Source organism: Posidoniimonas polymericola (assembly GCF_007859935.1).
Taxonomy (GTDB): Bacteria; Planctomycetota; Planctomycetia; order Pirellulales; family Lacipirellulaceae; genus Posidoniimonas; species Posidoniimonas polymericola.
Genome location: NZ_SJPO01000002.1, coordinates 115,344 through 346,029, shown reverse-complemented (window position 1 = coordinate 346,029; position 230,686 = coordinate 115,344). Strand labels below are relative to the sequence as shown.

At 66.9% G+C, this 230,686-nt stretch carries 168 protein-coding genes, 1 tRNA gene and 1 pseudogene (2 of these 170 only partly in view); 86 read left to right on the top strand and 84 right to left on the bottom strand.

Translation table 11 applies throughout. From position 1 onward, the window contains the following. The 7 genes from Pla123a_RS05410 to Pla123a_RS05380 form a co-directional block, all read left to right on the top strand. On the top strand, positions 1-2,534 hold the 3' portion of the coding sequence (locus Pla123a_RS05410) for a PSD1 and planctomycete cytochrome C domain-containing protein (protein ID WP_146584651.1). Its footprint begins 46 nt before the window's first position; 2,534 of the gene's 2,580 nt are visible here — the last part of the coding sequence; its start codon lies off the left edge, out of view; its stop codon occupies positions 2,532-2,534. 35 nt (positions 2,535-2,569) lie between these two features. Further along, the gene (locus tag Pla123a_RS05405; protein WP_146584649.1) at positions 2,570-3,997 is read left to right on the top strand and encodes a DUF1501 domain-containing protein; all 1,428 of its coding nucleotides are present in this window, start codon (positions 2,570-2,572) and stop codon (positions 3,995-3,997) included. Between the two features lie 429 nt (positions 3,998-4,426). Then, complete coding sequence (locus tag Pla123a_RS05400) at positions 4,427-6,682, top strand: GumC family protein (protein WP_197527695.1); 2,256 nt, start codon at positions 4,427-4,429, stop codon at positions 6,680-6,682. 13 nt (positions 6,683-6,695) lie between these two features. After that, positions 6,696-7,517 (top strand): tyrosine-protein phosphatase, encoded by an 822-nt coding sequence (locus Pla123a_RS05395; RefSeq protein WP_231956336.1) that lies wholly within the window; start codon positions 6,696-6,698, stop codon positions 7,515-7,517. Positions 7,518-7,520: 3 nt separating this feature from the next. Beyond that, positions 7,521-10,067, top strand: a complete 2,547-nt coding sequence (locus tag Pla123a_RS05390; RefSeq protein WP_146584644.1) for an O-antigen ligase family protein — start codon at positions 7,521-7,523, stop codon at positions 10,065-10,067. Positions 10,068-10,283: 216 nt separating this feature from the next. Beyond that, on the top strand, positions 10,284-11,117 hold the full coding sequence (locus Pla123a_RS05385) for a hypothetical protein (protein ID WP_146584642.1): 834 nt from the start codon (positions 10,284-10,286) through the stop codon (positions 11,115-11,117). Between the two features lie 70 nt (positions 11,118-11,187). Continuing rightward, complete coding sequence (locus Pla123a_RS05380; RefSeq protein WP_197527694.1) at positions 11,188-12,519, top strand: polysaccharide biosynthesis/export family protein; 1,332 nt, start codon at positions 11,188-11,190, stop codon at positions 12,517-12,519. 668 nt (positions 12,520-13,187) lie between these two features. On the opposite strand, the gene Pla123a_RS05375 is transcribed toward Pla123a_RS05380, so the two are convergent. Then, positions 13,188-13,979 (bottom strand): hypothetical protein, encoded by a 792-nt coding sequence (locus Pla123a_RS05375; protein ID WP_146584638.1) that lies wholly within the window; start codon positions 13,977-13,979, stop codon positions 13,188-13,190. A 618-nt stretch (positions 13,980-14,597) separates the two neighbouring features. Between Pla123a_RS05375 and Pla123a_RS05370 the strand changes: the two genes are divergently transcribed. Further along, a complete protein-coding gene (locus Pla123a_RS05370) occupies positions 14,598-15,461 on the top strand; it encodes a hypothetical protein (RefSeq protein ID WP_146584636.1) in 864 nt (287 codons plus the stop codon). Here Pla123a_RS05370 and Pla123a_RS05365 read toward each other — a convergent pair. The 3 genes from Pla123a_RS05365 to Pla123a_RS05355 all read right to left on the bottom strand — a co-directional run bounded on the left by Pla123a_RS05365 (position 15,458) and on the right by Pla123a_RS05355 (position 18,214). Beyond that, complete coding sequence (locus Pla123a_RS05365) at positions 15,458-16,150, bottom strand: hypothetical protein (protein ID WP_146584634.1); 693 nt, start codon at positions 16,148-16,150, stop codon at positions 15,458-15,460. The two genes, Pla123a_RS05370 and Pla123a_RS05365, sit on opposite strands and share 4 nt — an antisense overlap. 213 nt (positions 16,151-16,363) lie before the next feature. After that, positions 16,364-17,221 carry an endonuclease/exonuclease/phosphatase family protein gene (locus Pla123a_RS05360; protein WP_146584632.1) on the bottom strand — a complete coding sequence of 286 codons (858 nt, stop codon included), beginning with the start codon at positions 17,219-17,221 and terminating at the stop codon, positions 16,364-16,366. Between the two features lie 555 nt (positions 17,222-17,776). Then, on the bottom strand, positions 17,777-18,214 hold the full coding sequence (locus tag Pla123a_RS05355; RefSeq protein WP_146584630.1) for a thiol-disulfide oxidoreductase DCC family protein: 438 nt from the start codon (positions 18,212-18,214) through the stop codon (positions 17,777-17,779). 206 nt (positions 18,215-18,420) lie between these two features. Between Pla123a_RS05355 and Pla123a_RS05350 the strand changes: the two genes are divergently transcribed. Both Pla123a_RS05350 and Pla123a_RS05345 read left to right on the top strand, forming a co-directional pair. Continuing rightward, positions 18,421-20,082 (top strand): hypothetical protein, encoded by a 1,662-nt coding sequence (locus tag Pla123a_RS05350; RefSeq protein ID WP_146584628.1) that lies wholly within the window; start codon positions 18,421-18,423, stop codon positions 20,080-20,082. Between the two features lie 138 nt (positions 20,083-20,220). Further along, positions 20,221-22,101, top strand: a complete 1,881-nt coding sequence (locus Pla123a_RS05345) for a hypothetical protein (protein WP_146584627.1) — start codon at positions 20,221-20,223, stop codon at positions 22,099-22,101. A 44-nt stretch (positions 22,102-22,145) separates the two neighbouring features. Here Pla123a_RS05345 and Pla123a_RS05340 read toward each other — a convergent pair whose 3' ends face one another. After that, positions 22,146-23,198: a transaldolase family protein gene (locus tag Pla123a_RS05340; protein ID WP_146584625.1), complete on the bottom strand. Its 1,053-nt coding sequence runs from the start codon at positions 23,196-23,198 to the stop codon at positions 22,146-22,148. 263 nt (positions 23,199-23,461) lie between these two features. On the opposite strand from Pla123a_RS05340, the gene Pla123a_RS05335 reads away from it, so the two are divergent. The 5 genes from Pla123a_RS05335 (at position 23,462) to Pla123a_RS05315 (ending at position 31,119) form a co-directional block, all read left to right on the top strand. After that, complete coding sequence (locus Pla123a_RS05335) at positions 23,462-24,727, top strand: BBP7 family outer membrane beta-barrel protein (RefSeq protein ID WP_146584623.1); 1,266 nt, start codon at positions 23,462-23,464, stop codon at positions 24,725-24,727. Between the two features lie 150 nt (positions 24,728-24,877). Next, positions 24,878-27,910 carry an efflux RND transporter permease subunit gene (locus Pla123a_RS24925; protein ID WP_231956335.1) on the top strand — a complete coding sequence of 1,011 codons (3,033 nt, stop codon included), beginning with the start codon at positions 24,878-24,880 and terminating at the stop codon, positions 27,908-27,910. A 21-nt stretch (positions 27,911-27,931) separates the two neighbouring features. Continuing rightward, entirely contained in the window at positions 27,932-29,290 is a 1,359-nt protein-coding gene (locus Pla123a_RS05325) for a S41 family peptidase (RefSeq protein ID WP_146584621.1), read from the top strand. A 3-nt stretch (positions 29,291-29,293) separates the two neighbouring features. Beyond that, positions 29,294-30,214, top strand: a complete 921-nt coding sequence (locus Pla123a_RS05320; protein WP_146584619.1) for a cation diffusion facilitator family transporter — start codon at positions 29,294-29,296, stop codon at positions 30,212-30,214. Between the two features lie 689 nt (positions 30,215-30,903). After that, positions 30,904-31,119: a hypothetical protein gene (locus Pla123a_RS05315; protein WP_146584617.1), complete on the top strand. Its 216-nt coding sequence runs from the start codon at positions 30,904-30,906 to the stop codon at positions 31,117-31,119. 111 nt (positions 31,120-31,230) lie between these two features. Here Pla123a_RS05315 and Pla123a_RS05310 read toward each other — a convergent pair whose 3' ends face one another. Further along, positions 31,231-32,613, bottom strand: a complete 1,383-nt coding sequence (locus Pla123a_RS05310) for a bifunctional folylpolyglutamate synthase/dihydrofolate synthase (protein ID WP_146584616.1) — start codon at positions 32,611-32,613, stop codon at positions 31,231-31,233. 80 nt (positions 32,614-32,693) lie between these two features. On the opposite strand from Pla123a_RS05310, the gene Pla123a_RS05305 reads away from it, so the two are divergent. After that, positions 32,694-33,125, top strand: a complete 432-nt coding sequence (locus Pla123a_RS05305; protein WP_146584614.1) for a hypothetical protein — start codon at positions 32,694-32,696, stop codon at positions 33,123-33,125. A gap of 45 nt (positions 33,126-33,170) precedes the next feature. Here the strand turns inward: Pla123a_RS05305 and glgC are convergent, their stop codons facing one another. Continuing rightward, positions 33,171-34,406, bottom strand: a complete 1,236-nt coding sequence (gene glgC, locus Pla123a_RS05300) for a glucose-1-phosphate adenylyltransferase (RefSeq protein WP_146584612.1) — start codon at positions 34,404-34,406, stop codon at positions 33,171-33,173. A 325-nt stretch (positions 34,407-34,731) separates the two neighbouring features. Here glgC and Pla123a_RS05295 point away from each other — a divergent pair, with 325 nt between their 5' ends. Then, a complete protein-coding gene (locus Pla123a_RS05295) occupies positions 34,732-34,986 on the top strand; it encodes a hypothetical protein (protein ID WP_146584610.1) in 255 nt (84 codons plus the stop codon). Between the two features lie 422 nt (positions 34,987-35,408). Continuing rightward, positions 35,409-36,506, top strand: coding sequence for a DUF1559 domain-containing protein (locus Pla123a_RS05290; protein ID WP_146584607.1), 1,098 nt, complete (start codon positions 35,409-35,411; stop codon positions 36,504-36,506). 1 nt (position 36,507) lies between these two features. Here Pla123a_RS05290 and Pla123a_RS05285 read toward each other — a convergent pair whose 3' ends face one another. The 6 genes from Pla123a_RS05285 to fae form a co-directional block, all read right to left on the bottom strand. Beyond that, a complete protein-coding gene (locus Pla123a_RS05285; RefSeq protein WP_146584605.1) occupies positions 36,508-37,533 on the bottom strand; it encodes a glycosyltransferase in 1,026 nt (341 codons plus the stop codon). Positions 37,534-37,681: 148 nt separating this feature from the next. After that, a complete protein-coding gene (locus Pla123a_RS05280; RefSeq protein WP_146584603.1) occupies positions 37,682-38,521 on the bottom strand; it encodes an MBL fold metallo-hydrolase in 840 nt (279 codons plus the stop codon). Positions 38,522-38,681: 160 nt separating this feature from the next. Beyond that, positions 38,682-39,182, bottom strand: coding sequence for a SixA phosphatase family protein (locus tag Pla123a_RS05275; protein ID WP_146584601.1), 501 nt, complete (start codon positions 39,180-39,182; stop codon positions 38,682-38,684). 248 nt (positions 39,183-39,430) lie between these two features. Continuing rightward, positions 39,431-40,372, bottom strand: a complete 942-nt coding sequence (locus tag Pla123a_RS05270) for a hypothetical protein (RefSeq protein ID WP_146584599.1) — start codon at positions 40,370-40,372, stop codon at positions 39,431-39,433. Between the two features lie 9 nt (positions 40,373-40,381). Next, positions 40,382-41,239: an NAD(P)-dependent methylenetetrahydromethanopterin dehydrogenase gene (locus Pla123a_RS05265; RefSeq protein WP_146584597.1), complete on the bottom strand. Its 858-nt coding sequence runs from the start codon at positions 41,237-41,239 to the stop codon at positions 40,382-40,384. A gap of 126 nt (positions 41,240-41,365) precedes the next feature. Then, positions 41,366-41,860 carry a formaldehyde-activating enzyme gene (gene fae / locus Pla123a_RS05260; RefSeq protein ID WP_146584595.1) on the bottom strand — a complete coding sequence of 165 codons (495 nt, stop codon included), beginning with the start codon at positions 41,858-41,860 and terminating at the stop codon, positions 41,366-41,368. A 392-nt stretch (positions 41,861-42,252) separates the two neighbouring features. Here fae and Pla123a_RS05255 point away from each other — a divergent pair, with 392 nt between their 5' ends. Continuing rightward, positions 42,253-43,374: a DUF1559 family PulG-like putative transporter gene (locus Pla123a_RS05255; protein WP_146584592.1), complete on the top strand. Its 1,122-nt coding sequence runs from the start codon at positions 42,253-42,255 to the stop codon at positions 43,372-43,374. Between the two features lie 167 nt (positions 43,375-43,541). Here the strand turns inward: Pla123a_RS05255 and Pla123a_RS05250 are convergent, their stop codons facing one another. Next, entirely contained in the window at positions 43,542-44,453 is a 912-nt protein-coding gene (locus Pla123a_RS05250; protein WP_231956334.1) for a hypothetical protein, read from the bottom strand. Positions 44,454-44,721: 268 nt separating this feature from the next. Here Pla123a_RS05250 and ribB point away from each other — a divergent pair, with 268 nt between their 5' ends. The 3 genes from ribB to Pla123a_RS05235 all read left to right on the top strand — a co-directional run bounded on the left by ribB (position 44,722) and on the right by Pla123a_RS05235 (position 47,086). Beyond that, positions 44,722-45,933 (top strand): 3,4-dihydroxy-2-butanone-4-phosphate synthase, encoded by a 1,212-nt coding sequence (ribB, locus tag Pla123a_RS05245; RefSeq protein ID WP_231956333.1) that lies wholly within the window; start codon positions 44,722-44,724, stop codon positions 45,931-45,933. Between the two features lie 132 nt (positions 45,934-46,065). Next, on the top strand, positions 46,066-46,518 hold the full coding sequence (locus tag Pla123a_RS05240) for a hypothetical protein (RefSeq protein WP_146584590.1): 453 nt from the start codon (positions 46,066-46,068) through the stop codon (positions 46,516-46,518). Positions 46,519-46,585: 67 nt separating this feature from the next. Next, positions 46,586-47,086 (top strand): ankyrin repeat domain-containing protein, encoded by a 501-nt coding sequence (locus tag Pla123a_RS05235; protein ID WP_146584588.1) that lies wholly within the window; start codon positions 46,586-46,588, stop codon positions 47,084-47,086. A 208-nt stretch (positions 47,087-47,294) separates the two neighbouring features. Here Pla123a_RS05235 and Pla123a_RS05230 read toward each other — a convergent pair whose 3' ends face one another. The 6 genes from Pla123a_RS05230 to Pla123a_RS05205 all read right to left on the bottom strand — a co-directional run bounded on the left by Pla123a_RS05230 (position 47,295) and on the right by Pla123a_RS05205 (position 54,306). Then, a complete protein-coding gene (locus Pla123a_RS05230) occupies positions 47,295-48,893 on the bottom strand; it encodes an aspartate:alanine exchanger family transporter (protein WP_146584586.1) in 1,599 nt (532 codons plus the stop codon). A gap of 327 nt (positions 48,894-49,220) precedes the next feature. Continuing rightward, a complete protein-coding gene (locus tag Pla123a_RS05225) occupies positions 49,221-50,405 on the bottom strand; it encodes an exo-beta-N-acetylmuramidase NamZ family protein (RefSeq protein ID WP_146584584.1) in 1,185 nt (394 codons plus the stop codon). Between the two features lie 149 nt (positions 50,406-50,554). Beyond that, positions 50,555-51,157, bottom strand: coding sequence for a T6SS immunity protein Tdi1 domain-containing protein (locus tag Pla123a_RS05220; RefSeq protein WP_146584582.1), 603 nt, complete (start codon positions 51,155-51,157; stop codon positions 50,555-50,557). 142 nt (positions 51,158-51,299) lie between these two features. After that, the gene (locus tag Pla123a_RS05215; protein ID WP_146584580.1) at positions 51,300-52,349 is read right to left on the bottom strand and encodes an endonuclease/exonuclease/phosphatase family protein; all 1,050 of its coding nucleotides are present in this window, start codon (positions 52,347-52,349) and stop codon (positions 51,300-51,302) included. A 66-nt stretch (positions 52,350-52,415) separates the two neighbouring features. Further along, the gene (locus Pla123a_RS05210) at positions 52,416-53,339 is read right to left on the bottom strand and encodes an NAD(P)-dependent oxidoreductase (protein WP_146584578.1); all 924 of its coding nucleotides are present in this window, start codon (positions 53,337-53,339) and stop codon (positions 52,416-52,418) included. A gap of 73 nt (positions 53,340-53,412) precedes the next feature. Continuing rightward, entirely contained in the window at positions 53,413-54,306 is an 894-nt protein-coding gene (locus Pla123a_RS05205; protein ID WP_231956332.1) for a M48 family metalloprotease, read from the bottom strand. A 230-nt stretch (positions 54,307-54,536) separates the two neighbouring features. Here Pla123a_RS05205 and Pla123a_RS05200 point away from each other — a divergent pair, with 230 nt between their 5' ends. The 3 genes from Pla123a_RS05200 to Pla123a_RS05190 all read left to right on the top strand — a co-directional run bounded on the left by Pla123a_RS05200 (position 54,537) and on the right by Pla123a_RS05190 (position 56,836). Next, positions 54,537-54,809, top strand: a complete 273-nt coding sequence (locus Pla123a_RS05200) for a SelT/SelW/SelH family protein (protein WP_146584576.1) — start codon at positions 54,537-54,539, stop codon at positions 54,807-54,809. A 126-nt stretch (positions 54,810-54,935) separates the two neighbouring features. Next, positions 54,936-55,847: a hydroxypyruvate isomerase family protein gene (locus Pla123a_RS05195; RefSeq protein ID WP_146584574.1), complete on the top strand. Its 912-nt coding sequence runs from the start codon at positions 54,936-54,938 to the stop codon at positions 55,845-55,847. Positions 55,848-55,927: 80 nt separating this feature from the next. Beyond that, positions 55,928-56,836, top strand: coding sequence for a ThuA domain-containing protein (locus Pla123a_RS05190; protein WP_146584572.1), 909 nt, complete (start codon positions 55,928-55,930; stop codon positions 56,834-56,836). Between the two features lie 71 nt (positions 56,837-56,907). On the opposite strand, the gene Pla123a_RS05185 is transcribed toward Pla123a_RS05190, so the two are convergent. The 3 genes from Pla123a_RS05185 to Pla123a_RS05175 all read right to left on the bottom strand — a co-directional run bounded on the left by Pla123a_RS05185 (position 56,908) and on the right by Pla123a_RS05175 (position 60,719). Then, positions 56,908-57,678 carry a polysaccharide biosynthesis/export family protein gene (locus tag Pla123a_RS05185; RefSeq protein WP_146584570.1) on the bottom strand — a complete coding sequence of 257 codons (771 nt, stop codon included), beginning with the start codon at positions 57,676-57,678 and terminating at the stop codon, positions 56,908-56,910. Between the two features lie 245 nt (positions 57,679-57,923). After that, complete coding sequence (locus Pla123a_RS24475; RefSeq protein ID WP_197527693.1) at positions 57,924-58,979, bottom strand: site-2 protease family protein; 1,056 nt, start codon at positions 58,977-58,979, stop codon at positions 57,924-57,926. A gap of 174 nt (positions 58,980-59,153) precedes the next feature. Continuing rightward, a complete protein-coding gene (locus tag Pla123a_RS05175; RefSeq protein WP_146584568.1) occupies positions 59,154-60,719 on the bottom strand; it encodes an HDOD domain-containing protein in 1,566 nt (521 codons plus the stop codon). 192 nt (positions 60,720-60,911) lie between these two features. Between Pla123a_RS05175 and Pla123a_RS05170 the strand changes: the two genes are divergently transcribed. The 5 genes from Pla123a_RS05170 to Pla123a_RS05150 all read left to right on the top strand — a co-directional run bounded on the left by Pla123a_RS05170 (position 60,912) and on the right by Pla123a_RS05150 (position 69,137). Continuing rightward, positions 60,912-63,959: a YCF48-related protein gene (locus Pla123a_RS05170; RefSeq protein ID WP_146584566.1), complete on the top strand. Its 3,048-nt coding sequence runs from the start codon at positions 60,912-60,914 to the stop codon at positions 63,957-63,959. 5 nt (positions 63,960-63,964) lie between these two features. Then, on the top strand, positions 63,965-64,702 hold the full coding sequence (locus tag Pla123a_RS05165) for a phytanoyl-CoA dioxygenase family protein (protein ID WP_146584564.1): 738 nt from the start codon (positions 63,965-63,967) through the stop codon (positions 64,700-64,702). 229 nt (positions 64,703-64,931) lie between these two features. Beyond that, on the top strand, positions 64,932-66,059 hold the full coding sequence (locus tag Pla123a_RS05160) for an AI-2E family transporter (RefSeq protein ID WP_146584562.1): 1,128 nt from the start codon (positions 64,932-64,934) through the stop codon (positions 66,057-66,059). 313 nt (positions 66,060-66,372) lie between these two features. Further along, on the top strand, positions 66,373-68,109 hold the full coding sequence (locus Pla123a_RS05155; protein WP_146584560.1) for a fatty acid CoA ligase family protein: 1,737 nt from the start codon (positions 66,373-66,375) through the stop codon (positions 68,107-68,109). 101 nt (positions 68,110-68,210) lie between these two features. Next, positions 68,211-69,137, top strand: coding sequence for an FkbM family methyltransferase (locus Pla123a_RS05150; RefSeq protein WP_146584559.1), 927 nt, complete (start codon positions 68,211-68,213; stop codon positions 69,135-69,137). A gap of 19 nt (positions 69,138-69,156) precedes the next feature. Here the strand turns inward: Pla123a_RS05150 and Pla123a_RS05145 are convergent, their stop codons facing one another. Further along, on the bottom strand, positions 69,157-70,638 hold the full coding sequence (locus Pla123a_RS05145) for a hypothetical protein (protein WP_146584557.1): 1,482 nt from the start codon (positions 70,636-70,638) through the stop codon (positions 69,157-69,159). 129 nt (positions 70,639-70,767) lie between these two features. Here Pla123a_RS05145 and Pla123a_RS05140 point away from each other — a divergent pair, with 129 nt between their 5' ends. Then, positions 70,768-71,145, top strand: a complete 378-nt coding sequence (locus Pla123a_RS05140; protein WP_146584555.1) for a hypothetical protein — start codon at positions 70,768-70,770, stop codon at positions 71,143-71,145. Between the two features lie 396 nt (positions 71,146-71,541). On the opposite strand, the gene Pla123a_RS05135 is transcribed toward Pla123a_RS05140, so the two are convergent. From Pla123a_RS05135 to Pla123a_RS05120, 4 genes are all read right to left on the bottom strand, one after another. After that, entirely contained in the window at positions 71,542-72,411 is an 870-nt protein-coding gene (locus tag Pla123a_RS05135; protein WP_146584553.1) for an ATP-grasp domain-containing protein, read from the bottom strand. A 3-nt stretch (positions 72,412-72,414) separates the two neighbouring features. Further along, positions 72,415-73,368, bottom strand: coding sequence for a methenyltetrahydromethanopterin cyclohydrolase (mch, locus tag Pla123a_RS05130; RefSeq protein ID WP_146584551.1), 954 nt, complete (start codon positions 73,366-73,368; stop codon positions 72,415-72,417). A 63-nt stretch (positions 73,369-73,431) separates the two neighbouring features. Continuing rightward, positions 73,432-75,201 carry a TIGR03545 family protein gene (locus tag Pla123a_RS05125; protein WP_146584548.1) on the bottom strand — a complete coding sequence of 590 codons (1,770 nt, stop codon included), beginning with the start codon at positions 75,199-75,201 and terminating at the stop codon, positions 73,432-73,434. Beyond that, the gene (locus Pla123a_RS05120) at positions 75,198-75,728 is read right to left on the bottom strand and encodes a TIGR03546 family protein (RefSeq protein ID WP_197527692.1); all 531 of its coding nucleotides are present in this window, start codon (positions 75,726-75,728) and stop codon (positions 75,198-75,200) included. Before Pla123a_RS05120 ends, Pla123a_RS05125 begins: the two co-directional genes overlap by 4 nt. Positions 75,729-76,151: 423 nt before the next feature. Here Pla123a_RS05120 and Pla123a_RS05115 point away from each other — a divergent pair, with 423 nt between their 5' ends. Then, the gene (locus tag Pla123a_RS05115) at positions 76,152-77,210 is read left to right on the top strand and encodes a hypothetical protein (RefSeq protein WP_146584544.1); all 1,059 of its coding nucleotides are present in this window, start codon (positions 76,152-76,154) and stop codon (positions 77,208-77,210) included. Between the two features lie 26 nt (positions 77,211-77,236). Here Pla123a_RS05115 and Pla123a_RS05110 read toward each other — a convergent pair whose 3' ends face one another. After that, complete coding sequence (locus Pla123a_RS05110; protein WP_197527691.1) at positions 77,237-78,298, bottom strand: NAD(P)/FAD-dependent oxidoreductase; 1,062 nt, start codon at positions 78,296-78,298, stop codon at positions 77,237-77,239. A 113-nt stretch (positions 78,299-78,411) separates the two neighbouring features. Between Pla123a_RS05110 and Pla123a_RS05105 the strand changes: the two genes are divergently transcribed. From Pla123a_RS05105 to Pla123a_RS05090, 4 genes and pseudogenes are all read left to right on the top strand, one after another. Then, entirely contained in the window at positions 78,412-79,071 is a 660-nt protein-coding gene (locus tag Pla123a_RS05105; protein WP_146584540.1) for a DUF6677 family protein, read from the top strand. Between the two features lie 24 nt (positions 79,072-79,095). Next, positions 79,096-79,317 (top strand): hypothetical protein, encoded by a 222-nt coding sequence (locus tag Pla123a_RS05100; protein ID WP_146584538.1) that lies wholly within the window; start codon positions 79,096-79,098, stop codon positions 79,315-79,317. 96 nt (positions 79,318-79,413) lie between these two features. Next, positions 79,414-79,487: transfer RNA gene (locus tag Pla123a_RS05095), tRNA-Arg, on the top strand. Between the two features lie 317 nt (positions 79,488-79,804). Continuing rightward, a pseudogene (locus tag Pla123a_RS05090) lies at positions 79,805-83,257 on the top strand (CotH kinase family protein); the annotation flags it as partial. Between the two features lie 501 nt (positions 83,258-83,758). Here the strand turns inward: Pla123a_RS05090 and Pla123a_RS24920 are convergent. Genes Pla123a_RS24920 through Pla123a_RS05075 form a run of 3 tightly spaced genes read right to left on the bottom strand, consistent with a single transcriptional unit; the run spans position 83,759 to position 89,931 of the window. After that, positions 83,759-85,564: a TolC family protein gene (locus tag Pla123a_RS24920; protein WP_231956331.1), complete on the bottom strand. Its 1,806-nt coding sequence runs from the start codon at positions 85,562-85,564 to the stop codon at positions 83,759-83,761. After that, entirely contained in the window at positions 85,527-88,811 is a 3,285-nt protein-coding gene (locus Pla123a_RS05080) for an efflux RND transporter permease subunit (RefSeq protein WP_146584534.1), read from the bottom strand. Before Pla123a_RS05080 ends, Pla123a_RS24920 begins: the two co-directional genes overlap by 38 nt. A 13-nt stretch (positions 88,812-88,824) precedes the next feature. Next, the gene (locus tag Pla123a_RS05075) at positions 88,825-89,931 is read right to left on the bottom strand and encodes an efflux RND transporter periplasmic adaptor subunit (RefSeq protein ID WP_146584532.1); all 1,107 of its coding nucleotides are present in this window, start codon (positions 89,929-89,931) and stop codon (positions 88,825-88,827) included. A 729-nt stretch (positions 89,932-90,660) separates the two neighbouring features. On the opposite strand from Pla123a_RS05075, the gene Pla123a_RS05070 reads away from it, so the two are divergent. Further along, positions 90,661-92,058 (top strand): two-component system sensor histidine kinase NtrB, encoded by a 1,398-nt coding sequence (locus Pla123a_RS05070; RefSeq protein WP_146584530.1) that lies wholly within the window; start codon positions 90,661-90,663, stop codon positions 92,056-92,058. Positions 92,059-92,114: 56 nt separating this feature from the next. After that, positions 92,115-93,479: a sigma-54-dependent transcriptional regulator gene (locus tag Pla123a_RS05065; RefSeq protein WP_146584528.1), complete on the top strand. Its 1,365-nt coding sequence runs from the start codon at positions 92,115-92,117 to the stop codon at positions 93,477-93,479. Positions 93,480-93,621: 142 nt separating this feature from the next. Here Pla123a_RS05065 and Pla123a_RS24470 read toward each other — a convergent pair whose 3' ends face one another. Then, complete coding sequence (locus Pla123a_RS24470; protein ID WP_197527690.1) at positions 93,622-93,768, bottom strand: hypothetical protein; 147 nt, start codon at positions 93,766-93,768, stop codon at positions 93,622-93,624. A gap of 182 nt (positions 93,769-93,950) precedes the next feature. Further along, a complete protein-coding gene (locus Pla123a_RS05060) occupies positions 93,951-94,532 on the bottom strand; it encodes a glycerol-3-phosphate responsive antiterminator (protein ID WP_197527689.1) in 582 nt (193 codons plus the stop codon). A 196-nt stretch (positions 94,533-94,728) separates the two neighbouring features. Here Pla123a_RS05060 and Pla123a_RS05055 point away from each other — a divergent pair, with 196 nt between their 5' ends. From Pla123a_RS05055 to Pla123a_RS05025, 7 genes are all read left to right on the top strand, one after another. Beyond that, entirely contained in the window at positions 94,729-96,273 is a 1,545-nt protein-coding gene (locus Pla123a_RS05055) for a glycerol-3-phosphate dehydrogenase/oxidase (RefSeq protein ID WP_146584524.1), read from the top strand. A gap of 397 nt (positions 96,274-96,670) precedes the next feature. After that, positions 96,671-97,987 carry a hypothetical protein gene (locus Pla123a_RS05050; RefSeq protein ID WP_146584522.1) on the top strand — a complete coding sequence of 439 codons (1,317 nt, stop codon included), beginning with the start codon at positions 96,671-96,673 and terminating at the stop codon, positions 97,985-97,987. A gap of 173 nt (positions 97,988-98,160) precedes the next feature. Further along, a complete protein-coding gene (locus tag Pla123a_RS05045; RefSeq protein ID WP_197527688.1) occupies positions 98,161-99,099 on the top strand; it encodes a DUF1559 family PulG-like putative transporter in 939 nt (312 codons plus the stop codon). Between the two features lie 123 nt (positions 99,100-99,222). Next, positions 99,223-99,630, top strand: coding sequence for a carboxypeptidase-like regulatory domain-containing protein (locus tag Pla123a_RS05040; RefSeq protein ID WP_146584519.1), 408 nt, complete (start codon positions 99,223-99,225; stop codon positions 99,628-99,630). Positions 99,631-100,345: 715 nt separating this feature from the next. Beyond that, the gene (locus tag Pla123a_RS05035) at positions 100,346-102,223 is read left to right on the top strand and encodes a lamin tail domain-containing protein (RefSeq protein WP_146584517.1); all 1,878 of its coding nucleotides are present in this window, start codon (positions 100,346-100,348) and stop codon (positions 102,221-102,223) included. Then, on the top strand, positions 102,223-103,041 hold the full coding sequence (locus Pla123a_RS05030; protein WP_146584515.1) for an HAD-IIA family hydrolase: 819 nt from the start codon (positions 102,223-102,225) through the stop codon (positions 103,039-103,041). The genes Pla123a_RS05035 and Pla123a_RS05030 overlap by 1 nt, the downstream gene beginning before the upstream one ends. Positions 103,042-103,059: 18 nt before the next feature. Next, positions 103,060-104,418 carry an MFS transporter gene (locus Pla123a_RS05025; protein ID WP_146584513.1) on the top strand — a complete coding sequence of 453 codons (1,359 nt, stop codon included), beginning with the start codon at positions 103,060-103,062 and terminating at the stop codon, positions 104,416-104,418. Positions 104,419-104,439: 21 nt separating this feature from the next. Here the strand turns inward: Pla123a_RS05025 and Pla123a_RS05020 are convergent, their stop codons facing one another. From Pla123a_RS05020 to Pla123a_RS05010, 3 genes are all read right to left on the bottom strand, one after another. Next, entirely contained in the window at positions 104,440-105,192 is a 753-nt protein-coding gene (locus tag Pla123a_RS05020; RefSeq protein WP_146584511.1) for a glucosamine-6-phosphate deaminase, read from the bottom strand. 224 nt (positions 105,193-105,416) lie between these two features. Beyond that, complete coding sequence (locus Pla123a_RS05015) at positions 105,417-106,139, bottom strand: GntR family transcriptional regulator (RefSeq protein ID WP_146584509.1); 723 nt, start codon at positions 106,137-106,139, stop codon at positions 105,417-105,419. A gap of 88 nt (positions 106,140-106,227) precedes the next feature. Beyond that, on the bottom strand, positions 106,228-107,133 hold the full coding sequence (locus Pla123a_RS05010) for an N-acetylglucosamine-6-phosphate deacetylase (RefSeq protein WP_146584507.1): 906 nt from the start codon (positions 107,131-107,133) through the stop codon (positions 106,228-106,230). Between the two features lie 124 nt (positions 107,134-107,257). Here Pla123a_RS05010 and Pla123a_RS05005 point away from each other — a divergent pair, with 124 nt between their 5' ends. The 3 genes from Pla123a_RS05005 to Pla123a_RS04995 all read left to right on the top strand — a co-directional run bounded on the left by Pla123a_RS05005 (position 107,258) and on the right by Pla123a_RS04995 (position 112,896). Next, positions 107,258-108,286 (top strand): Gfo/Idh/MocA family protein, encoded by a 1,029-nt coding sequence (locus Pla123a_RS05005; RefSeq protein ID WP_231956330.1) that lies wholly within the window; start codon positions 107,258-107,260, stop codon positions 108,284-108,286. 102 nt (positions 108,287-108,388) lie between these two features. Then, entirely contained in the window at positions 108,389-111,523 is a 3,135-nt protein-coding gene (locus Pla123a_RS24915; RefSeq protein WP_231956329.1) for an amidohydrolase family protein, read from the top strand. A gap of 89 nt (positions 111,524-111,612) precedes the next feature. Continuing rightward, a complete protein-coding gene (locus Pla123a_RS04995; RefSeq protein WP_231956328.1) occupies positions 111,613-112,896 on the top strand; it encodes an amidohydrolase family protein in 1,284 nt (427 codons plus the stop codon). 74 nt (positions 112,897-112,970) lie between these two features. Here the strand turns inward: Pla123a_RS04995 and Pla123a_RS04990 are convergent, their stop codons facing one another. The 3 genes from Pla123a_RS04990 to Pla123a_RS04980 form a co-directional block, all read right to left on the bottom strand. After that, positions 112,971-113,687 carry a 3-keto-disaccharide hydrolase gene (locus Pla123a_RS04990; protein ID WP_146584501.1) on the bottom strand — a complete coding sequence of 239 codons (717 nt, stop codon included), beginning with the start codon at positions 113,685-113,687 and terminating at the stop codon, positions 112,971-112,973. Between the two features lie 118 nt (positions 113,688-113,805). Continuing rightward, positions 113,806-114,090 (bottom strand): hypothetical protein, encoded by a 285-nt coding sequence (locus Pla123a_RS04985; RefSeq protein ID WP_146584499.1) that lies wholly within the window; start codon positions 114,088-114,090, stop codon positions 113,806-113,808. A 31-nt stretch (positions 114,091-114,121) separates the two neighbouring features. Then, complete coding sequence (locus Pla123a_RS04980) at positions 114,122-114,583, bottom strand: hypothetical protein (protein WP_146584497.1); 462 nt, start codon at positions 114,581-114,583, stop codon at positions 114,122-114,124. A gap of 362 nt (positions 114,584-114,945) precedes the next feature. Here Pla123a_RS04980 and Pla123a_RS04975 point away from each other — a divergent pair, with 362 nt between their 5' ends. Beyond that, positions 114,946-116,781 carry a 30S ribosomal protein S1 gene (locus Pla123a_RS04975; RefSeq protein ID WP_146584495.1) on the top strand — a complete coding sequence of 612 codons (1,836 nt, stop codon included), beginning with the start codon at positions 114,946-114,948 and terminating at the stop codon, positions 116,779-116,781. Between the two features lie 239 nt (positions 116,782-117,020). Continuing rightward, on the top strand, positions 117,021-117,887 hold the full coding sequence (locus Pla123a_RS04970; RefSeq protein WP_146584493.1) for a sigma-70 family RNA polymerase sigma factor: 867 nt from the start codon (positions 117,021-117,023) through the stop codon (positions 117,885-117,887). Between the two features lie 14 nt (positions 117,888-117,901). Here the strand turns inward: Pla123a_RS04970 and Pla123a_RS04965 are convergent, their stop codons facing one another. The 4 genes from Pla123a_RS04965 to Pla123a_RS04950 form a co-directional block, all read right to left on the bottom strand. After that, positions 117,902-118,645: a hypothetical protein gene (locus tag Pla123a_RS04965; protein ID WP_146584491.1), complete on the bottom strand. Its 744-nt coding sequence runs from the start codon at positions 118,643-118,645 to the stop codon at positions 117,902-117,904. Positions 118,646-118,669: 24 nt separating this feature from the next. After that, positions 118,670-119,911, bottom strand: a complete 1,242-nt coding sequence (locus Pla123a_RS04960; RefSeq protein WP_146584489.1) for a hypothetical protein — start codon at positions 119,909-119,911, stop codon at positions 118,670-118,672. Positions 119,912-120,144: 233 nt separating this feature from the next. Then, complete coding sequence (locus Pla123a_RS04955; protein ID WP_146584486.1) at positions 120,145-121,596, bottom strand: hypothetical protein; 1,452 nt, start codon at positions 121,594-121,596, stop codon at positions 120,145-120,147. 143 nt (positions 121,597-121,739) lie between these two features. Further along, positions 121,740-122,789, bottom strand: coding sequence for a DUF1559 domain-containing protein (locus Pla123a_RS04950; RefSeq protein ID WP_146584484.1), 1,050 nt, complete (start codon positions 122,787-122,789; stop codon positions 121,740-121,742). A 612-nt stretch (positions 122,790-123,401) separates the two neighbouring features. Here Pla123a_RS04950 and Pla123a_RS04945 point away from each other — a divergent pair. The 4 genes from Pla123a_RS04945 to Pla123a_RS04930 all read left to right on the top strand — a co-directional run bounded on the left by Pla123a_RS04945 (position 123,402) and on the right by Pla123a_RS04930 (position 131,579). After that, positions 123,402-124,169, top strand: a complete 768-nt coding sequence (locus Pla123a_RS04945; RefSeq protein WP_146585193.1) for a DNRLRE domain-containing protein — start codon at positions 123,402-123,404, stop codon at positions 124,167-124,169. Positions 124,170-124,262: 93 nt separating this feature from the next. Beyond that, entirely contained in the window at positions 124,263-125,822 is a 1,560-nt protein-coding gene (locus Pla123a_RS04940) for a hypothetical protein (protein ID WP_146584482.1), read from the top strand. 44 nt (positions 125,823-125,866) lie between these two features. Further along, positions 125,867-129,778, top strand: coding sequence for a right-handed parallel beta-helix repeat-containing protein (locus tag Pla123a_RS04935; RefSeq protein WP_146584480.1), 3,912 nt, complete (start codon positions 125,867-125,869; stop codon positions 129,776-129,778). Between the two features lie 496 nt (positions 129,779-130,274). After that, positions 130,275-131,579, top strand: coding sequence for an outer membrane protein assembly factor BamB family protein (locus Pla123a_RS04930; RefSeq protein ID WP_146584478.1), 1,305 nt, complete (start codon positions 130,275-130,277; stop codon positions 131,577-131,579). Between the two features lie 8 nt (positions 131,580-131,587). Here Pla123a_RS04930 and Pla123a_RS04925 read toward each other — a convergent pair whose 3' ends face one another. Beyond that, complete coding sequence (locus Pla123a_RS04925; RefSeq protein WP_231956327.1) at positions 131,588-133,162, bottom strand: family 43 glycosylhydrolase; 1,575 nt, start codon at positions 133,160-133,162, stop codon at positions 131,588-131,590. Positions 133,163-133,235: 73 nt separating this feature from the next. After that, positions 133,236-133,763 carry a GNAT family N-acetyltransferase gene (locus Pla123a_RS04920; RefSeq protein ID WP_197527686.1) on the bottom strand — a complete coding sequence of 176 codons (528 nt, stop codon included), beginning with the start codon at positions 133,761-133,763 and terminating at the stop codon, positions 133,236-133,238. A 491-nt stretch (positions 133,764-134,254) separates the two neighbouring features. Between Pla123a_RS04920 and ppc the strand changes: the two genes are divergently transcribed. Further along, the gene (ppc, locus tag Pla123a_RS04915) at positions 134,255-137,032 is read left to right on the top strand and encodes a phosphoenolpyruvate carboxylase (RefSeq protein ID WP_146584475.1); all 2,778 of its coding nucleotides are present in this window, start codon (positions 134,255-134,257) and stop codon (positions 137,030-137,032) included. Positions 137,033-137,131: 99 nt separating this feature from the next. Here ppc and Pla123a_RS04910 read toward each other — a convergent pair whose 3' ends face one another. The 13 genes from Pla123a_RS04910 to Pla123a_RS04845 all read right to left on the bottom strand — a co-directional run bounded on the left by Pla123a_RS04910 (position 137,132) and on the right by Pla123a_RS04845 (position 154,418). Then, positions 137,132-137,575, bottom strand: a complete 444-nt coding sequence (locus Pla123a_RS04910; protein WP_146584473.1) for a cytochrome C oxidase subunit IV family protein — start codon at positions 137,573-137,575, stop codon at positions 137,132-137,134. 76 nt (positions 137,576-137,651) lie between these two features. Further along, entirely contained in the window at positions 137,652-138,872 is a 1,221-nt protein-coding gene (locus Pla123a_RS04905; protein WP_231956326.1) for a cytochrome c oxidase subunit 3, read from the bottom strand. A gap of 81 nt (positions 138,873-138,953) precedes the next feature. Further along, on the bottom strand, positions 138,954-140,726 hold the full coding sequence (locus Pla123a_RS04895) for a cytochrome c oxidase subunit I (RefSeq protein ID WP_146584471.1): 1,773 nt from the start codon (positions 140,724-140,726) through the stop codon (positions 138,954-138,956). Between the two features lie 105 nt (positions 140,727-140,831). Beyond that, positions 140,832-142,103, bottom strand: coding sequence for a cytochrome c oxidase subunit II (locus Pla123a_RS04890; RefSeq protein WP_197527685.1), 1,272 nt, complete (start codon positions 142,101-142,103; stop codon positions 140,832-140,834). Beyond that, a complete protein-coding gene (locus Pla123a_RS04885; protein WP_146584469.1) occupies positions 142,100-142,957 on the bottom strand; it encodes an SCO family protein in 858 nt (285 codons plus the stop codon). Before Pla123a_RS04885 ends, Pla123a_RS04890 begins: the two co-directional genes overlap by 4 nt. Positions 142,958-142,977: 20 nt before the next feature. Beyond that, entirely contained in the window at positions 142,978-143,403 is a 426-nt protein-coding gene (locus tag Pla123a_RS04880) for a hypothetical protein (protein WP_146584467.1), read from the bottom strand. An 82-nt stretch (positions 143,404-143,485) separates the two neighbouring features. Next, complete coding sequence (locus Pla123a_RS04875) at positions 143,486-144,754, bottom strand: hypothetical protein (protein WP_146584465.1); 1,269 nt, start codon at positions 144,752-144,754, stop codon at positions 143,486-143,488. A gap of 115 nt (positions 144,755-144,869) precedes the next feature. Beyond that, entirely contained in the window at positions 144,870-146,198 is a 1,329-nt protein-coding gene (locus Pla123a_RS04870) for a quinol:electron acceptor oxidoreductase subunit ActD (protein ID WP_146584463.1), read from the bottom strand. Between the two features lie 57 nt (positions 146,199-146,255). Then, positions 146,256-147,656, bottom strand: coding sequence for an NrfD/PsrC family molybdoenzyme membrane anchor subunit (nrfD, locus tag Pla123a_RS04865; protein ID WP_146584461.1), 1,401 nt, complete (start codon positions 147,654-147,656; stop codon positions 146,256-146,258). A gap of 101 nt (positions 147,657-147,757) precedes the next feature. Next, entirely contained in the window at positions 147,758-151,102 is a 3,345-nt protein-coding gene (locus Pla123a_RS04860; protein WP_146584459.1) for a TAT-variant-translocated molybdopterin oxidoreductase, read from the bottom strand. 82 nt (positions 151,103-151,184) lie between these two features. Beyond that, a complete protein-coding gene (locus tag Pla123a_RS04855) occupies positions 151,185-151,886 on the bottom strand; it encodes a cytochrome c3 family protein (RefSeq protein ID WP_146584457.1) in 702 nt (233 codons plus the stop codon). A gap of 259 nt (positions 151,887-152,145) precedes the next feature. Continuing rightward, complete coding sequence (locus tag Pla123a_RS04850) at positions 152,146-152,679, bottom strand: response regulator transcription factor (RefSeq protein WP_146584455.1); 534 nt, start codon at positions 152,677-152,679, stop codon at positions 152,146-152,148. A 62-nt stretch (positions 152,680-152,741) separates the two neighbouring features. Then, positions 152,742-154,418 carry a phytoene desaturase family protein gene (locus Pla123a_RS04845; protein WP_146584453.1) on the bottom strand — a complete coding sequence of 559 codons (1,677 nt, stop codon included), beginning with the start codon at positions 154,416-154,418 and terminating at the stop codon, positions 152,742-152,744. Between the two features lie 136 nt (positions 154,419-154,554). Between Pla123a_RS04845 and Pla123a_RS04840 the strand changes: the two genes are divergently transcribed. Further along, positions 154,555-155,676, top strand: a complete 1,122-nt coding sequence (locus Pla123a_RS04840) for a glycoside hydrolase family 18 protein (RefSeq protein WP_146584451.1) — start codon at positions 154,555-154,557, stop codon at positions 155,674-155,676. 34 nt (positions 155,677-155,710) lie between these two features. After that, complete coding sequence (locus tag Pla123a_RS04835) at positions 155,711-157,867, top strand: prolyl oligopeptidase family serine peptidase (protein WP_146584449.1); 2,157 nt, start codon at positions 155,711-155,713, stop codon at positions 157,865-157,867. Positions 157,868-157,875: 8 nt separating this feature from the next. Here Pla123a_RS04835 and Pla123a_RS04830 read toward each other — a convergent pair whose 3' ends face one another. Genes Pla123a_RS04830 through Pla123a_RS04820 form a run of 3 tightly spaced genes read right to left on the bottom strand, consistent with a single transcriptional unit; the run spans position 157,876 to position 159,918 of the window. Then, on the bottom strand, positions 157,876-158,706 hold the full coding sequence (locus tag Pla123a_RS04830; protein WP_146584447.1) for a zf-HC2 domain-containing protein: 831 nt from the start codon (positions 158,704-158,706) through the stop codon (positions 157,876-157,878). Beyond that, the gene (locus tag Pla123a_RS04825; protein WP_146584445.1) at positions 158,696-159,313 is read right to left on the bottom strand and encodes a sigma-70 family RNA polymerase sigma factor; all 618 of its coding nucleotides are present in this window, start codon (positions 159,311-159,313) and stop codon (positions 158,696-158,698) included. The genes Pla123a_RS04830 and Pla123a_RS04825 overlap by 11 nt, the downstream gene beginning before the upstream one ends. Before the next feature lie 17 nt (positions 159,314-159,330). Continuing rightward, positions 159,331-159,918: a hypothetical protein gene (locus Pla123a_RS04820; protein ID WP_146584443.1), complete on the bottom strand. Its 588-nt coding sequence runs from the start codon at positions 159,916-159,918 to the stop codon at positions 159,331-159,333. A gap of 238 nt (positions 159,919-160,156) precedes the next feature. Between Pla123a_RS04820 and Pla123a_RS04815 the strand changes: the two genes are divergently transcribed. Then, complete coding sequence (locus Pla123a_RS04815) at positions 160,157-161,038, top strand: DUF4394 domain-containing protein (RefSeq protein ID WP_197527684.1); 882 nt, start codon at positions 160,157-160,159, stop codon at positions 161,036-161,038. Positions 161,039-161,148: 110 nt separating this feature from the next. Here Pla123a_RS04815 and Pla123a_RS04810 read toward each other — a convergent pair whose 3' ends face one another. The 3 genes from Pla123a_RS04810 to Pla123a_RS24465 are packed head-to-tail and all read right to left on the bottom strand — an operon-like array spanning position 161,149 to position 165,283. After that, the gene (locus Pla123a_RS04810; RefSeq protein WP_146584439.1) at positions 161,149-162,309 is read right to left on the bottom strand and encodes a response regulator; all 1,161 of its coding nucleotides are present in this window, start codon (positions 162,307-162,309) and stop codon (positions 161,149-161,151) included. Positions 162,310-162,344: 35 nt separating this feature from the next. Next, complete coding sequence (locus Pla123a_RS04805) at positions 162,345-164,699, bottom strand: PAS domain-containing sensor histidine kinase (protein WP_197527683.1); 2,355 nt, start codon at positions 164,697-164,699, stop codon at positions 162,345-162,347. After that, positions 164,663-165,283 carry a hypothetical protein gene (locus tag Pla123a_RS24465; RefSeq protein ID WP_197527682.1) on the bottom strand — a complete coding sequence of 207 codons (621 nt, stop codon included), beginning with the start codon at positions 165,281-165,283 and terminating at the stop codon, positions 164,663-164,665. Before Pla123a_RS24465 ends, Pla123a_RS04805 begins: the two co-directional genes overlap by 37 nt. Positions 165,284-165,533: 250 nt before the next feature. On the opposite strand from Pla123a_RS24465, the gene Pla123a_RS04800 reads away from it, so the two are divergent. After that, positions 165,534-166,970 carry a vitamin K epoxide reductase family protein gene (locus Pla123a_RS04800; protein WP_146584435.1) on the top strand — a complete coding sequence of 479 codons (1,437 nt, stop codon included), beginning with the start codon at positions 165,534-165,536 and terminating at the stop codon, positions 166,968-166,970. A gap of 53 nt (positions 166,971-167,023) precedes the next feature. On the opposite strand, the gene Pla123a_RS04795 is transcribed toward Pla123a_RS04800, so the two are convergent. Next, entirely contained in the window at positions 167,024-167,308 is a 285-nt protein-coding gene (locus Pla123a_RS04795) for a hypothetical protein (protein WP_146584433.1), read from the bottom strand. A gap of 636 nt (positions 167,309-167,944) precedes the next feature. Here Pla123a_RS04795 and Pla123a_RS04790 point away from each other — a divergent pair. Beyond that, a complete protein-coding gene (locus Pla123a_RS04790; protein ID WP_146584431.1) occupies positions 167,945-169,459 on the top strand; it encodes a calcium-binding protein in 1,515 nt (504 codons plus the stop codon). Positions 169,460-169,605: 146 nt separating this feature from the next. Here Pla123a_RS04790 and mntR read toward each other — a convergent pair whose 3' ends face one another. Further along, positions 169,606-170,016: a manganese-binding transcriptional regulator MntR gene (mntR, locus tag Pla123a_RS04785; protein WP_146584429.1), complete on the bottom strand. Its 411-nt coding sequence runs from the start codon at positions 170,014-170,016 to the stop codon at positions 169,606-169,608. Between the two features lie 133 nt (positions 170,017-170,149). Here mntR and Pla123a_RS04780 point away from each other — a divergent pair, with 133 nt between their 5' ends. Beyond that, positions 170,150-171,241, top strand: a complete 1,092-nt coding sequence (locus Pla123a_RS04780; RefSeq protein ID WP_146584427.1) for a DUF1559 domain-containing protein — start codon at positions 170,150-170,152, stop codon at positions 171,239-171,241. Continuing rightward, on the top strand, positions 171,228-171,533 hold the full coding sequence (locus tag Pla123a_RS04775) for a hypothetical protein (RefSeq protein WP_146584425.1): 306 nt from the start codon (positions 171,228-171,230) through the stop codon (positions 171,531-171,533). Before Pla123a_RS04780 ends, Pla123a_RS04775 begins: the two co-directional genes overlap by 14 nt. A gap of 43 nt (positions 171,534-171,576) precedes the next feature. On the opposite strand, the gene Pla123a_RS04770 is transcribed toward Pla123a_RS04775, so the two are convergent. Further along, positions 171,577-173,505, bottom strand: coding sequence for a pyrroloquinoline quinone-dependent dehydrogenase (locus tag Pla123a_RS04770; protein WP_197527681.1), 1,929 nt, complete (start codon positions 173,503-173,505; stop codon positions 171,577-171,579). Between the two features lie 741 nt (positions 173,506-174,246). Between Pla123a_RS04770 and Pla123a_RS04765 the strand changes: the two genes are divergently transcribed. The 3 genes from Pla123a_RS04765 (at position 174,247) to Pla123a_RS04755 (ending at position 178,398) form a co-directional block, all read left to right on the top strand. After that, positions 174,247-175,833, top strand: a complete 1,587-nt coding sequence (locus tag Pla123a_RS04765) for a glycosyl hydrolase (protein ID WP_146584424.1) — start codon at positions 174,247-174,249, stop codon at positions 175,831-175,833. Between the two features lie 158 nt (positions 175,834-175,991). Then, a complete protein-coding gene (locus Pla123a_RS04760) occupies positions 175,992-177,389 on the top strand; it encodes an ArsB/NhaD family transporter (protein ID WP_231956325.1) in 1,398 nt (465 codons plus the stop codon). A 79-nt stretch (positions 177,390-177,468) separates the two neighbouring features. Then, positions 177,469-178,398: a hypothetical protein gene (locus Pla123a_RS04755; RefSeq protein ID WP_146584422.1), complete on the top strand. Its 930-nt coding sequence runs from the start codon at positions 177,469-177,471 to the stop codon at positions 178,396-178,398. Between the two features lie 163 nt (positions 178,399-178,561). Here the strand turns inward: Pla123a_RS04755 and Pla123a_RS04750 are convergent, their stop codons facing one another. The 7 genes from Pla123a_RS04750 to Pla123a_RS04720 all read right to left on the bottom strand — a co-directional run bounded on the left by Pla123a_RS04750 (position 178,562) and on the right by Pla123a_RS04720 (position 188,593). Then, the gene (locus Pla123a_RS04750) at positions 178,562-180,415 is read right to left on the bottom strand and encodes a carboxypeptidase-like regulatory domain-containing protein (protein ID WP_197527680.1); all 1,854 of its coding nucleotides are present in this window, start codon (positions 180,413-180,415) and stop codon (positions 178,562-178,564) included. A gap of 138 nt (positions 180,416-180,553) precedes the next feature. Further along, positions 180,554-181,822: a DUF5722 domain-containing protein gene (locus Pla123a_RS04745; protein WP_146584418.1), complete on the bottom strand. Its 1,269-nt coding sequence runs from the start codon at positions 181,820-181,822 to the stop codon at positions 180,554-180,556. Positions 181,823-182,041: 219 nt separating this feature from the next. Next, entirely contained in the window at positions 182,042-182,755 is a 714-nt protein-coding gene (locus Pla123a_RS04740) for a hypothetical protein (protein ID WP_146584416.1), read from the bottom strand. A gap of 668 nt (positions 182,756-183,423) precedes the next feature. After that, positions 183,424-184,596, bottom strand: coding sequence for a poly-gamma-glutamate system protein (gene pgsW, locus Pla123a_RS04735; RefSeq protein ID WP_146584413.1), 1,173 nt, complete (start codon positions 184,594-184,596; stop codon positions 183,424-183,426). Between the two features lie 13 nt (positions 184,597-184,609). Next, positions 184,610-185,104 carry a poly-gamma-glutamate biosynthesis protein PgsC gene (gene pgsC, locus Pla123a_RS04730; RefSeq protein WP_197527679.1) on the bottom strand — a complete coding sequence of 165 codons (495 nt, stop codon included), beginning with the start codon at positions 185,102-185,104 and terminating at the stop codon, positions 184,610-184,612. Beyond that, positions 185,101-186,297, bottom strand: a complete 1,197-nt coding sequence (pgsB, locus tag Pla123a_RS04725; protein WP_146584411.1) for a poly-gamma-glutamate synthase PgsB — start codon at positions 186,295-186,297, stop codon at positions 185,101-185,103. The genes pgsC and pgsB overlap by 4 nt, the downstream gene beginning before the upstream one ends. A 223-nt stretch (positions 186,298-186,520) precedes the next feature. Next, on the bottom strand, positions 186,521-188,593 hold the full coding sequence (locus tag Pla123a_RS04720) for a sodium:solute symporter family transporter (RefSeq protein ID WP_146584410.1): 2,073 nt from the start codon (positions 188,591-188,593) through the stop codon (positions 186,521-186,523). A gap of 328 nt (positions 188,594-188,921) precedes the next feature. On the opposite strand from Pla123a_RS04720, the gene Pla123a_RS04715 reads away from it, so the two are divergent. From Pla123a_RS04715 to Pla123a_RS04700, 4 genes are all read left to right on the top strand, one after another. Beyond that, a complete protein-coding gene (locus tag Pla123a_RS04715; RefSeq protein ID WP_146584408.1) occupies positions 188,922-189,425 on the top strand; it encodes a hypothetical protein in 504 nt (167 codons plus the stop codon). A 410-nt stretch (positions 189,426-189,835) separates the two neighbouring features. After that, complete coding sequence (locus Pla123a_RS04710) at positions 189,836-190,423, top strand: hypothetical protein (RefSeq protein ID WP_146584406.1); 588 nt, start codon at positions 189,836-189,838, stop codon at positions 190,421-190,423. A gap of 57 nt (positions 190,424-190,480) precedes the next feature. Beyond that, the gene (locus tag Pla123a_RS04705; RefSeq protein WP_146584404.1) at positions 190,481-191,632 is read left to right on the top strand and encodes a pilus assembly protein TadG-related protein; all 1,152 of its coding nucleotides are present in this window, start codon (positions 190,481-190,483) and stop codon (positions 191,630-191,632) included. Positions 191,633-191,674: 42 nt separating this feature from the next. Beyond that, a complete protein-coding gene (locus Pla123a_RS04700) occupies positions 191,675-192,076 on the top strand; it encodes a TadE/TadG family type IV pilus assembly protein (protein WP_146584402.1) in 402 nt (133 codons plus the stop codon). Here the strand turns inward: Pla123a_RS04700 and Pla123a_RS04695 are convergent. Further along, entirely contained in the window at positions 192,073-194,241 is a 2,169-nt protein-coding gene (locus Pla123a_RS04695) for a retropepsin-like aspartic protease (RefSeq protein WP_197527678.1), read from the bottom strand. The genes Pla123a_RS04700 and Pla123a_RS04695 overlap by 4 nt on opposite strands. A gap of 486 nt (positions 194,242-194,727) precedes the next feature. Between Pla123a_RS04695 and Pla123a_RS04690 the strand changes: the two genes are divergently transcribed. The 5 genes from Pla123a_RS04690 (at position 194,728) to Pla123a_RS04670 (ending at position 205,728) form a co-directional block, all read left to right on the top strand. Then, a complete protein-coding gene (locus Pla123a_RS04690; protein WP_197527677.1) occupies positions 194,728-197,832 on the top strand; it encodes a BamA/OMP85 family outer membrane protein in 3,105 nt (1,034 codons plus the stop codon). Positions 197,833-197,841: 9 nt separating this feature from the next. Then, the gene (locus Pla123a_RS04685) at positions 197,842-198,633 is read left to right on the top strand and encodes an FkbM family methyltransferase (protein WP_146584396.1); all 792 of its coding nucleotides are present in this window, start codon (positions 197,842-197,844) and stop codon (positions 198,631-198,633) included. Between the two features lie 102 nt (positions 198,634-198,735). Then, a complete protein-coding gene (gene mutS / locus Pla123a_RS04680; protein ID WP_146584394.1) occupies positions 198,736-201,465 on the top strand; it encodes a DNA mismatch repair protein MutS in 2,730 nt (909 codons plus the stop codon). Positions 201,466-202,058: 593 nt separating this feature from the next. Then, positions 202,059-204,755, top strand: a complete 2,697-nt coding sequence (locus Pla123a_RS04675) for a hypothetical protein (protein WP_146584392.1) — start codon at positions 202,059-202,061, stop codon at positions 204,753-204,755. A 139-nt stretch (positions 204,756-204,894) separates the two neighbouring features. Continuing rightward, positions 204,895-205,728: a CAP domain-containing protein gene (locus Pla123a_RS04670; protein ID WP_197527676.1), complete on the top strand. Its 834-nt coding sequence runs from the start codon at positions 204,895-204,897 to the stop codon at positions 205,726-205,728. On the opposite strand, the gene Pla123a_RS04665 is transcribed toward Pla123a_RS04670, so the two are convergent. Further along, positions 205,725-206,492, bottom strand: coding sequence for a hypothetical protein (locus Pla123a_RS04665; protein WP_146584388.1), 768 nt, complete (start codon positions 206,490-206,492; stop codon positions 205,725-205,727). The genes Pla123a_RS04670 and Pla123a_RS04665 overlap by 4 nt on opposite strands. A gap of 230 nt (positions 206,493-206,722) precedes the next feature. Between Pla123a_RS04665 and Pla123a_RS04660 the strand changes: the two genes are divergently transcribed. Beyond that, positions 206,723-207,703 (top strand): dockerin type I repeat-containing protein, encoded by a 981-nt coding sequence (locus Pla123a_RS04660; protein ID WP_146584387.1) that lies wholly within the window; start codon positions 206,723-206,725, stop codon positions 207,701-207,703. Here the strand turns inward: Pla123a_RS04660 and Pla123a_RS04655 are convergent. From Pla123a_RS04655 to sufU, 4 genes are all read right to left on the bottom strand, one after another. Next, the gene (locus Pla123a_RS04655) at positions 207,690-208,097 is read right to left on the bottom strand and encodes a carboxypeptidase-like regulatory domain-containing protein (RefSeq protein WP_146584386.1); all 408 of its coding nucleotides are present in this window, start codon (positions 208,095-208,097) and stop codon (positions 207,690-207,692) included. The two genes, Pla123a_RS04660 and Pla123a_RS04655, sit on opposite strands and share 14 nt — an antisense overlap. Before the next feature lie 83 nt (positions 208,098-208,180). Further along, on the bottom strand, positions 208,181-209,215 hold the full coding sequence (locus Pla123a_RS04650; protein WP_197527675.1) for a DUF1559 domain-containing protein: 1,035 nt from the start codon (positions 209,213-209,215) through the stop codon (positions 208,181-208,183). Between the two features lie 377 nt (positions 209,216-209,592). Continuing rightward, the gene (locus Pla123a_RS04645; protein ID WP_146584384.1) at positions 209,593-210,861 is read right to left on the bottom strand and encodes a cysteine desulfurase; all 1,269 of its coding nucleotides are present in this window, start codon (positions 210,859-210,861) and stop codon (positions 209,593-209,595) included. An 11-nt stretch (positions 210,862-210,872) separates the two neighbouring features. After that, the gene (gene sufU / locus Pla123a_RS04640; RefSeq protein WP_146584383.1) at positions 210,873-211,274 is read right to left on the bottom strand and encodes a Fe-S cluster assembly sulfur transfer protein SufU; all 402 of its coding nucleotides are present in this window, start codon (positions 211,272-211,274) and stop codon (positions 210,873-210,875) included. 241 nt (positions 211,275-211,515) lie between these two features. Here sufU and Pla123a_RS04635 point away from each other — a divergent pair, with 241 nt between their 5' ends. After that, positions 211,516-212,748 carry an LL-diaminopimelate aminotransferase gene (locus tag Pla123a_RS04635; RefSeq protein ID WP_146584382.1) on the top strand — a complete coding sequence of 411 codons (1,233 nt, stop codon included), beginning with the start codon at positions 211,516-211,518 and terminating at the stop codon, positions 212,746-212,748. Positions 212,749-212,828: 80 nt separating this feature from the next. On the opposite strand, the gene Pla123a_RS04630 is transcribed toward Pla123a_RS04635, so the two are convergent. The 3 genes from Pla123a_RS04630 to tnpA all read right to left on the bottom strand — a co-directional run bounded on the left by Pla123a_RS04630 (position 212,829) and on the right by tnpA (position 218,390). After that, positions 212,829-213,941 carry a trypsin-like serine protease gene (locus tag Pla123a_RS04630; RefSeq protein ID WP_146584381.1) on the bottom strand — a complete coding sequence of 371 codons (1,113 nt, stop codon included), beginning with the start codon at positions 213,939-213,941 and terminating at the stop codon, positions 212,829-212,831. A 177-nt stretch (positions 213,942-214,118) separates the two neighbouring features. Then, a complete protein-coding gene (locus Pla123a_RS04625; protein ID WP_146584380.1) occupies positions 214,119-217,844 on the bottom strand; it encodes a proline dehydrogenase family protein in 3,726 nt (1,241 codons plus the stop codon). Positions 217,845-217,967: 123 nt separating this feature from the next. Then, positions 217,968-218,390 (bottom strand): IS200/IS605 family transposase, encoded by a 423-nt coding sequence (tnpA, locus tag Pla123a_RS04620; protein WP_146584379.1) that lies wholly within the window; start codon positions 218,388-218,390, stop codon positions 217,968-217,970. A 266-nt stretch (positions 218,391-218,656) separates the two neighbouring features. Between tnpA and Pla123a_RS04615 the strand changes: the two genes are divergently transcribed. From Pla123a_RS04615 to Pla123a_RS04570, 10 genes are all read left to right on the top strand, one after another. Continuing rightward, positions 218,657-219,601 carry an RDD family protein gene (locus Pla123a_RS04615; RefSeq protein WP_146584378.1) on the top strand — a complete coding sequence of 315 codons (945 nt, stop codon included), beginning with the start codon at positions 218,657-218,659 and terminating at the stop codon, positions 219,599-219,601. Beyond that, complete coding sequence (locus Pla123a_RS04610) at positions 219,598-220,605, top strand: stage II sporulation protein M (protein WP_146584377.1); 1,008 nt, start codon at positions 219,598-219,600, stop codon at positions 220,603-220,605. The genes Pla123a_RS04615 and Pla123a_RS04610 overlap by 4 nt, the downstream gene beginning before the upstream one ends. Positions 220,606-220,615: 10 nt before the next feature. Then, entirely contained in the window at positions 220,616-221,428 is an 813-nt protein-coding gene (locus Pla123a_RS04605) for a hypothetical protein (protein ID WP_146584376.1), read from the top strand. After that, positions 221,425-222,231 carry a DUF4129 domain-containing protein gene (locus Pla123a_RS04600; protein ID WP_146584375.1) on the top strand — a complete coding sequence of 269 codons (807 nt, stop codon included), beginning with the start codon at positions 221,425-221,427 and terminating at the stop codon, positions 222,229-222,231. The genes Pla123a_RS04605 and Pla123a_RS04600 overlap by 4 nt, the downstream gene beginning before the upstream one ends. A gap of 266 nt (positions 222,232-222,497) precedes the next feature. Continuing rightward, positions 222,498-223,610 carry a hypothetical protein gene (locus Pla123a_RS04595; protein ID WP_231956324.1) on the top strand — a complete coding sequence of 371 codons (1,113 nt, stop codon included), beginning with the start codon at positions 222,498-222,500 and terminating at the stop codon, positions 223,608-223,610. Positions 223,611-223,785: 175 nt separating this feature from the next. Then, entirely contained in the window at positions 223,786-224,850 is a 1,065-nt protein-coding gene (locus Pla123a_RS04590) for an AAA family ATPase (RefSeq protein ID WP_146584373.1), read from the top strand. An 89-nt stretch (positions 224,851-224,939) separates the two neighbouring features. Then, on the top strand, positions 224,940-226,535 hold the full coding sequence (locus Pla123a_RS04585; RefSeq protein WP_146584372.1) for a DUF58 domain-containing protein: 1,596 nt from the start codon (positions 224,940-224,942) through the stop codon (positions 226,533-226,535). A gap of 102 nt (positions 226,536-226,637) precedes the next feature. Then, entirely contained in the window at positions 226,638-228,863 is a 2,226-nt protein-coding gene (locus tag Pla123a_RS04580; protein ID WP_146584371.1) for a penicillin acylase family protein, read from the top strand. 588 nt (positions 228,864-229,451) lie between these two features. Further along, positions 229,452-229,970, top strand: coding sequence for a hypothetical protein (locus Pla123a_RS04575; RefSeq protein ID WP_146584370.1), 519 nt, complete (start codon positions 229,452-229,454; stop codon positions 229,968-229,970). 256 nt (positions 229,971-230,226) lie between these two features. Further along, positions 230,227-230,686, top strand: partial view of a hypothetical protein gene (locus Pla123a_RS04570; protein WP_146584369.1) — the 5' end (the start) only. The gene runs 749 nt beyond the window's last position; 460 of the gene's 1,209 nt are visible here — the first part of the coding sequence; it begins with the start codon at positions 230,227-230,229; its stop codon lies beyond the right edge, outside the window.

Genomic DNA, 230,686 nt, shown 5'->3' with positions numbered 1-230,686 from the left:
CCGCTCTGCCCGTTGCAGCCGAAAACACCGACCGGGCGCTCGAGTTGTTCGAGAATAAGATCCGGCCCGCGCTGGTCGAGCACTGCTACGCCTGCCACTCGCAGGCAGACGGCGCCGTCGAGGGCGAGCTGTCACTCGAGAACCACGCGGCCGCCGAGCGTGGTGGTCGCGGCGGTGCGGTGATCGTTCCGGGCGACCCCGATAATAGCCGGCTGCTGCAGGCGATCGAGCACCGCAACGCCGACCTGCAGATGCCTCCCTCCGGCAAACTGCCGGACGAAACGATCGCCGCGTTCCGCGAGTGGATCCGACTCGGCGCGGCAGACCCACGCGACGGCGCCGCGCCCGAAATTGACACGATTGATTCTCGCGCCGCCAGGCACTGGGCGTTCCAACCGCCGCAAGCCGCCGAGCTGCCGAGCCCGCGTCCCCGATGGGCACGCACCGACCTCGACGCACTCGTCTTGGCGGAGCTCAGCAGCGCCGGGTTCGCGCCCGCGACCGAGGCCAGCCGCCGCGAGCAGGTCCAGCGTCTCTACTACGACCTCAGCGGCCTCGCGCCGACCGCGGAGCAGATCAAGCAGTTTGAGAATGCGGGGCACGACGCCTACGACAAGCTAGTAGACGAACTGCTCGCGTCACAACGATTCGGCGAACGCTGGGCGCGGCACTGGCTCGACGTCGCGCGGTTCGCCGACACCAAGGGGTACGTCTTCACCGAGGACCGCACGTTCCCCAATGCCTACAAGTACCGCGACTGGGTGATCGCCGCGTTCAACGCCGACCTGCCGATCGACCGGTTTCTGCGGCTTCAAATTGCGGCCGACCAGATCGACCAAGAACAGCTCGCCGCGCAGGGATTCGTGACGCTCGGTCGCCGGTTTATCAACAACCCGCACGATATCGCCGCCGACCGCATCGACGTCGTGTTCCGCGGGATGATGGGCCTAACGGTCGCCTGCGCGCGGTGCCACGACCACAAGTACGATCCCGTAAGCGCCGAGGACTACTACGCCCTGTACGGCGTCTTCGCGAGCTCGGCCGAGCAGCAGGACGGTGAGCTGCCGCTCCGCCTAGTCGACAAGCCCCAGCCCGAGAACGTCGGCGTGTTTATCCGCGGCGCGGCTCACAACCGCGGCGAGATTGCCGAACGCGGATTCCCCGACTTCTTCAGCGACTTCGCCCCCGCGGTCACCACGGGTAGTGGGAGGTTGGAGCTTGCCGACGCGGTCGCCGACGAGCGGAACCCATTGACCGCCCGCGTCTTTGTGAACCGAGTGTGGGGGCACCTGTTTGGGGAGCAGCTGGTCCGCACGCCGAGCGACTTCGGGCTGCGCTGCGACGCACCACGACAGCAAGCCGTACTCGACCATCTGGCCGTGCGTTTCATGGAACACGACTGGTCGCTCAAGTGGCTGGTCCGCGAGCTGGTAACCTCGAGCACCTACCGCCAGTCGTCCCATGCCGACGCCGCTCTGCTGGCGGCCGACGCCGAAAACGTCCTGTGGGGTCGCACCAACCGCCGGCGGCTCGACTTCGAGTCGATGCGTGACCGGCTGCTTGCCGCCGCCGAACTGCTCGACACCGGCACCGTCGGCGGTCCCTCTGAAGAAATCTCCACGGACGACGGCGGACGTCGCCGCACGCTGTACGCCCACATCGACCGCCAGAACCTGCCCGGCCTGTTCCGCACATTCGACTTCGCCAGCCCCGACGCCCACTCGCCCGAGCGGCCCCACACGATGGTGCCGCAGCAGGCGTTGTTCCTGCTGAACAGCCCGATGGTTCAGCGGGCGGCGCTCGCTATCAGCGTCGACCTCTCTGAGCTGCCCTCAGAGGATCAGGTCACGGCTGCGTACCGGCGTGTGCTGGGACGCGAGCCGCGCGAAGAAGAGCTGATGCTGGCCACAGAGTTCCTTGGCCGCCCGGCGCCGTCCCCACTCCCGCCAGGCGATTGGGCGTTCGGGTACGGCGCCGTTCAGGGCGCCGCTGAAAATCCGGCGATAAGCTTCGCGCCGCTCTCTCACTTCACCGAGAACCGCTGGCAAGCGGCTTCGCAGTTCCCCGCGCCGGAAATTGGCCACCTGTGCGTTACACCGACCGGCGGTCACCCAGGCAACTCAAGCGACTACAGCGCGATCCGCCGCTGGACGGCGCCAGCCCGGGGCGACCTCACCGTCGACGGCCAACTCGAACGCCCGGAGAAACGCGGGGACGGCGTCGACGGGCTGCTGATCTCGTCACGTCGCGGAGTGGTCGGCAAGTGGACGACAATGACCGGCGCCAGTCCAACCCACGCCCACGTCGAGGACGTCGAACCGGGCGAGAGCTTCGACCTGGTCGTAAGCTGCCGCGCGGAACCTTCGTACGACACGTTTAGCTGGCAGACCAAGCTGACGCTCGAGACCAAGACCAGCCGCCGCGTCTGGAAGTCCGAAGAGGGTTTCACCGGCCCGGTCGCGGCGCCGCTCGAGCTGCTTCCGCAGCTGGTGCAGGTGCTGCTGGTCTCGAATGAGTTCTTGTATATCGATTGATCACCCGCCCCGACCACGGGCCCCCAGCAATAGCAATGCGAAGCCAATCAATCCAAGCCAACCAGACTACTGCCTCGCGGCGAGAGTTCTTCGCCACCTGCGGTATGGGGATGGGCGGCCTGATGCTAGGCGGGCTGCTGGCGAACAACGCCTCGGCGGCGGCCGAGCAGTTCGCCACCCGCGAACCCCACTTCCCAGGCAGGGCGAAGCACGTCATCCACCTGTTCATGAACGGCGGTCCTTCGCACATCGACACCTTCGACCCGAAGCCGATTCTGGAGAAGTATGCGGGCAAGCCGCTCCCGTTCGCGAACCTCGGGACCGAGCGGCCAACCGGCGGCGCGCTGCCGTCACCCTTCAAGTTCAAGAAGCACGGCCAAAGCGGTATTGAAGTCAGCGAGCTGTTCCCGCACGTCGCCCGCTCGATCGACGACATTGCGGTGGTGCGGTCGATGCACGCCGACGTGCCCAATCACGAACCCTCGCTGCTGCTGATGAACTGCGGCGACGGACGTTTGATCCGGCCGAGCGTTGGATCATGGGTAACTTACGGACTGGGGAGCGAGAATCAGAACCTGCCGGCGTTTGTGTCGCTCTGCCCTGGCTACCCGATCCAGGAGTCGCAGAACTGGCAGGCGGGGTTCCTGCCGGGCGTGTACCAGGCGACCCACGTCAATACGAAGCACACCCGGGTTGAGGACCTGATCGCCAACATCGACAACCGCCGAACCGCGCGGACCGACCAGCGGCGGCAGCTCGACCTGCTTGGCTCGCTCAACGAACGGCACGCGGAGGCGCGGGGCGACGATCCTCAGCTCGAGGCGCAGATCAAGTCGTTCGAGCTCGCCTACCGCATGCAGGTGGAGGCGACAGACGCCTTTGACGTGACCCGCGAGCCACAGCACGTGCTCGACATGTACGGACCCGGCCTGCAGGCGCGGCAGATGCTGGTCGCCCGTCGGCTGGTCGAACGCGGGGTCCGCTTCGTGCAAGTGTGGCACGGCGACGGCCAGCCGTGGGACCACCACGACGACATCGAACAGGGCCACCGCCGGCTCGCGCAAGAGAGCGACCAGGCGATCGGGGCGTTGCTGGTCGACCTCAAGCAGCGCGGGCTGCTGGACGAGACGCTCGTGCTGTGGGGCGGCGAGTTCGGCCGAACACCGGTCGTCGAGCTGCCCAAAGAGGGGGCCAACCAGGGCAAGCTTAACGGCCGCGACCACAACCACCACGGCTTTACTGTTTGGATGGCGGGCGGCGGGATCCGCGGCGGAATGGTGCACGGCGCGACCGATGAGTGTGGTTTCCGCGCCGTCGAAAACAAGGTGCACGTGCACGATCTGCACGCAACGATGCTGCACTGCCTAGGCTTCGACCACGAGCGGCTAACCTACCGTTACGCCGGCCGCGACTTTCGCCTGACGGACGTGCACGGCAGCGTCGTTCACGATTTGCTGGTTTAATTCTCTTCGCGCGATGCGAAACGCAGCATGTGTCACACAGACGCTCCCAGATACCCCAAGGCGCCATCGTCGCTGGTGGCTATGAGACCAGCACGCCATCGGCAGCGGGGCGGCTGTCCGCGAGCGTGCCCCTAAGTCGTTTGGTTGTCGACATTTGCCTGTCTAATCACTTTTGGAAAGCTGAGGAGCGGTGATCTCGCTGGGCCTCGCAGGCGTGGCGGACCCGGGCCAACGAAACTTGACCGATTGCAACGACTGTGCGGCTAACCAAGGCAAGCTCCTCGGATTATTCTGTAGAACTACGTGCAGACCATTTGTGCGCTAGGCCGCACGTGGTTAAAACGAATGGTGGGGACGTTCTTCGTTCCCAAGCATCGCCCCTCCCCACCCCTCCCGCCTCCGACTTTTCGGCGCCTTATGAACCCCCTTGTGACGACACCTCACGGTGCACTCGACAGTGAACCGATTGGGCAGATGCAGTCGAGCGCCGCGGCCCCGCCGCAATCCACCGACCTATTGGCGCTGGCCTGGCAGGGACGCTGGCTGATTCTGATCGGGGTGCTCATCGGCGGCTCGGCGGCGTGGGTCCACCTGCAGCGCGTGACGCCCCTCTACCAAAGCACATCGCGGGTGTACGTCGAACGGTCGCTCCCCAAGCTGCTCAGCTCGGACATGCAACTCGGGCACTCTAACTCCTACCTGTTCACGCAGAAAGAACTGATTAAATCGACCGGCGTCCTGGCAAGTGTTGCCGATAGTCCGATGGCCTCCGGCATGGAGACCTTCCGTGGCGTCGAAAACCGAGTGGGGCTGCTGTATAGCGGGCTGAACGTCGATGTCGGTCGCGACGACGAGATTATCAATGTCAGCTTGACTCTGCCAAATCCGGTTGAGGCGGCGCAGCTTGTAAACGAGATCGTCGCCGCGTACATCACCCAGTACGCCGAGAAGCACAACACCGAAACCTTCAAGATCCTCGAAATCCTAAACGGCGAGAAGCAACGACGCGACAAGGTTCTGATCGAGGCCCGCCGAGAGCTCACCGCTTTCCGCGAAGCGAACCCCGAACTCGCCGTGCTGGTCGACAACCAGGATGTCGCGAGCGACCGCTTCAGTCGATTGATGTCCGAGCTCAACCAAACCGAACTAGAGCAGCTGACGGCGAAAGCAGAGTATGAACGGGTCAAGGAGATGGCCGCATCGCCGACACTCCGCCCGATGCTTCTCGACATGGCCCTCGACTCCGTCGGCAAGGCCAACCTGAACGACGATCTCGAGGCATTGCTGAATCAACAGCAAGAGCTAGAGCTGCTGCTGATGGCCGAGCAAGCCAAATGGGGTGATGCCTATCCCACCGTTAAATCGATCCAGCGTTCGCTCGACCAGTCTGGGCTACGCATTGAGGCCAAGCGGGAATCAATCGAGGCCGAAAAGGAAGCCGCCCTCCGCGCCTATGCGTTCAACGTCAAGGAGCGTTTCGAGTTCCACACCAACAAGCTGAATGGGCTCCGCAGCAAGTACCAGGATCAGTTCGAGGCCGCCAAGGAGTCGAGCGCAAACTCGCTGAAGCTGTTTTCGCTCGAAGAAACGTACGCCCGGGCGATTTCCGATTCGGACGAGGTTGAAGAGCGAATCAAGGAGTTGGACCTGAACAAGAAGGTCGGCGCCATGAACGTCAGCATCATCGAGACCGCCTCCGCGCCTAAACTGCCAACCTACCCGAGCCGGGCAAAATTCCTTGGCGCGGGGGTAATGCTCGGCGCCCTCTCCGGTTTCGGACTCGCCTGGCTGAGGGACATGCTGGACCATCGCCTGAAGTCGGTAGACGAGATCCAGGAGCTGTTGCAGCTGCAGGTGTTCGGCGCGGTCCGCCGCCAACTGGGCAAGATCGGCCGCGAGGAACTCGGCAAACTAGTTCACCTCCAACCCCGATCGACCTCGGCCGAGGCGTTCCGCACGCTGCGTACCGCGGTGCACTTCGGGCTGGCGGGCGACGACTGCAAGGTGCTGGTCGTGACAAGCCCCTCTCCCGGTGACGGCAAGTCGGTGGTCACGAGCAATCTGGCGATCGCTACCGACCAGGCCGACCGACGCACGCTGCTGATCGACGCCGACATGCGAAAGCCGACGCAGCACACGATCTTCGGCGTTGACAACACCCAGGGGCTCTCGACAGCCCTCAGCGAACGCCGGCCGATCGAGGAGCTGATCGTATCTAGCGAGATCGGCACACTCGACTTCCTGCCCGCTGGCCCCACCCCAAGCAACCCACTGGAGCTGCTCAACAACGACTACTTCGCCGAGATGCTGGAGCGGCTCAAACTGCAGTACGACCGGATCATCATCGACTCGCCGCCCGTCATGCCCGTGGCAGACTCCCGCGTGATCGCGTCGATGAGCGATGCCGTGCTGCTGGTGTTGCGGGCCGAAAAGTCGACGCGTCGCCTGAGCCTCGCCGCCCGCGACGAGCTGTGGCGGGTCCGGGCCCAGCGGCTGGGCATTGTGGTCAATGCGGTGCCGCAGTCCAAGGGCGGTTCCTATGGCTACGGCTACGGCTATGGTTACGGCTACGGCAACTACGGTGAGGTCGCGTATGGGCACGAGGACCAGAGGTCGCTCGGCAACCGCAAAAAGCGTCTGATCCAAGCCCGCCCCGAGACTCCCGCCGTCGTCGAGCAGACCTAAAGCCCGGCCCTGAATGCGAACCCCAGACGAGCACCCACGCTGGCTCCCGGCGCAGCGCGCGAGAATCGACGAGAGCGGATGCCCTCGGACCGTTGATGCGCACTGCCACTGTCTCCCCGGAATCGACGACGGGCCTCCGACGCTAGAGGACGCGATGGAGCTGCTCGCGGCATTGGCCGACGACGGCTTCACGACAATCATCGCGACGCCCCATCAGCTCGGTTCGTACGACCGCGAGAATGGACCCAAGAAAGTCCGCAAGCTAGTCGCCCAAACGGCCGTCGAGGCCGCGGCGCGCGGCATCCCGATCGAGTTGGTCCCGGGCGCCGACGTGCGAATCGACGAACGGCTAATGGGGTTGCTCGACACCGACCAGGTGCTGACGGTGGCCGACTGCGGCCGGCACCTCCTGCTGGAGCTGCCACACGGCCAGTACCTCGACCCCTCGCCGCTGTTCGCCCCGCTCGCCGAACGCGGCGTCCAAGTGGTAATGACCCACCCAGAGCGCCACCGCTACCTGCGTCAGGATCTCGTGATCGTGGAACGCTGGGTCGACGACGGCGCATTGGTGCAGGTGACCGCCGGCAGCCTCCTGGGGGACTTCGGCGAGGGCGCCTACCAGGCGGGCTGGGAGCTGGTCTCTTGGGGGCTGTGCCATATCGTGGCGACTGATGCGCACTGCGTCGCGCGGCGGCCGCCGCGGATGTCCGCCGCCATCGAAGCCCTCCGCGATCAGGCGCCCGAATGGGCCGTCCGACGGATGTGTCACGAAAACCCCTACCGACTACTCACCGGCCAAGCTGTCCCCGCCGGCCAGCTCTCGGAAAGTGACTGACCCATGCCCGGACGCCACCGAACACGAGGCTCCTCGGCCGCCATTGCAGAGTTCGAGCCGCTGGCGCCTGCCGGCCGTCTCAGCAAACTCGCCTTCGTGCTGATTGCCGTTCTACTGTTCTTCGAGGCGTTTGCGCACGGCGCCGTCGAGGCTTGGAGCGAACTCGCGGCGCTCGGGCTCAGCGGGCTGCTGGTGGTGGTGCTGCTGCTGCGGCACGTCGTTGACCGCGAGAGCCGCCCGCCGGCGACCTGGCTGTGGTTCCCCCTCGGGCTGTTCGCCGCGTTTGCGGCCCTGCAGGCGATGCCACTGCCGGCGGCGTGGTCGGAGTGGCTGGCTCCGGGGACACTCTCGCGGAAGCAGGACCTGCTCGGCAGTGGCGACCTGACCATGTCGACTATCTCCTACTACCCTCGAGAAACCTGGCGGCTGCTGCGGATGACGTTTGTCGGCGGCGCCCTGTTCGCGGCCGCGTGCACACTCGGACGGGATCGCGGCGGCGTCACCCGGCTCCTGATGATGGTGTTCGTGGTCGGTGCAGGTGAGGCAATCATGTCGCTCGCTCAGATCATCTCGCAATCGGACTGGACGTACGCTGCAATCGGGCGCGAAGCGCGGCGGGCGGTCACCGCCGGGTCATTCTTGAACTACAGCAACTTCAGCCAGTTCGTCAACATGTCGATCGGCGCCGGGCTGGGCCTGCTGCTAGTGCGGTCGGAGCACCGCCGCCGGGTCACCGGGAGGACCCCCTCCTGGGACGAATTCTGGAGGTCCGAGGGCTGGATCGTCGCCGGCCTGTCGTTCTGCTGCTTGTCGGTGTTTACCTCAATGAGCCGCAACGGCGTCCTCTCGATGGCGGTTGCAGGTGCGGTTCTGCTAATCATGCTTCAGTGGCGACGCTCGTCGAGCGTCCAGGCTTGGGCGCTTGTTTCAGTGCCGCTAGCTGTATTCGTGGGGCTTTGCGTCGTTGGCTTCGACGCGGTTTACGACCGCCTGGGAACCCTCTCACAGGAAGGCATCCTTACCGACCGCTGGCAGCTCACGCTCGACACGATCCACGCCTGGCACGACCACCCGGTTTTTGGGATCGGCCTGAACGCACACGAGTACGCGTTCCCCGCCTACGACACGACCGGGTCGCTCGCGATCGCGCAGACTGCCGACAACGACTACGTGCAAATCCTGGAGGAGACAGGACTAATAGGCGTCACACTGATCGCCACCGTGCTGGCGATGGTGACAGGACAGATTGTGAGGCTCACCGGCTCCCATGGCCCATCGACTTCACTAGCTGCTCACGGCATCGTGTTCGGCTTGGTGGCGGTCGCCGTCCACAGCTGGACCGACTTCGGGCAACGGATCCCCGCGGTGTTCTCGCTCACTTCGCTGATGGTCGGCGTGGTGGTAGCCGCCGGCCACCGTGAGCGGCGTCATCGGCAAGCGAGCAAGGACGAATTGGCGGCGCAGGACCCCACTTGGCTACCGCCGACGCAGCGTCGACTCAGGGGCGGCGCCGCGGCCGTGGTGCTGCTGCCGATCTGGGCGTCGGCCCTGGTCGTAGCGTTTCGGGCGGCGCAGGCCGAGGAGTCCTGGGCCAAAGCCTACCAGTTGGAAGTGCCCCTCTACGAGCGGAACTGGCAGGGCAGCGTTGAGGAGTACCGCCTGCTGCTGCAGCACGCGGGGTCAGCAGCAGCGCTCGAACCCAACAACGTCCGCTACGCGTTTCGATTGAATCTCTACCGCTGGCAGGCGATGCTGATGGCCGGCGCCGAGGTTGACCAATCAGTGACGATGTCGCCCGAGTTCCAAGCGGTCACCGGATCGCTGGTAGACGCCCTGGCTCAGAACCGTCAGCTCTGCCCGACTTTCGGTCTGCCGTACGCCCTGGAAGGCCAACTACGATACTCGGTGCTTGGCGACCTCGCTGAAGGCCGGAGGCAGATCCTGGTGGCCGCGGAACTCGCACCCAACGACCCAGCGGCGTTGCTGAATGTCGGACGCCTGCACGCAGCTGAGGGCGACCTCAAGGCCGCCTCGCAGGCGTTCGGTCGGCTGGTAAGTCTGCAGGGGTCCTACTTCCGCCAAGCCGCCGAGCAGCTCGTCAAGACGCTCAAGGCGCCCGACGAAGCGGAGCGTCTCTGCGGAGACTCGCCAGAGCGGCTCGAGGTGCTCGCCAAGCTCTACCTGGACCTCGGCGACCCCATCGCCTCACGGGCGCCCGAACTCCGCCTACAGGCATCAAGGTTGCTTGAGAAACGCGTCGAGTCCAAGGACGCGACCCCTCAGGAGCTTGCCAGACTGGCGCAGCTCGCCCACGCCGATGGCGACCACCAACGCTCCGTGTCGCTGTACCGCAGAGCGCTCTCGCTCCAGTACAACAACGTTCCGCTGCGCCTCGAGCTGGCGGCGACGCTACGCGACGCTGGCCTTCTTAGCGACGCCATGGAAGAGATAAGGGTCTGCCTCCGGCTTAAGCCCCAGCACGCCGCCGCAGGTCGCCTCGAGAGCCAGCTCTACGATCTGCTCCACCAGGACGGTTCATCGGACCAGTAGCCAGCTGGCAACCGCCCTGTCAGCGCCCCTACCACTTCGCGAGCGGTATCTCGCTGTGCCCGCAACGCTAGCGGCGCCAGCCACCCACCTGTCGGCACATTCGGCGTCACCCTCAAGGTTTCGCTAACCGATGCGGGAAGCGCGGTCGATACAACCCGTAGCTCAAATGCATGCGCCGCCCGGGCGGCGCGTACTCGCTCATAGATGCCGATTCATATGAAATTCCGAACAGCCACCGCCAGCGTCCTGCTAATCTGCTGCACTACCGGCTGTCTGTCGGTCTGCAACAACGCGTACCGGACGCTGATCAAAGAGCCAAAGCAGTTCAGCTGGCGCCGCGACCGCTGCGAGAGCCGCACGCTGTACGCCGCCTGGGCGTCCGACGCCTGGGCGGAGCAGCGTGCGTCGGGTGTCGAGTGCCGGTCGGCCGACTTCGTACTAGGCTTCCAGGAGGGATTTGTCGAGTTCTGCTACGCCGGCGGCACCGGTGAGCCACCGCCAGTCCCGCCGCGTCCCTACTGGAACTCGCTGAACCGCGTGGCGCCGCTCAACAAGGGCGCCTACGAATGGTTCGACGGCTACCGTCTCGGGGCACGCATCGCCCGCGAGGGTGGCTACCGCGACCAGGCGGTTGTGCCGGCGTCAGCGAGCCTTTGCTCCAAAGGCGGGGCCATTGAGGGAGGCGCCGGTTGCCCCTGCAACACAGGCGGCGATGACGCCATCGCGCCGCGAGCGCCCTACCCGGGCGATCTCGAGCCTGTTCCGGCGATGCCGATTGACGCCACGGCCCCCGACGCCCTGTTGCTGCCGATGCTGGATGGATCTACTTCGCCCCTCTCCCCGCACGCGGTGTCTCCCGCGGCCTTCGGGCGAAAGAACCCGTCGGCAGTCGTCGTCGACGCCCCTCGGGGCGAGGCCGCCGAACCAGTCGGACCGTCGCACGAAGCGGTGCCGAACTACTCCGCCACTGCCCCTTCCCAACGCTCACTGCATCGCGATGTCGTGCCGCCATCTGCGTCGCGGCGTTTCGGAAACGACTTCCTCAGGTAACGCCATCGGCGGCCCTTGTGTCCTACTGGCCTAAATCGATATGTCCAACTTTCCAAAGATTCACACGAACATGTCGCGTCGCCCCGGAGCGTTCGGCTTGCTGCTGCTCGGTCTCGGATCGCTCCTGCAAGTCGGCTGTGCAGCGGTAACCAACCCGACTGCCAACGGCGTCCCGGCCCACGCGCTGCCGCCGGAGTTGCTGGCCGAGTCTAAGGAGGGCTACTCGCCGGTCGACCTGACGCTGCTACGCGTCCCGCCGCCGGAAGTGTACCTGCTCGACGTCGGCGACACGCTGGGCGTCTACGTCGAAGGGATCGTCGGCAGCGTTGACGCCCCGCCGCCGGTGAGCGTCGCCGACTCGACCGAGAAGACGCCCTCGATCGGCTACCCATTCCCCATCCGCGACGACGGCAACGTCTCGCTGCCGATGGTCGGAAACGTGCCGATGAAAGGGCTCACAATCGAGAAAGCCGAGCAGGCCATTATCCAAGCCTACCTCGACAAGGAGATCCTCCGCCCGAACGAGTATCGGATAATCGTTTCCCTAATGCGTTCGCGGACCGTAGGGGTAGTTGTCGTGCGAGAAGACTCTCGATCAGGTTCAGTAACGCTCCAGAACAACTCGCTAATTGGTATCGGAGGCTCGTCGACGACTATCGGCGGCGAGCAGAAGCCATCGGGCCAGATCGTAGATCTTCCGGCATATCAGAACGATCTACTGAACGCACTGGCTCGCACCGGCGGGCTGCCCAGCGTTAGCGGCGGTCGAGATATCCTAATCTATCGCGGAAGCGCGGGATCCGACGGGTACGCCGAAGCGCCTTGCCGACCGCTCTGCCCCAGTGACGACCCAACTATTGACGGCGAGCGTATCATACGCATCCCTTTGCGAACCAAGAATTGTGAGTCGGTTCACATACCTCGAGAAGATATTGTTCTGCATGACGGAGACATCGTCGTCGTCCGCGGACGCAACCAAGAAACCTACTACACGGGCGGCATTCTGCCTTCAAGTGTTCAGTCGCTGCCGCTGGACCGCGATTTGAACGTGATTGAAGCGGTGCTAAGGGCCCGCGGCCAGCTGCTGTCTGGCGGTTTGAGCACAAGCAACCTTAATGGCAGCTCGGTCGGCTCAGGGGTTGGGAATCCCTCTCCAAGTCAACTCGCTATCCTTCGTGAGACGCCCGGCGGCCAACAGGTCATGATCCGCGTCGACCTGAACGAGGCGCTCCGCGACCCGCGGCTTAACTTGTTGGTGCAGGCCGACGACGTTTTGATTCTGCAGGAGAACACCGACGAAGCGTTCGCCCGCTACGTCAGCCAAGCGGTCCAGTTTGACTTCTTCTTCCGGATCCTTAACCGCAGCGACGCTCAGGGTGGGGCAAGCGTCATCCTTCCGTAGCGGACAGGTCCGCAGTTGCGTTGAAGAAGAATTTCTGGCGCAACGATACTGGTCCTAGCGTGAGTCAACATTGGGCACAAGAAAAAGGACGCCGCGGAAACGCGGCGTCCTTTTTCGATTTATCCAGCTAAACACACCGATCCAATACAAACGTCCGGTCGGCTAGAGAGAGCAATGCTGCCCCTCTGGCATCAAATGCGTTGAGTCGCATTCTCGCGGGCCGAGACCTACGGGAACGGGAAGAACGGCGGGCGTGGCGGCGGGGCGTACGGGCTGCGGAAGGGCGGCGGCGTAATCGGACGGCCCGCGGCAGCAACCGGCGCTGCAACTGGAGTAGTTCCGGTAGTCGTCTTTTTAGTGCTCGCAGAGAACGAACTGCGAAGTCCCGTCGACGCCGACGGGCTCTGGAACACGCTAAACCAGCTTGGCGAAGTGCTGCTAGCGGAGGTTACGGAGAACGGGTTGAAGAATCGACTTCTTCCCGCGTCGTCAGCCCGTGCCTCGGCACTAAATGCCACCACCAAAGCAGCAGCGGCGACTGTTGAGCCAATCGAAAGTTTCATAGAGTTTGCCTAGTTGCTTCTTCTACACGCCTGACTTCTCTGAACGATAGGTCCGGAGGCATGATTTGATCATGCCTCCGGATATCCTACCTCAACTTCTCTATCTTAGCGACGCTGACGGCAGGCCGCAAGAGCTGCGCCGACCGAGAGCAGCAGAATGCCCGCCGGCTCGGGGATCTTGGCGGTGTCGGTACCGAACACATAGTAATTGTCAAAGTAGGCCGTGCCGGTCAGACCCTGGTAATAGGGAGTGTCGGCAGCGGCGATGGCGGCGATGGCGGCGTCGGAGAACAGTTCGGCGCCGGTGTCAAAGAACGGCACATCCACGAACAGAGCGCTGCCGTTCATAAAACCATCGTAGGTCTTGGTGTCATAATCGAGGAACAACTGGAACGAGTTCCAGACGCCGGCGGCGACAGTCTCACCAGTCTCGGAGAAGACTCCACCACTGATGTTGAGGATGTCGAGCGTTTGCGAGTCGACACCGAGGAACGCCAGCGGGAGGGCCGCACCGGGGGGGCCTTCGTCTTCGCTAAAAGCCTGAATTCCGAAATAGGGGCCAAACGGATCGTCGCCGCCCGAGGGGGTTCCCATCGAAGCTTCGACGAGCATGTCCCACTCGATGCAGATGTAGGGCAAACCAGGAACCGGAAGCGCATCCACCGTGGCGCCCCAGAAGCCGTTGATACCCGACTCCTTAACTACCTCAACCCCTTGCGAACCGCCCACGCCGGCGCCCGCTACTACGGTCGCGGTGCTCGGAGATCCAGCCGGATTGGGGCTCTCTTTCCACAAGGTGGAGCCGTCAATATTGACTAGCGTCTGACCCTGCAGTTCGCCGGTGCCGTTGAACGCAGGCGAGTAACCAGCTTCAAAACCTTCCGCATCGAAATACATCAAGTCAGCAGCGTGGGCAGTCGCCCCAGCCAATAAAACAACCGCGACCGCAGCCGCAGCGTTGGTAAACCAGTGTGATCTCCGAGACATTAGCGACCCCTTCAAGAATGCTGTTTCAAATGGTGCGAGCCGCCGGTTTTATCCGCCCGGAAGCGTCGGCCGCGATTACGTACGCCTATCCGCACAACCGTTAACGTTACTAAGGGCTCAACGCCCGGTCAACCTATTTCACCTAAGTTTGAAGTCATTTGTTCCGGGGCACCATTGTCTGCGATATGTCGCAACCCGTATACGCATCTGAAGATGCAAGGATCCTAGCGATATCTCGCTGTAGGCGACGCCAAATCCTTGTTACGGCCTACCGCCCGCGTATACTCGGGGTTGCGAACGGTCGTACACCCCGTCCGCCCCCCGCCCTCTGATTCCTGCCGTCCCCTCGCTCTAGAGGTCCCCGTGATCACTCCCCTGAAGACTTTCTGTATTTACTCAGCGGTACTGGCTGCCGTCGGGGCGATGGGAAATGCATCCGCCACTGTGCTGATTGACACCAACCGCTTCGAATCTTACCCACTCGGTGCACTAGCCGTGGACCCGTATGTAGCTGGCAGCTGGTACGAATTGAGCAGCGACGTAGACGGCCCGGAATCGACCGCGATCGTCCAGAACAGTGTGTCGCACCCCTACGGCGGCGGCGACCAAGCGGTGGAAGTGACTCGTACACCCTTCGACGACACGCACTGGCTCGTTGCTCGCGAGGACTACGAGACGCCGGTCAACGGAGTGATCGTCGTTGAGTGGGACATGAAGGTGGAAAACAGCGTATCAACTGGCGGCAACGGGCCGTTTTTGGGCGTGCGCGCTTTCGAAGGATTCAGCGCTACCAACTACCCATTCACGATCGGTTCGTTAGGGGTAGACGCCCTAACTCGCGAGATCTTGTACCAGTCAAACCCCAACGGGTATTTCGAGGCGGTCGAAGGCATTCAAGTTGACAATCAATGGCACCAATTCCGGATGGCCTTAGACTACGATCACGACCTCTACCAATTAAGCTACGACGGCCAACCGATTCTCACTGAGCCGTTTGTCGATAGCAGCAACGGCACGATCGACTCACTCACAGACGTGGACATAGCGGCGATCGCCACCGGCGACGACGCCGCATCCCAGGCCGCTGAGGGCGTCGCGTATTTCGACAACTTTGTCGTGGTCAACTTTGCCCGCGTCGACGGCGATTACGACGTCGACGGGGACGTCGACCTTAACGACTACCTGGTCTGGCAGGCCAACTACGGGGCGACGACAATCGCCAATTCCGGGGCCGACGGGAATGGCGACGGGGTTGTCGACGCCGCCGACTACACGGTCTGGCGCGACAACTACTCGCCCTCAATGTCGGCAGTGGCCGCAACGCCAGAGCCAACTACTCTCGCGACCGCGGTCTGTGGGCTGCTGATCGCCGGGCGACGACGCTCCCGCTAACTGCAGCGACGCCGTGTCTGGCAGGAACTCCACGCCGCTGCTGCGGCGACCAAGGTCCCGAACAGGAACCCGGTCGGCTCGGGGACTGCGGCAACGGCTGTGGTGAAGGTGGCGGTGATGCCTTTCACTAGGTGACGACTCGTCGAAATGTCTGCGCCGGCGATCGAGTAGAGCTCGGTTTCTACCCACTCCGGCAGTTCGACAACGTCGATTTCCCCTGCGGTGCTTTGCACGGCAGCTGTGCCCACAGGAATGGTGGAGCTCGGGCTCAGATAAATCTCGGGCGGTGGCAGAAATGAAAACGTCGAGTAGTCGACAAAACTGAGCCTCGCCTCAGGCACGGGACCGCCGGTGGGATTTGTCACTTCAAGCGTGAAGTGGAGCCACTCACCGCCATCTACCTGGTGGAAATCTTCGCTGCTCTTTACCCCCAGGCCGGACGGATCCCCCAAAGTGAAAAACGTGAAGCTATGACTCGAGGTAACTCGCAGGGTAGCGTTGAAAGTGATGTCACCAACCTGCAGATTCGTCTTCTGCAACTCGATCAAGTTGGGATCGTCCGGCGACGCGGCGGTGCCGTCGACCGCCAAATCAAAGTAGTGATTTACAAGATCGGCCCGGCACTCGCAGATCAGAATTAGGAACGCCGCGAGGGACGCGACACAGCAGCGCAGACGGGAGAGGTTCATCGGGTGCCTTCAGTCTTGAAGTTCTTGGGCCCATCCCTCCTTGGTGTAAGAGAAAACTGGTGCGTCTCGCCGCACTACCCCCGTTCTAACTAGCGTGACACCGCAAAGCAAGAAAATAGGCAGCATACACAGAGTGCGCAAACCCAAAGCGATCTGCGCGGCTATTGGCATCGCGGCCAACTGCAGTTATCCGTTTCCCAGATTAGGTTTACGTCAATCTGACGTCCGAATCACCGCAGTCATTGGGAAGTGATCCGACGGCATTTTCCCCTCGATCAGATTTTGAATGACTGCTGCCGACTGCACCTGCCACCCAGGTCCCACCAGCAGCCAGTCGATCTGCGGTCCTGTGGCGGGCAGCCGGAAGCCATTGAAGGTCGACGGTCGGGCGGCGTCTGGGTGAACGGCGGCCCAGGTGTCTCGGAGCCCTGAACCGTCTGCCCTAAGCTGCTGGATCGCCGGGTTTTCTGGCCCGGCATTGAAGTCGCCCATTACGATCGCCAAGTCGCGACCGCTCGCGACGCCGTCCAGGTGCTCGAGAATCGCCTGGGCGCTCTTTTCCCGCGACTCCTGCGAGCGGTGGTCCCAGTGGGCGTTCACCACGTGGAGTTCTCGGCCAGACGGCTTATCGCGGAGGTTTGCCCAGGTGTAGATTCGCGGCAGATCGCCCCCCCAGGTCTTGGATCCTGGCTCTTCCGGCCGATCGCTCAGCCAGCGGGTCCCCCAGTCGACGACTTCCAGACGGTCGCTGCGGACCAGCAGGGCCGCGAACTCGCCGCGTCGGCGGCCGTCGTCGCGGCCGACACCGATTACCTCGTAGCCATCGAGCTGTTGGTCTAGGTAGTCGAGCTGGAAGTCGAGCGCCTCCTGGACGCCCAGCAGATCTGGGTCGCAGCGGCGGATGGTCTCGGCGACCGCTTCGCGGCGGAGGGGCCAGCGGTTCTCGCCGTCGTTGGCCGTGCCGTAGCGGATGTTGAAGGTCATCGCCTTCAGCGGCTCGTCGGCCGCCGCCCGCGTGGCCGCTATTCCGAGAATCGCGACGCCCACTGCCGCCCACTGAATGATCTGCATGCCGCCCTTCTGCTTTCTTGGAGAGCCTGTCGTTATCAACACTTCCGCCTACACTGGGGCTTCCGACAGCCCGCGGCCGGCGAGCCACGCGTCGGCGATTGCCGGCCGGCTGATGGGCGCCTCGTTGAGGGTTTTGTCCGCCGCCAATTCTAACGCCAGCTGGCCGCCGACCGATCCCCGAAACGTCTTGCCCTGCTATACAAGCCTCAGACGCGATGCCCGACTCGGTCCCGCGGTGGGGGGTTTTGTCCGAAACATCGCGCGGAGGGGACAAAACCTCCGCGCGAACTTCGCCCGGCGTCGACTGAGCGTTGAGCATCGGCGGACCCCTGGGAGCGACCCGCGTGTCGGCATCCCTCGCCGACCGCGCAGGGGACGCCCTCCGGCTGCCGGCTTCCGCCGGCAGCTGTTTCACTGGTTCCGTTTCACCGGGTAGCGAACCATGTCGGTCTACCGCCCTCACCATTGGACCGCGCACCGAGGGTCAATTCCACAACGAAATCGCGAGACGCCACGATTCGACTGGCGACGCGCCCCGCCACTGGAACGGGCGGTTTAGCGGTGCAGCGAACAGCTGCCAGAGTCGCAGTCGGTGCGACCGGCGATCAGGTAGCGGTTCCGAGAGATCCAGCGGTACACCGGCTTGGCGAGCAGCATCACGCCGGGCAGGTGCATCAGCGGCATTGCCCACCACAGCCGACGCAGCCGCCGGGTCAGGTAGCGGAACGCCTCCGGGCCCCAGTGCCGATGGCCCTGGCGATCGACCAGGCACATCTCGTCGAGCAGCCGCTCTTGGGGAAGGTCGGGCCAGCGTCGGCCGACCTCGGGGTCGTGCAGCGAGAGGTACGCCAGCTTCCCCTGGCAGTCCCACCACTGCAGCCGCTTGATCTGGGCCCGGCAAAAGTTGCAGTGTCCGTCGTAGATCACGACTTCCGCCAAGGGCCTTTCGGCGGGCGACGGCGGCGTCACGGCGGTTGCGGGGTTTTCTGTCATGGGGCGACTAAATCTGGCTGGGATGTTCGATTCTACCTTATTTGCGCAGACAATGGTCGTTGCCCAATTGGTCGATCGCTACTGGCAGAACCGCGAACCTTGGAAATCGGCCCGTGTGGGCCCCAAGAACCCAAGAAACCGTGGGCCCGCGGCTGGGCTGCCCGTATAATCTTGGGTCGAATCCCTACGAACCGGAGCGGAACGTCATGGACACCTTGCTCGCCCAAGTTAAAGCCGCCCACCGCCGCCTGGTGATGGAGCAGTTCGTCCGCCGGCTGGTGTGGTGCCTGACCGGGGCCCTGGCCGTGGCCGCAATCGCCATCGCGGCGCCCAAGGTACTGGTAGTCGAAAACCTGCCCGCGATGTGGGCGCAGTACTGGTTGATCGGCGGGGCCGCGGCCGCGCTCATCACCGCCGGGGTGTGGACCGCGGTGCAGCGGCGTAGCTCGCTTGAGGCCGCCATCGAGATCGACCGCCGCTACGGCCTCCGCGAACGGGTGTCGAGCAGTCTGTCGCTCCCCGAGTCGGCTTTGGAGTCCGAGGCGGGCCAGGCCCTGATGAACGACGCCGTGCACAGCGTCGGCCGGATCGAGATCGGCGAGAAGTTTCACGTCCGCCCGCCGCGCAACGCCTGGCTGCCGCTTGCGCCGGCCGTGATCGCGTTCTGCCTGATGGCGTTTGTCGGCAACAAGACCGCGATGAGCACCACCGGCGCGACCCCGATCACGCCCGAGGCTCAAAAGGAACAGACCAAGCGGTCAATCGAGGACCTCCGCAAGAAGCTCGAGGAGCAGAAGAAGGAGGCCGAGAAGAAGGGCCTGGAAGACAAGACCGGCGTGCTCAAACAGGTGATGGAGGGGACCAAGAACCTGAACAACGAGGACCTCGCCGACCGCAAGAAGTCGACCGTCAAGCTCAACGAGCTCTCCAAGCAGCTCGAGCAGCGCCGCCAGCAGCTGGGCGACAAGAACCGGCTGCAGAAGGAACTCGAGGCGATGAAGGACATCGGCGCCGGCCCGGCCGACAAGGCCGCCAAGGCGCTGCAGGAGGGCGACTGGAAGAAGGCGATCAACGAGCTAAAGAAGATGCAAGAGCAGCTCGCCAAGGGCGAGATGCCCCCGGAGAAGGCCGAGCAGCTTGCCAAGCAGCTCGAGCAGATGCAGAAGAAGCTGCAGGCCGCTGCCGACGCGCACAAGCAGAAGATGGAGGACCTCCAGAAGCAGATCGAGCAGCAGAAGCAGCAGGGCAACCAGCAGCAGGCCCAGCAGCTTCAGCAGCAGCTCGACAAGATGCAGCAGAACCAGCCCCAGATGAACCAGCTGCAGCAGATGGCCCAGCAGATGCAGCAGGCCCGGCAGGCGATGCAGCAGGGCGACCAGCAGCAGGCCGCCCAGGCGATGCAGCAAATGCAGCAGCAGCTCCAGCAGATGCAGCAACAGAACGCCGAGATGGAGATGCTCGACGGCGCCATGGAGCAGATCGAGGTCGCCAAGCAGCAGATGGGCTGCCAGCAGTGCCAGGGCCAAGGCTGCGAGGCCTGCCAGGGAATGGGTCAGGGGTTGGGCATGAACGAGGGCCCCCCCGGCATGGGGATGGGCAAGGGGCAGGGCAAGGGCCCGCGTCCCGACGAGGAGAACCCCACCAACCTCCGCGACACCCGCGTCAAGCACGACCCGAAGAACGGCGCCTCGGTGATCACCGGCGAGGTCGAGGGCCCCAACATCAAGGGCGACGTCATGCAGTCGATCAAAGATGAGCTGTCGAGCGGCGTCGAGCAGGAGGCCGAGGCCCTGAGCGAAGAACGACTACCCCGGCCGCAACGCGACCACGCCCAGGAGTTCTTCAGCAAAATCCGCGCGGATTTGTAGCCCCGTCGGCGCGTCCCCCTGCCCACCGCCCACGTCCCGGCGGCCGCGGGCGGGCGGTCGATTGGCCGCTGTCTGCGTCGGCACTTATACTGGTTGCTAACCTAGACCCAGCAACACAGTCTCCCGCCGGCGGCCCCCGTGAAATCTTCCCTGCTGCGACGCTCCCTGCTGTGGGGGGCGACTTTCTGCTGCCTGCTGTCCGTGCCTTCACCCGGCGCAGCGCAGGCCCCAACGCCCGCCGTCAGCGAGGGCGTCCGCGCCCCCACCGCCGACGAGATCGCCGGCGCCCGGGCGGCGCTCGCCGGCAGCCTCGAGCGGTTCGAGCGGCGGGTTGGCGTCGGCTCCTCGAAGCTGGACGGCTGGAAGAAGTTCCTCCGCTGGAAAACGCTCGAGCGCTTCGCCACCGACGGATCCGACCCCACGCTGGCCGAGCTCCAGGAGTCGATCGACCGCCTCACCTCCGGCGACAAGGGACTCGAACTCCCCGAGTTCCAGCAGCTCGCCCTCGACGCGCGGCGGCTGTTCGACCTGCTGCTGGTCGGCACGCTGCCCGACGCCGCGGCCTTCGCCGATCAACAGGCCAAGCAGCTGCAGAAGATCCTTGACACCGACCCCAACCTGATCGACGCGCGGGCGAGCTACGCGGTCGAGCAGCGGCTCGACTTCTTCCGCGGCGCGCCGGGCGGCGGCGAGCGGGCACGCACGCTGGCGGTCCGATTCAGCGAGCCGAACCTCCATGTCGACCTCTCCGAGCGGCTGCTCGAGCAGATGGTCCGCCGCCCGGTGCACGACGTTGGGCCCGTGAGCGAGGTCATCCTCGGCACCCGCATCACCGGCACGGGCGACACCAACGGCCAGCTCTCTGTCACGACGCTCCCGTCGGTGGGTTCGGCGCGGCTGCTGTTTACGATGAGCGGCGCCACGCAGTCGAAGACGGTCGGCGTAAACGGGCCGGCGGTCATCCACAGCGACGGCCTGACCGCGTTCACCGGCAGCAAGCTGGTCGAGATCACCCGCACCAACTTCTCGTCGGCTAGCTCGACGTTCGACGCCACCACCAACACCACAACCACCGCGATCTGCAAGAAGGGGGGCGGCTTCGGCCAGCGGATCGTGCAGTCGGTCGCCCGCCGCCGAGTTGCGGAGCAGAAGGCCCAAGCCGAGGCGATCTCTGCCGACCGCGCCGAGGGCCGCCTGCGCACCGAGTTCGACCGGCAGCTAAACCAAGAGCTGGCCGTCGCGCGACGCAACTTCGAGCAGGAGTTGATCGCCCCCCTGAAACGCCGGCACGCGGAGCCGCGGCGGCTCGAGTTCCACACCGGCGGCGACCGCCTGTCGGTGCGGGTGCTGCAGGCCGAGCGCGGGCAGCTGGCGGCGCCCGCCGGCCCGACCACGCCGCCGGCGGACGACCTGTCGCTCCGCCTGCACCAGTCGGCCGCCAACAACATCGCCGCGTCGATCCTGAGCGGCGCGACCGTGTCCCGTGAATCGGCCGACCAGCCAACCAAGGTCGACGTGCCGGTCCCCGACTGGGCGACCAGGCTCGCCCGGCAGGGCGCGCAAGACACCGAGCAGGCCAAGCCGAGCGAGTTCAAGCCGTGGGCGCTTACCTTCCGGCGGAACCGCCCGCTCTCGTTCCGCTTCGACCAGAACGAGGTCGAGGTGATCCTGCACGCCGCGGAGCTCGCCGCGGGCGAGGACGCGTTTCAGGGCTGGGACCTCATCCTCCGCTTCGAGCCCGCGGTGCGCGACGGCCGCACCGTGCTGGCCCGCAAGGGCAGGGTCGAGGCGCTCCCTACCGACTTCGACCCCAGCAGCGGCCGCCGCCTCACCTCGCGTCAGGTCGCGTTCCGCCGCAATCTCGAGGCGCAGCTCAACAAGCCGCGAGACGGCAAGCAGGGCGTCCCCGACTTCATCGACCTGGGGCCGATCAAGCTCCGCGAGGGCCGCGGCGAGCTGCTCGCTACCGGGGTCAACGCGATGGCCGGGTGGATGTCACTCGACTGGATCAGTCGCTAGCTGGGTGAGCCGCTAGCTGGGCTGATCACGAGCTGGTTCGTACGCTAGCCAAGGTCCGCCCGGCGGGACTCCACCAGCTCCAGCAGCGCCCGCTGCGGGTCGGCGAACTTCTTGAGCCCTTCCTCCATCAGGATCCGCTCGAGGTGCTCGAAGTCGACCTCGCGGTCGATCTCGGCGAGCACCTCGTCCGGCGGCAGCTGGTCGACCTGGCGGGTGAAGCTTTGTCCGCTCTCCTGCACGGCCTCGTTGGTGGCCGGCGGGTTGGTCTGGATGTCGCTGCCGGCGAGCGCCGCGACGTACTTCCACGGCGGGTCCTCGGGCTTCTTCGTGCCGGTGCTCGCGAACACGATCTCCTGATCGAGCTTGGTCGCTTTGTCGGACCAGAACTCCTGGTTCTGACTCCACAGCCGCTTGGCGTTCACAGTGCCGACCTGTCCCTGCGCGGCGTCGGAGAGCTGCGCGACGTGCTGCTCGGTGTAGACGTCGATCCGCGATACAAAGATGCTGTAGACGCTCTTGAACGCGTCGAGCGACCCACGCCGCTGCGCGCCACGCCAGGCGGCGTCGCGGGCCTCCTGGTACTGCCGCTCGCTGAAGATCAGCGTGACATTGAGCGTCACCCCGGCGGCCGCCAGCTCCTCGATCGCGGCCAGCCCGGCGGGCGTCGCGGGGATCTTGATCATCCGGTTTTCGCAGCCGGCGGACCACTGCTTGCCGAGCTCGATGTACCGGGCGGCGCGCTGCTCGGTCGACAGCGTGCAGTCGGCGTCCTCGAGCAGCGGGTCGAGCTCGAAGCTGACCCAGCCGTCGTTGCCGGCGGTCTCTTTCCACACCGGCAGGAACTCGGCCTGCGCGTCCTTGACAATCTGGTCGGTCAGCCGCCAAGCGGCGTCCGCGACCGACAGCTCCGGGTCCGCTAGCAGGTCGGCCAGCGGCTGGTCGAAGTCGCCGGTCTTGATCAGGCCGGAGATGATGATCGGGTTGCTGGTCGCCCCGGTCGCCCCGAGAGCGCGGTTCTGCTTCACGAGCTGTGGCTCGACAGAATCGAGCCACAGCTTGGTCCCCGTGGCGATGAGCGATTCGATGGGCGTGGACATTCCTGGCCGACTCCGTGGATTTGAAGGGGGCGACTCGTGCTGGCGCCTGGCAACCTTTACCAGATGCGCCGGTTGGCACGGTTCTCGCGATTCTACCGGTAATTCCTGAACTAGGGCGCAAGCGTGGTCGATGAACAGTCGCAGGCAGACGGAAGTATCCGCCTGCTTCCGGGGGGAAATCTGCTCCCCGCCCACTACCGACCGCCGGGCCGCGCCCGCCGGTAAGTGTAGGCGGCGCGGGGACAAGCGAGGAGGTCCGACAGGTGACCAACACCGTAGGCATTGCAAAAGTTCTGACTCTGTTCTCCGTGGCGCTGCTCATCGCGCCGGGCCAGACGCGTGCGGAGGAAACCCCTCCGCTGCCGATGGACTTCTACGAAGAGGTCCCGCGCGGCGAGGCTCCGAGCATCGAGGAGTACGTGTACTCCGAGCCGGGTTCGCCGGTGTCGGACCTCACGACCGACTCGTTCAACCTGTGGGACTCCTGCCCCGCGGCGCCGGAGAGCTCCGGCACCTGGCTGCGTCGCGGCTGGTGGGCCGCCGAGATCGACACCTTCGTGTTTGTCCGCAAGTGGGACATCGCGAACCAGACAATCGCGACCGACGGATCGATCTTCAACCCGAACACGCTCCGCAGCATCGGATTTGGCCGCACCATGCCGACCGCGGCGTCGGGACGGCTGAACCTCAGCCGCTTCCTGTTCCGCGACGGCGAGAACCGTGACCACCGCTTCGAGTTCAACGTGATGGGCGGCGGCGAGTCGGTTGCGTCGTGCCACCTCGACTCGAACAACGCCAACGCTATCCAGGTGCCGTTCACCATCGACGGCGCCGCCTCCATCAGCTTCGACGGCGCCTCGAGCATGGACGCTTCCTACAGCAGCCAGCTCAACTCGTTCGAGCTCAACTACACGGTCACCAGCCGCATGGAACGCGACCGCATGGAGCTGCAGCCGGACGGCCAGTGGGTGCGACGCGCCAACTCGGGCGTCACCTACCACGGCCTGGCGGGCATGCGGTACATCGACCTCTCCGAGAACATCTTCTGGACCGCGAACGACATCATCAGTGTCCCCGGCAACGCGGACCCACTGACCGGCGAAACCGGACAGTACAACGTGAAGACCAACAACGACATGTTCGGCTTCCAGGCCGGCGGCGGCGTGGCGTACGAGTCGCACCGCTGGAGCGTGACCCTGTTCGCCCGCGGCGGCTTCGCCTTCAACGACGCCAAGAGCAACTCCAACCTGACCTACACCGACCCGGTCACCGGCGACGCCCGGACCGACATCGGCTTCGCCAACAGCGACCGCACCGGCAGCATGCCGTTCTTCATCCAGGGCGGCCTGCTCGGCCGCTACCACCTGCGACCGAACGTGAGCATCCGGGCGGGCTACGAGTACATGTACGTGACCGCGGTCGGACTGGCGCCGCACCAGCTGAACTTCACGCCAAACGACGGCAAGGTGGTCACTTCCGGCAACCCGTTCATGCACGGATTGACGCTGGGCGGCGAGTTCTACTGGTAGGGGGTGCGGGTTAGGCGGACCTGGCCGCCGCGGTGGGAGGCCGACCCGCCCCTAGCGGCGTAGACTCCCGCGGGCGAAAGGCTTACGCTGGTTGTTTGCGACGCCCCGCCCGATCGGCGGGGCCGCTCCAGGCCCCGCCACGCCAAACCCATGCCGCAAGAATCGTTCCTCGCCCGCCGCTCGTTTGGGGTCTCTAACTGGCTCCTGATCGCTGTTGCGACCTGCTTCCTGCTGGGGTTCATCCCCCGTGGCGTGAAGCAGTCGATCAAGACCAACAGCAACAACGCCGCGGACTGGCTGCCTGCTAGCTACTCGGAGTCGCAGGACCTCTTGTGGTTCCGCGACCACTTCATCAGCGCCCAATTTGTGCTGGCGAGCTGGGACGGCTGCACGCTGGGCGACACGGACAAGCTGCGGCTGCTCGCCACAAAGCTCCGCGCCGCCGAGGTCGAGGGGAAGCCGCTCTTCTCCAAGGTCATCACCGGCCCGGAGATGATCGAGACCCTCACCCAAGAGCCGGCGCGGCTGCCGACCCGCACGGCCATCAAGCGGCTCGAGGGCGCCCTGATCGGCCCCCCCAAGCTCGGCGCCGACGGCGAGTCGCTCGGCGCCGACTCCCGCACCACCTGCCTGATCGCTTACTTGTCGAGCTACTCGCAGGAGAGCAACCTCAACATGCGCACCGCCGTTACGGCGGTGCAGTCGATCGCCGCCGACGAGTGCGGCGTCAAGTCCGAGCAGCTGCACCTGGGCGGGCCGCCGGTCGACAACATCACGATCGATATCGAGGGCGAGAAGACCCTGCGGCGGCTGGCGATCCTCTCCGGCGTGGTCGGGTTGTCGCTAGCCTTCTGGTTCTTCCGCAGCGTCGCGACGACGCTGGCCGTGTTTGCCGTCGCCGGCATCAGCGCCGGCGCGAGCCTGGCCGGCGTCTACTACTACAGCGTGGTCTGGGAGTCGTGGCTGATGCAGATGGACCGGCCGCGGATCGGCACGGTCGACGCCATCCTGCTCTCGATGCCCGCGGTGGTGTACGTGCTCGGCCTGGCGGGCGCGATCCACTTGGTCAACTACTACCGCGACGAGCGTGACGAGCACGGCATCGCCGGCGCCGTCGAACGCGCCGTCCGCATCGGCTGGGGCCCGTGCGCCCTGGCGGCGCTCACCACGGCGGTCGGCCTCGGCTCGCTGGCGGGTAGCGACATCGTGCCGATCATGAAGTTCGGCGGCTTCACCGCGCTTGGCGTGATGGTGACGGTCGCCATCCTGTTCACCGTGCTGCCGGTTTTCCTGCACGTCGCGCCGCCCAAGCTGCGTGGGGACGACCACCCCGACTCCAGTGGCCACAGCGGCGTGCTGCCGCCGTGGGCCCACCGGTACGTGGCGTTTGTCACCACACGGCACGGCCTCGTGACGGCCGGCTGCTTCGGCGCCATGGCGTTGCTCGCGCTCGGCCTGCCGCAGATCAAGACCTCCGTCCAGCTGCTCAAGCTGCTCGATCCGGACGTCGACCTGATCCACGATTACGCGTGGCTCGAGGAGCACCTCGGCAACCTGGTGCCCATGGAGGTGGTCGTCGCGTTGACCCCCGACCAGCTCAAGCAGGCCGACGAAGACGCCGTCGGACCGGACGGCCAGTACCGCATGTCGATGTACGAGCGGATGCACATGGCGCAGCGGCTGGAACGCCGGGTCGAGTCGCTCGACGAGGTGAGCCGGGCCCTCTCGGCGGCGTCGTTCGGCCCCGAAGAGGAGGGGGGCAACGGGATCTTCAACAGCCGGGCGATCTCCACCACCAGCCGCATCCTCGAGGCAAACCGCGGCCAGCTGGTCGAGTACATGCGGGAGGAGATCACCCCCGAGGGCGAGCAGCCCCGCGAGCTGTGGCGGGTTAGCGCCCGCGTCGCCGCGCTCAAGGACATCGACTACGGCCAGTTCGTCAACGACCTCCGCGATGCGGTCGAGCCGGTGCTCACCACGTACACGCTCCGCTCACAACTCGTCAAGCAGCTGCACGACGAGGGCGCCGGCCTGCGGGGCGCAAAGGTCTGCATTGTTTACCAAGGCGAGGGCGAGCAGCCGCTCGACCCGAGCGAGCCGGCCGGGATGTTCATCAGCGTGCTCGACGAGACCGGGCCCGGCATCCGCCAGCTCCGGATGAAGGTCAGCCCGCTGAGCCTCAACCAGCTCGCCGGGGTCGACGAACAGACGCGGGCCGCCAGCCTCAAAGCGCTCGCCGCCCAAGACGCGGTGGTCGCCCCGACGGCCCAGGCCGCCGCCGAGCTTGCGAAGCTGGCGCCGAACCTGAAAGTGATCGCCCCGCTAACGGGCGAGGAGCCCGGCGTGCCGCACCCCAGCGTCGCGTTCGACCGGCACTCCTCGCTGCACGCCGTGTACACCGGCATCGTGCCGCTGGTCTACAAGACGCAGCGCGAACTGCTCGCCAGCCTGCGGGAGAGCATTGGCTGGGCGACCCTGCTGATCGCGGGCGTGATGATGCTGCTGTTCCGCAACATCGCCGGCGGCGTCATCTCGATGATCCCCAACGTGTTCCCGATCATCATCGTGTTCGGCGCGATCGGCTGGATCGGCATCAAGGTCGACATCGGCATCATGATGACCGCCAGCGTGGCGCTCGGCGTCGCGGTGGACGACACCATCCACTTCCTGACCTGGTTCCGCCGGCACATCCGCGAGGGCCACGACCGCCAGACCGCGACCAGGCTCGCGTACGAGCGGTGCGCGGTCGCCATGGTCCAGACCACGCTGATCGCCGGGCTCGGCCTGGCGGTGTTCGCCACCAGCACGTTTACCCCGACGCAGCAGTTCGGCACGCTGATGATCACGATCTTGGGCGCCGCATTGGTAGGCGACCTGCTGATGCTGCCGGCAATCTTGTGCGGACCGCTGGGCTGGTGCTTCGCCCCCAAGGCCCTCGCCGTGCCGGACCCCGACGCGCCGTTCGTCCCCGCGGCGCGTCCCGAGCACGCTGCGGCCGTGTCCGAGCAAGGGGCCGCCCGCTCGACGGCCTCCCCTTCGACGGCCTCCCCCACTACGGCCGCCGAGTCGCCCGCCACTTCCGATACGCCGGCCGACACGCCCGACGGCTCGCAGCTCGCCCCGTCGAACGCGGCCCTGCGGTCCAAGCTGCAGAGCCTCCGCCGCCGCGAAACACCCCGCTGATCCGACACCGAATCGACCACCATGTCCCGCCGCAACCTTTCGCTCTTGCTGTGCGTGCTGGCGGCCTCGCTGCTGTGCCGGATGCGCGGCGGGACCAGCCCCCAGTCGGGCTACGTCGCCCAGGCCTACACGACGATCAACGACTGGTCGCTCGAGCCCCCGTCGCGCCGCGCCCTGATCAACGGCGCAATGCGCGGCATGGTGGCGGTGCTCAACGAGCAGGGCGACGCGCACTCGCAGTACATCGGCCCCCGCCGCGCCCAGCCGTTCATGGACGAGATGCGGCAGGAGTTCGGGGGCATCGGCGTGCGGATCCGGATGACCGGCGACCCGGCCCGGCTGCTGCTGGTCGGCATCCCCGAGCCCGGCTCGCCCGCGGCGTTGGCCGGGGTGAAGCCAAACGACCACGTGGTGCAGATCGACACCCACCCGACTGCCGGGCTCGGCATGCAGGAGGTGATCGAGTTGATGCGGGGGCCGGTGGGCGAACCAATTGTGCTCCGCGTCCTGCACGACGGCGAGACCGAACCCGTCGACCTGCCGATGGTGCGTGACACCATCAGCGTGGCCTCGGTGTTTGGCGACCGGCGGCTGTCGGACGGCTCCTGGCAGTTCCGCCTGGACGAGGACCCCCGCGTGGCGCACGTGCGTCTAACCAACTTTGGTTCGAAAACGGTCTCGGAGCTGACGGCCACGCTCGAGGGACTCACGACGCTCGGCGTCGAGGCCCTGGTGCTGGACGTCCGCGAGAACCCCGGCGGGGCGCTCGATGCGGCGATCGGCGTTAGCGACCTGTTCCTGCCCGAGGGCGCCCCGATCGTCGAGACCCGCGGCCGCCGCGGCGTCGTCGAGGAGTCGTACGAGGCCTCAGGGGACGGACCCTACCTGGCGATGCCGGTCGTGGTGCTGGTCAACGGCGACTCGGCCAGCGCCAGCGAGATCGTCGCCGCCTGCCTGCAGGACGACGGCCGTGCAATGGTCGGCGGGCAGCGGTCCTACGGCAAGGGCACCGTGCAGCGGTTGTTCCCGTTGGAGTCCGGCACGAGCTACCTGAAGCTCACCACCAGCAGCTACTGGCGCCCGAGCGGGGTCAACATCCACCGCCTGTCGGACGCCCCGGAGGCCGACCCGTGGGGCGTCAGCCCCGACCCTGAGCTGGCGGTCTCGATGACCGACGACGAGCACCTCGACTTCCTCCGCTGGCGCGAGCGGCGCGACCTCATCGTGTTCGACGCCGACACCGGCGAGGTGCTATCCACCCCGCAGATCGAACACCGCGACGCCGAAGGCCAGGCCGTTGAGGTCGACCCCGGCTACGAGGACGCGGCGCTGCTGCGAGCGGTTGAGTACCTGCAGTCGCAGCTCGACGCCGGGGCCTAGGTTTTGGCGCAAGACCACTCCAGCCACGATCACGCGGGCCCGGGCCAGGCGGGTCACGGGCACTCCCACGACGCGGGGGCCAACCTCGGCGTGGCGTTCGGGCTCAACCTGCTGTTCACGCTGCTGGAGATCGCCGGCGGCCTGTACACCAACAGCGTCGCGATCCTGTCGGACGCGTTGCACGACGCGGGCGACTGCCTGTCGCTGGGCCTGGCCTGGCGGCTGCAGAAGCTGTCCGCCAAGCAGGCGGACGCTCGGTTCACTTACGGCTACCAGCGGTTCTCGAGCCTCGGCGCCCTGATTACCGGCGTGGTGCTGATTGTCGGGCTGGGGTTCGTTGCGGTCAGCGCCATCAGCCGGCTCCGCGAGCCGGCCGAGGTAAACGCCCCCGGCATGGTGGCCTTCGCGGTGGTCGGGGTGCTGATGAACGGATTCGCCGCCTGGAAGCTCCACGGCGGCCACTCGCTGAACGAGCGGGTCGCCACCTGGCACCTGCTCGAGGATACGCTCGGCTGGGTGGCGGTGCTGATCGGCAGCATCGTGATGACCTGCTGGGATCTGCCGATCATCGACCCGCTGATGGCGATCCTGATCTCGCTGTTTGTGCTCTACAACGTTTTCCGCAACCTGAAGCAGGTGGCGGCCGTGTTCCTGCAGAGCGCGCCGCGCGAGCTCGACGCCGAGTTGTTGCAGGCCCGACTGCGGGACCTGCCCGGGGTGGTGGCCTCGCACCACACGCACGCCTGGACGCTCGACGGCGAGAGCCACGTGGTTTCGACCCACCTGGTGCTCGACGCCGCTAGCACGCGGGCCGACATCCTCCGCGTCAAGCAGGGCGTCCACAAGCTGCTTGCGGGCCTCGACGTGACGCACGTGGCGATCGATGTCGAGCTGGAGGGCGAGAGCTGCCCGGCCGAAGGCTAGCCAGCCGGCCGACTACAGCGCGTGCCGGCACGCGTTGAACCACACCACTGCTAGCGCGCCGCGACCGCCCAGCTCACCGCAAACCACGCAGCTTAACGGGCGGGTAAAACGCTTTGTAAGGTTGGCGCCATGCGCCCTCGCCAACGGCCCCGCCAGCGGCGCTGGCGCCCCGCGAGGGGAAATCGCCGTAAGACGCCTGTGCAAAGCGACTTAGAGATCGCCCATCAACTTTCTTCCCGTTTCTTGCCCGCTGGCGCCGGGCGTTTGGCACAGCCCGTGCAATAAGGCTTTCTCGACTGACGCGATAGGGGGCGGAGGTCACACCGGCAGGTCAGGTTCGCTGAGGCCCACCACGGGCCCAACCGCCAGCCGGGTTTTGAACGACAACAGGAGCGACACCGCGGGCCGTCCTTGGGAGGGCCGGCCCGCCACGCGGCAAGTCTCAGCAACGACGCTAATGCTGGGACCGCCGCGTGAGTCGCCCTGCCAACCACAGCGACCCGAGTTCTGCTTTCAAGGCCTAAACCCGTCAGGCTTGAGCAACACAAGGCCGCTGTTCCCTTTTCAAAACCACCGCGCTTGGCTCAGCCGGCGCTAACCATCCATTCGGAATTCTGGAGTACGTTGCTATGGTCGCTGAGAAGACAATTAACTGTGCTGTTGTTTGTGCGCCTGCCGAACTTAACCGCATGAACCTGCCGGACAAATCCCGCTTCCGCCCCAGTGACCTCGTCCCGTGGGCCGACCCGTACATCGCCTCGCTGGTCCGCAAGCTGCAGCGGGAGGTCCGGGAGGAACGCGACGCCGCTCAAGCGACCAGCTCTTCGCCGCAGGCAGAGCCGGACTCGGTCTGGGAGCCGCTCGACTGGGAAGGCGAAGCGAGCTCGGCCGTGCTCGATCGCTAGCCGCGGCTGGTTTGGTCCCACCCCTGGCGGGGTGGGCTGCCCCGGGACAATGTCGCAAGTGGTTCCAGCCCACCCCGCCAGGGGTGGGACTCCTCGAAACTCTCTTTCACCTCACCGTTTCTCCCCGCGGGCCGCAACCAGCGGCCGTAGCTCCGCGGCAATGAAGAACGAGCCGGTCACGCACACCAGGTCGTGCGGGCCGGCCGCGGCCAGGGCGGCCGCCAGAGCCTCGCCCGGGGTTTCGACCACCGATACTTCCGCCCGATCCTGGGCCGCTTCGCCGTACTGGGCGGCGAGCGTCTGTGGGTCGACCGCTCGCGGGTTCTCCAAGTATCGGGTAATGAAAACGCGGTCGAATGCCGGGGCCAGCTCCCGGCAGATCGCTTGGGTGTCTTTGTCTCGACTGGCGGCTAGCACCAGGATTCCCTCTCCACCCCAGTCGAGTTCAGCGAGCGCCTCGGTCAGAGCTCTGGCCGAGGCCTCGTTGTGCGCGGTGTCGATGATCATGGTCGGCTCGCCCGGGAAGATCTCGACCCGCCCCGGCAGCTGCAGCTTGGCGAGCGCCTCGCGGCACGCGTCCGCCGCGATCGACCAGCCCTGGTCCCGGAGCTCGCCGATCACCGCCAGCGCCACCGCCGCGTTGTGCGCCTGGTGGCGGCCCCGTGGCCCGAGCCGCTGCGGGGCGTGCTCGATTCGGCGATCGCCGTCGGCTTGCCAGAACGAGAACTTGGGGGAATTCTTTTCCGACTGGTAGTCGAACCCAAACTCGTACTCAATCTCCAGCAGCCGGCAGCCGAGCTGCCGCGCGGCGTCGGTGATGACGCCCCGCGGCTCGTCCTGCGTCACGCCACTGATCAGCGGCACGCCCGGCTTGGCGATGCCCGCCTTCTCGCCGGCGATCTGGCCGAGGGTGTCGCCGAGCTGCTTGGTGTGGTCGAGGCTGATGCTGGTGATCACCGACACCACCGGCAGGCAGACGTTGGTCGAGTCGAGCCGCCCGCCCAGGCCGACCTCCAGCACCACCGCGTCGCACCGACGGTCGGCGAAGTGCACCAGCGCCATTGCCGTGGCGATATCGAAGAACGTCGGCCCCTCTGAAGGGTCGCCGCATTCTTGGTCCATCGCGTCGACCACCGGCCGCAGCCGCTCGACGAGCCCCACGAGATCCTCGGCGGGGCAGGGGAGGCCGTCGACCGCGATCCGCTCCTCGAACCGCTCCAGGTGGGGCGAACTGTACACGCCGGTGCGGTAGCCGGCCGCGGTCAGCATCGCGGCGGTCATCTTGGCCACAGAGCCCTTCCCCTTGGTGCCGGCGATGTGCACGATCCGCATCCCCGCGTCGGGCGAGCCGAGCCGCGTCAGCAGCTGCCGCATCCGGTCGAGCTTGAGCTGCCGCTCCTGGTACGGGATCACCGCCACCCGCTCGTAGTTGATGCGGCCGAGCAGCCAGTCGATCGCGGCGTCGCGGCGGGTGGTAGGGGGCGCGGGTTCCATGCGGCTAAGCGTTGGTAGAATGCGAGCAGAGCGGTTACCCCTATTAGAACCAGCCCACCGCCCAACGCTAGCCGGCGCCCGTGAGCTCCTTGAACCCGTACAAATCGCCCAGCAGCGAGCCCGACCCCAAGTCTCCTACCATGCTCAACGGCAACGCAGTCCTGGAAGAGCTCTCCGCCCGGGGCAAACGCTACACGCGTTTGACGTACCAAGAGCACCAGGCGTTGAAGGCCGCGAACGCACCGCAAGACCTCCAGGCATTCTTCAACGATCACGACTACGCGATAACGGTCGCAGACGAGGCCTCAGTCGAGACCATCGTCGACGAAATCGTAGCGATCTGGAAACAGCGGCAAGCAGCCGAAACCAAGCAGGCCATCCTCTCAGGGCTAGTTTCGCACCCGCTAGGGCTCGTGCTGCTCCTGCTGGCTCTGCCGTTCTACGCTTGCTTCCGGATCGTCCGCGTGGTGGCTGGAAAGCGATCGCCAACCACTCCGCGCTTGAATCGTTGAGCCCCTTCTACCGGCAGCTGCCAAAATGCGCTCCGCACTTGCCCGCTACCCCACCGGGATCCCGTCCGCCTTGGCGATCACCACCACGCCGGACTCGGTTACGGTGAAGCCGCGGCGGCGGTCGGCTTCCAGGTCGTAGCCGATCTCGAGGCCCGCGGGCACGCACACCTCTTTGTCGATGATGGTGCGGCGGATCTTGCAGTTGCGGCCGATGTTGACGCCGGCGAACAGGATCGAGTCCTCGACCGTCGCGTAGCTGTTGACCCGCGCGCCGGGGCCGACCACGCAGCGGTTGACCATGCCGCCCGACAGGATCGCGCCGGGGCAGACGATGCTGTCGAGGGCCTCGCCGCGGCGGGGCTTCTCCCCCTCCTCGCTGTCGAACACGAACTTGGCCGGCGGCAGGTGCGGCTGGTAGGTGCGGATCGGCCAGTGCCGGTCGTACAGGTTCAGCGGCGGGTCGACCGAGGTCAGCTCCATGTTGGCCTCGAAGTAGGCGTCGATCGTGCCGACGTCCCGCCAGTAGGCGTGCGACTTGCGGTTCTCGTCCAGGAACGGGTACGCGAACACCCGCCGCTGGTCGATGATCGAGGGGATAATGTTCTTGCCGAAGTCGTGCGCGCTCTCCGGCAGCGTGGCGTCCTTGCAGAGCTCGTCGAACAGGAACGGCGCGTTGAACACGTACACGCCCATCGACGCCAGGCACGTGTCGGGCTGGCCGGGCACGGTCTTCGGGCTGGGCGACTTCTCCTCGAAGCCGCGGACGCGGTTCTCGGGGTCGACCTCCATCACGCCGAACGAGCGGGCCTCCTCGATCGTGACGTTCAGCGCGGCGATCGTCAGGTCGGCCTTCTTCTCGACGTGCGCCGCCACCATCTTGGCGTAGTCCATCTTGTAGATGTGGTCGCCGGCGGTAATCAGCACGTGCTCGGGGCGTTCCTTCTCGAGCGTGTAGATATTCTGGTACACGGCGTCGGCGGTGCCCTGGTACCACTTCTCGTCGATCCGCTGCTGCGGCGGCACAACGTCGATGTACTCGCCCAGCTCTCGGCACAGGAAGCCCCGCCAGCCGAGCGTGACGTGGCGGTCGAGGCTCATCGCCTTGTACTGCGTGAGCACCATGATCTTGCGGATGCCGCTGTTCAGGCAGTTGGACAACGCAAAATCAATAATCCGGTAACTGCCGCCAAACGGCACCGCGGGCTTCGCCCGGTCGCGGGTCAGCGGCTCCAACCGCGACCCTTTTCCGCCCGCCAACACGACCGCCAAGACATCCTTCATCGCGCCAAACTCCCTTTTGCCGAACTCCGTGGGACCGCTGCTAAGTCTTGTATTGTAGCGGGGTTACCCGGACGACTAAATACCGGACCACTCCCAACCGGACCGGGCGCCGGCAACCTTCAACGTATTTAAGCCTCTTCTACACAGTTTCGTCACATTCGCTTGGCATACTTCCGTCCGTGAAGAGCATTCGCCCACCCCGGGGCCGGCGCCGGTTTACCCGCTGCCCACCAACCGCCAATCGGCGTCCGGCCTCGTCTTGCGACGACCGCTCGACCACGTACTCCCGACCCTGAGCAACAACCAGCGACCAGGAACCGACGGAATGCCCGCTTGTGCCATTGCTGACGACCACGACGCGCTGATGGACCTCGAGGACCGCCGCATCGACTACCTGCCTACCTCGAGTGAGATCGCTCAGGCCTGCCAGGCGATCCGCGCCCGCTGGTCGCTTAATGAACAGCGTCGCCGCTACGTCGGCGAACTGGCGCCTGAAGGGGTCGAACTGACGTGGCGTCCGCCGGTGATCGACACCTCGGCGTTCCAATTGGCGGTCGGCAGCGGCAGCGAGCACCTGTAGGCTCGTCGCACGACGCCCGGCCGTTTGAGTGGGGCGCAGTTCGAAGTGTCAGGTCGCCCGCCGCGTCAGGCCCGCGGCAGCCGACACGCCTCGGCGCCCCAACCCGCCCCCCTGATTGGTTGGGGTGCGGATGCTCTTCTTCTCTGCACCTCGCGCCACCGGCCAAAAAAATTCCCCGCGCCGGCACGACGCTAAGACGGCACTACAGTCGTCAATTCCGCGTCTGCCGAACCTCCACCTGCAGGAAACCGCACTCCGCAGTGCACCCCTGCGCGAACCTAGCGTAGGTAGTGCGCGTTTGCGTCGCTAGAATTACGCTCTCCGGGCGGAAAGAGTAGAGCGATACCGCGTACGCCAACGAAGCGCGCCGCGAAAGCCATGCTTTGGCTCGTGCGGCTCGCACCTCACCGGAGTCTCCTGTCATGCACGCTGGCCTCTCGACGTTAGCCGGACGCAGCACGCCGCGGCGTCCTTTCTCCCGCACCGGCTTCACGCTGGTCGAGCTGTTGGTCGTGATTGCGATCATCGGCGTGCTCATCGCGCTCTTGCTGCCCGCGGTGCAGTCGGCCCGCGAAGCTGCCCGCCGGATGACCTGCACCAACAACCTGAAGCAGTTGATGCTGGGGACGCTGAACTACGAGTCGGCCAACGGCGAGTTTCCCGCCGGCTCCTACGGCACGTACGTTGCCACGAAGAAAAACGGATACTGGTCTCCGATGGCACAGGTGCTGCCTTACGTCGAGGAAGGGGGGCTGGCCCAAACGTTCATCATTGAAGACGACACTACCGAAGGCGACCCGTGGTCGACCCATAACTTTGCCGTTGCTCAGAACGAGCCTGCCTTTATCCGCTGCCCAAGCGACCCCTTCGGCCGTGAAACGCTTGGCCTCGATCAACGAGATCAGACGACTGGGTGGACCAACTACCATGCCAACTCGGGAAGCTGGGTCAGGTTCGGTAAGAAATGGGACGGCGTGTTTGGCGCTGATGAGATGGTGAGCTCCACCGGGGAGTACCCCGCGCTGCCGCCGCTTCAGCTCCGCAAGATTACCGACGGCCTCAGCAAGACCGCCGCCTACGGTGAAATGCTCAACAGCCTCGGTAACACCGGTGGGGCGAACGACCCTAAGCGGGACTGCTTCATCGCTCCCACCGTCCCCGACAACGCCAGCACCACCCCTAAAGACGCCCAAGACCTGCTCTTGTCCCAGAACTGGCAGACCGCAAGGCTGAATGGACCTTGGCGGTGGCGGGGCAACCCGTGGCACGAGGGAACTATGTGGCGGACCTGGTACAACCACCTGCTCCCCCCTAACAGCACGTGCTGGACCCAGGGCAACTGGTGGGACTTGGTCTCGCCGCTGAGCAGCAACCACTCGGGCGTCGTTAACGTTGCGTACTGCGACGGCAGCGTGCAGACGATCGCCGACGGTGTTGACCCCGATGTCTGGGTTCAAGCCGGAACCCGCGCCGGGCCCCCAGAGTGGCGAAAAAGGATCGGCGGCGGCCGCGGCGGCTGACCTATCGGCCACGCAGATAAGCCGGCCTGTAGGCCTGCCGACAGGCGTCAACGAATTGCGACGGCCAAGCCAGACCGGCGCCGCGATGCTTGGCGGCGTATCCCATCGCTTGGCGATGGCTTCCGTCCTCGAGGATGCGGAGCGTCGCCTTCGCCCACTCGGCCCGGTCGCCAGGTGTGACGAGCCGACCGCTTGCCGTGACCGGGATCAGCGGCTCGAGCGCTTCGCACCGATTTGCGACAAGCGGCAGGCTGGCGGCCATGGCCTGGAACACCGCCACCGGCGCTACTGCGGGCCGGCCCCCCTCCCACCACAAGTGCAGGTGCGGCAGCAGGTCCGCCAAGTCGTCGCGGTCGCCCAACAGTAGCGTGCGGTTCTCTTCGCACGCCAGGCGGGAGAACTCGGCCAGCGACTCCCGCTGCGGCCCGTCGCCAAGGACCAGCAGCCAGACATTGGGGTCCATCACCCGCACCAGGTCGAGGGCCCAGATCAGGTCCTTGAGGCCGCTCGCCGGAACGAGCGGCGCGGCGACGCCGATCAGCTTGGCGCCGACCGGCAACTGCTCAGCAATCTCGGCTGGCAACGGTGGCGGTGGTCCAAGGGCTTCCGCCACGGGTTGCGGGTCCCAGTCCGGCTCAGGCATCGGAGGGGTAAACCGAGCCAGTCGGTTGGCAGGCCAACCAGACTCGGCGTCGGGCGTGGCTTCTGCCCGCACCGCACGGCGTCCCGACAGGGCCGCGAACTGCGCGGCGTCGTCGCCCCACGCGTGCACGATATCGATGGCGAGCGACCGCACCAGTCGCCGCAGCCGCCGCCACACGAACGGGTCGCGGCGGAACCGCCGGTCGAGCCCGTGGACGCCGGCCGCCAGCTCACCGAGCCGCGGGCCCGCGGCGCCGGTCGCGTTGAGCGCGGCGACGTGCTGCTCGTACTCCTCCCGCGGCAGCCGCTCGCACAGCACCGCCACCCGCCGCGCGGCGTCGGTGGCGTGGAGTGTGGGCAGCAGGTGCAGGACGCGGGCCGGCATGCGATTGATCTCTGGCCCCGCTGGCTGTTCGTAGCCCCCGGCTCTGCCGGCGGATCGCGTCAGGGCAGTTTTGATTGGCAGTTCGATCCCCCGGCGGAGCCGGGGGCTACGAGTCGGTTGTTTAACAAAGCCGTTCGCTGAACGGTGTTTACAACCACAAGTGCAGACGGTCGTCGAGCATGTCCGGGATCCGCTTCTTGACCATGCTCTCGACCTGCCGCGGGTGGTAGCGGGTGCTCAGGTGGCTGGCGATCACCAACTCGTTCTTGAACCGCTCACGCCGGTCGACAAAGTCGTCCAGGTGCATGTGGCCGAACTTGTGGATCTTGTCCTTGCGGTGGTCGGGCGCGACGAACGTCAGCTCGCAGATCAGCACCTTGGCCTCGTACATCGCCGGGCAGTTGTCGAGGCCCGGCGGCGAGCTGTCGCCCAGGTAGGCGACCATCGGCGTGCGGACCTCGCGGGTCACCTCGGCGCCTGCCTGACGCAGGTCGCGGATCTCGTGGCCCTCGAGCTCGGCGTACTCTGGCTTCAACTTCTTGCGGCGGTCCCACACCACGAACCCGATCGACGGCACCGTGTGCGTGGTGGCGGTGGTGGTGACTACAAGCTCGCGCGAGAGCTCGATCTCCTCGTCCGGCCCGGTCGGGATCAGCTCGACCGGCATACGCCCGCGGTCCATCTTGGTGAACGCCTTGAGGATCTCGCGGACCGGGCCGATCAGGCCGGCCGGCAGGTAGATCCGCGGCGGCTCCATCTTCATCATCCGCCGGCGTGCGACGTACACCGGCAGCGCAGCGATGTGGTCGAGGTGGCCGTGCGAGATGAACCAGTTCTCGGTCCCCATGAACGACCACGGCTGCGCGCCGATGTCAAACCCGAGGCTCATCTCGGGGATCCGCCAGTAGGTCTGCACCGCCGCCCGCGAGTAGCCCTCGATGGTGAGGGCGCCGTGCTTCAGCGTTTTGACAGGGACGTTATTAACCATCAGCAGGCGGGGCGGGTCTCAGGGGTGTCGGAGCTTGGCGGGAAACGCGTCATTGTAGTCGGGCCCGCCAGCTCCCGGCAGGGCCGACATCATTCCCGCTCGTGGAGAGCGCCGGGGAAGGGGGGCTGCACGATCGCCGGGTGCGTCCGCGGAACGCGGCCTACAACCCGAGCGATTTCGCGGTGACATGCCAATAGAGCCGCCCAGCGGTGGAAGGTTCGCCCCCGCCCGGTGGCGTGTCGAACCTGATGGCGGCGATGGCGCCCTTGGCAAACCGCACCCCGGCGCCGCGGCCGCCAACCAACGCGCTGGCGACGAGCTCCATGTCGGGATTGTGGCCAACCCAGCAGACGTCCTCGCCGCCGCACGCGGCGGACCACTCGAGCAGCCCCGCGTAGCCGCCGCCGGGCGCGAGCGCGTCGTGCACTTCGACCGGTGGAGAGTGTTCGGTGCACCGCGAGATAATCTCGGCCGTCTGCAGGCAGCGGGCGTACGGGCTGGTCGCGATCCGCCGCGGCGCGAAGCCGCGGCCGGCCAGGGTCTCGACCATCTGGGCGTACCGTTCGGCGCCCTCGGGCGTGAGCTCACGGAGCGAGTCGTCGGGCCACTGCGGGTCACCAAAGTCGCCGGCCCACGCGTGGCGGGCTAGGTAGATGAACATGGTTGCGATGTTGTTAGCTCTTATATGGGACAATTCAAAAAATGGCGGCGAAGCCGACCTCGAATCCCCTCCCCCTCGTGGGGAGGGCTAGGGAGGGGGGAGGCCCCGTAGTTGGTTTTCCCGCAAAGGACCGTCCGGTTGACACTCATCCCACTGGGACATCACCCCTCCCCATCGAGGGGAGAGGGATACTTGCTCGCACTCCGGTTCAGTAAGTTCGACTCTGCAACATTAATGCGTGCAGTCACTCAACGGTTCCGCCACAGCACCCGCTCGCTCACCTGCTGCTTGACGCGCGCGTGCTCGATATCGGCGCGGTAGCGTTTGGCGTCGACCGGGTAGCCGGCGGTCGGCTTGAGGTCTTCGACGTGCCGCGCCCAGTAGTCGTTGAGCGCCTGCATCGAGAGCTCGCGCAGGTACTTCGCGGTCATCGACGCCAGAGCCGCGGGCAGGAAGCTCTCGCCCTTGGAACGGAACGCGAACGTCCATCGCCCCGCGTCCGTGGAGCAGGCGTAGCGGCTCTCGGGGCGGGACTCGTGGTGGGTCTCGATCAAGTGGTCGGGGAAGTGGTGCTGCAAGAGCGCCGCGTAGCGGTTGCGGCCGCCGTGCTTGTCGAGCACGCACTCGACCGGCCCCTCCGGCGCGAGGTCCGCCAGCAGCCCGGCCAGCATGCCGATCGTCACGTGCGACAACGCGGCGCCCTTGGTGCCGTGCTCTTCGGTCAGCTCGTTGAACTCCTCGGGGAACACTAGCCGCGCCCGCACGTTTGGCGACGGGACCCCGGCCGCGCCGCAGCCGGCCGACCACTGGACCTCGGCGGCAGCCTGATCCGCTGGGTTCAGGTGGCAGGGGAGGGCGGGGTCGAAGCCGTCGTGCCAGGGGAGTGGTGCGCGTCGCCCCGCCGGGTCGGCGGCGAGCTGAGCCAGCAAGACCGCGTAGCTGGTAGGCGTTGGGTTGAGCGCCGCGAAGAGCGCGCGTTCGAGCGTCCCCAAACCGCCGCCCGGCTTGTAGAGCAGCTTCGAGTCGGCGATGGCGATCCGCGTCTGGTTGGGCTTCTGGCAGACCACCTCGGCAAGCAGCTCGTAGAGGTCGGCCACGCCGTCGGGCACACGCCACGCCGTGGCGGCGACCGCCAGGGGCCCCAGGTTGGGCCCGTAGCCCGCCTCGTCAACGCCGATGAGCCAAGTCATTTGTTAGGCCTACCCGATCGCCTTGCCGAGTTCGTACACCTCGGCGGCGTCGAGGACGGCGTCGTTCGTTTCGAACAGCCGTGCGATCGCGGCCCGGTGGATCTTCATCTTGGTCCCGCCGACGCCGATCGCGCCGTAGCTGACGCAGCCGCTGCGATCGACTGCCTTGTCGGTCACTTCGATGCCGCCGATGCCGAGTGGCGGCGCGGCGTTCAGGTCGATCGCCACCCGCGGCGACGCCGCGGCCAGCTCGTCGGCCGTGACCATCTCGACGCCGGCTGGTCCGGCAGAGAACAAGAGGTCGCCGCCGGAGAGGATTGCGGCGACCGGTTTCTGGTCCCGCCCCACCGCCTCGAGCAGGCTGCCGTCGACATGGTCGGCGAGCCGCTCGCACACCTCACGGGCGCGGGCCTGCTTGCGTGAGGCGACCTGCACCCGCACGCCCTCGCCGGCCAACAGCAGGGCGATCCGCTGCCCCACCGGCCCGCTGCCGAGCACGGTCGCGGTGGGCTTGTCGCCGAGTTCGGCGTGGCGGCTGGCGGCCAGCACCGCGGCCGCCGCGGTGGTGTTGCAGCCGTTGGAGTCGAGCAGCACCGACACCCGCATCGGGCCAAAGAAGCATTCGGCCGCCGCGGCCAGCAGCTCTTCGCCCGCCGCCACGTCCGACCCGCCGATGAACAGCGCGGTGTTCTGGAGCTGATCGGGCGCACGGGTGAACATCGCGCCGTGCACCAGGCCTTCGACATCGGCCGGCGTGACCCCGCCGTGCCGCAGCAGGTGGTCGACGCCCGAGTCGACCGCGACGACCGCGTCGAACACGCTAGGCTGCGGATCGCTATCCAGGCACAACAGGATCTTGGCGGGCATCGGAGCAAAGGGGAAAGGGGAAGTGCGAAAGGGGAAAGGGGAAACGCGCCTTTCGGCATTCCCCTTTCCCCTTTTGAAGTCACAGACGACAGCTGCCATTGGCAGACGCGTAGACCGGGAGGACGGCTAGAACCCTTGGAAGGGGTGCGCCTGGTCTTTGCCGGCAATCATCTCGTCGGCGGTCGGCTTGCCGGCCATGGCGCTGGCGATGGCCGCCTTGGTGGCCTCGAGGTTGTAGTCGAAGATCTTCTTGTCTTCGGCGGCCTCGGGGTGGATGAAGACGCCGCAGACAATCACCAGGTCCTCGCACTGGTCCTTGGGGATCACGCCCTCGGCGACGCTCTCGGCCACCGCCTTGGCGACCGCGGCCTGGGCCGGGCCGAACATCTGCACGGCCTGCTTCATCCCTTTGATGGTCACCTTCGTAATCATCACGGTAGCCGGCTTGACCGCCAGGTTGGGCGTGACGACTGCTAGCAGGTTGGTGTGGCCCTCGCTCTGGTTGGCCAGGGCGTTGGCGAACGCCGTGCCGACCGGGCCGTCCTTGCTGCCGACCATCAGGTCGATGTGGGCAATCTCGTTGCCGTCGCCGGCCAGGGCCTCGCCGATGTACATAGACATGCTGAATCTCACTCCGTCGAAAAAGTAGCCGCGGGGGGCAAGAGTGCCGGCAGGACCGAGGTTACAACCTCCTGCCCCGGGGTATTTCCTAACTTCCGGGCGGGCCAGCGGGGTTATCCGCCCTGTGCGGGAATAGAAGCCCGCCCGTCGGGCGAGCATATCAGAGGTTGCCCGCGTTTCAAGCGTCTGGCCCCTACGATTGGTGGACAGGACAGCGGTTTTCTGTCACCATGAGGGTACGCAGGGCTGCGCAATCCGCGGTCCTAAGTGAGCGCCGGCCGAGCCGCCGGCGTGGGGCAATCCGGGAACAGATACGGCCGGGGTAGCCGCCCTCCCATTACGGCAGAGGCGCACCCTGGCAGGCGTCCCTCTTCAGGAACGAGGCAACGAAGATGAGTCTAGCGAACCAAGCCCGCCGCAAGGGCTTTACCCTGGTCGAGCTGCTGGTGGTGATCGCCATTATCGGCACGCTGGTGGCGCTCTTGCTGCCGGCGGTGCAGTCGGCGCGTGAGTCGGCCCGCCGCAACACCTGCCTGAACAATATGAAGCAGCTGCAGCTCGCCCTGCAGCAGTACGACACCTCGCTTCGCAAGCTGCCGGGCTACATCAACTCGATCGAGGACGTCACCAGCCAGAAGGACGGCAACGGGCAGTACGAGAAGGCCCGCCGCGCAAGCTGGGTCGTGATGACCTTCCCGTACATTGAGCAGACCGCCCTTTACGACCAGTGGTCGAAAAACTGGCCCAACACGACGCCCGTCCAACTCGGGGCCCAGAACTTCGCCTCGATCGAGGGGCTGATCTGTCCCAGCGACCCGCCGGAGGACCCGCTGGCGCCGTCGCTGTCGTATGTGGCCAACGCCGGCCAGTCGTTTGTCGACACCACACGGTCGTCGGGCATCCCGACCGAGAACGTGGCCAACGGCGTGTTCTTCGACCTCAGCAAGAACCTGAACGTCGAAGGGCAGAGCGATAGTCGCGAAGCACAGCCCGCCTCGCAGTGCTCCATGGACTACGTTAGCGCGAACGACGGCACCTCCAAGACGCTCATGCTGAGCGAGAACATCCACGCCCTGTTCTGGTCGTACGCCCCTTACGGCACCTACCCCGACGCCAGCAATGCAGACGTCGCGGACGGCAAGCACCATTTCGGCTTCACTTGGCACAACCGGATCTCGGACGACACCGACACCGCCGATATCGACGAGACCAAGACCACCCGCATCAACGGCGCGGCGGACCTGCTCCCTCCGAGCGTGATGGTCTCGTCTCAGAGCGGTGCGCCCGGGAGCGAGACCGCCTTTACCCCTTACTACGGCTACCCCAATTCGGCCCACCCGAGCGGCGTCAACGCGGCGTTCTGCGACGGTCACATCATCTTCCTGACCGAGAACATCGACCCCCAGATCTACGCCCAGTTGATGACCTCTAACTACAAGCGGTCGAGCTATGTCAACCAGGCAAGCAATATCGCCGACCGCAAGCTGCCGCAGCCGTCGGACAGCGACTATTGATCACGGCTGATCAGCACCAGTAACCCACGAGTCCGCCGGCGATTGCCGGCGGGCTTCTTTTGTGCGCGGCGGGTAGTTGGCAAAAAGAGCCTGCCCTGGGAGGACGCCCTGGCGGGCGACGTTAAGGGCTTGCGGCTAGGGGCGACGCTTGAGATTGTTTGGTGGGGCTACCTGCCCGGCGGGGGCTGGTAGAGCTTGCTGAGGTCGATGCCGCCGCGTTGCTCTTCTTCCATCAGCGACATCCGCTTCTCGAGCTGCTCGAGCCGCCGCGCGATCTGCGGCAGCGGGTTCTCGTCCTGCGCCACCACCGAGTGACGCGGGGCCTCTGGGTAGCCGAGCTGGCGGTGCAGCGAGTTGAACAGGTAGACCGGGTCCTTCTTGCGGTTGGCCAGCGCGATGCGGCCCTCGCGGTCGCCGAACAGCGGCGTGGCGGTCGTCGGCTGGGCGGGCGGCTCCTCGCCCCGCGAAGCGCGGGCCTGGCGGGTGGCGTAGTGCTCGCTGTTGACGTAGATCAGGTCGGCGATGTCGACCATGCCGACCTGCCGGCGGACGCGGAGGATCCACTCCCGCCAATCCGCGCTGAACGACGCGTCCTCGGCCATCGCGCCGAGCCCGCGGTCGTACGGCAGCCGGTTGCGGCACAGCACCTCGAACTGGAACAAGAACAGCCCCTGCACCATCGGCGGGTGGCCCGCCGCGTCGCCCGTGGAATCGCCGGCGCGGTACTCGGCGTCCCGCCGCAGCACCTCGAGCCCGACCCGCAGGTCGAAGCGGCCCCGCTCGTCCTCGGCCTGGTTGATGATGAACGCCTGGAACGGCGTGAAGTAGTGCGGCAGCTTGCTCATCGCCGTGCCGAAGGCCCCGGCGTGCCGCAGCTCGCTGAGCATGAAGTCGATCGCCATCGGCAGCCGGGTGGTGGCGAGCACCTCCTCGCGGACCGACTTGAGCACCTCCTGAGCCGGGATGTTCTCCCGCAGCCGGGCCGCCAGCGAGCCGAAAAAGTGCGCCTGCTCGACGTACTCCTCGCGCCCCAGCGGGGCGATCGGGTTGTCGGACGGCGGCGGGGGCGTTGCGGTCAACGGGGGACGCTCCGGGGTGAAACTTGCGGGAATGCCCCTTATTCCAAAGGGGAAATGGGAAAGGCGAACGGGGATTGCCCTGAAAGGCGCCCTCGTCTTTGGGCATTCCTCTTTCGCCTTTGGCCATAGGGCCCGGCCCCGCCCTCGCTGCGGGGTTGCCTTCGCTTGTATAATACCCCGATCGGCGGGGTCGGATAGCTCATTCGCACACGCGCCCGCCGTTGATTCCCCCCGTTGCTCCCCCGTGTCCAGGAGGTTACCGGCCGCCGTGCCCAGCCGTTTTTCGAGTATCGAGGACGCCGTCGAGGCGATCCGCCAAGGCCGCGTCGTGGTGGTAGTGGACGCCGAGGACCGCGAGAACGAGGGTGATTTTGTCTGCGCCGCAGAGAAGGTCACCCCCGAGACCGTCAACTTCATGATCACCCACGGCCGCGGCCAGCTGTGCGCGCCGCTGCTGCCGGAGGTGAGCGAGCGGCTCGGCCTGCACCCAATGGTCGAGAACAACAACGCGCCGCTGCGGACCAACTACACCGTGCCGGTCGACCACCGCACCGCCCGCACCGGCATCACCGCCGGCGAGCGGGCGACCACCATCCAGGAGCTGTGCAACCCGAACAGCGTCCCCACCGACTTCGTCCGGCCGGGGCACCTGTTCCCGCTGGTCGCCAAGGAGGGGGGCGTCCTCCGCCGCGCCGGCCACACCGAGGCCGCCGTCGACCTCGCCCGCATGGCCGGGCTGACCCCGGCGGGCGTGCTGTGCGAGATCCTCAACGACACCGGCGACCGCGCCGACCGCGACCAGCTGACCGCTTTCAGCGAGCAGCACGGCCTGCCGATCATCTCGATCGAGCAGCTCATCGCCTACCGCCGCGTCCGCGAGAAGCTGGTGCACCGCGAGGCGGAAGCCAAGCTGCCGACCAAGTACGGCGAGGGCCGCATCATCTGCTACCGCGTCGAGCACGAGACCATGGAGCCGGTCGTGTTCACGATGGGCGACCTCGCGTCGGCCGACGCGCCGCTCGTGCGGCTGCACTCGTCGTGCTTCACGGGCGACCTGCTGGAGTCGCTCCGCTGCGACTGCGGCGACCAGCTGCACATGGCGCTCGACATGATCAGCCGCGAGGGCGTCGGCGCGCTGGTGTACCTGCCGCAGGAAGGCCGGGGGATCGGCCTGCCCGCCAAGATCAAGGCCTACGCCCTGCAGGACGACGGCATGGACACGGTTGAGGCCAACGTCGCGCTCGGCTTCAAGGTCGACCCCCGCGACTACGGCGTCGGCATCCAGCTGCTCAAGGACCTGGGCCTGCGGAAGATCCGCCTGCTGACCAACAACCCCAAGAAGACCGACGCGTTTGTCTACGGCGGCTACGACCTCGAGGTCGTCGACCAGGTGCCGATCGTCGGCCCAATGAACAAGCACAACGAGAAGTACCTCAGCACCAAACGCGACAAGATGGGCCACCAGCTGCCGGGCAAGTGATTCGAAAGGGGAAGGGTTAAGGCGAAAGGGGAATGCCCCGTTCGCAAGGATTTCCTTTCGGCATTCGCCTTTCCCCTTTTGTGCTGCGGCTCTCCCCGCCACTCGCTTTGTAATTTGACGACCACCGCCGCCTTGCTCAAACTCCACGCCAACGTGTTCGCCGAGCCGCCCGCCGCCATTGATGGCCCGGTGGTCGAGCTCCGTGGCCAGTCGCTGCCGACGCTCCTGAGCCAGACCGGCGGCCCGCCCCAGTTTGTGGCGGCCATGCCGACGCCGTTCGAGCAGATGCAGCAGGCGATCCGCGAGCTGCCGCGTTCCGACACCGAGCCCGACGGCTACTTCCTGATCACCGGCCACGAGCCGGTTGCCGACGGCGACCCGGTCTTCTGGCGGCTTAACGGCCACATGCACGAGCACCAGGGCCGCATGCACCGGGTCGAGCTGCACGGCGAGTGCCCCGCGAAAACGCTCGACACCGTGCTCCAGACCATGGGCTGGCCCGATCAGCCGGTCGTGTTCCAGCTGGTCCACGAGGGCGTGACCCTGCGTGAGCCCGAGTTCCGCGCGTGGGCGGCAAACGCGTAGGTCAGGCTGCGCCCGACGCCTTTCCTATTGGTGTGGGAAGCAGAGCTCCAAAAGCCGCCATCGACGCATGACCCTACCGCGAGAGATTGTCGGCCAGTTCATCGACGCCACGGTTAACGACCACGCCGCCGCCGAACGGTTGCTCGCCAAGTACCCGGGCCTGCGCACCGCGACCTGGCTCGGCGACGAGTGTGTGCTGAACTTCCTAGTGATCGAGCGTTTTCTGGCCGGCATTGAATTTTGCTTGAAGCACGGCTTCGATGCCAACTTCCGCGACGATGACTGCGGCACGACGCCGCTGCACTACGCTTGTGTGCTCAACTACCCGGAGATCGCCGAGGCCTTGCTCGACGCCGGCGCCGACGTATCCGCCGCGTGCGGAGCTCTTGGCGCCCCACTGGCAACAGCGGTCCAGTCGGGCAACGCCGCCTTGGTGGACCTCCTGCTCACCCATGGCGCTGACCCCAACTACGAAAGCGTCTTTGGGGAATCGGTGTTCGACGCCTGGCCGGTTGGCGCGGAGACAGAGCTCGCCACGGTGTTGGAGAAGCACCAGGTTCGGCGTTAGTAGGGGCGAGGCCTACGACGCGCAAAAGCCGCGATGCTTGCGGTTGGCTAGCGTGCCTTAGGCCCGGCATTCATGCCGGGTCAGCGGTGGCGAATAAAGGCGAAAAGCCCCGTTAACGGGGCTTGATCGTTGGCTTAAGCCATGGGACCCGGCACGAATGCCGGGCCTAGCGTTCCTCCGATTGGCCGCGGATCGGAATGGGCGCTTTCTACAGCAGCTTGCCCAACAGCGGCGCCAGCAGCGTCACTGCCAAGAGCGCCACCGGGTACACCGCCACGTAGGCAGTCGACGGGGCCGACGAGTCGGCCACGCGGGTCACGGCGCCCAGGCCGGGCGTGCTGGTCATCGCGCCGCACACGGCGCCGAGGCTGTTGAGCGCGTCCCAGCGGAAGGCGTAGCGGGCCAGGCCCCAGGCGCCGGCCAGCGGGGCGATGGTGACAATCGCCGAGGCCAACAGCAGGCTCGCCCCCTGGCTCTGGATCACCTCCCAGAAGCTGGCGCCGGCGTCGCACCCGGCGCCGCCGAGGAACAGGATCAGGCCGAGGTCGTTGACGAACCGCCGGGCGGCGACCGGCATGCGGAAGTTGATCTTCGCGATCCGGCCGAAGTGCCCCGCGATCAGGCCGGCGGTGAGCGGCCCGCCCGCCATGCCGAGCTTGAACGACACGGCCGGCGAGAGAGTGATCGGGATGTCGCCCACCACCACGCCGGCCAGCAGGCCGAGGGCAAACGGCAGGAATGGGGTCTCGTTGAGCCGCTGCGCCTGGTGGCCGATGATCGGCTCGATCCGGGCGAGGTCGGCCACGTCACCGACGACGCGCACCTCGTCGCCGAACTGCAGCGTGGTGCGGCCCTGCGGCACGAACTCGAACTCGTCCCGCCAGATCCGCGAGATCGTCACGCCGTGCCGCTCGCGGAGGTGCAGGCTCTCGAGGCTCTTGCCGCAGATCGCCTCCTCAGTGACGATCAGCGTGGCGGACGAGATCACCGACTTCGGCTCCTTGAAGCCCGGCTCGCGGGGGCCGAGCAGCAGCTCGAGCTTGTCGATCTCGGCCTCTGTGCCGACGATCCGCACGTGCTGGTCGACGCACAGGCGGGTCGAGGCCTGCGGGGTCATCGCCACGTAGGTGTCGATCACCCGCGAGATCACCGCGTCGGAGACCGCCGCCGCCTCGACCTCGCCGATGGTCTTCCCCTCGATCTGCGGGTTGGTGATCCGCAGCCACACGGCCTCGATGCTGGGCTGGCCGTTGCCCTGGTTGGAACGCTCGATTTCCTTCTGCCAGTCGATCTTCAGGACACGGGGGGCGACCTGCACGAACAGCACCACGCCGATGACGCCCAGCGGGTACGCGACGCCGTAGCCGACCGAGATGGTCGGGTCCTTGAGCGTTTGGAGCGAGGCCGCCAGGCCCGGCGTCGAAGTCAGCGCGCCGGTGTAGATGCCGGTGGTGAGCATCGCGTTGATGCCGAGCAGCTTGGCGCAGCCGAACGCGGCAATCCAGGCCACACCGAGCGTGAACACAGCCAGCACGAGGTACGACAGGCCGTAGCGTTTGACCGTGCGGACAAAGTGCGGCCCGGCTTGCAGGCCGACCGAGTAGGTGAACAGCACCACGCCGAGCGCCGTGAACGCCTTCGGCAGCACCACGCCCCAGTGCCCCATCAGCATCGCGGCGAACAGCACGCCGGATGCCCCCAGCGAGATCCCCCACCACTTGATCCGCCCCAGCAGCATGCCGGCCGCGATTAGGGCCGAGAGGGCGAGCACCGGCTGCTCGTTGAACTGGGTAACTAGCTGATCCATTGGGGCGGGGTCGCGAGGTGAGGAACGCGAGGCGGGACCAGCAATATACCTCGATTTGGGTCCGCCCCCCAGCGCCTCCTGCTGGATGCGTAGTACTACCAGCCGGTGAGTCGAAAAAGGGGGACTGGCTCAAGGCCCGCTGCTGGCTTGAACCTGCAAGGGTCCGCCACGGCCTCGTACCTGTCCCGCTTTTGCGACGGTCCATTCCTAGAGCGCCGCTAGAAATGGGGACCGGCACTCAACCGCATTCGAGCTCGCCACGCGACGACTGTCTGCCTTGCGGTTGCGAGCCAGTCCCCATTTCAAGCTCCCTTAGCCGTTCGGGGACTAATACAGCAGGTGCGGCTCGGCCCGCTCTCGCCAGCCGGGCGCCGCAGTCAGCTCGGCGACGAGCCGCGGCAGGTCGCGGTGGCTGTCGGCGAGCAACTCGCCGACGCCCCGCCGGCCCACCAAGAGGTCGAAGTGCCGCTCGCCGGAAGGGTTGGCCGCGGTCGGGTAGGGGCGCCAGGCGAACGCTCCGGGCGACTGCCGCATCACAATGGCGAGCAGCGCCAAGCCGGCAGCCACCGGCCGAACTTCCGCGGGGTCGGTGACGATGAGTCGCACGCCTTGGCAGCGCTCGCCCGCGTGCGGCTCGAGGGTTGGAGTGAACGCGACGGCTTCGCTAGCGATTCCCGGCAGGGCGGCCTTGTTGAACGCCTCGCATGCGGCGTCGGCGTCGAGCCACGGCGCGCCGACCTGCTGGAAGGCTTGCGGCGTGCGCCGGCCGACACTGAGGTTGGTCGCCTCGAACAGGCAGACGCCCGGGTACAAGAGCGCGCTCTCGTAGCAGGCGATCGCTGGCGAGGTCGGCACGAACGGCGCGCCGGTCGCCGGCTGATGGTCGCCGCGGTCCCAGCCGGCGGTCGGCACGACAGTCAGCTCGACGCCGAGCTGCTCTTCGGCGTTCCAGAGCCGGGCGAGCTCGCCAATCGTGAGCGAGTGCCTGACCGGCATCGGGTACCGCCCCAAGAACCCACTGCAGGCGTCGACGTCGAGCAGCGGCCCCTCGGCCGCCGTCAGGTCGCCGCCGATGGGGTTCGGCCGATCGAGCACCGTGATCGGCAGCCCGAGTTCGCCGCCCACCTCGAGCAGGTGCGACAGGCTCCAGATGTAGGTGTAGAACCGGGCACCAATGTCCGGCAGGTCGACCAGCACCCCATCAAGGTCGGCGAGCGCCGCGGGCAATGGCCGGAGCCGCTCGCCGTACAGGCTCACGATCTCCAACCCAGTCGCCGCGTCGACCCCATCGGCGACCCTCGCCCCATCGGCCGCGTCGGCGGCAATGCCGTGCTCCGGCGAGAACAGCCGCCGCAGTTCGACGCCCGCCTGCACGACCGCCACGCGGCTCAGCGTCGCCCCGTCCACGGTCCGAGCGGCGTCGTTGGTGAGCATGCCGTAGCGGCCCGGCGGGAGCGTGGCGGCCCCGCGGGTGAGTTGGTCGACGCCGTAGGCGATGGAGGAAGAAGTCATGCATGAGCTAGTGCAGGGTGCCGGGGGCGCTCCCGTCAGGGAAGCCCCCGAACGCCGACGGAACACGGTCGCGACGCGTCGGGGGCTTCCGCTATCGCGGAGCGCCCCCGGCACCCAATTCTTGAGACCCTTTCCGATCTGTACTGCGGCTAGGAAGCGGACTCTCCACGTGAGCTATTAAGCAACTGCCCACAAATCGTCCAGTACACGTCCATGTCGGAAAGCTCAAGGTTTTGTTCGTCGTCACTGCCACCGAGAAACAGGGGAACCTTGTAACCGACGTACTGGTTGTACGCCGGTGGCGCACCGCCGGAATCGATCCAACGAGAGAAGAAGTCCGATGCCAGCGCGTCGTTGCGATATTCGACGAGTTCGACGTTGTGAAACGCTTGGAGGTCTGCCGGTACCTGCATCGCTTCCCCGGCGCCTGGTTCGAGCAGCAGCACCTGCATCCGCCCATCCACGACCCGCTTTCGATCAAGAGCGAAGTGGCGTCCCAGCCAATCGAATGCAAAGCAGACTAGGCGGTTCGCGAACCGCGGGAACACCGCTGTAATGCTCTCTGTCCACGCCATCAGATCGCCGCTGCCGTGCAAGCGGTAAAGGCCGCTCTCGAACGTCCCGCCTCCGTAGTCCCCAATCAGCTGCGAGAATCCTGGAGCGTACGGTTCGACGGCGGTCAGAATACTCTGGTTCGATTCGCGGGATTCGAGGTTGGTCAGCTGAAAACTCGAATTGAACTGATCGAACATCCGTTTGCTCTGATAGGCCTGGACTTATTCGTGATGATAGATATTGCTACGCCTTGCCAGTCGCCCACTCCACCTCATTCACCTTCGCCAACGCCAGCATCAGCGCGTGGGTGCCGTCGCGGGCGTGGCCCTGGGCATGAGCTCAATTGCGGCTTCGATTGCTGCGTTCTAGGTTGAATCGAAATGCCAGACCGACCACCAGCAGGAGCACCGCATTTGGTTCGGGCACTGCGGTGGAGCGGAAGTCGACTACCACCGGCAGGTGATCATAGAAGCCGCGGTCGACTCGGACGAAGACGTCGTTCGGTTGCAGCCCCGTGGCGGCGAGGTCTGTGGCAGACATGGTCGTCGAATTGAGGACGAACTTGTTGGCGGTGGTGAGCACGCTGTCGGTGTAGAGCACGAAGTCGAGCACCCCTGGGTCGAAGACGTCGCTGTCGTCCCGCCAAGTGTAGTTCTCCGGACCCACCCCATTGTGCAGCGGCAATGCGTTAGCAAGAGAAGTGCCATCCCAATCGGGCGGGGAGTCTTGGCCCTCATACACCACGCCGCCGTTAAGCAGGGTCTCTAAGGGTCGTCCCGAGCGAACGATGTTCAAGTCGCCAAGGATCAAAATCGGCGTCTGGGTGGGGAGGTCGACGCGACCGCCCGGTGTGCGGAGGTCCTGCAAATGGGCGATCATGCGGTCCGCTGATAGCTGCCGGCTATACTCGTTGTTGCAGCACGCGTAATGATCGTTCATGATGAACAAGTCGACGTCGTAGTGCTGATCAGGGAGATCGATGAGCGCTTCGGCCCAGCCGTTTCGGCCGCTCACGGACTTGAATGGGTAGCGGCTGACAATAACGTTGTCGCTGTACTGGTGGGTGTGCCACTGCTGGCCATCGGGCAGCGGGGCGACAGCCGACATCAGCTCAAAGACATCCTGCGCCGAGTGGTTGTAGATCTCTTGCAGGTTGAGCACGTCAGCGTCCAACGCGTTGACTACCCGCGCAAACCGTTCGGGGGTCTCCGGGTCCGTGCGAGCGTTGGGTGAGAAATTGGCGTCAAAGAACACGTTGTAGGTAGCGACACGGAGATCGGTTTCCAAGAATCGGTCGACGAACGTCGACGCGAAGACTCGCGGACTCGACAGGAACATATCGACGCCGAGCGTCAGAAGGAACGCCGCGTATCTCAAAGTTCGTTTCATGAGAACCCTTAGGAACTGCGAGCAGCCGGCCGGGACCGCGCGCCCGTCGCCAGACCCCCATTCTAGCTAGCGGCCGGGAGGCGTGCCGGTCTCCCACTCCACCGCATTCAGCTTCGCCAACGCCAGCATTAGCGCGTGGGTGCCGTCGCGGGCGTGGCCCTGGGCGGCGGCGGCTCGGTAGAGTTGGTCGCAAAGGGCCAGGCCGGGCAGGCTGAGGTTCATGCGGCGGGCCTCCTCGAGCACGATCCGCATGTCCTTGAGGAAGTGCTCGATGTAGAAGCCGGGCTCGAAGTTGCCGGCGATGATCCGCGGCCCGAGGTTGGTCAGCGACCAGCTGCCCGCCGCGCCGGAGCCGACCGACTCGAGCACCGTGGCCGGGTCGAGGCCCGCTTGGGCGGCGTAGAGCAGCGACTCGCAGACGCTCACCATCTGGCCGGCGACCAGGGTCTGGTTGACGCACTTGGTGTGCTGGCCGGCTCCGGGGCCGCCCTGGTGGACGATGGTCTTGCCCATCAGCTCCCACAACGGACCCAGGTCGGCGACCGTCTGCTCGTCGCCGCCGATCATGATCGAGAGTGCGGCGTTCTTCGCGCCGACATCGCCGCCAGAGACCGGCGCGTCGATGCTCACCACATTCTTGGCGGCGGCCTGCTCGGCAATCTCCACCGCGAGCGAGGGCTCGCTGGTGGTCATGTCGACCAGCACGGCGCCGCTGTTGGCGCCGGCGAGCGCGCCGTCGGGGCCGAGGATCACGCTCCGCACGTCGGCCGGGTAGCCGACGATCGAGAACACTACGTCGGAAGCCGCGGCGACCGTCTGCGGCGTGTCGGCCCACGCGGCCCCGCCGTCGAGCAGCGTCTGGGCCTTCTCATTGGTGCGGTTGTAGACGGTCAACTGGTAGCCGGCGGCCTGCAGGTGGCCCGCCATGCTGCGGCCCATCACGCCGGTTCCGATCCAGCCAATCTTGGTCGATTCAGGGGAGATCTTCATGCCGCCATCGTGACAGATTTGCGGCGCGGGTCCAAGCGACGGTTTGGCGGCCATTGGCCAACGCGGTCACCTGCTAAGGCCGCAGCCCCTCGGGAATCCCATTGGGGAATTCCATCTGGATGACCTCTTGAATGTACTTCACCCGGTTGGCTGGCTTGGGGTGCGTGCTGAGCATTTCGGGGGGGCCGCCGCCGCCGCTTGCTTCTTCGAGGACCTTCATCAGGCCGATCATCGCGCGGGGGTCGTAGCCCGCTTCCGCGCACAGTCGGACGCCCCAGCGGTCGCTCTCGAGCTCGTCGTCGCGGCCGTACTGCATGCTCACCATTTGGGCGATCGCCTGCGACATCCGCTGGCTGTTGACGTCGCCGCCGGCGACGCCGCCGGCCGCGGCCAGCCCGGCGAACAGCTGCTGCTGGGCCATCCGCTTGTTGCCGTGCCGCTCAATCACGTGGCCGATCTCGTGGCCCAAAACGCCGGCCAGCTCGCCCTCGGTTTCGAGGCGGCGGTAGAGCGCCTCGGTGATGAACACTTGGCCGCCAGGCAGCGCAAACGCGTTGACTGTTTGCGGGTCGGCCAGCAGGGTGAAGTTGAAGTTGTACGGGTTCTCGAGATCGATCCCTTTTTCTTGCTCGATCTTGGCGATGTAGTCCTCGAGTCCCCCCAACAGCCGGATGCCCATCTGCCGGACCCGCTCGGCGCCCGCGCCCCGGCTCGCCCCGCCGTGCTGTTGGATCATCTCCGGAGCGGCCTGGGCGCCGAGGGCCATCTCCTGCTCCTCGTCGGCCATCGCGACGCGTTCGGTTTCGCCGGTGATCTGGTTCTTGTCGCCGGGGCTGCCGTAGTAGGAGATCAGCGCGAAGATCGCCAGGCCGGCGGCGATCAGCAGCCGCATCTTCAGGCCGCCGCCGAACATCCCCCGCCCGCTGCTGCGGCCGTAGCTGCCGGAACTCCGCCCACGGGTTGGCATCGGAATACGCAATCTGGCCATGGTAAAAGTCGATCCTGGAACGAGTGAGCCCGACCGGGTGTGCGGCGCCGCGAACGGGTGAGGATTATTTGCCAGCAGTATAGCAATTGGGGCGCCACCGCACCCTGGTTAGCGTCAATAATTCGGGCGTCCCCCGCGGGGGCTGGGAACCTCCCTGGCGAGCCACGCATCCGATCGCCCCCACGATGAGACCGACCGTGAAACCGACCATGAAACCCACCATTCAGATCACCTACTGCACCGGCTGCCGGTGGATGCTGCGTGCGGCGTGGATGGCCCAGGAGCTGCTATCGACCTTCGAGCAGGAGCTGGGCGGTGTGACCTTGAAACCGGGCGAGGGGGGCGTGTTCGAGATCGCCGTGGAGGGCCAGCGGGTCTGGTCCCGCGAGCATGATGGCGGGTTTCCGGAGATCAAGGTCCTCAAGCAGCGGGTCCGCGACGCTATCGCGCCAGGGAAATCATTGGGGCACTCGGATAAGTGATCGAATCCCCGGTTCTCACTTAGCGCCGCGGCTCTGCCGCGTGCCGGAGGCACGGCGCTCCATCGCTTGTTAGAATAGTCGGCAGTCAAACCGCTGGACCCCCTGTAACCCATCAGGCCGCCTACGATGCAACGCCGTGACTTCCTGGCTTCCGCCGCCGCCGCGGGCCTCGCTGTTTCCGCTGGGGCTCCCACCGCCCGGGCCGCGTCCGCCCAACGCCAGTTCCACCTGAAGTACGCGCCGCACTTCGGCATGCTCGACAACCTGGCGGGCCGCGACGAGGTCGCGCAGCTCGAGTTCGCCGCCGACCAGGGGTTCACCGCCTGGGAAGACAACGGCATGAAGGGCCGCCCGGTCGAGCAGCAGGAGAAGCTCGCGAAGGCGATGGATCGGCTCGGCATGACGATGGGCGTGTTCGTGGCGTACGGCATCGGCTCGTTCGGCAAGAAGTCGTTCACCAGCGACGACGCCGGCATGAAGGAGGAGGTGCTCAAGGAGATCACCGAGAGCGTGGAGGTCGCCAAGCGGGTGAACGCCAAGTGGATGACCGTTGTGCCCGGCGCGTTCGACAACCACCTCGAAGAGGGCTACCAGACCGCCAATTGCATCGAGCTTCTGAAGCGTTGCTCAGAGATCCTCGAGCCGCACGGGATGGTGATGGTGCTCGAGCCGCTGAACTGGTGGGCCAACCACCCGGGCCTGTTCCTCCGCGAGACGCCTCAGGCGTTCAACATCTGCCGCGCGGTCGGCAGCCCGTCGTGCAAGATCCTATTTGACATCTACCACCAGCAGATCCAGGAGGGGAACCTGATCCCCAACATCGACCGCGCGTGGAGCGAGATCGGCTACTTCCAGTGCGGCGACAACCCGGGCCGCAAGGAGCCTGGAACCGGCGAGATCAACTACAACAACGTCTTCAAGCACCTGTACGAGAAGGGCTTCGAGGGCGTGATGGGCATGGAGCACGGCAAGAGCATCGGCGGCGCTGAGGGCGACCAGGCGCTGATCGACGCCTACGTGCGGGCGGATGATTTTTAGGCTGATTGTGGAAATCGCCGGGCCCGCTGTGGCATAATGGGCGGCTCTTGCCGCGTTGACTATCCCGAACAGGACGAATCATGGCGACCCTTCTCCCTCGGCTGCTCCTTCTACTGGCAACCCTGCTCACCTGCCTAACGGGATCGACTGCCCACGCGGCCGACGACGACCCGGCCGACAGCGACCGCCCCGCGCGGGTGTTGTTCGTCACGCAGAGCGGGGGCTTCCAGCACTCGTCCGTCACCCGCAAGCCGCACGAGCTGTCGCACTCGGAGCGGGTGCTGAAGCAGCTGGGCGTCGAGAGCGGCGAGTTCCGTGTCGACTGCACGCAGGACGTCGAAAAGGAGTTTAAGCCGGAGCTGATCGAGAACTACGACATCGTCGCGTTCTTCACCACCGGCACGATGTACGACCAGTCGCGGATCCTGCCGATCGACAAGGAGACCCTCGACTGGTTCCTCAATGACTGGCTGAAGCAGAAGGGGCACGGCTTCCTCGGCGTGCACGCCGCGGCCGACACCTTCGAGGACTACGAGCCGTACTGGGACATGATCGGCGGCTCGTTCGACGGCCACCCGTGGACCTCGAACGCGACCGTCACGATCAGTGTGCACGACACCGAGCACCCGGCCGCCAAGCCGTGGGGCGACGAGTTCACCATCACCGACGAGATCTACCAGTTCAAGCACTGGCAGCCCGAGAAGGTCCGCGTGCTGATGAGCCTGAACATGGCGAAGACCGACCTCAAGAAGCCGTACCACGTGCCGGTGCTGTGGGTCAAAGAGTACGGTGACGGCCGCGCGATGCACATGAGCATGGGCCACCGCGAGGACGTCTGGAGCAACGAGAAGTACCAGCAGTCGCTCTTGGGCGGCATCCGCTGGCTGCTCGGCCGCGAAGAAGCCGACGCCACGCCGAACCCCGAAGTCTCTGCCGCCGAAGACGAGAAGGCCAAGGCCGCGGTGGAAGCAGCAGCGGTCGGCGGCTGAGCCGCAGGCGATCTTGCCGCTCTGGCAGCCCACGGCCCATCACAGCCCACGGCGCCAGCGGTGGGACCGAGCTACGAGGTGCGTTCTGCCTGCTCAACCGCCATCGCCGCCGGCGGTTGGACTGGCGTCACTAATCCACGCGGCGCCGGCATTGGCTTGGTAGGCGGCTCGACGAACAGCCGGTCGCCCGGCAGCAGCTGGTAGTTGGTACGGGTGACGCCCCGCAGGACCTCCTCGTAATTGACTGGCAGCACCGCCGCGGCGCCGTTCCCCTTGGCGCTCGGCCGCGAGATATAGATTTTTGCATCGGCCGTCTGGGACCCGCCCATCTGCGCCAGTGCGTCGAGCACGGTGTCGTTGCCGGTGATTGGCAGCTGCGTGATGCTGTCGCCAGCGACCGGATTCTTGGAAATCACAAAGAACCGCTTGCTGTTGTAGGCGAACACATCGAGGGCGATCGTTTTTGCCCCATCCCGAGGCAAGCCGAGCTGCTTCTCGATCGCTGCCTGCGCCTCTTCCAGCGTCAGACCAGTAACATAGACCGAGCCAAACTCGCCGAGAACGATCCTGCCGTCTGGCCCCACCAGATGCTCGCCCTGGAGCTTGGTCAGTTCGTCTGGCGCGTCGGCAACCACGTCGAGCGTGACGACATCCGGCGGCTCGACGACGTACTCTGGCAGCGAGACCAGGAGTCCCTCGCTCGGGTAGCCCAGCAGGACCTGCAGCGTGTACACGTTCAGCGAGTAGCCAATCGCGATCCCCAGCACGAGCACCAGCATGCTCTTGAGGCTGAAGCGGGGGGTAAGCAGCCGGCGCAAGCTGGGCGAGGGGTTGAGCGGCATCAGGACCTCCGTTTGGCAAGCTAAGGGAAGCGTTCGTCGCCGAGTCTACGCCAATCCAGGGGCAGCGAGCTACCGCAATCACCGGCTGCAAGCAGATGAGCAGCCCACGGCGCCAGCCGTGGGACTGAACTACCGAGCCACTTTAACTGGGCGGTCCCATGGCTGGCGCCACGGGCTACCAGTTGCTTACGGATGGAATGGCTGACCAAGACCCACGCCCGCCGCCGTGGGCTGCTCATTGCTCGCTAGGTCTTGATCCCGAGCAGCGGGAAGCAGAGGATCGGGATCGACAGCGACGCCACGCCGATCAGCCAGCGGCGGTCGTCGAGCTCGATGCTGTCGTCGGAAGTGGGCGGGTGGTGGATGCCCATCAGGATCACCAGCACCAGCATCAGCGTCCAGATAGACGCCTGCTCGATGTACATCACCACGTACGCGATCGCCACGATGGTGAAGCCGCGGGCGATTTTGTACGACTCCTCGCCGAACAGCCCGTGGATGGTGTGCCCGCCGTCGAGCTGGCTGACCGGCAGCATGTTCAGGCCGGTCACCAGCATGCCGACCCAGCCCGCCATGAACAGCGGGTTTCCCGCCAGCTGCGAGATGCCGACCCACGAGCTCTGCTCGGCCCACTCGGGGTGGCGGGCCTCGATCATCCAGCGGACGATCACCGGGTTGTACAGCTCGACCTCGTCGGGCTGCGGCGGGCGGGACAGGTCGAGCTGCCCGACGCCGATCCACAAGATCGGGATCGCCACGGCCAGCCCGGCCAGCGGGCCCGCGAGTCCAATATCGAAAATCTCTTTCCGGTTGGCGCGCATGCCGTCCATGCTGATCACGGCGCCCATCGTGCCGATCGGGTTGATCGGCACCGGGATGCACAGCGGGTAGCTGGCCGGGATGCGGTGCCGCAGGGTCATCAGGAAGTGGCCCATCTCGTGCGTCAGCAGGATCGCCAGCACCGCCAGCATGTAGTAGACGCCCTGCTGCCAGTTGCCGGCGATGGTCGCCCAGATCCGTTCGTAGGTCCCCAGGTACTGCGGGTCAGTCGGGTTCCAGTTGGCGGCGCCCACCCAAAAAGTCGACAGGCACGTGGCGATGAACAACGACAACGGCAGCCGCACGCCGCGTTGGACCCGGCGGCGGGGCGCCCGCGGCTTGACCCGCGAGTCGATGTCCGACGCCCGCATCTCGCGGTACTCGGCGGGGGCCGGCGACGGGCTGGGGGCCGCGGCCTCGGGGCCGTCGGCCGGGTTGGGCGGGTCGGCGTCGGCCGGGTTGGGCGGGGAAGGGTTGCTCATACGGCGGATGATATCACAGCCGCCGGGGGCGCCGTAGGGCGGCTTGGGAAAGGGGAAGTGCGGAAGGGGAAAGGGGAAGGCTCGCGGTTGCGGCCTTCCCCTTTCCCCTTTCCGTTTTCGCCTTTTGAAGCGGTTTCCGCTGAGAGCTTGGGGTTCGGACGAACGCACCAAGAATCAGTAGACTTCGATGCTCTTAACCGAGGTCGAGCCGGCCACCTGCGTGCCGTTCAGGCACCCCGCGGCGCCGTCGATCAGGCGGTCGACCTCGAACCGGTTGGGCACCTGCACCACCGTGCCGACGCCCGCCTTCAGCGAGATCAGGTCGCCGAGCGACGCGGCCTCGACCGCGGCGTTGCAGTAGGCCACCGCCTCGCGGCGGTCGACGCCCGGCATCAGGATCGCCACCCGCACCTCGTCCAGGGTCAGGCGGGTCGCGTCCTCGAGCTGCAGCTGCTCCTGAGCGGCGGCCAGGGCCTGCTTCAGCTCGCGCTCGGCGGCGTTCGACTCGGTCTGCGGCGGCCGGGCGACGTGCAGCAGCGCGACGCTCAGCTCGCGGCGCTCGATCCGACAGCTCGAAGCGAGCTTGCCGAGCGTGGTCTCGAGCCGCGTGCGCGCGGTCTTGCTCATGTCGGCCCGCTGCTTGGGGGCGGCGGCCTTTGGCTTGGCGGCGTGGGCTCCCTCGGCCCGGGTCAGCGCTTCGCCGCGGGGCCTCTCGCCCCGCAGGAACTCCCGCATCGCCAGCCGCACCTCGTGCGACTCGGCCAGCAGCGCCTCGGCGATCTCGTCGTCCGACTTGCCGGCCAGGTCGTCGCTGACGTACTGCTCCGACGCCAGCGACAGCTGCTGATGGGCCTCGGTAATGACCTTCTGCAGGTCGACCTCGCTAGAGAGCTCGACCGACATCGCCCGGGCGAGCTGGTCGACCTGCTGCTGCAGCGGGTCGAGCATCGCGTTGAGTTGTTCTTTGGTCAGACCGCACAGCGACTCGCCCGCCTCGAGCAACTCGGGGAGCGCGTCGAGCCGGCGGTCGAGCACCAGCTGGCAGAGCCGCTCGGCCAGCATCACGACCGGCCGCAGGCCTTCTTCCTGGAGCGGCAGCGGGTCGTCCGCGGCGAAGTCGACCGCGTCGGCCAGCGAGTCGGGCAGCCGCCACGCCCGCATCAGGTCGGCGGTGAGCTGGGTGTGGTCGAAGCCGAGCGACTGCCGTTCGAGCGCGGTGAGCTGCTCGGGCGCGTCGTTGGCGAGGGCCAGGAACCGCAGGTAGGGCTCGCCGAGCTGCTGCACCATGACCAGCATGCCAAGGTCGCGGAGCAGTCCGGCGAGGAACGCCTCGTCGGGGCTGACGCCGCGGAACAGCTTGGCGAGGCTCTTGGCGCACACGGCCCGCGTCAGCGCTACGGTCCAGTACCGCCGCAGCGGCTCGCCCGCCATCTCGGCGAACAACCCGTCGGGCAGGCTGAAGCCGAGCACGAGCACCTTGAGCGGCTCGACCCCCAACAGCGCTAGCGCCTGGTTCAGGTCGGCCACCCGGCCACTGAGCCCGAACAGCGAGCTGTTGACCACCCGCAGCAGCTTGGCGGAGAGCGCCGGGTCGCGCTGGATCGCCTCCTTGAGCTGCTGCACGTCGACGGTGGGCCGCTCGGTGAGCTGCAGCACCTCGATCGCCACCGAGGGCAAGGAGTACAGGTTGCCCGCTTCGGTAACAAGCTTGTTGATCGCGGGGTTGGCGGTCTGGGGCATGGTGCGGCGCGGGGGCGGCGGTTGGCTTGGGGGAGGATTGGTGGCGCTTGCAAACCTAGCTCGAATCCGGCGCCCACGGGCGCCAGCACTGCTGGCAGATCGGTGCAGGGCGGCGATTCCCACTAGGGCGCGGGGCGGTTCAGGCCTTACAATCGGCGTTCGCCCTACATCCGGATAGCAAGGAAGCTGCCGATGCGCCTCACCAACCCCACACGCCACGTGCGCTGCACGCTGGCCGCCCGCCTTTACGCCCTGGCCGCTGGCCTGACGGCTGTGTGCCTCGTGACCGGCCCCGCGTGCGCGCGGACCGCCGCGGTCGTCGACCCCGCGGACGCCGACGCCGCATTGCGCGGCGTGTTCTTCCTCGACGCGCAGCGCGGCTGGGCCGTGGGCGACCACGGGGTGATCCTCGGCACCGAGGACGGCGGACGCAGCTGGGGGCGGCAGGCCACGCCGGTCGAGTGCCCGCTGTCGGGCGTCGTGTTTGTCGACCGCCGCTACGGCTGGGCCGTGGGCGGGGTAACGACGCCCTTCACGCACACTTCGCACGGCGTGCTGCTGCACACCGACAACGGCGGCTACACCTGGAACGTGCTGCCCGACCCGCTGCTGCCGCGGCTGCGCGGCGTGCGGTTCTTCAGCCGCACGCACGGCGTCGCCTACGGCGAGTCGAGCCACGCGTCGCCGTCCGGCGTCTTCGAGACCCGCGACGGCGGCCGCCACTGGGAGGCCCTGCACAGCGAGCAGGCCGGCGACTGGCTGGCCGCCGCGCTGCCCGCCTCGGGCGCCGGGCTGCTGATCGGCAGCAGTGGCGAGCCCGCCAAGATCAACGGCGCGGTGGTCGAACCGCGCACGCCGCGGCACGCCGGAAATCTCCGCGCCGCGACCCTCGACGCCGACGGCCGCGGCTGGGCCGCCGGCGACCACTCGCTGCTGCTCAAGACCGAAAACGCCGGCGAGTCGTGGGAGGCGGTCGCCGCGGCCGGGCCCATTCACTGGCGTGACGTCACGGCCCGCAAACGCCGCGTCTGGCTGGTCGGCTCGCCCGGCACGCTGATCGCTAGCAGCGAAGACGACGGCGAGAACTGGCGGTGGCGGCAGACCGGCGTCTCGACGCCGCTCAACGCCGTGGCGTTCGCCGACGACCGCCGCGGCTGGGCGGTTGGCGAGCTGGGCGTGATCCTCGCCACCGACGACGGCGGCGAGCACTGGCGGGCGCAACGCGGGGGCAAGCTGCGCTGCGCAACGCTCGTGGTCGCGCCCACCGTCGACGCCGCGCCGCTCGAGCTGATCGCCAAGGTGGCCGCCGGCGAGGGCTACCGCACCGCCGCGCTGGCCGCGTTTGCGGACCCCACACCGTGGGGCCCGCAGCAGGACCGCTGGCGCGAGGCGCTCACCGGCTGCGGAGCTTCCTACGCGAAGCTGTCGAGCACGCTCCCGCTGCCCCGCTCCGCCCGCGAGGCGTCGGCCGCCGAACTGCAGGAGACGCTCAGCGGAGGATCGGTAGATGTCGCGTCTTCACAGCTTACCGAGCTTGTCCGCCGCCACTTGGCGATGCTCCGCCCCGATGTCGTGCTCGTGGCGCCGTCGTCCGACCGCGGAGCCAGCCAGCTGGTCGAGAACGCCGTGCTGGCCGCCGCCGACGGCTCGCCCGACCCCGCGCTGCAGCAGCTCGGGCTGCCGGCCTGGAAGCCCAAACGCGTGCTGCGGGTCGCCCGCCACCGCCGCGACAGCCGGGCCGGCTTCTCGACCTCGGACTTCGACCCGCGGCTGGGGACGTCGCTCGCCCAGTCGGTCCAGAAATTCCAAGGCCTCACCACCGACCGGCGGGCGGCGCCGCCGGCCCGGATCGGTTGGACGGCGCTGGCCGGCGGGCTCGCCCCGTCGGACGCTAACGGCGACCCGCTCACCGGGCTGGTGGTCGAACGCGGCGGCGACGCCCGGCGGCCGCTCACGCCGCCCGACCCGAACGGGCTCGCCGCGCTCAAGGCGGTCGCCGCCGGACAGGACGCTTTCCAGTCGCTGCTGAGCGACACCGCCGGGGGCAGCGAGTGGGCCAACCGCGTGCTGCAGCTCACCGGCGGGCTCGGGGCCGACGCCGGCGCGCAGCGGATGCTCGACCTGGCCGACGCCTACCGAGCCGCGGGCCAGCCGCGGCTGGCGGCCGACACGTTCTACCTGCTGGCCCGCCGCTACCCGAACCACGCGTTGGCCGAGCACGCCATCGACTGGATGCTCCGCTACTACTGCAGCAGCGAGACCGCCTGCCACATGCAAGCCGCCTACGAGCAGCGGCAGAAGAAGGCGCCGCTCGCCAACATCACCGCCACGCTCCCCGCCCAGGCCGACGAGTGGTCGCCGCACCTGACGCTGGCCGACCACCAGGCCCGCGCGCTGACGCTGGCCGACTACGTCGAGCAGGCGCGGCCCGTGCTGTTCTCCGACCCTCGGCTGCGGCTGGCGTTGGCCGCCGCCGCGCGTGAGCAGGGGCAAGCCGAGCGCGGCGCTCTGCTGCTCGCCGCGCTCGGCAAGAGCTCGACTGCCGAGCCGTTCAGGCGGTGCGTCCAGGCCGAGGACTGGCTGGCGGAGAAACGCCCCACCCTCGCCAAGCCGACGCTCCAGGCCACACGGGCCGCCGAGCGGCCGCTGCTCGACGGGCGGCTCGACGAGCCGTTCTGGCAGACCGGACCGCAGGGGTCAGCCGACCCCGCGCCCGCCGCCGACGCCGGCGGGGCCGCGGTGCGGATCGCCATCGACGACGACTTCCTCTACCTGGCGGTCGCCGCCGATAAGCTGCCGGGCGGGGCCTACCCAGCGGACGACGCCGCGCGGCCGCGTGACGCCGACCTCCGCGGCTACGACCGCGTCGTGCTGCGGCTGGATGTCGACCGCGACTACGCCACCGCGTTCGAGCTGTCGGTCGACTGCCGCGGCTGGACGCACGACGCCTGCTGGGGCGACGCCGCCTGGAACCCCAATTGGTACGTCGCGAGCGTGAGTGGAGAATCCGGTTGGTCGGTTGAGGCGGCCGTGCCGCTCAAAGAGCTCGGCCTCGACGCCCCGCCGACCGGCGCGTGGGCCTTCAGCCTGCAGCGGCACTCTCCCGGCCGCGCTCCCCAGGCGTGGACCAACGCCGCCGCCGAGGACAACACGCCCGACGCCTACGGCCTGCTCGTGTTCCCCGCGGCGCCCGTACCGGACGACAACGCCGCGGCCGCAGAGCCGCCCAACCGCGACTAGCAGCCATGGGCGACGCTGCCGGTAACGTCCAATCGCTCCGCGACGCGGGATTCGCGTGGGTCCGCCAACTTGCCGACCCACAACTTGTCGCACAGCTCTGCTCCGCGCTACAGGCCCACGACGACGCCAGCCGCCCTGCCAGTCGGGCCGGCGTGCCGTACGCCGCCCGCAACCTGCTGGGCGTGCCGGCCGTGGCGGCGTTCGCCTCGGGCGATCTTGTCCAGAATGCTCTCCGTGCAATGGTCGCCGCCGCGGGGATGCCGGTGCGGGCGATCCTGTTCGACAAACTGGCCGACGCCAACTGGGGCGTCGGCTGGCACCAGGACCTGATGATCCCGGTCCGCGAGCGCGTCGAGACGCCCGACTTCTCTGCCTGGAGCGTCAAGCAGGGCGTGCCGCACGTCAAGCCGCCGGAAGAAGTGCTGCGGCAGATGGTGACGATCCGCCTGCACCTCGACGACGCCGGCGAAGACAACGGGCCGCTGCAGGTCGTGCCCTGCTCGCACCACTGGGGCGAGGTCCCGACGCCCGAGGTCGCCGAGCGGGTCCGCGGATGCGAGGTCACGCTCTGCACGGCCGCCGCGGGCGACGCCCTGTTCATGCGGCCGTTGCTGATGCACGCGTCGGCCAAAGCGACTACGCCTGCCCGACGGCGGGTGCTGCACATTGAGTTTGCTGCCCAGCCGCTGCCGGGCGAGTTGCGTTGGCCATTGTATCCCCGGCTCTCCGAGCCGGGAGACTAGAGCCCCCAAGACACGAGTCGAAATCGGGGACTGGCTCGGCGCGCGTGGGGAGTCCCAAACCACGCCCAACGCCGCCGCGTCGTGCCTGTCCCCTTTTTCGACGGCCCCTACCGAGGCACGCTTTGGTCCCCTGGAAGAGCCGGGGGCTACGAGCGGCCACGAGCGGCCGGCCGGGCACTCCTGCCGACCGCACTTTCACCAGCCTTCCTGCCAAGCCACAATAGCTGGCATGGACGACCCATCTTCTGCCGACGAGCGCGACTCCCGACTCCAGACCTACTGCCTGCTGACATTGACCATCATGGCTTTGGGCGTCGGCCTGTGGCTGCTGCGGCCCGTGCTGGTGCCGTTTGTGCTCGCGTTATTCTTCGTGATTGGGCTCTCGCCGCTGCTGGACCTGATCCAGCGGAGGCTCGATCTTAGCCGACCGGCTGCGATCAGCGTGACCTTTGTGCTTGGCGGAGCTTGCTTGTTTGCATTCGGCCTGATGCTCACAAGCACCTACTACACGGTGAGTAGCGATCTCGACAAGTACAAGGGCGGCGTGGTCAAGATGGTACAGGCCGTCGGCCCGGGACTCGCCAAGGTTGGGGTTGAGATTCCGGCAGAGGCGACTGAGATTCTCGAGTTCGTTCAGAAGTTCATCTCCGAACAGATGAGCTCGATCGCGATTTGGCTGAGCACCGCCATCCTCGACCTGATTGTGAACCTCGGGGTGGTCGCGATCTTCATGTTCTTTCTGATAGCCGGCGCCAGCAGCGAAGTGAGACCGGTCACTGGACTTTGGGCGCAGATCGAGGGCAAGATCCGCGAGTACATCGTCACCAAGACCATCATCAGTGTGTTCACCGGCATCGCGTTCGGCGTCGTGCTCGGTCTGATGGGAGTGCCGATGGCGCTGCAACTCGGTGTGCTGGCATTCCTGCTGAACTACGTGCCTAATGTCGGACCGGTCATTGCAGCCGCGTTGCCGATCCCGCTGGTACTGTTCGTGATGCCGAGCCTCGCAGACGCCGCGGCGGAAATCGCCGCCGGGAACAAAGACGCCGAAGGCTATGGGCTCCTGTGGAAGTCGGCGGCCATCGCCGCCGGGTGCGCGGTCCAGGTCATCAGCGGCAACGTGATCGAGCCCAAGATCATGGGCGACTCGTTCGAGCTGCACCCGATTGTGATTCTGCTGTCGTTGATCTTGTGGGGCATCATCTGGGGGCCGGTCGGCGTGCTGCTGGCGGTGCCGATGACGGCCGCGGTGAAGATCCTGCTCGACAAGCTCGAGCCGACCCGCCCGATAGCGGCGCTCTTGGCGGGGCGCCTCGAGCCGCTTGAGCAGGCCATCGACCGCGAGGCCGTGGCGTAGGTTCGACAAGACCAGCCCGCCCGCCACTTCGTTATCGAAATTAGCCGCCCCGCGCGTTCTAATACGGGGTTGCCCCTCTTCCTCTAGGGTTGAGCCGGCGGCCCCGCCTCGATTGGATTTCGGCCCCGAGCCCGTCACGTGGGACAAAACCCCGCGTCCCCAGCGGGTCCAAGAACACACAAACCTTTACCCACAAACACTTTACGCCAGAACTACCGGGCGGCCTGGGGGCGGGGTTTTGTCCCCTCCGATCGATTTTATGGACAGAACCCGCCGCCTTCCGACCGGTCGCCTGATGGCCAACAATGCCTGCATGCCACGCACCAATGTCGCCGACCGACTGACCGAGCTTGCCGCCCTCCGCCCCAACGAGCCGGCGGTGGTCAGCGCGCGTGGCGGCGGCTACGACCAGATCACCTTCGCCGCCATCGACGCCGACGCGACCCGGCTGGCCCACGGCCTGGCCGCGATGGGCGTCGGTCCCAGCAAGGGGATTGCCCTGCTCGTGAAGCCGGGCGTGGAATTCGTGACGCTAGTGTTCGCCCTCTTGCGGAGCGGCGCGACGATGGTGCTGGTCGACGCGGGCCTTGGCAAGCAGAACATTGTGCGGTGCTTAGAGGCGACCAACCCCGACGGGTTTGTCGGCATCCCCCAGGCGCAGGCGCTGCGGGTGGTGCTGCGGAGGCGGTTCCCGAAGGCGAAGCTCAACGTAACGGTCGGGCGGCGGTGGTTTTGGGGCGGGGAGACGATCGCATCGCTGCGGAAACTTGGAGCAGAGGCAGACAAATCCCCCTCCCCCTTGGGGGAGGGGGACTTCGGCTCACCCTCTCCTTCGTTCTGCCTGCCACACACGGGCGCCGACGACCCGGCGGCGATTGTGTTCACCAGCGGCAGCACGGGGCCGCCCAAGGGGGTGCTCTACCGGCACGAGACCTTCGTCACCCAGGCCAACGAGATCCAGCGCCAGTACGGGCTGCGGCCGGGCGGGGTCGACCTGGCGTGCTTCCCGCTGTTTGGGTTGTTCAATGTCGCGTGTGGCGTGACGACCGTGCTGCCGGAGATGGACTTCTCGCGGCCTGCCGCGTGCGACCCGGTGAAGCTGTTCCGCGCGGCGAACCAGTGGAACTGCACCCAGGCGTTTGCGTCGCCGGCGGTGTGGGATCGGCTGAGCAGGCACGCGGAGCAGACCGGCGACTCGATCCCAACGATGCGGCGGGTGTTCTCGTGCGGCGCACCGGTGCCGGCGGCGGTCATCGAGCGGACGCTCAAGATGGTGCACCCCGAGGCCGAGCTGCACACGCCGTACGGCGCGACCGAGTCGCTGCCGGTCGCCACGATCGAGGCCCAAGAGATCTTGGGCGAGACCGCCGAACGCACCGCCCAGGGCGCCGGGGTGTGTGTCGGCAAGAAGTTCGACAGCATCGACTGGCGGGTGATCCGGATCTCCGACGAACCGATCGGCACGATCGACCAGACCGAAGAGCTCTCCACTGGCGAGATCGGTGAGCTGATCGTGCGCGGGCCGCAGGTCTCCCGCCAGTACCTAACCCAAGAGCCGTCGGCGTCAGCCGCCGGAGCAACGAACCCTACAACCGCCAGGCACAATGTGCTCGCCAAGATCGTCGACGGCGAGCACGTCTGGCACCGCGTCGGCGACGTCGGCTACTTCGACGACGAGCAGCGTTTTTGGTACTGCGGGCGGAAGTCGCACCGGGTGGTGACTACCGAGGGGACGCTGTTTACCGAGCAGGTCGAGGCCCAGGTCAACACGCACCCGCTGGTTCGCCGCAGCGCCCTGGTAGGGGTCGGCGCCAAGGGAGCGCAGCAGGCGTGCATCGTGATCGAGCCGACGGTTGCCGCGGACTCGAAGGAAGCGATGGAGACCATTCTCGACATCAAGGCGCTGGCAGAGTCGCTCTTGGCGCCGATCCCAATCGGCGGGGTGTGGGCGATGCCGACGCCGCTGCCGGTCGACATCCGGCACAACTCGAAGATCCACCGGGAATCGATCGCCGAGTGGGCGGCGGCGAAGCTCGGCGGCCGGGCGTAAGGCCGCGGCTGCTAGCACGCCACAAAGTGGCTTTGCCGCGGTCAGCCGATCCCGCTAGACTCCGCCGCAATTCGATTCCCGAACCCCAGCGCGCCGACGCTATGAGCACGATCAAGACGTACCTTCGCAAGCATGTCCCCCAGTCGATCCGGGGCCCGGTTGAGAACACGTTGGCCGCCTGGAAGAGCCGCAAGTACGCCAACCCCAACCGCGCGCAGAAGCTGGTCGGCAAGGCCTCGGACGAGTGGCTCGAGCGGATTGCGGTGACGGTCTCGAGCCCCGACAACGACCTCATCCCCCGCGTCGCGAACGCGGGCGAACTGGCGGGCGGCGTCCTCACCATGCACAACGGCATCCGCGTCGGCGGCCTGAGCTACTGCGGCGCGGGCATGCTGAACCTGATGATCGAGAACCGCGGCGTGCACGAGCCGCAGGAAGAGCTCGCCTTCACCGAGGTGCTCAAGCACATCAAGCCGGGCGGCACGATGCTCGAGCTGGGCGCCTACTGGGGCTTCTACTCGCTGTGGTTCGCCAAGGAGGTAGACGGCGCGGTCTGCCACCTGGTCGAGCCGCACCCGGCCAACATCCTGTCGGGCAAGCAGAACTTCCAGCTCAACCACCGCGGCGGCCGCTTCCACCGGGCCTACGTCGGCGCCGACGAGACCCCGGCCGAGGACGGCACGCGGACCATCGCGGTCGACTCGTTCTGCACACGCCACGGCATCAAGCAGCTGGCGATGCTGCACGCCGACATCCAGGGCGCCGAGGCCGACATGCTGCACGGCGCGCGGCGGATGCTGACCAACCAGCAGGTCGACTTTGTGTTTGTCTCGACCCACTCGAACGAGCTGCACGAAGAGTGCGAGGCGAAGCTGAAGCGGTTTGGGTACCTGATCATGGCCTCGGCCAACCTGGACGAGACCTTCAGCGTCGACGGCGTGATTGTCGCCCGCCGGCCCGGCATCGAGGCGCCCGAGACCATCGACATCTCGAAGCGGCGCCCGGCGACCGCCGCGGCGGCCGCCTAGCAAGGTTGCGGGGCCAACCCTACGGCGCGTTGGCGGCCGCGAGCCGCCGCCGCCAGAATCGCTGGGCCGCGGCGATTTCGTCTGCCGGCAGACGGTCCTCGGCCTCTCTGAGCCAGGCGAGGAAGAACTCGCAGCTCGCGCGGCTGACGCGTGGCTCGCCGTGCAGCGGCTGGTAGTAGTATGGCGCGGTCATGCCGCGTTCGTAACCCGGCGAGTCCATCGCGATCGCCCGCAGCACAAACCAACCAGAGCCCGAGCAGTCGATCGCCGGCAGCTCGCCGCGGGCGTCGGCCAGCTCGCGGAGCGAGACCGAGTGCTCCACCTGTCCGTTCTTGACGACCTCGAGGTAGTCGACCTTGGAGCGGGTCGTCAGGTTGAGCCCCAGCGTCACCTCGGTGTTGTCGTCCATCAGGCGGTAGCGCTCGCCCGGCGCGGGGATCGGCCGGAGCAATGGGCCGTTGGTGACCATCGCCTGCCCATCGGCCAGCGCGTCCCACCAGCCCTGCCTCGAGAAGCCGTCGAACCGCCGGGCGTAGACGCGGCACGATCCGAGCGGCAGCTCGTTGTCGCCGGTGTTGCTGCCGGCGGCGGGCGGGATCGGCAGGCCGGCGCTGAGGATGTGGAAGTAGATCGACTCGCGCCACAGGGCAGGGCCCCGGGCGCCAGAGTAGAAGTCACGGTCGGGCGGCCGCCCCCACGAACGGGCCTTGCGGCCAGTTGACTGGTCGCTTGGGTCGATCACCACGACCGCGTCGAGCACGTCGGCCGCCAGCCAGACCGGCAGCCGCCACGACGCGGCGTCGGCCGCCACGATGCGGACGCCCCGTTCGCGGAGGTCGGCGAGCGCGTCGGCGCCGCCGTCGGAGACCGGCTCAAGCTGCTCGCGAGTGATCGGCTCCTCGGGATTTACCAGCAGCAGATCGCCTAATTCGGTGCGGGCCCTAGCGGCCCACGGCCCGAAGGTGACCGGGGCGTCGGGGGCCGACTCGGCGGAGGGGACCTCGTCCCAATTGCCACCGTCCCAACGCCAGCGGGTGAGCGGCGTGTAGCGGAGCCCCTCGCCCCGCAGCGCGGCGTCGAGGTGCTGTCCGCCGCGGGCGGCGAGCAGGTCGGCGCCGGCCCAGCCCTCCTCGTTCAATCGGACCACGCGGTGCATCTCGACCCGCTTGGAGTCGGACGCGCGTCGCTCGATCTCGAACCGCCCGGTGATCGGCTTGTACTCGGGGCCGGCGGTCAGCTCGAACTCGTAGTTCCCGCGACGCAGCCCGAGCTCGGTCTGCCCGTCGACATAGAAGTGGTCGCCCAGCGGCGCCACACCCAGCCCGCGTGATCGCAGCGGCCTGCCGCCAGAGCGGCTCAGCTGCACGCGTGCCGCCACCGGATCACCTGAATCGGCGGTGACCACCGTGACCTCAAGGGTTCCATCGGGCCTGGCGGCCTGCACGGTGGGGACCGCGCAAACCACCATCACGCACACGATTGGGAGGGTTCTAGCAGTCACGTGAAGGGCCTTCTCGCTGCGTTGCGGTTCTTCCAACTACCTCCATACTAGCACGCCGTAACGCTCACACCCGCACCGCCACGTCTGACTTCTGAGCTAAGCTTTGGCATGTCCGCCCCGCCTAACCGAATGCCCAGCCAGTCTCTGCAGCAGCACTCCGCTCGCCGCATCTGGATTGACATGGCCGTCCTGCAAGTCAGCATCTTGTGGCTGGCTGGTTGGGCGCCACGCACCCCGTTGCTGCTGAGCTTGTCGGCGATGACCGGCGTGGTCTACCTGCTGTGGTCGTGGAACCTGACTGGTCCCCGCCGGCACCGCAACGCCCGGATCTTGCTCGGGTTGAGCGTCATCGCGCCGGTGCTGCCTTTGCTTGTCGACCCGACGTTCGCGTTCCCGATGGCGCTGGTGCAGTCGCCGCTGCTGGTTGTCGCCGGGTACTGCGCAATGAAGACCAACCACATCGTGACGGCCTCTGGTCCGCGCGCAGCTTGGTCGCAACGGTCGTGACGAGCACCTCACGCCGTATGCTAGGTTTTCGATATGGCTGCGCCTTCTGAGACCAGTCCGCGGAGCATCCCCTGGATCGATATAGCCGCGCTGCAGCTAACTGGGATCTGGCTCACGGACTGGATTACCCACACGATCCCGTTGATGCTGATGGCGATCTGCGGAGCCGTAGCGTACCTCTTGTGGACGCTTTCGCTAACGCAAAGCCCCCACGCACGCAAAGCACGATGCTTGCTGGCCGCCAGCGTCATTGGTCCGATCTGCCTGCAGCTTCTACTGCCCGCCCAAATGGGCGGGTCAGAGGTCTTACAGTTGTCATTGCTGGCTGCAGCCGGGTTCGAATTGTCCGCTTCCGAGGCGTGGGGGGACCGTCGGCGCGAGCGGACGGGCCGAACCCTACCGTCCAACGAGGAACTGCCGGAGCATCCGTTCCGCGATATCAACCCCAGTGGTTCGTGACAGGGCCCGCCAGCCCGGCACGGCGTTCACCTCAAGCACAAGCATCCGTCCATCGAGTGCTGGGAGCACGTCGACTCCAGCCACTACGGCGTCCACGGCAGCCGCAGAGCGTCGTGCCAGGTCGGCTAAATCGGGCGTCACTTCGAGTGGTTTGGCGACGGCGCCTCGGCTGATGTTGGTCCGCCAGTCGTCGGGGTTCACACGTCGCATGCCGAACACCTCGTCTCCGACAACCAGCAACCTCAGATCGGCGCCGTGGTGCGGCACGTATTCCTGTAAGTAGATCACCGATCCGAGCTGCTCGAGAGTGCGGAACACGCGACTGGCGACCGCCTCGTCCTCGAGCCGCGTGATCCCGCGGCCCTCGCCGCCGAACAGGGGCTTGAGCACTGCGTCGTTTTCAAGGCGAACGAACGCCTGAGCCGCGGCCTCTGCGGTCTGGCAAGTAAACGTCCGCGGGGTAGGCAGGCCAGCCGCCTGCAGGCGAGCCAGGGCCAGGTGCTTGTCGACCGCGGCCTCGATCGCCTTGGGCGGGTTCAGCACTGGGACGCCGGCGTCTTGCAGGCCGGCGAGCGCGTCCATCCGGAACACCACCTGCTCGAGCGATCCCGGCGGCATGGTGCGGATCAGCACGCCATCGCAGGTGGTCAGGTCGTGCTCGCCGGCGGTGACGCGGATCCGCGGCCCTTGTAACTCCGCGGCGAGTTCTGCGAACGAAGCCGCCTGCAGCCGCCACCGACTCCCGGCCGCCCGCTGCAGGTCGGCGAAGTACCAGCTCTCCGGCGAGCCGAGCACGGCCACGTTCATGGGCTACGCCAATCCGAATGACTGCCGCAGCACGTCGGGGCAGAAGTCGCCCGCCGAGTGGCTGCGGCCCGTGTCGAGGTTGACGAGGGTCGCCCGCGCCGGGCTGAACAGCAGCTTGTCGATCTGGTAGAAGTCGTGATCGTAGGCGGCGAACACCTCGGCGAACGGCCGCCCGTGGTCCGGCGACGCGCCGCTGGGGAGTCGCGGAGCGATCGCGGCGAGCGACTCGTCGTCGCCGCGGACATGCAGCACGGCCTGGCCGCCATAGAGGATGGCGTCGTTGGTGCGTCCGATGCCCGACAGCGTATCCCCCGCCACGGGTGGCAGCGGGGCGACGCCCCAGGCGCTCGCCACGCGGGACAGGTCGAATCCGAGCTCGTGCAGCTTGTGCAGGGCGGTCTCGATGCTGCGGGCGACAACCTGCAGGCTGCCGGCGGTGCTGTTGGTCGGCGCGTAGAGCAGCGTTAGCTTGTCGACAGGCACGCCGCACTTGTGGGCGATCTCGGCACAGACCTCGGCGGTCGGCGGTTGGTCGGTCTCGAGCAGGCCGAGGCACGCCTCGGCCTGCTCGGTGTGGCCGATGGTGGCGAACAACTCCTCGCGCCCCGCCGCGGCCCGCATCGGGCCCGATCCCATCGCGAAGTAGCCTCCGGCCTTGACCTCCCAGCCGGCGTACTGCGCCGCCATGCACGCGGCCACCGGGTGATCGGTCCGGACGACTACCGCGGGCCCCTCGTCTCCCGTGACGCGTGTGACGCCGATGCTCACCGAGCCGAGCCCGGCCATCGACGCCTCGGCCATCAGTCGGCCGGCCTCGAGTCCGCCGGCGGCGGACGCGCCGCAGTCGATCACGCGGGCGCCGCCAATCAGCGAGACATCGACGCGCAGCCGCAGCGCGTCGGCCGCAATCTGGTCGGCGACCGTCAGGGCGCGATGGTTGAGAGAAAGTGGCGTCAAGGGGAACTGATCAGTGGGGCGCAAGCTGGGACCAATGTCACCCCCAGCGTAGCGGACCCGACGTTACTTGAACAACGACCCCATTGGGGCCAGCCGGCTGCCGATGCCGTTGAGCGTCCCCCCCGCGGCGGCGCCGGCCAACGCCTGGAGCGACTCCGCCGGGGCTCCTATCGCCGCGGCAACCTTATTGTTTAGCTGGTCCAGCTCGCCGGTAAGTTGCTGCAGCTCGGCGGCCACGGTCTGCTTGCCTTCGTCCATCAGCTTGCTCGCCTGGCTGGCGGCGAGTCCACGGACCGCGTTGTCCATCGCCTCGGCGACCGCCGGGCCGGCGGTCGACCACACCTTCCACTTAGGATCGTCGAGGTTGCCCGAGAGGGTGACCGTGGTGACCATCCGCGGCGTCTGAGCGAGCTGCTTGGCGAGCGACTCCTCCAGCTGCGAGTCCTGGATCACGCCGCCGAAGGACGCCTTGAGGTGCGGCGTCACGCGGACGTTCTGCTGCACCAGCTGCATGTCGCCGGCAAGCTCTTCGCCGGTGATCTGCAAACTAACCGACAACGCGGCCGTGCTCGGGTCGACCGTCAGCCCGAGCTTCTCGGCGTCGCCGAGCGCGAGCCGTGGGATTGCCATCGCCGGGCAGTCGATCACCAACTCGTCGGTGGGGACGTCGCCGCAGCGGTTGAGCTTGGCCCGCACCTCGATCGGCGCGGCGCCGGAGGTGGTCAGGCAGAGCCGCATCGGCTCACCGAGCACACGCGGCTGGGTGGTGAAATCGGAGAGCACGCCGCTGAACTCCAGCGGCCGCCCCGCCAGCCGAGTCGCCCCGCTGACCTTGAGCGAACGCACCAGCAGGTCGGGCGTCTGCTTGACGCCGGGCAGCAGCACGTCGACGCCGCGTGATCGCCCCTCGCCGGCGTCGCCGCTGGTGGGCGCGAGCTTGCGGGCCCAGCGGAGCCACGCGACCAGCTCCGAGACCGGCCCGGCAATCTGGTCGCCGAGCAGGTAGGTGCTAACCGATTCCGCGTCGATGTTCTTGACGTTGAGCTTCTCGCGGATCATCGCCTCGTCGTGCTGACGGGCGACGGCCACCGCCTCGCGGTCCGCCTTGACTTGGGCGGGCAGCATTGCGAGCCGTTGCTTGATCTCGGCTAACTCGGCCTTGAACCGAGTGATCTCCTTGGGCACGCCTTGCAAGAACTCCACGTTCCGGAGCGGGTTCGAGCGGGCCTCTTTCACCTTCGCGGTGAACGACTTGATTTCTGTTTGGAGCTGCTTGGCCCGCTGCTCGAGCGAGCTGTACTCCACCGGCCACTTCTGGCGGAGCTCCTTGGCCAGCCGGACCGACTCGAGCTGCATGTCGGCGGTGAAGCGGTCCTGCACGCCGGACAGCCACTGTTCGGTCGCCTCGGCGGTGATCAGGTTCGGCAGCGCGAACCCGCCCGCGGCGTCCTCATCCTGCTCACTCTCGGGCAACGCGCCGGAGGTCTCGCGGGGCGTGCCGAACCGCAGGCCGGCCAGCTCGCCCTCGCTGACCCACGCCTTCTTGCGGAGCGCGGCGGCCGAGTCGAAGTCGAGCGTCAGCCGCTCGGCTTCTATCAGGTTGGTCATCGGGTCGCGCGGGTCGGCGACCGCGATGCCGGTGAACTCTGCGTTCGTGCGCAGCAGCGAGGCGCTGCCGCCGGCGATCTCGACCTTCGCGCCAACCGCGGCCTGGCCGGATTGCACGGCCGCCAGCCGCAGCGCATAAGCCGCCCCGTACTCGGAGAACAGAGCGAGCAGCAGCAGCAGCACGACTCGGGGGACGATGTAGCCCCAGCGGAAAATACGCATCATGATCCCCCCCCAATGCCCGCGGCGTTTAGACGCGAGGTTAGGTCGAGGCCCATCAGCGCCCGGGCCACCTTGTACCGCATCAGCCACTTCGCGACCGGCGGCTGCACCTTCTCGGCGATCATGTGACTCAGCAGGTAGCAGGGGTACGCGGCGTAGAGGCCAGTGATAAACGAGCCAAGCACCACGGTGTTGTTGAATCCAATCCATGGCCCGAGCGGCTGCTCGTACAGCCAGACGAGCGTCGGCTGGAGCGAGTCGATCTTCAGCAACTGGCCGCCGAGTCGGTGGAAGAACGGGTCGCCCGCCAACCCGATCCAGGAGAAGAGGGTCGCCGCGGCGAGCCCGGCCGGTTTGTTCACCCGCAGCGACAGCAGCAGGACTCCCAGGGACACGGCAAGCAGGTTGCCCTTAGGAACCAGGCCTAGCATCACGCCGATCGCTACTCCAGCAGCGACCTGGCGAGGCGAATCATTAGCGAGCAGCACCCCCACCGACTGGCGGAGCGGACGCAGCAGCATCGATAGCATGGAACGACTCCCGAAGAGCATGATTGCTCAGTACGCACAAAAGCGCACTCTCGTTTCATTGCATCGGATTGCCGGCACAATCGTCTTAAGCGGAAAATCTTAACACCACATGCGGGTTAAGGCGCCTCTCGGACGTGAGAGTCAGCTACAATTGTCTAGGTAAGACAGGGGGATTACAGCCGGCAGCCACGCGGCTTTGTGCCGGCTGGTCCGAATAGATTCCTAGGCGATCTATTTGGCAGAGTTTTAGGGGAGCGATCGCAACACGCTAGCGTCACAGCAGTTGCGTCGCAAAAGCACGTTTTGTTCGCCGCAAAATGATGTGGCCCCGCAAGAGTCTTCGCGTCACAATTCCACGGCTTGATTTCTGACTCCGCAGTCTTCTACCAACTGCCGCGGAGTCGAAACCCCGAGGGGAATGCTATGCGGATGAAGTTGTGCGCCCTGGTCGTATGCGCTGCGAGTGCCGTTTTCGCCAACGCGCAAGGCGTGGTCGAAGAGACCGGCACCCTGCCAGAACTAGTCGAGCGGCTCACGAGCCACGACTACCTGCTACAGCACCCGTCGCAAGACAGCCGCCCGTATGTCGAGCCGGGCGACGCGCTCCGCCTGGCGCGACGCGCCGCCTCGTTGATGGCGGTGGGCGAGCTCCAACAGGCCGCGGTCACGGCCGCGCAGATCGGCTACGAGCTGGTCGACTTCCACGACACTGAATCTCGCAACCGCTACTTCGTGCTCCGCGAAGACCTCGCTAGCATCGAGCAGCTGCGGGGCTGGGGAGCCTACCTGCTCAACCCCGCTCCGAAGTTCAACACCCTGGTCGAGGCCCCCCACCCGCTGGGAGACTCCGAGACCGCGCCGCTCGCCGCCCGCGTGTTCGAGAGCGGAGCCCGCGGCCTGCTGATCGCCGGCGCGCACCGCAAGAAGGCCGACCTGCCTGACTTCGTCGAGTCGGTGTTCCACCAGGTGCACTCCGCCTGGATGGGCGGGCAGACCCTGCTGCCGGTGCTGCAGGTGCACGGCTTCGCAGCCCGCAAGCACGACTTCCCCAAGGACGCGCAGCTGATCCTGTCGACCGGCGGCGGCAGCGTCACCAAGGAACTCCTGAAACTCGACGAGCGGCTCGACGAGCACGGCTTCCCAAGCTACGTCTACAACACGCTCGACCCGACCTCGAATCGCAACCGCCGCGTCAACGGCGACTCGGCCGGGTCCCGGTTCCGCTCGCTCGCGGCGACCAAGAACGTGCAGGGCCAGCACGCCCGCGGCGAGGGCAGCGCTTTTATGCACCTCGAGTTCGACTACGACCTGCGTCACGACAAGGACCGCAGCGTCAAAGCGGCCGAGGTAGTCGCCTCGGCGATGCTCGAGATTGCTTCGGTGGAGTCGTTCAACGCCCCCATCGAGACGCCCCCCACCATCACCGTCGCCCGCAACAAGCCGCCGCGTAGCAACGCCAAGAACGCCCGCCGCGGCGGCTAGAGTGCGTTCGCCTCGGCATTGGCGGGTCAGCGTCGGTCTAGCCTGCGGTTCGCCTCGATCTCGGCGTCGAGCGGCTTTCCATCGAGCAGGTGCTCGGCGTACTGGCCGGCCACCCACGGCGCCCACAGCGTGCCGTTGGCGCCCAGACCGTTGAGCACGCCCACCAGCTCCTGCCCCGGCAGCGTCCCCGCCAGCGGCCGCCTCGTCCGGACGATCGGCCGCACGCCCGCCTGGTGTTCGACCACCTCGTAAGGCACGCCGAGCATCGCGTCGAGCTTCTCGCGCAGCTCAAGCAGACCGGACTTAGTGGGCGTCGCCGAGTCGTCGTCGCGGTCGAACGTCGCGCCAACGCGGAACCGCGCCTCGCCCAACGGCGCCATCCACACGCTGCGCTGCACTACCTGCTGCCCAATCGACTGCACCAGGGCCCCCGCCGCGCGGACTGTCAGCAATTCCCCCTTGCCCGGCTCGAACGGCAGCCCGCCGGAGTCCCGCTCCGCGAACCCGCGGCACAGCACGACCCGCCGACCTCGGTCGGACGCGACACCGGCCAGGACCTGATCGAGGGCGCCATCGGTCAAGACGTTCGCCTCGAGGTACTGCTCGATCAGCATGCCACCAGCGGCGAAGTACGCACGCGAATGATCAAGGTACGCCGCCACATCAAGCCGGGCGCCAAGCACCCGGCAGCCCCCCAGCGGCGCCTTGAAGCACCCGCCCAACTCACCGGCGTCCCGGGCGACCACCCACTCGCACAGCGGGCCCTCGACGCGGCGTTCGAACTCGCCGCGTTGCTGCTCGTCGACAAACAGACGCGTGATTGGTTCGACCTCCACCAGCGGAATGCCCAACCGCTGCTCGACCCGGCGGTAGAAGGCGAGGGCGGCGGGCCACGCCTCTGCCGCCCGCCACGCCAGCCCGAATCGCTTCCCGCCGACCGGCGCCAGCAGACCCGCCGCGACCCGCGAGGCGGTCGGTTGCGTGCCGCCGTCCACCAGCACCGGACGCCCACCACGCAGGAGCACCGCCCACGCGAGCGTCGTGCCCGCGATCCCCTGTCCCGCGATAAAAGTGTCCACTAACGCCACGATTCAGGTTCCCTTCGGCCCCGGCGGGCCCCGCTGCGAGGCGATATAGCATCCCCGGCGAAAACGCCTACAATAGACGGTTTGGCCGCTACGCCCTACCAGCCCTCGTCGTGATGTCGAAAAACCACAACGTCTTCCTGTCGTCCGACGCGGCGATCGAGCACTACGGCCTCGACCTCAAGAACCGCGGCTTGGCCGCGTTGCTGGCCTGGCTAGTCCCAGGATTGGGGCACTTCTACCAGGGGCGGAACGTCAAGGGCACGCTCTTCATGCTCTGCATCGGAACACTGTTAGTGTTTGGCATCTACGTCGGGCAGGGCCGTGGGGACACCGTCGCCCAGGTGGTGCACGCTTCGACCGCCGACTTTGCTCCGGGCGGGGGCCGCATGGGCGGCGTCCTCCAGGCTGCGGGCGCCCACTGGAAGTTTGTCTGCCAGTCGGGCGTTGGGGCCGTGGCGTTGCCCGCGCTGGTGCAACGCGACCGCGCACGCAAAGGCCGGCCGGCCCTGCTGGGAGGCCTGTTTGCTCCGCCCGACATGGAGGGCAAGCACACGAGCCTGGACTCGAGCGGGCACGAGGTCGAGCACCCCAACGAGCTCGCCAAGTGGAACTACGACGCCGGCTTCGCGTTTGAGGTCGGCACGATGTACACGGTGATCGCCGGCCTGCTGAACCTGATCGTCATCTACGACGCCGCTTACGGCCCGCTCGCCAGCGCGCAGGTAGCGGATCCCGATCCCGACGATTCCAATCCCAAAGACTCGGACTCCTAGCCCACCCCGCCAACGGTTGCCGTTATGTTGCTGCTACTCGCTTCCCTGCTGAGCCAGCCGCTGCTCGCCGAGACCCGACTGTGGTACGCCGCGCCGTTGATCGTCAGCGTCAGCCTGGTTTTCTCCGCGACCCGGCACGAGCGCCCCGACGAAATCCTCACGCACGCGCTGCGCTTCGGCGGCTGGGTGCTGGTGTTCATGGCCGTGGTCACGTTCGTGATGCAGTTCATGGCCTGGCTTCAGTAGCCGCGCCGTGTCCGGAGCCGCGCCGTGTCCGGCGCGCGGCCGGGTCCCGCAGGGATTCCCACGCCCCCCAAAATCGCCGATACTTGTCGTCCACACGCGTCCGTAGCTCAATTGGATAGAGCACTGGTCTTCGAAACCAGGGGTTGCAGGTTCGAGTCCTGCCGGACGCGCTGCTATTCTCAAGGTCAGGGGAAGCCGTTCTCCGGAGGCCGATCTGGGATTGGCTACAAGACGCCTAGGCCTGCACGGCGTTCCTGATGTGGCGTCGTTGCGGAGATTCTTTCGGCACGGTTATGCCCCTTGGCGGACTCGGTGTGGCTATAATGACCGCGGTAGCTTCATTCGCCTCGTTCCGAGGCAGAAGCCAATTCGCTGCTTATCGAGGAGCCTTTCGGTCGGGCGACCTGGCGGTCTGCCGAACGTGGCTGGGGCTAGAGTTGAATCAGGCTGCCCCGATACGCGCCATCGCCCCATTTCTGACCGCCCGATGCACAACAAGAACAAGTCACTCAGGTTCGAACGCCTTGAACCGCGCGCGATGCTGCACGCCGCGCCGGTCATTTCCGAGTTCGTCGCGTCGAACGACGGCTCGCTGCTCGACGGCGACGGCGCCAGCAGCGACTGGATCGAGATCTACAACCCCACCAGCGAGCCAATTAACCTGGCCGGGTGGCATCTGACCGACCGGGCGAACAACCTCGACAAGTGGACCTTCCCGTCGGCCCCGCAGTCGTTGCTCGGGCCCGGCGACTACCTGGTCGTGTTCGCGTCGGGTCAGGACACCGAGACCTACATCGACCCCGCCGGCTACCTACACCTCGACTTCTCGCTCAGCGCCGGCGGCGAGTTCCTCGGCCTCACCGATCCGCTGGAGACCATCGTCTGGTCGTACTCGCCCGAGTACCCCCAGCAGCTCACCGACATCTCCTACGGCGTGCCGACCCAGGTCGTCGAGCTGATCTCGGAGTCCAATGTCGCGACCGCGTTCGTTCCGACCTCCGGCGTGCTGGATACCGGCGCCTCGCCGGTCTGGACCCAGCTTGGCTTTGACGACTCTGGCTGGGCGACCAGCAACGGCGGCCCGGGCGTAGGCTTCGATGCGTCGATCGGCCAGCAGCCCGGACCGGCAAACGGCACAGAACTCGGCGACCTAATGGGCGGCGACCTGACCGACCCAGAAGACGACGGCGACCTGGCGGTGACGTTCGTCGGGGGCGCGTCGAGCAACTCTCCGACCGGAGAGGAGCCCGCCAAGGCGCTCGACAACAACGACGGGGCCAAGTGGCTGGCGTTTGCCCCAGAGGGGACGTACTACCAGGTCCAATTCAACGACAACCTGCCGCGGTTTGTCGACGGGTACACCATCACTTCCGCCAACGACGCGCCCGACCGCGACCCCTACAGCTGGACGCTCAGCGGGTCCAACGACGGGGTGAACTACACGGTTGTCGACACACGAACCGCCCAGGACTTCGACAGCCGTTTCCAGACGCGGCTGTACGAGTTCTCGAACACCGCCGGGTTCACGCACTACCGCTTCGATTTTCAGACAGAGTACGGCGTCACCGGCGCCAACCGCCCGGTCGCGATTCAGCTGGCGGAGCTCGAGCTCTTCAGCTCTGAGACCTTCAACATGGGCCAGCTGGTGGACCTCGACCTCCAGTCGGACTGGGAGGCCACGCGGAGCAGCATCTACCAACGGGTTGCGTTCGATGTCGCCGACCCCGCAGCGCTCGGCGCCCTGTGGCTCGACATGCAGTACAACGACGGCTTCGTCGCGTACCTGAACGGCGCCAAGGTGGTGGTGGCGAACAGCCCGGAGAGCCCGACCTGGCAGTCGCTGGCGGTCACGGAGCGTGAGGACTCCGCCGCCTTCACACCGCAGCGGTTCGACCTGAGCGCGTTCCACGGGCTGCTCGTCTCCGGCGCCAATGTTCTGGCGATCCACGCGTTGAACGACAACGACTTCAGCAGCGAGATGCTCTCGCGTCCACGGCTGACCGCCGCGGCGCTCGACACGGGCCCGCCCACCGAGTACTACTTCGAGACCCCCACGCCGGGCGGCCCGAACGGCGAGGGGCGGCTTGGCTTCATCGAGGCGCCGACCTTCAGCACGCCGCACGGCTTCCACGAGCAGTCCTTCGCTCTCACGATCGCCAACAGCACGCCCGGCGCGCAGGTCTACTACACGACCAACGGCGACGCACCGACGCCGGAGAACGGCACGCTGTACACAGGCCCGATCCAAATCGATCGGACCACCGCCGTGCAGGCCGGCGCCTTCCTCGACGGCTACTACGACTCGCCTACGGTCAGCAGCACCTACATCTTTGTGAACGACGTGGTGTCGCAGAGCTACGCGACCACCCTGGCGGCCGGGTTCCCCACCAGCTGGGGAGGGGTCTCGCCCGACTACGGGATGGACCCGGACGTGATCGGCTACTTCAATAGCGCGGGCGGCTCGCTCGGCGGCGACCTGTTCGGGGGTCAGTACGCCAGCACGATCCAGAGCGACCTGCTGGCGATCCCCACGCTGTCGATCGTGATGGACACCGACGACCTGTTCGGGCCCGACGGCATCTACACCCGGTCGACCAATGGGGGGATCGACTACGAGCGGGCGACGTCGGTCGAGCTGATCTACCCGGACGGGTCTGAGGGTTTCCAAGTGAACGCCGGGATCCGCGTCCAGGGCGGCGCCTTCCGCCGGCACGACCTGAGCCTGAAGCACTCGCTGCGGCTCTTGTTCAAGGACGACTACGGCCCGACGAAGCTCGATTTCCCATTCTTTGGCGACGACGCGGTCGACAGCTTCGACACCATCACGCTGAGGATGGAGTCGAACGACGGCTACGCGTGGAACGGCGCCGGCGACAAGGCGCAGTACGCCCGCGACATGTTCGCCAGCCGCACGCTGTCTGCGTTGGGGCAGGTGTCGACGCACGGCAACCGCATGCACCTGTACCTCAATGGCGTCTACTGGGGGGTGTACAACCCCACCGAGCGGCCCGACGCCTCGTTCGCCGCCATGTACTTCGGGGGCGACAAAGACAACTGGGACGCCATCAACGACGGCAGCCCCACCGACGGCGACCTCGACGCGTGGAACGCCATGGTCGCGATCGCCCAGGCAGCGGGCAGCGGCTCGAGCGTCGACCGCGCCGCCGCTTACCAGCAGCTGCAGGGCGCCAACCCCGACGGCTCGGACAACCCTGCATTCGAAGACTACCTGGATATCGACAACTACATCGACTACCTGCTGGTCAACTTTTACGGGGGCAACGTCGACTGGCCACACCGAAATTGGTACGCGGTCAGGGAGCGTGGCGCCGACAGCACAGGCTTCAAATTTGTGAGCTGGGACGCCGAATCGACGATGAACCTGTTCGGCTCGAACGTCAACACTAACCGCCTGGGCGTCAACGAAGAGGCGGCCCTCCCCTACAGCTTCCTGCGGAACAACGAGGAGTTCCGCCTCCGCTTTGCCGACCACGTGCACCGCGCCTTGTTCAACGACGGCGCCCTGACCACCGCCAACACGATCGCCCGATACGAGTCGGTGCTTGCCGAGATGGACCAGGCAATCGTCGCCGAGAGCGCTAGGTGGGGCGACATGCACTTCTCCACTCCGCTCACCAAGGCCCAGTGGGAGGCCGAAGGTCAGTCGGTGATCGACACGTTCCTGACGCCGCGCACCGCCGTGCTGTTCAACCAGCTCCGCTCCGCCGGCCTGTACCCCACGGTCAACGCCCCTGCCTTTAGTCAGCACGGCGGGCCAACGCCCTCCACAGGCCTGGCGCTGGCGATGACGTCCAACGATGGCGTGGTTTACTACACGCTCGATGGCGCCGACCCGCGGGCGCTCGGGGGGGGCGTCTCCGGGGCGGCCTACACGGCGCCCGTGCTCGTGACGCCCGGGACCACGGTCAGCGCCCGCACGCTGACCAACGGCGTGTGGTCTGCCTTGAACGTGGCGGAATTCACCGCGGTGTCTCTGCCGGGCGACTACGACGGCGACCTGGCGGTCACCGCGGCGGACCTCTTGGTCTGGAAGCAGGACTACGGCAGCACCAGCTCGCCCGCCGACGGCAACGGCGACGGCCGCGTCGACGCGGCCGACTACACGATCTGGCGTGATAACCTCGGCGCCCAGGCGGCGATTGTCCCCGCCGCGAGCTCCCAGGCCGAGTACGCCCAGTCTGATTACGTCCAGGCGGGCTCCGAGAACTTCGCCACTGACCCTATCGACGGCAGCTTCGGCGAAGCAACAGCCGCGGGGGAGACGGCCGATGTGTACGCGTCGAAGGTCGCGTTTGTGCTCGCGCCGGTGATTGATCTGCCCGCCGCTACATCAGCCGCCGTCGAGACGCAACCGTCGTCTGGCGGCAGCGCACCAGCCCTGGAACTCTTCTATGCCGCGTTCGAGGGCCGCCGAGACCACCTAGGAGACTGGGTCGAAGAGAGTGGGCCGCTCGCACCGAAATCCACGATCGCCGGCGAGCTGCCGACGCAGACCATCGCGGCGCATGTCCGACCGGACCTCGAGGCGGTGTTCGGCGTCTGGCAGTAGACCGGCGTGCTGACGAGCGGCCTGCCAGGTGTGCACGGCGTTGTCAGATCGGGCCGCCGCCGGAGCCAGGCCGCCGAACTCGGCGCCGCCCTGCTCCGGTCGGGGGGTGGAGCCGATCTCTAGCGGGGGCTCGCTCGGGTTCAGCAGCAGACCGTCGCCCGCCGGGGCGGGGGAGGGCGTCGCCGAGGGGGGGGCCGGCAGCACACGCACGCCTGGGCCGCCGCCGCCGCCCAACGCCTGGTAGGCGTTCACCACCGCCGCGAGCTGCTGGCGTTTGGTGTCGATCAGCGTCATCTTGGCTTCCATCATCTCGCGCTGGGCGAGCAGCACCTCGACGTACTCGGCACGGGCGTTCTGGAACAGGTTGTTGGCGCTCACAACCGAGGCCTCCATCGCTTCGAGCTGCTGCTTCTTGAAGGCGATGCTCTCGCGGTAGTTCTCAACCTTGGAGACCTGGTTGATGACCTCGGTGAAGGCGTTCAGCACGGTCCGCTGGTAGTTGTAGACCGCCTGCAGCTGCTTCGCGTTGGCGCTGAGGTAATCGGCCTTGATCGCCTTGCGGTTGATCACCGGCGCGATCAGGTCGCCCGCGGCGTTGTAGATCAGCGACTCCGGGCTGGTGAACAGGTACCGCGTGTTGAACGCCTGGTAGCCGACGCCGGCGCGGAGCGTGACCGATGGGTAGAACCTCGCCCGGGCGACCTTCACGTCGAGTCCCGCGGCGCACAGTTCTTTCTCGGCCTGGCGGATGTCTGGCCGGTTGAGCAGCAGGTCGGACGGCACGCCCACAGCGAGCGCGTGCAGATTCAGGTCGACGTACTCGACCGACATCCGCTCGACCGGCTGTGGGTAGCGGCCGACCAGGAAGTTGATCCGGTTCTCGGCCTCGAGGATCTCCTGACGGATGATAGCCCGCTCGCTCTCGTTCTTCCGGACCTCCGCCTGGAACCGCTGCACGGCCAGCTCGGTGCCGCGGGCGGCCTCCTTCATCGACTTAGCATTTTCGAGGCTCTGCTGCTGGATCTCGATCGTCCGCTCGAGGGTCTCCATCCGGTTGTCGAGCGCGAGCAGCTCGTAGTAGTTCTCGGCGACCTCGGCGACCACTCGGGTCACGACGTAGTTCCGCCCGTCACGGGTAGCCAAGTACCGGTAGGCGGCGGCGCTCTGCGCGTTGCGGAGCTTCTTCCAGATATCGAGCTCCCAGAGGATGTTTGTCGCCACCAGGAAGTCCGGGAGCGGCTCGGGGAACGGCTTGCCCGGCGCGACGGTCAGCTGGTCCTCGACCGCGCCCTCGCGGGTGAAGCGGCTGGACTTCTCGATGCCGGCGCCGGCGCCGAAGGTGACAAACGGCAGGTACTCGCCGCTGAGGCCGTAGGCCTCGAGGCTGGCGATGCGGACCTCCTGCTCGAGGATCCGCAGCTCCTGGTTGCCGTTCATCGCCTGGCAGATCAGGTCGGTCAGCGCGGGGTCGTCGAAGAACTCGCACCAGCCGATGTTGGCGGAGTTGTCGGGGTCGACGCGTCCGTTGTAGTCGCCCGGCATGGCCGGCCCCTTCTTGGCGCAGCACAGGTCGGGGATGCAGCACGAGGGGGCCGACAGCAGCAGGCAGGCGATCACGATCGCGGGCAGCAGGCGGCTGCTACGGGTGTCGCTCGAATAACTCGCTGAGGGGGTCATAGTGTTCATCCCTGATTAAACTTCGTTTGTCGGCCATCCTGCCGAACAAGTAGTAGAGTCCTGGGATTACCAGCACTCCGATCACAGTGCCCACCAGCATGCCGCCGGCGGCGGTGGTGCCGATCGTGCGATTGCCGATGGCTCCGGCGCCGGTCGCAAATACCAGTGGTATGAGTCCTGCGATAAATGCGAATGATGTCATTTGAATCGGTCGGAAGCGTAGCTTGCCTCCTTCGATTCCGGCCTCTGCAAGGGACAACCCCTGCTGCCGTCGCTGGACCGCAAACTCTACGATGAGAATTGCGTTTTTGCCGAGCAGACCGACTAGCATGACTAGTCCGATTTGGGCGTAGACGTCGTTTGTGAGGCCCATCAGCTTGAGGAAGTAGAACGACCCGAACACCCCAATCGGAAGGGAGAAGATCACCGCCAACGGGATGATAAAGCTCTCATACTGCCCAACCAGAACCAGGTAGACGAAGGCCACCACGATAATGAAGATGTAGACCGACTCGTTCCCCTTGGAGGCCTCGTCGTAGGACAGGCCCTCCCAGCCGACGTCATAGCCGTGGGGCAGGGTGGCGGCGGCCACCTCCTTGATGGCGGCGATTGCCTGGCCGCTGCTGAAGCCCGTGGCGGGCGCTCCCTGGATCGCGGCGGACGGGTAGAGGTTGTAGCGGGTGATCTCGTTCAGCCCCTGCTTTTCTTCGAGCCGCATGAACGCGGAGTACGGCACCATCTCGCCGGCCTCGTTCTTGACGAACATCGTCTCGAGGTCCTCCGGGTAGCGGCGGAACTCGGGCGCCGCCTGGACGTACACCTTGTAGAACTGGCCGAAGCGGATAAAGCCCTGCTCGTAGGTGCTGCCAATTAGGATGTTGAGGTTCTCGAGCGCCGCCTCGATCGAGACGCCCTTCTGCATGGCGATGTCGTTGTTAACGATCAGCTCGTACTGGGGGTAGTCGCTGGAAAAGAACGTGAACAGGTTCTTCAGCTCGGGGCGTTCTTCCAGCGCCGCCATGAACTCCTCGGTGACCTCGCCCAGCCGCTGGTAGTCCGACGAGTTGGTCTTGTCCAACAGGCGCATCGAGAACCCGCCGGCGGCCCCGAAGCCGGGGACCGCGGGGGGCTCGAAGAACTCGATTTTGACGTCGCTCAGCCGCTTGCACTTCTCCTCGAGCTCCTCGATGATCTGGCGCGCGTCGAGCTCCCGCTCCGACCACGGCTTGAGGTTGAGGATGCAGGTGCCGGCGTTGGAACCGCGGCCCTCGGTGAGCACCTCGTAACCCGCTAGCGACGTTACCGAGGTCACCTCGTCGAGCTCCTTGGCGATCTCCTGCAGCTCGTGGCTCTTGGCGTTGGTGTACTCGAGCGTCGACCCCGGCGGGGTCTGGATGATGCCGTAGATGATGCCCTGGTCCTCGCCCGGGATGAAGCCGGTGGGGAGGGACTCGTTGACAAAGTAGATGCCGGCCGTGAACACGCCAACCAGCGCCACCGCCAGCGCCCGCTTGCTGACCGTCCGCTTGAGAATGGCGGCGTAGAAGTCGGTGCCGCGTTCTACCAGCCAGTCGAACGGCTTGCGGACCAGGGGCACGAGGAGCAGCAGGAAGCCGACCCACCCCCACAGCTCGTAAGCCAAGTACGTGACCAGCGCGAGCACCAGCAGCCCGGCGATCAGGTAGAGGATCGTCAGGAAGATGTTTCGCTTCTTCTTCTCGTGCGTCGCGTGCGAGTGCGTGTGCGGCTGGAGGATCATCGCGCACAGCACCGGCGTGAGGGTCAACGCCACCACGCCCGACAAGACGATAGAGGTGGCCATCGTAATGCCGAACTGCCGGTAGAACTGCCCGACCGGCCCGGGGACAAAAGTGACCGGCACGAACACGGCGGTCATCACTAGGGTGATGGCGATGATCGCGCCGCTGATCTCCTGCACGACCTCCATGGTCGCCTTGTACGGGCTGAGCGGCTTCTCGGCCATCTTGGCGTGCACCGCCTCGACCACGACGATCGCGTCGTCCACCACGACGCCAATCGCCAGCACCATCGCGAACAGGGTGATCAGGTTGATCGACAGCCCAAACAGCTGCAGCACGAAGAACGTGCCGATCAGCGAAACCGGCACCGCGATCGTCGGGATGATGGTGGACCGGAGGTCCCCGAGGAACATGTACACCACCAACGACACCAGGATGAAGGCCTCGAGCAGGGTGTGCAGCACCTTCTCGATCGACGCGTCCAGGAACTTCGAGACGTCGTATGCCAGCTCGTAGTCCATGCCGGGGGGGAAGGTCTCTTCCTTGATCTGCTCGAGGGTCTCTTTCACCTCGTCGATCACGGCGGCCGCGTTCGAGCCGGGGCTCTGCTTCAGGATGATGGACGCCGCCGGGTGCCCGTCGATGTCGGAGTAGATGTCGAAGAACTCGGAGCCCAGCTCGACCTCCGCGACGTCCTTCAGCCGGAGGATTTCGCCGTCCGGGTTCGCTTTGAGGATGATATTCTCGTACTGCTCCGGCTTGTTGAACCGGCCGACGTAAGTCAGCACGTACTCCTTGGTCTGCGAGGTCTTGCCGGTCGCTTGGCCCAGCCGGCCGGGCGAGCCGATCACGCTCTGCTCGGCCAGCGCCTCCATGACGTCGTCGGACGACAGGTTGTACGCCCGCATGCGGTCGAGCTTAAGCCAGACGCGCATCGCGTAGGAGCGGTTGCCGAGGTTGGTCGGCAGGCCCATGCCCTGGATGCGTTTGAGCACCGGCATGATGTTGACGTTGGCAAAGTTGTAGAGGAACTTCTGGTCGGCGTTCTCGGCGGTGCTGTACACGTTGACGTACATCAGCATGCTCGGCACGACCTGCGACACCAGGATGCCCTCGCGCTGCACGAGCGGCGGCAGCCGGTTCATCACGATGTTGACGCGGTTCTGCACGTTAACGACGTTGATGTTCGGGTCGGTGCCGGGCTCGAAGTAGATGCGGATGGTCGCCTCGCCCGCGCTGGTCGCGTCCGAGGCGATGTACCGCATGTTCTGCACGCCGTTGATCGACTGCTCGAGCGGGATCAGAACCGAGTCGACCAGCACGTTGGCGCTGGCGCCCGGGTACGCGATCGACACCTGGACCGTCGGCGGGGCGACCGATGGAAACTGCGCCACGGGCAGGGTCTCGATGCCGAGACCGCCGAGGAACAAGATCATCAGCGAGATGACAATCGCCAGCGCTGGCCGGTGGAGAAACTTCGTAAACATTTCGCGGTGGTTCCTACTCGGCCTCGAACTTCAGGTGGGAGAGAACCTCCGACGGTTCGACGTACTCGTACTCGACCTCCTCGCCGTCACGCACCTGGCGGACGCCCTCGAGCACGATCTTGTCGTCGCCGCTGATGTCGCCGCCGATGACGTAGATGTCATCCATCTCGTGGAGCACCTTGATCTCGTGCTGGTGGACCTTGCCGTCGTCGTCGACGAGGAAGATGAACCGCTTGTCGAGAATCTCGTAGGTGGCCCGCTGCGGGATCACCACCGCGCCCTTCAGCTTGCGGTGGATCAGCACCACGCCGGTCTGGCCGTGCCGCAGCAGCCGGTTGGGGTTGGGGAAGTCGGCGCGGAAGGCGATGTTGCCGGTCTCGGGATTGAAGTCGGCCTCGATCGCGGCGATCTTGCCCTCCTGGTTGAACGTGGCGCCGTTGGCCAGCACCAGGTCGAGGTCGAGGTCCTGTTCGCCCTGGGTGAGCTGCGTCTGGTACTCCAGGTAGAGCGCCTCGGGCACATTGAAGTAGACCCACATCGTGCTGTTGTCCGACAGGGTCGTCAGGATGGCCCCCTCGTCGATCAGGCTCCCCTGCTGTTCGTGCAGCCGGTCGATGATGCCGTCGAACGGCGCGGTGACGCTGGTAAAGTTGTACTCGGCCTGCGCCTGGTCCACCTGGGCCTGGGCCTTGGCCAGCTTGGCCTCGGCGAGCGCGACGTCCTGGTCGGAGACCATGTTCTGCTTGAACAGCTTTTGCGAGTTGGTGAGTTCGATCTGGGCGATCTTGGCCTCGGCGATCTCCGACTGCAGGGTCGCCTGGTAGATCGTCCCGAGGATCTTGAACATCAAGTCGCCCTTCTTAACCGTCTGCCCCTCTTTGACCGGGATGTCCTCGAGGTAGCCCCCCTCCAGCGCGCGGATATCGATGTGCCGGCACGAGTGGATCTGGCAAACGTAGGGCGTGGTGGCGGTCACTTCCTTCACCACGGGGCTAGTGACCACGATCGTGTGGTGCACCTCGTGCTCCTCCTCGGTGTGCTGGGCCTCAAGTTCCTCGCACCCAGAGAAGGGAAGCGCGCCCAACGCCAGGGCGGCGGCGACATACAGGTAGTGCTTCATCGTGTTACTGCTTGGCTGCGCCGCCGGGTCCCTGGTGAGAGGACACGGCCCCGGGGGCGGGGACACCCTGCCTGGCAGGCAGGAAGGCGGCGGGAACGGGAGGGAGGAACTGCGTGGTTGGTTGTCGCTATCGGCCCGCGGCCAGCGTCGGCAAGATCTTGCACGTCGTGCAAATTTTTGCGGCACTGAAGGGCGGGCGTGTCAGGCAGCCGCAGCACAATGGCTCCCGATTTCCTCGGGAATTCACCGGCTAGGGCCGCCGTTTGGGTCGGTATCGTCTTGGTAGAACCTCCCCTGGTAGCGAATGGCGGACCAAACCTTGGTGTAGTAGCAATCTCTGCCCCGCGGAACCGCGTCGGTCGATGGTCGTCGCTCGCTGCGGGGGCGGTACTCGCCGGTTGGGAAGCTCACCGTACGCCAATCGCTCGCAGGGTGCTTTCGGCAGTCGACAGGCCGTGATTGCTCCAAACGCAATTTTTGGCCGGCAAGACCGGGTCTGCGTCCAAGGCTCAATGGTACGTCACGCCCAGGGAGCCTATCGGTTAACCCTACCGGCGATGACGGTCCGTATCGGGGAGGCTCCGCACACGATTTCGGCCGGGCCCGCGGATATCGACGACCGCCCGCCGACGGCCTAAGCTCAGTGAGGAACCCACACTGCAGGATGCCTGCAAAGCTTTGCACACCGCCTGCAATTGATTTCGCTACACTCCCCCGCAACGGCCGCTCATGTTCAACGATGACCAGTCAGCTCGCGGGGTAAGGCCACGCTGGGCGATCGCCGCCCTGGCGCTGCTCAGCCTGACCGCGCTCTCGATCGCGGCCTGGATTCTGGCGGACTTTGCGGCCGAGCTGGAGGTGCTCAAGCAGATCTCCAACCACCTCCCTGCAAGCCACTTGCCAGAAGCCACCGAATTGGCCGCAGAATTGCGTTTCCAATCGCGACTGTCTCTTGCCCTGATCCTGATCACCATCGCCTCGAGCATTGCAATGACCCTGCTGGTGCGAGCCTACCTGAACAGCGAGAACTCGCTGCGCGAGGCGCGCGTGCTGGCCACCGACATCCTCGGCAGCATTGACCAGGGCATCATCACGACCGACCAGAACGCCAAGATCCTCAGCATCAACCCGTGCGGCGAGCTGCTCCTCGAGCAGTCGACGTCCGACGCCGGGCTCGTCTTCCCGCCGGCCCACCAGCCGCTCGCCGAAATCTGCCGCGAGGCGCTCCAATCCCACAGCAGTGTCCGCGACCGCGACTACGTGGTTGACTACGCCGGGCACGCCCGCACGCTCCGCGCCGGTTCCAGCCTGCTGCGCGACCACAAGCAGCGGCTCATCGGCACCGTTGTCCACGTCCGGGACGTCACCGAGAAGGTGCTGATTGAGCAGCGACTGCGCCGGATGGAACGCTACATGAGCCTCGGCTCGCTGGCGTCCGGCCTGCAGCACGAGATCAAGAATCCGTTGAGCGCGCTGGCGCTGCACGTGCAACTACTGCGTGAGTCGCTCGAAGAAGACAGCCGATCCGCCGAGGCCCGGGCGACCCTTGACGTCCTGCAGAACGAGACCCGTCGGATCACCAACGTGCTCGAGGGGTTCCGCGACTTCGCCTCGGTCGACAAGCTGACCCGCTGCGACGCCGACCTCGTCGAGCTGGTCCACCGCGCCGTCGGGCTCGTGCTCCCCCAGGCGAAGGGCCAGGGCGTGACCATCGAGACCGCCACGCCCGGCGGTCGCCCCCTCACGGTGAACCTCGACACGGTCCGCATCGAGCAGGTGTTGTTGAACCTGATGCTCAACGCGCTCGCCGCGATGCCCAAGGGGGGGGAGATGTTTGTCGGCGCCAGGGCCGACGGGGGATCGGTTGTGATCGAGGTCGCGGACAACGGCCCTGGGATCCCGGAAGACCTGGCCGACAAAGTGTTCGACCCGTACTTCACGACCCGCAGCACCGGCACTGGCATGGGACTTGCCATCTGTGAGAAGATTGTCAATCAGCACGACGGCGTCATCGACTTCGAGACCTCTCCCGCCGGGACGCGGTTTACGATCGCGTTGCCGACCGTCGACACCCCAACCGTCGAATCCCAAACCACTTCAGCGAGCAACGACGCGGCAATCGGCTGAACCGCGGGTCGCCACCCGCCCGCGTCAGTCGCGTCGAACCCTCGCGACCGCCGCCCATGAGCGATGAAACCTTCAGCGTCCTGATCGTCGACGACGAGCCCAACATTCGGTCCGGCCTCGAGAAGGGACTGATCAAAGAGGCCGATTCGATCGTTCAGGCGGGCGACGCCGACGAGGCGTGGGAGCTCTTCCAGAAAACGCCATTCCAGCTGGTGATCGCCGACATCCGGCTGCCGAGCGCCATGAACGGCCTCGAGCTGCTCGAGCGGCTGCTGCGGAGCCGCCCGCAGACAAGCGTGATCGTGATCACCGCCCACGGCACGGTCGAGACCGCCGTGCAGGCAATGCGGCTCGGCGCGTTCGACTTCATCACCAAGCCGCTCGACCTCGACCTGATCCGTCAGCAGGTCGCCAAGGCCCGCGAGCACCACCGGCTGCAGGTCGAGGTGCAAGAGCTCCGCACCAGGCTGGCGGACGCCGGCGAGGTGTCTGGCATTGTTGGCAACAGCCCCACCATGCTCCGCGTCCTCCGCGAGGTCCGCCAGGTCGCCCGGACCGACGCCACGGTGATGATCTGCGGCGAGAGCGGCACCGGCAAAGAGCTGATCGCCCGCGCACTGCACGACCTGAGCGACCGCAGCGAGAACGCGTTCGTCGCGGTGAACCTCGGCGCGCTGCCCGAGACGCTGCTCGAGAGTGAGCTGTTTGGTCACGAAAAGGGTTCGTTCACCGGCGCCAACCGTCAGAAGCCGGGCTGCTTCGAGCGGGCGCGGGGCGGCTCGCTGTTCCTCGACGAGATCACCGAGATCCCGGCCAAGTGCCAGGTCGACCTGCTGCGCGTGCTCGAATCGCAGCAGTTCAGCCGGATCGGCGGCGAGGAGGTCATGGACTGCGACGTGCGGCTCATCTCGGCGACCAACAAGCTGGCGGCCGAGGAGGTCGAAGGGGGCGGCTTCCGCGAGGACCTCTACTACCGGCTGAATGTCGTGCCGATCAATCTGCCGCCGCTCCGGCAGCGGCGCGAGGACATCCCGCTGTTAATCGAGCACTTTCTTGCACGGCTCTGCAAGCGGCACGCACGCGACCCCAAGACGCTCTCTGCCGACGCGTTGCAGCGGCTGGTCGCAGCGCGGTGGCCGGGCAATGTGCGGCAACTCCGTAACGCCGTCGAGCGGCTGGTCGTGACGGTGCACGCCGACACGATCCACGCCGAGGACCTGCCGGACGACCTCGACCCTGCAACTCCTGGCGCCTCGGCCGCAGATTGCTGCACCCTGGCCGACGCCGTCGAGACGGCCGAAAAGGCCACGATCCAGGCCTCGCTGGCCGCGTGCGGTTACCACCGCGAGAAATCCGCCAAAATGCTCGGCGTAAGCGTCCGCACGCTGCACTACAAGATGAACCGGTACGGGCTGCACTGATCCTGCCGGCTGCTACTAGCTGCCGGCCTGTGCAAGGCGGCTTTGACCGTGCGAGGAATTGCACGGTGAGAAAAGTCTTGCACCCTCGGCGCCGGCGCGTCCGAACCCGCCTGGTCCGGACGCGCGTCCTGCTACGTTCTCGTCAGTTCCCGTGGATCACGTGCGCCGCTGTCGACGGCGACTGGTGGTGCACGAACGCCATGCGGCCGTAGTGCTGTGACGCGCTCGCCAAGCTGCACGAGCCAGCAACCGCCGCCGAGATCACGAGGGTGAGGATAAAGCGCTTCATGAGAGATACCTTCTGTTTGCCCGGGTAGCTTCCGCCCGAGTCGACTACCGGCTAGCAGCCCAACTGCGGTTGGAACCACTGCTTGAGCCGGAACGCGATAAGGTATTGCACGTGGCGTGCCGATCCCCAAGCCACTCACCGCATTGAGCTCGCGCCCAAATGGCCTGCAACGGCGACGCCGGTTAGGCCTGGTGGGTGCGGTTCAGCTCCCAGAGTTTCGGGTCGGTGCAGGAGACCGCGCGGCAGCCGCTCGCCAGCGTCTCGCGGACGTCGCTTTCGGTGGTGCAAAGCCCGCCGGCGATGCGGGGGACAGGGCACTTCTCGAACTTGGGTCCGACCTTGATCGCGACCGCGGCGGGGAGGATCTCAACGGCGTCGGGCTTTGACTTCTGAACCACATTCACCCCGCGGTCGACAGCGCGGCTATCCGAGATAAAGACACGGGTAATCGATAGCAGGCCCGCCTTGCGCGCCGGCCGTGCGAGGTAGTGGTGCACGCTGACGATCCCCTGGACGCGGTCGAAGCCGCGGAGGTACTCGAGGCCGGCTTCGCTGTTCTCGAGCCCCGCGATGAGGTCGATGTGGACGAAGACCGCCAGGTGCTGGAACTCGGGGAGCGAGAGGGCGTCGAGCGTCTGGGGCAGGTCGGCGATCGCCCCGCCCTGCAAGATCGCCATCGACGCGTAGGAGAGCGCGTCAGCGTGGGGCCGCGGGTCCCAGAGAACAGGGATTACTGGCGCCCTGAAGCAGTCGAGAATTCTCATGCCTGATGATCGCACCCAGTGGCGGCAAACGCAACGCGGTATTGAATGTTTGACGCCGCGATCAGATTTCTGTAGACTGCCGTCCCGCCGGGCTTGCCCCGGCCTACAACCTACTCGTCCTACTTGTGCTTTGCACGGGCCTAGATAAACAGAGAACGGCCCCGCGGTTGCTACCGCGGGGCCGTTTTTTTTTGCCATGTCTGATCGAGCTACCTCCAATCCGACAACCACCTTGGGCGACGGGTGCTTTGATGTCCTCGTAGTTGGGGGCGGAATCGTCGGCGCCGGCGTTGCACGCGATGCGGCCCTTCGCGGCCTGCGGACCGCCCTGGTTGAGCAGAACGACTTTGCCTCGGGCACGAGCAGCCGCTCGAGCCGGTTGCTGCACGGCGGAATCCGCTACCTGGCGCAGGGGAGGGTCGGTCTCGTTTTTGAGGCGAATAGCGAGAAAGGGGTGGTGGGGCACATCGCGCCGCACCTGTGCCAGCCGCTCCCGTTCCTGTTCCCCACCCGCAAAAAGACCGACTGGCAGCGCTGGAAGCTGTCGGTCGGCGTGCGGCTTTACGATCTGCTCTGCGGCCGCCGCAGGATGGGCCGCAGCAGCACCCTGAGCGTCGCGGGGATGCTCAGCCGCCTGCCGGGGCTCAACGACACGCGGCTCACCGGAGGGGTCCGGTACTTTGACGCCCTGACCAACGACTCGCGTCTTGTCATCGACACACTCCGCTCCGCGGCGAACGCCGGCGCGACCCTCGCCAACTACACGCGGCTGGAAGAGGCGAACCCCTCCGACGGCGAGTGGGAATGCCGGCTGCAGACCGCCGGCGGCGAGACCATCGCCTGCCGCGCCCGGGCCGTGGTCAACGCCACCGGTCCGTGGTCGGACCAGCTCCCCCAATCCAGCACCTCGCTACGCCTGACGAAGGGCGTGCACCTGGTTGTCGATCGATCACGGCTGCCGGTGCCTGAAGCCGTTGTCATGACCGAGGGCGACCGCATCTTGTTCGCCATCCCGTGGGGTGAACGGGTCATCCTAGGCACTACCGACACCGACTACGACGGCCCAATCGGCGCGCCAACCTGCGACCCCGAGGACGTCGACTACGTGCTCGAGGTGACGAACAACGCCTTCCCGCAAGCCGGCCTCACAACCGCTGATGTTAACAGCACGTGGGTTGGGCTCCGGCCGCTGGTCGCGCAGAAGAACGGCGATCCTTCCGACATCTCGCGGCGGCACGAAGTCACCACGGTCCACGCCGGCTGGTGGGACGTTACCGGTGGAAAGCTGACCACCTACCGCCTGATGGCCCAAGAAGCAGTCGATGCGGTCGCCAGCCGCCTGGGCGCGTCCGCCATGGGGTGCCGGACCGCCACGACGGCACTGCTCGATGAGAGCCAGCTCCACGGCAGCGGGCTCTTGCCGCCACCGGTGACGGAAGAGGCCGTGCAGCACTTCTGCCGAAACGAATGGGCCAGACACCTCGACGACGTCATGGTCCGGCGGAGCAGTTGGATCCACTACGAGAAAGACGCCGGGCAGGTGGCCCGCCAGGTCGCGGGGTGGATGGCGTCGGAACTGGGCTGGTCGCGGCAACGGCTCGAGGACGAGCTCGCCAGCATGACGCCGCCCACCAGCATGATAGATTTCGCAAATCACCCTCACTTTTTGGCGACTAGCGATCCATCGGAGTTTTGTCGCGAACGGCGCCAGCCACAAGCGGCCCCCTCGACATTGGAGTAGGATCCCCCCATTTTGAGGCGCTGGTCACGATACTCAATTCCTCATCCAGATCCGCCGACGATGCGGTAAGCAGCATCAACTGCAAGCACTCTTCAACTACCGCGATTAGGCCTCCGTTAATCCACTCGTCAAACATTCAATTCCTAGTAACCCATTGCGAATTCCCTCACCTCGCACTGAGTAATAGCACCGCGTCCTCGCTCTACTTAGCGCAGCCAAACGTTCAAATTCCGCACCAAGCCAGTCAAGTCAGCGATAACCTGGTGGTTTCGCGTCAGTATCGGCGTTCCGTAAGCTTACTTAACGCTTCCTTAACCCACTCAGGCGAGTTTCCGTTAGCATCTCGAGGTTGTGTGGCGATCACTGACTGCAGGAACTAAAGAAAGGCGAACAACTTATGAGTAAAGCAATCACTGGTGTAGCTGTTTTGGCCGCCGTCGGCGTAGCCGCGCTGGCCGCTGCCGCGACTCCGACAATACGTTTCAGCGAATACCTACTCGACGCTCCGGGCACGGACGGTGGGCGTGAGTTTATTGAGATCTCGGGGCCGCCTAACGCGTCCCTGGACGGGCTGAGCATTATTGAGATTGAGGGGGACGGCGGGTCCGCGGGTATTATCGACGGGTTCTTCGATCTCACGGGTCTCACTCTGGGATCCAACGGCCTGCTTCTACTCCGCGACGAGCCAATCATCCCAATCTCCGGTGTGGGAGACGTTCCCGCCGTTCTGGCTCCGACCCCTGCAGCCGAGACGAATGTCGAAGTGGAGGGCGTGTCGACTTCCTTCGCCGTCGGCGACTACAACAGCAGCGGCCGCATCGACGCCGCCGACTACACTGTCTACAGGGACCTCGTCTTGGCCGGTGAGGGGACCCTTCCCAACGACGGTACCCCCGACGTGGTTGACTCGGCAGACTACACCGCCTGGCAGTCGGCGTACGGTAGCTACGAGCCGGCTCACGCACTTTTCAACCGTGCTGGGGACATCGAGAACGGCTCGATCACGATGGTCCTAGCCCGGGATTTCAATGCCGGTCTTGACGTAGACCTGGACTTTGAAAACGACGGCGTTCTCGATATCCTTCCGTGGTCGGAAGTCCTCGACGCCGTGGGGTTTAACGAAGGTCCTGTCCCTGGCGCCAACGAGGGCGATCCACCAGCGCTAAACAATTCCTACGGCAAACAGCTCGGCGGCGTTGACTTTGAGGGGACACTGAGCGGGCTCGACGCCGTCCCCGGTATCTCCGCAACACTGGACGGTTACGTGCTGCTTTCCGACGGCGCCGGCGGCTACATCCGGGCTGCGTTCGATCCGGATGAGTCCAACGAAAGCAACCCGGAGTTCTTCTTCGACGACGGTGGCGTGCTCAGCCTGATCGACACCTCGCCTCTCGGTCCCTGGACCGCCGACATGGCGCCCGGCTTCCCAGAGATGGTGACCGTTGATGAGACCGGCGCCCTGTTTTTTGTGACCCCCGAGACCACCGCAATTACTGGTGAGTTGTTTGGAGCGCCGGGGCTCGTCGTGCTGAATGCAGAGGGCCTTCCGATCGATCCGTACTGGATCGTGTCGCCAGGCAATCTTAATCTTTCGGGGGTGGTAGGTGATTCGATCTTGACCCCTGCACCGTCGGCAATCGCGTCGGCGCCAGAGCCTTCTGCTGTGTGGCTGGCGTCGGCGCTGGCCCTGGTTGTTTCGTTCAAGCGTCGCTAGCGAGCGTAGATCCGAGCCGCGGCGTGGGGCCGTTGGGGCAGTGGCCCCCGCCGTGCAGGCTCGTCCCGTCACCCTGTAGTTGAGGAATCCCGTTGAACGGACCTGATGCCGGGCGAACCCGCCCATCACACCCCCGTGTTCCGCGATGCCCGCGTGCGGCCGGGTTCACTCTGGTGGAACTGCTTGTCGTTATCGCCATTATAGGTGTTCTGATCGCGCTCTTGCTGCCCGCAGTGCAGGCGGCGCGTGAGGCGGCGCGGGTCTCGCAGTGCAAGAACAACCTCTCGCAGATCGGTAAGGGGCTGCTGAACTTTGAGTCGGCCCAGAATCACTTCCCAGGCGGTTGGGACACCCGCGGCCTGGGCTGGTCGGGTCAGATTCTCCCGTACGTCGAGGAGCAGTCGCTGTATGATATGCTCGCCGAGACTACTTCCACCAAGATTATCCCGGGGGTCGGGCAGGTAAAAACCACTGCGTTTGTTTGGACTACCGGCCCCAACGCACAGGTGCTCGCCACTCCAATAGCGATGTACCGATGCCCGTCCTCCTCGCAGGCGGCAAGAACTTTCAACGGTATTCCTAACCGCCAGCCGACCGAATACGGCGCCTGTGTGTCGTCGAACGTGACCTGCGACAATACCGCCGGCGGGTGTCAGGTCCCCGGCACGCTCTCTATCGACCAGGCGCTAGAAGACCACAACGGCATGTTCTTTCAAGACAGCGACGTTCGCTTCGCCGAGATACTCGACGGTTCTTCCAAGACGATCGCGGTAGGCGAGCGCCACACCGATCTCGACACTACCCTCGACAACAACTCGATGGACTTTTGGCCAGTCGGCTCCTCTGACATCGGCAAGACGCCCGGCGCCAACGAGTGGACGGAGTTTGTCGCGTCGACGCAGGTGCCGCTCAATTACTGGGCTGACGCTACCGCGAACGGTCGGCATGTCGAGCTGGCGTTCGGTAGCTGGCACGCGGCCCCCGTGGCGCAATTCCTTCATGCCGATGGTTCGGTGCACCTGCTGTCTGACGATATCGACCCGGAGATCTATGCGGCAATGGGCAGCCGCAACGGTCAGATTGAACGTGAGCGGATGTATCTGCGGGAGTAGGCGACGCCACAACCCCACCGGAAATAACCGCCCCTAGAAGATGCGGAACACACCCCGATGTTGACTGGTAGGAACGCGAACATGGGCCATGTCTTGCCCCTCGCAAACTTGACCACCGCGTGCGTGTCGATCGCATGCCTCTTGCCGTTCTTGGTAGGCTGCCAGAAGCAGCGCGGCCCCGACTACAGCGTGCTGAAAATGTCACAGGTGACCGGCACGGTGACGCTTGACGGCCAACCGGTTTCTGGCGCCCGGGTCGAGTTCGTCGAGGCGGAAAAGCAGCCGCCACGTGTCTGCGCCGGCGAAACCGATGAGTCGGGCGAGTACACGATTTTTAGGGATCGGAACGTCCCGGGCTGTTTGCCGGGCGAGATGCTGGTGAAAATCACCGGGGAGTCTGGCGTCGATGACGATTCATCGGGCGGCGACCCGCTCCGCATCCCGGCCAAGTACAACCGAAAGACCGAGCTTCGACGCACGGTTGAGCAGAACAGTCGGCACACCTTCGACTTTGCGCTCGAATCTAAGTAGTGCTTCCTATTGCCCGGGCTGCCACCCTCCCGCGAGGGTGACACTCTACGGCTACGCGGATCTAAAACTGGCGCCAAGGGTAGAGCAATGGCGGCGGCGAAAGAAATTCGCGATCTCATCGACGCGGAGCAGTCTTGCGGCGGTCTGCCTTAGTCACTGTTCCGCGAGTGGCGTCGCCAACGACCATGCAATTGAGTGAGTGAACTCACCCCCCATTGCGCCCACTTAACTCCATCCGTCTTCCACACATTTGTCGTAAGAACCGGAGGGACGGCCGAACTAGAATGCTGTGCGAGCCTCGTCACGCCTGGGCCGCCCGCACCACTCAAGCTCCATGCCCAAGCTCGCCCTCGCTTTGCCGCTCACCGTGTCTTCGCATTTAGGTGATCAGACAACAACGACGACTAGACCGACTGCACCTAAGAATCCGGAGGTTGCCGCGTCTAGACCCTCGTCAACGCCAACAGCAAGGTTCACCTCCGCTGCGACGGTCCGACCAACGGCGCGCCGGACGCCAAGCCGCTGGCAGCGATAACGGCTCCAACGCGCTCAAATCGACTGATTCCCGCCGCCCGTTCGATCTGCAGCAGCTAATCACCCAGCCGATCGAGAAAGTCGTAATCGACGCCAGGTAGACGACCGACGCCCGTTAGCATAGCGTGGAGCGGCAGGAACCCTCACCACTGTCTTATTTTCCGCCGACGGCGGCCCTCCGATGCCTGCCCGACCGATCCTCACCGCCGCTACAGCCGTCCTGTGCCTGGCCGTACACCGACCGGAGGCGTGGGGCGACGTCCTCATTTCCGAGGTGATGTACAACGTCCAGGGAGCCGACGTTGAGGCCGGGGTCTTCAACAAGGAGTGGATCGAGCTCTTCAACTCGGGCGATCAGGTTGTGGACCTGGGCGACTGGTCGATCGGCGACTTGCAGGACGGCGACTTCGCCAGCCGATTTCCAGACCGCACGCTGCTCTACCCCAACGAAGCCATGGTGGTTACCGGCGACGCCGCAACGTTCGACGCGATGTGGGGCTCCGGCATCAAACGCATCGAGGTGCAGAATTTCCCCGCCCTAGCGAACAGCCCGTCCGCCACCAACGAGACGCTCGCTATCCGCAACGCCGCGGGTGTGATCGTGGACTCGGTCAACCTTCAGCAGTCGGGTGGCTGGCCCCGGATCGACGGATCGGACGGCCACGCCATCTCGCTGCTGCCGCAGGGGCTGAGCGTCGCGGGCAACGACGTCGGCGCCAACTGGTCGCCGTCGATTATGGGCGTGTACGGCGGTTGGTTTTCGGACGTCGGCGACCTGGGCGAGAACCACGGCTCGCCCGGATTCGTCGCGACCGAGCAGCAGTCGCCGTTCGCGCCGTCGCCGGACGCGGACTGGTCGATGGTGGTGCTGCCCGACACGCAAAACTACGTGAAGTCGACCCAATACCGCAACACCCTCACGCAGATGACGCAGTGGGCAGTCGACAACCGCGAGGCGTTCAAGATCCAGCTTGTGCTGCAGGAGGGCGACATTGTCAACAACAACAACACCAACAACCCAACCTCGGGCGACCAGGTCAGCAGTCAGCAGTGGGCCAACGCCAAGGCGTCGATGGGCGTCCTGGACGGGCAGCTGCCGTACATCTTGGCGGCGGGCAATCACGACTACGGCACGACCGACGCCCAGAACCGTTTGACCGAGCTGAACAACTACTTCGCGGCGTCGGACAACCCACTGAACGACCCGGCCCAGGGCGGGATCATGGCCGGGCAGAAAGACCCCGGGCGGCTCGAGAACGCCTACTACGACTTCGTCGCGCCCGACGGGCGGAAGATGCTGGTCCTCTCCTTGGAATGGGAGCCCCGCCCGGAAACGGTCGCGTGGGCGAACCAGATCGCGGCGGACCCGCAGTACGCCGACCACACCGCGGTGCTGCTGACCCACGCCTACGCGTACGGCAGCGAGCGGCGCTACTCCGGGAGCCGGGTCGAAGCCGACGCCGACGGCGAGGAGCTGTGGCAGGACCTGGTTTCGCAGCACGGCAACTTCGAGCTGGTGTTCAACGGTCACTTCGGCGGAGACGGCGCGGGCTACGTCGGCAGCCGCGGCGCCGGCGGCTCCGTGCATCAGATGTTTTTCAACACCCAGTTCCAGACCAACGCGGGCGGCGGCTGGCTCCGGCTGGTGGAGTTCCTGGAGGACGGCCGGACCGTGCGGGTGCGGACCTACTCGCCCTACTACGACCTCTACCGCACGGACCACGCCAACGCGTTCGATCTGGCGGTGTCGCTGAACCTGGCGGGCGATTTTAACCGCGACTCCGTGGTCGACGCCGCCGACTACGCCATCTGGCGCGAAGCTGTAAACACCGGGTCGCTGGCGGCCGACGCCAACGGCGACCTGCTCGTCGACCAGGCGGACTACGAAATCTGGAGGCTCAATTTCGGCCGCAGGGCGGCGGGCTCTACGCCCGCGGCCGCGCCCGAGCCTTCAACGCTGGTCCTGGCCTTCACGACGCTGACGGTGCTCGGCCGCCGACGCGCAACGCCTCCGCGGCCCGGGCGCCCCATCCATTACGCTAGGAGATCTGCTGCTTGATGTCCGATCGCCTCCGAGTCGTCAAACACTTTGTGCTGGACATGGACGGCACGATCTACCTGGGCGGCGCCCTCTTCCCAACGACCCTCCCCTTCCTGCAGACGCTCGCCGAGCTCGGCATCGGTCACACCTTCCTGACCAACAACAACTCGCTGAGCCGCGCCGACTACGTCCGCAAGCTCGCCGGGCTGGGGGTCGCCGCCGACGACAATCAGGTCTACTCCTCGGCCCACGCGACCATCCACTACTTGCAGACCGAGGCGCCCCAGGCCCGACGCCTGTTTGTCGTGGGAACCCCGGCGTTGCTCGGAGAGTTTGCCGCCGCGGGCTACGACTGCGTCGACAGCGACCCCGACGCACTGGTCGTCGGTTTCGACACCGCGCTGCCGTACGACCGCCTGTGCCGGGCGTCGTACCTGGCGGCCCAGGGACTCCCGTACGTCGCGACCCACCCCGACTTTGTCTGCCCGACCGACCAGCCGACCGTGCTGCCCGACTGCGGCGCTGTCTGCGCGCTGATCAAGGCCGCCGTGGGGCGAGAGCCCGACGCGGTGCCGGGCAAGCCCAACGGGGCCATGCTCCACGGCATCCGGCAGCGCCACGGCCTGACGCCCGCCGAGGTCGCCGTGGTGGGCGACCGGATCTACACCGACGTCCGCATGGGTCGCGACGCCGGCGCACTGGCGATCCTCACCCTGACCGGCGAGGCCGGCGAAGAGGACGTCTCCCGGGCCGCCCCCGAGGCCCGGCCCGACCTTGTCATCCGCGGACTCGACTCGCTAGCCGAGCAGCTCCGCGCCGCTCATCAGACCGCCTAAAGGAACGCCCCCGACGCCATGGCATCGCCACTCCAGAAGCTGAGAGCGTACTACGCGCCGCCACCTGCCCAGCCGCGTGTCTCGCCGGAGGAGGCCGCGCGGCTCTACCCCTCGTACCGCTGGCGGGCGTTGGAGGCGACCTTCATCGGCTACGCAACGTTCTACCTGGTGCGGAACAACCTCGGCATTGTCGCCAAGGACGTCGAGGACGCGCTGCTGTACAGCAAGTCGATGATCGGCGACATCCTGGCCATCACGGCGATCAGCTACGGTATTTCAAAGTTCGTGATGGGCTCGATCTCCGACCGCAGCGACCCCCGCAAGTTCATGGCGACCGGCCTGCTGCTGTCGGCCGTGCTCAACTTCGCCTTCGGCGGCTTTGAGAACTACTACGTCCACCTGGCGCTGTGGTCGATGAACGGCTTCGCCCAGGGCATGGGCTGGCCGCCTTGCGGCCGCGTCATGGGCCACTGGTACAGCGAGTCCGAACGGGGTTTCACGTTCAGCATCTGGAACACATCGCACAACCTGGGCGGCGCGATCGCCGGCATCCTCACCGCCGAGGCGGTGACGCGGTACGGGGGGTGGCAGTACGCGTTCTACGTGCCCGGGGCGCTCGCCGCGATTGGGGCGGCCTACCTTTTCATCCGCCTGCGCGACACGCCGCAGTCGGTCGGGCTGCCCCCGATCGAGGAGTTCCGCGACGACTACCCCGCCAATCAGGAACGCGGCGACATCGAGCGCGAGCTCTCGACCCGCGAGCTGCTGCTCGACAGGGTGCTGGCCAACAAGTACGTCTGGCTGCTGGCGATCGCGAACTTCTTCGCGTACATCACCCGCTACAGCATGCTCGACTGGGGCCCGACCTACCTGCGTGAGATCAAGGGCGCCGACATCAGCCAGGCCGCCTGGGCGATCTCGAGCCTGGAGCTGGCCGGCATCCCGTCCACCATCTTCTTGGGCTGGGTGTCGGACAAGCTCGGCGGCCGGCGCGGCATGGTTGCCGCGTTGTCGATGCTCCCCATCATCTTCGCGTTCGCGGCGATCCCGTTCGTGCCGCCCGGCTACCTCTGGGTCGACGTCTGCCTGCTGGGCGTGGTCGGATTCTTTATTTACCCGGTGATCAACCTGATCACGATCGCCGCCCTCGACGTGGTTTCCAAGAAAGCGATCGGCGCCGCGGCCGGGTTCATTGGACTCTTCGGCTACATCGGCCGCACGATCCAGGCGAAGGGCTTCGGCTGGGGGGTCGACGTCTACACCGCCTCGCACGACAAGCTGACCGCGTGGAACGGCGTGCTGGCGGTGATCGTCGCGTCCGGGGTGATCGCGGCGGTGCTGCTGGCGTTCACGTGGAACCTGCGGACCCGTGAGTAGCGGCGGCGGGACGCCGGCTCGCTAGGCCTGCGGGGCGTTGCTCAGCCGCGACGCCGCCGCCTCGTCGAGGTAGACGCGTGTCTGCTCGTGCTGCTGGAGGATCGACGCGGGCGTCTGGCGGCAGACCTCGCCCTCGAGGGCCCGCTGCACGGCCTGCGCCTTCCGCTCGTCCGGCACGGTGCAGACGATGGCCTTGCTCTTCAGGATCTGGCGGATGCTCATCGAGATCGCCTGGGTCGGCGTCGACTCGAGTCCCGGGAACCACCCCTCGCCGACCTGCTGACGGCGGCAGGCCTCGTCGAGCTCGACGACAATGTACGGCGTGTCGGTTTCGAAGTCGGCCGGCGGGTCGTTGAAGGCCAGGTGGCCGTTCTCGCCGATGCCGACGAATGCGACGTCTACCTCGTGCTGCTGGATCATTGCCGAGACGCGCCGGCACTCCGCCGCGGCGTCGGTCTCGCCGTCGAGCAGTTGGAACGCGGCGAGCGGCAGCGGCAGCCTGCTAATAAAGCGTTCCCACAGGTAGCGGCGGAACGAAGCCGGGTGGGCGATCGGCAGCCCGACGTACTCGTCGAGGTGGAACATCGTGACGCGGTTCCAGTCGACGCCGGGGGCCTCGACCAGGCGGCTCAGCATGTCGAACTGCGAGGCCCCGGTCGCCACGATGATGCTGGCCGATCCACGGTCGGCGATGGCCTGACGGATGAGCTCGGCTCCGTCGCGGGCCGCGGCCTCGCCAGCTTGTCGACTGTCCGCGTACACCGAAGTCTGCATAGGGTCACCCATTCTTGTGAGGGTTCACTCGGCCACCACCTCAGGACCGGCCGCGGCCTCGTAGAGCGGGCGCCCGCCAAGCGGGCGCCGCTAAATGTCTATCCGATGCGTGCAAACCAAAAGTTGCATGCACTTGCTTGCCGACCTCCAATTTAGCCAATCCGGCCGGGCGATCAACCGGTCTGCCGCTGGGACCTAGGGGCGGCGGATTCGTGCCTTGCCACCTAGACAACGCGGCGCGACGTCCGCAGCGCCGACGCGACCCGCAGGTGCTCGGCCATCTGGCTGCCCGCCTGATCGGCGTCGCCCTGAGAGAGGGCCTCGAGGATCTGGACGTGCTGCAGGTACTCGGGCTTCAGGGCGGACTGGCAGCCGCCGGAAATCCGGTAGGAGAGCCGTTTGTACGACCAGCACTTGCGGATGGTGGCCTTCATCGCCAGGTTGCCGCAGTACTCGGCGATCGCCAGGTGCAGGGCGAAGTCGAAATACTGCGCGGCCGGCTTCCATTCGCCGGACCTGTTCGGCTTGGCGTCGTGGCACAGGGCCCAGAGGTCGTCGACAACTTCGGCCGGCAGGCTGCCGGTCGCCATCGCGGCGGCTTCGGGCTCCACCAGTTGCCGCAGCTTGTGGATCTGCAGCAGCCACTCGGCGGCTCCGGCGGCCAGTTCCGCTTGGTGGTTGGTCTTCTGGACCAGGAGTCCCTCGGTCGCGAGACGGGCCATGGCGGTCGAGACCGGTGTGCGGCTGACGCCCAACTCCTCGGCCAGGCGCGTGGAGCGGAGCCGCGCGCCGGCGTCCAGCTCCTTGCGGACGATCTTCGCGATGACGCTATCCGCCACCCGGTCGACCAGCGAGGGCTCGCCCTCGTCCCCGTCAACGATGGGCAGGACCGCCGGGTAACGCTCGGGACGGAACGTGTGCTTTCGCTGCTTTGCAACCCGGGCCATCAGTCGAGTCTTCCTGTTTTACCGATTTTGGGTGACGGGGCTCGCCGACCAAGGCCCTGGCACAGACACGTGTACTTCTTTACCCGCTCTACGTACCGCCCAACGCCCGCCACGGGTTGTGGTGCGTCATCCGCGTGGCGTCGTCCTCCGAGACCCCCAGCCGCTCCACCAGATTGGCGACCCCCAGCGGGAGCGGGCAGGCAGAGCCCATCAGGTTCTTGCGATCGGCCGACCAGGTCGCCAGATCCTCGTCCACAACAACGTCCATGCCGCTGAGCGAGTAGACGCCCGGGCCCTGGCCGGCGGCGGCGATGGCGTCGCTGACGACAATCGCCCGATCGACGCCGACCACCGACAGGTAGTTGCGTAGCGCGAACAGCGGCACGTGGACGCCGTCTGCAATGAAGCAGACCCACAGCGCCCGCGAGCGGCTCAGCACGCGGTTGATGATGTTGTCGTGCCGGTCCTGTTCCCGTGGGCAGCCGTTTCCGAGGTGCGTGAACATCGAGAGCCCGGCGTCGATCGCCGCGTCGAGCTCGTCGAGCGCAGGGTTGCAGTGCCCGGCCGCGACGACGACCCCGCTGTCGACAAGCGAGCGCGTGGTCGCGTGGCCGGCGTCGTGCTCGGGGGCGAGCGTCAGTAGCTTTACCAGCCCGGCTCCGGCGTCCACCAGCCGGCGGGCCGCGTCGGGCGTTGCGGGCAGGACGTGCCGAGTCGGGTGCGCTCCGACGTACCCCGCCGCGCCGCTAATGAACGGGCCCTCGACGTGGATCCCACGGATCACACGGCCGACCACTGCCGACTGCTCGACCGCCTCGGCGATGCGACGGATCCGGCCGCTCATCGCGTCGAGCGACGTGGTGATCACCGTGGCGAGGATAGCGCCGACGCCGTCGGCCTCCAGGCGTTCGCACGCCCGCTCGAACTCCGCGACGCTCAGTCCGTCGGCGTTGAAGTCGACTCCGCCGTAGCCGTTGACCTGGATGTCGAACATAGAGCAGGGGTCCCGGGCGCATGGAGATCGCGAGCGGGCCGTGGAGTGGCGACGATGATTGACTTTCTGTATGTATTTAGAATAGTGTATTCACAATCACCGTCAACGATCGAACGGCACGCCCATGCACTCTCACCGCCGCAGACCATCTCTCCGCCTGCCACCCGTGCTGCTGATTGGCCTCGTGGTGATCATATGCAGCCAATCGGCCCCCGCTGCCGAGCCGCCGATACAAGTCGCGATCATCGGCGCCGACACGAGCCACAGCCCGGCTTTCGCTGAGCTCTTTAACGCCAAGAACCAGACCGGCGCCGTCGCCCGCTGCCGGGTGGTCGCCGCCTACCCCGGCGGCAGTCCCGATATCCCCGCCAGCCGCGACCGCGTCGAGGGCTTCACTACGCAGCTAGCCGACGCGGGCATCGAGATCGTTGACCGGCTCGATGAGCTTGTCGATCGGGCAGACGCGTTCCTGCTGGAGAGCGTCGACGGCCGCACCCACCTCGAGCAGTTCCGCGCGATCGCCTGCGGCAAGCCTGTGTTTATCGACAAGCCGGCGGCGGCCTCGGCAGCGGACTTCCTGCTGATGATGGAGATCGCCGAGCGAACCAACACGCCGTTCTTCTCCGCTTCGAGCCTGCGGTTCTGCCCGGAAGTCCGCGAGCTGCAGTCGTCGGAGGAGCTGGGCGCCGTCATGGGCGCGGCAACCTCCACGCCCTACAAGACCGAGCCCCACCACCCCGACCTGTTCTGGTACGGCATCCACGGGGTCGAGGCGCTCGCCACGCTGCTCGGACCGGGCTGCCAGCAAGTGACCCGCCACGAGACCGACCGCGGGCTCGTGCTGCACGGCGTCTGGCAGGATGGGCGGCAGGGCCAGGTGTGGGCGGTCGCGACCGGCAAGCCGGTTTACTCGTTCACGGTCTACGGCGACAAGAAGGTCGGGTCGCGGATCGGTTACTCGGGCTACGCGGGCCTGATCGCCCAGATCGCGGAGTTCTTCGTGAGCGGCCAGCCGCCCGTCGTCCCCGAGGCGACCCTTGAGATCCTGGCGATGATGGAAGCCGCCGACCTGAGCAAGCAACGGAACGGCCGCCCGGTTTCGCTGCAGGAGGTCATCGAGGCGGCCCACGCCGCGACGGCCAACCGGCAATAACCTGGGTCAACGGGACGCCGCGGGACGATGTTGTTGAGATCCCCCGCCCGGCAGGCTAGGCTAAAGCCCCTCCGCCCGACGCCTCCCGCTCCCCAAGACGCCATGCCCCGCACCCTGATTCTGTTTGCGCTGCTGTTCGCCTGCCGGCCCGCCTACGCGGAGCCGTCGCTGAAGCCGGTCGAGGGCCTCCGCGAAGACAAACCGAGTCTCGTCGCGCTGACCGGCGCACGAATCGTCACCGCGCCGGGCAAGGCGATCGAATCGGGCGTCGTCATCATCGAAGACGGCGTGATCAAGCAGGTCGGCCCCGACGCCAAGACGCCGCCGGGCGCGCGGGTGATCGACCTGTCGGGCAAGACCATCTACCCCGGTTTCATCGACGCCTTCACCGAACAGAAGATCGACGCGCCCGCGGCGGGCCCCGGCTACTGGAGCTCGCAGGTGACGCCCCAGCGGAGCGCCGCGGCTCACTACAAGGCCAATGAAAAACTGCAGCGTGAGCTGCGGAGCCAGGGCATCGCCGCCCGGCTGGTCGCGCCCGCCAGCGGCATCATCAAAGGGACCAGCTGCGTCGCGCTCACCGGCGACGACGAGCAATCAGGCGCGATCCTGGCGCCGGCCGTCGCGCAGCACGCCGAGCTGACCATCCGCCGCCGCGGACGCGAAGACTTTCCGAACAGCCCGATGGGCGCCGTGGCGCTAGCGCGTCAGGCGGTGCTGGACGCCCAGTGGCGGCTCCGGGCAGCGGCCGCCGAGAAGGCGGCGGGCGGCGCCGCGACCGTTCCGCACAGCGCGGCGCTGGACGCGCTCGCCGGTTGCCTCGATGGCGGGCAACTGCTGATCGCCGACGCCGCGAACGAGCTGTTCGTGCTGCGGGCCGACCGCTTCGCCCGCGAGTTCTCACTGCGGCTGGCGGTGCGGGGCTCGGGCAACGAGTACCGCCGCCTGGCAGACATCGCCAAAACCGGCCGCACGATCATCGTGCCGGTCGACTTCCCTAAGCCGCCCGAGGTGTCCTCCGCCGAGGCGGCTGCCGACGCGTCGCTCGAGGAGCTGATGCACTGGCGGCTCGCTCCGGAAAACCCCGGCCGGCTCCACCAGGCAGGCGTCACGATCGCCCTGACGACCGACGGCCTCAAGAAACGGGGCGACTTCCTCAAGCAGGTCCACACCGCAGTGAAGCGGGGCCTGCCCGCCGAGGCCGCACTCGCCGCGCTCACTACCACGCCGGCCGAGCTGCTCGGCGTGTCCGGGTCGGTCGGCACGATCGAGGCCCACAAGCTCGCCAACCTGGTGGTCGCCGATGGCGACTTGTTCGCTGCCGATTCCAACGCGAAAACCAAGGTGCTGTCGACCTGGGTCGCCGGCAAGGAGTTCGAGATCAACCCGGCCGCCGATATCGACCTGCTCGGCGAGTGGAAACTCGATTTCAAGCAAGAGGGCGCCCCCGCCGACCTGCGGCTGGTCCTGACCGGCAAGGCCGAGAAGCCGAGCGGCAAGCTGACCGTCGGCGCCGAGCAAGGCCATGAAACAGACAAGCAGGAAACAGCAGAAGAAGAGGAAGGCGCCCCGAAGAAGGACAAGCCGCGTGTCAACAAGCTAAAGGACGTGCGGCTGGAGCATTCCCGCCTGGCGGGCCGTTTTGACGGGAAGCCGATCGGCGTCGAGGGCGCCGTGCTGCTGTCGGCGACCGTGGTCGAGTGCGAAGACGGCCTGAAGCTGTCGGGCGTGCTGCGTCCGCTGGCGGGTGATCCACTGAGATTCACCGCAACCCGCTCCGACGACGAGGATTCGTCCGACGACGACAAAGATCAGGACGCCGAAGAGGAACCGGCCGTCGACGTCGAGGTCGCTGTGAACTACCCGCTCGGCGCCTACGGCCGGACGGCGGCGCCCGAGCGGCCGAAGCACGTGCTGTTCCGCGGCGCCACGGTCTGGACCTGCGGCGAGCAGGGCAAGCTCGACCAGGGCGATGTCCTGGTTACCGACGGCGTGATCGCCAAGGTCGGTCCGAGTATCGCCGCGCCCGAGGGCGCCGTCGTTGTCGACGCCCGGGGCAAGCACCTGACGCCGGGCATCATCGACTGCCACTCGCACATGGCGACCGACGGCGGCATCAACGAGGCGACCCAGGCGATCACCGCCGAGGTCCGCATCGGCGACATGATCAACCCCGACGACATCACCATCTACCGACAGCTGGCCGGGGGCGTCACGACCTCCAACATCCTGCACGGCTCGGCCAACCCAATCGGCGGTCAGAACCAGGTGATCAAGCTGCGGTGGGGCGCCGGGGCCGAGGCGATGAAGCTGGCCGGCGCGCCGGGCGGCATCAAGTGGGCCCTCGGCGAGAACGTCAAGCAGAGCAACTGGGGCCCCGACCACACCACCCGCTACCCGCAGACCCGGATGGGCGTCGATGAGCTGCACATCGACGCGCTCGCCGCCGCCCGCGCGTACCAGGCCGAGCACGACGCGTGGGCGGCCAACCCGGTGGGCGTGCCGCCGCGGCGCGACCTGGAGCTCGAGGCGCTCGCCGAGATCCTCGCCGGCGAGCGGTGGATCCACTGCCACAGCTACCGCCAGACCGAGATCATCTCGCTGCTGCGGACGCTTGAGCGGTTCGGCGTGACCATCGGCTCGCTGCAGCACATCCTTGAGGGCTACAAGGTGGCGCCCGAGATGGCCAAGCACGGCGCCATGGGCAGCTCGTTCGGCGACTGGTGGGCCTACAAGTTCGAAGTCTACGACGCCATCCCGTTCAACGGCGCCCTGATGCACCAGGCGGGCGTGGTCGTGTCGTTCAACTCCGACGACGCCGAGATGGGCCGCCACCTCAACCACGAGGCCGCCAAGGCCGTCAAGTACGGCGGCGTCCCCGAGCAGGAGGCCCTCAAGTTTGTCACGCTCAACCCGGCCCGCCAGCTCCGCATCGACGACCGCGTCGGCTCGCTCACCGTGGGCAAGGACGCCGACCTAGTGCTGTGGAACGCGCCGCCACTGTCGATCTACGCCCGGTGCGAACAGACCTGGATCGACGGTCGAAAGTACTTCGACCTCGAGGAGGACGCCCGCCGCGTCGCGGACGACCAGCGGCTGCACGCGAAGCTGGTGCAGGCGGTGTTCGACTCGAAGGAGCCCACGGCCAAACCGGGCGACAACCGCGACGACCCCTCGAAGCTCTGGCCCCGGCACGACGAGTTCTGCCACGGCCACGGGCACACGCACACCCACTAGCAGCGAGAGCCGCGTCGACCAGGACCAACGCCGCGTTGTTCCGGCACAAGGAGTCTCCAACGCCGATGACACCCAACCATTCGCATCCCATGAAATCTGCCTGCCTGCTGGTCTTGTTGACGCTAGCCTCCTCCGCGCCGGGCGTGTGGGGGGCCGACCAATCCGTGGCGCTCGTGGGCGCGACGCTGCACCCGGTTTCTTCGGCGCCGATCGAGAACGGCGTGCTGGTAATCCGAGACGGCAAGATCGCCGCCCTCGGCAACGCCGGCGCCGCGGTCGGCGACGCCGAGCGCGTGGACCTTGCCGGCAAGCACATCTACCCGAGCCTGATCTCGGCCTACACGCAGCTCGGCCTGGTCGAGATCGACGCCGTCCGCGCGACCCGCGACTTTGACGAGGCAGGAACCGTCAACCCCAACGCCCACGCCCACAAGGCGTTCAACCCCCACAGCGAGCTGATCCCGGTCACGCGCTCCAACGGCGTGCTGCTCGCGCTCACCGCGCCCGAAGGGGGACGCATCCCGGGCTGCTCGAGCCTGATGCAGCTCGCCGGCTGGACCTTCGAGGACATGCTCGTCGAGCCGGATGTCGGGCTCCACATGCACTGGCCGCGGGAGCGCCCCCGCGACGACGATCACGGGGACGACCACGATGCCGAGGACCACGACGAGCAGGACGAGGTCGAAAAGCTGGCCCTGCTGTTCGACCAGGCCAAGGCTTACCACGCCCTCCGCGCCGAATCGAAGGAGCCGCCGGCGGAGGTCGACTTGCGGCTCGAAGCGCTCGGACCGGTGCTGCGCGGCGAGCGGCCCGTCATTGTCGTCGCCACCGATGGCCAGGCCGAGATCGAGGCCGCCGTGGCGTTCTGCGTCGCCCGCGGGCTGCGGATGATCCTGCACGGCGGCTACGACGCGCCGCTCTGCGCAGACTTGCTTATTGAGCACGACATCCCGGTGATCCTTAGCGGCGTGACGCGTCTGCCGTTGCGGCGGAACGACCCGTACCACTACGCGTACTCGCTGCCGGCCCGGCTCCAGGCGGCCGGCGTGCGGTACTGCATCGCCGGCAGCGGCAACGACGCCGGGTCCAACGCCCGCAACCTGCCGTACCACGCGGGCACCGCCGCCGCGTTCGGCCTCACGCCCGAGGAGGCGTTGCGGTCGATCACGCTTTCACCGGCAGAGATCCTCGCGGTGGCCGACCGGGTAGGCTCGCTCGAGCCGGGTAAGCACGCCACGCTGTTTGTCGCGGATGGCGACCCGCTCGACATCGCCACCCAAGTCGAACGGGCGTACGTGCAGGGCAGGGAGGTCGACCTGAACGACCGCCACAAGCAGCTGTACAAGAAGTTCAAGCAGCGGCTCGAGGAGTAGCATTCAACAAAAACAGCCGCGTCGCGAGGACCTCGCGACGCGGCTGTTGTCTAGACTGACTAGCGGCGACTGATCTACAGTTCCTTGATCATCAGGTTCCGCCAGCGGACCTGGGTCCCCTCTTTGTCCTTGTCGCCGCCGATGCCGTGCACCTGCAGGGCGATGAAGCCCTCGGCGGTGTGGTCGTCGTGCAGGTCGGCCACCGGTGTGCCGTTGATCCAGGTCTGGATGTGGTCGCCCTCGCAGCGGATGCGGTACTCGTTCCACTCGTTCGGCTTGAAGGCGGCGCGGGCCTCCTTGTGCTCGTCGCCGGCGAGGTTGTAGAGCCAGCCGCGGCGGGCCTCGTCGTAGATGCCGCCCGACCACGAGCGGTCCGACGGATCAATCTCTACCTGGTAGCCGTGCACCCGGCCGCCCGGGATGCGCCCGCTCCACTCCTTGCCGTTGGGCCAGGCGGCGGTCTCGTTGTAGGCCTCGTCGCGACAGAGGCTGCGGATCTGGATGCCGGAGTTGAGCTTGGAGTCGACCTTTAGCTCGACCTTCAGCTCGAAGTCGCCGTAGTTGCGCGGCGTGCAGAGGAAGGTGTTGTCGGTGTTCAGGACGCTGGTCCCGACAATCTCGCCGTCCTCTACCTTGTAGGTCGCCTTGCCGCCGCGCTTCACCCAGCCGTCGATCGACTCGCCGTCGAACAGCGGGACAAAGCCATCGGTCTCTTGTGCGGCGGCAGGCGCTGCGGCCGCGGTGTGACTGGCGAGCAGGAGACAAACGCAGCAGCTCAGGATCGTGCGCATCGTGGTGACTCGACGGGGGTTGTGACTCGGCGGGGTAAGTGGAGTGATCTAAACAGCCCCCGCATTCTAACACACCCGCCAGGCCGCTGCGCTCGTGTCGGCCAGCAGTCCGCCGCCGCTAGTAGCGTCGCCAACGCGACCAGCGGACGACGTCGTCGTAGTAGGTTTTGTGCGTCTGGTTGGTCGGGTAGAAGTGCTCGGCGCCGAACCACCCGTAGCGGAAGGGCTGCGCCTGGGAGCGGTAGTTGTGAGTTCCCGCGAAAGGAGCAGATTCTGGATGAATGTGCGTTGTGGGCGCCGCCGGCGGCGGAGCCTGCCCGAAGGCGTGCGGGCAGAGTGTCAGGGCGAACAGCGCCGAGGCGGCGGAGCGTTTCACAACTCGCCGGGCGTTGAATCCGTTCATGGGGTGCTTCCTTGCGTTTCGCTGCTCTCGGCTACGGCCCGTCGGTTACCGGCGGGGCGGCGAAGTAGATTGGCTGGTGGCAGTGGGGACAGGTAATCGCCTGGGCCGCTTGCTCGCTCGGAGGGGGCGTCTGGGCGGCGGGGGCTGGCTGTTGGTACGGGTAGGGCGCCGCGTAGGCCGGCGGTGCGTAGCCGCCGTAGGGGGCGCCCAGCACGACGTTCGGCGGGCCATATAGGTTGCCGAAATACGGCTCGTAGCTGCCGCCGTACCGCTGCTTGTAGTAGTCCAGGTGATAAGGGTAAGGGCGTTGAAACGAGCCGGCCGCCACGGCCGATCCGCCGCCACGGTAGGGCGCTGGGGCCGAACCGTGGTAGTAGGCCCGGCCGGCGTCCTGGCTGCCGCGCCGCTGATATGCCTGCGCCGCGACGGGCGCCTGCCCGACCGCCGGGGCGGCCAACAGTGCTAGCAGTACAAGCGGAAAACAACGCGCCATGGCAAACTCTACCGGTTATGTCGTCAGGGGGAGCCTCTGGTTATTAGCGTAATCAGCCCGCGGGCCGGCAAAGGCCGGATCTGGCCGATCGGGCCCCGGCTGGGGCGGCGACGGTTGGGTGGCGCTGGTTTTGCCGGTGGGCCGGCCAGCGTCGGGGGGGGTCGGCAAGATCCGCCTTTTCGCGGGCCGGAATGTGTGATAGCTTGTGGGATTCTCCCAGTCCTAATTTCGCGGGCCGCGTGTTGCTGCCCCGGGCCGAGGAGCCGTTCTAGCCGCCGTTGCCCCTTCTATCTGGCCCCCTGTCTTTGGGGCCCCGCCGAGGGCGACCGTAACGCGGCACAACCACCTCTATTTCTTCCCCAATGGTTAACCGCAACCTGCTGCGTGAGTTTGACGTCACCGACGACGACCTGGAAGCCGCGATGGGCGTCGGCCTCCTGGAGGCCCCGGACGAAGCCGACTGGCTGGCCGGCGAGGACGTCTCGATCAACCAGATCGTCGAGGGCAAGATTGTCCGCGTCGACGCCGAGTACGTGATCGTTGACGTCGGTTACAAGAGCGAGGGCATGGTGCCCCGCAGCGAGTGGGAGGAGGACGACGAGAACCCGGCCGATCCGGACCCCGAGATCGGCGGCACGGTCCGCGTGCTGGTCGAGGACGTCGAGGACGTGGTCGGCCGCCACGACGAGCGTGGCATGATCGTGCTCAGCAAGCGCAAGGCTGAGAAGATCGAGAAGTGGATGGCGGTCATGGAGTCCGTCCACGAGGGCGACGTCGTGACCGGCACCGTGGAGCGCAAGATCAAGGGCGGCCTCTTGGTCAACATCGGCGTCAATGTGTTCCTGCCCGCCAGCCAGGTCGACATCCGCCGCCCGCACGACATCGGCGAGTACATCGATAAAGAGATCCAGTGCATCGTGCTCAAGATCGACGAGCAGCGGCGCAACATCGTGGTCAGCCGCCGCAGCCTGATCGAGCAGGAACGCGCCAAGAAGAAGGCCGAGCTGCTCAAGGAGCTGAACGTCGGCGACCTGCGCAAGGGCGTCGTGAAGAACATCGCCGACTTCGGCGCGTTCGTCGACCTCGGCGGGATCGACGGCCTGCTGCACATCACCGACATGAGCTGGGGCCGCATCAGCCACCCCTCCGAGCTGGTCAAGATCGACGACGAGCTCGAGGTCATGGTCCTGCACATCGACTACGAGAAGGAAAAGATCGCGCTGGGCCTGAAGCAGAAGCAGCCCAGCCCGTGGGACGACGTCTCGACCAAGTACCCGGTTGGCTCGCGCGTCACCGGCACGGTGGTTAACGTCATGAGCTACGGCGCCTTCGTCAAGCTCGAGGACGGCATCGAGGGCCTGGTGCACATCAGCGAGATGTCCTGGACCCGCCGCATCAGCCACCCCTCGGAGCTGGTCAACATCGACGACCAGGTCGAGGTCGTGGTGCTGGGCATCAACGAGGAAAAGCAGGAGATCTCGCTCGGCATGAAGCAGACCCAGGACAACCCCTGGGACAAGGTCGCCGAGAAGTACCCGCCGGGGCAGCTGGTAACCGGCAAGGTCCGCAACCTCACCAACTACGGCGCCTTCATCGAGATCGAAGAGGGCATCGACGGCCTGCTGCACGTCTCGGACATGAGCTGGACCCGCAAGGTCAGCCACCCGAGCGAAGTGGTCGAGAAGGGCCAGGAGGTCGAGTGCCAGGTGATCTCGGTCGACACCGATCGCCGCCGCATCGCCCTGGGCCTCAAGCAGATGGAGGACGACCCCTGGGCGACCGACATCCCCAGCCGCTACCAGCCCGGCCAGCTGGTGCAGGGCAAGGTCACCAAGATCACCAACTTCGGCGTGTTCGTCGGGCTGGAAGACGGTCTGGAAGGCCTGCTGCACATCTCGGAACTGGCTGACGAGAAGGTCGAGAACCCCGAGGACGTCTGCAACGTCGGCGACGAGATCGAGGTCAAGATCCTCCGCGTCGACACCGACGACCGCAAGATCGGCCTGTCCCGCAAGCGGGTCGAGTGGGCCGAGGAAGACCTCGCCACCGAAGACGGCGGCTCGGACGAAGGCGTCTCGAAGCCGGCGGCCGACCTCAAGGGCGGCCTCGGCGATGGCGGCCCGCTGTTCAAGGCGCCCGGAGCCGCCGAAGAGCCGGCGCCGGTCGCCGAGGGCGACTCGGAGAGCCAGGAGGACTAGTCCCTCCGCGGGCCCTCCGGCCCCTGGAATCGTTACTACCGCACGACGCGACGGGTTGCATCCCGTCGCGTCGTTTTTTTTGGCGCGGCCCGCGCCACACGCGCATCCGGCGCACCGCCACCATCTTGCGCCGCCGCAAAGGTCCGCCTGCCCTAGCGACGATACCCATTGCTAGCAGTCCAAAACCAATTGCGCGCCCGCCCTCCCCGACCCGGCGCCCGCCCGAAGCACCGCCCGCCATGCCAGCCGCCCCCAAGAAACGATCCAGCTCGAGCGTGCAGAGCCCGCTAGAGACCTACCTCCGCGAGATCAACGAGACCGCCCTCCTCTCCGCCAACGAGGAGAAGGAGCTGGCGGTCAAGATCGGCAACGGCGACACCCAGGCCCGCGACCGCATGGTCCGCGCCAACCTCCGCCTGGTCGTCAACATCGCCCGCGGGTACTCCGGCAAGGGCCTCGGCCTGCAGGACCTGATCGAGGAGGGCAACCTCGGCCTGCTCCGCGCGGTCGAGGGCTTCGACCCCGCCATGGGCACGCGGTTCAGCACCTACGCCAGCTACTGGATCAAGCAGTCGATCAAGCGGGCGCTGATCAACACCGGCAAGACCATCCGCATCCCGGCCTACATGGTCGAGCTGCTCTCCAAGTGGCGGCGGGCGAGCAGCCGCCTGACCGAAGAGCTCGGCCGCTCGCCGACGCCCGAGGAGATCGCCCGCGTGCTCGGCCTGCCGAAGAAGAAGCTGCCGATCATCAAGAAGGCGATCAAGATCTACAACGCCACGCCGCAGACCGACCAGACCGAGGCCGGCTGGACCCTGGGCGACATGGTGATGGACGAGGATCAGCTCAGCCCGGACGAGGCGATGGTCGAGAACGACTCGCTGCGCCACGTGCTCGAGATGCTCAAGACCATGGACGAGCGCGAGGCGACCGTCCTCAAGCTCCGCTTCGGCCTGGGCGGCATCGAGCCGCGGACCCTCAAGGAGATCGGCCTGCAGCTCGGCCTGACCCGCGAGCGCGTCCGCCAGATCGAGACCGAGGCCCTCGGCAAGCTCGCCGCCAGCCTCGACGACCCCCGCGACGCGCACCTGCTGATGAAGCGGTAGGCGGGGCCCCAGGCTCACTCCGCGAGCAGGCCGGTCGTGTCGATCGAGCGGAGCCGCTCGACCTCCTGCTCCGAGAGCTCCCGCAGCAGGCCCGACTCCATCAGCGCCCCGAACCGGCGGTTCGCGCGGTCGTCGATCAGCGGGCCGACGTTGTCGGCGTGCAACGGGATCACGTCGCGGCCTCGGCAACGCTCGCGGTGCCGGGCGAGGCGTTCGGCGAGCGGGCCGCGGTTGTCGTGGTTCTCGATCTCAACGTCCGCGAGCTGGAACATCGCGCCGAGCGGCACGTCCTCCCTCCGCACCATGCCGGTCATGACATCCGGCCCCCGCTCGCAGTAGCTGTCGAACTCAAGCGGCGTGTTTTCCTCCAGGCCCTCCGCGCCCTGCATCCGCATCCACTCCAGGATCGCCACGCAGCCGTGCCGGGGTTGGTAGAGAGTCGCCGCGTACTGCAGCTTCATCCCCACGACACGCGATTTCCGCACCCGCAGCGGCTCGAACCCCAGGTCGGCGAGCTGCTCGAGCAGCGGCGCCCATTTGGCCACCGCGGCGGCCGGCAGTTCGGAGGGGTCGACCTCGACATCCGTGCCGGGGAACCCCACGCCGCAGTTCGGCGGCAGACGCAGGCCAAACCGGCCCGCCAGGCGGAACGCGAACGCCACCGGCCCCGCGACGATGCCCAGCTGCTTGGCCAGCGCGCCCCGCAGCAGCTTGTACGGGACCTTCGAGATGTCTTCTGCGTAGTAGCGAATGGCCATGGCGGCTCCAAGCGTTTTCCGCGGCTAGCCTTGGGCGAGCAGCTCTAAGCCGGTTGCGTCGGGGAAGTGCGGCTCCACCTCCGCCAATGCCGGGAGGCCGGCGGCGGCCAGCAGCGCGTCCACCCGCTGCTTGCGAGTTAGCTGGTCGAGCGGCCCCGCCACAACCGTCGTCGGTTCATCACCGCCGCCCAGCGTCACCTTCTTCCTGAACGCCCTCCGCACCCGCCAACTCAGCAACTTGTAGCCGCCGACCACCACGACTATCGTGCCAACGGCCGCGTAGCCCACCGCCGTCCAGTTGCCCGAGAACACGCCGAACAGCGCCAGCGGCACACAGAGCACCACCACCAGACAGCCGGTCGCTTTGCGGGCGTACCTCTGCACGCCGCCGCCAATCAGCCCAATGACCGCGCCCATGTTAAACTGCTCGGTCGACAACGCCAGCGGCAGGATCTTTGCCAACGCGTCGACGTCCGACATCGGCCGGCCGGCGACGCCCGAGGCCTCGCACTGGTGGGCGTAGCCGCGTTTGGTCCAGCGGAGCGTCCAGCCCTTCCACTGCTTGCCGAGCCGGGTCATCGTGGCCAGCAGTTCGGGCGACCCCCACACAAACGCTGTGCGGTCGTCGACGTTGACGAACAGGCCCTCGGCGACCGACGCCTCGCGGGGGATCTCGGCCGGCTTCAGCTTCAGCGCCGCGCGGAACGCGGCCGACTCGCCCCGCAGCAAGTCGAGCGACAGCTCGTCGAGCCGCCGGTGCCGGGCCGCTCCGCTCTTGTCGAGCACGGTGATCCACGCCGCGGGCGCACCGTCGTCGTCCTGGTCGTCGTCGTCGTCATCTTCGCGGGCGGCCTCTTCGACCGATTCGGGTCGGGCTTTGTACTCGTCGTCCGCGTGGTCGGGCTGATCCTCGGCGTCGACCATCAGGCCGAACCCCTTTGCCAGCGCGAGGCTATCGGCCGCCGGCGTCAGCTTGTAACCGGGCCAGGCCGCGGAGAGCAGCCGCTCGTAGGTCCTGCGGACATGCGGGACCGCCGAGGCGTCGGGGTCTCGGGTCCAGCACAGTGCCCGCCGGTCGAGATCCACGGCGACCCCGCCCGAGCAGTCGCCGCCCCACTCGTCGAGCTCCTCGAACTGCTCGACCCACGCGGCAAAGTCGTCGGGCCCCCATAACAGCTCACGCCGCAAGAGCGCGGCCGCCCAGCGGTCGGCAAAGTATCGGGGCTTGCCATCCTTGATCACCGCAAAGGCAGCAGGCTCGCTCATAGTTACTCGGCGCCGTTCGAGAGAAGAGGGAGAAGAGAAGAACGCCAGCCTACGGCACCGCCGCCGGCGCTGTCAGGATAGGCTGACCGCCGGCGCGAAGCAAGCAATTATGCCCGCCCGCCAGACTACCGCTCCCTCGGCTCGCCGCCCGACTCCCAACGCAGAACGGCGGCGACCCCCTGCCCCGGAGGCCGCCGCCGCGTCTGTTGAAGCTGTTCTCTACCGCTCTGCGACTAACGCCGACGACGCACGCCCGTCAGGAGCACGGTCGAGGCGAGCAGCGAGAGCGCCACCGGCTCAGGGACCGCGGCCGAGGCAGCCGCCGGGATCGACGAGCCGTAGTTGGCCGCCCACAGGTCGTAGCCGGCCTGCGAGCTGTCCGGCGAGTTGCCGGCGCGCCACACGGTGTAGTCGGCGGCGTCGACGACGTCGTCGCCGTTGTAGTCGCCCTGCAGCCCGAGGAACTCCGAGCCGAGGCCCATCAGCACGATGTCGCCGCCCGAGCCGGCGCCGCTGATCGTGTTGACGATGCTGTTGTCGGCGTCGGTCCAGGTAATGTCGCCCGTGTAGGAGATGGTCCAGTCGTAGCGGGTGCCGCCAAACATGGCCGACACGGTGTCGCCCTCGAGGTAGTGGCCGGCGCCGTCTTCCCAGGCAAACACGGCGTCGGTCAGGGTATCGTTGTCGATGTCGCCGAAGCCGTTGACGACGCCGCCGTTCGATCCGAAGCCGATGTCGAAGTCGACGTCAAACAGGCCCATGTCCGAGGGCACACCAAGGCCGTCGACGGCGGGCGCTTCGTCGAGTGACAGCACCAGCCGCGAGGAAAGCGTGGCGCCCGTATTGGCCTCGAGGCCATTGTTGAGCGTCACGTTGCGAGCGACCTGCATCGGCCGGAAGCCGCCGTTCTGGAAGACGAACTCGGTAATCGCCACGCCGCGGTCGACGCCGTTGGGGTCCTGCCCCTCGGTGAACACGCCGTCGGCCGAGCCGCGGTAGGAGATCGAGATGTAGTCCCAGGTGCGGACGTGACCGGCGGCGCCATTGCCGATCACAAACCGGTTGACACCCGACGGGCCCGAACTCCTACCGTGGCCCAGGCGGATGCCGCTGCCGGAGTCCATCGAGATGTCCATAGTGCCGCCGAGGTACTCGTAGGCGCCATTGCCCCACCCCGAATCCTCTGAGTTGCCGATGTCGAGCTGATTGGACGGGATGTTGAGCCGACCGCCGGTCTGCGTGATCTGCCCGAGGTTCTCATTCCCCGCAGTGCTTCCGGAGCGCCCGATAATGGTCGTGCTCTCAATGGCCAGGTCGCCGCTCTTGATCGTCAGCAAGTTAGAATTCGTTGTGTTGCGGGAAATGTAGAGGCGGTAGATGTGCTGAGGGCCGTAGTCGCTGCCAACGCTTCCGGCAATATTCGAGCCGGTTGGGTAGGTCAGCGACGCGGCCGCGGCGAAGAAGGGGTCGTTGTCTGGGTCGTAGACAACGCCTTCACCGGTCAGGTCCCACGGGCCGGAACCAACATTGATCTGCGCATCGGTCGCGACAACAGTATCACCACTGAGCTGCGCCGGTGGGATCAGAGTGCCCGCGCTCCAATTGGCAGGATCAAACCACCAATTGGAATTGCCGTCGCCGTCCCATGAGGTCGCCGCATGAGCGGCGCCAGCGGTGATGGACAAAATACAGAGCGTCGCAATACCGCGCCGCGCAAATAGTAGACAGGAGCCGATTAGCATCTGACAGTTCCTCGGATTCAAGTAGAAGAGAAGATCCAGGTGATCGATTCGCGTGCTCTCACGCGGACTGTGCGCATCGCATTCGCCTAGGGCGTATGGCAGGACGGCGCAGTGCCGTCGAAGTCGTAGATGTCTTCGCCGGCACGGGTAGCCGCCCGGTCCATTACCTTGAGGTCGGTCGAGCGGCTAAGGACATGCACGCTACCATCGCACATCGCAAACACCGCGACGCCTGGGTGTCCGGCGCCAAACCCGAGACCGCCCAACGGACCATTCTTTGGATCGTCATTGGCCTCGAGGCAGAGTTGTTGGCAGAAGTCTCTCGTCTCGCCGATAGCGATGCCGGGCAGCGAGTCGCCGTTGAATACCTGCACGCCTTCCGCCAGTCGCTTGCTCACCTCCCCGGCGAGCAAGGTCTTGCTCGTGCCATCAATGATCTTGGAAAAACTCGTGAGCGCCTTGAAGGACACCACACTGCGGTTACCAATGGCGGATCCCCCGCGGTACCGAATATTCCTAGCCTGCGGCATGGCGCCATCTACATACGACCCCGACCATCCCGCATAGTTTCCGTCGGTGAATCCCTCGTCCTGAGTTTGGCCAGGTCGCCGAAACGTAACCGGACAGCTTGACCCCGACACATTGCGATAGTCGCTGATTGAGCCTGCGTAGCCGCGACCGTTATCGCCTCCGCGGCTATGGCCGTGCCCCGTGTCGTGAGGAATGTGCTCCACGATCGTGGATTCGTGCCCGACGCTGGGACAGTAGAAGCTTGGGATGGTCGCCGTTCGCGCCTCGTAGGTTTGATCGTAGAAGCAACCTCGCTCGTTGTCCCAGAGGTCAGCAGCGGCGGCCTCTTCCATGAAAGGAAGGATTAGCGATGACCAGGTCTGCTGATGGTCATAGATCCGCATCGGCGGCAGGTGCTTGGTGACGTCGTGGTAGCCGTGCACCGCCAAGCCAACCTGTTTCAGGTTGTTCACGCACTGCATCCGCCGCGCCGCTTCGCGCGCCGACTGCACCGCCGGCAGCAAGAGCGCGATCAGCACGCCGATGATCGCGATTACAACCAGCAGTTCAACCAGCGTGAACGCCGGTCGGCGGCTCCTGCTGCCATTGACAAACGATGCTACCATCTGAGCACAACCTCCCGTGGGCGCCCCGCGAACGCGGCGACGCGAATGATTTACTTGCAACGTATCAACAGCACGAACAACGCAGCCTACTAAGGGCGGGAACACGCCCAAGCCACGAAGGGTTACAAGCCCGCCCACGCCGGCGGAATAGAATAGGGACGAAAGAATAGTGTCTGAGCAGTCGGCTCAGCTGATTTCATCTTAGCCGCAACGACCGGCGGACCAACTCTCGTTCCTGCAATCGAAGGGACCGTCGTCGCACGGTCGCTGCAATCTCTGCGCAGTACTCGGCAGGCAACCACCCTCCAGCAGAGCCAACTGCAACAACTGGCACCTAACTGCCACAAGTTGCATCTAGCGCGTGTAGAACGCAGTCAAACACCCATACTCCACATGCACATTGCGCGTTACAAGCAGGTCGACCCTAGTTGCAATGAAGGGCGTTGATTCCCAATTCGCGCAAATCTAACGTGGTTGTAGCGACGCCCTTGCCAAGACTTGCGGCGTTGCGTCCCGACGCGGCTTCGGAGTCCCTTGAACCGCGCTTTTCAGTAGCAACGTTTCTCGCTTTTTCTTCTCAGTGTTTCCGCATCAGCGGCAGGAGTGCATCTAATGATCTCGCGACCCCGACGACCTCTCTCCCTCCGCGGCGCCGCTCTTTTCTCGGTGAGCTGCCTAGCGATCCTCGCCATTCAGGGTGGCCCGACGCTGGCCGCGGTGATCAACGTGGCCGACGACACCTGGGTCCGCGAAGACGACGCCGACAGCAACCGCAACGGCAACGACCAGATGAACGCCAGGACCGACATCGACGCCGACGATAACGATGTCATCCTGCTGCGGTTCCCCACGGCCGGCCTGCCGAGCGGCATTTCCGGAGTTTCGCTCGACCTGTTCTGGCAGCGCTCGGACAGCGGCGCCTCAAACACCCTCAAGCTGTACGGGCTGAACGAGACCGACCCCGACGAAACCAGTTGGGACGAGACCACCGTCACCTACAACAACGCTCCGGGCCTTATCCCGGACGGCATGGACCCTACCGCCGAGACGGCCGCCATGGCCTCCTACGATGAGGTCCAGGATCTCGACACGGCTAATCTGACGCTCCTGGTAGCAGACCAACTGTACGGCCCGCAGGTGACCAACGAGAAATACTCTTTCTCGAGCGCCGCACTTGACGCCTTCCTCAACGCCGACACCAACGGCGAGGTCACCTTCCTGATCCTCCGCGGCAATGAAAGTACGAGTGGCAACCAGGCGCGGTTCTGGCCCAAGGAATCGGGCCCGGGCGCGGTACTCAGCTACGTCCCCGAGCCCGCTTCGCTCGGCCTGCTGGCCCTGGCCGCGGCCGCCCTGGCGGGCCGTCGCCGCTCTGCCTAGCGGCTCAAGAGTAGTCTTTTGAATCTGCATGTGCGGCCGCGGCCCGAACTGGGTCGCGGCCGTTCTGCGCATCAGAACAGCCCGCGGATCCCTATGCGTTTTATCGTTGTTATCGCGTTGGCCGTTGAGTTCGTGCTCGCTTCTGCCGCCCATGCGGCGGCGGGCCCGCCCGCGGCCCCTGCCTTCCCTGGGGCACTGGGGCAGGGCGCCGCCTCCGCCGGCGGCCGCGGCGGCGCAGTCTACCACGTCACGACGCTCGAAGACTACGCGCCGCACCGGGGCGAAGAGAAGATCAAGGGGAGCCTCCGCCACGCCTTCCGCGCCGACATCGGGCCGCGCACGGTGGTGTTTGATGTCGCCGGCGTGATCCACCTAAAAGAGCCGCTCGAGATCCAGAAGGACCGCATCACCGTCGCCGGCCAGACCTCGCCCGGCGGCGTAACGCTGTTTGGCTACCCGCTGGAAGTCTCCGGCGCCAAGGACATCGTCGTGCGGCACCTGCGGGTCCGCTGCAGCGACCTCCACGGCCGGCCCGCCGGCGAGGTGGTCGGCCAAACCGGCGTCAGCCGCGGCGACCTGGTCGGGTCGAAGGCCAACTCCGTGCACATCGGCAATGGGGCCGAGCGGGTCATCTTCGACCACGTGTCGGCCACCTGGGCCATCGATGAGACCCTCTCCGTCACCGAGGCCCGCGACGTCACGGTGCAGCACTGCCTGATCGCCGAGGCGCTCGACCACTCGCTGCACAGCAAGGGCGCGCACGGCTACGGCACGCTGGTCCGCGGCGGCCTGTCGGCCGACGACCGCGACGCGTGCCGCGGCGGCTACACTTTCCTCGGCAACCTGTGGGCGCACAACCGCTCGCGGAACCCGTCGCTGGGCGGCGAGCAGCGGATCCGGAACGGCCTGGCCGAGTCGGCCCGCGGCAGCGCCGACGTCAACCTGCTGAACAACGTCGTCTACAACTGGAGCGACCAGGCGACCTACCGCAGCGAGCTCGGCATGGTGCGGATTAACCTGATCGCCAACAGCTACATCACCGGTCCCGCCAAGCACGCAAAGTACTTCTTCCGCGGCGGCGGCGCGGCCAGGGGAATCGCCTACTCGCCCACGCTGCTGTACGCCCGCGGCAACCTGTTTGACCGCGACGAGGACGATCAGTACAACGGCCTGCCGGTCGAGTCGACCGACCTGGTCGACACCGCCATCACGCAGCTCGATCACGACGACACGCTCCGCACGACCGGCGATCCGTTCGCGTTCCTCGACCCGGCGACCGCCGACGCCATCCAACCCGCCGAGGACGCCTACCAGCAGGTCGTCCGCGGCGCCGGCGCCAGCCTGTGGCGGGACGCGATCGACACGCGGATCATCGACTCGCTGATCCACCACGACGGACGCGTGATCGACTCCCAGGAAGAATTCCGCGGCGCCGACGGTGTGCTGCCCGGCGTCGACGACCTCGCCGAGCAGCGCCGCCCCGGCGGCTTCGACGCCGACCAGGACGGCATCGCCGACGACTACGAGCGCGCCCACCAGCTCGACCCTGCCAATCCCGCCGACGCGGGCGGCGACTCGCTGGCGGTCGCACGTGGCTGGCCGGGTCTAACGAACCTCGAGGTCTACCTGCACGACCTCACCCGCGGCGAATGAACCGCCGCCCCCGCGGCAGAAAGTACGGAACCGAGAAGGCCCCGATGACGAACCCCGTGAAGACCTGCCGCCGCGCGGCGGCGTTGCTGATACTCGCTGCACTGACCATCCCCCCGGCGCACGCCGCCGAGTACTTCATCGCCCCCGGCGGCAGCAACGCGGGCAGCGGGTCGATCGCCTCGCCGTGGGGCGGCTTCGACTACGCTATCGGCCAGCTCTCGCCGGGCGACACCCTGTATGTCCGCGGCGGGCAGTACGACCTCGACAACCGGGTCCGCTTCCAGAGCTCCAGCGCCGGGACCGAGGCCGCGCCGGTGCGCGTCTGGTCCTACGCCGACGAGACCCCCGTCCTCGACTTCTCCGGCATGTCGAACTCGCTGTGGGGCGGCTCCAGCGGCCGGGGCATCCAGGTCGACGGCGGTGCCGACTGGCTGCACCTCAAGGGGCTGACCATCCAGAACGCCCGCGACAACGGCATCTGGAGCGGCGCGAACCACGGCGTCTACGAACAGATGGTCACCCGCTGGAACGGCGACTCCGGCCTGCAGCTCAGCGGGGCCGCCGCGCACAACCTGATCCTCAACGCCGACTCGTACGAGAACTACGACCCGAGCAGCAACGGCGAGAACGCCGACGGCTTCGCCCTCAAGTTCTCCGACCTCGGCCCCGGCAACGTGGTCCGCGGCGCCCGCGCCTGGGGCAACGCCGACGACGGCTGGGACATGTGGCAGAGCATCGCCGGCGGCGTGCTGGTCGAGGACTCGTGGTCGTTCGACAACGGCAAGATCCTTCCGCGGTTCTTCGAGGTCGACGCCCTCGAGCAGAACAACCTCACCAACGGCAACTTCAACGGCGACGGCAACGGCTTCAAGCTCGGCCAGGACGCCGGTCCGCACGTGCTCAACCGCGTGCTGGCGTGGGACAACCAGGTCCGCGGCATCGATGTCAACGGCAACGGCTTCGGCGTGCAGGTGAACAACGCCACGGTGTTCGACTCGAACCGCAATTGGCAGTTCGACGAGGAGTCGTTCGAGACCGTCAACCAGCACCTGCTCCGCAACAACATCTCCGTGGCGGGATCGCAGTCGGACATCTTCCAGTCCGGCGTGACCGACTCGTTCAACACCTGGAACGGCATCCCGGTCAACTCGGCCGACTTCCTGTCGCTCGACGACACCATCGCCCGCGGCCCGCGTCAGGCCGACGGCAGCCTGCCGGTCAGCGGCTTCCTGCGGCTGGCGCCCGGCAGCAACCTGATCGACGCCGGCACGGACGTCGACCTGCCGTACAACGGCTCGGCGCCCGACCTCGGCGCGTTCGAGTCGGCCCTGCCCGGCGACTTCAACGCCGACAGCCTGGTCGACGCCGCCGACTACACCGTCTGGCGGGACGCCCAGGGGACCGACGAGTCGCAGATCAACTTCGCGGGCAACGGCGACAACCTGGTCACCGGCCTCGACTACGACGTCTGGCGGGCGAACTTTGGAGCGACCGAAGTCTCGTCCGGCGCCCCAACAACGGCGCCCGAGCCGGCCGCGCTACCGCTGATCGGCGCGGTTGGGCTGCTGCTGGCCGCCGGCAAGCGGCGGCGCTATGCGTTGGCCACCGCCGCCTGCGTGGCGTTGGCGGCGCCTCAAGCGGTCACGGCCCAGCTCCCCGCGTTCCCCGGCGCCGAGGGGTACGGCGGCACGTTCTCCGGCGCGGCGCCGGCGGCCGGCTGGTTCTCCAACGCCACGGTCTACCACGTCACGAACCTCAACGACAGCGGCCCCGGCTCGTTCCGCGACGCCTTCCAGCAGAACAGCGCGAACAAGATCGTCGTGTTCGACGTCGGCGGAACGATCAACATCGCGGACAACGTCGACATCAAGAACCTGGCCAATTACTACATCGCCGGCCAGACCGCCCCCAGCCCAGTCACTGTGTACGGCGACACCGTGCAGCTGACCCACAGCAGCGGCAAGGAGAACCGCAACGTCGTGCTGCGGTACCTCTCGTTCCGCAAGGGGGACGGCAACGGGCAGGACTCGATCACCTTTGCGGGCAGCGGCCTGGGGACGAATCTGATCCTCGACCACCTGTCGGCCTCGTGGTCGGAGGACGAGATCCTCTCGGTCACCAACAACAACACAAACATCAGCGTCCAGTACACCATGATCCACGACGCGCTGGTCAGCAACCACGCGTACGGTTCGCTGATCCGGCCAAAGATCAGCTCGGAGGTGACGTTCCACCACAACCTGTACGCCAACAACGCGAGCCGCCAGGCCCGGTTCGGCACCTACAACGGCGAGACCCTCACCGCCGACTTCCGCAACAACGTGGTGTACAACTTCCGCGACCGAGCCAGCTACACCGGCGGCAGCAGCGACGCCGAGCAGGAGTACTCCGACGTCAACTACGTCGGCAACTACATCATCGCCGGGCCGGGCACGCAGGGCTCGCCCAACTACGCGTTCAGCGTCGACAAGAACGTCACCTCGCGGGTCTACCAGTCGGGCAACTACATCGACCCCGACGACGCGCCCGGCGGGACCCCGGCCGACGGTGTGGTCGACGGCGCCGACACCGGCTGGGCCATGTTCCGGGTCTCGACGCCGGTGACCGACCAGTCGCTCACGCAGATGGCCAGCCCGTTCGCCACGCCGGCGGTCGCCACACAAACCGCGCCGGACGCCTACAACCAGGTCCGCGACTACGTCGGCAACTGGTGGTGGGACCGCGACGCCATCGACTCCCGCGTCCTCGGCAACCTCACCAACTTCACCAGCCCCACGATTGGCCTGTCGTCGCCCGACTCGGGCGAACTCAACGCCCTGCTCGCCGCGCCCGCCACCAGCCACCCCGCTAACTACGACACCGACGGCGACGCCATGCCCGACGTCTGGGAGTTGGCCCACGGGCTCAACCCCAACCTGGCCAGCGACTGGAACCTCGACTTCGACGCCGACGGCTACATCAACCTGATCGAGTTCATCAACGAGAAGGGCGAGTTCCCCGCACCGACCCCGCTGGTCTTCACCGGCGGCGCCGACAGCCGCTACGCCAACATCATGAACTGGCGGACCGACGACCAGGGCGTCACCGCGGGCACGCCCTGGCAGCCGTCGCGGTTCGACAACGCCGTCATCAAGTCGGGCGCCATCGTGGTCGACGCGGTCGGCCAGCACGCCGGACTGCTCGAGATCGCGCCGGACGCCGGCGACAACGCCGCGCTGACCATCGCCGCCGGCTGGCTGATGGTCGAGCACGAGACCCGCGTCGGCGGCGCCGCCGGACAGGGCGAGCTGCGCCTTGCGCCGGGCGCGACGCTCTACTCGCCCACGATCGTCGTCAACGACAGCGGCAGCCTAGTCGGCGCCGGAGAGATCGTCGGCGACGTCACCAGCAGCGGCGCCGTAGCGCCGGGCGAATCGGCCGGCGTCATCATGATCGTCGGCAACTACACCCAGGCCGCCAGCGGCATCCTGATGATGGAGCTCGCCGCCGCCGACAACCACGACGCCCTGGCCGCGTCGGGCGACCTAACTGCCGGCGGCGCGCTGGAGGTCACGCTAATCGATGGCTTCCAGCCATCCGCCGGCGACTCCTTCCCGCTGCTCGCCTGGGGCGGTCAGAAGGGCGGGGCGTTCGACTCGCTGCTGCTACCGGCGTTGTCGGCGCCGCTCGCGTGGGACGTCACGCTGCTCGAGAGCCAGGGCCTGCTGTCGGTCGTCCAGGCCGCTCTGCTCCCCGGCGACTTCAACGACGACGGCGTGGTCGACGCCGCCGACTACACCGTCTGGCGGGACAACACGTCCGGCGCCTACACGCCCGGGGACTACCAAACCTGGCGGTCCAACTACGGATCCGCGGCAGCGACCGGCGGTGAAACGCCCGTCCCCGAACCCGTCGGCCTGCTGCTGCTCGTCGCGACCTGCGGAGCATCACCCCGACGAAGCGAGCGCCCGAAGTAGCACGACTCTCCCCCGAGGCGGTAACTTGATCTCCGCGTTACGGGATTGATTGCCTGCGGCATTCTTCCACGATTCTTATCGAAAAGAGCCGCCCGGCGCGTTCAAATGGTGGGTTGGAGTTGGTTGCTGGTTTCCTCCAAGAAAGTACCGCGGGGGCCGAGTGGCAGGGGACGAGCTTCTGAACCGCGCGTGCTATCGCTTGCGACTTTTGTCCGTTGTTGCGTGCACAAGGGGACAAAAGTCGGGCGGGCTGCGGTGCGTGACGCTGTGCAAACCGTTCCGATAACAAGAGTTGCGACTTCGAGCCGGTCCCGCAGGGGCCGACTTTTGTCCCTAAGATTGCATGGCGAAATAAGGGACAAAAGTCGGGGTCCGGGGGGCGCCTGAGCGTTTTCGGAGGGTTTCATCACGGGGCCGCCGCGCTATCATGCGTCCGCGGTCTGCGCTTACCTCACCAACTCGGCGTTCCCTCCTCACCACGCTCGGAGCACGCGTTATGAAGCTGTCCCTACCCGCTGCCTGCCTTGCCCTGCTGCTTGCCCCCGCGCTGCTGACGGCGGCCGAAGACGGCAGTGACTGGCCTCAGTTCCGCGGGCCCAACGCGAACAACGTCGTCGAGGGCGACAGCCACCCCGCCGAGTGGAGCGAGTCGCAGAACATCGCCTGGGAGGTCCCGCTCGAGGGGCGCGCCTGGGCGACGCCCCTCATCACCGGCGGCAAGGTGCTGCTGGCCAACGCGGTTGCCGAGGGCGAGAGCAGCGGCCGCCGTGGCGAGCGGGCGCCGCACAAGTGGGAGCTGGTCTGCCTGGACCTGGCCTCCGGCGAGAAGCTGTGGAGCAAGGTCGCTAAGGAGGGTGTGCCAAGCGTCGGCACCCACCGCGACAACACCTACGCCTCGGAAACCCCGGTCACCGACGGCGAGCACGTGTACGTCTACTTCGGCATGACCGGCCTGTACTGCTACGACCTCGACGGGAACCTCGTCTGGCAGAAGGACCTCGGCTCCTACAAGATGCAGGCCGACTGGGGCACCTCGAGCTCGCCGGCGCTGCACGAAGGGCGGCTGTTCGTCCAGGTCGACAGCGAGGACCAGTCGTTCCTCGTCGCGCTCGACGCCAAAACCGGCGAAGAGCTGTGGCGCAAAGACCGGGACGAGGGCTCCAACTGGAGCACGCCGATCATCTGGAAGAACAAGCAACGCACCGAGCTGGTGACCGGCGGCGGCAAGTTCCGCTCCTACGACCCCGCGTCGGGCGAGCTGCTCTGGACGCTCGACGTCAGCGGCAGCCGCAGCTCGGCCTCGCCGTCGGCGACCGAGGACCTGCTGATTGTCGGCGCCGAGGACCGCTCGAGCCGCGGCGGCGGACGCGGCGGGGTGTTCGCCGTCAAGCCGGGCGGGCAGGGCGACATCTCCCCCGACGCCGACGGCAAGAGCGACTTCCTGCTGTGGGGCACCGACGAAACCGCCCTGGGGATGTCGTCGCCGCTGATCTACGACGGCGTGGTGTACATCCTCGCCCGGCGGGGCGGCATCGTGAACGCGTTCGACGCCAGCAGCGGCGAGCTGCTGTACCGCGAACGCGCCCGGGGTGCGTCGGCGTTCTGGGCCTCGCCGTGGGCGGCGGGCGGCAAGATCTTCCTGCCTAACGACCGCGGCGGCGTGCACGTGCTCGAGCCCGGCAGCGAGTACGAGCTGGTCCGCACCAACGAGATCCCCGGCCGGCTGTGGGCCAGCACCGCCGTGGGCGACGGGTCGCTCATCCTGCGCTACGAAGACCGCGTGGTCTGCGTCCGCAACTAGCAGGATGGCTACAGAGGGCGGACCTGGAAGTTGTCGAACGTGCTGTTCACGCCGCCCGACAGCAGACCAACCGCTCCCGTAAAATACGTTTCGTCTTGAGCCTCGATAAGCGGCTTGCGGGCGCCGTCCAAGTAGACCGAAAGGCGGTCGCCTTGGGCCACTACCCTTAAGTGGAGGGGGCGGTTCGGCCGCCCGGGCAGGTCGGCCTCGGCGAGCACGGTCAGCTCATCCCCATTGGAACGCACGAGCTGCACGCGGTTGTCGGCGGTCCACTGGGCGGTGTAGCCGTGGTAGCGGTTGACGCCGACCGCGGCGTTGCTGATGCGGAAGAGGAGGCCGGCGGCGCCGTCGCCGCGGCGGCGGTTCACTTCCACCTCGGCCTCGAAGTCGGCGTAGTCACGATCACGCAGCACAAGCTTGTCCCCGTACCGCGGGTCGAGCGTCCCGCGGACCTGAAGCGCGCCGTCGCGGACGCGGACCGAGGTGCGGCGGAAGAAGCAGATCGGCTCCCAGCGGTCGAGGTTATCGAAGGTTTCGGCCAGCTCTCCGCCGGGCTCGCTAATGAGCTTGTTGGCGGGTTCGCCCGAGGGGGCGGGCAGGACCGTGCCCCACGGCGCTGGGCGGCCGAAGTTGGGCGCGCCGTCGGCGGTCCAGGTGAAGCGTTGGATGCTGACCGAGCGGTTCCACGAGCCCTCGGGGTCGATCGAGCTGTGGTAGACCAGCCAGTCCTCGGCGCCGTCGGGGCTCTTGGTCAGGCAGCCGTGGCCGGGGCCGTACACGTGGTCGGTGCGGCTGAAGGCGGGCTTGGGCTGCTTGACCCACGAGTCGGGGTTGAGCAGGTCGCCGTCGGTGCACTCCATCACGCCGAGCGCGTAGTCGGCTGTCCAGCTGCCGCTGCAGGCGTACACAATGAACACGCGGCCGTCGCGGAGCAGCGGCTGCGGTCCCTCGTTCAGCCCGTCGGGCCGGCCGCGGGTTTCCCACTCGTGCATCTTGCCCGAGATGTCGACCGCCGGGCCGGCGAGCTCGGTCGGGCTCGCCATCCGCGAGATGAACAGGTGCTGCGTCGAGTCGGGCACGGTGTCGACCGGCCAGCCCGACCAGACGCAGTAGAGCTTGCCGTCGGCGGCGCGGAACACGCTCTCGTCGATCGCCCAGCCGGGGGTCTGGAGTTCGGCGGCCATGCTGTACGAGCCGAGCGGGTCGTCGGTGTCGGCCTTAAGGACTATCAGCCGGTGGTTGGCGTTATCGCCGTCGTCGGCGCAGGTGTAGATGTACCACTGGCCGTCGATCCGGTGGATCTCGGGCGCCCAGAGCTGTTTGCTGTAGGGGCCGGTCGCCGGCGGCACGTACACCGTGCGGCTGACGCCCGGGTCGGTGAGTTTATCGGACTTGAAGACGACAATCGCGCTGTCGCCGGGCGCGCTGGCCGCGATGTAGTAGACACCGTCGTGCAGCAGCACGTAGGGGTCCTGCCCGCCGTAGATCGGGTTGGCGTAGGTCGGCCCGTCAGCAGCCGGAGCGGCCGCGGCGCCCAATAGGAGGGCCAGAGCGAGCAGGGCAGGGGAGAGGACGCGGGTCACGGTGGCAGACTCCATGGGTTGCAGACAACACGCAGCGAGGCTCCGGCAAGGGAGCTGGGGCAGGACGATGGCTCTACGCGCCGATCTTCCGGCCGAGCACCACGACATCACCGCGCGCGTCGTCGAGCTTGGTGACGCCGGGCAGCAGGCCCCAGCGTTGGAAGCCAAGCCGCTCGTGGACCTTGAGGCTCGGCTTGTTGTGGGCGAACACGAGCGAGATGATGTTCTCGACTCCGAGCGACGGGCACTCGTCGATCAGCCGCTGCATCATCCAGGGGCCGACGCCCTGGCCCTGCAGCGATGGGTCGACGTAGACGCTGGCCTCGGCGGTGATGTGGTAGGCGTAGCGGGGGAGGAAGTCCGACAGCCCCACCCAGGCGACCACCTTGCCGTCCCGCTCGGCAACCCACAGCGGGCGGCGTTCGGCCGAGTGCGCGTGGTACCAGTCCCGCCGGCTCTCGACCGTGACCAGCCGCAGGTCGGCGTTGGAGGTCCGCGACGGGATCGCGGCGTTGTAGATCTCAACAATCGCGGGCAGGTCCGACTCGGCCGCTTCACGCAGCGAGATCGAAGGGTCGGGCGGGAAGTCGGCGGCTTCCATAGGGGCAGTGCGAGTCGGTGGGAGGTCGAAGGGAACCGCCATTTTAGCTTGCGAGGCCCCAGTTCAGGCAGCCCCGGCGGGGAAAATTGCGGTGAAGCTACGCCGACAGGCTTACGGGGCGTCCGGCGTGGAGGTCCAGCAGCGTTCGAGGCGGCAGTCGTCGACTCGGTATCGGACGTACTACAGCTCGCGGCTTGTGTGTTGGGCCTCGGCGTGCTCGACCTGCTTCCGCCAGGCCGCGATCGCTTCGCGTGGCTGCGGGTAGCAGATCGTCACGCCGCGGCCCGGTGGCCGGCGGCGTCGTGCTCGGAGCGGGCCGAGGTGAAGATGGCGGCGTAGTACGGAGCCTGAGGCGTCACGGGCTCTGCCCAGTGCTAGAATACCGACGAACGAGACCGACGCCACCGAGCCTAACCGGCTTGACGTTAGCGCCCAATCGACCATGCTGAGTTGGCAAGGCGCCCGCTCCCCTCACCCACCCCACCACCCGCATGGCTCCCACTACCCGCATGGCTGTCGAAGAGAAGCTGCGTAAAGAAATCACGATGCTGGGCCAGGTGTTCGGCGAGGTCATCCTGCGGCACGCCGGCCAGGAGGCCTTCGAGCTGGTCGAGAAGGTGCGTGCCGAGGCCCGCGACTTCCGCGGTGGCGACGCCAGCATGGGCGACGCCCTGGCGAGCCTGCTGGCGGGCCTCGACGCGGACCAGCTGCGGATTGTCATCCAGTCCTTCAGCGGCTTCCTGGAACTGGCCAACCTGGCCGAGGACCGTCAGCGGGTCCGGGCCCTCCGCGAGCGGGAGCTCCGCCGCCACCCGGAGCCCCGCCGCGAGTCTGCCTTCGCCGCGGTCCAGGAGCTGGCCGCCAGCGGCCTGACCGCCGAGCAGATGGGCCAGGCGCTCGGCAAGATCGACATCGAGCTGGTCTTTACGGCGCACCCCACCGAGGCCAAGCGGAAGAGCCTCCGCAGCAAGCTGCGCAAGATGCGGGGGATGCTCGCCGAGCTCGACCGCGGCGACCTGCTGCCGGTCGAGCAGGATGAAATCATGCACGAGCTGCGGAGCGAGATCTCCAAGCTCTGGCAGACCAATCTGGTGCGGGCGTCAAAGCCGACCGTCATGGAGGAGGTGCAGCGCGGCCTGTCGTTCCAGGAGGTGCTGTGGGACACCGTGCCGCGGGTCATGGACCAGGTGCGGCGGGCGCTCAACCAGTGCTACCCCGACACGGACATCCCCACGCCGCGGATGATCCGCTTCGGCTCCTGGATGGGGGGCGACCGCGACGGCAACCCGTTTGTCACCCCCGAGTTCACTGAGCAGACCTGCATGTGGCTCCGTCAGGCGGCGCTCGAGGACCACACCAGGGCTTGCGAGGCCCTGGCCGACTCGATCAGCATCTCTTGCGGCGACACTCCGGCCTGCGAGGACCTTGCCAAGTCGGTAGCGGCCGCGTGCGAGCAGTGGCCGGTGCTGTGCGAAGAGGTGGACCGCATCGCCGATGACGAGCTGTACCGCCGCCAGTTCAAGGTGATCTCCTGGCGGCTTAAACAGACCGCCGCAATGGGCCTCAGCGGCCCCGTTCCCGAGGGGATTTACTCGTCGGTCGAGGAGCTCTGCGAAGACGTGCGGCTGGCGGAGCGATCGCTGCTGGCGACCAACAACAAGGAGATCCTCGACTCCGACCTGCGGCCCTGGCTCGACCAGATCATGGCCTTCGGGTTCCAGACCGCGCGGCTCGACATCCGCCAGCACTCCGGCGTGTACGCCAAGGTGATGGAAGAGATCTGGAAGTCGGCCCGGCTGATTTCCGACTCCGACCTGCCGCTCAGCGAGGAGCGTCGGGTTGAGCTGCTGCTCCGCACGCTGCCGGTCGCTCCCAACCTATCCCCGGTCAACCGCAGCGAGACCACCCGCGAGACGCTGGACCTGTTCCGGCTGCTGCGGCGGATCGCACGCCGGTTTGGCATGGAGAGCCTCGGCGGGCACGTGATCAGCATGACCACCAGCCCGAGCGACCTGCTAACCGTGCTGTGGCTGTGGCGGTGGTCCGAGCGGGCCGACGCCCGCAACCGCGAGTACAACGTCGAGGCCGACGCCGACCTGAGGCTGCCGATCGTGCCGCTGTTCGAGACCATCGACGACCTGCACAACGGCGCCCAAATCCTGACCGACGCCCTCGCCATCCCCGAGTACCGCGAGCACGTCCGCGGCCTGGGCGAGGAGCAGATGGTGATGGTCGGCTACTCCGACAGCACCAAGGACGGCGGCTACCTGGCCGCCCAGTGGGCCCTGCACCGTGGGCAGCTCAGCATCTTCGAGGCCGCCAAGCAGGAGGGCGTCCACGTCACGTTCTTCCACGGCCGCGGCGGCTCGCTAGGCCGCGGCGGCGGTCCAGCCGCCCGGGCGATCCTCTCCCTCCCCAGCGAGACCTTCGACGGCTCGGTCCGGCTGACCGAGCAGGGCGAGGTCCTGGCCGAACGGTACGACGACCCCAACATCGCCCACCGCCACCTGGAGCAGATGCTGTGGAGCGTGCTGACGGCCGCCTCGCTCAACTCCAGCTCCGAGGCGGGCGAGTGGCGCGGCGCCATGGACAAGCTGTCCGCGGCGTCGCTCACGGCCTACCGCCAGCTGGTCGACCACGACGGCTTCGTCGCGTTCTTCCGCTCCGCCACGCCGATCGCCGGCATCGAGCGGCTGCCCATCGGCTCCCGCCCGTCACGACGCAAAGGGGGCGACAAGATCGAAGACCTGCGGGCGATCCCGTGGGTGTTCAGCTGGACCCAGTGCCGCTGCCTGCTGCCGGCCTGGTACGGGCTGGGGACCGCGTTTGCCGAGCTGCTGGCCGCCGAGCCGGAGAGTCTCGAGCTGCTCCGCACCATGTACGAGGACTGGCGGTTCTTCCGCGCCACGATCGACAACTCGGTGCTGGCCCTCTCCAAGGCCAACGCGCCGGTGTTCAAACGCTACGCCAAACTGGCCGACGACCCCAACGCCAAGACGATCTGTGCGCTGATCGAGCAGGAGTACGACCGCACCCGCGACGCGGTGCTGGCGGTGACCGGTTGCGAAGCGTTGCTGGACGACGTGCCGTGGCTGCAGGAGTCGATCCGCCTCCGCAACCGCTACGTCGACCCGCTGAACTTCGTCCAGGTCGACGTCATGCGTCGGGCCAAGCAGACCGAAGAGGGGAGCCCGCAGGCCGAGGAGCTCGAGCGGCTCACCCAGCTGGTCATCAAGGGCGTGGCCGCCGGCATGCGGACCACAGGCTGACTGACAGCGGGCTGAGAGACGATGGGCAGAAAGTAGTACGGCCGCCTCGGCCGAGGGAGCAGGCATGCACGGCCGAGGCGGCCGTGCTACGACAAACGCCTACTCGGCCGACGCCGCTTCTTCGGCCGGCGCTGCTTCTTCTGCAGGGGCCGCTTCTGCTGCAGGCTCGGCGGCGGGCTCGTTGAGCAGCTTGTCGGCGTACGCCTTCTGCTCGACCGTGGCCGAGTAGGCCTCGACGCCGGGCGAGTACTGGCGGCTGTCCATAAGCGTGAAGCCAACAAACAGGCTGCCAAACAGGATCGTGCTCAGCAGGATAATGCCATTGAAGGCCTTGTCGTGGATCAGGTGCATGAAGATCGTCGCCACGAGGGCGGCCTTCACGGTGGCGATGCCGAGGGTGACCCAGATGTCGGCCCGGCCCAGGTCGACAAACGAGAGCGCGGAGGTGGCGATTGTCAACGCGACCAACGCGACGAACGTCGCCATCAGGGTAGCGATGCTGGTGACGTGGTGCTCGTGGGCGTCGTGCGTGTGGTCGGACATGAAAGGTCTTTGTTGAACGGCAGCCAGTAGGAACGAACAGCGAAGAGCCAACAGCCTTCGTCAATCAATCAAGCGCCTAGTGAATCAGGTACAGCAGCGGGAACAGGTAGATCCACACCAGGTCGACCAAGTGCCAGTAGAGGCCGACGTACTCGACCGGGCCGTAGCGTTCGGGGCCGAAGTCGCCGCGGGCGATGCGGCCGATAATCCAGCTGATCGCCGCTACGCCGGCCAGAATATGCAGGGCGTGCACGCCGGTCATGGCGAAGTAAATGCTGAAGAAGTTGCCAGCGTTGGCAGGTCGGCCGGCGGTGCTGATGGGAACCAGCTCGCGGGTCTCCTCGATGCCGACTCCGCCCATCTGAGCGGGTGGCGTCAGCGCGGCCTCACGGTCGACCGACTGCATCTGATCGCCTTCGGCCACCGCGCCCGCTACCGCGTGGTCGGCGTGGGCGCCGCCCTGCTCGACGTCGTCGGCGAAGGTCGGGATGTCGGAGTGCCCTGCCTCAGAATGCCCTGCCTCAGAATGCCCTGCCTCAGAATGGCCTCCCTCCGCGTGCTCACCGTGACCGGCCGCCGCGTGCTTGTCGACTTCGATCTGCTGTACGCCGTTGGCGACGACCACACCCCCGCCCATGCCGATGATCGTCAGACCCAGGCCGACGAAGATCCATGCCCTCACCGGCGACGCGTAACGCCGCAGCCAGCCGTAGGCGTACATAAGGCCGCCGATGATGAAGCTGCCCACCATCACGCCCTGCAGTCCGGTGTGCAGGCCCTCGTCGGTTAGGTGGAACTTGGGGATCGCCTCGCCGTTGGCGTCGAGCTCCAGGCCCTCGTTCCACAGGCCGTACTCACGGTCGTGGCCGGCCCAGAACAGGCCCTCGTCAAACTTGTAGCTGTACTCGACCACCTTCACGCCCATGAAGAATCCTGCGCACGCGAGCGTAAAGATGTGCATCCACAGCAGCGTCTGCTGCTGGTTCTTCTGCGCCGCCCGCACGCCCCAGGCGATCGCCAGGCTGCTCGCCAGCAGCACGATCGTGTTGAGCATCCCGAGCCAAGGGTTCAGGAAGTGGTGCGCCTGGATGAACACCTCGGGGTGGTTCGCGCGGTACACGGTGTACGCGACAAACAGCCCCGAGAAGAACAGGACCTCCTGGGCCAGGAACAACCACATCCCGAGCTTGCCGGCCTCGAACTGCTGCTCGGGCGACTCGAAGTGGTGCGCCAGCCACTCGGGGTGGTCGTGGTCGTGCCCGTGGGCGTCGTGCGTAGGAGCTTCGGCGGTGGCCATGGAGGGGCGTTGGTCGTAGGGCGTTGGGAAAGTTTGAATCGCGCGGGGCGGCGTGTCAGCCGCCCGATCATCAACGTCGGGCTAGGTCTGGGCGGGCTGCTCGTCGGGCGCCCCGACGCCGCTCCGCTTGTAGTCCGGCAAGACCTCGTAGTAGCCGTCGCCGTTCGGGTCCTCGACAAAGTTGTCGTAGACGTAGGGCGAACCCATCAGCGGGTCGACCTCGAAGTTGTGGTGCGTAGGGGGAGAGCAGCACTTCCACTCCAGCGTCGCGGCGCCCCACGGGTTGTCCGGCGCCTTGCGGCCGCGGAACAACGAGTGCACCAGCACCAACGCCGCCAGCGTCAGGCCGGCGCCCAGCAGGTACGAGCCGAACGTCGACAGGGCGTGCAGGCCTTCGAACTCCGGCTTGTAGCTGGCGTACCGACGCGGCATGCCCTGCGTGCCAAGGATAAACTGCGGGAAGAAGGTCACATTGAACCCAACGAACACCAGCAGGGCCGCGATGTTGGCCCACAGCTCGTTGTACATCTTGCCGAACATCTTTGGCCACCAGTGGTGCAGGGCCGACAGGAACGCCACCAGCGTTCCGCCCATCATCACGTAGTGGAAGTGCGACACCACGAAGTACGTGTCGTGCAGGTGCACGACAGTCGCCAGCGAGCCGAGGTACAGGCCCGTCAGGCCGCCGATGGTGAACAGGAACATGAACGCCAGGGCGTACGTCATCGAGGCGTTGTAGTGGATGTTGCCCTTGTACAGGGTCGCCAGCCAGTTGAAGACCTTGATTGCCGACGGGATGCTCACGCTGAACGTCAAGAAGCTGAAGATCACGGTCGCCAGGTTGCTCTGGCCAGAGGTGAACATGTGGTGGCCCCACACCAGGAAGCCCAGCAGAGCGATCGCGATCGAGCTGTAAGCGATGAACGTGTAGCCGAAGATGTGCTTGCGGGCGTACACCGGGATGACCTCGCTGATCACGCCCATCGCGGGCAGGATCATGATGTACACGGCCGGGTGCGAGTAGAACCAGAAGAAGTGCTGGTACAGGACCGGGTCGCCGCCCAGGGCCGGGTCGAAGATGCCGACCCCCAGAGCCTTCTCGACCGTCAGCAGCAGCACGGTGATCGCCAGCACGGGGGTCGCCAGCACCTGGATGATGGCGGTCGCGTACAGGGCCCACAGCATCAGTGGCATGCGGAACCAGGTCATCCCCTTGGGACGCATCGTGTTGACGGTCACCACGAAGTTGATGCCGGTGAAGATCGAGCTGAAGCCGAGGATAAACACGCCGAGCGTGGCCGCGATCACCGGCCCGTTGGTCGTTGTGCTGTACGGAGTGTAGAACGTCCACCCGGTGTCGAGCCCGGTGGTCAGCAGGGCGGTCATAAAGAACAACGCGCCCACCACCCACAGGTGGAAGCTCGCCAGGTTGAGACGCGGGAACGCCACGTCCTTGGCGCCCAGCATCATCGGCAGCACAAAGTTGCCCAGCGCCGCCGGGATGCTCGGGATGATGAACAGGAACACCATCACGGCGCCGTGCAGCGTGAACGCCACGTTGTAGGCGTCCTTCGCGGCGGCGATGTTGGGTTCCTCGCCGGTCTGCTGCACGAAGTTGGTGAAGAAGTCCACCTCCGGCGTCAGCAGCTCGGTGCGGACCAGCAGCGCAAGCACGCCGCCGAGCAGGAACGCGGTGAGCACGCCCACCAGGTACATCACGCCGATCCGCTTGTGGTCGAGCGTGAAGATCCACGACATGATCCCGCCACCGGTCAGGTAGCTGGGGCCCTGCGGGTTAACGATCCGAGTGCCGGAGGGGGTACTAAAGTTGGCGCCGTCGGTTTGGGCGATCATGGCAACTACTGCTTATCTTTTGCTTACGGTTCACCAAGCGTGACGCTGGCCGCGGCCGTGTGTGCCGGGCATCCCCGGTCGGCCACGCCCCTGGTGAGGCTAATACTAGGTTTCGCTCTGGGTCGACTCTTCGTCGGACGCGGGCTCCTCGGGAGCGTCGGCGGCCCCCTCGGCGTCGGACGCTTCTTCGGCGTCGGCTGCTCCGGATGTCTCTGCTGGCTCCGACGACTCGGCCGTGTCGCCCTCCTCCTCACCTTCTTTCGGTGCCCAGTCCTCGGGCTGCTCTTCGTTCAGGCTGCGGATGTACTGGCGGAGGGCAAAGATCTCGTCCTCGTTCAGCTGACCTTGGAAGGTCGGCATGATTGGCTTGTAGCCCTTGCGGATCTTCGCCTGCGGGTTGAGGATCGACTCGCGGATGTACTCCGCGTCCATCTTGTGGGGCTCGGCGTTGGTGAACTCGACCATCTCGCCGTAGTGCCCCTTGAAGCTCGGGCCGCCGGCGCCGGGATTGTCGGTGCCGTCGATCGAGTGGCACTGCGCGCAGCCGCGACGCTTGTACAGCTTCTCGCCGACTTCCAGGGGCGTGCCCTGGGCCCGCGGGTCGCTGGCGGTCTTCTTCCACTGCTCGAAGCCCGCCGCGTCGTAGACGACGCACTTGGTGATCATCGACGAGTGGCCCGTGCCGCAGTACTCCGTGCAGAACAGGTCGTAGCCGTCAACGCCGGCGGCGTCCTTGTAGGTGGCGCTGCCGTCCGAGTAGACGTTCTCGGTTTGGTCGTCGTTGTCCCACTTGCCGTCTTCTACCTTGTCGGACGCAACAGTCGCCTCGAACCACAGTTCGTTGTAGCGGCCCGGCACGCAGTCCATCTTCACCCGGAACGCCGGGATGTAGAGGCTGTGGATCACGTCGGTCGACGACAAGATCAGCTTGATCGGCGTGTCCTTGGGGACGTGCAGCTCGGCGGAGGTGATGCCCTCCTTCGGGTAGTAGAACGACCAGCTCCACTTCTGCGCGATCACCTCGATCTCGTACGCGTTGGCCGGCGCGTTACGCATCGCGATGTACCCGACGAACCCCTGGAAGAAGATCCAGATCGCCAGGATCAGGGGGATCACGCTCCACGTGATCTCCAGCGCGTTGTTGTGGTGCGAGGTGTGCTCTTCACGGTGGCCCGGGCGGGCGCGGTACTTCCACATGAACAACAGCATCAGCGCGATGATCAGCACGAAGAAGAACGTGCAGATCACCGAGATCACCATGAACAAGTTGTCCACGTGGTGCGCGGTGGTCGAAGCGCCAGGGCGGAACCACTCGGCCAGCAGCGCCGGGGCCATCTGGGCGGGGCTCGTCAGGTTGGACAGCACAGGGAGCGTCATGTCGCTTGGGGGTCCGGGGTATCGACGGGCGCGGCGTCTTCGGTGGCGGCAGAGGCCGACGAACCCCGCCGCACCCAGAAGGGCAGCAGGCCAGCGGCCAGGGCCATCACCGTCACCGCGGCGCCAGCACTCATAATGTTGCGAGCCACAGGCCCGTACCGGCCCTTGGTCTCGTCGTAGTGGAAGCAAAACAAGATGATCTGGTCCATCGCCGTGCCGACCTTGCCGTCGGCCGCCTCGACCAGGGAAAGACGCACCGTCTTCGGTTCGAACATCACCCCGTACAGGTACCGCGACACCATCCCCTCGGGCGAGCAGACCATCACCGCCGCGGTGTGGGCGAACTCGCCCCGGTCGGGGACGAACTTGTAGCGGAAGCCGACCGCGTCGGCGAGCGCCGTGATGTTCTCCTGCGTGCTGGTCAGGAAGTGCCAGCCGCCGGTTGACCCAGCGCGGCCGTAGTTCCCGGCGTACAGCTTCTCGGTCTCCTTGGCCCGCTGCGGGCTCTCACGCGGGTCGATGCTGACGCTCACCACGTCAAACTCCTCGCCGACCGTCATCTCCATCTGCTTGAGCGCGTCGGTCAGCCCGTTGAGCTGCACGCGGCACAGCATCGGGCAGTCCGAGTAGTTGAGCGACAGCAGCACCGGGCGTTCGCCGTCGAACAGGTCGGCCAGGCTGATGGCGCGGCCGTTCTCGTCACGGAACTTGAGGTTCAGCGGTATCTGTCCGCCCCGCTTCTCGTCGACGCCGACTTCCTGCAGCTCGTCCGGCTTGTCCTCGAGCAGCTGCCCCTGCGCGCACGCCGGGCCTAGCAGGGCCAGGGCGGTCAGGCTGAGCAGGATCAGGCGCATGGGGATTTAGCGGCTAGGGGCTATTCGGACGAACTCTCTTCGGACGCTTCGGGCGACGCTTCGTCGTTCGGCTGTTCGGCCGCGGCGTCGCCCTGTTCGTTGGACGGCGAGTCCGACGCGAGCTCCGCCAGTACTAGATTCATAGCGCGGTCGATCGGCAACGAGTAGACCCCCGGCTGGCCGGCGATCTCGTGCGGCGGGCCCATCAGCGACGAGTCCTGGGCGATGATGGTGCTGTCCTCTTCGGTGCGCTGATGCGTTTTCGCCTTGGCGGCCGAGTCGATTTTTACGTAGGCCTCGTAGAGCGCCTGCACGCCGAGCGCGGACGCCAGCACCAGGGCGGTGGAGATCAGCCCCACCATCACAATGGTGGTGGTGTTCAGGTCGTCGCCTTCGACCCCCCCCTCGGAAGGGGGCAGGGCGGCTTGGGGAGCATCGTCGCTCATAGGTCTGCTAGCGTTTGACAGCGGTCGGATTGGGAGACGCGGCTCGGCTCTCGCCACCGCGACTCGTCATTGGTTGGGTCGCTTAATGGTTGACGTACGTCAGGGCCTCGCGCATCCGCGGGTCCTTGATCGGCACCAGCCACTTGCGGGAGGTCCCACGGGCAATCGCGCCAATCAGCACCAGCAGCATGCCGCCCAGGCACAACGCCTCGAGCACGAACGGCGGGGCCGAGCCCGGCGTGTTCTCCGTGAAGTCGTAGGTCACGTTGAGCGTCGGCATCACGATGTAGTAGTGGTCGTACCAGTGCACAGCCAGCAGGTAGGCGGCCCAGGCCGCCATCAGGCCCGGGGTGCGGCGGATCCGCTTCGACATGAAGCCGAGGAACGGGATCAGCAGGTGCGTGATGAACAACCAACCGGTCATCGAAGAGATGCCAAACGGCGAGTTGGCGCCGCGGTCGGCGTACCACTTGGTCTCCTCAGGGACGTTCGCGTACCAGATCAGCATGAACTGGCTGAAGGTCACGTAGCCCCAGAAGATCACCATGGCGAACATCAGCTTGGCGATATCGTGCCGCTGCTCGATGCGGACTGACTGGGTCACCATGCCGCGGCTCTGCAGCAGGTGGATCATCAGGGTTAGCAGGGCGAGGAAGCCCATCACGCTGCCCGCCCAGTAGTAGACGCCAAACATCGTGCTGAACCAGATCGGGTCGAGCGACATCATCCAATCGAACGCGGCCACGTTGAGGCTCAGCGCGAACAACGCCATCAGCGGGCCGCTCCAGCGGGCGAGCCCACGCAGCGTCGCGACGCTGCCGGTCTTGTCGACCTTGAGCGAGCCCTTGACCATGATCCGCGAGGCGAACCACCAGATCGAGAAGATGATCGCCGCCCGGATCACAAACCAGTTCGGCGCCAGGTAGTCCATTTTCGCCGCGAGCACCGGGTCGTCCGCGGTCGCGGCGCGGTCGCTCCACGGGTAGAGGGCGCCGGTGTCGTCGTTCATGACGAACACGGCTATCGGCACAAACAGCAGGATGATCACCGGCATCGCGCTGGCGACGATTTCCGCCAGGCGGCGGATCGAGGTCGCCCAGTAAGCGCCGAACAGGTGGCACGCCAGCGTGAAGAACAGCCCGCCGATCACGAAGCTCGCGACATACACGAAGTTCAGCAGGTACGCGTGCCAGAAGTGCGCCGCGCTGCCGGTCGAGACGCCGATCGCGGCGGCGATGATCAGCAGCACCGCACCGGCGATCAGGGCCGGCCCGGCAAGCGGGGAGAACGTCGTCCCGGCCGAGAGCTCCTCGGGCACGGCGTCGGTTTGGGTGGTCGCGGCGGTGGCCATATCAGGCGGTCGTCGTGGGGCGCGGGGCGTTAGTAATTGGTGGTGTTCGCCAGGCGCTAGTTGCCGCCCGGCGGTAGTCGCTGTCTCGCAAACGCTGGCTCTTTAACTCGGCTGCTTACCGCTTGGGGCGCAGCTCCTCGGGGATCTCATCCAGCGAGGCGTGCTGGCTCTTCTGCAGCGCCCGGACGTAGAGCACAATTGCCCAGCGGTCCTCGGCGTCAACCTGCAGTCGGTAGCCCGGCATCTTGCGGATGCCGTTGGTGATCGTGTTGTAGATGCGGCCGACCGGCTGCTCGCGTACCGCCTGGTCGTGCAGGCTCAGCGGCCTGGTCCAGGTCCCCTGGTTCAGGCTCAGGGCCCGCGTTGTGACCAGGCCCTCGCCGTAGCCGGCCTTGCCATGGCAGGTGGCGCAGTAAATGTCGAATCGTTCCCGCCCCCGCTCCATCAGCTCCTCGGTGACCTCCACCGGGAAGTCCTTGGTCCAGTTGGGTTCGGGGGGCGCCTCCGCGGGGGCGTCGCCCTCGACCTGGGCGCTGACAAACTGGGCGGGCACACCGCGGTGGGCGGCGACGCCGTCGGGCTCGATGCCCTCGAAGTAGCGCTGGTCCTGCTGTTCCTGGAGCGAACCCCACGCGACCGTGCCGGCCGGGGCCTTACGCATGGCCCGGCCGTCGGCGAACAGGTCGCTCGTGGTCTGCGGCTTGAACTTCGCCTGGTAGTCCATGTCCCACCACAGTGACAACCGCGGGCTGGTCGACGTGCCGGCGGCGGCGGCCACCCACAGCGGCGGGACCAACGCCACCGCGGCGCCCACGGCGCCCACGGCGAGCAGGAACGCCGGGACCTGACGGCCCTCGACCACCTCGGAAATCGGTTCGACGCTCGTCGCGCCGATCGAGTTCAGCCAGTCGGAGGTCGCGGTCTCGTCGAACTTGTCGTCGCCGGCGTCGATCCACAGGAAGAAGCCGTCGTTCGTGACGCGGCTAAACCGCTCGCTGCGGAACAGCGGGTTGTGCAGTTTCGGCAGGCCGTTGAGGGCGAACATCCCAAAGAACGCCGTCAGCGAGCTGAACAGGATGATCAGCTCGAAGGTCACCGGGATGTTGGCCGGCAGGCTGAAGATCGGCTTCGCGCTGATCGGGAACTGGTAGCCGCTGTAGATGAACGGGAACTCGACGCCGTTCACGTAGTACTGCAGGCATAGCGCCACCAGGCAGCCGGTCACGCCTCCGCAGAACACCAGCCACGGCAGGATCGTCTTGGGCGCGCGGAGCGCCTCGTCGATCCCGTGGAGCGGGAACGGGCTGAAGCCGTCGACCTTGCGGTAGCCCTCGTCGGTGGTCTTGCGCGCGGCCGCCACGAGGTCGTGCGCGTCCGGGAACTGGGCTAGCACGCCAAGCAGCTGGGGCTCGGTGGGCGTCGTGTTGTTGGCGTCGTCGGACATGGGGGCGTGTTGTGCTGCTAACTCGCTTTGAAAATCACCGGGTCAGATCGGCCGGGGCTAGTGCCCGTGGCGTTCCATGTGCATCACCTGCTTGACCTCCGCCATCGCGATGATGGGCAGGAAGCGGCAGAACAGCAGGAACAGGGTAAAGAACAGGCCGAAGCTGCCGATCAGCATCAGGATGTCCACCAGCGTCGGCTTGAACAGGCCCCAGCTGGACGGGAGGAAGTCGCGGTGCAGGGTCATCACGATCACGAACCGCTCGAACCACATGCCGATGTTAATGAAGATCGAGATGATGAACATCAACAGCGGGCTGGTGCGGACCGCCTTGATCCAGAACAGCTGCGGGGAGATCACGTTGCAGGAGACCATGATCCAGTAGGCCCACCAGTACGGCCCGAACGCCCGGTTCACGAACGCGAATTGCTCGTACGAGTTGCCCGAGTACCAGGCGATGAAGAACTCGGTGCCGTAGGCGAAGCCGACCATCGACCCGGTGGCGATGATGATCTTGCACATATTCTCCAGGTGCCGCGTGGTCACCAGGTGCTTCAGGCCGAACCACTCGCGGGCCGGGACCATCAGCGTCAGCACCATGCCGAAGCCGCTGAACACGGCGCCCGCGACGAAGTACGGCGGGAAGATCGTGGTGTGCCAGCCCGGGAGTTGCGCGACCGCGAAGTCGAAACTAACGATTGTGTGCACCGAGAGCACCAGCGGCGTGGCCAACGCGGCGAGCAGGCCGTAGGCCTTCTCGTACACGTGCCAGTGCCCGGCTGAGCCGGTCCAGCCCATCGACAGCAGTCCGTAGGCGAACCGACGGATCGGGTGCTTCGCGCGGTCACGCAGGGTGGCCAGGTCGGGGATCATGCCCATGTACCAGAACAGCAGCGAAACCGTCGCGTACGTGCCGACCGCGAACACGTCCCACAAGAGCGGGCTGCGGAACTGCGGCCACATCGACAACTGCGAGGTCGGCAGCGGGAACAGCCAGTAGGCGAACCACGCCCGGCCGACGTGGATGCCGGGGAACGTGCCGGCGCAGACGACCGCGAAGATGGTCATCGCCTCGGCGAAGCGGTTGATGCTGGTCCGCCAGTGCTGGCGGAACAGGAACAGGATCGCGGAGATCAGCGTGCCGGCGTGGCCGATGCCGACCCAGAACACGAAATTCACGATCGGCCAGCCCCAGAACACGGGGTTGTTGTTGCCCCACACGCCGACTCCCGTGATCAGCAGCCAGCCGATCAGCGCGCCGAACATGCCGGCAACGTTCGCCGCGATGAAGAACGAAACGAACCACGCAATCGGCGGCCGCGGGTTCTCGGCGATCGAGCAGACGGTCTCGGTGATCGAGTCGTAGGTCGTGTTCTCGCCTTGCACCAGGTGCGGCTCGACCCACTCCTCGGTGGGCGAGATGTCCGGGTTGCCAAAGGCGAAGTCGGCTGTGGCCATAGTGAACGTGTCGGTGGTTGGTTTTTCGGGTCCCGGTCGGGTGCAAACCCAGTCAATCGGGTCCGGCCGTCCGGGGCTCGGTATTCGCTGTGCGGTAGTCGTTAAGCGGTGTGGTTGGCCTGCTCGGCCTCGCGGTTCTCTTGCCCGGCCTCGCCGTGCTCGGCGTCACCATGATCGGCATCGTTGTGGCCCTCAGCCCCATGCTCGTCGGCGCCGTGCCCGCCCTCGCCGTGCCCACCGTGGGCGTGCAGCGTCGGCTCGGCCGGCAGGTACTTCTTGAGCGCCGCGTGCGGGTTGCGGATGCGGGCCAGGTACTGCGTGCGGGGCCGCAGGTGCAGGCCGTCGAGCATGCCGTAGGCGCGGCCGCTGGCGTGCGCCTGCGCCACCTTGCTGTCCTTGTCGTTGAGGTCGCCGAACTCGATTGCGCGGGTCGGGCAGGCCTCCTGGCACGCGGTCACGACGTCGCCGTCGACCATCTCGCGTCCCTCGACCTTGGCGTCGATCCGGGCGTGGGAAATCCGCTGAGTGCAGTAGGTGCACTTCTCCATCACGCCGCGGTGGCGGATGGTCACTTCGGGGTTCATCACCAGACGCTGCAACTCGCGGTTGGCGTTGACCTTGGGCTCGTTGATTTTGCCGGCCGGCCAGTCGCCACGCTCCAGTTCCCAGTTGTAGTGGAAGTAGTTGAAGCGGCGGACCTTGAACGGGCAGTTGTTCGCGCAGTACCGCGTGCCGACGCAGCGGTTGTAGACCATGTCGTTCAGGCCCTCGGCGCTGTGCACCGTGGCGGCGACCGGGCAGACCTGCTCGCAGGGGGCGGTCTCGCACTGCTGGCAGGCGACCGGCTGGTGGACGACGGTCGGGCTGTCGGCGAACTCACCCCCTTCTTCGCTGCGGAAGTAGCGGTCGACGCGGATCCAGTGCATCTCGCGGCCGCGGCTCACCATGTCCTTGCCGACGACCGGGATATTGTTCTCTGCCTGGCAGGCGACCGTGCAGGCGTTGCAGCCGATGCACTTGTTGAGGTCGATCGCCATGCCCCAGGCGTTGTTGGTCGTCGAGGCGTACAGGTTCGGCGACACGTCGTCGGACGCGTCCTCGCGGGAGAAGGTCGGCTCCTTCCACAAGTTCTTGGTCGCAATGTGGTGGCCCATCTCCTGGGCGAACGCCTTGTGCTCTTGGTAGAACTCCTGCGACGCCTCGCGGATGAACTCGAACGAACGCTCGGTGATCGCCTCGAGACCACCGACGTCGATCGCGTGGTGGTCCTGGGTGGTCGCCAGGGTGTAGCTGCCGCCGGCGCCCTTCACCGACACGTCGGTGGTCAGCACCCGCGAGCCGTCGGTGGTGCGGAGCTGATAGGCGTCGAAGCCGACCGGATCAGCAGCCAGCGGGAACCAGGTCCCCTTGATGCCGTCCGGGTACAGGCCCTGCACCGCGTCGCCCGACTCGTCGAGCAGGCCGCCGACGCGGCCGGCGGCCGTGCGGCCGTAGCCGAGCGCGACGCCGATCGAGCCCTGGGCCTGACCGGGCTGAATGTACACCGGCAGGTCGAGCGACTGCCCGCCCACGGTCACCGTGATCATCTGGCCCTGCTTGACGTTCATCGCCTTGGCGGTGGCCGGGTTGACCAGCGCGGCGTTGTCCCACGTCAGCTTGGTGATGAAGTCGGGGGTCTCTTGCAGCCAGCCGTTGTTGGCCAGCCGGCCGTCGTAGGTGCTCTCGCTGGCGGTCAGCACCACCTCAAACTCGGGCGCCTCGACGGACTCGAAACTGAAATCTTTGATGCCCGGGCTGGCGGCCTCGGCGGCGCTGTCGGCCAGGAAGCCGTCCTGCACCAACTGGTCCCAGCCGGAGTCGTCGAGGCCGCCGACCTTCTCGGCGACCGCGGCGCGGACAAAATCACGGGCCGAATCTTTCACGCCGGCCAGCACGCACAGCAGCTCGATCGCCGAGCGGCCGCCCAGCAGCGGGTCGATCAGCGGCTGCTGAACGCCGACCGCGCCGTCCCAGCCGACCGTGTCGCCCCACGACTCGAAGGGGTGGGTCTCGGGCAGGCTCCAGGTGCAGAGCCGAGAGGTCTCGTCGTCGTACGGGCTGAGGTGGATCGAGGTCGCGACCTCGCCGAGCCGCTTCTCGAAGTCGAGGTCGACCGGGGCGTCGTAGATCGGGTTGCCGCCGAGGATCAGCAGCGTGTCGACCCGTCTCGCGGCGATCTCGCCGGCCAGGTCGGCCAGCGGCTTGACCTCGGCCGGGCCCGCGGGCTCCGCCGCGTAGAGGACCGTTTCGCCGGCGTTGCCGAGCAGGTCGTTGATCTTGTGAGCCAGGGCAAACGCCTCGGCCGATTGGCAGCCGCCAACCGCCACGACGCCCGCGCCCTTGTGGGCCAGCAGGTCCTCGGCCAGGGCGGCCAGGAACTGGTCTTCGCTGGCGGAATTGGCGTCCTGCTCGCCCTCGGGCACGGTGACCTCGCCCGACTCGACCAGCGACAGCAGCTTGGCCAACGCCGCTGGGATCGCCGAAGACCTGAGCGGCAGGCGGTGATCGGCGCAACCGCCGGTCATGCTGAACTGGCTCTCGACACAGTAGAGCCGGTTCATGTCGCCGTCGGGGTCGCGGCCGTCGGCGTAGTCGCGGGCCAGCGCCAGCGACTCGGGGTGATCCTTCAGCAGGTCGCTGTCGAAGCAGGCGATGACCCGCGCGCCCTGCAGGTTGTAACGGGTGCGGACGCGCTCGCCAAAGGCGAGCTCGGCGCCCGCCAGTTCGCTGTCGCGCGCCAGCGGGGCGTACTCGTAGACCTTGGCTTGGGGCAGCTTTTCGAGCACGGCCTTGAGCGCCGCGTCGAGCGACACCGAGTGGGTCGGCTGCTTGAGCACGGCGAAGGTCCCGCCGCCGCTCTCGCCGAGCTTCTCGACAACCGCGGCGATGGCAGCGTCGACCTCCGACCAGTCGGCGTTGGACGCCCCCTTGCCGGAGCGGTCGATCGGTTGCTGCTGGCGATCCGGGTCGTACAGCGCGAGGGTCGCTGCCTGGCTGAAGGTGTCGCTGCCGCCGCGCACCGCCGGGTGGTTGGGGTTGCCGTCGACCTTGATCGGGCGGCCGTCGTAGCAGGAGACCAGCAGGTGCCGCGGGGCGCCGGCCCAGTCGATGCTGGTGGCGTACTTGGTGATCGAGCCGGGCACGTAGCCCTCGGGGCGATCGCTGAACGTGGCGATCTGCTCGGTCTTCCAGCGGCAACCCTGCGCGGCCGCCAGGGCGAACGACGCGCTCATCAGCTGCATCCACCGGCGGCGGCTGATGCCCGCGGGGATCTCGTCGGCCGCCTGGGGGAACTCGCGGTGCACAAACTCCATGAACTCGGGAGTCTGCTGCAGCTCGTCGATGCTACGCCAGTAGGGGCTGGCCGAAGAGCTGCGGGTGCGGGTTGGGGTGCTTGCTTCGCTCATCGCGTGAGGCTGGTTCTGATCGTTTACGCGTTGCTAAAAAGCCGCCGGCCGGGCCGGGGCATGACCACACACGCCACCGCGGCTACCGGTGACAGGTAGAGCAGCTTGTCGGCGCCTGCTTGGCCCAGTCGTTCTCATCCTGCAGCTTCTCGCCGTAGGCCTGACGGTCGGTGTCGGCCCCATCGGGCGGCTCCCAACCGAGGTTGGTGACCTCTTCAACCGGACGCAGGCGTGGCGCGGGGTTGCGGTGGCACTCCAGGCACCAGCTCATGCTGAGCGGCTTCACCTGCTCGACCCGCTCCATCTGATCGATCCGGCCGTGGCACTCGACGCAGCTCACGCCCCGCTTCACGTGCACGCTGTGATTGAAGTAGACGTAGTCGCCCAGGTCGTGGACGCGTTCCCACTTCATCGGCTCGCCGGTAGTAATCGCCTCGCGGATCGGCAGCAGCTTCAGGCTGGCGGTGTGCACGGCCGTGGTGATGTTCGTGCCGTCGGCTCCTGGCCCGCGGTGGCAGTTCGCGCACACATTGGTACCGGGCACCGCCGCGTGGGCCGAGGTCTCGACCGTGTTGTGGCAGTACCGGCAGTCCATCTTCAGGTCACCGGCGTGCAGCTTGTGACTGAAGGGCACCGGCTGCTCAGGGGCGTAGCCGGCATTCATGACGCTTGGCCATGTGCCGTACAAGAACATCCCGCCCACGTAGGCGCCTCCAGCGGCAACGCCGCCGAGCACCATGAGAGTGAACGTGTTGACCCAAGGCGGAAAGTGAAAGCGGTCCACAGCCGGTCCGTCGCAGTCCAAGTGTCTAGCAAATAACGACTTACGCCAATAAGCCAAGCCGGGTTAGCGGTTGACCCGCACTTGAGCAACACTGCCTAGAGAAAGGCTCACAGAAGGCGTGACCCGGTGAGCGTTGCGCAGCCCAAGTGCTGTAGCTAGCCAAAGATAACGAGCAGCGGCCGCGCCAACTAGGTGGTAAAGAGTCACACCCGATTGGGTGGTCTCCACGCACCCCGCCTATGTGCCCCAAACCACCTATTCAGGGGGCCAATTTCTTCAGCTTCCGCTGCAGCGTCCGCCGCGGGATGCCCAGCTTTTCGGCCGCCCGGGTGACATTGCCGTGACAGTCGGCCAGCGCCTGCTGGATGTGGTTCCACTCGGCCTCGGCGAGCGACGGGGCGTGGATTTCGTCGGCGGGGGCGAGCAATGGCGTCTCTGCCTCGCCGCGGCGGAACGCCTCGAGCACCTGGTCGGCGTCCGCCGGCTTGGTGATGTAGTTCACCGCGCCCAGCCGCATCGCGTCGACCGCGTTGGCGATGCTGCCGTAGCCGGTCAGGATCACACACTTCAGGTCAGGCAGCAGCCCGCGCAGCTCGGTCAGCAGCTCCAGCCCAGTCCGGCCCGGCATCTTCAAGTCGAGCACCGCCAGGTCCGGCCCATGCGAGCGGGCCAGCGCGGTCGCCTCGTCGGCGTTTGCGGCCGCGTGCACTTCGAGCCCCCTTTTGGCCAGCGCCCGGGCCATCCGCTCGCGGAGCAGTTCATCGTCGTCGACTAGCAGAAGCTTCTGTGGCATGGGTACTAGTTTGCCACAAAGCAAAGCCGGCCGCCAACCAAGGGCGCCCTAACCTAGAGCGGTTAGCCCCAACGGCCGTCGCGCAGGATCTCGTCCGCCGCGTTCTTCCCGCAGGCGCCCATCACGCCGCCGCCGGGGTGGCTGGCGGCGCCGCAGAGATAGAGTCCGTTTACCGGCGTGCGGTGGTCGGACCAGCCGGGCACGGGGCGGAAGCAGTACAGCTGATTGGCGTTCATCGCCCCCTGCATGATGTTGCCGCCGGTGATGCCGTAGGTGCGTTCTAGGTCCAGGGGGCTGAGCACCTGGCGGTGCTCGATCGCGTCGGGGACGTTCGGGGCGTACTCGGCCAGCTTCCTGACGCAGCGGTCGGCGAAGTCGTCCTTGATGGCGTCCCAGCCGTCGGGCGACTTCGGGCCGACTCCCCCCTCGGGCGACAGCATGTACGGCGCGTACTGCACGAACATCGACAGAATATGCTTGCCAGCAGGGGCAATCGACTCGTCGACGCTGGTCGCCATGGTCATCTCGAGGATCGGCTCCTCGGCGGGGAGGCCGTACTTGGCGTCGTCGTAGGCCCGCTCGAGGTAGTCCATTGTGGGACCAATGTGCATCGTGCCGTGGTGGTGCGGCATCACGCCGCGGTGGGCGCCGGGGTCGGTCGGCCGGGCGGTGAAGTTGGGCGGCTCGGAGAGCGCCAGGTTGACCTTCATCGAGGCCGAGGAGTAGTCGATGTTCGAGACCGCCGTGCGGAAGCTGTCGGGCAGGTCGGCCGGCTGCAGGAACTTTTCGAAGGTGAGGTGCGCGTCGACGCTGGAGCCGACGACCGGCGCGTCGATCACCGTGCCGTCCTCGAGGGTCACGCCAACCGCCTTGCCGCCGCTGGTGTTGATGCTGGCGACCGGCGACTCGCGGCGTACCTCGACGCCCAGCTCTCGGCCGGCGCTGGCGAGGGCCTCGGACAAGGCGCCCATGCCGCCGCGGACGTAGCCCCACACGCCGCGTGCGCCGCCCGCCTCGCCCATGACGTGGTGCAGCAGCACGTAGGCGCTGCCGGGCGAGCTGATCGAGGTGAACGCGCCGATGATGGCGTCGGTGGCGAGGGTCGCCTTGAGCACCTCGGACTCGAACCACCGCTCGAGGATCGGCCGGGCGGGGCCGGTCAGCAGCTCAATGGCGGCCGGCATGTCATCGCCTAGCGACGCGGCCGCCTGGTACATTGACCAGCCCTTCTTGATGTCGCGCATCTTCTTGGGGATGCCGACCTTCCGCCAGCTGGTCGGCAGCGGCAGCGGGTCGGGCGAGGCCTCGCTGAGGACCGGCTCGAGCACCGCCGCGACCCGCTCCAGCAGGGCCTCGTACTTGGGGTACTGCTCGGCGTCGCGGGTGCTGAACTGGCTGAGCTCCCGGTGGCACAGCTCGGCGTCGGGGCCCATCAGCAGGCTGCGGCCATCCGGCAGCGGCGTGAACGACGACGGCCGCCGGGGCAGGATCTCCAGTCCGTGCTCCTTGAGCTTCAGCTCGCTGATGATCTGCGGCAGGAACAGGCTGATCACGTAGGCGGCGGTGCTGACCTTGTAGCCGGGCCACAGCTCTTCGGTCGTGGCGCAGCCCCCCAGCACGTGGCGGCGTTCGAGCACGCAGACCTTCTTGCCGGCCCTGGCCAGGTAGCAGGCGCAGACCAGGCCGTTGTGGCCGCCACCGATGATTACTGCGTCGTACGCCGTGCTGCTTGCTGCCATCTGAGCCGATTCCTTCCGGGGCGCCGCCGCTGGCGCCCCGGGGCCGAGAGCCATGGCCGGGGCTGGCGGAGCGCTGCTGTTTGACGGACCATAAGAATAGCGAAAGTTCAAAATCGAGAAACGTCAGAGTACCGCCATGCTGTCGCGCCAAACCTTGTTGCTCCTGTCCCTTGGGGCCGCCCTGGGCTGCGTCTCAGAGGCCGCCGCCCAACGGACCTCGCGGGTGTTCCTTGGTTATTACGCGGCGATCAGCGAGCTGCCAATCGAGGAGATCCCCTGGGCCCGGCTGACGCACGCCTGCCACGCGTTCCTGGCGGTCGACGCCGAGGGACAGATGGTCGAGAACCCGTTGGTCCCCAGCCAGACCTTCACCGACGCCGCGCACGAGCACGGCGTCACGCCGCTGCTATCGCTCGGCGGCGGCAAGACAGCCGAGGGCCTGACCAAGCTGGCCGAGTCGGACGACGCGATCCGCGCCTTCGCCAAGAAGGTGGTCGAGGCCGTGGTCGCCAACAATTACGACGGCGTCGACATCGACTGGGAGTCGCCCAGCGACCAGCGGACCATGGAGGGGCTTGTGCTGCTTGTGAAGTCGCTGAGGTCGGGGCTCGACCAGGCGGCGGCCAAGGCGAACCGCACGAAGTCTTACCTGCTGACCGCGGCGGTCCCCCCGTCGAACCACCTCGGCAAGTGGTTCGACGTCGGCGCCGTGGCGAGCCGCCTCGATTGGCTCAACGTCATGTGCTACGACATGAGCGGCCCCTGGGAACGGACCGCCGGCCACCACGCGCCGCTGTTCCCCTCGCAGAAAGACCCCGAGCGCGGCTGGCGGTCGGTCCAGGCCGCGATGGAGTACTGGCGCAAGGAACGCGGAGTCCCCAAGGAGAAGCTGCTGGTGGGCGTGCCGATGTACGGCCGGGCGCTGCCGGTATCGAAGGTGTTCGAACCGCTCGACCCGGCCAAGCGTAAGCAGCACGGGGCGTTGTCGTTCACCCGCGTCCGCGAGTTGGTCGGCCAGGGCTGGCCCGCCATGTGGGACTACGACGCCCACGCCCCCTGGCTCCGCCCGAAAGAACAGCAGGATTCGCCCCTGCTGATCTGCTACGAGGACCGCAACAGCGTTCACGACAAGGCCGAGTGGGCCGCCAAGGAAGGCTACCGCGGGATGTTCTTCTGGGCCATCCACCAAGACAAGATGCCCGACGGCACCCACTGGCTGCTGCGGGCCGCCAACAAGGCCTGGCCGGCCGGCAACTGAAACACCCCATCCAACGCCCCCTTGCGATTGCACCATGACCCTCACCCGCTGCGCCCTGACGGCGTGCCTGTCTGTCTTTCTGGCCGCCGCCGCGACGGCCGCCCCCTCCACCGCCAACCCCCAGGCCCCCAGCGTGCCGCCACTCGCCTACCCAGAGTCTCGCACGGTTGACCAGGTAGACACCCTGCACGGGCAGGAAGTCGCCGACCCGTACCGCTGGCTCGAGGAGGACGTACGGGTCTCGGACGAGGTGGCCGCGTGGGTCAAGGCGCAGCAGCAGCTGACCGAGCGTTACCTGGACGACCTGCCCGAGCTCGACGCCATCAAGGAGCGGCTCACCTCGCTGTGGAACTTCGAGCGGTACGGCGCGCCCCGCAAGGTCGGCGAGCGGTACCTCTACTCCAAGAACGACGGCCTGCAGAATCAGGCGGTGCTGTACATCGCCGACTCCTACAAGGCCGACGGCCGCGTGCTGATCGACCCCAACACCTGGAGCGCCGACGGCACCGTCGCGCTGGCCGCCACGTCCGCCAGCGAGGACGGCCGCTACCTGGCCTACCAGAAGAGCGAGGCCGGCAGCGACTGGCGGAAGATCTACGTGATGGACCTCGATTCCCGCCAAACCCTCGAAGACGAGCTGCAGTGGGTCAAGTTCACCTCGGTCACGTGGGACAAGGAGGGCCGCGGCTTCTACTACAAACGTTACCCCGAGCCGGCCGAGGGAGAGCAGTTCCAGTCGGTCGCCCTCAACCCCACCATCTACTACCACAAGATCGGCGCGCCGCAGTCGGACGACCGCGTCGTGTTCCGCCTGCCAGAGCACCCCGACTGGTCGCTCGGCGTCGGCCGCACGTACGACGGCAAGCACCTGCTGGCGACCGCCCGCCGCGGGACCGACTGGCAGAACCAGCTCTACACCCGCCCGGCCGACCAGCCCGACGCGGAGTTCCGGGTGCTGGTCGACAACTTCGACGCGCTGTTCTCGCCCATCGGCAGCGACGGCGACACCCTCTACCTGCTGACCGACTACCAGGCCCCGCGCCGCCGCGTCGTGGCGATGGATCTGAACGACCCGTCTCTCGACAAGCTGCGGGAGATCATCCCGGAGTCCAAGGCCGCGCTCGAGGACGTGTCGCACGTTGGCGGCAAGCTGATCGCCAACTACCTGCACGACGTCGCGTCGGAGGTAAAGGTGTTCAGCACCGAGGGCAAGCTCGAACGCACGGTCGAGCTGCCGGGCCTCGGCAGCGCCGGCGGGTTCGGCGGCAAGCCCGACCAGGACGAGACCTTCTACACCTTCAGCAGCTACGACCACCCGCCCAGCACCTACCGCTACGACATCGCCACCGGCGAGTCGCAACTAGTGCGTCAGCCCAACGTCGACTTCGACCCGGCCGACTACCAGGTTTCGCGTGTGTTCTACAACAGCAAGGACGGCACGCGGATCCCGATGTTCCTGGCGCACAAGAAGGGGATTGAGCTCAACGGCCAGAACCCGACGCTGCTGTACGCCTACGGCGGCTTCAGCATCTCGGTGACGCCCGGGTTCTCGATCAGCCGGCTGGCGTGGATGGAGCGGGGCGGGGTGCTGGCGGTCGCCAACCTGCGGGGCGGCGGCGAGTACGGCGAGGACTGGCACCAGGCCGGCAAGCTCGAGAAGAAGCAGAACGTGTTCGACGACTTCATCGCCGCGGCCGAGTGGCTGATCGACAACAAGTACGCCAGCCCCGCGACCCTCGGCATCCAGGGCCGCAGCAACGGCGGCCTGCTGGTCGGCGCGGTGATGACGCAGCGGCCCGAGCTGTTCGGCGCCTGCCTGCCCGGCGTCGGCGTGATGGACATGCTGCGGTTCCACCGCTTCACCGCCGGCCAGTTCTGGCGGAGCGAGTACGGCTCGGCCGACGAGCCCGATCAGTTCGAGACCCTCCTCGCCTACTCGCCCTACCACAACATCGAGCCGGGCGTGTCGTACCCGCCGACGCTGATCAGCACCGCCGACACCGACGACCGGGTCGTGCCGATGCACAGCTTTAAGTTCGGCGCCCGGCTGCAGGCCGCCCAGGGGGGCGACGCGCCGATCCTGATGCACATCGAGTCCCGCGCGGGGCACGGCGCCGGCACGCCTACCACCAAGCTGATCGAGCAGGCCGCCGACGACATCGCGTTCCTGCTCAAACACCTGGGCGATTAGCACCTTCGCTACGGACGGGGCGCCACCTCGGCGCGGCCAACGGGCCGTCCGATCGGCTCTGCTGGGATCGACTCTTTGGGACGCTCCCCGTTCACTTCCGTTAGCAGCACGTCGCGGAGGTCGGTGAGTTCGCCGCTGACGTCGACCACTCCGGCGGCCTGCCGGCCGCCCATCACTTCAAGCGGCCCGGCGAACATCACCTGCTGATCGGCGTCGCGGAACCAGGCCCACAGCGCACCGGAGTCGGACTCCAGCCGCACGCCCGAGACCAGCACGTGCATCTGCTGGGCGAGGGTGTCGTAGTACACCACGGCCTGCAGCTCGGGGTCGGAGGTCTCGACCGCCACGCTGGCGAGCTGGGCGCGGGGCGGGCCGAACTCCTGCTCTGCTTGGGCGACGCGGCGCCGCCACTCTGCGACGCCAAGCTGGTCGTCTGTGGGTTCGTTCGCCTCGGCGACCAGGGTCGGATCGCCGGTGGCGGGCGTGACGACGTACCGCGTCACCACAACGCCAACCGCCGCCGCGCACGCCGCAGTGACCGCGTAGGCCAGCCACGTGCGGCCGCGGGCCGCCGCGGCGCCGCTCGTCGCGCCACGCGGAGCGGGCGTCACGGCTGCGTCGTCGAGCGAATCGAACAGCCGCTGCTTCATCCCTGGTGGCGGGGTCGCGGGGGCCAGGCTTTCCGACAGCAGCACCACCGCCTGGCCGATCGCCTCGCATTCTCTCGCGCAGTCCTGACAGCCGTCGGCCAGGTGCGTGTCGATCGCCAGCCGATCTTCCGTTGGTAGCGTCCCCGAGACGTACTCCGGCAGCCGCTCTTGAACGTCTTCACACCGCATCGCGGACCCCCATCTGCACGAGGGCCTGGCGCAGCGTCTTGAGCCCGCTGCGGATGCGCGTCTTGACCGTGCCGAGCGGGAGCCCCAGCTCCTCGGCGATCTGCTTGTGGGTTAGGCCATCAAAAAAGGAAAGCATCAGCACCTCACGTTGGTCCTCTCCGAGCCGCTCGACGACCGCCTGCACGGTCGCCCTGCGTTCGTTGGCCTCGGCCGCGCCGGCCGGGTCGAGGCCGGCCTGCCTGGCGTCGCGTCCCCCTTCGGCGTCTGCCTGGGCCTCGGCGGTGCGGGTCCGCCGGGTCGACAGGGATCTCAGGCGGTCGATCGATCGGCTGCGGGCCATCGTAAGTAGGTACGAACGGCAGGTCCCCCGCGCGGGGTCAAATCCGGCTGGTTTTCGCCAGATTTCCAGAAACACGTCCGAAACCACCGCCTCGGCGTCCGCCGGCTGTCTCAGCACCCGCAAGCAGACCGCGTAGATACTGGGCGCGTGGCGGTCGTACAGCGCGGCCAACGCGGCGCGGTCGGCCCGGCACACGCCGGACATCAGCGTCGCGTCCGTGTGGCGGTCGGCGGCCGGCTCGGGGGGAGAAGGGGAGGGTGCGGTCAAGCGTCTCGTGGGGCTGCTTAGATTTCGAGGGGCGTGGCGGCGTCCACTGGGGGCCCACCTGTCAGGCAGAACACCCGGTCGGTCTGCCAGCCGCCGTCCGGCGCCGCCGCGTCGCGGCTGAGGTAGAAGCGGAACAGATGAACCTCGTTGTTCGTCGCCACGACGGTTACCAGCACGGTTGCGAGGTCGCCGTGCTCGACGGCCTCGCCAATGCGGTAGCCGCGGTTCACTGCCATTGTATCGTACGGCGGCGCCAGGATCATTTTTTCGAAACGCCCCAGCGGCCCGGTGACCGAACGATTAGCCGGCGACGCGTAGGCGTACACCTCGGCAATCGCCGACCGGTCGAGTCGGTAACGCGTCAACGCGTCCATCTGACGCCGGACGACGTCCTGGGGCGCGTGCAGCGCCTCGACCGCAGGCGGCGTGGCAGCGGGGACCGGCCTAGGCCCACTAACGATCGGCTCGCCGGCCCGGTCGGACCCGCCCGACTGCGACAACGCCAACACCCCCGCGACGCCGACCAAGAACGACACCAACCCCACCAACGCCAGCCGGCTTAGGGATTTCTTGCTGCGGGCGGCATCTTGCGGTCGCTGTTCCAACGGCTCCTCGACTCAACAACGACCAACCTGGCGGCGAGTAAACCACCCTGGGCCAGGGCTGCATCGTAGGCGGCCTCCTCAGAGCGGTCAAACGTTAGCCCCGGCTGCGGACACCGGAATCTTCAGCCTTTCTCGAATCCACGCCGCCGTCGTCGACGTAACCCCGTTGAATCCGGCTGGTGGAAGTCTCGCCGCCGCGCCGCACGCTCACTTAGAAGTCAACATGGAGAATTTGGTAATGAAAATGAAGAAGTATGTCGCGTTTGCTGTGCTCGCGCTAGCAGGCATTGCCCTGCCGGGCGATGCGCAGGCCGGTGAGCTCGTCTTCGGGGTCACCGACGAGCAGCGTCTGGTGAGCTGGGACTCGACCGCCCCTGGCGCCCTGCTGAGCGGGACCTCGATCATGGGCCTGCAGAACAACGAGCGGGTGGTCGGCATCGACTTCCGCCCGGCCACCGGCCAGCTCTACGCGCTCGGCAGCTTCAGCCAGCTCTACACCCTCAACACGACCACCGGATCCGCGACGATGGTCGGCCCCGGCCCGTTCACGCCGGCGATCAGCGGCTCGAACTTCGGTTTCGACTTCAACCCGGTGATCGACAAGATCCGCCTCGACTCGGACACCAACGCCAACTACGTCCTCGACCCCGACGCCGGCACGGCCACCGCGGTGACCGACCTGTTCTACGGACCGGGCGACCCGAACGAGAACGTCGACCCGAACGTCGTGCACGCGGCTTACGACCGCAGCTTCGCCGGCACCACCGCCACCCAGCTGTACGGCGTCGACACCCGGCTCGACGTGCTGGTCAAGCAGGCCAACTCGGCCGGCACGCTGACCACGGTCGGCTCGATCGGGACCGATGTCACCGCGACCGGCGGGTTCGACATCTCGGGCTCGTCGGACGTTGCGTACATGGCGATCGAAAACGCGTCGACCTCCTTCTCGACGTTCTGGATGGTCGACCTGACGACCGGCGTCGGCTCGGCGGTCGGTGAAATCGGCAGCGGCATTGTGATCACGTCGATGGCCGTGGCGCCGGTCCCCGAGCCCGCCGCGGCGTTGCTGGCGTTTGGCGCCTGCGCCGCTTTGCTGGCCGGCCGACGCCGGACCGCGTAGCGGCCCCTTGTGGCTCCACCCGTAGGGCGCGCCGGTAGGCGGCTAGATTGCTGCTCCGTGTCGACCCCCCGTCGACCGGCGCCGCCCGCGGTGGAGAGCCTCCCCGACCGCTACGCCACGGCGTGGGCGGTCGCCTCGACGATCATGATCGGGCGGGTGCCGCCGAAGTGCTCGGTGCCGTTGCGGAGCTTTTCGATGTGCACCTCCGACAGCCGCGACCCGGCCCGCAGCAACACCGACCCGTCGCGTCCCACGACGTCCGAGTGCAGCACCATGCCGGGCGCCAGCTCGCTGACGTCCACCTGCGCGCCGGGTTGTTCGTCGGCGTCCCCGGTCTCGGGCAGCTTCTCAAACGCCTCGACGTAGACCGGCAGGAGTTCGGGGAACAGCAGCTTCATCTCCTCAACCGCGTCCTTCCGCCTGAGCCCCTGCCGGCGGAGCGTCTCCCACGCGAGCGACAAGGCGATCAGGGTCGCTCCGGTGCGGACGATCGCGGCCTCGGACTTTGGCTTCTTGTAGCAGAAGGCGCCGGTCACGCCGTGGGCCGATTCGACGATCTCGCCGACAATGCCGAGGCGCGGGATCCGCTTGACCATGCGGCCGCCGATGCCCATCGCCCGCTCAACCGCGAACTTCCAATCGGCGTCGTGCGGGCTGGTGGTGTCGAACACCCGGGCCGACTCTTCGCCCAGGCACGCAAACCCGACCAACGCCAGCCGCGAGGCGAGCGCGTACTCCCAGCGTTTCGGGACGCCGGCCGCCTCGAGCAGCATCTCGACGGTCTCGCTGGTGCTGCTGTGACGCGAGCAGATCATCGGCTGGGTCGCCTCGAGGACGTCCGTCAGCAGGGCGATGGCGCCGGCGCAGGTCTTGTTGAGCAGCTCCTTCTCGCCCACCTCGAGCCCGTACTGGCGGAGCCCGGCCTCGATGGCGGAACGGATGGTCGCGAGCTCGCACGGCTTGCTCAGGAAGCGGAAGACGTGCCCCTCGTTGACCGCCTGCACCGCGGTCCCCAGGTCCTGATTGCCGGTCAGCATGATGTAGCTGGTCATCGGCGAAACTTTGCGGGCCTCGATGATAAGCTGCAGCCCGGTCATGCCCGGCATGCGCATGTCGGTCAGCACGAGTCCGAACGGACCGTGCTCGGTGATCTTCTCGAGCGCCTCGGCCCCGGAGCACGCGGTGACCAGGTCGTAGTCGAGGCAGAGGTTCCTGCCGATGCTGCTCAGGAGGGTGTGGTCGTCGTCGACCAGCATCACACGATAGCCCATTTCCAGTCGCTCCCTGGTTGCCTGTTCTGTTTGGCTCAGGCCTGCACGGCGATCTCTTCGCCGGGCGAGCCTTCTGCTTCGGTCGTCTGGCGTTCGCCTGCCGGCAGGCAGACGATAAAGGTGGTCCCGTCGCCCGGCGTCGAGGTCAGCTCGATCGTTCCCTGGTGCTTGTTGACGACGGCGTCGTAGGCGATGGCGAGCCCCTGGCCGGTCCCCTTGCCGACGTCCTTGGTGGTGAAGAACGGCTCGAAGATCCGTCTGCGGACGGCCTCGCTCATCCCTGCGCCGTTGTCCGACACCTCGATGCGGACGTACTCTTCGTGGCTCTCCGTGCGGACAGTAATCTTCCCAGCCCCGGGCAGCTCGCCGTAGCGGTCGACGATGGCGTCCGCGGCGTTGACGATCAGGTTCAGCAACACCTGGCTCATCTCGGCGGCGAGCAGCGGCACAACCGGCGCCGGCTCGGCGAGCTCGAGCTGCATCTCCGCCACGTACTTCCAGCGGTTGCGGGTGATGGTGGCCGCCTGGCGGATGATCTCGTTGACGTCGGCCGCGGACTTCTCGCGGGCGCCAGGGTGCGACATCGCCTTCATTGCGCGGACAATCTCGACTACCCGCTGGGACGCCCCGGCGGTCTCCTCCACGGCGCCGGCCGCCTGGTCGAGCACAAACCCCAGGCGAGCATTGACCAGATCCCGCAGCACGGCCTGCCGCGTCGCCCACTCGGCGGGTTCGAGTTCGACCGCGGTCAGCATCTCGCGGCAGATCGGGTCGAGGAGCTTGTAGCTGCCGTCGAGGAACTCCATGTTGCTGGCGATGCACTGCATCGGCGTGTTGATCTCGTGCGCGATGCCGGCGGCCAGCTGGCCGAGCGACTCGAGTTTCTGCGCCTGCGCCAGCTTGTGTTCCAGCGCCCGGGTCTGACTGAGGTCGGCCACAAACGCGACGTACACCGGCGTTTGTTCGAAAACCGCCTGGTGCACCACCACCTGAACCGGGGTGCGGTGGCCGTTGCGGGCGGCCATCTCGGTCTGGAACTGCACGCAGGCGATTTTCTTGCCGTCGAGGGTGGCCAGGTCGGCGAGCAGCGCCTCGCGGTCGAGGTCCGGCATCAGGTCGAGCGGGGTCATCTCGGCCAGGTCTTGACGGGTGTAGCCGCTGCGCCGCTCGGCGCCCTCGTTGTTCTCGATAAAAGCCAGCGTGTCCCGCCTGAAGACGTAGATCTCGTTGGGCGACTCCCGGAGGATCTTCGACAGCGAGGCGGCCCGGCGCGACTCCTCGTGCGACTGCTTGAGCGCCTGCACACGCTCGGTGATGTCGACGTGCGTCACTACCGCCGCCGCTACCTGATCGCCCAGAAACGGCGACACCCGGGCCTGGATCCAGCGGGTCTCGCCCCGCGGCTCAACCTTGAACTCCTGCACGTGCCCGGTCAGCTCGCCGCAGATCACGCGTCCCGTCGCGTCGGCGAGGACGCCCAGGTCGTCGCGGCCAATGGCCGCGCAGTCCTGGCACGAGGCGATGTAGTTCAGTCCCGCGGTCAGGCTTGTCGGCTCGCACACACCAAGGCTCTCGAGCTGGTCCCACGCGCGGTTGGTCGAGACGATCACGCCCTCATAGTCGAGGATGCAGATCCGCGCGTCGAGCGAGTCGAGCACGTTCTCGGCGTACCGCCTCGACTGGTCGAGCTCCGCGGTGCGGTGCGCCACCCGCTGCTCGAGGTTGTCGCGTTCCGACTGGAGCGAGTGCTGGAGCTGGGACATCCGCAGCAGGTGGTGGCGGCTTTGCATGACGCCCCACAGCAGGAAGACCACCTCGAACAGCACCCAGCCGGCGTGCTCGAGCGCCCGCCAGAAGGAGGGCGAGTTTACGCCAAAAATGGACTCGGGCCAGTACAGGCCGCGGCCGACGTGGTCGACCACCACGATCGCCACCGCCGGCAGGTAGACCAGCGGGTCCCGATAGAAAGAGAGCAGCGCGAGCGCCCCGAAGATATGAAAGTGGGCCTCGATGCGTCCGCCCATCAGGTGGATCAGCAGCACCGAGAAGCCGGCCTGGGCCGCAGCCACGACCAACCGCGTCAGTCGCGCCCCCGGCATCAGCGAGATCAGCGCCCACGGCAGGCTGACCAGCAGGCCGCCGAGGACCAGCGCCGCCCACAGGTGGACGTGCGTCGAGCTCCACTCGCCCTGCCAGGTCCGCGGGGAGATCCACGCCGCCACGATCGCGGCGAACACCCACTGCCCCAGCAGCAGCCAGCGCTGCAACCGGTCGGTCTGCACCTGCAGCGAGTACAGCTCGCGTCGGAAGGCGTAGTCTGCCTGGCGGTTGTCTGTCGTACACGCCGGTCCCATCACAACCGCTCCTTCGCTGGCGTCCTTAGTTCGCATCCAAACACTGGTGCGTGGGCGGGGGCCTCGCGCCCGGCGACTAGCGACCGGATCGCTGCTCCCCCCACGCTCGCCCCCTCGTGCCCCCGCGCCGCGGTCACACCGCCGTGGAACCTTGGCGCGCCGGCGTGGTCGTAGAGCACCACCCCGCCCGACACCCGCACGCCGAGCAACTCGGCTTGTTCCCCGCCCGGGTCGGCGACGACTTCCACTCCGTCGATCCGACGCGCTGCGCGGACGAGCGCGGTCTCCATCCAGCCGTCGGCATTCGCCTCGGGCGTGTAGATCAACACCCGGCACGCGACCTCCGGCTCGACGTGACGCATCAGCCGCGCCAACTCGGCGATAGTCGCCAGCGTGCAGGGGCACTTCGGGTGGGCCGCGACGTACAGCCTCCATGGCTTGCCGGCGCCCGCTCCGAATGCGTCGCGACGCGGGGCCGCAGGCGGCGGCAGCGATTCGCCCGGCAGCGAGGCGTAGGCCATCAGCCCACCGAGCCCGCCGACCACCGCGGCCAACCAGCACACCGCCAGCCAACCGGCCGCGCGGCGGTGCGATTCTTGATTCGGCAGAAGGTGGAGCATGAGCTTAGGGGGCGGTTTGGTTCGCAGAGAATAGAGAACGCCCGCTGCAGGCAGAGCGGCCTCTGCACAACGATAAGTCGCCGTGCGATTTTCGCCGCAAGTACGGCAGCGTAGTTGCCGCGGGCCCCCCGCCTTGCTCCCCCCGAGTGGCGGCGCAGGCGACAGCCGCTTTGATTACAATGGGCGGATCGGCCGGCCGCAGCGGCCGCCTGATCCCACGCCGGGCAGCGCCCGCAGGAATATTTCTTCTATGCGACAAAAACGCGTCCCCCTCGCTATCCTGATGAGCCTGCTGGCCCTCACCGCGGCCGCGGTTTCTACCTACCTGGCGTGGAAGACCATCACCGCCGGGCCGGTGGCCGGCTGCGGCGCGGCGTCGGGCGCCGCGTGCGACGACATCCTCGCAAGCCGCTGGTCGAAGTGGTTCGGACTGCCGGTCAGCGCCCTGGCGGCGGTCGTGTACGTCGGCATCGCGGCGGCCGCCTGGCCGGTGGCGTTGCGCAGCGGAGCGGCCGCGCGCGGCGTGCTGACCGGCCTGATCGTTCTAGCCGTAGGCGCCGGGCTGTGGTTTGTTGGCGTCCAGGTCGTGGCGCTCGGCGCCTTCTGCCCGTGGTGCCTAACCGTGCACGCGTGCAGCCTGCTGATCGCCGGAACCGCGATTGGACTGCTGCGCCAGCCCGACGAAGACGATGACCGCCAGGCCGCGGCGTCGCTGATCAACGCCACGGTGCCGGGGGCGCGTCGCTCGACGCCCCGGTCGACAGCGGTCGGTCCTAGAACCGGCGGGCCGCTGGTCGGCGCCGCCGTGGCGGCGGTGTGCCTCGCCGCGCTGGCCGCCGGCCAACTGCTCTCGAAGGCCCCCACGCCCGAACTGGCAGAGATCTCATTCGATCCCGCAGGGCAGGGCGCCGCGGGCCAGCAATCCGACAACCAGCCGGCGCAAGAAGAAGCGGCGGAATCCGACGACCCGCTGCTATCAGACCCAATCCTAGAAGACTCGATGCTCAATGACGGGCCGCGTGAGCTGGCGCCGATCGAGCTAGACGCCAACACCGCAGAGGACCCCAATACGGGCCTGCCGCCACTCGCCCTTGACGGGCGGACGCTGCGGTTCAAGGGTCTCGCCAAGCCGGTTGATGTCGACCAGATGCCGCTGATCGGCAGCCCCGACGCCAAGCACGTCGGCGTCGAGGTGGTGGACTACGCCTGCCCCCACTGCCGGGAGCTGCACCATTTCATCTCGACCGAGATCGAGCGGCGTGACGGCGACCTCGCGTTTGTCGTGCACCACCTGCCGCTGAACAGCGACTGCAACCCGAACGTCGACCCCAAGATCAAGCCCTCCAAGAACCTCCGCTATTCGTGCGAGTTCGCCCGCCTGGCGATCAGCGTCTGGCTCCGCAAGCCAGAGGAATTCCAGGCGTACCACTACTGGCTGATGGAGGGCGAGGAGCCCCCGCGCATCACCAAGGCCCGCGTCCGCGCGACCGAGATCATCGGCGACGAGGTGCTGGTGGGCGCCGAGCTCCGCGGTCAGGTAGCCGAACGGATCCGCGCGCAGTGCCAGGCGCTCACCAGCCTCAGCGGCGGGCTGCCGGTCATGCTCTTCCAAGACAGCGCCGTGCAGGGCGTGCCGAAGAACGAGCAGATCTTTACCGACCTGCTCGACAAGACCTTTGGCCCGTAGCCTGCGGGGCGGTATGTGCCCTGCCGCGGCGTCGGCGCGTCGGGAGTTCGGGCCTACGGGCCGGGCGGCAGGCTGGGGTTGCCGTACATCATCGGCGCCGACTCCATCGGGTAGCTGAGCCCGGCATCGCCGTAGTTGCTAACCGACATCCCCGAGTCGCAGCCGCAGCTGTCGCACGAGCCGCACGGCGCGCTCGGGCAGCAGGACGGCGACGGGGCGCAGAGCGGCGCGGGCTGGATCACCGCGGGGCGAGGCTTAAACAAGCGGCGGCAGACGCAGCAGCCGCTGCACGAGGTCACGGCAATAGCGGCCGCGAGCGCTAGACAGGCGTTCTTCATCTTGTCCCTCCTGGACGGCCGCGGCGGGGGAGGTAGGAAACGGGGGGCGGGGCGCTCGGTGTCGAGCGCAGGGGGCCGCGGTGGTTTCGTCCGTGCAACTCTGCGCTCCGCGGCGCGTTGTGCAAACGCCACGGTCGCACTTTCGCAACAATCGCCGCCGGCCCTACCCAGCGCAACCCGAACCACCGTCGCATCCCAATTTGGGTCGGCGGCGGCCACGGTGTTCAATCCTGCCGAGCGGCCCGGCACACGCTGCGCAATCGCCGCTGTTCGATCCTGCCCGGCGGTCTCAACGGGGGACACGCTCGCGTCCCGCATAGAGACTTTGTCCCTTATCTGGAAAGCCGGCCGATCGGCCTTGATCCGCTCCGCGGCCGTCGCCAGGATGCAGAACAGCGGTGGGCAAACACTCTCACTCTCCCCCGCCGGCGCCATCTGGGGCGGCGCCGATTCTGTTCTGCGACCAACCTCCCGCCGGGCCAGCCGGGTGAATCGGTCTTCGCGTCGCGCACCGCCCACCACGGGGCACCGCGCGGCGCAGGTCCGCCAGCCAACCCAGGCGGGCTCCTTCCGAGCGCGAGGGGCGCTTGCCGTTTTTCTCTTCTCCAGGACACCCCAGTCTACAGGACTCAACCGATGGCCAAACACTCCTATCAAACCTCCCGCAGGGCACGCGTCGAACCGCTCGAGTCGCGCGAGCTGCTCGCGGCCGACTTCATGGCGATCGACGCCTCGACCGTGGGCGATCTGCCCGCCGAGCCGCCCGCCGGCGCTATTTTCGTCGCCGGCACCGACGCCAACGACCGCATCCGCGTGTCGGTCGTAGGCGAGCGGCTGGTGGTCAACGTCAACGGCGAGGTTACCAGCTACGAGAACGCCCTGGTCGACAAGATCTACATGAAGACCGGCGACGGCGACGACGTCGTCTCGTTCGCCTGGAACGTCACCCAGAACGCCGAGGTCCACCTCGGCGAGGGGAACGACAGCGCCGTGCTCGGCGCCGGCAACGACATCGTCGTCGCCGGCCCGGGCAACGACCGCGTGAGCGGCCAGCTGGGCAACGACCTGCTGATCGGCGGCCCCGGGAACGACTCCCTCTCCGGCTCGTACGGCAATGACGCGATTGTCGGCGGGGAGGGGGACGACCACCTCTACGGCGGACGCGACGCCGACGCCATCGCCGGCGGCGACGGCGACGACCTGATCCGCGGCGGCGGCGGCGACGACTGGCTCTTCGGCGACGGCACAAACGACGTGCCCGACGACTACGCCGGGCTGGTCGACTACGCCGTCCGCTACGGCAACACCGGCCGGGGGTCCGACAAGATCGCCGCCGGAACCGGCGACGACATCGTGCTCGGCGGCAACGGCGACGACCTGATTGCCGGCGAGGCCGGCGACGACCTCATCCTTGGCGGCCGCGGCAACGACGGCATCGACGCCGGAGCCGGCGACGACTACGTCTTCGGCGGCTGGGGAGCCGACGCCATCCGCGGCGGCCAGGGCGACGACGTCCTGATCGGCGATACCCGAGACGAGCCCACCACCGACGACAGCCCCATCGCCAACCGCCCCGAGGTGCAACGCGACGGCGTGGAGGCAGCCGAGAAGATGGTCCGCAAGGTCGAAGCGATCGACGAGCCCGAGCCCGCCACCACGACTGCCCGCGACGACGCCCCCGCCGCGAACCTCCGGCTCCGCACCGCCGACGTCATCAGCGGCGGCGCGGGGGCCGACCTGATCTACGGAATGCTGGGCGACGACGTCATCGACGGCGGAGCCGGCAACGACGCCATCTCCGGCGGGTCGGGCGCCGACCGCATCGACGGCGGCCTGGGCAACGACCGCATTGCAGGCGGCTACGGCAATGACCGCATCAACGGCGGCGGCGGTGACGACTCGATCCACGGCCAGCAGGGCAACGACATCCTGCTCGGCGGCGACGGGAACGACGTCGTCTTTGGCGGCGCCGGCTTCGACATCCTGTACGGCCAGCTCGGCGACGACCACCTCAACGGCGGCGACGACACCGATCTGATCGTCGGCGGACGAGGCGCCGACAAGATCGAGGCCGCCGACGGCGTCCTCGACTACATCCTCTCTGACGACCAGGACCGCATCGACGCCGACCCGTTCGACGTCATCTTCTAACGAGCTTAGGGAACCCGGTCGGGCGTCCCCTCCCCTGCGCGAGCGGGGGAGGGGCGCCTTGGTCGGCGGCCCTAGCTGGACGGCGCTAGGCGCTGCTTTTCGTTTGAAAGACCATTCCCTAGCGCCCAGCGCCCTCCAACCAGCGCCTACCCCAACTTCTTGATCACCGCCCGCATCCGGCGGAGCGTCTCGTCGCTGACGTGGTGCTCGATCCCCTCGGCGTCGACCTGGGCGGTCGCGTCGGACACGCCGATCGCACGCAAGAACTCGAGCACTGTCTCGTGCCGGCGGCGTGACTTGGCCGCCAGCCGCCTGCCAGCCGGGGTTAGCCCCAGCGGTCCGTAGGGCTCGGCCTCGACCAGGCCTGCGTCTCGGAGCCGTCCGACAGTCTTGCTGACGGTCACCGCGCTGACGCCAAAGTGCCGGACCAGGTCCGCGGCGCGGCACTGGGACTTCTGGTCGATCACGTCGGCAATCGCCTCGACGTAGTCCTCGGCGGTCTCGCTGGCGTGGTCGTTGCGGGTGCGGCGGTGGCGGCTGGCGGGGCGGTTGGGCATCGAAGAGCAGGTCTAGCGAGCGAATTCTCGGGCGGGGTGCGTTTCCAAACGCGTGCTTGACCCGCATTTTAGCACAAGCTAAAATCACCGCAAGTTTAGCACAGGCTAAAAACCACCCTGCCGCGATCCCGCCATGCCAACCACCCCCCGACCCCGCGCGTTCAAGGCCGTCCCCAGGGCCGCGTTCACCCTCGTGGAGCTGCTCGTGGTCATCGCCGTGGTCGGTGTCTTGATCGCCCTGCTGCTGCCCGCGGTGCAGGCCGCCCGCGAAGCGGCCCGGCGATCGCAGTGCGTCAACAACCTCAAGCAGATTGGCCTGGCCACACTCGGCCACGCCGACACGCACGCGCGTCTGCCGCCGGGGTACGCGTCCCGCTCGCTCCAGTCGCCCCCGCCCGCCACCCGCGACCCCAGCACGTGGGACGCGCCGCCCGGCTGGGGCTGGGCGGCCCACCTGCTGCCGCACCTCGAGGAAGCCGGACTCGCCGCTCAGATCGACCTCGCCGAACCACTCTGGGCGCCCGCCTACGAACAGGCCATCGCCGTCGAACCGCCGGTGTTCCAGTGCCCCTCGACTTCCGGCCCGCGGGACCCGTTCCCGCTTGTCGACGCGAGCGGCGGGCCGCTCACCGTCGCCGGCCGGCGGCCGCGGGTGGGGCGTTCGAACTACGTCGCGAGCCACGGCCAGGAGTCGTGCTGGGGCGAGTGCGGCGCGGCCTCGACCGGCGTCGTGTTCACCAATATCTACACCAGCGAAACCAAGACCATTGCCGTCAACGGCGACGCCTCGCGCGTGGCCGACGGGCCGTTCTACCGCGGCTCGCGGGTGCGGCTCAAAGAGGTCACCGACGGGCTCTCGAAGACCATCTTTTTCGGCGAGCACGCCTCGGCCCTGAGCGACAAGACCTGGGTCGGCGTCGTGCCCGGTGCGTTCACGCACCCGCGGTTCACCTCGCCGGAGAACAGCCCCGACGCGGCCGCCACGCTGGTGCTGGTGCACGCCGGACCGTCGGGCGGTGAGCTCGACATCACCGGCTCGCCGATTATCCACCCGATCAACTTCCCGACCTACCACGTCGGCCAGATGTTCGCCGAACACCCCGGCGGCGGCAACGTCGCGATGGGCGACGGCTCCGTCCGCTTCGTCGCCGACAGCGTCAACCTGATCACCTGGGCCGAGGCCTCGAGCATCAACGAAGAGGAAGTGAGCCTTGAACCGCTTTAAACACGCACTCGCTATCACGCTGCTCCTTTCGATCGGAGGTTGCGGCGGCTACGGAGAGGTGAGCCCCGTGGCCTACGACTACTCGATGGCGCTCTACTCGCTCGCCAACCGCCAGGATGGGGGCAAGCTCGACGCTGTGGCCGAACAGATCGACGCCTCGCACGCCGCCGGCGACCTGACCGACCGCGAGGCCGGCTGGCTGCACGACATCCTCGCCGACGCCGAGTCCGGCGACTGGCAGTCCGCGTCGGCTTCCGCGCGGCGGATGATGCAGGACCAGGTGAAGCGCTAGGCCCACGCAGCCAACCCAGCGCCGCCGGCCCGTCGACGATGCGTCACCGGCTCTCGAAACCTGGCGGCAACGCGAACGTATAAAAACGATCCCCCGCTCGCGTTGCTAGCTTGCCGGCGCCGCCGGCAGCGATCGTGACATACTGCCGCCCGTCGACCATGTACGTGCAGGGGGCAGCGTACCCGCCTGCTGCGAGCTGATGCTCCCACAGCACCGCTCCGGTCGACTTGTCGAACGCGCGGAACCGCTCGTCCTTGGTCCCCGCGATAAACACCAGTCCGCCCGCGGTCACCATACTGCCGCCGAACGACTCGGTGCCGGTGGGCGGCACGCCCCGCTGGGTGAGTTCGGGGTACTCGCCCAGCACCGTCCGCCACGCGATCTCCCCTAGGTTGAGGTCGATCGCCAGCAGCTCGCCCCAAGGGGGCGCCACCGCGGGGTAGCCCTCGTGGTCGCGGAACTGGATATACCCGTGGTGGTCGTAGCCGCCGTACCGCGTGTTGCTGGGGGAATCCGACTTGCGGAGCCTCATGATGTTCGGGCAGTTGGTCGCATTCACGTACAACAGGCCGGTCGAGGGGTCGAAGCTGGCGCCCGACCAGTTGGCGCCGCCGTGGAAGCCCGGCATGATCACCGCGCCGGCAAGGCTCGGCGGGCTGAACGCCCCGCCGCCGGTGAGCCCTTCAAGCTGCGAGAGCACGAAGAGACGGTTCTCGCGCCCAATGTTCGTGACATTCGACTCGTCGAGGAACTGGGCCGCGAACGGGGGCGGCTTCACCGGCACGGGCTGCGTGAGCCAGGCCTGTTCGCCCGGCACGGTTGACTGGGGCGCGGGCTGCTCGACGACCTCGAACAGCGGCTCGCCCGTCTCGCGGTTGAACAGGTACACAAACCCGGTCTTGGTGACCTGGGCGGCGGCGTCGATCTGCTGGCCGTTGTGGTTCACGGTCACCAGGTTGGGCGGCGTGGGCAGGTCGTGGTCGGCCAGGTCGTGGTGCACGGTCTGGAAGTGCCACACGCGCCGTCCCGTTTCGGCGTCGAGCGCGATGGTGCAGTTCGCAAACAGGTTCTCGCCCTTGCGGTCGCCGCCGTAGAAGTCGAACGCCGCGGAGCCGAGGCCCGCGAACACGAGCCCCCGCCGCGTGTCCACGATGAGCCCGCTCCACGCGTTCGCCCCGCCGCGGCCCTTCCACGAGTCGCCTTCCCAGGTGTCGTTGCCGAACTCTCCCTCGTGAGGCACCGTGTGGAAGCTCCAGAGCTGCTCACCAGTGCGCACGTCGAAGGCGCGGATGTCGCCGGGCGCCGAGACCCCCGGCCCCTCACCGCACGACACTCCCAGGATGACCGTGTCCCGCCAGATGGCCGGCGCGGAGGTCGGCCCGTAGCCCAGATTCGCTACCGCCGGCTCGAGCTCCGTTCGCAGGTCACGCACGCCACGCACGCCGAACGCGGGGTCGGGCCTGCCGGTGCGTGCGTCCAGCGAGATCAGCCGCCCGTCGGAGACGCCGTGCAGGATGCGACGCTCCCCGTCGGGCTTACCGTCCGACCAGTAGGCGACGCCCCGGTTCACGCCGCCCGAGGTGGGCGTGTGGATGTACGGGTCGAGCGACTTCTGGGGGCTCAGCGGGTCGAACTTCCACAGCTCTTCTCCCGTGGCCGCATCGAGCGCCACCACCTTGAGCTTGCCGGTCGTGAGGTACATCACGCCCTCGACCACGATCGGCGCGCACTCAATCGTGCGTCCGCCGCCGTCGGCCTCGAGTTCGCCGGTGCGGTACACCCACGCGGGCTCGAGCTGGGAGACGTTGCTCCGGTTGATCGCGGCCAGTTCCGAGTACCGCATCCCGCCGGGGTCGTTCCCCACCACCGGCCAATCGACCTGCGTGTCGGCTTCGGCGGCAAGCAGCGGCCGCGGGCAAGCAGAAAGCGTCAGTAGGAAGGCGAGCGAACCTATCAGCGAAGAACGCGGCATGAGAAGAGCCTGTGGCTTGAGTCACCGCCGCCGGCGGGAAACGTGAGTTCGGCTGCTGGCGGCGGTCCGATTGTACCCTGTCGCTAGACTGCCGGGGGCGATCGGCTGCCGCGCGGGTTTCGTCCACTGCTCGCCCCTCCGCGACGAGGGCAAACGGCGTCCTGACAGGCACTTCACGCTGCTATAGCAGTCTCCGTGCATCCTGGCTCCCACTCCGCGTATGGTCCGAATTATCGAGCGGAGGGGACAAAACCCCACTCAAGATCTTCCCCCTGCAAGCTCCGGCGGCAGCCGGAGGGGGGCCCCGCTCGCCAGGCCCGCCGCCGCTAGGCGCGCAGCAGCCGACGCAAGCTGGCGGCTTCTGACGGCAGCTGATGGCCTCACGAACAAGCGCTCCATGGTGTTCCTCTATTGGAACGCGCGGCGTGGCAGCTCGCTACAAAGAAATCAGGCAAGGGCGCCGATTGTGGCCGGTCTTCAACCACAACGGCACAACGGGCACGACGAACGCCACGCGCCACCCTCCGTACGTCGTGTTCTTCGTGCCGTCGTGGTTGTCACCTGACGGACATTCGGTGGCACGCCCCGATACGGCGTGGTGAGCTACCACCGGCGCAGCCACGCCCCAAGGGGCGTGCCACCTGCGGGCGGGGCGTCTACACTAGGCACAGAGAATTCTACCTGGCAGGGCGAATGCCTCGGTCTGCCGCAGCCACGCTCCGCCAACCCAGCGACTCACCCGTGTTCACCGAGACCGAAGGCAGCCGCAAGGCGATCGGCGACGTCGACGTCCTGTACCACGATGGCCTGTACCACCTGTTCCACCTGGTGCTGCCGAACCACGACTTCATCGCCCACGCCGTCAGCACCGACGCCATCAACTGGCGGCGGGTCAACAACGCGCTGTTCATCGGCGACCCCGGCTCGTGGGACGACCTCATGCTGTGGACGATGGCGGTCTCGCCGGATCCGCACCAGCCGGGCCGCTGGCGGATGTTCTACACCGGGCTGTCGCGGCGCGAGCAGGGCAACGTGCAGCGGATCGGCCTGGCCGTCAGCGACGACCTGTACCACTGGCAGAAGACGCCCGTCCACTGGCACGACGAACGCGGCCCCTACGACCCGCCGAAGGTGATGCATGCCCGCGCGATCGCCCGGCAGCAGCCGACCAGCTGCCGGCACTCGGAGTTGTCTGAGGAGAGCCCGTTCCCGCTGGAGGCCGACCCCGAGTACTACGAGGCCACGCTCGACACCGACCGCAATTGGGTCAGCTTCCGCGACCCGTACTACTACCGCGAGGGGGACCGCGGCTGGCTGATCATGGCCGCCAGAACCAACGAGGGCCCGCTCGTGCGGCGGGGCTGCGTCGGCGTCGTGGAAGAAACGGCCCCCGGCGAGTTCACCCCGCGCCCGCCGCTGCACCACCCCGGCCTGTACGACGACATCGAGGTCCCGAACCTGATCCGCGTCGGCGAGGAGTACTACCTGATCGGCAGCCTCCGCGAGGACGCCAAGATCCGCTACTGGCACACCGACAAGATCGGCAACCCCTGGCGGAGCTACCACGACAACGTGCTGCTGGCCCAGGGCAACTACGCCGGCCGCGTCTGCCAGGACGACCACGGCTGGCTGGTGTGGAACTTCTTTACGCTGGGCGGAGCCGACCGCACCTCGCACAATATCATGCCGCCCCCCAAACGCCTGCAGCAGACCCCCGGCGGGCTGCTCCGCACGTCGACGTTCGAGGGGCTCAACCAGTGGCTCGGCGACCCGGTCGCCACCCGCTGCGTCCGGCCGCTCCGCGGCGCGGCGTCCCACGAGCACTGCTCGGTCGACGGGTCCGAGCTCGAGCTCGCCTGCGAGGCCGGTTTCCAGGCGTTCGTGTTCGACACGCCGCTCTCGTCGGCGCGGCTGCGGGCGAAGATCGAGCTCGACGGGCTCGGCAAGTGCGGCGTGGTGTTCCGCGTCGACTCCGACACGTACGACGGCTACTACGTGTCGCTCGACCTCTTGAAGGGCCTCGCCCAGCTCCGCGCGTGGCAGACGGGCGAGCCCGGCAGCGGCGAGCACATGATGCAGTTCAGGGCCCTGCAGGGGGGCAACTGGCACAACGACACCCCCGGCTCGGCCGAGGTGCAGCTGATCGCTTTTGGCCACTACCTCGAGCTCTCGGTCGACGGCCGCGTGATCCTTACGCTCGCCGACCCGACCTTCACCAGTGGCTTGTTCGGCTTCTACCTCGAGTCCGCCAAGATGCGCCTGCACGACGTCGAGCTACGCCGCATGCACGAGCCGACGCAGTCGACGAATCACCTGGTAACCGGCTGAGCGGAGCGACGATAGGGACGCCCACGCCGCGGGCCTGTTCGCCGCAGGGCGCGTAGCGATTTGCCCGCGGGCGGCCGATCGTCGTAGAATGCCCGCCGAGGCGAGCGCGGCCGCGTGGGCGTGCAGAGAGCTCACGTCCCTGGTTCGAAAGAGGAGAAATGGATTTTTCCGACACGTTGCTGCTGGCGGCCGCCGCTTCCGAGCCGATCGAGCGCGCCCCGGCATGGGTGATGATCCTGTTTGCGCTCGGCATGCTGGCGACCTACGTGGGGGTCGCCGTCGACAGCTTCCACAAGACGGTCGCCGCGTTGCTGGGCGCCGTGGTGCTGGTCCCGCTCGCGCTGGCGCTCGGGGTGCTGCCCAGCTACGACGCCACCTACGAGATCCTCTCGCACGACCTGAACATCTTCGGGGTGATTATCGGCACCGGGATCCTGGTGGACGTCACCGGCCGCAGCGGCCTGTTCCACTTCCTCAGCATCCTGATGGTCAAGGCGACCGGCGGTCGCGCCTCGGCGCTGTACTTCGCCATCTGCGTGCTGACGTTCGTGTTTGTCGCGGTGCTGACCATCGTGCCCGCGATGCTGATCCTCAGCTCGCTGGTGCTGGTCATCTGCCGGAAGCTGGACTACCCGCCCAAGCCTTTCCTGCTTTCGGTCGCGATCTGCGCAAACAGCGGCGCGGTGGTGACCTTCGCCAGCGGGCTGCCGAACATCATGATCGGCACCCAGGCCGGCATCCCCTACGTCCAGTTCCTGATGGTGTCGGCGCCGTACGCGCTCGTCAGCTTCCTGATCGCGTTGGCGGTCCTGCGGTTCGCGTTCCGCGGGTCGCTGCCGTGGAAGCAGAGCGGGCCTGAACAGGCGAGCCTGAAGGACCGCATCGAGCAGTTCGACGCCTGGGCGTTGGTGGAGGACCGCCGGGTGCTGATCCGCAGCGCCGCGATCCTGACGCTCACCGTGGTGGGCTTCGCGCTCGCTCAGCCGCTGGGGGTCGGCATGGACTTCATCGCCATCGCGGGCGGCACGGCCGCGTTGCTCTTCGCCGGGAAGACCATCGAGGACTCCATCGCCAAGGTCAATTGGACCATCATCCTGTTCTTCCTGGGCCTGTTCCTGATCATCGGCTGCGTCAAGGAGACGGGGGCCCTCAATTGGCTGGCCGACCAGGTCGTGGCGTTGTCCAACGGCAGCACCGGCCTGCTGGTCGCGCTCCTGACGGTGTTCTCGGCCGTCGCGTCGGCGATCGTCGACAACATCCCCGTGGCGGCGACGCTCATCCCCGTAGTCGAACAGATCGGCGACGGCGGCGTCGCGGTCGAGCCGCTCTGGTGGGGCACCATCCTCGGGTGCAACCTCGGGGGCAACGGCACCCCGATTGGCTCGATCTCGTGCGTCATCGCCCTCTACACCCTTAAGAAGGAAGTGCACGAAACCGTGTCGTGGGGCGAGTTCATCCGGCTCGGCGGCACGATCCTGGTGCTGCAGATCGGCGGCGCCATCGCCTACCTGCTGGCCCTCTACTACGCGGGCTGGATACCCAGCCTGCCGGGGTAACCGCCGACTGGAACCGCGCGGCCCCGCCGTCATGCGGACTCACTACCACAACTGGATCAGAGCACGGGAGCACCCGCCAATGCCCGACCCAACCCAACGCCACGTCGACCATCAACTCAGCGACTCGATGGACCTGTTCGAGCGGGCCGACGTCGGCCCAACGACCGAGGTCCCGCAGCGGCGCCCGCAGAAGATCCTCATCGCGCCCGACGGCACGACTCAGGACCACGCCCTGACGCTGTTCGCCAAGCAGCTGCGCGACCGGCTGTCCTGCGAGGTCGGCTGCCTAACGGCGTTCGGCGGCTCCCCGGCAAGCCCGGACCAGACCGTCGAGTTGGGAGCGACTGCGGTCGCCGCCGACGCTTCGCTCGAGGAGGACTACGACCAGGTCCTCGCCGCCGCCCAGTCCTTCGGCGCCGACCTGCTGATGCTGCCGTGCCCCTTCCGGCGCGACTTCGAGGCGCTGGGCGAGGACAGCACGGGCACCGTCATGGAGGTGGTCACGGCCAGGTCCGAGATCCCCACCATCTTTCTCCGCCGCCCCGACGCCATCGGGCGGGACCCGTCGGACCACGTGCGGATCGTGCTGACGCGTGAGAACGCGGCGGCCGAAAAGACGGCGAGCTGGGCCGTCGGCCTGGTCCAGCCGCACGGCCGGCTCGAACTGCTGCTGATGGTCGAGAAGAGCACCTACGAGAACTTCCGCGAGATCATGAACTCGCTGCAGCCCGACGCCGAGTTCCACCCCGAGGACCTTGAGAGCGCGCTCGCCCGGACCTACGCCCCGCTGCACTCCGGCCTGCAGAAGGCTTCGCGAGAGCAAGGCTTTACCTACGAGCTGATCATCCGCTACGAGGCCGACGAGCAGCCGATCACGCCCGAACACCCACAGACCCACCCCGCCCTGATCGCGCTGGGCCTGGTGCGGCACGACCACGACTCGCGGAACGAGATCCACGACTTCGTCCGCCGGTCGCCGCACCCGGTGCTGGTGGTTCCGGTGGATTGAGCAGAGACGCGTGGCATGACCGCGGCAGGCGAGCAACACGACGCGCAGCGGCACGACGAACGTCCCGGCCGCGTATCCGTTTGATCCACTCGCCGCCCTCGTGAACCGCGGGCTGCGTGCTCGATTGCTGGAGGGGTCAGGAAACGCCGCTCCGCAAGAAGCGTTATTTGAAGCCGCCTCTGGAGAGGTCCCACTCTTGATCTTTAGCGACCACGATCTCTTGCGGCTCCCACTCACTGCCCATTGTCCCGTGGAGCGTAGAACCGGGCGTTCGAACCTCTAAGTCGTAGAAGTCGACGTTCAGGCCCGTGATCAAGTACCGCCCGTCGGGGCTGCCGATCGTGTGGTAGGTAATCTCGTAGTCTTCGTCGAGTTGTTGCTTTAGGCTCACCCGGCAGAATCGCGGCGCCTTGCCGTAGAGCGTTAGCGGCCCTTCCTTGAGATCGACGTCCAGCTCCCTGGCTTCCCCCGATTCGAGCGAGAGAACCCGTTTGTACTCGATGTGCGAGGAAGCGTCGCGTTCGACCTCAATCGTGAGTGTGTACTTACTCGAATCAAGGTGAGGGAGCACGAACTCGCCTTGCTCATCAGTCTCTACGCGGCTTGAGTACCCGTGATTGCCGTGTCGCCACAGACTCACCTCAGAGTTTGGCACGGGTTGCCCATTGCATCGGACGACCCCGCGAATCGAGGCGTTGGCCCGCGCCAGCGCCACCTTGGCTTCGCCGGCGTCATCCAGAACGGGACGTTGCTCTGCTTCGTAGTAGACCCTTCCAAAACCCTCCGCACGGACCGCAAGGCAGCCGGCCGTCGATCCCTCGCTGAACGTGAACCGGCCGTCGGCGGCGGTTGTCATGCGTTGCACGTGGTCAAGGCTCATGTACCCATCCGCGTACTTCTCGAACGTTGCCCATTCGAAATAGGGACTGGAGGGCGCGCCGCGATAGACCCCGAAGACTATCTCTGCCCCCTCGATCGGGCGCCCATCGGGGTCGACCACCATCCCCTTGTACGATTGAGACCGTTGCAGGCGGCAGACGAACCGCCGCTCGTCCGACGGGGCGGTTCCGACCGCGTGGTCGGGGTTCTCGTCGTCGCCCAGCAGCCCGGGCGCGTACCCCTCGGCGAAGACGTGCACCTCGTACTGGTGTTCTTCGATCAGCTCGTCGAGCACGAAGTTCCCGTGCGGGTCCTCGAAGGAGTGCAACCCCGCACGATGCCGGATCCCAAGCTTGAACCGCGGGATCGGCTGGTTCGTTTCGGCGTCGAGCACCACGCCGCGGACAACGCCCGGCGTGCTCTCCCTTGAGCCGAGCCACCTCCGCCGGATGACGATCCTCGCCTCTTCGCCACAAGTCACTGTCTGCAGCGTTGAGTAGGATGCCTTGCCCTGTCTGCAGAGCATGAACTTGCGTGGTTCCTCGCGATGAATGACTTTCTTCTCGGGCGTCATGCCGACCACCTTCGACTCAGTCGCCGGGAGGTCGACGATCTCGAAGCGTCCCTCTGCGTCGGTCGTCCCGACGTGCGGCGGTCCAGGAAAAGGATACGAGACCGATGGCATCGAGAAACTGCTGTAGAATCCCTCGGACACGCTCATAGCGAGGATCGCTATTCCCTCGAGCGGGGCGCCGTCTTCATCGACGACGGTTCCCCTAAGAACACCCCCCGGCTGCAGCGCGAAGTCTGCCTGCGAAGGATCCTCCGCGCGGCCCGGGATGAAATGGTCCCACCACCTCGGAGCGTTGCCAAGCGCCGAGACGCCCAGGCGGTACTCATGGCCGATCTTTCTCGACTCCAACCGGTAGCTTCCATCGGGCCCGGTGCGTGTAGTTTCATTGCCGCCGCCAAACAGGGTGTGGTAGTGCCCCCACTCAATCAGCGCGCCCTCGATGGGGGAGCCTTCTTCATCGGTGACGCGTCCGGCCACCACGCGTAGCGGGGCCTCTTCCGCGGAACAGACGGCCGCGATCAGCCCCAGGCAAACGAGCGACGGCCCCACGAACAAGCGATCCATCATCCGACCTCCTATTGACGCAGCTCTTCCTGTGGAACGAGAGCGGGATTCATCGTTCCGGTCATCCTCGCCACCGCTCCGCCCGACGCTAGTATCGGGCGCCAGATTGGATACGACAACGCTCGATCCAGCCGCCCGCTACCGCCCTGCCTCATCCCAGCTCTCGAGCCCCACAACCGGCAGCGCGAAGGCCGACGCAGCCTCCCACTCCGGTGTGCCGGCGGCGCGGAAGCAGTCGTAGATCTTCTTCTTCGGGTGCGAGTCGGCCGCGCCGGGCGTGCGGCGGCGGAGGCCCAGGTTCAGGCCGCCCTCGTGCGGGTGGTCGATGTGCCGGTGCAGGATGAAGGCGTCGACACCGGCGAGCCGGTCGACCTTGGCGTACGCGTAGCAGTAGGCGGCGGCCTGCAGCGTTTCACCTTCTTCGCCGGGCGGCGAGTGGAAGCCCTGCTCGCTGAGGATCACGCGGCGTGGCCGGCCGTCGTGGAGCAGTTCGGGCCGCTCGAGGTACGTGGTGAGCACCTCGAGATTCTTGAACGTGATCCGCGGGGTGTCGGGCGCGGCAGTGGCCGACTTGTCCTGCCAGAACCGCGGCTCGAACAGGTTCTCGGGGTACGGGTGGTAGGCGACGTGCCAGTCGAAGTCGCCGCCGGGCGCCTGCTTCACACACCGCGCAAACGCGTCGACGAAATCCTTGCCGGCCAGGCACTGGTCGGCGCCGCCCGCCGGGTAGGCGATGCCCCAGTGGTGGTCGAGCGACAGGTACACCCGTGGCCAGGCGGCGTGCCGCCGGACGGCGGTGTGGACCAGGCGGACGGCGTCGGCGTAGTCGGCGACCACTTGCTGCAGGCCGGCCCGGCCCTGGTTGTGCCAGTACCAGTGCGAGTTGACCTCGTTGCTGACAATGTAGCCGGCGACCTCTCCGGAGCTCTCCTCGCCGCCCGACCAGCGCTCGGCGAGCAGGTCGAGCGTGGCGGCCAGCCAGGCGCGGCCGTCGTCGGTGCGGAAGTTCCACGCGCCGAGGTGGTTCGGCGCGGTGGGGTCGTAGTCCGGGTGCAGCATGATCTGATTGACGCGTGGGTCGGGCTGCTCGTAGGTCAGCAGGATCACGTAGACCAGGGCGCCGCCGTCGTGGAGTTGGCGGATGGTCCCCTCGAGCGCGTGCAGGTAGTCGGTCCGCCACGCAAACGAGCGGCCGCCGTGCTCGCGCTGGAGGTAGCGGTCGCCGGCCCCGGGCGCCGCCGCCGGGGCGATCAGCCGCGACAGGTCGACATTGATCGCCGCGTGCCGGACGCCCAGCGCGATGGCGTCGTCGGCGAGCTCGACCTGCAGACCCTTCTTGCTGTCGACCTCGGGGAACTGGTCGCTGGCAGCAAGACCCGGGTCGGCCTGCGCTGCGGCGCTAACCAAACAACCGGAGGCAAGAATGCCCAACGCCCACCAACGCGGCCGCCATCGATTTGTCGTACGCAAGACGCATCCCCGCTGCTAGAACACGTGGTCCCGCCGCCCAACCGGACGGGGGCGCCCCCGCATGGTAGCCGATCGATATTACGGCCCGCCAACGAAAAGAGGCCGCAGCCCGGCGCCGGGCTGCGGCCTCGTGCAGGTTGGGTTGTCGCCCGCTGCTTAGGCGACGCGGCGGCGGCCGGTGGCAATCGCCGCAACCGCGCCCATCGCCAGCAGCGCGGTGGCCGGCTCGGGGACGGGCGGGCCGACGATCTCGCCGGCGGCAACCGGCAGCAGACCGAGGTAACCGCCCGTGCCGTCGACTTCGCCGTCGGTGCCGGCGCCAATGCCCGAGGCGACCGTCTTGCCGTGGATCACGATCTCACGGAAGCTCAGCGGCATCAGGTCGGCGGCCGTGTAGTCGGTCGAGGTGACCGGGCTGAAGAACAGCGAGTCGTCGCTCAGGTCGAACGTCTGGTCGTAGTCGATCACGCCGAGCGGGGCGGTCTCTGTGCCGAGCGGCAGAATAATATCGCCGTACGAGGCGACGCCCTCTAGCACCTCAATAAACCCATCGCCGTCGGTGTCTTGAGCGAGCGTCGGAACGGTGGCGTCGGACGGCGAACCGCTATCGAACGTGCCGTGGATGTGCATCATGTGGTCCATATCGGGTTCGAGGTTCAGCGCGCTGATCTCGACCCGCAGCGTGTTCAGGTCGGTGTCGTGCGTCAGCACGGCGTTGCCCGCGACGTTCGAGTCGTTCAGCTGGCTGAAGTCCACCGTGTAGTAGGTGAGATGGTTCGCCAGCGCTCCCCCAGCAGACAGCCCGACAGCGGCGGCGGCCGCCAGGGTGATTGCCTTCATGGCCAGTCGCGGAATCCAGTTGCTACGCATCGTCGTTCTCTCCAAAGACAATTGGTTCTTGACCGCCTAGCGACATTAGCAGGCGTGTGCACGAAGTCGCCGACGCTAGCGGGGCCCTGCGCGTCGAGCGGGCAACCTGCGTGGCTCACCACCGCCCGGACGGTGCGTCGACGCTCGGGTTGGTTCCGATGCGTGCCCCGGGAGGGGCCAGACGGACGAAGGCGACTTCGCAAGCAGATAAGAACAAGTCCCGCGCCAAAAGAAGAGTTTCGACTCAAGATTTGGCGAAAGAGTTTCCGAGGCGGGGGCAGCCTGCGGTCCGTCAGCGGATCTGGAAGTTGGAGCGTCAACCGGCGGCTGGCGAACGGGCCGCACCGACCCGGGCGTTCTCATCGGGTCGCGATTTAGTCATCGAAAAGAGCCACGGTGCGTGGTCCAATGAAGGGTTGCGCTGTTGTCGTGGGTTGGCTGCGATGCGGCGTCGGCACGGCTTCGACTGCCCGTTAGGTTTTGTCCCCTCCGCTCGTATTCGTGGGCAAAACGCCGAGGCGGTTGCAGCTGCGGCGGACGGCGCAAGGCGTTTACCTGATTGGTCTTAGAGTCGCCCCGCCGGGCACGGGCCAGTCTTGGCCGGGGCGCGTGGAAGGACAAAACCCCATGGGGCCTTGCGGCGCGAACGGCTTGGGGTCGCTCGCAGGCTACACCATCGGCTCGGGCGGGCCGGCCGCCTTGCGGGACGCGCCGCCGCGGAGCAGACGGAAGCCGATATCGGTGCGGATGAAGCCCCACAATGCCGCAACGATCGAGGCCAGCGACGCCGCGACAATCGGCTTACTGTATTCAATGCCCTCGAAGATGCCGGCCTCGCCGGGGGTGCGGAGCTGCTTGAACTCGTCGCCCTGTTCGTTCGGCTCCTCGAGGGACTCGAGCAGGCCGAAGCGGGCGGCCAGGTTGACGATGTTCACCAGGTGGATGCAGGGGACGCCCTCCATTGCCAGCTGGGGCATGACGCCCGGGATCCGCTCGGCGCGGGGCGGGGCGACCAGGTTGAGGCCGGGGTTGAACAGGTCCTTGCCGATGTGCGTGCCGACGCTGGTCGCGCCGCCGCCAACGTTGATGTAGACCTTGATCGGCCGCCCGGCGAGCGCCTCGCGGTAGATCTCGCGGCGTTTCTTGACGTGCTCCTCCAGGGTCTTGCCCTCAATGAACTTTAGGCCGTTGCGATCGACTCCCTCGCGGACCGCCTCCATCCCTTCACGGGTAGCGGGGCCCTCGTCCTCCATGCCGCCGGGCGACACCGCCAGCGAACGGGAGTGGATGATCTCCTTCTCGTTGAGGATCCGCTCCATGTCGATCCACATCAGGTGCGGCACGTTGGCGCCCCACTCGCTGGCCGACGCGCTCGAGATGATCAGCGGCTCCAGGCCGAGGGTCTCGCACGCGACGATCGAGCAGGTGTTGAGGGCCGGGAACGAGCCCGACAGGCCGAGCGCGACGACGTCACCCTCTTTGGCGCCGGCCTCCTTGAGCAGCTCGACGATCACGGCGGCGAAGTTCGGGTTCACCGAGACCTGCTTGGCCGGCAGCACGCCGTGCACGCTGGTGATCACCGAGTTGGGCAGGCCGATGACGCCGGTGTCGAGCGGGTCGTGCTCGGAGTCGATCGGCGGGCCGGCCTCGATGCGGGCCTCCTTGATGACGTCGAACGCCTTCTGCGCAGTCTGGGCGGCGGCGAGCTTCACGTCGCCGTACGGCCGCTCCTGGACCGATTTGGTGAACTCCGAAACGACCAGGCTCGCGACCGCAAGCATCGCGATCAACAGCAACGCCGTGCGGGAGACGGTGCGGGGACGCCAGTAGACTTTTTTCATGACGATTCAGCGTTTAAAGCTGATTGAGGGACATGCCAAAGATGAGGATCAAGATCAGCCGCACCACGATCGAGGCCGAGGTGAGCGCGCTGAGCGTCTCGACCAGGCCCTGGCGGTCGATCCAGATCGCGACCAGCCCGGGGATGATGTAGCCGATGACCTCCATCGCCGAGCCGTTCTCGAGGTCGGGCGTGTAGCCGGCCTTGATGAGGAGCTCCTCGACAGGCAGCAGCGAGAACACCGAGTTGAGCAGGAAGCCGACCAGGATCATCATCACGGTGCGTCGTTTGCCGTAGATAATGACGAAGGTCGACAGCAGCCGCACCACCAGGAAGGTGGCCAGCGCGCAGGCCAGGGTCAGCAGCACGTCGATGGGCTTGCCGAGGTACAGCGCGAAGTAGCCGGGCACGACCATGCCGCCCGCGGCCAGGCCGAACACCTCGGAGAACATCAGGCTGACAGCGAGCCCCACCCCGATCGAGACCGCCACGATATCCACATCAATCACTTGAACGCCCTCATGGTGCTGCGGTTGGCGAAGTAGCGGACCACGTCCAGACCCACGCCGCCGATGTTGGCCATGCCCATCACCAGGGCGGACCCCGCCGAAAGTTCAATACACCGCTCGAAGATCTCGTCCGCCTTGCGGTCCTCGAGGAAGACCAGCTTGAGGGCGTCGATGCCCTGCTTGGCCGCCTCGCGGGCGAACATAAAGGTGCCGGTGCCGATCAGCACGTAGTAGTCCGCCTGCGGCCACTGGGCGATGACGCGTCCCAGCTGGGCCGAGCGGTCCGGCCGGTCGACACGGCAGTTGAACACCGCGATGCGGCGTTTGACGTCCGGGTAGCGTTCGAGCGCCATCCGCCAGATGCGTTCGGTCGACTCCGGGTCGTTCGCCGCGAAGCCGTTGACAAACTTTATCTCCCGACCAAAGAAGTCCATCTCGTGAGCCACCATCGCGCCCGTGTCCGGCTTGGCCGCCCACATGCCCCGCAGGGCCGTGGACCGGTCGGCGCCGAGGTCCTCGCAGACCCGCAGGGCGAGCGCGACGTTCTCGGCGTGCTCGACGTAGGGGAAGCCGGCCAGGTCGAGCGGCGTGATCGCCGCCACGTCCTCTTCGGTGATGCCGATCAGCTCGGTGCCGCGGTCGTCGCACACCCTCTGGAAGAGGTCGATGTGGTCGCGCTCGGCGGTGAACAGCTTCTGGCCCGGCGGCGTCATGCCGAGCAACGCCAGCGCGACGTCCTTTTCGCCGGGTCCCATCACGTCGAGGTGGTCCTCGCGGGCGTTGGTGATCACTCCGTGGGTGGCGCGGACCAGCTTGTTCTCGCTGAGGTACTGCAGGTACGGGATCAGCGCCATGCACTCCATGACGATCGCCTCGGCGCCGAACTCGAGCGCCGCGTCGACGATGCGGATCTGCTCGATCACGTTGGCGCCGGCGGGCCGGAACACCGGGAACTCGGTGCCGTCCGGCAGGATCATCTGCGGCAGCGTGCCGGTGGTCTTGCAGCAGGTGCGGGTGCCGGACTCGCGGAGCCCCGCGGCGATCAGCCGCGCGACGCTCGACTTCCCGCGTGTGCCGTTGACGTGAATCCGGACCGGGATCTGGTTCAGACGGCGGCGGTGCAGGAACGATTCCGCCGCGCCGGCCGAGACCAGCAGACCGGTGGTAGCGAGTAGCGTGGCGAGGCCAACCATAGGATGAATGCACCGGGGCGGCCCCGGCAGGGCCGCAAAAAATCATGGCCCGCCTGTCCGTTCTCGGGGCCCTGTTCCGCCCGGACAATCTAGCGTATCTGGGCAGGCTGCCAAGACCAGCTTGGCAAAAAAGCGCGGCCGCCTGGGCGCTGAGCACCAAGCGGCCGCGTCGGGTTTCCCGGAGTCGGTCCCCGCCGGGCAGCCGCCCGGGGACGCCGCCTCGCTACCAGAATATGTAGTACAGCACGATCGTCAGCAGCACCGAGAACACGCCCATCACCTGGGCGAGGCGGCTGCTCCGCATGTCCATTTCGACGTTCACCGGCAGCTCGACCGGCTGCTTGAGCGGCTTCGCCAGGGTCATCGCCGTCAGCACCGCCAGGATGATCAGGAACGTCATCGACATCCGGTCGAGGAACGAGCGTTCGGCGATCCACTGCAGGGCGCCGATCTCGCCCAGCCCGGGGATGCTCGGGCCGAACTTGAACAGGCCGTACAGCACCGGGCTGAGCACCAACCCGACGATGCCGCAGTTGCGGGGCGCCCGATGCACCAGCAGACCGAACAAGAAGATCGCCAGCACGCCCGGCGAGATGAAGCCCTGGAATTCTTGGATGAACGTGAAGATGCCGGAGAAGCTCGGGTGACCCAGGTACGGGGCAATGAGCATCGCGATCAGCACAAACACCACGACGAAGAACCGACCCGCGCGGACCAACTCGGCCGCGGGGGCGTTGCCGCCACGGATCTTGTTGTAGATGTCCATCGTGGCGATGGTGGACGCCGAGTTGAGCATCGAGGCCAGCGAGCTCACCACCGCACCGAAGATAGCCGCCAGCACGAAGCCCTTCAGGCCGATGCCGATCGGCAGCAGCTCGCGGAGCAGGGTCGGGAAGGCGTTGTCGTAGTCGTGGGCGGCGAGCGTCGAGACCTCGATCGTGGCGTCTTCGGGGGTCTCGCTGCTGGAATCGCTCGCCTCGGCCAGCTCGGCCGCCGCGGCGTCGGGGCCGGGGGCGGCGGAAGCATCGGCGCCGGTAGTCCTAAGGTTGTGGCGGACAATCCGCGCGGCGTCCTCCGGGTGCAATTCGGCGAAGGCCTCGTCGAACTTGTACAGCCGCTCCCCGGTGGGGGCGGCCTCCAGCAGCCCGTCGATCTTGGCGAGCAGGCCCTTGTTCCGCGGGAGGTCGGCGTTCGGCTTGACCGAGTCGCTCAGCTCGGCGTAGAGCGAGGGGGAGTGCTCCGCGAAGATCTGGGCGTTGCGGCCCACGGCGTCCTCACGCAGCTCGCCGTTGAACAGGTTGAACGCGAGGATACCGGGGATCACGACAATGAACGGGATGATCAGCTTCAGCAGCGCGGCGAACACCACGCCCTTCTGCCCCTCGGCCAGCGACTTCGATCCCAGCGTCCGCTGGGTGATGTACTGGTTCAGGCCCCAGTAGAAGAAGTTGGGGATCCAGAGGCCGAGCACCAGCGCCGACCACGGGATCTTAGGGTCGTCGAGCGGCCGCTTCATGTGCAGCTTGCCCTCGGGCAGCGGCGCATCGTTGAGCTTCCAGAAACGGCCCCAGCCCCCTTCGTCCTGGATGTCAGCAACCGTCAGCTCGGCGTTGCGGCTTGTGAGCAGCAGCTCCTCCGGGTCGGTGCGTTCGAGCAGCGCAAACGCGAGGTAGGCGATGATGCAGCCGCCAATGATCAGCGCGGCGCCCTGGATCAGGTCCGCCCAGGCACAGGCCTTGAGGCCGCCGGCAAACACGTAGGCTGCGGCCAGCGTGCCGATAATCCAGCAGCCAACCGTGATGTTGCCGAGGTCGTAGCCCGCGACCAGGATGCCCTGGAAGTTGCCGGTGATGACCTTGGCGCCGGAGTAGATCACCGACGCGGTCGGCACGCCGACCAGGATGATCATCGTGGCGATCGCCATCCAGGTCCGGGAGAACGCGCCGTAGCGGTACTCGAGGAACTCCGGGATGGTGTAGATGCCGCTCTTGAGGAACTTCGGCAGGAACACAAACGCGACCACCACCAGCGTAATGGCGGCCATCCACTCGTAGCTGGCGATCGCCATGCCGAGCCAGGCCGCGGCCTCGCCGCTCATGCCGACAAACTGCTCGGTGCTGATGTTGGCGGCGATCAGCGAGAAGCCGACCAGCCACCAGGTCAGCCCGCGACCGGCCAGGAAGTAGTCCGAGGCGCCCTTCTCCCCCTCGGTGTCCTCGTCCTTGCTCTTGTAGAGGCCAATCGCGACGACCGCGACCACAAAGGCAACAAAGACAAATCCGTCGAGAGGTCCCATAGCGATCAAGCCTTTTGGAGGCGCGCCCTTAAAAGGCGCGGCCAGTGAGTGGGCCCGCAGCGCTAAATCGCCGCGAACTTCAATGGTTGTTCGTGTCTGTGCGGACCAGGAACCGCAGACGAGAGCCGCCATTGTAGCTAGCCGCCGGCCGGCGAGAAAGTCGGCCCGGGCGCCCCACAGCAGCGGGCGGGCCACGGATATCCAGCACAACCGCTCCAGCCGGACGCCGGGGCGGGCTGGTCGGGGCCCGCCGGACCGACGGTCCCTGCGACTTATGGCGTACAGTTCCAGAAGGGACTCACTATTTACACGTTACGGGAGGGCAAGCGTGCAGGACACCAAACGCCGCAGCAAGAAGTTCATCGACAAGGCCGTTCAGGGGGCGTTGATGCTCCGGGTCGCCCGGTACTGGGCGTTGAGCCTCTGCCTGGTGGCGGGACTGACCGCCGTGGGTTGGCTGTTTGTCTGGCCCGGCATCCCGTCAGTGGTGGGCAACTGGGACGCCGTAGCGCCCCTGGCCCAGGTGCTGCTGGTGGGGCTCGCGGTCACCATCGGGTTGATGCCCGTGGTGCTGTTCGACCTCGCGAAGATGTCGAACCGCTTCGTCGGCCCGGTGTACCGCATGCAGCGGTGCCTGAACGACCTCGCCGACGGCAAGCCGGTCCGCCCGGTCAAGTTCCGCGACGAAGACTACTGGCACGATCTGGCCGCCGCGTTCAACCGGGTGCTCGCTGCGCAGCAGCAACAGCCAGCGGCGCCGACCAAGGCCGAGGCGACTGCTGAACCGAGCGAAGCGGCCGCGACGCACGCCGAAGAACTGCAGGCGGTCTGAGGCCTAGGACGACGGGCGGGAGCGGCTTCCCACCACCCCCGAGCGGTTCCTCGCACCAATTCTGTTTTTACGCCGACTCGGGATTAAGAGTGAGCTACGGTTTCTATTAGGCAAGAGGCATTCGCGACGCGGTTATCGCCGCTGAGAAGCACGGCGGCGAGTGGGCACGATGCGCCGCACAGGGCAAGGCTTATCTCATCTTTGAGGGCACATTCTTCTAGGCGTGCTGGCAGCTCGCCTGGGGGGTCGCGCGGGGACTCGCGGCTCCGGCAAGTCGGCGCTACGCGTCGGCGTTCTTTTCAACTCATCTAATGTGGGCGGCGCTCTACGGCGCGCCCGGGAGGCGTTCTATGGCGAGGCTCACTCAACGCGCTACTTTATCGGCGGTGGCACTGGCGGCTTTCGCCGCGGTGGCCAGCTCCACCGCACTCGCAGACGAATCCGACGTCGTCATGATCGAGGAGCACTGGGAGCTCAAGGTTGGCGGACCCGACTCCACCCGCAATGCGCCGCAGGTCAGCATGGTGATGTCGCCCCGCGGGCACCTCAACGGCGACTTCTTTGTCGTGACATTCAACCACGGCAGCTTCCCCAATTTCTCTTCCGGCGGTGTGCAGGTGCAGCACTGGTACGGCGACAACTGCCTGGGCGCCAAGAACAGCTACAGCAAGCAGTCGCTGGTCTACGACGGCGAGACCGTGTCCTGGAAGCAACGAATGACCCTCGGCGGGGGGGCCCTAAAGTTTGAAGTCGTCGACGGCGACTCCGAGTCGTTCGGGACCTTCGGCAACGTCGGCGTGCTTCAGAGTGTGGTGCAGACCGAGCTGACAAGGCTCAACTACTACCTGCCCGCTATCTCGATCACCGAGTCGGGCATCGGCTTCGCCGGCAACCGCGTGTCGTCGCTGACGCTGCAGAAGCTCGTCTGGGAGACCGACGGCGGCGAGACGCACGTCCTCGAGGCGCCGATCGATATCGCGACCGGCCTCGACCCGTAGCGTTTCGATCGGTCCTCGGTCTGTCACACGATCCGCAACCCACTAGGGCTTCATCCCATGTCTAAAGCACACCCGTCGCAACGCCGCGGCGTCATCGCAATCCTGGCGGCAGTCTTCTCGGTCGTGATGATCGGCATGGCCGCGTTCGCGGTCGATATCGGGTACATGCTCTCGGTCAAGGAAGAGCTGCAGCGGACCGCCGACGCGGCCGCCCTGGCCGCGTGCTGGGACTACAGCCAGCAGCTGGTCGACGGCGTTCAGCCCGACCTGGCCGAGCAGTCCGCCCGCCTGGCCGCCTCTAGCTACGCCGGCAGCAACGTGGTCAGCACCGAGGCGCCCGCCCTCAACACCAACTATTCGAACTCGCCGACTGGCGACCTCGTGTTCGGCCACGTCAGCGACGTCTACGGCACGAACATCCAGCTCGACACCAGCGGCGCCAACGTCTTCAATGCCGTGCACGTGAAGGTGCGTCGTGACGAGAGCGTCAACGGACTGGCGCCCTACTTCTTCGCACGCATCTTCGGCAAGACCGGTCAGTCGCTCGAGGCCAGCGCCACCGCCGCCATCGTGCGGGACATCAAGGGATTCCGCACCCTCAATGGCGGCGGCAACATCGACATCCTGCCGTTCGCCCTCGACCTCGACACCTGGAACGGCTGGGTCGCCGGCTACGGCGACGACAACTACAGCTACAACGAGGCGACCAAAACGGTCTCGTGCGGGTCCGACGGCAAGCTCGAGGTGAACCTCTACCCACAGGGCACCGGCTCGCCCGGCAACCGCGGCACGGTCGACATCGGCAGCAGCAACAACAGCACCGCCGACATCTGCCGGCAGATCCTCGACGGCATCAGCTCCGAGGACCTCGCCTACCACACCGGCGTGCTGGAATTCGACTCGTGCGGCAAGCTTTACCTCAACGGCGACACCGGCATCAGCGCCGGCTGCAAGGATGAGCTGGCCGCCATCAAGGGCCAGCCCCGCGCTATCCCAATCTTCAGCGAAGTCAACGGCCCCGGCAACAACGCCATCTACACGATCGTCAAGTGGTACGGCATCCGCATCATGGACGTCAAGCTGACCGGACCGATGAACAAGAAGCACGTCACGATCCAGGCCGCCCCGCTGGTGACCTCGGGCGTCGTGCCCTCCTCTTCGGAGGGGACCAGTTCGTATGTCTACTCCCCCGTTGTGCTGCTTCAATAAGCCGCCGTCACCACTCCGGTAACCAGCCGCCCGGGAATCAATATGTCTAGAGATAATCAACGCCGCGGCGTCGCGGCGGTCGAGTTCGCTCTGATCGCACCGCTGTTCTTCATGCTGCTGCTCGGCTCGATCGAGCTGAGCCGGGGCTTCATGGTTCAGCAGGTGCTGACCAACGCCTCGCGTGTCGGGGCACGCGAAGCGATCACGCTGTCCGCCACCCAGTCGGGAGTCCAGTCGGAGGTCACCTCCTACTGCTCCGGCATGGGCGTCGACAACACGGTGGTGACCATCACGCCCAGCCCGTCGACCGCGCGGGCGGGGGACGAGATGAGCGTCACGGTGTCGGTGCCGTACTCTGACATCACCTGGCTGCCGGCGCCGCAGTTCCTGGCCGGGCAGACGCTCACCGCGACTTCGGTGATGCGGAAGGAAGGGCTCGACTAGTCGCGACTCGCACGCGACAACCCGAGCAAACCGGCTAGGGCTAACATCGCGATGGCGGTTGGCTCGGGCGCCGCTCCCCCGGACGAGGCCAGCGTGGCGCCGTAGTTGGCGCGCCAGTAGCCAAGGTCCGCCTCGTCGTAGTTGGTTCCGAAGCCGCTCCGCCACACCGAGTAGTCGGCGGCGTCAACGACGCCATCGGAGTTGAAGTCTCCCTGCAGGCCAACGCCCTCGTACGCCAGGACAACACTGTTGGACTCGTAGCGAACGTCCCACAGGTAGCCGAGTGGCAGACGGGTCGCGTTGAACTCGCCGAGGACTCCCTCGCCAGCGGAGATAAGCGTGAAGGTGTCGCTCGTGCTGGGCGTGAAACCTGGGCTAAGCGAGACTTCTAGTTCGCCATTAAGAAAAGCGTACCTCGACACATTGACCTCGTCAGAGGCCGTTCCAACCGTGAACTGCATCACGCCTTCACGTAGGTTGGCGAGGTCGCCCGTGATATCGAGTTCGCCCTCGGGGGCGATGGTCCCCGAGATGTTCCTGACGGCCCCATTGATCGGCCCGTTGCCTACGAGGATCTCGCCGCCGCCGGTCAGCTCCCCGCCTTCAATGTTGATAAACGCCGCGTCGATCCGCGCGCCTGCTTCGACATCCACGACGGCGTCGGCGCCAATGACGACATCGTGAAACACGGTTAGCGTGGCGCTCGCCCCGCCGCCGACAACCGTCAGTCGGGTGGGTGACTGCGCGGTCCCCTCAACGGTCACCCGGTAGACGGTGTGGTCCTGGACGACGTCCGACGTGGTGGGCGCGGAACCGGCGCCCCGGACCTGCACTTCCCACAACTCGCCCGGCACGCCAGCGGCGGACCACTTGCTAGCGGTCGACCACTGCCCACTGGCCGCGGACCACCGGTGGGGGGAGGTCACCGGGTCGCCGATGTACAGGCTCGGCCCAACGCCTCCCTGACCGATGGACGGGTTGGCGTCAATCACCAAATTGCGGCCGTTAAACAAGTGCGTGCCGATGATGCCGTCGATGATGTTGCCCGGGTCGTTTGGGTTGGTGACGTCCAGCACCGCGACCGGCACGTTGGTAAGCGTGAACGAGCCGCCGATCGTGTCGACGTTGAGCTCGTCGATGTAGAACCCAGGCACGCCGTCCTGCACGCCACCCGAGCCCTCGACTGATAGCACGAAGTCGGGCGTATCGAGCACGGCGTCGAAGCCAAGCCGCACCGCCATCTGCTGCGAGATGACCGTCAGGTCGGCGCCCGTGTCGAACAGCAGTGCCTTGTCCTGCTGGGTCCGGCCGTCGTTCGCGAAGTCGACCTCCAGGTACATGCCACCGCCGTTGCCGCTGGAGTCCTGAATTACCGACGGCGACGCCGGATTGTTGGCGACGTCGATGTCGCCGCCGCCGCTGAGGATGTCGTCGAAGTCGAGGTTGAACACGTACTGCGGCCCCTGCACAAAGCCGATACCGGGCTGCAGCAGTAGCGGCGCGCGGCGGGTGATGCCCTCGCTGGCGCCGGTTCCGATCTCGCTGAACTCAATCTGCGGCGTGCGGACCGTGCGGCCCTGGTGCTGGAAGATCTGCGGCTGGTCGTTGCGGATCACGACCGTGTGGTGGGCGGCCATCGGCAGGCCAATAATGTTGGGCAGCTCCCACTCGTTGGGCGCGGTCAGGGTCGCGAAGCTGGTCTCGCCCCGCAGCGCGGACTGGCTGATGCCAAGCGAAGTCCCGGCCGAGGTGCGGTCGCCCAAGCCCGCGGCGTAGATGCCCGCGGCGTCGTTGATCTCGAGCAGGATCTGCCCGGTGGCGCCGCCGACGATCTGGGTGTTCGTGCCGCGCAGCCCGGCGCCCTGGATATCAAAGCCGGCGAAGGCCTCTTGCGTGATAATGTGCGTCGCGGCGCCCGAGTCGAACAGTGCGAGGTCGAAGTACGGCGTACCGCCGGCGCCGAGCAGCGGCGCGCCGGGGCTGTCTGACGCGTCGGCAATGAAGGGGATGTCTCCCAGGTCGAGCGAGTCGAGGGTTTTGGACTCGTCGGTCATCCCGAAACCGACGAACGGGATAAACCCGCCGAGCGAGACGCCCTGCGCCCAGGCCGCACCGCCGCCGCCCGCCAGCAGCAGGCCGGCCGTCAGGCCCGCAATTGTTCGCACCCAGTTTCTCTGCGCAGTGGTCATCGGTTTGAAGCCTCGAGACGGCCGCGCTAGCAGGCGGCGCGTCGTGAAACGGGTGGCGGTTTGAGCCTGCGGTAGGTTCCGAGCTACCGGTCCGCCAGATACGGCCACGGGTTGGAAATTCCCCGCGAAATAAGCACCTGTAGACTAGGCAGCCGCCAAATGGGGGTCAAGTAATTGGCGGCCCACGGGCGGCCGTTTCGGGCATTCGCACCAAGCGACTTGCGGTTCGACGCTCCGTCGGCGACGCCGGCCCCCGGCGGGGTGCTAGCGGGCCGGGCCAATCTGCCTTGTGACGGGTGCGGGGTTCTTGTATCTCTACGCGGCCTTTTATCCCGGCGCGGAACCTCGAAACCCGCTCGGTGACCGGCGAGATCGGCGGCCCCGGCCGCCACGGCAGTTCAAGCAAGCTGCTACGACAGACGCCTGACGCGAGCAACACGCCTGATCCCTATGACGAACCTAGTGACCAGATCCATCCGATCGCGAATGTGCCTGGCCGGCGTGCTCTCGCTCGCGGCCTTCGCCGCCTATGCGCAGGGCCCCGGCGGCGGGCTGCCGTCGTCGCCATCGGGGCGACCCGCGATCATGCCCGAAACCATCGCCACCCCTGCGCCCTCGGGGCCATCGCTGCTGGCGGGGGAGGAACTCGTTTCTGATATCATCGTCGAGGGCAACAAGACCATCCCCGCCGCGAAGATCACGGCGCAGATCTCGACCCGCGTCGGCCGTCCGTTCGACTCCGCCGCGCTGGCGCGCGACGTGCGCAAGCTGGCCTCGATGCCGTGGTTTGTGAGCGTGCGTCCCTACTCGAAGAAGACCGACGCCGGCCGCGAGGTGACGCTCCGCGTGGTCGAACGCACCACCGTCCGCTACATCAGCTATCTCGGCAACTCGAAGCTCAAAGACAAGAAGCTCGCCAAGGAGACCGGCTTGAAGGAGGGCGCCGCGGTCGACCCGTACCTGGTGGAAGACGGCCGCCGCAAGATCCTCGCGGCCTACTCCGACGGCGGCTTCCCCAACGCCCAGGTGACCATCCTCGAGGGCGACAAGCCCGACGACCGCGGCATCGTGTACGTCATCAACGAGGGCGTGAAGCAGAAGATCTGGTCGGTCAGGTTCGAGGGCAACGACTCCGACTTCGCCAGCGACCGGCGGCTGAAGACCCGCGTCAGCACCAAGCCGGGCTACTTCTACCTGATCGGCGGAAAGTTCAACCGCGAGGCCCTCGACGCCGACGTCCGCAAGCTGACCGAGTACTACCGCGCCTTCGGGTTCTTCCAGGCCGAGGTCGGCCGCACGCTGGAGTTCAACGACTCCGGTGAGTGGGTGACCGTCCGCTTCGTGATCCACGAGGGCCCCCGCTACGAGGTCCGCACGGTCCGCTACGTCGGCAACGAGAAATTCAGCAACGACTCCCTCTCGCTCGGCTCCAAGCTGCCGCAGGGCGAGTTCTTCGAGCAGGCCAAGATGAACGCCGACGTCGAGTGGCTCAAGGAGGTCTACGGCAGCCAGGGCTACGTCTTCGCCGACGTGCGGGCGGAGCCCGTCTTCCTCGAGGAGCCCGGCAAGATCGACCTCGTCTACCACGTCGACGAGGGCAAGAAGTGGCGGGTTGGCCGCGTCTTCGTGCACATCGACGGCGAGAACCCCCACACCCGCATTCAGACCGCCCTCAACCGGATGTCCCTCCGGCCGGGCGAGATCATGGATATCCGCGAGCTGCGGGCGAGCGAGCGACGGCTGCAGGCCAGCCAGCTGTTCCTCTCGGACCCCGCGCGGGGCATCTCGCCGAAGATCACCTACCGCATCCCCGAGCTCGACGAATCGGAGTTCGTCGCCTCGAACGGCGACGCCATTCGCGGGCAGAGCCCCGAGGAAGAGTCTTGGATCATCGCGCAGCTCAAGCGGCCGGGCCGTCGGCTGTACCAGGCGTTCACCAAGGACGCACAGCCCGCTGCCAACGACACCCCACAGGTCGACGTCCACATCGACCTGCCGGACGGAACGCTCCCCCCGGACCTGCGCCGCCTGCCGCCGGTCGACGCGCCGCAGCGTCACCAGGCCTTCAAGCCGCCGATCACCGAGCGCGACGCCTGGCAGTCGGCCAACCGCCCGGTGCACGACGCCTACGCGGGTCTGTCGCTGCCCGACAGCGCCGTTGTGCGTGGCCAATCGCCCCAGGGCGGAAGCCCATACCAGCAGCCGGCCTACGGCGGCATGCTGCCGCGGGCGACCAACCCCGGCTCCGCGCCGGTGGCCGCGCCCCAGCAGCCGGTCCAGGCCGTTCAGTACGAACAGTACGAACCCAACATGCCGGTCTACGACCCGCAACCGACCTACCCCCAGCAGCCGACGCCCGCCTTCCCGCCGCCCGCGGCGGCCTACCCGCAGGCCCCCGCGACCTCGCCAAGCGATTTCGGGTCGGCGGGCGCCCCGTACCCCTCGGTGCCCGCGGCGCCGAGCACCACGGTCGACCCCTACCTGTTCCCCAACCAGAACTTCGCCACCGGCGACCCGGCGGTCGATATCCACGTCCAGCTCGCCGAGGCCCAGACCGGCCGCTTCATGGTCGGCGTTGGCTTGAACTCCGACGCGGGCGTGGTTGGTCAGATCATGGTCGACGAACGCAACTTCAACTGGAAGCGCGTCCCCACCAGCTGGCAGGACGTTGTGAACGGCACCGCCTTCCGCGGCGGCGGCCAGAGCTTCCGCATCGAGGCCGCGCCGGGCACCCAGGTGCAGCGGTACCTGATGAGCTTCACCAACCCCTACGTGTTCGACACGAACATCAGCATGTCGCTGTCGGGGTCGTACTACACCCGCCAGTACGACGACTGGCAGGAGCAACGCCTCGGCGGCCGCATCAGCTACGGCTACCAGTGGACTGAGAACGACCTCTCGGCCCGGCTCACCTACCGCGGCGAGAATGTAAACATCAGCAACGCGTCGGCCGACCTGCCCGAAGCGGTCGCGGTGGAGGGTGACAACAGCCTGCACGGCTTCGGGGTGGTGGTCGCCAACGACACCCGCAACAACCCGTTCTTCGCCACCAGTGGCCATTACGTCGAGATGCAGGTCGAGCAGGTGGTAGGGACCTTTGTCTACCCCCGCGCCACGGTCGACGCCCGCAAGTACTTCCTGCTCAACGAGCGGCCCGACCACTCCGGTCGGCACGTGCTGGTGGCGCAGACGCGGCTCGGCTTCAGCGGCGACGACACCCCGGTCTACGACCGGTTCTTTGCCGGCGGCTACTCGACCATGCGTGGCTTCGACTTCCGCGGCGCCTCGCCGCGTGCGGGCGGCGACTTCATGTTCCTCAACACGCTCGAGTACCTGTTCCCGCTCACCGCCGACGACATGGTCAACGGCGTCTGCTTCTGCGACTTCGGCACGGTCGAGGACTCGGTCAAGATCAACGACTGGCGCGTCGCGCCGGGCGTGGGTCTGCGGATCCAGGTGCCGGCCATGGGCCCGGCGCCGATCGCGCTCGACTTCGCCTGGCCGGTCGCTCGCGCCGATACCGACGAGCTGCAGGTGTTCACGTTCAACGTCGGATTCATGCGTTAGGCGATCGCGATGTCGTTGCTCAGATTGTTCAAGCGGCAGACCGGATTCCTCATGCCCAGCGGCGCCGGCCTGCGGCGGGGGCAGGACCGACTGCTGCACCGCCTGGGGCTCCGCCGCACGCGCGACCCGCTGCCGTTGATCACCGACCCCAAGCTGACTTACGGCAGCGTGCTGCCGCTCGCCATCAGCGACGCCCTGCACGACCAGCCCGACTTCACGTTCCTGCAGATCGGCGCCTACGACGGCCTCGCCCACGACGACCTCCACGGCGTCATCGCGCGGCACGCACTGCGGGGCGTGCTGGTCGAGCCGCACCCGTCGGCCTTCAGCCGGCTCAAGTCGCTCCACGGCGACGACCGCAGGCTGACCCTGCTCAACGCGGCGATCGACCACCGGGCCGGGACCCGCGAGCTCTACTCTCCCCCGCGCGCCGACACGCAGCTCGCCTCGTTCGACCCGTCGCACGTCATGCGGGCCGGCTTCGGTCGCGACGAGCTGAACACCCACCAAGTCGACTGCCTGACGATCGACGACGCCCTGCGGCTCGGCGGCCTGCAGGAGGTCGACCTGCTGCACATCAACGCCGGCGGCCACGACCACGAGATCCTCGCGAGCCTCGACCTGGACCGCGTCCGCCCGTCGCTGATCCGCTTCGAGCACCGCTTTGCCCCGCGAGGCGAACTGAACGCGTGCCTCGCGAGGCTGTCCCGCTACGGCTACCGCTTCCACGCCGAGCCGCACAGCGTCATCGCGATCGGCAAGCGCCGCCGGGCCGCCCCGGCCCTGCGGCTCGCGGCCTAGGTGCGCCCCGACAATCTGGCCGCCCCGCGTCAAGCCACTTGAGCCGCCCCCGGCCCGTGGTTTAGCATTCACGGCTTCGCCCACGAACGGAGCCGTGTCGCAATGTCGCTTAGTCCAATGATGCAGCAGTACCACCAGGCCAAGGAGGCCGCGGGGGACGCGCTCTTGCTGTTTCGGATGGGCGACTTCTACGAGATGTTCCACCAGGACGCCAAGGACGCGGCCGAGCTGCTGGGCATCACCCTCACGCGCCGCGACAAGGGCGACCCGGAACGCGGGATCGAGCCCACCCCGATGGCGGGCTTCCCCCACCACCAGCTCGACCAGTACCTGGCCCGCATCGTCCGCGCCGGCCGCCGGGCCGCCATCTGCGACCAGATGGAGGACCCCAAGCAGGCCAAGGGGATCGTCCGCCGCGAGGTGACCCGCATTGTCAGCCCCGGCACGCTGACCGAGGACGGGCTGCTCGACCCCAAGAGCAGCAACTTCCTCGCCGCGGTGGTCCCGGCGGGCGAGTGGATCGGGCTGGCGTGGGTCGACGTGTCGACCGGCCGCTTCACCGCCACCGCGTTGGCCGCCGACCGGCTGGCCGACCAGGTAGTCCGCATCGCCCCCAGCGAGTGCCTGCTGTCGTCCGAGCTGACCGAGCCGGTCGACCTCCCCGAGCGCTGCACCCGCACCACGCGTCCCGGCTGGGCTTTCGGCCAGCAGGTCGCGACCGAGGCGCTCAAGAAGCTGCTCGGCGTGAAGTCGCTCGACGGGTTCGGCTTCGACGAGGACAACGAGCGGCACGCGCTCGCCATCCGCGCCGCGGGCGCGATCGTCGACTACCTGCAGGAAACCCAGCGGTCGCAGCTCGGCCATATCGATCGCCTCCTCCCGTTCGAGAACGAGTCCACCCTCCAGATCGACGCCGCCACCTGGCGGAGCCTCGAGATCGCCCACACCCTCCGCGACGGCCGCCGCGAGGGCGCGCTGCTTGGCGTCATCGACCGCACGGTCACGTCGACCGGGGCCCGGCTCTTGGCCGAGTGGCTCCGCGGCCCACTGACCGACGCCCCGCGGATTAACGCCCGGCTCGACGCGGTGGCCGAGCTGGTCGACCACGCCTCGCTGACCGACGCGGTCCGCGAGCGGCTCCGCGCCGTGTACGATATCGAGCGGCTGGTCTCCCGCGTCACTACCGGCCGGGCCAGCCCGCGTGACCTGTCGTGCGTCGGCCGCACGCTGGCCGGGCTGCCGACCCTCAAGGCGAAGCTCTCTGGCCGGTCGAGCGAACGCCTCACCCAGATCGAACAACGCATCGACCTGTGCCCCGAGCTCCGCGCCAAGCTCGAGGCCGCCCTCGAGGAGGACTGCCCCCCGAAGGCCGCCGACGGCGGCTTCGTCCGCGCCGGCTACCTGGCGGACCTCGACGAGTGCCGCGAGCTGATGACCGGCGGCAAGCAGTGGATCGCCAAGTACCAGGCCGAGCAGGTCGAGGCGACCGGCATCCCGTCGATGAAGGTCGGCTTCAACAAGGTGTTCGGCTACTACCTCGAGGTGACCCACGCCCAACGCGACAAGATCCCCGACAACTTCATCCGCAAGCAGACCCTCAAGAACGCCGAGCGGTACATCACGCCCGAGCTCAAGGAGTACGAGGAGAAGGTCCTGTCGGCAGAGGAACGGGTCAAGGAAATCGAACTCCGCGTGTTCGGCGAGCTGTGTGAATTGGTCGTCGAGGCCGGCCGGCGGCTGCTGTCGACCGCCGCCGCGCTCGCCGAGCTCGACGTGCTGGCCGGCCTGGCCGACCTGGCCCGCAGCCGCGCGTACACGCGGCCCACGATGGTCGACGCACCGGTGCTCGACGTCGCCGAGGGCCGCCACCCCGTGCTCGACGTGATGCAGCCCGAGGGGCAGTTTGTTCCTAATGGTGTTTCGTGTGCCGCGCGGCCCGATGACCCCGAGGCGCTGCTGAACGCTGATAACGTGGTGAAAGGGGAAACGGGAAAGGCGAAAGGGGAAGGCTCTGACCCGGCCCCTTCGCTCCTGCTTATCACCGGCCCCAACATGGCCGGCAAGAGCACCTACATCCGCCAGACCGCGTTGATCACGCTACTCGCGCAGATCGGCAGCTTCGTGCCCGCCAAGTCGGCGACCATCGGCGTGGCCGACCGGCTGTTCGCCCGGGTCGGCGCTTCCGACGAACTCTCCCGCGGCCAGTCGACCTTCATGGTCGAGATGACCGAGACCGCCCGCATCCTCAACACGGCCACCCGCCGCAGCCTGGTCGTGCTCGACGAGATCGGCCGCGGCACCAGCACGTACGACGGACTGTCGCTCGCGTGGGCGATCACCGAGTGCCTGCACAACGACATCGGCTGCCGCGCGCTGTTCGCCACCCACTACCACGAGCTGACCGACCTCGCCAACCAGCTCCCCGGGGTCGCCAACCGCAGCGTCGCTGTGCACGAGCACCAGGGCGACGTCGTGTTCCTGCACCAGATCGTCGAGGGCGCCGCCGACAAGAGCTACGGCATCCACGTCGCCCGGCTGGCCGGGGTGCCCCGCGGCGTGAACCAACGGGCCGAGGAGATCCTCGCCCTGCTCGAGTCGCAGCACGACAACAGCAGCGAGCTCCACACGCTCGAGTCGAGCCCCACGCTCTCCACCCCCACCTCCAAACCCACGGCTGCTCCCCGCGCGGCGTCTGACAACCTGCAGCTGCAGCTGTTCGACGCGTACGAGCACCCGGTGGTCGACAAGCTCCGCCGCGTCGAGATCGACGGCACCACCCCGCTCGACGCGCTGCTGCTCCTGCGGGAGTGGAAGGAATCGCTCGGCGGCTAAACACCTTTCGAGTAGCCGGCGAGCTACGCCTCGGCGGACGCCCCGCTAGCGACTCTCATCAAGCCGACCCGGCCACCGAGTTTTGTCCCCCAAGACGACATCGATTTATAGGGACAAAAGTCGCCCCCCATCTCGGGCGCCGCTTCTCGCAAACCCCACACTCACAACACGTTAGGCAGAGAGCCCGAACGCTGCCCTCCCGACTTTTGTCCCTTTTTGCGCGCCAGCGAGGACAAAAGCTCCCCAAGCGACACCAGCAACCCTCGGCGGAAGCCGGTGATATTCGGCCCCGCTGAGCCAAACCAGGCCAACGCCGCCCGCGACGGCTGCTGCCACCCAGCGCCTACCGTCTAGCGCCCCTTCATTGGACCGCGCTGGCTGCCCGCTCGCCACAAAGAAATTGCCTAAATCCTCAACTGTATTGCGATGTACATCCAGCGCTCGTTGCCTCAACCCAGCAGCGCCAGCAATGCCTGCACGCGGTTAGCCGTTGGCGGACAAGCCGCCTCCCAGTAGTATCTCCGCCCACTCGGCACGAGTTCACTCTTGGTGGAGGAGACTCGTCGCCGTGACCGCAAACAGGGCGCTCTGAATTGGCTAGCTCAGGAAGAACTCTAGCAACCTGCCAACTGCGCTTTGAACTCCTGGAGAAGCGGGACCTCCTCACGCAGCTATCGCCGGCTCTGCTGCAGGCCGACAACGTCGAACCCGCGTCGAACATCGGCGAGGTCTCTGCTGAAGCCATCGCGGTGGATCAAGCAACCTCAACCGAAGCCCAACCTGCGCAAACGGCGCCCGCAGCGAACGCCTTTGACGAACTCGCCCCCTTCACGCTGGCCAGGAACGGCGACGGTTTTCTGCTGGTCGCCGGCCCCAATTCGGAACCCTGGCTCACTCGGCATACGGAGATTGAAGTTGACGACCAAGGCCGGCTGCTCACGGCCAACGGCTACCAGCTTCTTGGCTTCGCACTCGACGCAATCGGCGAACCGGCAGGCGACGAACTCATCCCGCTCAGCGTCGCAGGCCTGGAGATCGCCGCGCGTCAGACGGCGGCGATTGAGCTCCGGGGAGTCGCCAACCCCGACCTAGCCGAAGGGACGACGCTTCGATCGTCCGCGGTCGTCTTCGGCCCTCTGGGTGACGAGATCAATGTCTCGATAACACTCACTAGAACTGGGGGATCCTACGCTGCGCTCTACGACTGGGAAGTCTCGACGCCTTCCCTGGGGGGGTCTTCACTCACGATTGAATCGGGAACACTTGGGTTCGATCAACGAGGAAGAGCAACGATAGAGCATCTACAGCTGAACGTGCCGCATGAAGACACGAGCTTCAGCGTGCTGCTCGACTTCACGAACCTGCACGCATTGGGAGAAGTGAACGCCTACGGAGAATACGTCGGTAACCTCGACGCTCGCCAGCTCGATGGCCTGCCGATGAGCCCGCTCGATGGGCTGCACGTAGGCAACGACAGCGACTTGAACGTTTACTACCAGTCGGGGCACTGGGAACGGATCAGCCGAGTAGCCGCCGCCATCGTCGCCAACCCGCACGGCTTGGTCGAGGCCGAAGCCGGCTACTACGCCGCCACGCCCCAGTCAGGTGCGCCAAAAATCCTCCGGGAGAATCCGCCCTACGGTGGTTCGACACTGCAGGTGCAACCAGGGTTCAAGCTTCTGCCCGACGGGCGGTACGTATCGGAATTGTCCGACGAAGAGCCGCGCTTCGATCCTTCCTTCTTGTCGACACTGAATATCCGCTACCCCTGGATCGTCCGAGAGGTCGAGATCGAGCTGGACCCCGGCGAGCGGCTGCTGGTCCAGCACGCCAACGGCGCCGTCAGCCAATCGTCCCCACAGCGGCTGCGGCTCAATGCCCAGCGAGAACTGGTGACGCCGACCGGACTGCGGGTGCTCGGCCGGCTTGCCGGCGACCAGTCGGCGCTGACTCCGATCACCGTGCCGCTTGGCGACACCCTGTCCGAGGCGACGCAGAACGTTGTCCTGACGGGACAAATCGCGCCCGACGGCCAGCCCGCCACGACGCCCCAGACGATCGAATCGGTCGTGTTGTACGAAGTCGATGTCGATGCCGGCCAGGCGAATCCCGACGCCATCCCGGACTTGGCTGCCCTGGACTCACGGCTCATCGACGTCGTAATCGGCGATAGCGGCGACTACCGTCATCTCTTCCGGCCGGGCACGCTCACGGTGGGGCGTACCGCGGGAGGAATCGATCGCTACCCTGGCGCATTCCCGATTGGGCCCGAGACGCTTGTTGCGGACCTGATCGAGTTCCTCGACGCCTACCTGTTTGGGGACCCAAGCTCACGGCCGCAAACGTCGGGCGAGGTTTCTCTCGTCGAGGGCAGGATTCGCGTGGTTTCTAACCTGGGGCAGGCAAACGCGATCACCTTCTCGAAATCTAGCTTCACGCTGCAGTCGCCCGACGCTTCGGTGTCCTATTCGGTTCCCTTGTGGTTTGAATCCACGGCCTGGGCGGATGGAGAAGCCTTCGCGACCTCCTTCGTGGTCTACCCAGAAGAAGGGAACTATCACGGCGTGAACTTGTACTTCTACCTGGCGTCAAGTGATGCAGACCGCTTGACCTACCGTTGGAGGGCCATCGACTGGGACGCCCCACCTGGCTCCGACCAAACCATCGGCTTCGGAGAGGTTGAGTTCGTTGTCGAAGGAGACCGCGTGCTCGCAAGCCCGCTACAGCTTCGCCTGCCAGGTTCCGATGAGGGTCGTCTCGTTGCTTTGCATTTCGACGACCTGGTGGTAGCCGAGCCGGGCGACGAGCACTACCAGGGACGCTCGGGCCTGCCGTTGGAATCGGTGGACGGCTTTCGCCCCCTGACGCTGACCCGCTACCAGATTGCTTCGACTGGCGAGGTTGTGGGCGGATTCTCTGTCGCACGCACGGTCACGCTTGGCCAGGTCGAGGTCGTCCAAGCCCGGCCTCCGATCGAGGTCGACGGCCCCGGCAGCGACAGCCCCCGACAAGGCCCTCAACAGGGCCCTCAACAAGGTCCACGGCGGCCAGCAATCCAACGCGCCGACTCTCCAGCCGACCTCCCCTACAAGCTGCTCGTCCGGCAGCATTCGCTGCAGAAATCGAGAGCGATCAGAGATCACGATTCTCTTTGGCGGACAGGCGGAGCGTCTCGCACCGCTACCGATGTGGTGGGGAGCCCACCAGGGACTTCATTGCCTGACCTCCTGGCAAGCTCCTGGCGGTGGATTGCGGATCTACTCTACACCGTGGCTGGCTCTCTCAGGTAGAGCTCAATCTCCTTCTTGGCCAGCCGCCACCACGCGCGCCCCTCGGCGCGTCATTTGCACCGTCCGCGTTGGACGAGGCCCTTCACCGGCTTCGAGCCCCACCGCAGCCACGCCTCGCACGAAGACCACCGGACTCCCCATGAACCGCTACTGCTCTGCCGCCCTGCTCGCCCTCCTCCTCGCAGTCACGGCCAACGCCCAAGAGAACGAAAATTCCGACCACGAGGTCATGCTCCTCGAGCAGGTCGCCAGCCAGTCGGGCGACGACGCCTCGATCACGGCATCGGACGAGAAGAACGCCACCCAGCAAATGGTCGACGTCATCGTAGAGAGGACCAACAAGTTCCGCAGGGAGAAAGGACTGACCGCCGTCGAACGCGATAAGAAACTGACCGCGACCGCCCGCGACTTTGCGCGTTACATGGCCCGCACCGGCAAATACGGCCACCGGGCGGACGGGTCGCGCCCGGCCCAACGGGCGGCGGACCATGATTACGACTACTGCCTGGTCGCCGAGAACATCGCTTACTACTTCAACCCCGACGACCTTGAGGCCCCGGAGTACGCCGACTGGTTCGTCGACGGCTGGATCGACTCCAAGGGGCACCGCGAGAACATGCTCAACAAGCACGTCACGCAGACCGGCGTGGGCGTCGCGCGGCACGACCCAAGCGGCTACCTTTTCGCGGTGCAGCTGTTCGGTCGGCCCACCTCGGAACACGTCGAGTTCCAGGTGATCAACAAGGCGGGCAAGGAGGTCGCTTACCGCCTGCTGCAGGACGGCGAGTCGAAGAAGTTTACACTCCCGGCCCGCGCCGGCATGAGCCATACCCGCTGCTTCGCGCCCCAGATCTCCCTCGAATCGGGCAAGCCGCTGCGCGTTGAGCGCGGCGCCGAGTACTCGATACGGGCTGGCGACTCCGGCGTCGAGCTCGAAAAGAAGGCCGGCCAAGACCGGGACCCAAGCCGCTAGTACTGCGGCGATCGGTACGGGTTCGATTCGTCTTCCGCGATCGTGCGTTGGCCGTCGCTCTCGTCGGCTGGGGCGGGGTCGGGGAGCTCTTCGCCAAGCTCCTCCGCTCGGGCCTCGAGGTAGGCGACCGTCATCAGCACCGGCCAGAGCAGCGCCACCCCGCTGATGATCGTGTCGGCCGCCACGTTGTACGCGAACCAGTAGTCGTACGGCAGGAACTCAATCAGGGTGTAGAGCACGGTCGAGGTCGCTATCATCCCAACGAAGATCAACGCGTTGCAGCCAAGCATCGGCCACCGACGCCCCGACATGAGCTGCGCGCTGCGTGAGAACGCCGCGGTGGGGCCGCTGTTCTCGATGATGATCACCGGGTACAGCACCGACCAGCCCAACGCGAGAAAGACCCCGGGGATGACCAGGGCGACAAAGCCCGCCATCACTCCCAGATTGTAGAGGATGCTGCCGCCGACCAGCGACGGCCAGTGACGCAGGGCGCCGCCGAGCGCCTCGGTAAAGCGGACCGGCTCGCCCATCCGGGACCGCCAGGCGACGATCGTCGCGAAGCCCGAGGCGACCACGCCGAAGAGGGTCTCGGCGAAGCCGTTGGCCTGGTAGTAGGCCCAGCCGCCCGCCTCGTCGGCGGAGTCCCAGAACATCGCGGTGAGCATAAAGTTGATCGGCAGGTAGATCAGCACCGTGATGACCGCCAGCACGGGCAGGTAGGCCGCGAGCGTGGCGAGAGACTGGCTGAGGAGCCGCAGCATGAGAGGCCGTCTGGTTTGCTATCAGTGGGTTGAGGTCGACGCACCCCGGCCGCGTGACAGGGCCGCACGACGGGTCGATTATACCCAAACAGTCTGCCGCGGGTACGGTTTCCCACGTCGTGAGGTTCGCCAAACCACACCGCCAATTCGTTGCGGGAATAGCGACCAACCCGATAGTCTACGGGGCCAGGGGCTAACGACAGCCGCCGCCGGTGGTCGACTCTATCTGCATGAAGCATCTTGATCTCATTGCCTGCCTTGCGGCGGGCGGCTTGCTGATGTTCGCCGCGGCCGGCGGCGCGACGGCTGCGCAGGTCGCTGTCTACGACCCGGCCGCGTTCCCGGCGTACAACCCCGAATTCGACGGCTGGCTGCCGTTTAGGATCACCGGGGCGGGCGACTCGCGCAGCGTGGCGGACCCGTTGATCGGCGCCACCGCGTGGCAGCTGGCCGATACGGCGGTCGGCGGGGCGGCGCCCCAGTACTACCAGCCGATGACCGCCCCGCATCTGGTCGAGGCCCTGCAGACCGGCTGGCGGATGACGGCCACCGCGCGAGTGGTCACCCCGAGCCTGGCGGCGCCCAGCATGGGCATCGGGGCCTACCTCGACGACGACCTGTACCTGCTGCAGCTCGACCTCCAGGGCGGCGACCTGTGGGGCTACGTGTGGGACCGCACGCAGACCTTACTGGTCCGCTCCGAGCGGCTCGCCTCCGGCGCTGACGCCCTGGCGTACCACGACTACGAGCTGCGGGGCTCGCCCAACGGTACGGCCGAGCTGCTGGTCGACGGCGCCAGCCTCTTCTCCTGGCCCGGCGGGGCCTCGACCCACACGGCCGGCGTCGGGCTGGTGCAGTTCGGCGCGAGCACCCCCAACGGGTCGGGCGTGATGAACTTCCGCCGCGTCGCGTTTGAGACAATCGGCTCGCCCGCCTCGCAGGGCGACTACAACGGCGACGGCCAGGTCGACGCGGCCGACTACACCACCTGGCGGGCGAATAACGGCGGCCGGCTCCCCGCGGCCGACGGCAACGGCGACGGGCTGGTCAACCGCTTCGACTACGCGTGGTGGCGATCCCGCTACGGGGACGAAACGGTAGTTGGAGCTGCCGCGTCAGAATCCGCTCCGGCTCCGGAACCCGCGGCCGTGGCGTTGGTCGGTGGGCTGCTCGCTGCGTTCAGCGGGCGGCGACGCGCTACTTCGACTTGATCTTGAACTCGACCGCGGCATCGCCGCCGGCCGGCACCTCATACTCGAACTCCTGCTGGCTGGGCGGGACGAGCTCCTTGGGGATCGGGTCGGTCTCCAGCAGCTCGGGCCCGGCGAACCCAGTCCGCAGCGTCACTTGGTACTTGCCCGGCTTGGCGCCCGGCGTGTCGGAGCGGAGCGGCGAGAGCGTAAACCGGCCCTGATCGTCGGTCACGTCGGTGAAGTTGGTCTCGGGGCCGCCGCCCGGCTGGTAGAACACGACCTGCGCCTGGGGCAGCGGCGCGCCGTCCAGCGTCACGACGCCCTCGACCGGCACCAGGCCCTCGGATGATCCGCAGCCAACCGTCAGCACGGCGCAGGCAACCGCCACAAGCAAGTCTCTCTTAGCCGACATTCACTAGAACCTTGGTAGGGGAGTTGGTCCGGCACGCTCCACGCGGGCGCGACCGTCCGGGGCCTCGACACCGGCAGCGGGTCTTAACGGCCGCCGCGGGTAGCCACGAAGACGGTGTTTTCGTCGTCGGCGGCGGCGATGCTGCCGAGCGAGGCAAACGCCTGCAGGTCAATCTCGAACGAGATGAAGTCGACCGAGCCGTCGCACATGGCGCCGTTCATGCCGCCGGTGTGGTTAGCCCACCAGGCGGACATGCAGGTCCGCCGCGACTGGCCGGGGTAGGCGCCGCTTGTCCCGGTGTCATTCGGGCAGTCGGGGTAGTTGTGGTCGAAGGTGCGGTCCTGCGGCGTGGGCTGCGACATCAGGTAGTTGCCCCAGGTCCAGGCCCAGAACGTGCGGCGGCGGTTGTAGTCGTTGGTCGACTCGGCAATCAGCAGCGTGTGGGTGGTGCCGTCGGTGATCTTGGCGAACGACTCCTGCTTCAGCCGGCCGCGGCCGGTCGGCGGGGCGGCGTTGTCTGAGAGCGTGGTGTGGACCGGCCCGCGCCAGCCCCACGAACGTCCGGTGGCGGCGTTCGTCTGAGTGGGGCTGCCGACGTCCTCGTACAGGTACCATGTGACGTAGCCGTCGCCGCGGCCGGCGTTGGCGCGGTAGCTGGCGGTGGCGAACTGGAGGTTGCCGTGCGGACCGCTTTCGGGAATCGCCAGCTCAGGCGGGTTGTCCGACGGGCAGTTGAAGGCGGGCACATTGGTCTCACGGAACTGCTTAATTTGCAGATCACGCGGGTTGTTGACCGGCGTGTCGGGGACGTACAGGTTCTGCAGCTGCTGGTCCTCGATGTACGGCATAACCTCCCGCGTCCAGCCGACGTAGTAGCTGGCGCGGCCGATGTCGGTTGAGCTCTGCTGCGCGCCGGGGGGGAACGCCTTGTTGGCGTCGTGGTAGTTGTGCATCGACAACGCGAGCTGCTTGAGGTTGTTGACGCACTGCATCCGGCGGGCGGCCTCGCGAGCGGACTGCACCGCCGGCAGCAAAAGCGCGATCAGTACTCCGATGATGGCGATGACGACGAGCAACTCTACGAGGGTAAAGCCGCGGCGATGGGATCGTTTGAGCATGGGGAGATGACTCTGGTTTAGGATAAGCACCGACCACAGCGGCGGACCGCGTGACGTGGGGCGTAGACAAGAGAGCAACGGAAAAGTCGTAGCGACCCGCGGTCCGGCTTCCCGGATTGCAGGCATTCCGACCGGGTAATCAGCGGGCTAATCAACGGGCCATTCGACGGGCCCGGCCGCCCACCGGCGCCGTCCGCCCGTCGCACTCCATTAATCCTAGATGGGGCCCGCGCTTGCGGGCAATACTTACGAGCGGCCCTGAGAGCGCAAACTAAGGGCAGATAACAGCAACCGGTATCACCGGCAACGCGATTTGCAGAGAAGGCCCCCTGGCGTGCGTGAATACGCCGCTTGGCGACGCAATTGCTAGCCGTCGACTACTGCTTACGTTTCCGCTTGCGGCCGCTTGGCTTGAAGCGGTCGCCGATCTTCTGCAGCGACCCAACTAGCGCGTCGATTTCTTCCGGGCGGTTGTAGAGGTAGAAGCTGGCCCGGGTGCTGGCGGTGATGCCGAGCAGGTCGTGCAGCGGCTGCGTGCAGTGGTGCCCGGCGCGAACCGCGACGCCGTCGAAGTCCAGCAGCTGGGCGATGTCGTGTGGGTGCGGGCGTTCCATCACAAAGCTGACGAGCCCCGCGCGGAACTTCGGCGCGGGCCCCAGCAGGCGGATGCCGGGGACCTCCTGGAGCCGCTCCCACGCGTAGTCGATGAGGGCCTCTTCGTGGCGGTGGATGGCGTCGACGCCGATCGACTGCAGGTAGTCGACCGCGGCGCCGAGCGCGATTGCGCCGGCGATCGGCGGCGTGCCGGCCTCGAATCGGGCGGGCGGGTCGGCCGGCGTAAAGCGGTCGAGGTACACCCGATTTATCATGCTGCCGCCCCCCATGAAGGGCGGCATCGCGGCGAGCAGCTCACGCCGCCCGTACAGCACGCCGACGCCCGAGGGGCCGCACATCTTGTGGCCACTCAGCGCCAGGAAATCAACGCCCAGGTCCTGCACGTCGGTATGCATGTGCGGGGCGCTCTGCGCGGCGTCGACCAGCACGACGGCGCCCGCCTCGTGGGCCAGCCGGGCGATAGTCTTGACCGGGTTGATCGTGCCGAGCGTGTTGCTGACCGAGGCCAGCGCGCACAGCCTGGTGCGGTCGGTGAGCACCTCGCCCATGCGGTCGACGTCGAGCCGCCCGTCGTCGGTGAGCGGGACGTGCTTGATCGTCGCGCCGGTCCGCTCGGCGAGCTGGAACCACGGCACGAGGTTCGAGTGGTGCTCCATCGGCGTGAGCAGGATCTCGTCGCCGCGGCTAACGTTGGCGTCGCCCCACGCGCGGGCGACCGTGTTGATGGCGGCGGTTGTGCCGCCGGTGAAGACGATCTCGTCGGCGTGCTCGGCATTGAGAAACGCGCGGAGCTTCTCGCGGGCCTGCTCGTAGGCGTCGGTCGCGCGCTCGCTGAGCGTGTGGATGCCGCGGTGGACGTTCGCGTAGTTGTGCGAGTAGCACTCGACGATCGCGTCGATCACCTGGCGGGGCCGGTGGGCGCTGGCGGCGCTGTCGAGGAACACCAGCGGCCGGCCCTCGTGCACGTTCTGGTGCAGGATGGGGAAGTCGTCGCGCAGGGACTCGGGAAGCAGGCGGGGGTCGTCGCTCATGGGGGGGGTGTTCAGCTTCCTTCGTCGGCGGCGTCGACCGGCGAGTGCACGGCCTGCTGGATCACCCGCCACGACAGCAGGCAGCACTTCTGGCGGTTGGGCGTGAGCCGCGGGCCGTACAGCTTGAGCATGTCCTCGGCGGTAAACTGCTTGAGCTCTTCGATGGTCTTGCCCTGGATCTCCTCGAGCAGCATCGAGGCCGACGCCTGGCTGATGACGCAGCCGTCGCCGCTGAAGTAGCAGTCTTCGATCTTGCCGTCGGGGTCGAGCTTCAGGTCGATCCGCACGACGTCTCCGCACAGCGGGTTCTTGTCCTCATGACTGTGCGTGCAGCCAGAAAGTTCGCCCCGGTGGAAGGGGTCCTCGTAGTGATCGAGGATGTGCTCTTCGTAGAGTTCTTCTTCGCTAGGCATGGAACTGTGAAACGGTAGCGGGGAGGTCAGCCGCTGAGGGGGCTGGCGCGGTGAACTCTTCATTCTAGTCGGACCCGGGTTCGCCGGCCACGTGGGGGGAGAGCGGGGAACCCGCGGATTCCGGCGGAATGCAAGGGCCAGAGCCGATTGCGGGAGATTCAACCTGGCGGTCGACGCTACGAAGTTTGAGCGGTAAGCTGTTGCGATTCCGACCCACTCGTTCTGACCGCCGACCGCACAAATGTCCGACCCCTACTTCCAGCAGCTGTTTGCCGATCGCATTGGTGGAGCCAACTACGGCAAGGATGGCGCCCTCTACAAGTTTGAGAAGATCAAGCGGGCCAAGCGGAAGGCCCTGGCCGAGCACCCGGAGCGGACGCTGCTGGACTTCGGCATCGGCGAGAACGACGAGATGGCGCCCGAGGTCGTGCGGAAGGTGATGGCCGAGGAGATCAACAAGCCGGAGAACCGCGGCTACGCGGACAACGGCATCCTCGAGTTCAAGGAGGCCGCCGCGCGGTTCATGCAGCGTGAGTTCGGCGTCACGCTCAACCCGGCCACCGAGATCAACCACGACATCGGCAGCAAGCCGGTCTACGCCAAGCTGCCGGGCTGCTTCATCAACCCGGGCGACGTCACGCTGATGACCGTGCCGGGCTACCCGGTGGCCGGCAACTTTACGAAGTTCTACGGCGGCACGGTGCACAACCTGCCGCTGCTCAAGGAGAACGACTTCCTGCCGGACCTCGACTCGATCCCCGGCGACGTGCTCGAGCGGGCGAAGCTGATCGTGCTGAACTTCCCCAACAGCCCGACCGGCAAGACCGCCACCACCGAGTTCTACGAGAAGGCGATCGAGTTCGCGAAGAAGAACGAGATCGTCGTGGTGCAGGACGCCGCGCACGCGATGCTGTCGTTCGACCAGGAGCCGACCAGCTTTCTGGCCGTGCCGGGCGCGAAGGACGTGGGGGTCGAGGTGCACTCGATGTCCAAGGGCTTCGACATGATCGGCTGGCGGATCGGCTGGGTGTGCGGCAACGAGCGGATCGTCAGCGCGTTCGCCGACTTCAAGGACAACGGCGACAGCGGCCAGTTCATGGCGATCCAGAAGGCGGCAGCCGCCGGCCTGGACGACGCGTCGATCCCCAAGGAGATCCGCACCAAGTACCGCCGGCGGATGGAGAAGCTGGTCGCCACGCTCACCGAGTGCGGCTTCGACTGCCAGATGCCGGGCGGCACCTACTTCCTCTACACGCCGGCGCCCAAGGCGTTTGAGGGGGGCCCGGAGTTCAAGAGCGCCGAGGAAGTGAGCCAGTTCCTGATCACCGACCACTCGATCTGCACCGTGCCGTGGGACGACGCCGGTTCGTTCCTCCGCTTCAGCGTGACTTATGTCGCCGCCGACGAGGCCGCCGAGGACGACCTGATGGCCGAGACCGCTGCCCGGCTGACCGAGCTCTCGCCGGTATTCTAAACCGGGGTGCGGGTCGAATCGGACTGGAGTGCGTGCTGGTCGAGGGTGGCGTGGCCGCCACACTCACGTTGGCAGGCTCGCTAGGAAGCGTCGCGGCTACGCCGCGCCGGCAACACCCCCAACACTAACGCCATGAGCGCAACGCCCGCCGGCTCCGGCGCGGTCGCGGCGTAGATGAAGTCCAGGTGGCTCGACACCCGCGCGTCGATGCCGAACTCGCCCCAGCTGCCGTTGGTGCCGGGCGACACGTCGGGCCCGCCCTGGAAGCCAAAGCCGTACGACATCACGCCGGCCAGCTCGTAGCGGTTGTCGATCGGGTCGAACACAAACGAGCCGCCGCCCGAGTCGCCGGGAACCAGGTTCACCTCGTCGGCGCCGAAGCCGAGGTCGTTGGCGTCGGAGGTGATCAGGTTGTTGGCCGCCAGACCGCTGTCGAAGTCGTAGACGAGCGCGTCGCCCAACGCCGGAAGCATGCCGCCGAACGGGCTGGAACCGTTGCTGCCGCCGTAGAAGTACAGCAGCTCGCTGGCGTCGCCCTCGTACTCGTTGAGCCCGGCGCGCTTGGTCCCCTCGGGAGAGGTCGGCCCGCCTGACCCGTGGCCGCCGCGGCCGTAGCCCGACATCACGTGCTGGACGTAGAACTCGCCGTCGGACTGACCGTCCCAGACGTGGTAGCGGGGGATCGCCGCCGGCAGGGCCGCGGGGAGCGTGACCACGGCCAGGTCGTTCCCTTCGGTGAAGTCGCCGGTGTAGCCGGGGTGCACCATCACATCGGCGGCGGTGAACGAGAACGACTGCGGGCCGCCAGGGAGGTCGAAGGTGACGCGGTTGGCCCCGGCGCCGTCAAAGAGGTTGACCACGCCGTTCTGGTCGGTCACAAGGTGGGCGGCGGTGAGCAGGTGGCGGCCGGTCCACAGCAGCGAACCGCTCCCCAACAGGTCGAGGCCTACCGACGCGTTGCTGTCGATCGCCACAAAGCCGACACCGTCCGTGTTGAGTCCGAAGGCGGTCAGGCCGGGCGTGGTAGTGTGTGAGTTCGCGACGTCCGACGTGATCAGCCGGGCCTCCGGCGCGGCGAGCGGCGTGTTCTGCCAATCATGATTGGCGAGCTGCAACGCGGACGATACGCCGGGGACCAGCATTGCGAGGAGGCAGAGCGCGCGGCGCAGGGCGACGCGGTAACTAGACTTCATTAGACGACACCGGGGCAGAGCAGAGCAGGAGAATCAAGGGGGACGCCGCAACCTCCGTTGTACTCTGCGGGTCCGGGGGCGTCCATGAAATGCCTCGCAAACCGCTGCTTCTGGGCCCCTGAAGCCCCCGGCGGGCCGGTCGCAGGGCCCCATTGAGGGGCTCGCTAGTCACCCACGTTACAGGGGCTCAGCCCGCTCCTCCTCCGACCGGGCGCCCAGGTTCCCGTAGCGGTGGTACAAGAAGCAGACGCTCTGCTCCTGCAGGCACCACAGCAGGTCGACCCGGCCGCGGCGGGTGATCGGCTCGTCTGCCAGGTAGAGCATGGCGGCCGCCTTCGCCTCGCGGACCGCCGGGTGGACCCGTTCGGGCGACGAGAACCGCACCCGACCGCTCCGCCCCGCGGCGACCGACGCGGCGAGCTGGTCGACCGACTCCTCGAGCATCTCGAGCCCGCCGGCCCAAGACTCGCTTGCGGCGTCGATCGCCTCGAGCAGCGGGCGGCGCTCTTCGAACACCTCCGCCGACGCCGAGACAATCACGCGGCACCCGACCGCGCGGCCCGCGGCGATCATCGCCAGCAGGTCGTGCACGGCATCGCCGCCGTGGACGCGCACCCGCAGCACCTCCATCGGCAGGTACCGGCGGTGGTTGTCCTCGCCGATCAGGCGGAAGTGATCGTGGGCGCGGAGGAACTCTTGCTCGGCGGCCTCGGCGTAGTCGGCGAGGGTGGTTTGGATCTCCTGGAGCTCTGCGGAGGGGAGGTCCACCGCAGCGGCGACGCTGTCGGCGAACTGAGTTAGCTCGGACGCCAACGCGGTATGGGACGACTTGACGGTCGACGCTGGGTCAGCTGCGCGATTCAAATTCATGAACTGGGCGACGTAGTTGGGGCCGCCGGCCTTCATGCCGGGGCCGACGTTGCTCTTGCCCATGCCGCCGAAGGGCTGGCGGAGCACGATGGCGCCGGTAGTCGAGCGGTTGATGTAGAGGTTGCCCGCGCGGATCGTCTCGCGCCACTGCTGCTGCTCGCGGTCGTCGAGCGACTCGAGCCCCGAGGTGAGCCCGAAGCCGGTGGCGTTGACCAGCTCGATCGCGTGCCGAAGGTTCTTGGCGTGCATCACGCCCAGCAGCGGTCCGAAAAACTCGGTGTTGTGGGTGTAGCCGCCGGCCGGCACGCCCCACTTCACGCCGGGCGACGCCAGGCTGGCGTTGCCGTCGACTTTCAGCCGCGGCATCACGCACCACGACTCGCCCGACTCCAGTTCCTTCAGGCCACGCTCCAGGTCGCCCGACGGAGGGCGGATCACCGGGCCCATCTTGGTCGGCAGCTCCCACGCCGAGCCGATCTTGAGGCTCGTCACGGCGTCGACCAGCGCGTCGCGGAACGCGCGGTCGTGGTAGACCTCGTCCTCGAGGATCAACAGCGAAGTGGCCGAGCACTTCTGACCGCTGTGGCCGAACGCCGAGTGCAGCACGTTCTTGATCGCCAGGTCGCGGTCGGCCAGGGCGGTGACAATCGTGGCGTTCTTGCCGCCGGTCTCGGCGTAGAGGTTCATCGCCGGCTTGGCGGCCAGCATCCGCTGGGCGGTCTCGGTGCCGCCGGTCAGGATCACCGCGTCGACCGCCGGGTGGGTCACCAGGTGCTGGCCGACGCTCGAGCCGGGGCACGGGGCGAACTGCAGCGCTTCGCGCGGCACGCCGGCCCGCCAGAAGCACTCGCACAACTTGTAGGCGATGAGCACGGTGTCGCTGGCGGGCTTGAGGATCACCCGGTTGCCCGCCGCCAAAGCGGCCGCGACGCCGCCGCACGGGATCGCCAGCGGGAAGTTCCACGGCGACACCACCGTCACCACGCCCTTGCCGCTGGCGGACACGCCAGGCAGCGCGTAAAAGGCGCTGGCCGCGTCGGCGTAGAAGCGGCAGAAGTCGATTGCCTCGCTCACCTCGGGGTCGGACTCGGTCAGCAGCTTGCCCCCCTCGGCGAGCATCGCGCCGAGCAGGTCGCCGCGGCTAGCGGCCAGCTCGTCGGCCGCCCGGTAGAGCAGTTCGCGGCGCTCGCTCGGCGGGAGCTTGCTCCAGCCGCTGGGGTCGGTGGCGGCGCACTCGAGCGCTCGGTCGGCCTCTTCGATGGTCGCCTGGCGGAACCTGGCGACCACCAGGCCGGGGCGCGACGGGTCTGCCGACTCCGAACTGCCGGCTTCCGCCGCCAGCTGATCGCCGGCGATCACCAGCGGGACCTCGGCGGCGTGCTCGCTGTGCCGATCCCGCCAGCCGGCCAGGATGCCCTCGGCCCACTTGCTGTGGTGCGTCAGCGCCCAGTCGGTATCGGGCTCGTTGGTGAAGTTGGGGAAACGCAGGTCCGCGGCCGGCAGGCTTCCCCGCTCCGCCTTGTCACCTGCACTCTCAGTGCGCCGGTCCTGCGTGCGGCGGGGCTCGGAGGGCACGTTGTCGATCGCCTGGAACGAGTCGAGGAACTGCCGCTCGAGCTTCTGCCACGCCTCGCCGTCGACGGTGATGTTGAACGCGTGCCGCAGGAAGTTGTCCGGGCCGGTGTTCTCGTCGAGCCGCCGCACTAGGTAGCCGATAGCGTGGATGAAGTCCCGCTGGTAGCAGGTCGGCGCGTACAGCAGCAGGTTCTGCGACAGCTCGAACAGCGCCCGCCGCTGGTGGCTGGCCATCCCCTCGAGCATCTCGAACTGCACGTCGGCCAGCGCGCCGGCGTGGGCCGAGGCGACCAGCCCGTAGGCGAGCGTGAACAGGTTGTGCGAGGCGATCCCCAGCAGCACCGCGCCCCGGTTCTCTGCGCTGAGCCCCTCGTGCAGCATCCGCTTGTAGTTGGCGTCGGTCTCGAGCTTGTGCTTGTACGGCGCCTGGGGCCAGCCGCGGACCGAGGCCTCGACGCGCTCCATCTCCATGTTGGCGCCCTTGACGATCCGCATCGTGATCGGCGCGCCGCCCGCCTTGACCCGCTCGCGGGCCCAGGCGTTGATCCGCTGCTGCACGCCGTACGAGTCGGGGATGTAGGCCTGCAGCACGATGCCGGCGCGGACGTTCTCGAGCCCCTTGCGGTCGAGCGTCTCGATGAACGCGTCGGCGGTGAGGTGCAGGTCGCGGTACTCTTCCATGTCGAGGTAGACGAACTTCGGCACGACCTGACCGTCGGCGCGGGTGAAGCTCCCTCGCCCGGCGGCGCGGAACAGCAGCTCGAGCCGTTCGGCCAGCGCGTCGACCGTGTGCCGGCGGGCGAGCGGCGAGATCTGCGAGTAGATGGTCGAGATCTTGACGCTGATCACCTCGATGTCGGGCTGCTGCAGGGCGGCCAGGTAGCCGTCCAGCCGGTGCTGGGCCTCGCGCTCGCCGAGCAACGCCTCGCCGAGCTGGTTGACGTTCATCCGCACGCCCTCGGTGCGGCGCCTCTCGAGGTGCTTGGTCAGCAGCTCGGGCTCGGCCGGCAGCACCACGTTGGCGGTCTCGTGCTGCATCTTGTCCTTGACCAGCGGCATCGCCACGCCGGGCAGGTACGCGCCGAACGACTGGAAGCCGCGGAGCATGGTCCGCTCGATAGGGCTGAAGAACCGCGGGACGCCCTGGGCGTCGAGCACGTGGATAAACTGGTCGGCCGCCCGCCCCCACACGCCGGAGCGGAATGCCTGGTCGGTGAGCGACACCATGGTCGCCTTGTCGCCCGGGTTCTGCATCATGCGGTCGAGCTCGGCCTGCTGGCGGCGCTCGGGCGGGGTCTGCAGCTCGGCGGCGCGCTGCTGCAGCCGCCGGGCGACGTAGAGGGTCTCTTGCACGGCAAGCGGCACGGCAGAAGCCCCATCTGGTTCGAAACCGGCCAGCAACCGCGCCAGTTCGTCCTCGACCTGCGAGACCGTTGATGCGGGAAGAATTGACGACATCCGTTGCGACCTTGGGTTGTGAGAGTTGTGCGTGCTATGGAAATTCTAACCAGCGGAGGCGATTGAGAAGGGGGCGGTCGCGCGATTCGGCAGAGTCAGCATGGAACACACGATCAGCCCCGTTCACGGGGCTTCGTTTCTTGTATTAGCCCCGGCGTTTACGCCGGGGTAAACCGCGCACATGAGCTGCGGAGCCCCGTTTACGGGGCTTCTCGCTTGCTTCCCGAAGCTGACTACCCCATAGCCAGCCTGCCACTGGAGCTGCTTGTCGCGATTCATGGACTGCTGATTGACATCGTGCGACGAACCGCCCTTCAGCTTTCCTATCCAGTCGCTGATGAGCAGCGTCGGCGGGATAGTCACGGCCACGTGGACGTGGTTCTCGATCCCGCCAACCTGGTGCAAGTAGACACCGTCGGTTGCCCTAATGCGGCTCTCAAGAGCCGCGTAGGCCGCCTTCTTCACGTCAGGATTCAATAGCGGCAGGCTCTGTTTCGTGTGCCAAACGAGGTGCAGGTTGATCTCGCTGTAGTAGTTGCGTGACATCGAGGCGGCCCTGAGAGAACGTGCCCGAAAAGCCCCGTGAACGGGGCTAGCATGTTGGTTGTCGCCAGTTTACCCCGGCGTAAACGCCGGGGCTAATTTCCGCAGGCCGGGGATCATCTAGCCGGCGCCAATCGGCGAGATCCTCCTGCAGAACCTGCCCCTCGCCAGCTATCGCTTGCGGAGCACCCCAATCTGGGTCGATAATCGGGGCTCGCCGACGAATAGCCGATTCCGCCGCCCGCCGACTCCCCCGCTACCGCTCGCCTGTGCCGCTGACCGCCAGCCAAATCGACTCGCACGTCCAGGTCGTGACGCCTGAGAATATTGCGTTCGAGTACCGCGTGGCGGGTCCGTTCGGGCGGGTCATGGCGTACCTGATCGACACCGTCATCTTCGCGCTGGCGATCCTGGCCATCTCGATCGTGTTCGGCCTAGTCTTCAGCGCGCTCGACCTGGGCGGCGTGGCCGAGCTGGTGATCGCGGTGCTGGCGTTCATCCTCTACTGGTTCTACGGCGGGCTGTTCGAGGCCCTCTGGAACGGCCAGACGCCCGGCAAGCGGATGACCGGGCTCCGCGTCGTGCGGACCGACGGGCGACCGATCAACGCCGTGCAGGCGGTGCTGAGGAACGTGCTGCGGATCGCCGACTCGCTGCCGATCGTGTTCATCCCCGACTTCTTCTTCGGCGAGGCGCCGCTCGTCTATCAAACCTACCTGCTGGCGTTGGTCTCGATGACGCTGACCCGCCGCAACCAGCGGGTCGGCGACCTGGTGTGCAGCACCATGGTGGTCGCCGAGGACCGCTCGCGGTTCGGCAAGGTGCCGGCGCCGGATGAGCCCGAGCTGGACAAGCTGCTCGAGGCCATCCCGGCCAATTTTGTGCCGAGCCGCTCGCTCGCCAAGGCGCTCTCGCACTACGTCGGCCGCCGCCGCTACTTCGGCCCGGCCCGCCGGCAGGAAATCGCCAAGCACGTCGGCGACCTGCTGGTCGCCCGACTGCGGCTGCCGCCCGACACCGACCACGACCTCCTGCTGTGCGCGCTGTACGTCAGGGCGTTCCACAAGGACGACGCCGGCGGAGACGACGATGCCTTGATCGCCCCTCGGGTCCCGATCCCGGCCGCGGCGCCGGTTCCCGTTCAGCCGGTCGGCCCCACCCCATCGTCCACCCCTTCCCCGCCGAAGCCGACCTCCGGGGCCCCGTTCGCATGAAAGCCGCCGAACTTGTCGACTCGCGGACACCGCTCTGGCGGCAGCTGGAGGCGTTCTGCATCCAGCTGGAGAACCGCGGCGAGCGCGCCAAGCTCGGCGCCCACCGCCGCACCGAGTTCGCCGCGCTGTACCGCTCGGCCTGCGCCGACCTGGCGCTGGCCGACGCGCACCAGTTGCCGTCGGAGACCGTACGCTACCTGCACCAGCTGGTTGGCCGGGCCCACAATCAGCTCTACCGCACGCAGGGCCTGGAGAGCCAGTCGTGGTGGACCGAGATGTTCGAGCGGGTCCCCCGCCGACTGTTCCACGACCGCGCGCTGCGGCTCTCGGCGCTGCTGTTCTGGGGAGGGTTCCTGCTGTCGGCCTTCCTGGCGTCGGGCTACACGCCGTACCCGCAGTTCGCCGAGCAGGTCATCACCAAGGACGGCATGCTCGCCGTTGAGGAGATGTACGCCGACCCACCGAGCCTCGGCCGCGGCTTCAACCAGAACGCCCAGATGGCGGGCTTCTACATCTTCCACAACGCCGGCATCGGCCTGCGGTGCTTCGTGATGGGCATCTTCCTCGGGGTCGGGGGCCTGTTCGCCATCACCTTCAACGCCGTTTACCTTGGCGCTATCTTTGGGCACATGTCGACCACCGCCCAGAGCGAGAACTTCTTCAACTTTGTCACCGCCCACGGGCCGTTCGAGCTGACCGCGATCGTGATGTCGGGCGCGGCCGGCATGCGGCTCGGCTTCGCGATCGTCAAGACGAACGGCCTCAGCCGGCGGGAGTCGGTGCTGGCGGCCGCGCGGCAGGCGTTGCCAACGATGATGGCCGCGGTGCTGCTGTTTATCGGCGCCGCGTTTATCGAGGGCTTCATCTCCCCGTCCGCGATCCCGTACCCGATCAAGGCGCTGGTCGCCATGATCTCTTCGCTGCTGCTGCTCGGCTACCTGGTCGTGCTCGGCTACTCGACCCAACCCGACGACGACGCCGACGAGCAACTGGCGCTCCGCTAGCTCGCACTAAATGAACTTCGACAGCACCCACATCGTGATCCGAGAACGCGGCTTTGCCGAGGTGATGGACCTCGCGCTGAAGGTGGTCCGCGCGCACCTCGGACCGCTAGTGCTGTGCGGGCTGGCCGGCGTCGCGCCGTGGGCGGCGGCCAACGGGCTGCTGCTGAACGGCATGGTCTCGGACCTCGACATCTGGGACGAGACCCCCGGCTTCCTGACGCTGATGACACTGGTGATCGCGGTCCAGACGCCGCTGGCGACCGCCCCAATCACGCTCTACATGGGCCAGGTGACGTTCCAGCAACAGACCGACCCGCGGCGGATTGTGTCGGACTACTGGCGGAGCCTGCCGCAGCTGCTGATGCACACCGTGTTCCGGGCGGCCATGGCCGTAACGATCATCGGGCTGGTGCTGCCGTACGGGTTCTGGCCGTTCACGCAGGAGCTGATCCTGCTGGAGCGCAACCCGATGTTCGCCGGCCGCGCGAAGCGGATGACCACCCGCCGCCGCAGCCGCAACCTGCACCGCAGCGCCAGCGGCGACCTGTTCGGCCACTGGCTCGCCGCGCTCAGCGCCGGCTCGCTGCTGGTGATGGCGTTGGTCGGGGGCGTTCACACGGCCGCCTCGCAACTGGGGGGGTATCAGGTCACACACACCCAGCTAATTACCGTGCTGACGCCGGCCTGCACCTGGGCGGTTGTCTGCTTCTTCACGGTGGTGCGGTTCCTGGCCTACCTCGACCTGCGGATCCGCCGCGAGGGGTGGGAGGTCGAGCTCACGATGCGGAGCGAGGCCGCCAAGCTCGCCAGGGGGATGGCATGACCGGTTCGCCCACACTCCGGCTGTGCGGTTGTGCTCGGCTGCGTTTCTGCGCGCTGCTGCTGGTCGCGCTCTCTGCAGGGGTCGCGGGCGCCGATGACCTCACCGAACCCGACGTCGCAATCGAGGCCGGCAAGGAAGCGCTCTCCGAGCAGTGGGACCTCCCCTGGTACGACGACCAGTCCGACGACTTTGCGCCGGTCAACCTTCCAAAGCCCAAGAAACGCAGCAAGCCGTGGCCCATCTGGGATTGGTTCGATGGGTTGTTCAGCGGGTTCGGCTGGAACTTCGGCGACGTGCTGATCTTCCTGCTGTGGATCGTGGTGGCCGGGCTGCTGCTGTGGCTGATCGTGGCGATGATCCGCGCCTACCAAGAAACCGAGCAGGTTGCCGCGGCGACCGCCGCCGAGGAGTTCGACGCCAAGGCGCACCTGCAGCGGGTCGAGGCCCTGCCGGTCACCCTCGCCGAGAAGGTCGACAACTACCTGCAGGCCGCCCGCGACGCGTACGACTCCGGCGACCTGAGCAAGGCGATCGTCTACCTGTTCAGCCACGAGCTGCTCGAGCTCGACCGCGCCGCACGGCTGCGGCTGGTCAAGGGCAAAACCAATCGGCAGTACCTCAGCGAGCTGCGGCGGGGCGTGGGGCCTTCGCCACGCTTGGCGGACATTCTCGCGCGGACGGTGCGGCTGTTCGAGGCCGCGTTCTTCGGCGCGCACCCGCCCACCCGCGAGGCGTTCGAGGATTGCTGGCAGGAAGCCACTGAGTTCGAGCGGCTGCTGGCCGTCGAGGAGGCAACCGCATGAGCAACGTAATCAGAAACGCGGATCCCACGAACAGAGTAGCTGGACAAAAGGGGACTGGCTCGACGCAGTGGACCGGCTCGGAACCAAGTTCGAGTTTCCAGCGTCGTGCCTGTCCCCTTTTTCCGGCGGGCCGCGCGAGGACGCCGCACAAGAGAGGGACAGGCACTCGAACGCAACCACGCGCAACGCACGAAGACCATCCACACTGCGTTCGAGAGCCAGTCCCTGTTTTCTGCTCACCCCGCACTTGGGCCTTCTTGATGCCAATGCTTCTGCTTGCTGCCGTGCTGCTGTCGGTCGGGTGCCGTGAGAAGGGCATCCGCACCGAGTACGGGACCCGTACCGGGTACGGCGCGAGAAGCGTCAATGGCACGACCGTGCTTGGCCAGATGTTCGAGGACGCCGGGCACCGCGTGCGGTCGTGGCGGCTGATGTCCCCCTCGTTGGCCAAGGCCGACGTCATTGTTTACTTCCCGAGCGAGAGCCAGCCGCTGTCGACCGACGCGGTCGCCTGGCTCGACGACTGGCTCCGCTACAGCTACGACGACGACACCTACGAGCTCCAGGAAAAGACGCTGATCGTGGTCGGCCGGGCCTACTCGGCCGAGGAGTTCTACTGGCGCGAGACCCAGCCCCGCGCGCCCGCCGGCCTGAAGACCGAGTACGCCGCCAAGCTACGCAAGGCCCAGCTCGACGGCCCGCTCGGCAGCGGCACAGGCGGCAAGGGCACGGTTGGCGATTGGTACGACCTCACCGCGCCCGGCACGACCAGCAAGGTGACCACGCTCACCGGCCCGTGGTCGATCGGCGTCGACGCGAGCAAGGCGGCGATCGAGCAGAGCGGGACGGTCTTCCCCAACAAGAGCCTCGACGTGCTGCTGGCCGACGGCGCCGGCCACCCGCTGGTGAGCGAGCTGATCTACTCCGAAGACGACGAGTGGTCGTCCGACGGGTCGAGCGTGCTGGTCATCGAAAACGGCTCGTTCCTGCTAAACGCGTCGGTGGTGAACCACGAGCACCGCAAGCTGGCGGGCCGCGTGGTGGACTACGCCGGCGCACCGGAGAAGGACGTCGTGTTCCTGGAGTCCGACGCCAGCCCCACCATCAGCGACACCGACCCGAACCAGAACCCGCCGACCGGCTTCGAGCTGTTCCGCATCTGGCCGATCGGCGCCGTGCTCGCCCAGGCGGCGGCGCTCGGCATCGTGTTCGCGCTGGCCCAGTTCCCGATTTTTGGCGTCCCTCGCCGGCTCGAGCGCCCGGCCCTGACCGACTTCAGCAAGCACGTCACCGCGCTGTCACGCCTGTTGTCGGCGACCCGCGACCGGGCGTTCGCGAGCGGCTTGGTAAGAAAGTACTTCACGGAGCGTAGGCAATGATCAACCGAGCCATTAGCTTCAGTCCTAACAGCACTCCCTCCCTTTTTGAGGGGGGGCCGGGGTGGGGGTGACCTGCTAGCGGGGCGCCCTCACCCTAACCCTCCCCCAAGGGGGGAGGGGACTTAGACACATTCGACTTCCCAACGACAAACCAGTAACGAACACCCGGTTCGCAATGTCCGACGATCCCAGCAACGAACCCGATATCATCCTTGACCCCTCGGTCAGCGAGGCGCTCAATCCGCAGCCGCCCGCTGCGGCGCCCGCGCCGTCGCCCGGCAGGGAGAAGTCCTCGATTGAGAAGCTCTACGAGGCCATCACCCGCGAGGTCGCGAAGGTGTACGTCGGCCAGGAGGAGCTGGTGCTGTCGACCCTGGTGGCGCTCTTCTCGGGCGGTCACGTGCTGATCGAGAGCGTGCCCGGCCTCGGCAAGACGTTGTTCGTCCGCACGCTCGGCAAGGTGCTGGGGTGCGACTTCGGCCGCATCCAGTTCACCGCCGACCTGATGCCGTCGGACGTGACCGGCGCGCCGATCTTCAACATGAAGACCCAGGAGTTCGACTTCCGCCCGGGCCCGGTCTTCACGCAGCTGCTCTTGGCCGACGAGATCAACCGCTCGCCCGCCAAGACCCACGCCGCGCTGCTGGAGATCATGCAGGAGCGCCGCGTCACGGTCGAGAACACCACGCACAAGCTGCCGCCGCCGTTCCTCGTCATGGCGACCCAGAACCCGGTTGAGAGCGAAGGCACCTACAACCTGCCCGAGGCTCAGCTCGACCGCTTCATGTTCAAGGTGATGGTCGACTACCCGACCGTCGACGAAGAGGCCCGCGTGCTCCGCGAGCACAGCCAGCAAATCGAGATCGACAAGCGGCTGGAGGAGGAGGTCCGCACGATCACGTCGCCCGACCAGCTGGTCAAGGCGACCCGGCTGTGCGGGCAGGTGCGGGTCGAGGAGAAGCTGATCAACTACATCAACCAGATCGTCCGCCAGACCCGCGAGTGGCCGACCATCCACCTCGGCGCGTCGCCGCGGGCGGGCATCGCTTTGGTGCAGGGCGCGCGGACGCTCGCCGCGTTCAGCGGCCGCGACTACGCCATCCCCGACGACGTCCAGGAGATCGTCCTCCCGGCGCTGCGGCACCGCGTGTTCCTCACCGCCGAGGCCGAGGTCGAGGGCCGCGAGGTCGACCAGGTGCTCTCGGAGCTGATCCGCACAGTCGAGGTTCCGCGGATGTAGTTGTTGCGTTGTCCCACCCCTGGCGGGGTGGGCTGAGACTGCTTGCGGCGGACGCTGCTGCTCTCCCCTTTCCCCTTTCCCCTTTTGCTATGTTCTTGCCCTACCTGCTATCCGCCGCGCTCTTGCTGACGCTCCTGGCGTGGCTCGGTCGGGAGGTGCTCGGCTGGAGCCGCCGCACGGTGCGCTGGGCGACCGCGCTGGTGTGGACGCCATTCTTCATCGAGTGGGGCCGCCAGTCGTTCATCGAGGGCCCGCCGATCGTCTTCCTGCTGGTGGTGCTCGGCGTCACGCTCGGGCTGCTGGCGTGGTGGGGATCGACCTACCCCAACCGCCCGCTGGTGCTGCTGCTGGTCGTGCCGGCGGTGCTGTCGGTCTCGGTGGTGTTCTTGCCGGGCGTGTGGGTCGGGCTGGCGGTGCTGAACGGGCTGATCGCCGCGGCCGCCGCGGTCGACCTGTTTTCGCTGGCGCGTCAGCAGTCGTTCGAGGCCGAGCGTCAGGTCGGCCTCACGGCGTCGCTGGCGAAGCCGCACCCGGTGTCGCTGACGATCAGCAACCGTGCCGGCCGCGGCCAGCCGGTCCGTATCCGCGACGGCGTCCCGCCGGAGCTGTCGGCCGATCCCGAGGAGTTCCTCATCAGCCTGACGCCCGCCAGCCGCAGCACGCTGCGGTACGACCTGCGGGCGTCGAGCCGCGGCGAGTTTCTGCTCAAGGAGGTGCACCTGAGCGTCAGCAGCCGCTGGGGCCTGTGGCAGCGGCTGCTGCGGCTGCCGTGCGAGTCGCGGCTGAACGTCTACCCCGACATGAAGCAGCTCGGCGAGTACGCCATCCTCGCCCGCACCAACCGGCTGAGCCTGATGGGGCTGCGGCGGACGCGGAAGATCGGCCAGGACAACGAGTTCGAGCGGCTCCGCGACTACACGGTCGACGACAACTACAAGCACATCGAGTGGCGCAGCACGGCCCGCCGCGGCAAGCTGACCGTCAAGGACTTCCAGGCCAACCAGAGCCAGCGGGTGGTGTTCATGGTCGACTGCGGCCGGATGATGACCGGCGAGGCGGCCGGCGTCAGCATGCTGGACCACGCGCTCAACTCGGCGCTGCTGCTCTCGTTTGTCGCGCTGCGGCAGAACGACCAGGTCGGCCTGATGTGCTTCTCGGACGAGGTGCACTCGCTGCTGCCGCCCAAGGGGGGACGCGAGCAGATGAACCGCATCCTGCACGCCAGCTACAACCAGTTCCCGCGGATGGTCGAGTCCCGCTACGACGAGGCGTTCCACCGCCTGACCGAGACCGTCCGCAAGCGGGCGCTCGTGATCCTGATCACCAACGTCATCGACGAGGTCAACGCCCACCAGATCAGCCGCCACCTCACGACGCTCTCCGGCAAGCACCTGCCGATGGGCGTGATGCTGCGCGACCACGCGTTATTCGACCCGATCAACGCCGTGGAGGACGACTACGAGGCCCACGCCGCCGCCGGCGACAACACGCCGGGCGGCGTGCTGTCGATCCCAGAGCACCGCCTGTACCCGGCCGCCGCCGCGGCCGATATCTTGCTGTGGCGGCGCCGCGTGCTGGCCAACCTCGAGACCCGCGGCGTCCTGCTGGTCGACACCTTCCCCGAGAACCTCACCGCCCCGCTGGTCAACCAGTACATGGAAATCAAAGCCCGGCATCTTCTCTAGCGCCGCCAGCAGCACGGGCGCCGGGAGCGCCCCCGGCGCCCAAACAGTCATCCCCCCAACACCGCAGTAGCCCAATCCCCCAGGACCGCGTACACTCCTCGCATGGAGGCGATCAACCCCAAGGCGGCGCGGTACGAGTTCCGGGCGGAGCGTGACGCCGCGGGCGTGCCGCACGTGCACGCCGACAGCTGGCGCCACGCCGTCTACGCCCTCGGTTACCTGCACGCCCTCGACCGGCCGACGCAGGTGCACTTCGCCCGCGCGGTCGCCAGCGGCGTCGCGTCGGAGCGGATCGCCAACAAGCCCGAGCTGCTGGAGATGGACCTGTTCCTCCGCCGCGCGGGGATCCACCTGCGGCTTGAGCAAGAGGCGTCGGTGCTGCAGCCGCAGGTCGTGCAGCAGATCGAGTGGTACTGCCAGGGCCTGAACGACGGCATGCTCGAGTCGGCCGACGCGTGGATCGGCCCCACGCTGCCGATGTGGGTTACCGGCTACCGGCCCGCGCCGTGGGACATCGAGTCGGTGATGCTGATCGGCAACCTGCTGTCGTTCGCCGGACTGGCCGTGGGCCAGCAGGAGGCCGAGCGGCAGCTGCTCGAGCTGATCCAGCTCGGCATGGACTCCGAGCACCTCCGCGAGCTGTTCAGTCCGTACCTCGACGGTATCGACCTCGAGCCGCTCCGCGACATCCACCTCTCCCGCCGCCTGAGCGACGAGGCGCTCGAGCTGCTCTCCGACCTGCCGCGGCTGGCCGGCAGCAACGCCTGGGCGGTGAGCCCCGCGCGGAGCGACTCGGGCGGCGCGCTCTTGGCTTCCGACCCGCACCTGGAGGTCAACCGCCTGCCGGCGATCTGGTACGAGGTCGCCCTCAACTGGGGCGGCCCCGACGACATCGAGAAGGAGTACGCCATCGGCGCGACGCTGCCCGGCTGCCCGCTGATGGCCGTCGGCCGGACACGCAACCTGTCGTGGGGCGTGACCTACATGCACGCCGACACCAGCGACTACTTCATCGAGGACTGCCGCCCCGGCGGCCAGACCGGCTGGCAGTACCGCCGCGGCGAGGACGACTGGCGCGACTTCCGCGTCCGCACCGAAACGCTCAAGCCCAAGGGCGCCGACCCGATCGAGCTGCCCGTCTACGAGAACGACGTCGGCGCCCTGGCGCTCACTCCGGAGCAGCCCGGCAAACACCTGTCGGCGAGCTGGATCGGCTCGCAGAGGGGCGGCGGCCGCGCGATCGGCACGTGGCTCGACGTCATCGCCGCCGGCAGCGTCCGCGAGGCGATGGACGCCGTCCGCGAGTCGCCCCACCCGTCGCTCGTGTGGGTGTTCGCCGACCGCGCGGGGCACATCGGCTCGCAGGCGAGCGGCTGGCTGCCCCGCCGCCGGCCCGGCATCGGCGGCTTCACCCCGCTGCCCGCCTGGGACGAGTCGAACCACTGGCTCGGCGTGGTGCCGGGCGAGCTCTTGCCCTGCGAGTACGACCCCCCGATCGGCTTTGTCGCCAGCGCCAACGAGGAGCTCTACCGCAAGGACGGCCCGCCGCTGCACGCGTTCGGCCTGGCCGACTACCGCAAACGCCGCATCGTGCAGCGGCTCACCGAGCTGCCCCAGGCCACCCTCGCCGAGATGCAGGCCCTGCAGTACGACGTCACCAGCCTGCAGGCGGCCGACCTCTTGCCGGTGCTGCTGGCCCACGTCGGCGACTGCCCGCTGAAGCGGCGGCTGGAAAAGTGGGACCGCCGCTACAACCTCGAGAGCACCGACGCCACGCTGTTTATGCACTTCTACCGCCACGTGCTGCTGGAGATTTTCGGCCACGACCAGGGCATCGGCTGGCGGCGGATGTTCTACCTCACCACCCGCATGGGCTTCTCGCGGATGGTGCTGACCGCCGCCGACCGGATGCTGCGGAAGGTCACCAGCAGCTGGTGGCGCGAGCGCGACAAAGGCGAGATGATCCGCCGCGCCGCCGAACGCGCCGCCGCCGAGCCGGAACAGACCTGGGGTCAGATCAACCGCTTCCACTTTGTGAACCGCTTCTTCGGCGCCAGCATGACCGGACGCCTGCTGGGCATCCGCAAGACCGAAACCCCCATGCCCGGCAACCACGCCACCCCGTTCCAGGGGCACCTGCTGCAGACCGCCACCCGCGAGGCGACCTTCGCCCCCAGCTACCACTTCGTGACCGACATGACCGAAGACGTCGCCCACTCGAACCTGCCGGGCGGCCCCAGCGAGAACGCCTTCAGCAAGTGGTACCAGACCGACGTCGCGCTGTGGACTAGCGGCCGCTACAAGGTGCTGTCGCCGGACGCGAAGTAGGTCGTTTGGTGGCTGGGGGTTAGTTATTGGTCATGCAGCGTCGCGGCTCCGCCGCGCCCACAAATCCCCCCTCCCCGGTAGGGGGAGGGGATTCTCACGCCAACAGACTTCCCCGCAGCCTTCCCCGCAGCGATCACACGCGTTCCCCCGTTCGTTTAGTCCGAAAAAACGATCCAAGGGGACAAAACCCCGCCGCGCACCAACTGACACAACCCCTAAACCAATACGAACAAATCACTTGCGACAACCCCCGTCGCACCCGCCGGAGGGTTTTGTCCTGTCGCGCGACGCACGGGACACGATCCCCATCGCGGCCGACACGCCGCTGTCAGCGGCAGCCGGCAGTTGACCAACCACACCGCGCAGCCGCACACGTCACCGCCGGCTCCCGCAGGCGGCTATCGGACTTCTACCGTCAACACGATTGGACCGCGCTGGGTGGCCATTTTCCACCAAGAATCGGTGAGATGTCGGAGTCTCGCCTGGCTGACCAGCGGTGTTCGTTTCGGACCGTGGGTGTGCTAAGTTGCGACCCAGCTAGGGTGCGGATCCTCGATCGAAACCTCCCGTCTTGCCACAACTAGAAGCATGCAGCGACTCCTACTGATTACGGTCCTGGTCGTCGGCTGCTGGCACGCAACCCGGGCGAGGGCGGCCGGGCCGAACCCTGACCTCCGCTTGGCGGTCGAGATCTACGACGCCCAGCTGCCGCAGGTCGACCGGCTCGTCACAGCAGGCGCCGCCAAGGATCGGGTGCTGGCGGTGCGGAGCTGTTTCGAGACGCTACGCGTTGGCGACCGCGAGACCGCCCACACCCAGTTGGCGGCCGCCGAGGAGCAGGCCGCCCTGCAAGCCGCCGACGCACCATCGCTGCTAGCGGAACTCGAATCGGTCGCGGCGGCGGCGCTCGCCCTGGCCGACTGCGACACCAACCGCGCCGCTTCTATTAGACCCCCCCAAGCCCGCTGCCACGACGTTCTGGCAAAACGCCCAAATCCAACGCCGGCGCAGGCAATGGTCCCGGCCAAGCCGCCACGGTCGCCCACACTCCCCCAGCAACCGCCAGCGGAAGCCGTCGGTATTCAAGCCTCCAAGCAGGGCATGTAGAACGCCCTCACAAAGGTTGGCGAGGAAAGGACCTCCGGGCCGGTTTCCGACACCTCTCCGAGTGCACCCTACACCGGAATGTTTGCCTGCGGGTCGCCTAGCTGTTAGTCTACGGGAGACCGCTTAATCCTTTCTCATTCGCTGGCTCTTCTGCTGCGTCCTCTTTTGCATGCGGACGAAGCGACTCCTTTCCCGGGCAGATCAAATGTTCCTCCGAAGACTCGGCAGCACTCGCCTCACCCCTCAGAACTTCGCCGTGAAGTTTGGAACTGCCGCGGCAGTCGCCCTCGTGCTTTCCGGACTCGTGGCCAAGGAGAGCAACGCCGCGGCCATTTTTGTGTCGGGCTACCGTGACCCTGCGCGACTCCTATCGGAATCTGGAGCCATCCTCCGCGACTATTCGTGGGAGCCGGGTTCCCAAATCGACGCGGAAGAAGCCGTCGAGAAGGCGGTCCTTAGCCCCGACAAGTCCTACTTTACCTATTGGGCTAAATCGGTCGGATTCATGACCGGCTACCGCTACGATGTCCGCACCGGAGAGCACTTAGGCTCTAGCCCCTCCCCCTCGCAACCGTACTACCTCTACCCGGCAATCGAAGGCGAACTCCTCAAAGCCTCTTTGCATGGGTCAGAGTGGGGGCAACTACCGGCGCCACCGCACCCGTCGATGACCCGAAGAAGTGTAACCTTTGGTTCCCCGACGGGGCGAGCCGATT

Bases quoted from the DNA above. Each gene is read 5' to 3' on its own strand.
- Pla123a_RS05405 (WP_146584649.1), top strand. From the start codon at position 2,570: ATGCGAAGCCAATCAATCCAAGCCAACCAGACTACTGCCTCGCGGCGA.
- Pla123a_RS05395 (WP_231956336.1), top strand. From the start codon at position 6,696: ATGCGAACCCCAGACGAGCACCCACGCTGGCTCCCGGCGCAGCGCGCG.
- Pla123a_RS05390 (WP_146584644.1), top strand. From the start codon at position 7,521: ATGCCCGGACGCCACCGAACACGAGGCTCCTCGGCCGCCATTGCAGAG.
- Pla123a_RS05385 (WP_146584642.1), top strand. From the start codon at position 10,284: ATGAAATTCCGAACAGCCACCGCCAGCGTCCTGCTAATCTGCTGCACT.
- Pla123a_RS05380 (WP_197527694.1), top strand. From the start codon at position 11,188: ATGTCGCGTCGCCCCGGAGCGTTCGGCTTGCTGCTGCTCGGTCTCGGA.
- Pla123a_RS05375 (WP_146584638.1), bottom strand. From the start codon at position 13,979: ATGTATTTCGATGCGGAAGGTTTTGAAGCTGGTTACTCGCCTGCGTTC.
- Pla123a_RS05365 (WP_146584634.1), bottom strand. From the start codon at position 16,150: ATGAACCTCTCCCGTCTGCGCTGCTGTGTCGCGTCCCTCGCGGCGTTC.
- Pla123a_RS05360 (WP_146584632.1), bottom strand. From the start codon at position 17,221: ATGCAGATCATTCAGTGGGCGGCAGTGGGCGTCGCGATTCTCGGAATA.
- Pla123a_RS05355 (WP_146584630.1), bottom strand. From the start codon at position 18,214: ATGACAGAAAACCCCGCAACCGCCGTGACGCCGCCGTCGCCCGCCGAA.
- Pla123a_RS05350 (WP_146584628.1), top strand. From the start codon at position 18,421: ATGGACACCTTGCTCGCCCAAGTTAAAGCCGCCCACCGCCGCCTGGTG.
- Pla123a_RS05340 (WP_146584625.1), bottom strand. From the start codon at position 23,198: ATGTCCACGCCCATCGAATCGCTCATCGCCACGGGGACCAAGCTGTGG.
- Pla123a_RS24925 (WP_231956335.1), top strand. From the start codon at position 24,878: ATGCCGCAAGAATCGTTCCTCGCCCGCCGCTCGTTTGGGGTCTCTAAC.
- Pla123a_RS05325 (WP_146584621.1), top strand. From the start codon at position 27,932: ATGTCCCGCCGCAACCTTTCGCTCTTGCTGTGCGTGCTGGCGGCCTCG.
- Pla123a_RS05315 (WP_146584617.1), top strand. From the start codon at position 30,904: ATGAACCTGCCGGACAAATCCCGCTTCCGCCCCAGTGACCTCGTCCCG.
- Pla123a_RS05310 (WP_146584616.1), bottom strand. From the start codon at position 32,613: ATGGAACCCGCGCCCCCTACCACCCGCCGCGACGCCGCGATCGACTGG.
- glgC (WP_146584612.1), bottom strand. From the start codon at position 34,406: ATGAAGGATGTCTTGGCGGTCGTGTTGGCGGGCGGAAAAGGGTCGCGG.
- Pla123a_RS05295 (WP_146584610.1), top strand. From the start codon at position 34,732: ATGCCCGCTTGTGCCATTGCTGACGACCACGACGCGCTGATGGACCTC.
- Pla123a_RS05290 (WP_146584607.1), top strand. From the start codon at position 35,409: ATGCACGCTGGCCTCTCGACGTTAGCCGGACGCAGCACGCCGCGGCGT.
- Pla123a_RS05285 (WP_146584605.1), bottom strand. From the start codon at position 37,533: ATGCCGGCCCGCGTCCTGCACCTGCTGCCCACACTCCACGCCACCGAC.
- Pla123a_RS05280 (WP_146584603.1), bottom strand. From the start codon at position 38,521: ATGGTTAATAACGTCCCTGTCAAAACGCTGAAGCACGGCGCCCTCACC.
- Pla123a_RS05275 (WP_146584601.1), bottom strand. From the start codon at position 39,182: ATGTTCATCTACCTAGCCCGCCACGCGTGGGCCGGCGACTTTGGTGAC.
- Pla123a_RS05270 (WP_146584599.1), bottom strand. From the start codon at position 40,372: ATGACTTGGCTCATCGGCGTTGACGAGGCGGGCTACGGGCCCAACCTG.
- Pla123a_RS05265 (WP_146584597.1), bottom strand. From the start codon at position 41,239: ATGCCCGCCAAGATCCTGTTGTGCCTGGATAGCGATCCGCAGCCTAGC.
- fae (WP_146584595.1), bottom strand. From the start codon at position 41,860: ATGTCTATGTACATCGGCGAGGCCCTGGCCGGCGACGGCAACGAGATT.
- Pla123a_RS05255 (WP_146584592.1), top strand. From the start codon at position 42,253: ATGAGTCTAGCGAACCAAGCCCGCCGCAAGGGCTTTACCCTGGTCGAG.
- Pla123a_RS05235 (WP_146584588.1), top strand. From the start codon at position 46,586: ATGACCCTACCGCGAGAGATTGTCGGCCAGTTCATCGACGCCACGGTT.
- Pla123a_RS05230 (WP_146584586.1), bottom strand. From the start codon at position 48,893: ATGGATCAGCTAGTTACCCAGTTCAACGAGCAGCCGGTGCTCGCCCTC.
- Pla123a_RS05225 (WP_146584584.1), bottom strand. From the start codon at position 50,405: ATGACTTCTTCCTCCATCGCCTACGGCGTCGACCAACTCACCCGCGGG.
- Pla123a_RS05220 (WP_146584582.1), bottom strand. From the start codon at position 51,157: ATGTTCGATCAGTTCAATTCGAGTTTTCAGCTGACCAACCTCGAATCC.
- Pla123a_RS05215 (WP_146584580.1), bottom strand. From the start codon at position 52,349: ATGAAACGAACTTTGAGATACGCGGCGTTCCTTCTGACGCTCGGCGTC.
- Pla123a_RS05210 (WP_146584578.1), bottom strand. From the start codon at position 53,339: ATGAAGATCTCCCCTGAATCGACCAAGATTGGCTGGATCGGAACCGGC.
- Pla123a_RS05205 (WP_231956332.1), bottom strand. From the start codon at position 54,306: ATGCCAACCCGTGGGCGGAGTTCCGGCAGCTACGGCCGCAGCAGCGGG.
- Pla123a_RS05200 (WP_146584576.1), top strand. From the start codon at position 54,537: ATGAAACCCACCATTCAGATCACCTACTGCACCGGCTGCCGGTGGATG.
- Pla123a_RS05195 (WP_146584574.1), top strand. From the start codon at position 54,936: ATGCAACGCCGTGACTTCCTGGCTTCCGCCGCCGCCGCGGGCCTCGCT.
- Pla123a_RS05190 (WP_146584572.1), top strand. From the start codon at position 55,928: ATGGCGACCCTTCTCCCTCGGCTGCTCCTTCTACTGGCAACCCTGCTC.
- Pla123a_RS05185 (WP_146584570.1), bottom strand. From the start codon at position 57,678: ATGCCGCTCAACCCCTCGCCCAGCTTGCGCCGGCTGCTTACCCCCCGC.
- Pla123a_RS24475 (WP_197527693.1), bottom strand. From the start codon at position 58,979: ATGAGCAACCCTTCCCCGCCCAACCCGGCCGACGCCGACCCGCCCAAC.
- Pla123a_RS05175 (WP_146584568.1), bottom strand. From the start codon at position 60,719: ATGCCCCAGACCGCCAACCCCGCGATCAACAAGCTTGTTACCGAAGCG.
- Pla123a_RS05170 (WP_146584566.1), top strand. From the start codon at position 60,912: ATGCGCCTCACCAACCCCACACGCCACGTGCGCTGCACGCTGGCCGCC.
- Pla123a_RS05165 (WP_146584564.1), top strand. From the start codon at position 63,965: ATGGGCGACGCTGCCGGTAACGTCCAATCGCTCCGCGACGCGGGATTC.
- Pla123a_RS05160 (WP_146584562.1), top strand. From the start codon at position 64,932: ATGGACGACCCATCTTCTGCCGACGAGCGCGACTCCCGACTCCAGACC.
- Pla123a_RS05155 (WP_146584560.1), top strand. From the start codon at position 66,373: ATGCCACGCACCAATGTCGCCGACCGACTGACCGAGCTTGCCGCCCTC.
- Pla123a_RS05150 (WP_146584559.1), top strand. From the start codon at position 68,211: ATGAGCACGATCAAGACGTACCTTCGCAAGCATGTCCCCCAGTCGATC.
- Pla123a_RS05140 (WP_146584555.1), top strand. From the start codon at position 70,768: ATGCCCAGCCAGTCTCTGCAGCAGCACTCCGCTCGCCGCATCTGGATT.
- Pla123a_RS05135 (WP_146584553.1), bottom strand. From the start codon at position 72,411: ATGAACGTGGCCGTGCTCGGCTCGCCGGAGAGCTGGTACTTCGCCGAC.
- Pla123a_RS05125 (WP_146584548.1), bottom strand. From the start codon at position 75,201: ATGATGCGTATTTTCCGCTGGGGCTACATCGTCCCCCGAGTCGTGCTG.
- Pla123a_RS05120 (WP_197527692.1), bottom strand. From the start codon at position 75,728: ATGCTATCGATGCTGCTGCGTCCGCTCCGCCAGTCGGTGGGGGTGCTG.
- Pla123a_RS05115 (WP_146584544.1), top strand. From the start codon at position 76,152: ATGCGGATGAAGTTGTGCGCCCTGGTCGTATGCGCTGCGAGTGCCGTT.
- Pla123a_RS05105 (WP_146584540.1), top strand. From the start codon at position 78,412: ATGTCGAAAAACCACAACGTCTTCCTGTCGTCCGACGCGGCGATCGAG.
- Pla123a_RS05100 (WP_146584538.1), top strand. From the start codon at position 79,096: ATGTTGCTGCTACTCGCTTCCCTGCTGAGCCAGCCGCTGCTCGCCGAG.
- Pla123a_RS24920 (WP_231956331.1), bottom strand. From the start codon at position 85,564: ATGACCCCCTCAGCGAGTTATTCGAGCGACACCCGTAGCAGCCGCCTG.
- Pla123a_RS05080 (WP_146584534.1), bottom strand. From the start codon at position 88,811: ATGTTTACGAAGTTTCTCCACCGGCCAGCGCTGGCGATTGTCATCTCG.
- Pla123a_RS05075 (WP_146584532.1), bottom strand. From the start codon at position 89,931: ATGAAGCACTACCTGTATGTCGCCGCCGCCCTGGCGTTGGGCGCGCTT.
- Pla123a_RS05070 (WP_146584530.1), top strand. From the start codon at position 90,661: ATGTTCAACGATGACCAGTCAGCTCGCGGGGTAAGGCCACGCTGGGCG.
- Pla123a_RS05065 (WP_146584528.1), top strand. From the start codon at position 92,115: ATGAGCGATGAAACCTTCAGCGTCCTGATCGTCGACGACGAGCCCAAC.
- Pla123a_RS24470 (WP_197527690.1), bottom strand. From the start codon at position 93,768: ATGAAGCGCTTTATCCTCACCCTCGTGATCTCGGCGGCGGTTGCTGGC.
- Pla123a_RS05060 (WP_197527689.1), bottom strand. From the start codon at position 94,532: ATGAGAATTCTCGACTGCTTCAGGGCGCCAGTAATCCCTGTTCTCTGG.
- Pla123a_RS05055 (WP_146584524.1), top strand. From the start codon at position 94,729: ATGTCTGATCGAGCTACCTCCAATCCGACAACCACCTTGGGCGACGGG.
- Pla123a_RS05050 (WP_146584522.1), top strand. From the start codon at position 96,671: ATGAGTAAAGCAATCACTGGTGTAGCTGTTTTGGCCGCCGTCGGCGTA.
- Pla123a_RS05035 (WP_146584517.1), top strand. From the start codon at position 100,346: ATGCCTGCCCGACCGATCCTCACCGCCGCTACAGCCGTCCTGTGCCTG.
- Pla123a_RS05030 (WP_146584515.1), top strand. From the start codon at position 102,223: ATGTCCGATCGCCTCCGAGTCGTCAAACACTTTGTGCTGGACATGGAC.
- Pla123a_RS05025 (WP_146584513.1), top strand. From the start codon at position 103,060: ATGGCATCGCCACTCCAGAAGCTGAGAGCGTACTACGCGCCGCCACCT.
- Pla123a_RS05020 (WP_146584511.1), bottom strand. From the start codon at position 105,192: ATGCAGACTTCGGTGTACGCGGACAGTCGACAAGCTGGCGAGGCCGCG.
- Pla123a_RS05015 (WP_146584509.1), bottom strand. From the start codon at position 106,139: ATGGCCCGGGTTGCAAAGCAGCGAAAGCACACGTTCCGTCCCGAGCGT.
- Pla123a_RS05010 (WP_146584507.1), bottom strand. From the start codon at position 107,133: ATGTTCGACATCCAGGTCAACGGCTACGGCGGAGTCGACTTCAACGCC.
- Pla123a_RS05005 (WP_231956330.1), top strand. From the start codon at position 107,258: ATGCACTCTCACCGCCGCAGACCATCTCTCCGCCTGCCACCCGTGCTG.
- Pla123a_RS24915 (WP_231956329.1), top strand. From the start codon at position 108,389: ATGCCCCGCACCCTGATTCTGTTTGCGCTGCTGTTCGCCTGCCGGCCC.
- Pla123a_RS04995 (WP_231956328.1), top strand. From the start codon at position 111,613: ATGAAATCTGCCTGCCTGCTGGTCTTGTTGACGCTAGCCTCCTCCGCG.
- Pla123a_RS04990 (WP_146584501.1), bottom strand. From the start codon at position 113,687: ATGCGCACGATCCTGAGCTGCTGCGTTTGTCTCCTGCTCGCCAGTCAC.
- Pla123a_RS04985 (WP_146584499.1), bottom strand. From the start codon at position 114,090: ATGAACGGATTCAACGCCCGGCGAGTTGTGAAACGCTCCGCCGCCTCG.
- Pla123a_RS04980 (WP_146584497.1), bottom strand. From the start codon at position 114,583: ATGGCGCGTTGTTTTCCGCTTGTACTGCTAGCACTGTTGGCCGCCCCG.
- Pla123a_RS04975 (WP_146584495.1), top strand. From the start codon at position 114,946: ATGGTTAACCGCAACCTGCTGCGTGAGTTTGACGTCACCGACGACGAC.
- Pla123a_RS04970 (WP_146584493.1), top strand. From the start codon at position 117,021: ATGCCAGCCGCCCCCAAGAAACGATCCAGCTCGAGCGTGCAGAGCCCG.
- Pla123a_RS04965 (WP_146584491.1), bottom strand. From the start codon at position 118,645: ATGGCCATTCGCTACTACGCAGAAGACATCTCGAAGGTCCCGTACAAG.
- Pla123a_RS04960 (WP_146584489.1), bottom strand. From the start codon at position 119,911: ATGAGCGAGCCTGCTGCCTTTGCGGTGATCAAGGATGGCAAGCCCCGA.
- Pla123a_RS04950 (WP_146584484.1), bottom strand. From the start codon at position 122,789: ATGGTAGCATCGTTTGTCAATGGCAGCAGGAGCCGCCGACCGGCGTTC.
- Pla123a_RS04945 (WP_146585193.1), top strand. From the start codon at position 123,402: ATGATCTCGCGACCCCGACGACCTCTCTCCCTCCGCGGCGCCGCTCTT.
- Pla123a_RS04940 (WP_146584482.1), top strand. From the start codon at position 124,263: ATGCGTTTTATCGTTGTTATCGCGTTGGCCGTTGAGTTCGTGCTCGCT.
- Pla123a_RS04935 (WP_146584480.1), top strand. From the start codon at position 125,867: ATGACGAACCCCGTGAAGACCTGCCGCCGCGCGGCGGCGTTGCTGATA.
- Pla123a_RS04930 (WP_146584478.1), top strand. From the start codon at position 130,275: ATGAAGCTGTCCCTACCCGCTGCCTGCCTTGCCCTGCTGCTTGCCCCC.
- Pla123a_RS04920 (WP_197527686.1), bottom strand. From the start codon at position 133,763: ATGGAAGCCGCCGACTTCCCGCCCGACCCTTCGATCTCGCTGCGTGAA.
- ppc (WP_146584475.1), top strand. From the start codon at position 134,255: ATGGCTCCCACTACCCGCATGGCTGTCGAAGAGAAGCTGCGTAAAGAA.
- Pla123a_RS04910 (WP_146584473.1), bottom strand. From the start codon at position 137,575: ATGTCCGACCACACGCACGACGCCCACGAGCACCACGTCACCAGCATC.
- Pla123a_RS04905 (WP_231956326.1), bottom strand. From the start codon at position 138,872: ATGGCCACCGCCGAAGCTCCTACGCACGACGCCCACGGGCACGACCAC.
- Pla123a_RS04895 (WP_146584471.1), bottom strand. From the start codon at position 140,726: ATGATCGCCCAAACCGACGGCGCCAACTTTAGTACCCCCTCCGGCACT.
- Pla123a_RS04890 (WP_197527685.1), bottom strand. From the start codon at position 142,103: ATGACGCTCCCTGTGCTGTCCAACCTGACGAGCCCCGCCCAGATGGCC.
- Pla123a_RS04885 (WP_146584469.1), bottom strand. From the start codon at position 142,957: ATGCGCCTGATCCTGCTCAGCCTGACCGCCCTGGCCCTGCTAGGCCCG.
- Pla123a_RS04880 (WP_146584467.1), bottom strand. From the start codon at position 143,403: ATGAGCGACGATGCTCCCCAAGCCGCCCTGCCCCCTTCCGAGGGGGGG.
- Pla123a_RS04875 (WP_146584465.1), bottom strand. From the start codon at position 144,754: ATGGCCACCGCCGCGACCACCCAAACCGACGCCGTGCCCGAGGAGCTC.
- Pla123a_RS04870 (WP_146584463.1), bottom strand. From the start codon at position 146,198: ATGTCCGACGACGCCAACAACACGACGCCCACCGAGCCCCAGCTGCTT.
- nrfD (WP_146584461.1), bottom strand. From the start codon at position 147,656: ATGGCCACAGCCGACTTCGCCTTTGGCAACCCGGACATCTCGCCCACC.
- Pla123a_RS04860 (WP_146584459.1), bottom strand. From the start codon at position 151,102: ATGAGCGAAGCAAGCACCCCAACCCGCACCCGCAGCTCTTCGGCCAGC.
- Pla123a_RS04850 (WP_146584455.1), bottom strand. From the start codon at position 152,679: ATGCCACAGAAGCTTCTGCTAGTCGACGACGATGAACTGCTCCGCGAG.
- Pla123a_RS04845 (WP_146584453.1), bottom strand. From the start codon at position 154,418: ATGGCAGCAAGCAGCACGGCGTACGACGCAGTAATCATCGGTGGCGGC.
- Pla123a_RS04840 (WP_146584451.1), top strand. From the start codon at position 154,555: ATGCTGTCGCGCCAAACCTTGTTGCTCCTGTCCCTTGGGGCCGCCCTG.
- Pla123a_RS04835 (WP_146584449.1), top strand. From the start codon at position 155,711: ATGACCCTCACCCGCTGCGCCCTGACGGCGTGCCTGTCTGTCTTTCTG.
- Pla123a_RS04830 (WP_146584447.1), bottom strand. From the start codon at position 158,706: ATGCGGTGTGAAGACGTTCAAGAGCGGCTGCCGGAGTACGTCTCGGGG.
- Pla123a_RS04815 (WP_197527684.1), top strand. From the start codon at position 160,157: ATGAAAATGAAGAAGTATGTCGCGTTTGCTGTGCTCGCGCTAGCAGGC.
- Pla123a_RS04810 (WP_146584439.1), bottom strand. From the start codon at position 162,309: ATGGGCTATCGTGTGATGCTGGTCGACGACGACCACACCCTCCTGAGC.
- Pla123a_RS04805 (WP_197527683.1), bottom strand. From the start codon at position 164,699: ATGCGAACTAAGGACGCCAGCGAAGGAGCGGTTGTGATGGGACCGGCG.
- Pla123a_RS24465 (WP_197527682.1), bottom strand. From the start codon at position 165,283: ATGCTCCACCTTCTGCCGAATCAAGAATCGCACCGCCGCGCGGCCGGT.
- Pla123a_RS04800 (WP_146584435.1), top strand. From the start codon at position 165,534: ATGCGACAAAAACGCGTCCCCCTCGCTATCCTGATGAGCCTGCTGGCC.
- Pla123a_RS04795 (WP_146584433.1), bottom strand. From the start codon at position 167,308: ATGAAGAACGCCTGTCTAGCGCTCGCGGCCGCTATTGCCGTGACCTCG.
- Pla123a_RS04790 (WP_146584431.1), top strand. From the start codon at position 167,945: ATGGCCAAACACTCCTATCAAACCTCCCGCAGGGCACGCGTCGAACCG.
- mntR (WP_146584429.1), bottom strand. From the start codon at position 170,016: ATGCCCAACCGCCCCGCCAGCCGCCACCGCCGCACCCGCAACGACCAC.
- Pla123a_RS04780 (WP_146584427.1), top strand. From the start codon at position 170,150: ATGCCAACCACCCCCCGACCCCGCGCGTTCAAGGCCGTCCCCAGGGCC.
- Pla123a_RS04770 (WP_197527681.1), bottom strand. From the start codon at position 173,505: ATGCCGCGTTCTTCGCTGATAGGTTCGCTCGCCTTCCTACTGACGCTT.
- Pla123a_RS04760 (WP_231956325.1), top strand. From the start codon at position 175,992: ATGGATTTTTCCGACACGTTGCTGCTGGCGGCCGCCGCTTCCGAGCCG.
- Pla123a_RS04755 (WP_146584422.1), top strand. From the start codon at position 177,469: ATGCCCGACCCAACCCAACGCCACGTCGACCATCAACTCAGCGACTCG.
- Pla123a_RS04750 (WP_197527680.1), bottom strand. From the start codon at position 180,415: ATGGATCGCTTGTTCGTGGGGCCGTCGCTCGTTTGCCTGGGGCTGATC.
- Pla123a_RS04740 (WP_146584416.1), bottom strand. From the start codon at position 182,755: ATGCGTAGCAACTGGATTCCGCGACTGGCCATGAAGGCAATCACCCTG.
- pgsW (WP_146584413.1), bottom strand. From the start codon at position 184,596: ATGAAAAAAGTCTACTGGCGTCCCCGCACCGTCTCCCGCACGGCGTTG.
- pgsB (WP_146584411.1), bottom strand. From the start codon at position 186,297: ATGGTTGGCCTCGCCACGCTACTCGCTACCACCGGTCTGCTGGTCTCG.
- Pla123a_RS04720 (WP_146584410.1), bottom strand. From the start codon at position 188,593: ATGGGACCTCTCGACGGATTTGTCTTTGTTGCCTTTGTGGTCGCGGTC.
- Pla123a_RS04705 (WP_146584404.1), top strand. From the start codon at position 190,481: ATGTCTAAAGCACACCCGTCGCAACGCCGCGGCGTCATCGCAATCCTG.
- Pla123a_RS04700 (WP_146584402.1), top strand. From the start codon at position 191,675: ATGTCTAGAGATAATCAACGCCGCGGCGTCGCGGCGGTCGAGTTCGCT.
- Pla123a_RS04685 (WP_146584396.1), top strand. From the start codon at position 197,842: ATGTCGTTGCTCAGATTGTTCAAGCGGCAGACCGGATTCCTCATGCCC.
- mutS (WP_146584394.1), top strand. From the start codon at position 198,736: ATGTCGCTTAGTCCAATGATGCAGCAGTACCACCAGGCCAAGGAGGCC.
- Pla123a_RS04670 (WP_197527676.1), top strand. From the start codon at position 204,895: ATGAACCGCTACTGCTCTGCCGCCCTGCTCGCCCTCCTCCTCGCAGTC.
- Pla123a_RS04665 (WP_146584388.1), bottom strand. From the start codon at position 206,492: ATGCTGCGGCTCCTCAGCCAGTCTCTCGCCACGCTCGCGGCCTACCTG.
- Pla123a_RS04660 (WP_146584387.1), top strand. From the start codon at position 206,723: ATGAAGCATCTTGATCTCATTGCCTGCCTTGCGGCGGGCGGCTTGCTG.
- Pla123a_RS04655 (WP_146584386.1), bottom strand. From the start codon at position 208,097: ATGTCGGCTAAGAGAGACTTGCTTGTGGCGGTTGCCTGCGCCGTGCTG.
- Pla123a_RS04650 (WP_197527675.1), bottom strand. From the start codon at position 209,215: ATGCTCAAACGATCCCATCGCCGCGGCTTTACCCTCGTAGAGTTGCTC.
- Pla123a_RS04645 (WP_146584384.1), bottom strand. From the start codon at position 210,861: ATGAGCGACGACCCCCGCCTGCTTCCCGAGTCCCTGCGCGACGACTTC.
- sufU (WP_146584383.1), bottom strand. From the start codon at position 211,274: ATGCCTAGCGAAGAAGAACTCTACGAAGAGCACATCCTCGATCACTAC.
- Pla123a_RS04635 (WP_146584382.1), top strand. From the start codon at position 211,516: ATGTCCGACCCCTACTTCCAGCAGCTGTTTGCCGATCGCATTGGTGGA.
- Pla123a_RS04630 (WP_146584381.1), bottom strand. From the start codon at position 213,941: ATGAAGTCTAGTTACCGCGTCGCCCTGCGCCGCGCGCTCTGCCTCCTC.
- Pla123a_RS04625 (WP_146584380.1), bottom strand. From the start codon at position 217,844: ATGTCGTCAATTCTTCCCGCATCAACGGTCTCGCAGGTCGAGGACGAA.
- tnpA (WP_146584379.1), bottom strand. From the start codon at position 218,390: ATGTCACGCAACTACTACAGCGAGATCAACCTGCACCTCGTTTGGCAC.
- Pla123a_RS04610 (WP_146584377.1), top strand. From the start codon at position 219,598: ATGAAAGCCGCCGAACTTGTCGACTCGCGGACACCGCTCTGGCGGCAG.
- Pla123a_RS04605 (WP_146584376.1), top strand. From the start codon at position 220,616: ATGAACTTCGACAGCACCCACATCGTGATCCGAGAACGCGGCTTTGCC.
- Pla123a_RS04600 (WP_146584375.1), top strand. From the start codon at position 221,425: ATGACCGGTTCGCCCACACTCCGGCTGTGCGGTTGTGCTCGGCTGCGT.
- Pla123a_RS04595 (WP_231956324.1), top strand. From the start codon at position 222,498: ATGCTTCTGCTTGCTGCCGTGCTGCTGTCGGTCGGGTGCCGTGAGAAG.
- Pla123a_RS04590 (WP_146584373.1), top strand. From the start codon at position 223,786: ATGTCCGACGATCCCAGCAACGAACCCGATATCATCCTTGACCCCTCG.
- Pla123a_RS04585 (WP_146584372.1), top strand. From the start codon at position 224,940: ATGTTCTTGCCCTACCTGCTATCCGCCGCGCTCTTGCTGACGCTCCTG.
- Pla123a_RS04580 (WP_146584371.1), top strand. From the start codon at position 226,638: ATGGAGGCGATCAACCCCAAGGCGGCGCGGTACGAGTTCCGGGCGGAG.
- Pla123a_RS04575 (WP_146584370.1), top strand. From the start codon at position 229,452: ATGCAGCGACTCCTACTGATTACGGTCCTGGTCGTCGGCTGCTGGCAC.